Annotated in this window: 190 protein-coding genes (2 of these 190 only partly in view); 98 read left to right on the forward strand and 92 right to left on the reverse strand. The window is 59.9% G+C overall.

Annotated elements, in window-relative coordinates:
* Positions 1–448, reverse strand: the start of a protein-coding gene (locus tag QEH54_RS04665) for a glycine--tRNA ligase (RefSeq protein ID WP_309017471.1). Its footprint begins 1067 nt before the window's first position; only the first 448 of its 1515 coding nucleotides appear in the window; it begins with the start codon at positions 446–448; its stop codon lies beyond the left edge, outside the window.
* A 236-nt stretch (positions 449–684) separates the two neighbouring features.
* On the opposite strand from QEH54_RS04665, the gene QEH54_RS04670 reads away from it, so the two are divergent.
* The 4 genes from QEH54_RS04670 (at position 685) to QEH54_RS04685 (ending at position 5482) form a co-directional block, all read left to right on the forward strand.
* Positions 685–1944 (forward strand): 6-phosphofructokinase, encoded by a 1260-nt coding sequence (locus QEH54_RS04670; RefSeq protein ID WP_309017472.1) that lies wholly within the window; start codon positions 685–687, stop codon positions 1942–1944.
* A 139-nt stretch (positions 1945–2083) separates the two neighbouring features.
* The gene (locus tag QEH54_RS04675) at positions 2084–3907 is read left to right on the forward strand and encodes a Na+/H+ antiporter NhaC family protein (protein ID WP_309017473.1); all 1824 of its coding nucleotides are present in this window, start codon (positions 2084–2086) and stop codon (positions 3905–3907) included.
* 22 nt (positions 3908–3929) lie between these two features.
* Entirely contained in the window at positions 3930–4901 is a 972-nt protein-coding gene (locus QEH54_RS04680; protein WP_309017474.1) for an XdhC family protein, read from the forward strand.
* The gene (locus tag QEH54_RS04685) at positions 4898–5482 is read left to right on the forward strand and encodes a nucleotidyltransferase family protein (RefSeq protein WP_309017475.1); all 585 of its coding nucleotides are present in this window, start codon (positions 4898–4900) and stop codon (positions 5480–5482) included. Before QEH54_RS04680 ends, QEH54_RS04685 begins: the two co-directional genes overlap by 4 nt.
* Here QEH54_RS04685 and QEH54_RS04690 read toward each other — a convergent pair.
* From QEH54_RS04690 to QEH54_RS04750, 13 genes are all read right to left on the reverse strand, one after another.
* Positions 5479–6837, reverse strand: a complete 1359-nt coding sequence (locus QEH54_RS04690) for a tetratricopeptide repeat protein (RefSeq protein WP_309017476.1) — start codon at positions 6835–6837, stop codon at positions 5479–5481. The two genes, QEH54_RS04685 and QEH54_RS04690, sit on opposite strands and share 4 nt — an antisense overlap.
* Complete coding sequence (locus tag QEH54_RS04695) at positions 6834–7529, reverse strand: hypothetical protein (protein ID WP_309017477.1); 696 nt, start codon at positions 7527–7529, stop codon at positions 6834–6836. Before QEH54_RS04695 ends, QEH54_RS04690 begins: the two co-directional genes overlap by 4 nt.
* Before the next feature lie 15 nt (positions 7530–7544).
* Complete coding sequence (locus QEH54_RS04700; protein ID WP_309017478.1) at positions 7545–7946, reverse strand: biopolymer transporter ExbD; 402 nt, start codon at positions 7944–7946, stop codon at positions 7545–7547.
* 4 nt (positions 7947–7950) lie between these two features.
* Entirely contained in the window at positions 7951–8457 is a 507-nt protein-coding gene (locus tag QEH54_RS04705; protein ID WP_309017479.1) for a MotA/TolQ/ExbB proton channel family protein, read from the reverse strand.
* Entirely contained in the window at positions 8454–9863 is a 1410-nt protein-coding gene (locus QEH54_RS04710) for a MotA/TolQ/ExbB proton channel family protein (protein ID WP_309017480.1), read from the reverse strand. Before QEH54_RS04710 ends, QEH54_RS04705 begins: the two co-directional genes overlap by 4 nt.
* Positions 9860–10636 carry a DUF3450 family protein gene (locus QEH54_RS04715; RefSeq protein ID WP_309017481.1) on the reverse strand — a complete coding sequence of 259 codons (777 nt, stop codon included), beginning with the start codon at positions 10634–10636 and terminating at the stop codon, positions 9860–9862. The genes QEH54_RS04710 and QEH54_RS04715 overlap by 4 nt, the downstream gene beginning before the upstream one ends.
* Before the next feature lie 79 nt (positions 10637–10715).
* A complete protein-coding gene (locus QEH54_RS04720) occupies positions 10716–12569 on the reverse strand; it encodes a hypothetical protein (RefSeq protein ID WP_309017482.1) in 1854 nt (617 codons plus the stop codon).
* Between the two features lie 395 nt (positions 12570–12964).
* Positions 12965–14467: an NADP-dependent phosphogluconate dehydrogenase gene (gene gndA, locus QEH54_RS04725; RefSeq protein WP_309017483.1), complete on the reverse strand. Its 1503-nt coding sequence runs from the start codon at positions 14465–14467 to the stop codon at positions 12965–12967.
* 312 nt (positions 14468–14779) lie between these two features.
* Positions 14780–15034 (reverse strand): hypothetical protein, encoded by a 255-nt coding sequence (locus tag QEH54_RS04730; RefSeq protein WP_309017484.1) that lies wholly within the window; start codon positions 15032–15034, stop codon positions 14780–14782.
* Positions 15035–15097: 63 nt separating this feature from the next.
* Positions 15098–15571 (reverse strand): molybdenum cofactor biosynthesis protein MoaE, encoded by a 474-nt coding sequence (locus QEH54_RS04735; RefSeq protein WP_309017485.1) that lies wholly within the window; start codon positions 15569–15571, stop codon positions 15098–15100.
* Between the two features lie 37 nt (positions 15572–15608).
* Complete coding sequence (locus QEH54_RS04740) at positions 15609–15848, reverse strand: MoaD/ThiS family protein (protein ID WP_309017486.1); 240 nt, start codon at positions 15846–15848, stop codon at positions 15609–15611.
* Complete coding sequence (moaC, locus tag QEH54_RS04745) at positions 15845–16348, reverse strand: cyclic pyranopterin monophosphate synthase MoaC (RefSeq protein ID WP_309017487.1); 504 nt, start codon at positions 16346–16348, stop codon at positions 15845–15847. The genes QEH54_RS04740 and moaC overlap by 4 nt, the downstream gene beginning before the upstream one ends.
* A 32-nt stretch (positions 16349–16380) precedes the next feature.
* Positions 16381–17595 (reverse strand): molybdopterin molybdotransferase MoeA, encoded by a 1215-nt coding sequence (locus tag QEH54_RS04750; RefSeq protein WP_309017488.1) that lies wholly within the window; start codon positions 17593–17595, stop codon positions 16381–16383.
* A gap of 397 nt (positions 17596–17992) precedes the next feature.
* Between QEH54_RS04750 and QEH54_RS04755 the strand changes: the two genes are divergently transcribed.
* Positions 17993–19258, forward strand: a complete 1266-nt coding sequence (locus tag QEH54_RS04755; protein WP_309017489.1) for an HDOD domain-containing protein — start codon at positions 17993–17995, stop codon at positions 19256–19258.
* Positions 19259–19327: 69 nt separating this feature from the next.
* On the opposite strand, the gene QEH54_RS04760 is transcribed toward QEH54_RS04755, so the two are convergent.
* The 7 genes from QEH54_RS04760 to QEH54_RS04790 form a co-directional block, all read right to left on the reverse strand.
* On the reverse strand, positions 19328–20452 hold the full coding sequence (locus QEH54_RS04760; protein WP_345785638.1) for an exo-alpha-sialidase: 1125 nt from the start codon (positions 20450–20452) through the stop codon (positions 19328–19330).
* A gap of 73 nt (positions 20453–20525) precedes the next feature.
* Positions 20526–20903 (reverse strand): hypothetical protein, encoded by a 378-nt coding sequence (locus QEH54_RS04765; RefSeq protein ID WP_309017491.1) that lies wholly within the window; start codon positions 20901–20903, stop codon positions 20526–20528.
* Between the two features lie 33 nt (positions 20904–20936).
* The gene (locus QEH54_RS04770) at positions 20937–21206 is read right to left on the reverse strand and encodes a MoaD/ThiS family protein (protein ID WP_309017492.1); all 270 of its coding nucleotides are present in this window, start codon (positions 21204–21206) and stop codon (positions 20937–20939) included.
* A gap of 102 nt (positions 21207–21308) precedes the next feature.
* A complete protein-coding gene (locus tag QEH54_RS04775; RefSeq protein WP_309017493.1) occupies positions 21309–22055 on the reverse strand; it encodes a sugar phosphate isomerase/epimerase in 747 nt (248 codons plus the stop codon).
* A 40-nt stretch (positions 22056–22095) separates the two neighbouring features.
* Positions 22096–23148, reverse strand: coding sequence for a Gfo/Idh/MocA family oxidoreductase (locus QEH54_RS04780; RefSeq protein ID WP_309017494.1), 1053 nt, complete (start codon positions 23146–23148; stop codon positions 22096–22098).
* Between the two features lie 101 nt (positions 23149–23249).
* On the reverse strand, positions 23250–24737 hold the full coding sequence (locus QEH54_RS04785) for a hypothetical protein (RefSeq protein ID WP_309017495.1): 1488 nt from the start codon (positions 24735–24737) through the stop codon (positions 23250–23252).
* Between the two features lie 2 nt (positions 24738–24739).
* The gene (locus tag QEH54_RS04790; protein ID WP_309017496.1) at positions 24740–26071 is read right to left on the reverse strand and encodes an LTA synthase family protein; all 1332 of its coding nucleotides are present in this window, start codon (positions 26069–26071) and stop codon (positions 24740–24742) included.
* 131 nt (positions 26072–26202) lie between these two features.
* On the opposite strand from QEH54_RS04790, the gene QEH54_RS04795 reads away from it, so the two are divergent.
* Positions 26203–27027, forward strand: a complete 825-nt coding sequence (locus tag QEH54_RS04795; RefSeq protein WP_309017497.1) for a glycerophosphodiester phosphodiesterase family protein — start codon at positions 26203–26205, stop codon at positions 27025–27027.
* Here the strand turns inward: QEH54_RS04795 and QEH54_RS04800 are convergent.
* From QEH54_RS04800 to QEH54_RS04810, 3 genes are all read right to left on the reverse strand, one after another.
* Positions 27024–28661: a hypothetical protein gene (locus QEH54_RS04800; protein WP_309017498.1), complete on the reverse strand. Its 1638-nt coding sequence runs from the start codon at positions 28659–28661 to the stop codon at positions 27024–27026. The two genes, QEH54_RS04795 and QEH54_RS04800, sit on opposite strands and share 4 nt — an antisense overlap.
* Positions 28633–30231 (reverse strand): hypothetical protein, encoded by a 1599-nt coding sequence (locus QEH54_RS04805; RefSeq protein ID WP_309017499.1) that lies wholly within the window; start codon positions 30229–30231, stop codon positions 28633–28635. Before QEH54_RS04805 ends, QEH54_RS04800 begins: the two co-directional genes overlap by 29 nt.
* A gap of 64 nt (positions 30232–30295) precedes the next feature.
* The gene (locus QEH54_RS04810) at positions 30296–31006 is read right to left on the reverse strand and encodes a sulfotransferase (RefSeq protein WP_309017500.1); all 711 of its coding nucleotides are present in this window, start codon (positions 31004–31006) and stop codon (positions 30296–30298) included.
* 199 nt (positions 31007–31205) lie between these two features.
* On the opposite strand from QEH54_RS04810, the gene purB reads away from it, so the two are divergent.
* The gene (purB, locus tag QEH54_RS04815; protein WP_309017501.1) at positions 31206–32642 is read left to right on the forward strand and encodes an adenylosuccinate lyase; all 1437 of its coding nucleotides are present in this window, start codon (positions 31206–31208) and stop codon (positions 32640–32642) included.
* Positions 32643–32745: 103 nt separating this feature from the next.
* On the opposite strand, the gene QEH54_RS04820 is transcribed toward purB, so the two are convergent.
* The gene (locus QEH54_RS04820) at positions 32746–33453 is read right to left on the reverse strand and encodes a DUF1573 domain-containing protein (RefSeq protein WP_309017502.1); all 708 of its coding nucleotides are present in this window, start codon (positions 33451–33453) and stop codon (positions 32746–32748) included.
* Positions 33454–33610: 157 nt separating this feature from the next.
* Between QEH54_RS04820 and rph the strand changes: the two genes are divergently transcribed.
* The 4 genes from rph to QEH54_RS04840 all read left to right on the forward strand — a co-directional run bounded on the left by rph (position 33611) and on the right by QEH54_RS04840 (position 37232).
* The gene (rph, locus tag QEH54_RS04825; protein ID WP_309017503.1) at positions 33611–34369 is read left to right on the forward strand and encodes a ribonuclease PH; all 759 of its coding nucleotides are present in this window, start codon (positions 33611–33613) and stop codon (positions 34367–34369) included.
* A gap of 120 nt (positions 34370–34489) precedes the next feature.
* The gene (gene sucC / locus QEH54_RS04830) at positions 34490–35677 is read left to right on the forward strand and encodes an ADP-forming succinate--CoA ligase subunit beta (protein ID WP_309017504.1); all 1188 of its coding nucleotides are present in this window, start codon (positions 34490–34492) and stop codon (positions 35675–35677) included.
* Positions 35678–35701: 24 nt separating this feature from the next.
* Complete coding sequence (gene sucD, locus QEH54_RS04835) at positions 35702–36577, forward strand: succinate--CoA ligase subunit alpha (RefSeq protein ID WP_309017505.1); 876 nt, start codon at positions 35702–35704, stop codon at positions 36575–36577.
* Positions 36578–36845: 268 nt separating this feature from the next.
* Positions 36846–37232 (forward strand): DCC1-like thiol-disulfide oxidoreductase family protein, encoded by a 387-nt coding sequence (locus tag QEH54_RS04840; RefSeq protein WP_309017506.1) that lies wholly within the window; start codon positions 36846–36848, stop codon positions 37230–37232.
* A gap of 184 nt (positions 37233–37416) precedes the next feature.
* Here QEH54_RS04840 and QEH54_RS04845 read toward each other — a convergent pair whose 3' ends face one another.
* Together QEH54_RS04845 and QEH54_RS04850 are read right to left on the reverse strand one after the other, a co-directional pair.
* The gene (locus QEH54_RS04845; RefSeq protein ID WP_309017507.1) at positions 37417–40149 is read right to left on the reverse strand and encodes a phosphoenolpyruvate carboxylase; all 2733 of its coding nucleotides are present in this window, start codon (positions 40147–40149) and stop codon (positions 37417–37419) included.
* Between the two features lie 234 nt (positions 40150–40383).
* Complete coding sequence (locus tag QEH54_RS04850) at positions 40384–40752, reverse strand: hypothetical protein (RefSeq protein WP_309017508.1); 369 nt, start codon at positions 40750–40752, stop codon at positions 40384–40386.
* Between the two features lie 212 nt (positions 40753–40964).
* On the opposite strand from QEH54_RS04850, the gene QEH54_RS04855 reads away from it, so the two are divergent.
* The 3 genes from QEH54_RS04855 to QEH54_RS04865 are packed head-to-tail and all read left to right on the forward strand — an operon-like array spanning position 40965 to position 44182.
* Positions 40965–41723 carry a metal ABC transporter ATP-binding protein gene (locus QEH54_RS04855; protein ID WP_309017509.1) on the forward strand — a complete coding sequence of 253 codons (759 nt, stop codon included), beginning with the start codon at positions 40965–40967 and terminating at the stop codon, positions 41721–41723.
* Positions 41720–43222, forward strand: a complete 1503-nt coding sequence (locus QEH54_RS04860; RefSeq protein WP_309017510.1) for a metal ABC transporter permease — start codon at positions 41720–41722, stop codon at positions 43220–43222. Before QEH54_RS04855 ends, QEH54_RS04860 begins: the two co-directional genes overlap by 4 nt.
* Before the next feature lie 6 nt (positions 43223–43228).
* On the forward strand, positions 43229–44182 hold the full coding sequence (locus tag QEH54_RS04865) for a metal ABC transporter permease (protein ID WP_309017511.1): 954 nt from the start codon (positions 43229–43231) through the stop codon (positions 44180–44182).
* Positions 44183–44241: 59 nt separating this feature from the next.
* On the opposite strand, the gene QEH54_RS04870 is transcribed toward QEH54_RS04865, so the two are convergent.
* The 4 genes from QEH54_RS04870 to QEH54_RS04885 form a co-directional block, all read right to left on the reverse strand.
* Entirely contained in the window at positions 44242–45825 is a 1584-nt protein-coding gene (locus QEH54_RS04870) for a TolC family protein (RefSeq protein ID WP_309017512.1), read from the reverse strand.
* On the reverse strand, positions 45822–48890 hold the full coding sequence (locus tag QEH54_RS04875) for an efflux RND transporter permease subunit (RefSeq protein WP_309017513.1): 3069 nt from the start codon (positions 48888–48890) through the stop codon (positions 45822–45824). Before QEH54_RS04875 ends, QEH54_RS04870 begins: the two co-directional genes overlap by 4 nt.
* Positions 48887–50068 carry an efflux RND transporter periplasmic adaptor subunit gene (locus tag QEH54_RS04880; protein WP_309017514.1) on the reverse strand — a complete coding sequence of 394 codons (1182 nt, stop codon included), beginning with the start codon at positions 50066–50068 and terminating at the stop codon, positions 48887–48889. Before QEH54_RS04880 ends, QEH54_RS04875 begins: the two co-directional genes overlap by 4 nt.
* A gap of 182 nt (positions 50069–50250) precedes the next feature.
* Positions 50251–51504 carry a GTP-binding protein gene (locus QEH54_RS04885; RefSeq protein ID WP_309017515.1) on the reverse strand — a complete coding sequence of 418 codons (1254 nt, stop codon included), beginning with the start codon at positions 51502–51504 and terminating at the stop codon, positions 50251–50253.
* A 146-nt stretch (positions 51505–51650) separates the two neighbouring features.
* Between QEH54_RS04885 and QEH54_RS04890 the strand changes: the two genes are divergently transcribed.
* Together QEH54_RS04890 and QEH54_RS04895 are read left to right on the forward strand one after the other, a co-directional pair.
* Entirely contained in the window at positions 51651–54482 is a 2832-nt protein-coding gene (locus tag QEH54_RS04890) for an insulinase family protein (protein WP_309017516.1), read from the forward strand.
* Between the two features lie 301 nt (positions 54483–54783).
* Entirely contained in the window at positions 54784–55080 is a 297-nt protein-coding gene (locus QEH54_RS04895) for a hypothetical protein (RefSeq protein WP_309017517.1), read from the forward strand.
* Between the two features lie 248 nt (positions 55081–55328).
* Here QEH54_RS04895 and QEH54_RS04900 read toward each other — a convergent pair whose 3' ends face one another.
* Positions 55329–58535, reverse strand: coding sequence for a DEAD/DEAH box helicase (locus QEH54_RS04900; RefSeq protein ID WP_309017518.1), 3207 nt, complete (start codon positions 58533–58535; stop codon positions 55329–55331).
* A gap of 121 nt (positions 58536–58656) precedes the next feature.
* On the opposite strand from QEH54_RS04900, the gene elbB reads away from it, so the two are divergent.
* The gene (gene elbB / locus QEH54_RS04905) at positions 58657–59313 is read left to right on the forward strand and encodes an isoprenoid biosynthesis glyoxalase ElbB (RefSeq protein WP_309017519.1); all 657 of its coding nucleotides are present in this window, start codon (positions 58657–58659) and stop codon (positions 59311–59313) included.
* Between the two features lie 23 nt (positions 59314–59336).
* Here elbB and QEH54_RS04910 read toward each other — a convergent pair whose 3' ends face one another.
* The 4 genes from QEH54_RS04910 to QEH54_RS04925 all read right to left on the reverse strand — a co-directional run bounded on the left by QEH54_RS04910 (position 59337) and on the right by QEH54_RS04925 (position 63514).
* Positions 59337–60218, reverse strand: coding sequence for a BadF/BadG/BcrA/BcrD ATPase family protein (locus QEH54_RS04910; RefSeq protein WP_309017520.1), 882 nt, complete (start codon positions 60216–60218; stop codon positions 59337–59339).
* Between the two features lie 64 nt (positions 60219–60282).
* Positions 60283–60972, reverse strand: coding sequence for an NUDIX domain-containing protein (locus QEH54_RS04915; protein ID WP_309017521.1), 690 nt, complete (start codon positions 60970–60972; stop codon positions 60283–60285).
* 6 nt (positions 60973–60978) lie between these two features.
* Entirely contained in the window at positions 60979–62064 is a 1086-nt protein-coding gene (locus QEH54_RS04920; protein WP_309017522.1) for a hypothetical protein, read from the reverse strand.
* A 10-nt stretch (positions 62065–62074) separates the two neighbouring features.
* Positions 62075–63514, reverse strand: a complete 1440-nt coding sequence (locus QEH54_RS04925) for a nicotinate phosphoribosyltransferase (protein ID WP_309017523.1) — start codon at positions 63512–63514, stop codon at positions 62075–62077.
* 196 nt (positions 63515–63710) lie between these two features.
* On the opposite strand from QEH54_RS04925, the gene QEH54_RS04930 reads away from it, so the two are divergent.
* From QEH54_RS04930 to QEH54_RS04940, 3 genes are all read left to right on the forward strand, one after another.
* A complete protein-coding gene (locus QEH54_RS04930) occupies positions 63711–64928 on the forward strand; it encodes an NnrS family protein (protein WP_309017524.1) in 1218 nt (405 codons plus the stop codon).
* Between the two features lie 39 nt (positions 64929–64967).
* On the forward strand, positions 64968–65219 hold the full coding sequence (locus tag QEH54_RS04935; RefSeq protein ID WP_309017525.1) for a YecH family metal-binding protein: 252 nt from the start codon (positions 64968–64970) through the stop codon (positions 65217–65219).
* A gap of 101 nt (positions 65220–65320) precedes the next feature.
* Entirely contained in the window at positions 65321–67936 is a 2616-nt protein-coding gene (locus QEH54_RS04940) for a glycosyl hydrolase (protein ID WP_309017526.1), read from the forward strand.
* An 8-nt stretch (positions 67937–67944) separates the two neighbouring features.
* Here the strand turns inward: QEH54_RS04940 and QEH54_RS04945 are convergent, their stop codons facing one another.
* A complete protein-coding gene (locus tag QEH54_RS04945; RefSeq protein ID WP_309017527.1) occupies positions 67945–69141 on the reverse strand; it encodes a hypothetical protein in 1197 nt (398 codons plus the stop codon).
* Between the two features lie 173 nt (positions 69142–69314).
* Here QEH54_RS04945 and QEH54_RS04950 point away from each other — a divergent pair, with 173 nt between their 5' ends.
* Together QEH54_RS04950 and QEH54_RS04955 are read left to right on the forward strand one after the other, a co-directional pair.
* Positions 69315–70178, forward strand: a complete 864-nt coding sequence (locus QEH54_RS04950) for a hypothetical protein (protein ID WP_309017528.1) — start codon at positions 69315–69317, stop codon at positions 70176–70178.
* 19 nt (positions 70179–70197) lie between these two features.
* A complete protein-coding gene (locus QEH54_RS04955; RefSeq protein WP_309017529.1) occupies positions 70198–70707 on the forward strand; it encodes a lasso peptide biosynthesis B2 protein in 510 nt (169 codons plus the stop codon).
* On the opposite strand, the gene QEH54_RS04960 is transcribed toward QEH54_RS04955, so the two are convergent.
* Entirely contained in the window at positions 70672–72264 is a 1593-nt protein-coding gene (locus tag QEH54_RS04960) for a peptidylprolyl isomerase (RefSeq protein WP_309017530.1), read from the reverse strand. The genes QEH54_RS04955 and QEH54_RS04960 overlap by 36 nt on opposite strands.
* Positions 72265–72425: 161 nt before the next feature.
* Here QEH54_RS04960 and QEH54_RS04965 point away from each other — a divergent pair, with 161 nt between their 5' ends.
* The 3 genes from QEH54_RS04965 to QEH54_RS04975 all read left to right on the forward strand — a co-directional run bounded on the left by QEH54_RS04965 (position 72426) and on the right by QEH54_RS04975 (position 75822).
* On the forward strand, positions 72426–72740 hold the full coding sequence (locus QEH54_RS04965) for a pyrimidine/purine nucleoside phosphorylase (RefSeq protein ID WP_309017531.1): 315 nt from the start codon (positions 72426–72428) through the stop codon (positions 72738–72740).
* 149 nt (positions 72741–72889) lie between these two features.
* On the forward strand, positions 72890–74434 hold the full coding sequence (locus QEH54_RS04970; protein WP_309017532.1) for a DUF2868 domain-containing protein: 1545 nt from the start codon (positions 72890–72892) through the stop codon (positions 74432–74434).
* A complete protein-coding gene (locus QEH54_RS04975) occupies positions 74434–75822 on the forward strand; it encodes a GTPase/DUF3482 domain-containing protein (protein ID WP_309017533.1) in 1389 nt (462 codons plus the stop codon). The genes QEH54_RS04970 and QEH54_RS04975 overlap by 1 nt, the downstream gene beginning before the upstream one ends.
* 63 nt (positions 75823–75885) lie before the next feature.
* On the opposite strand, the gene QEH54_RS04980 is transcribed toward QEH54_RS04975, so the two are convergent.
* From QEH54_RS04980 to QEH54_RS04995, 4 genes are all read right to left on the reverse strand, one after another.
* Complete coding sequence (locus QEH54_RS04980) at positions 75886–76371, reverse strand: hypothetical protein (RefSeq protein WP_309017534.1); 486 nt, start codon at positions 76369–76371, stop codon at positions 75886–75888.
* Between the two features lie 141 nt (positions 76372–76512).
* Positions 76513–77829, reverse strand: a complete 1317-nt coding sequence (locus tag QEH54_RS04985) for a trehalase family glycosidase (protein WP_309017535.1) — start codon at positions 77827–77829, stop codon at positions 76513–76515.
* A gap of 116 nt (positions 77830–77945) precedes the next feature.
* Positions 77946–78320, reverse strand: a complete 375-nt coding sequence (locus QEH54_RS04990; protein ID WP_309017536.1) for a hypothetical protein — start codon at positions 78318–78320, stop codon at positions 77946–77948.
* A gap of 325 nt (positions 78321–78645) precedes the next feature.
* Positions 78646–79572: a rhomboid family intramembrane serine protease gene (locus QEH54_RS04995; protein ID WP_309017537.1), complete on the reverse strand. Its 927-nt coding sequence runs from the start codon at positions 79570–79572 to the stop codon at positions 78646–78648.
* Between the two features lie 150 nt (positions 79573–79722).
* Here QEH54_RS04995 and QEH54_RS05000 point away from each other — a divergent pair, with 150 nt between their 5' ends.
* The 3 genes from QEH54_RS05000 to QEH54_RS05010 all read left to right on the forward strand — a co-directional run bounded on the left by QEH54_RS05000 (position 79723) and on the right by QEH54_RS05010 (position 86436).
* Positions 79723–82173 (forward strand): ADOP family duplicated permease, encoded by a 2451-nt coding sequence (locus QEH54_RS05000; RefSeq protein WP_309017538.1) that lies wholly within the window; start codon positions 79723–79725, stop codon positions 82171–82173.
* A gap of 287 nt (positions 82174–82460) precedes the next feature.
* Positions 82461–84464, forward strand: coding sequence for a DUF3857 domain-containing protein (locus QEH54_RS05005; RefSeq protein ID WP_309017539.1), 2004 nt, complete (start codon positions 82461–82463; stop codon positions 84462–84464).
* A 19-nt stretch (positions 84465–84483) separates the two neighbouring features.
* Positions 84484–86436 (forward strand): DUF3857 domain-containing protein, encoded by a 1953-nt coding sequence (locus QEH54_RS05010; protein ID WP_309017540.1) that lies wholly within the window; start codon positions 84484–84486, stop codon positions 86434–86436.
* Positions 86437–86463: 27 nt separating this feature from the next.
* Here QEH54_RS05010 and QEH54_RS05015 read toward each other — a convergent pair whose 3' ends face one another.
* Both QEH54_RS05015 and QEH54_RS05020 read right to left on the reverse strand, forming a co-directional pair.
* Complete coding sequence (locus QEH54_RS05015) at positions 86464–86973, reverse strand: hypothetical protein (protein WP_309017541.1); 510 nt, start codon at positions 86971–86973, stop codon at positions 86464–86466.
* A 241-nt stretch (positions 86974–87214) separates the two neighbouring features.
* Positions 87215–89743 carry a helicase C-terminal domain-containing protein gene (locus QEH54_RS05020; RefSeq protein ID WP_309017542.1) on the reverse strand — a complete coding sequence of 843 codons (2529 nt, stop codon included), beginning with the start codon at positions 89741–89743 and terminating at the stop codon, positions 87215–87217.
* 166 nt (positions 89744–89909) lie between these two features.
* Here QEH54_RS05020 and QEH54_RS05025 point away from each other — a divergent pair, with 166 nt between their 5' ends.
* The gene (locus QEH54_RS05025; protein WP_309017543.1) at positions 89910–90404 is read left to right on the forward strand and encodes a hypothetical protein; all 495 of its coding nucleotides are present in this window, start codon (positions 89910–89912) and stop codon (positions 90402–90404) included.
* A 17-nt stretch (positions 90405–90421) separates the two neighbouring features.
* Here the strand turns inward: QEH54_RS05025 and QEH54_RS05030 are convergent, their stop codons facing one another.
* On the reverse strand, positions 90422–90946 hold the full coding sequence (locus tag QEH54_RS05030; protein ID WP_309017544.1) for a dihydrofolate reductase family protein: 525 nt from the start codon (positions 90944–90946) through the stop codon (positions 90422–90424).
* A gap of 630 nt (positions 90947–91576) precedes the next feature.
* On the opposite strand from QEH54_RS05030, the gene QEH54_RS05035 reads away from it, so the two are divergent.
* Entirely contained in the window at positions 91577–92743 is a 1167-nt protein-coding gene (locus tag QEH54_RS05035; protein WP_309017545.1) for a hypothetical protein, read from the forward strand.
* A 302-nt stretch (positions 92744–93045) separates the two neighbouring features.
* Here QEH54_RS05035 and QEH54_RS05040 read toward each other — a convergent pair whose 3' ends face one another.
* Genes QEH54_RS05040 through QEH54_RS05050 form a run of 3 tightly spaced genes read right to left on the reverse strand, consistent with a single transcriptional unit; the run spans position 93046 to position 96120 of the window.
* Entirely contained in the window at positions 93046–93861 is an 816-nt protein-coding gene (locus tag QEH54_RS05040) for a sulfotransferase (RefSeq protein WP_309017546.1), read from the reverse strand.
* On the reverse strand, positions 93858–94790 hold the full coding sequence (locus tag QEH54_RS05045; RefSeq protein ID WP_309017547.1) for a hypothetical protein: 933 nt from the start codon (positions 94788–94790) through the stop codon (positions 93858–93860). Before QEH54_RS05045 ends, QEH54_RS05040 begins: the two co-directional genes overlap by 4 nt.
* A gap of 19 nt (positions 94791–94809) precedes the next feature.
* Positions 94810–96120: a flippase gene (locus QEH54_RS05050; RefSeq protein WP_309017548.1), complete on the reverse strand. Its 1311-nt coding sequence runs from the start codon at positions 96118–96120 to the stop codon at positions 94810–94812.
* A gap of 139 nt (positions 96121–96259) precedes the next feature.
* Here QEH54_RS05050 and QEH54_RS05055 point away from each other — a divergent pair, with 139 nt between their 5' ends.
* From QEH54_RS05055 to QEH54_RS05065, 3 genes are read left to right on the forward strand one after another with little or no spacing between them, the layout of a single operon-like run.
* A complete protein-coding gene (locus QEH54_RS05055) occupies positions 96260–97465 on the forward strand; it encodes a glycosyltransferase (RefSeq protein ID WP_309017549.1) in 1206 nt (401 codons plus the stop codon).
* Positions 97462–98208 (forward strand): glycosyltransferase family 2 protein, encoded by a 747-nt coding sequence (locus tag QEH54_RS05060; protein ID WP_309017550.1) that lies wholly within the window; start codon positions 97462–97464, stop codon positions 98206–98208. The genes QEH54_RS05055 and QEH54_RS05060 overlap by 4 nt, the downstream gene beginning before the upstream one ends.
* A gap of 14 nt (positions 98209–98222) precedes the next feature.
* Positions 98223–99311, forward strand: a complete 1089-nt coding sequence (locus tag QEH54_RS05065; RefSeq protein WP_309017551.1) for a glycosyltransferase family 4 protein — start codon at positions 98223–98225, stop codon at positions 99309–99311.
* Here the strand turns inward: QEH54_RS05065 and QEH54_RS05070 are convergent.
* Both QEH54_RS05070 and QEH54_RS05075 read right to left on the reverse strand, forming a co-directional pair.
* Positions 99256–100455, reverse strand: coding sequence for a glycosyltransferase family 4 protein (locus tag QEH54_RS05070; protein ID WP_309017552.1), 1200 nt, complete (start codon positions 100453–100455; stop codon positions 99256–99258). The genes QEH54_RS05065 and QEH54_RS05070 overlap by 56 nt on opposite strands.
* Positions 100456–100535: 80 nt before the next feature.
* The gene (locus QEH54_RS05075) at positions 100536–101534 is read right to left on the reverse strand and encodes a glycosyltransferase family 2 protein (protein ID WP_309017553.1); all 999 of its coding nucleotides are present in this window, start codon (positions 101532–101534) and stop codon (positions 100536–100538) included.
* Between the two features lie 176 nt (positions 101535–101710).
* Here QEH54_RS05075 and prfB point away from each other — a divergent pair.
* Positions 101711–102854 (forward strand): peptide chain release factor 2 gene (gene prfB, locus QEH54_RS05080; protein WP_309017554.1). Its coding sequence is split into 2 segments (ribosomal slippage): positions 101711–101782 and positions 101784–102854, totalling 1143 coding nucleotides; the frame shifts between segments, so codons are not numbered across the junction.
* 83 nt (positions 102855–102937) lie between these two features.
* On the forward strand, positions 102938–104350 hold the full coding sequence (locus tag QEH54_RS05085; protein WP_309017555.1) for a hypothetical protein: 1413 nt from the start codon (positions 102938–102940) through the stop codon (positions 104348–104350).
* Positions 104351–104430: 80 nt separating this feature from the next.
* Here the strand turns inward: QEH54_RS05085 and QEH54_RS05090 are convergent, their stop codons facing one another.
* Complete coding sequence (locus QEH54_RS05090; RefSeq protein WP_309017556.1) at positions 104431–105216, reverse strand: hypothetical protein; 786 nt, start codon at positions 105214–105216, stop codon at positions 104431–104433.
* A gap of 238 nt (positions 105217–105454) precedes the next feature.
* Between QEH54_RS05090 and smc the strand changes: the two genes are divergently transcribed.
* Positions 105455–109330, forward strand: a complete 3876-nt coding sequence (gene smc / locus QEH54_RS05095; protein WP_309017557.1) for a chromosome segregation protein SMC — start codon at positions 105455–105457, stop codon at positions 109328–109330.
* A 117-nt stretch (positions 109331–109447) separates the two neighbouring features.
* On the opposite strand, the gene QEH54_RS05100 is transcribed toward smc, so the two are convergent.
* Positions 109448–109930 (reverse strand): hypothetical protein, encoded by a 483-nt coding sequence (locus QEH54_RS05100; RefSeq protein ID WP_309017558.1) that lies wholly within the window; start codon positions 109928–109930, stop codon positions 109448–109450.
* A 115-nt stretch (positions 109931–110045) separates the two neighbouring features.
* On the opposite strand from QEH54_RS05100, the gene QEH54_RS05105 reads away from it, so the two are divergent.
* The 5 genes from QEH54_RS05105 (at position 110046) to QEH54_RS05125 (ending at position 115018) form a co-directional block, all read left to right on the forward strand.
* Complete coding sequence (locus QEH54_RS05105) at positions 110046–110927, forward strand: hypothetical protein (RefSeq protein ID WP_309017559.1); 882 nt, start codon at positions 110046–110048, stop codon at positions 110925–110927.
* Between the two features lie 67 nt (positions 110928–110994).
* Positions 110995–111417 carry a YraN family protein gene (locus QEH54_RS05110; protein ID WP_309017560.1) on the forward strand — a complete coding sequence of 141 codons (423 nt, stop codon included), beginning with the start codon at positions 110995–110997 and terminating at the stop codon, positions 111415–111417.
* A 244-nt stretch (positions 111418–111661) separates the two neighbouring features.
* Positions 111662–113203, forward strand: a complete 1542-nt coding sequence (gene zwf, locus QEH54_RS05115) for a glucose-6-phosphate dehydrogenase (protein ID WP_309017561.1) — start codon at positions 111662–111664, stop codon at positions 113201–113203.
* 30 nt (positions 113204–113233) lie between these two features.
* Positions 113234–114241: a hypothetical protein gene (locus tag QEH54_RS05120; protein ID WP_309017562.1), complete on the forward strand. Its 1008-nt coding sequence runs from the start codon at positions 113234–113236 to the stop codon at positions 114239–114241.
* 39 nt (positions 114242–114280) lie between these two features.
* Positions 114281–115018: a 6-phosphogluconolactonase gene (locus QEH54_RS05125; RefSeq protein WP_309017563.1), complete on the forward strand. Its 738-nt coding sequence runs from the start codon at positions 114281–114283 to the stop codon at positions 115016–115018.
* A 119-nt stretch (positions 115019–115137) separates the two neighbouring features.
* Here the strand turns inward: QEH54_RS05125 and dtd are convergent, their stop codons facing one another.
* On the reverse strand, positions 115138–115590 hold the full coding sequence (dtd, locus tag QEH54_RS05130; protein ID WP_309017564.1) for a D-aminoacyl-tRNA deacylase: 453 nt from the start codon (positions 115588–115590) through the stop codon (positions 115138–115140).
* Positions 115591–115762: 172 nt separating this feature from the next.
* Between dtd and QEH54_RS05135 the strand changes: the two genes are divergently transcribed.
* Genes QEH54_RS05135 through QEH54_RS05145 form a run of 3 tightly spaced genes read left to right on the forward strand, consistent with a single transcriptional unit; the run spans position 115763 to position 121340 of the window.
* A complete protein-coding gene (locus QEH54_RS05135) occupies positions 115763–117076 on the forward strand; it encodes a thrombospondin type 3 repeat-containing protein (protein WP_309017565.1) in 1314 nt (437 codons plus the stop codon).
* 52 nt (positions 117077–117128) lie between these two features.
* Positions 117129–120284, forward strand: a complete 3156-nt coding sequence (locus QEH54_RS05140; protein WP_309017566.1) for a hypothetical protein — start codon at positions 117129–117131, stop codon at positions 120282–120284.
* 27 nt (positions 120285–120311) lie between these two features.
* Positions 120312–121340, forward strand: a complete 1029-nt coding sequence (locus QEH54_RS05145; RefSeq protein ID WP_309017567.1) for a phage tail protein — start codon at positions 120312–120314, stop codon at positions 121338–121340.
* A 59-nt stretch (positions 121341–121399) separates the two neighbouring features.
* Here the strand turns inward: QEH54_RS05145 and fabV are convergent, their stop codons facing one another.
* Entirely contained in the window at positions 121400–122587 is a 1188-nt protein-coding gene (gene fabV, locus QEH54_RS05150) for an enoyl-ACP reductase FabV (RefSeq protein ID WP_309017568.1), read from the reverse strand.
* 443 nt (positions 122588–123030) lie between these two features.
* On the opposite strand from fabV, the gene QEH54_RS05155 reads away from it, so the two are divergent.
* Both QEH54_RS05155 and QEH54_RS05160 read left to right on the forward strand, forming a co-directional pair.
* Positions 123031–125169: a thioredoxin family protein gene (locus QEH54_RS05155; RefSeq protein WP_309017569.1), complete on the forward strand. Its 2139-nt coding sequence runs from the start codon at positions 123031–123033 to the stop codon at positions 125167–125169.
* Positions 125170–125239: 70 nt separating this feature from the next.
* Positions 125240–125860 carry a thioredoxin family protein gene (locus QEH54_RS05160; RefSeq protein ID WP_309017570.1) on the forward strand — a complete coding sequence of 207 codons (621 nt, stop codon included), beginning with the start codon at positions 125240–125242 and terminating at the stop codon, positions 125858–125860.
* A 40-nt stretch (positions 125861–125900) separates the two neighbouring features.
* On the opposite strand, the gene QEH54_RS05165 is transcribed toward QEH54_RS05160, so the two are convergent.
* Positions 125901–126452, reverse strand: a complete 552-nt coding sequence (locus tag QEH54_RS05165; RefSeq protein ID WP_309017571.1) for a DNA-3-methyladenine glycosylase — start codon at positions 126450–126452, stop codon at positions 125901–125903.
* Between the two features lie 77 nt (positions 126453–126529).
* Between QEH54_RS05165 and QEH54_RS05170 the strand changes: the two genes are divergently transcribed.
* Positions 126530–127426: a PfkB family carbohydrate kinase gene (locus tag QEH54_RS05170; protein WP_309017572.1), complete on the forward strand. Its 897-nt coding sequence runs from the start codon at positions 126530–126532 to the stop codon at positions 127424–127426.
* Positions 127427–127501: 75 nt separating this feature from the next.
* Here QEH54_RS05170 and QEH54_RS05175 read toward each other — a convergent pair whose 3' ends face one another.
* Positions 127502–128245 (reverse strand): VPDSG-CTERM sorting domain-containing protein, encoded by a 744-nt coding sequence (locus QEH54_RS05175; protein ID WP_309017573.1) that lies wholly within the window; start codon positions 128243–128245, stop codon positions 127502–127504.
* A gap of 318 nt (positions 128246–128563) precedes the next feature.
* Here QEH54_RS05175 and uvrA point away from each other — a divergent pair, with 318 nt between their 5' ends.
* The 3 genes from uvrA (at position 128564) to QEH54_RS05190 (ending at position 133568) form a co-directional block, all read left to right on the forward strand.
* A complete protein-coding gene (gene uvrA / locus QEH54_RS05180) occupies positions 128564–131401 on the forward strand; it encodes an excinuclease ABC subunit UvrA (RefSeq protein WP_309017574.1) in 2838 nt (945 codons plus the stop codon).
* 402 nt (positions 131402–131803) lie between these two features.
* A complete protein-coding gene (locus tag QEH54_RS05185; RefSeq protein WP_309017575.1) occupies positions 131804–132421 on the forward strand; it encodes a VPDSG-CTERM sorting domain-containing protein in 618 nt (205 codons plus the stop codon).
* A 163-nt stretch (positions 132422–132584) separates the two neighbouring features.
* Entirely contained in the window at positions 132585–133568 is a 984-nt protein-coding gene (locus tag QEH54_RS05190; protein ID WP_309017576.1) for a hypothetical protein, read from the forward strand.
* Positions 133569–133571: 3 nt separating this feature from the next.
* On the opposite strand, the gene QEH54_RS05195 is transcribed toward QEH54_RS05190, so the two are convergent.
* Positions 133572–134108, reverse strand: a complete 537-nt coding sequence (locus tag QEH54_RS05195; RefSeq protein ID WP_309017577.1) for a hypothetical protein — start codon at positions 134106–134108, stop codon at positions 133572–133574.
* Between the two features lie 333 nt (positions 134109–134441).
* Between QEH54_RS05195 and QEH54_RS05200 the strand changes: the two genes are divergently transcribed.
* The 5 genes from QEH54_RS05200 (at position 134442) to QEH54_RS05220 (ending at position 139514) form a co-directional block, all read left to right on the forward strand.
* Positions 134442–136358: an amidophosphoribosyltransferase gene (locus QEH54_RS05200; protein ID WP_309017578.1), complete on the forward strand. Its 1917-nt coding sequence runs from the start codon at positions 134442–134444 to the stop codon at positions 136356–136358.
* Between the two features lie 66 nt (positions 136359–136424).
* Positions 136425–137507, forward strand: a complete 1083-nt coding sequence (gene purM, locus QEH54_RS05205) for a phosphoribosylformylglycinamidine cyclo-ligase (RefSeq protein WP_309017579.1) — start codon at positions 136425–136427, stop codon at positions 137505–137507.
* A 286-nt stretch (positions 137508–137793) separates the two neighbouring features.
* On the forward strand, positions 137794–138393 hold the full coding sequence (locus QEH54_RS05210; protein WP_309017580.1) for a hypothetical protein: 600 nt from the start codon (positions 137794–137796) through the stop codon (positions 138391–138393).
* A 19-nt stretch (positions 138394–138412) separates the two neighbouring features.
* Positions 138413–138712: a Dabb family protein gene (locus QEH54_RS05215; RefSeq protein ID WP_309017581.1), complete on the forward strand. Its 300-nt coding sequence runs from the start codon at positions 138413–138415 to the stop codon at positions 138710–138712.
* Positions 138713–138896: 184 nt separating this feature from the next.
* Positions 138897–139514, forward strand: a complete 618-nt coding sequence (locus QEH54_RS05220) for an HNH endonuclease (protein WP_309017582.1) — start codon at positions 138897–138899, stop codon at positions 139512–139514.
* A gap of 127 nt (positions 139515–139641) precedes the next feature.
* On the opposite strand, the gene QEH54_RS05225 is transcribed toward QEH54_RS05220, so the two are convergent.
* From QEH54_RS05225 to QEH54_RS05250, 6 genes are all read right to left on the reverse strand, one after another.
* Positions 139642–141576 carry a glycoside hydrolase family 97 catalytic domain-containing protein gene (locus tag QEH54_RS05225; protein WP_309017583.1) on the reverse strand — a complete coding sequence of 645 codons (1935 nt, stop codon included), beginning with the start codon at positions 141574–141576 and terminating at the stop codon, positions 139642–139644.
* Between the two features lie 139 nt (positions 141577–141715).
* The gene (locus tag QEH54_RS05230) at positions 141716–142417 is read right to left on the reverse strand and encodes a hypothetical protein (RefSeq protein ID WP_309017584.1); all 702 of its coding nucleotides are present in this window, start codon (positions 142415–142417) and stop codon (positions 141716–141718) included.
* Between the two features lie 83 nt (positions 142418–142500).
* Positions 142501–142929, reverse strand: coding sequence for an Rrf2 family transcriptional regulator (locus tag QEH54_RS05235; protein WP_309017585.1), 429 nt, complete (start codon positions 142927–142929; stop codon positions 142501–142503).
* Positions 142922–144202, reverse strand: a complete 1281-nt coding sequence (dsrP, locus tag QEH54_RS05240; RefSeq protein ID WP_345785639.1) for a sulfate reduction electron transfer complex DsrMKJOP subunit DsrP — start codon at positions 144200–144202, stop codon at positions 142922–142924. The genes QEH54_RS05235 and dsrP overlap by 8 nt, the downstream gene beginning before the upstream one ends.
* Positions 144186–145106, reverse strand: coding sequence for a 4Fe-4S dicluster domain-containing protein (locus QEH54_RS05245; RefSeq protein WP_309017587.1), 921 nt, complete (start codon positions 145104–145106; stop codon positions 144186–144188). Before QEH54_RS05245 ends, dsrP begins: the two co-directional genes overlap by 17 nt.
* 13 nt (positions 145107–145119) lie before the next feature.
* A complete protein-coding gene (locus QEH54_RS05250; protein WP_309017588.1) occupies positions 145120–145770 on the reverse strand; it encodes a hypothetical protein in 651 nt (216 codons plus the stop codon).
* Positions 145771–145869: 99 nt separating this feature from the next.
* Here QEH54_RS05250 and QEH54_RS05255 point away from each other — a divergent pair, with 99 nt between their 5' ends.
* Genes QEH54_RS05255 through QEH54_RS05275 form a run of 5 tightly spaced genes read left to right on the forward strand, consistent with a single transcriptional unit; the run spans position 145870 to position 150114 of the window.
* Positions 145870–146136, forward strand: a complete 267-nt coding sequence (locus QEH54_RS05255; RefSeq protein ID WP_309017589.1) for a hypothetical protein — start codon at positions 145870–145872, stop codon at positions 146134–146136.
* Positions 146137–146149: 13 nt separating this feature from the next.
* The gene (locus QEH54_RS05260) at positions 146150–148582 is read left to right on the forward strand and encodes a molybdopterin-dependent oxidoreductase (protein WP_309017590.1); all 2433 of its coding nucleotides are present in this window, start codon (positions 146150–146152) and stop codon (positions 148580–148582) included.
* 6 nt (positions 148583–148588) lie between these two features.
* On the forward strand, positions 148589–149416 hold the full coding sequence (locus QEH54_RS05265; protein ID WP_309017591.1) for a nitrate reductase cytochrome c-type subunit: 828 nt from the start codon (positions 148589–148591) through the stop codon (positions 149414–149416).
* A 10-nt stretch (positions 149417–149426) separates the two neighbouring features.
* Positions 149427–149765, forward strand: coding sequence for a 4Fe-4S binding protein (locus QEH54_RS05270; protein WP_309017592.1), 339 nt, complete (start codon positions 149427–149429; stop codon positions 149763–149765).
* Positions 149766–149814: 49 nt separating this feature from the next.
* A complete protein-coding gene (locus QEH54_RS05275; protein ID WP_309017593.1) occupies positions 149815–150114 on the forward strand; it encodes a hypothetical protein in 300 nt (99 codons plus the stop codon).
* 50 nt (positions 150115–150164) lie between these two features.
* Here QEH54_RS05275 and QEH54_RS05280 read toward each other — a convergent pair whose 3' ends face one another.
* The 4 genes from QEH54_RS05280 to QEH54_RS05295 all read right to left on the reverse strand — a co-directional run bounded on the left by QEH54_RS05280 (position 150165) and on the right by QEH54_RS05295 (position 155515).
* Positions 150165–152948 carry a hypothetical protein gene (locus QEH54_RS05280; RefSeq protein WP_309017594.1) on the reverse strand — a complete coding sequence of 928 codons (2784 nt, stop codon included), beginning with the start codon at positions 152946–152948 and terminating at the stop codon, positions 150165–150167.
* A 77-nt stretch (positions 152949–153025) separates the two neighbouring features.
* On the reverse strand, positions 153026–153943 hold the full coding sequence (locus tag QEH54_RS05285; protein ID WP_309017595.1) for an SDR family oxidoreductase: 918 nt from the start codon (positions 153941–153943) through the stop codon (positions 153026–153028).
* Positions 153944–153970: 27 nt separating this feature from the next.
* Positions 153971–154456, reverse strand: coding sequence for a phosphohistidine phosphatase SixA (gene sixA / locus QEH54_RS05290; protein WP_309017596.1), 486 nt, complete (start codon positions 154454–154456; stop codon positions 153971–153973).
* A 33-nt stretch (positions 154457–154489) separates the two neighbouring features.
* Positions 154490–155515: an NAD-dependent epimerase/dehydratase family protein gene (locus QEH54_RS05295; protein ID WP_309017597.1), complete on the reverse strand. Its 1026-nt coding sequence runs from the start codon at positions 155513–155515 to the stop codon at positions 154490–154492.
* Positions 155516–155627: 112 nt separating this feature from the next.
* On the opposite strand from QEH54_RS05295, the gene QEH54_RS05300 reads away from it, so the two are divergent.
* From QEH54_RS05300 to QEH54_RS05310, 3 genes are all read left to right on the forward strand, one after another.
* On the forward strand, positions 155628–156326 hold the full coding sequence (locus QEH54_RS05300) for a hypothetical protein (RefSeq protein ID WP_309017598.1): 699 nt from the start codon (positions 155628–155630) through the stop codon (positions 156324–156326).
* A gap of 2 nt (positions 156327–156328) precedes the next feature.
* Positions 156329–156643, forward strand: a complete 315-nt coding sequence (locus QEH54_RS05305) for a hypothetical protein (protein WP_309017599.1) — start codon at positions 156329–156331, stop codon at positions 156641–156643.
* Positions 156644–156748: 105 nt separating this feature from the next.
* Positions 156749–159574: an insulinase family protein gene (locus QEH54_RS05310; RefSeq protein WP_309017600.1), complete on the forward strand. Its 2826-nt coding sequence runs from the start codon at positions 156749–156751 to the stop codon at positions 159572–159574.
* A 90-nt stretch (positions 159575–159664) separates the two neighbouring features.
* On the opposite strand, the gene QEH54_RS05315 is transcribed toward QEH54_RS05310, so the two are convergent.
* Positions 159665–161356 (reverse strand): Na/Pi cotransporter family protein, encoded by a 1692-nt coding sequence (locus QEH54_RS05315; RefSeq protein WP_309017601.1) that lies wholly within the window; start codon positions 161354–161356, stop codon positions 159665–159667.
* A 270-nt stretch (positions 161357–161626) separates the two neighbouring features.
* Here QEH54_RS05315 and QEH54_RS05320 point away from each other — a divergent pair, with 270 nt between their 5' ends.
* From QEH54_RS05320 to QEH54_RS05370, 11 genes are all read left to right on the forward strand, one after another.
* Positions 161627–163777, forward strand: a complete 2151-nt coding sequence (locus QEH54_RS05320; protein ID WP_309017602.1) for a hypothetical protein — start codon at positions 161627–161629, stop codon at positions 163775–163777.
* Positions 163778–164110: 333 nt separating this feature from the next.
* The gene (locus tag QEH54_RS05325) at positions 164111–165937 is read left to right on the forward strand and encodes an assimilatory sulfite reductase (NADPH) flavoprotein subunit (protein ID WP_309017603.1); all 1827 of its coding nucleotides are present in this window, start codon (positions 164111–164113) and stop codon (positions 165935–165937) included.
* A 250-nt stretch (positions 165938–166187) separates the two neighbouring features.
* Complete coding sequence (locus QEH54_RS05330; RefSeq protein WP_309017604.1) at positions 166188–168608, forward strand: VIT and VWA domain-containing protein; 2421 nt, start codon at positions 166188–166190, stop codon at positions 168606–168608.
* Between the two features lie 69 nt (positions 168609–168677).
* A complete protein-coding gene (gene rrtA / locus QEH54_RS05335) occupies positions 168678–169295 on the forward strand; it encodes a rhombosortase (protein WP_309017605.1) in 618 nt (205 codons plus the stop codon).
* A 9-nt stretch (positions 169296–169304) separates the two neighbouring features.
* Positions 169305–169913, forward strand: coding sequence for a TetR/AcrR family transcriptional regulator (locus QEH54_RS05340; protein ID WP_309017606.1), 609 nt, complete (start codon positions 169305–169307; stop codon positions 169911–169913).
* A 99-nt stretch (positions 169914–170012) separates the two neighbouring features.
* Positions 170013–172385: an MMPL family transporter gene (locus QEH54_RS05345; RefSeq protein WP_309017607.1), complete on the forward strand. Its 2373-nt coding sequence runs from the start codon at positions 170013–170015 to the stop codon at positions 172383–172385.
* Between the two features lie 22 nt (positions 172386–172407).
* Positions 172408–173208: an outer membrane lipoprotein-sorting protein gene (locus QEH54_RS05350; protein WP_309017608.1), complete on the forward strand. Its 801-nt coding sequence runs from the start codon at positions 172408–172410 to the stop codon at positions 173206–173208.
* A 28-nt stretch (positions 173209–173236) separates the two neighbouring features.
* Positions 173237–174433: a hypothetical protein gene (locus QEH54_RS05355; protein WP_309017609.1), complete on the forward strand. Its 1197-nt coding sequence runs from the start codon at positions 173237–173239 to the stop codon at positions 174431–174433.
* Between the two features lie 28 nt (positions 174434–174461).
* Positions 174462–174869, forward strand: a complete 408-nt coding sequence (locus QEH54_RS05360; RefSeq protein WP_309017610.1) for a RidA family protein — start codon at positions 174462–174464, stop codon at positions 174867–174869.
* A 309-nt stretch (positions 174870–175178) separates the two neighbouring features.
* Entirely contained in the window at positions 175179–176288 is a 1110-nt protein-coding gene (locus QEH54_RS05365; RefSeq protein ID WP_309017611.1) for an HRDC domain-containing protein, read from the forward strand.
* 59 nt (positions 176289–176347) lie between these two features.
* A complete protein-coding gene (locus QEH54_RS05370; protein WP_309017612.1) occupies positions 176348–177970 on the forward strand; it encodes a fatty acid CoA ligase family protein in 1623 nt (540 codons plus the stop codon).
* Positions 177971–178010: 40 nt separating this feature from the next.
* Here QEH54_RS05370 and QEH54_RS05375 read toward each other — a convergent pair whose 3' ends face one another.
* From QEH54_RS05375 to QEH54_RS05390, 4 genes are all read right to left on the reverse strand, one after another.
* Positions 178011–179216 carry a GAF domain-containing sensor histidine kinase gene (locus QEH54_RS05375; protein ID WP_309017613.1) on the reverse strand — a complete coding sequence of 402 codons (1206 nt, stop codon included), beginning with the start codon at positions 179214–179216 and terminating at the stop codon, positions 178011–178013.
* Positions 179217–179292: 76 nt separating this feature from the next.
* Positions 179293–179790 carry a DNA mismatch endonuclease Vsr gene (gene vsr, locus QEH54_RS05380; protein ID WP_309017614.1) on the reverse strand — a complete coding sequence of 166 codons (498 nt, stop codon included), beginning with the start codon at positions 179788–179790 and terminating at the stop codon, positions 179293–179295.
* A gap of 73 nt (positions 179791–179863) precedes the next feature.
* The gene (locus tag QEH54_RS05385) at positions 179864–180955 is read right to left on the reverse strand and encodes a hypothetical protein (protein ID WP_309017615.1); all 1092 of its coding nucleotides are present in this window, start codon (positions 180953–180955) and stop codon (positions 179864–179866) included.
* A 130-nt stretch (positions 180956–181085) separates the two neighbouring features.
* Entirely contained in the window at positions 181086–181280 is a 195-nt protein-coding gene (locus tag QEH54_RS05390) for a hypothetical protein (protein ID WP_309017616.1), read from the reverse strand.
* 220 nt (positions 181281–181500) lie between these two features.
* Between QEH54_RS05390 and QEH54_RS05395 the strand changes: the two genes are divergently transcribed.
* From QEH54_RS05395 to QEH54_RS05420, 6 genes are all read left to right on the forward strand, one after another.
* Entirely contained in the window at positions 181501–182433 is a 933-nt protein-coding gene (locus QEH54_RS05395; protein ID WP_309017617.1) for an HDOD domain-containing protein, read from the forward strand.
* A 91-nt stretch (positions 182434–182524) separates the two neighbouring features.
* Positions 182525–182902 (forward strand): Hpt domain-containing protein, encoded by a 378-nt coding sequence (locus tag QEH54_RS05400; RefSeq protein WP_309017618.1) that lies wholly within the window; start codon positions 182525–182527, stop codon positions 182900–182902.
* 144 nt (positions 182903–183046) lie between these two features.
* Entirely contained in the window at positions 183047–183466 is a 420-nt protein-coding gene (locus tag QEH54_RS05405; protein WP_309017619.1) for a rhodanese-like domain-containing protein, read from the forward strand.
* 10 nt (positions 183467–183476) lie between these two features.
* Positions 183477–183920, forward strand: a complete 444-nt coding sequence (locus QEH54_RS05410) for a MauE/DoxX family redox-associated membrane protein (RefSeq protein WP_309017620.1) — start codon at positions 183477–183479, stop codon at positions 183918–183920.
* A 4-nt stretch (positions 183921–183924) separates the two neighbouring features.
* A complete protein-coding gene (locus QEH54_RS05415) occupies positions 183925–184401 on the forward strand; it encodes a redoxin domain-containing protein (protein ID WP_309017621.1) in 477 nt (158 codons plus the stop codon).
* Positions 184402–184524: 123 nt separating this feature from the next.
* A complete protein-coding gene (locus QEH54_RS05420) occupies positions 184525–186378 on the forward strand; it encodes a TonB-dependent receptor (RefSeq protein WP_309017622.1) in 1854 nt (617 codons plus the stop codon).
* A gap of 266 nt (positions 186379–186644) precedes the next feature.
* Here the strand turns inward: QEH54_RS05420 and QEH54_RS05425 are convergent, their stop codons facing one another.
* The 5 genes from QEH54_RS05425 to QEH54_RS05445 form a co-directional block, all read right to left on the reverse strand.
* Positions 186645–187511, reverse strand: a complete 867-nt coding sequence (locus tag QEH54_RS05425) for an EamA family transporter (protein WP_309017623.1) — start codon at positions 187509–187511, stop codon at positions 186645–186647.
* Between the two features lie 66 nt (positions 187512–187577).
* The gene (gene aat / locus QEH54_RS05430) at positions 187578–188264 is read right to left on the reverse strand and encodes a leucyl/phenylalanyl-tRNA--protein transferase (RefSeq protein ID WP_309017624.1); all 687 of its coding nucleotides are present in this window, start codon (positions 188262–188264) and stop codon (positions 187578–187580) included.
* Positions 188265–188311: 47 nt separating this feature from the next.
* On the reverse strand, positions 188312–188851 hold the full coding sequence (locus QEH54_RS05435; protein WP_309017625.1) for a hypothetical protein: 540 nt from the start codon (positions 188849–188851) through the stop codon (positions 188312–188314).
* A gap of 121 nt (positions 188852–188972) precedes the next feature.
* Positions 188973–189563 (reverse strand): peptide-methionine (R)-S-oxide reductase MsrB, encoded by a 591-nt coding sequence (gene msrB, locus QEH54_RS05440; RefSeq protein ID WP_309017626.1) that lies wholly within the window; start codon positions 189561–189563, stop codon positions 188973–188975.
* Positions 189564–189789: 226 nt separating this feature from the next.
* A complete protein-coding gene (locus tag QEH54_RS05445) occupies positions 189790–190335 on the reverse strand; it encodes a DUF3016 domain-containing protein (RefSeq protein ID WP_309017627.1) in 546 nt (181 codons plus the stop codon).
* On the opposite strand from QEH54_RS05445, the gene QEH54_RS05450 reads away from it, so the two are divergent.
* Positions 190334–190525, forward strand: a complete 192-nt coding sequence (locus QEH54_RS05450) for a hypothetical protein (protein WP_309017628.1) — start codon at positions 190334–190336, stop codon at positions 190523–190525. The genes QEH54_RS05445 and QEH54_RS05450 overlap by 2 nt on opposite strands.
* A gap of 69 nt (positions 190526–190594) precedes the next feature.
* Complete coding sequence (locus QEH54_RS05455; protein WP_309017629.1) at positions 190595–190759, forward strand: hypothetical protein; 165 nt, start codon at positions 190595–190597, stop codon at positions 190757–190759.
* A gap of 110 nt (positions 190760–190869) precedes the next feature.
* Here the strand turns inward: QEH54_RS05455 and QEH54_RS05460 are convergent, their stop codons facing one another.
* Positions 190870–191595, reverse strand: coding sequence for a uracil-DNA glycosylase family protein (locus QEH54_RS05460; RefSeq protein ID WP_309017630.1), 726 nt, complete (start codon positions 191593–191595; stop codon positions 190870–190872).
* Positions 191596–191986: 391 nt separating this feature from the next.
* On the reverse strand, positions 191987–192676 hold the full coding sequence (locus QEH54_RS05465) for a 3'-5' exonuclease (protein WP_309017631.1): 690 nt from the start codon (positions 192674–192676) through the stop codon (positions 191987–191989).
* Positions 192677–192981: 305 nt separating this feature from the next.
* On the opposite strand from QEH54_RS05465, the gene QEH54_RS05470 reads away from it, so the two are divergent.
* Both QEH54_RS05470 and QEH54_RS05475 read left to right on the forward strand, forming a co-directional pair.
* Complete coding sequence (locus QEH54_RS05470; RefSeq protein WP_309017632.1) at positions 192982–195735, forward strand: ATP-binding protein; 2754 nt, start codon at positions 192982–192984, stop codon at positions 195733–195735.
* 63 nt (positions 195736–195798) lie between these two features.
* Positions 195799–196449 carry an RluA family pseudouridine synthase gene (locus QEH54_RS05475; RefSeq protein ID WP_309017633.1) on the forward strand — a complete coding sequence of 217 codons (651 nt, stop codon included), beginning with the start codon at positions 195799–195801 and terminating at the stop codon, positions 196447–196449.
* Positions 196450–196472: 23 nt separating this feature from the next.
* Here the strand turns inward: QEH54_RS05475 and QEH54_RS05480 are convergent, their stop codons facing one another.
* A complete protein-coding gene (locus tag QEH54_RS05480; protein ID WP_309017634.1) occupies positions 196473–197549 on the reverse strand; it encodes an inositol monophosphatase family protein in 1077 nt (358 codons plus the stop codon).
* On the opposite strand from QEH54_RS05480, the gene QEH54_RS05485 reads away from it, so the two are divergent.
* The 4 genes from QEH54_RS05485 to QEH54_RS05500 all read left to right on the forward strand — a co-directional run bounded on the left by QEH54_RS05485 (position 197550) and on the right by QEH54_RS05500 (position 202293).
* Positions 197550–197903: a Spx/MgsR family RNA polymerase-binding regulatory protein gene (locus QEH54_RS05485; RefSeq protein ID WP_309017635.1), complete on the forward strand. Its 354-nt coding sequence runs from the start codon at positions 197550–197552 to the stop codon at positions 197901–197903.
* 300 nt (positions 197904–198203) lie between these two features.
* Positions 198204–199622, forward strand: coding sequence for a Mur ligase family protein (locus QEH54_RS05490; RefSeq protein WP_309017636.1), 1419 nt, complete (start codon positions 198204–198206; stop codon positions 199620–199622).
* A gap of 135 nt (positions 199623–199757) precedes the next feature.
* Positions 199758–201395: a fumarate hydratase gene (locus tag QEH54_RS05495; RefSeq protein WP_309017637.1), complete on the forward strand. Its 1638-nt coding sequence runs from the start codon at positions 199758–199760 to the stop codon at positions 201393–201395.
* A gap of 148 nt (positions 201396–201543) precedes the next feature.
* Entirely contained in the window at positions 201544–202293 is a 750-nt protein-coding gene (locus QEH54_RS05500; protein ID WP_309017638.1) for a Bax inhibitor-1/YccA family protein, read from the forward strand.
* A gap of 154 nt (positions 202294–202447) precedes the next feature.
* Here QEH54_RS05500 and QEH54_RS05505 read toward each other — a convergent pair whose 3' ends face one another.
* The 3 genes from QEH54_RS05505 to QEH54_RS05515 all read right to left on the reverse strand — a co-directional run bounded on the left by QEH54_RS05505 (position 202448) and on the right by QEH54_RS05515 (position 204465).
* Positions 202448–202831: a DUF721 domain-containing protein gene (locus QEH54_RS05505; protein WP_309017639.1), complete on the reverse strand. Its 384-nt coding sequence runs from the start codon at positions 202829–202831 to the stop codon at positions 202448–202450.
* Between the two features lie 58 nt (positions 202832–202889).
* Complete coding sequence (locus QEH54_RS05510; protein ID WP_309017640.1) at positions 202890–203897, reverse strand: 2-enoyl thioester reductase domain-containing protein; 1008 nt, start codon at positions 203895–203897, stop codon at positions 202890–202892.
* An 88-nt stretch (positions 203898–203985) separates the two neighbouring features.
* Positions 203986–204465, reverse strand: a complete 480-nt coding sequence (locus QEH54_RS05515; protein ID WP_309017641.1) for a cupin domain-containing protein — start codon at positions 204463–204465, stop codon at positions 203986–203988.
* A gap of 345 nt (positions 204466–204810) precedes the next feature.
* On the opposite strand from QEH54_RS05515, the gene QEH54_RS05520 reads away from it, so the two are divergent.
* Together QEH54_RS05520 and QEH54_RS05525 are read left to right on the forward strand one after the other, a co-directional pair.
* Positions 204811–206877 carry a M3 family metallopeptidase gene (locus tag QEH54_RS05520; protein ID WP_309017642.1) on the forward strand — a complete coding sequence of 689 codons (2067 nt, stop codon included), beginning with the start codon at positions 204811–204813 and terminating at the stop codon, positions 206875–206877.
* Between the two features lie 385 nt (positions 206878–207262).
* Positions 207263–207958, forward strand: a complete 696-nt coding sequence (locus tag QEH54_RS05525; RefSeq protein ID WP_309017643.1) for a zinc metallopeptidase — start codon at positions 207263–207265, stop codon at positions 207956–207958.
* Positions 207959–208085: 127 nt separating this feature from the next.
* On the opposite strand, the gene QEH54_RS05530 is transcribed toward QEH54_RS05525, so the two are convergent.
* From QEH54_RS05530 to QEH54_RS05545, 4 genes are all read right to left on the reverse strand, one after another.
* Positions 208086–211607, reverse strand: a complete 3522-nt coding sequence (locus tag QEH54_RS05530; RefSeq protein WP_309017644.1) for an FG-GAP-like repeat-containing protein — start codon at positions 211605–211607, stop codon at positions 208086–208088.
* A gap of 115 nt (positions 211608–211722) precedes the next feature.
* Entirely contained in the window at positions 211723–212967 is a 1245-nt protein-coding gene (locus QEH54_RS05535; RefSeq protein WP_309017645.1) for a vanadium-dependent haloperoxidase, read from the reverse strand.
* Positions 212968–213443: 476 nt separating this feature from the next.
* Positions 213444–214220: a LytTR family DNA-binding domain-containing protein gene (locus QEH54_RS05540; RefSeq protein WP_309017646.1), complete on the reverse strand. Its 777-nt coding sequence runs from the start codon at positions 214218–214220 to the stop codon at positions 213444–213446.
* Positions 214221–214244: 24 nt separating this feature from the next.
* On the reverse strand, positions 214245–215318 hold the full coding sequence (locus tag QEH54_RS05545; RefSeq protein ID WP_309017647.1) for a histidine kinase: 1074 nt from the start codon (positions 215316–215318) through the stop codon (positions 214245–214247).
* 135 nt (positions 215319–215453) lie between these two features.
* Between QEH54_RS05545 and QEH54_RS05550 the strand changes: the two genes are divergently transcribed.
* On the forward strand, positions 215454–217253 hold the full coding sequence (locus QEH54_RS05550) for a CRTAC1 family protein (protein WP_309017648.1): 1800 nt from the start codon (positions 215454–215456) through the stop codon (positions 217251–217253).
* On the opposite strand, the gene QEH54_RS05555 is transcribed toward QEH54_RS05550, so the two are convergent.
* Complete coding sequence (locus QEH54_RS05555; RefSeq protein WP_309017649.1) at positions 217250–218665, reverse strand: tetratricopeptide repeat protein; 1416 nt, start codon at positions 218663–218665, stop codon at positions 217250–217252. The two genes, QEH54_RS05550 and QEH54_RS05555, sit on opposite strands and share 4 nt — an antisense overlap.
* A 22-nt stretch (positions 218666–218687) precedes the next feature.
* Complete coding sequence (locus tag QEH54_RS05560; RefSeq protein WP_309017650.1) at positions 218688–219986, reverse strand: FG-GAP-like repeat-containing protein; 1299 nt, start codon at positions 219984–219986, stop codon at positions 218688–218690.
* 239 nt (positions 219987–220225) lie between these two features.
* Between QEH54_RS05560 and QEH54_RS05565 the strand changes: the two genes are divergently transcribed.
* A complete protein-coding gene (locus QEH54_RS05565; protein WP_309017651.1) occupies positions 220226–220579 on the forward strand; it encodes a hypothetical protein in 354 nt (117 codons plus the stop codon).
* 213 nt (positions 220580–220792) lie between these two features.
* Here QEH54_RS05565 and QEH54_RS05570 read toward each other — a convergent pair whose 3' ends face one another.
* From QEH54_RS05570 to QEH54_RS05580, 3 genes are read right to left on the reverse strand one after another with little or no spacing between them, the layout of a single operon-like run.
* Complete coding sequence (locus QEH54_RS05570; RefSeq protein WP_309017652.1) at positions 220793–221923, reverse strand: lipocalin-like domain-containing protein; 1131 nt, start codon at positions 221921–221923, stop codon at positions 220793–220795.
* 10 nt (positions 221924–221933) lie between these two features.
* The gene (locus tag QEH54_RS05575; RefSeq protein WP_309017653.1) at positions 221934–224549 is read right to left on the reverse strand and encodes an FtsX-like permease family protein; all 2616 of its coding nucleotides are present in this window, start codon (positions 224547–224549) and stop codon (positions 221934–221936) included.
* Positions 224546–225184 (reverse strand): ABC transporter ATP-binding protein, encoded by a 639-nt coding sequence (locus tag QEH54_RS05580; RefSeq protein ID WP_309017654.1) that lies wholly within the window; start codon positions 225182–225184, stop codon positions 224546–224548. The genes QEH54_RS05575 and QEH54_RS05580 overlap by 4 nt, the downstream gene beginning before the upstream one ends.
* A gap of 265 nt (positions 225185–225449) precedes the next feature.
* Here QEH54_RS05580 and QEH54_RS05585 point away from each other — a divergent pair, with 265 nt between their 5' ends.
* The 6 genes from QEH54_RS05585 to QEH54_RS05610 all read left to right on the forward strand — a co-directional run.
* Positions 225450–225866 (forward strand): DUF4174 domain-containing protein, encoded by a 417-nt coding sequence (locus QEH54_RS05585; protein ID WP_309017655.1) that lies wholly within the window; start codon positions 225450–225452, stop codon positions 225864–225866.
* A 32-nt stretch (positions 225867–225898) separates the two neighbouring features.
* Positions 225899–227236 (forward strand): MFS transporter, encoded by a 1338-nt coding sequence (locus QEH54_RS05590; protein WP_309017656.1) that lies wholly within the window; start codon positions 225899–225901, stop codon positions 227234–227236.
* Complete coding sequence (locus QEH54_RS05595) at positions 227233–228801, forward strand: cryptochrome/photolyase family protein (RefSeq protein ID WP_309017657.1); 1569 nt, start codon at positions 227233–227235, stop codon at positions 228799–228801. Before QEH54_RS05590 ends, QEH54_RS05595 begins: the two co-directional genes overlap by 4 nt.
* 1 nt (position 228802) lies before the next feature.
* Entirely contained in the window at positions 228803–229543 is a 741-nt protein-coding gene (locus tag QEH54_RS05600; RefSeq protein WP_309017658.1) for an SDR family oxidoreductase, read from the forward strand.
* 44 nt (positions 229544–229587) lie between these two features.
* The gene (locus tag QEH54_RS05605) at positions 229588–230130 is read left to right on the forward strand and encodes a lipocalin family protein (protein ID WP_309017659.1); all 543 of its coding nucleotides are present in this window, start codon (positions 229588–229590) and stop codon (positions 230128–230130) included.
* A gap of 66 nt (positions 230131–230196) precedes the next feature.
* Positions 230197–230686: the start of a mechanosensitive ion channel domain-containing protein gene (locus QEH54_RS05610; RefSeq protein ID WP_309017660.1), read on the forward strand. The gene runs 575 nt beyond the window's last position; 490 of the gene's 1065 nt are visible here — the first part of the coding sequence; the start codon lies at positions 230197–230199; its stop codon lies beyond the right edge, outside the window.

Here is a 230686-nt window from a genome sequence, read left to right on the forward strand (position 1 = left end):
GGGCGGCGGCCTTGCGCTTGAGCTTGTCCGCCTTTTGCTCGGCTTCGGCCTGCATGTTGGCGTCCTCCAGCACGGAGACGTAGCCGATGGTCTTGCCGTCGACCTTGACCGGGGCGAAGAAAAGCTGGTCGGCCCGGTAGCGCATCTTGGACTCCTTGCAGTCGACCATGGGGTCGGAGAAGCCGCCCACATGTCCGGAGGCCACCCAGATCTTGGGGGACATGATGATGGAGGAGTCGAGTCCTACCACGTCGTCGCGGCGCTGCACCATATCCTTCCACCAGGCGTCCTTGATGTTCTTTTTGACCTCGGCGCCGAGGGGGCCGTAGTCGAAGAAGCCATTGTACCCTCCATAGATTTCGGAGGATTGGAAGATGAAGCCCCGGCGCTTGCAGAGGGCTACGATGGAATCCATGGAAACAGTGGAGGATGCGTCGTCTTTTGACATAAGGGCTACTGAAATGATAGGAGGGCGGGGCGTGGTCAATGAATAGTGGCGAGCGTGGGGCGATTAGTGCCGGTTTTGCGGGTGGTTTCGCCCCTTTGGGCGGCCGAAAGGCTTATGGAACAGGAAGAAAGGCGACCGGGCCGGCCAAGAACGGGGCTGTTTCCAAATAGGGGTTGCCAAGCGGAGGGGGATGATCTTTCTCTTCCCAATTACAAAGCTATCAACCTTTTCTCAACATGTCGGAACTTGAAGGAAATTGCCTCGTATGCCAGTCGGGAGGACCCACGGCAGTCATCAATGCTAGCCTCGCTGGGGTGATCGAAGAAGCGCTCAACCACGAATGCATAGAGGAGATCTACGGAGGTCTCAATGGCGTGGTCGGCGTTCTCAACGAAGACTTTGTCGATCTCGCGGCCGAGTCGCAGCAGACCATTCGCTTGCTCAAAACCTCCCCTGGCTGCGCCTTGGGGACCTGCCGTTTCGCATTCAAGAAACAGGAGGACCTGGAGCGGGCCCTCGAGGTGTTCAAGGCCCACAACATCCGCTACTTCTTCTACATCGGCGATAGCGAGTCGATGGCCATGCTGGACAAGCTCGACGAGCTCGCCAAGGCCTCGGGCTTCGAGATGCGCATCATCGGCATCCCCAAGACCATCAACAACGATATCTCCGGCACCGACCATTGCCCGGGCTACGGCAGCGTGATCAAGCACGTGGCCACCACGGTGCGCGAGATGGCTCGCGACAACGAAGCCATCGGCGAAGGCGACTACGTGTCCATTTTGGAAGTGCAAGGCCGCAACGCGGGCTGGATCGCCGCTGGCGCGTCCTTGGCCAAGCGCCGCGATCATCCGCACGATCCGCCGCACATCATCATGCTGCCGGAGGTCGCCTTCGACACCGAGAAATTCCTGGCCGACGTTCAGCGGGTGCTCTCCAAGGAGAAGTTCTGTCTCATCGTGACTGGCGAAGGCTTGGTCGACGCGGACGGAAACTACGTCGCCCTCGGCTCCACCAGCACCGACGCCTTCGGTCACGTGCAGCTCGGCGGCACCGGCGAGTTCCTGCGCAGCTTGATCGAGAGCCGTCTCGGCGTGAGCGCCCGTTCCAGCAAGCTCGGCATCGCCTCGCGCGCCGCAGCCCACTGCGCCTCCAAGGCGGATGCGGAAGAAGCCTACCTCGCTGGTCAGGCCGCGGTCACTCAAGCGGTGGAAAACGGCAAGAGCGGCAAGATGATCACCCTGCAGCGAGCCGAAGCTGACAGCTACAAGTGCGAAACGGGCTGGGTCGATCTGGTGGACGTGGCTTCTTCCACCAAGCAGCTGCCCACGGATTGGATCAACGACGACGGCATCAGCATGAATTTTCCGTACGTGAAGTACGCCACGCCGCTCATCCAGGGCGAGCTGGAGCTGCATTGGGAAAACGGTTTGCCGAATTTCGCTCGCTTGAAGGGGGCCCGGGTCGACAAGCTGCTGGCCGCCTACGAGATTTAAGCTCTCGAGCCAAGCGCCCGGCTGATTTTCAAACCCTCTCGTCTCTTGTTAGGCGGGAGGGTTTTTCATTGCGGAGGCAAGCGGGTGAGGTTCAGCTAGACCGGTCGTCTTCCTGACTTTGAGCGCGATCCCTTCGACAGTGAAACCACTCCCACCTTGGCAACGCCCTGAGCGCTGGCTGGCGTTTGTGCTGACGTTCCTCGGGGTCTGCTCCTTTCTGGCCATCGTGCCGGTGAGCCACGAAACGCGCTTGCTGGAGGAGGCGGCGGGCGCCGCCCTGAGCAGTCAGGAGGTTTCCTTCATGGACACCCTGCGCGAGGGGGCCCGCGAGCTACGGGTGAACGGGCACTGGACCTCGCTGCTGCCTCCCTTGATCGCGGTCATGGTGGCGGCGTTTTTCCGTACTTTGGTGGGGGCGCTGGTCACCGCTTGGGTGGCGGGCTCCTTGCTCGCCTACGGGCTCAATCCCTTGGCTACCGCGGTGCTGGGGACGAACGATTTCCTGATCCAGCCCGCGACCGGGCAATTCAGCGCCCTGGTGATACTTTTCCTTTTCTCCCTGGTGGGCATGGTGCAGGTCATGTCTCGCAGCGGCGGGCTGAGCGGTCTGGTGGGCAAGATGGGCAAGGTGGCGAATTCGCGTCGTCGGGCCAAGGTGGCGATCGGTCTGGGCGGCTTGTTCCTGTTTTTCGACGACTATTCGAATGCGGTGGTGCTCGGCACCACGATGCAGAAGCTCTCCGATCGCTGGAAGATCGCCCGCGAGAAGCTGGCCTATCTGGTGGACTCCACCACTGCACCGGTGGCTGGCCTGGCTCTGCTTTCCACCTGGGTGGCCTTCGAAGTCTATTTGCTAGGCGACGTTTCGGTACAGCTCGATATCGAGCTTTCTGGATACGGCATGCTGGTGGAGATGCTGCCGATGCGATTCTATTGCATCGGGACCTTGATCTTCCTCTTCCTCAACTCCGCTACCGGGCGCGACTTCGGTCCCATGCTGCATGCGGAGCGAAGAGCGTTTCGCGAAGGCAAACTAATCGCGGACGAGCATCAGTCCATCGGTATCCAGATGCGAAGTACGGAAAAGGAGGCGGTTGAGGCTCCCGATCGCTGGTACAACGCGGTGGTACCGATCCTGGTGCTGATCGTTTGCATCGTGGCGGGTATCGTGACGCTAGGGGCGATGCGTATGGAGTCTTCCGGAGACATCTTCTGGTGGCTGTCTTCCCATGACTGGAGAGCGGCCTTCAGCGCTGCGGTTTTCGATCCAAGCGGCAGCAGCGACTTGGGGGCCATGCCGGTGCTTTTTGCTTCCGCCCTGATCGCTGGCTTGGTCGCGGTGGCGATGCCTGCCATGCAGGGCGTGCTCTCGGTGGCGGAAGCGGTGAGCTCCTACGCCCGGGCTCTGCCCACCATGTGGATGGCGGTCTTCATTCTAGTGATGACTTGGTCCATGAGAGAGATTTGCCACACGCTGGGCACGGCGGACTACCTCATCGCTATGATGGGCGACAGCATGCCGGTCTACGTGCTGCCGGTATTCGCTTTCTTTTTGGCGGCTGGCATGTCTTTCGCCACCGGGTCGAGCTGGGGAGCGATGGGAATCCTCCTTCCCATCGTGATGCCTCTCGCCGTGCAGATGGGCGCGACGCAATCGGGAGAGTTGACCCTTTATCTTCTCACCGCGGCGGCCATTTTGGACGGAGCGATTTTTGGAGACCATTGTAGTCCGATCAGCGATACGACAGTGCTTTCGTCTATATCGACCGGATGCGACCACCTCGCCCATGTGAACACCCAGCTCTACTATGCCCTCGTCACGGTGGCCTTGGCCTGTGTCTTTGGCTATCTCATGGTAGGAAATGGAATTTCGATTTGGGCCTTTTACATCCTGTTTCCCATCACCGCCTTCGCGGTGTTGAGGCTGCTGGGCGAGCGATCGGATTTGGTCGAAGTAGACTAGAGCCGTTTTTCGTATACCCGTCATGCAGGATATTTGGCCGCAACTTCGTGATTGGTTTGTGAAGCGAGAACGCTTCGCTTTGGCGACGGTGGTCAAGGCCAGCAAGCCGTCGCCGCGAGGCGTCGGGTCTGTGCTGGCCATTCACGAGGACGGGAGGCGCTTCATTGGTTCGGTGAGCGCCGGCTGCGTGGAGCATGAGGTGATCGAAACCTCCAAGCTGTGTTTGGCGGACGGGACGACGCGCTGGATGAGCTTTGGCCCGGGCGAGGGCTTCCCGTGGGAGATCGAGCTATCCTGTGGGGGCAAGATAGAAGTGCGCATCGAACCCGCGCCGCACCTCAAACCGCATTGCGAGGAGGCGTTTCTGGATCGCTTGATCGATGCATTGGATGCGAACAATCCCTGTATTTGGATCAGTAGCGAAAAAGGGGATACGCTGGATCTTGGCGATGCGGAGGAGCAGGAAACCTGTGAGCGGGAAGATTCGAATGGACGAACGCTCTATCGGAAGCTCGGAACTCGCAAGCGGCTCTTCGTCATCGGGGCGTCGCACATCGCTCTGCATTTGGCTGCCACGGCGAAGATGCTGCAGTACGAGGTGGTGGTGATCGATCCGCGGGAGAGCTACGCTCGCTCGGATCGCTTCCAGTTCGCCCCCGATGCGGTGCATGTGCAGTGGCCGGAGAAAGCTCTGCAAGGCTATTCGCTGGAGCGAGACGATGCATTGGTAGCGATCACTCACGATCCCAAGATCGATGATCAGGCATTGGCGGTCGCTTTGAAGTCGAACTGTGGATACATCGGAGCTTTGGGTAGCGCGCGAAGTCATCGAGCGCGGATGGGCCGTTTGGTGAAGCTCGGGATTGAAGAGGAGACGCTGCAGCGCATCCATGGTCCGGTAGGCATCGATATCGGGAGTCGGACTCCCGGAGAGATCGCGATCAGTATCGTGGCCCAGTTGATTCAGTTTCGAAGTGGGAGAACCGTCGGATGACGAGAGAGCGATCGGGAGGGTTGGGAGCGGTGTTGCTGGCTTCAGGCATGTCGCGTCGCTACGGAAGCCGCAATAAATTGCTTCGCGAGATCGATGGCGAAGCGATGGTCCGCCGCGTGTTAAGGCGTTTGGAAGTGGATGGAGTGGACTTTCGCGTGGTGACGCTTGGCCATCAGATGGAAGCGGTGGCGGCTGCTCTGCGAGGAAGCGATGCGGCGCTTGTATTCAATACCAACTACGCGGAGGGGATGGGGACGAGTTTGGCGTTCGGGGTTTCAGAAGCGGTCAAGCGAAACCCCGACGCGCTGCTAGTCTGCTTGGCTGACTTGCCGGAGCTCGAGGCCGAGGATACGCGTCGAGTTGCGACATCGTTTTGGGAGGCGGGGGGCAACCGTATCGCCTATCCGTTGGTGGGGAGACGAAGGGGGCATCCGGTTTGTTTTCCGAAGCGCTGCTTCGGGGATCTTTGTCAGCTTAAGGGGGATCAAGGGGCTCGTCGCTTGATCGAGGCGGATGGCTTCGAGCCGGTGGAGGTGAGCGGCGTAAGTCGTGGGTGTATCCGGGATTTGGATAGAGACTAGTTCACGTTGCGGGCGGCTTCTTCGACCTGCTGGTAGAGGAGCTGCACCGTTTCATCCGATTCGATTCTCAGGGCGCGGCTGACGAAAGTCTGAGCTTCGGAGAAGCGTTCCTCTTCGATGAGCAGCTTCGCTCGCGTGATGAGGGCGAGATACTCCGCTTCAGGGTCGTGCTCAGCTTGGTCGAGGACGAGGTACGCCCGATCTCGGTCGCCGTTTTTCACGTAAAGCTTTGCCAGCTTGACCAGGGCGTTGCCGTCCATGGGTTGCATCTTGATGGCCTTCATCATCAGACCGATAGCCTTCGATGTCTCTTGGCGGTGTTGCGCGAGCTCTGCCGCCGCCACTTGGTAGTCGAAGAGGTCTTCATTCGAAGCGGAGGATTCCTGAAGGTCGATCTTGGCGAAGAGGGCTTCGGCCCGATCGAACTGCTCGCGCTGGATCAGGACTTTGACGGCGGCGAGCAGAGAGCTGATGTCGTCCTCGCTGGCGAGCGGGGCGGCGGCGATGAAGGTTTCCGCGGCCGGCAGGTCCATGCCGAGCTTGGCGTAGAGGTTTCCCAGCAGCATGAGCGACTGGAAATCGTCGCCGCCCAAGGCCCGTGCGATCTCTAGGTTTCGGGCTGCCTTCTGGTAATCCTGTATGCCGAGGTAGGCGTTGGTCTGGGCGAGCCAGTAGTCGACGTTTCGGGGGCGTCTGGCGATGAGCTCGTCCTGCGCTCGGATCGCTTCCATGTAGCGCTGCGACTTTAGGTAGGTCTGAGCTTTGCCTTCCAGCCAGTCGAAGTTGTCGGGCTCGGCGAGCACGGCGCGATCATAGGCCACCTCCGCTGATATGTAGTTGCCTTCGGCGTAATGGCAGAAGCCCAGCATGCCGAAGGTCTGGCTGTGCGAGTCGCCTAGTTCCACGGCTTTGAGCAGCGCGATCAGGGCGCTTTTCGTGTCGCCCACGCGTAGCTTGAGCACTCCTAGATTGGTCCAGGCCCGCTGGAAGTCTGGAAAGGCCTCGATGGCCAGCTTGTATTGCTCTTCGGCCTGCAGGTATTCGTCGTTCTCGAAATAGACGTTGCCCAGCAAGTAGTTGAAGCTGGCGCTGTGCTCTTCCTCCCCGGTGGTCATGCTGCGTAGGAAGGTCTTCGCGTGCTCCTTGTTGATGCGCATGATAGGGGCGACCTTTTTGAGCATGACTTTCTCGATATCGCTCAGGGGTGGTTCCTTTTCGGAAAGCACCCCGTAGCTGGCGGTGAAGCGTTTCATGAACTCGTCGCTATTCAGGTCAGGTTCTCCCAGCTCGCGCGGCAGGGCGCCTTGGTGGAACAGGAAGATGATCGCGCAAAGCGATAGAAGGATCGATTTCATATGGAGAAGGGGCTGCTATTGGAGCGACTGATGTAGGTGGTCTTGCGGCGCACGATGCAGTTCACTTTTTCTCCGTCCTTGACGGCTGGCTTGAATCGCATGCGTTTCACCCATTCCACCAGCGTGGGAACCGCTTCTGGGTAGTCTGTATCGAGAATATGGATATCGTGAGGCCGGCCTTTGGTGTCCACGCGGCAAAGGTAGGTGAACGTGACCCGGCTGTCGGTGTTTCCGATCAAGTGGGGCGGGATCTGCAGGGGAGGCGTGTAGTAGACCTTCGGCTTTTCGGTCACGTCCGCGAAGTCGAAGACGGTCAGTTCCTCCATGCTTTCGGTTTCGTAGTTTTCGATCGTTTCCGCTACGCTGAGGCTGTTTTCAGTGAGTTTTTTGGGGGATAGGCCGAAATCGATCTCAAGAAAGCCGAGGGGCAGCTCGCCTGATTCGGAGGTGGATGGAACGTTGAAGTTGATCGATGCGCTGGTTCGCTTTGGAGGCGTTTTGGCTGGTGGCGGCGGCGGTGGCGGTGGGAGGTAGACGTCCTGAACTTCGAAGATGGGGGCTGGCTCCGGGTAGTCGATTTTCAGCTGCGTCATGCCCATGGATACGAATACGGCGGCGGAGACCAGAATGCCGCCGAAGAAGGTAACGGGGTGGAGTTTGCTGCCGCGAAGCTGTTTTTCTAGTGGGGTCATGTATTTGAAGATGCGCTACTGTTCGGTGGCGAAGTGGATGCGTTTGGCTCCGGCGGCTTTAGCCTCGCCGTAGACCCGAGCGAAGACGCCGTGGCTGGCGGAAGCGTCGGCTTGGATGATGACGTCGGACTCCTCGGTGGTCAGGATGCGCTGCACGCGGGGCCGTACGCCGGAGACGCCGATCTCCTCGCCGCCGTAGAAGACGCGATCGTCGTTGGAGATGGCTATGAGGATGGAGTTCTTGTCTAGGGCGACGGTGGAGGCGGCTTGGGGTTTGCGAACCTCGATGCCGCTCTCTTCAACGAACACGGTGGTGACGATGAAGAAGATGAGAAGGATGAAGATGCAGTCGATCATCGGCGACAGGTTGATGTCGACGCGATCTCTGTCATCTTTACGCGAGCGGTTGCGTCTCATGGTCTTAGGTTTTTTCCATGGTTTCCAGTTCCAGTTCGAGCAATTGCAGGTCCTTGCTGCGGTAGATTCGTAGGATCCACTGGCTGAAGAAGAGCCCGATGATCGCGATCATCAGTCCGGTCTGGGTGGTGATGAGAGCGACTTTGATGCCGTCGGCGACCGCTTTGGTGGTGTCTTGGCCGCTTTCCGCTCCGATGCCGCGAAAGGTGTCCAGCATGCCCGCCACGGTGCCGAGCAGCCCCATCAGGGGAGCGGCCACGATGAGCACGTTGGCGTATTTGAGCTGCGTTCGCACCAGCTGCTCGAAGTGTTCTCTGAAATTTCGAATGTCCGTTCGCGTGGGCTTGCTATGGTGTCTTTGCAAGGTTTGGCGCACGCGCAGTCGGGTGATGAAGAGGAAAACGCCTACAGTGTTTCGGTAGAGCATGAACGCCAGCAGGGCGAGGGCGACCATGATGGGGCCGCCGCTGTAGATGATTTGCCAGATTCTCTCCAGGATGCCGGCGCTCATGGGGCGATTTCGGTTTTTCGTTGGTTGGAGACGTGGCGCGAGAATTCGGTGGCGATCTGCTCCATGGAGCCGATGCGGTAGCGCATGATGCGGGTGAAAATGCCATGGAAGATGAGGGCGGGGATGGCGACGACCAGTCCCAGCTCGGTGGTGACCAAGGCTTCCGATATGCCGGAGGAAAGGGATTTGGCGTCGCCCGTGCCGAACACTTCGATGAGGGTGAAGGTTTTGATCATGCCCACCACGGTGCCTAGGAGGCCCATCAGCGGGGCCACCGCGGCGGTGGTGGAGAGCAAGGGAAGAAACCGCTCCAGCTTCGGCTGAAAGCGAAGGATGGACGCTTCCATGGCGTCGAGCAAGGTGTCGCTGTCGGCACGGACGAACTGCGCCCCTGTCGCTAGCATGCGATCGATGGGCTTGGAGCTCGACTTCAGCGCCTCCTCCGTGTATTCGGACTTTCCGGACAATGCGTTTCTTGCGATCGCGCCAAGGTCGCCTGGATCGTCGATTCGATGGGCTCGCAGGTCGAAGAGTTTGAGGACCGAGACGAGCAAGGTCAGTCCCCCGAGAGCGAGGATGGCGTAGCCGACCCAGCCTCCTTTTTGGATGTGCTCCAGCAGGCTGCCGCGGGCTTGATCGAGAGCGATGGCGTTGCCCAGAGAGGCGTCTATTGGCAGCATTCCGTCGGCGTTTGTCAGCGTCTCTTTGATGTGCGCGCTTTGCTGTTCGCTCAATGGTATGAGTGCGGGTTCGATGGTGCCTGAATTGAAGTTGAGCAGGCCGGAGGCGGATCCGTCTTGGGAGAGGAAGTAGGCGCTTGGACCGATGAGGGCGATTTCGCCCGGTTTGATCCCTCCGGAGGGCGTGATCGCTCTGCCTTGGAAGCGGCGTCCGCCCAGGAGCTCTCGTTGCCTTTCCAGACCGAGCTCGAGGGATTGGAAGAGGATTTGGATACGTTCGCTTTGCGATCTTCCTTCTTCGTCCAGCGTTTGCCTGAGCTCGCTGAGCGGCGCCAGATAGAACTGGTCTTCTGAGATGTGGATGCGGCTTTCGAAGTTGGTGAGGTATTCGGAGAGCACGCCGCTGGAGTATTGGGTCTGCGTATCGAGGGCGTCGATACGGCTCTTCATGTCCTCCAGATCGAAACCCTGTTCGGTGGTGGAGCTTTTCGCTTTCGCTTCCTGGCGGCGAAGCTCCACCAGCTCGGTTTCCAGTTTATTGATTTGGCGGACGAGCTCGAGTTTTTCGCCTTGGGTGGCTTGGAGGAAGCTTTGGTAGGAGGCGAGGGTTTGCTCGATTCGCTCCTGCGTATCGCGTATCATCTCCGCGAATTCGATTTCCGCTTGGCCGTAGCCCCAGGGCGTCATGCCGATAGCCGCGGCCAGCAGCAGAACCCGGGGTCTCATGGCGCTTCCTCCTTTTTGACGAAGGTGAAGGGAACTTCGACCGCTAGCGGATCGATGGTTTTGTCGTAGACGTCGAAGAGCTGCTTGATGGCCGGGGCGTGCTCGGGCGCGGGCGTCCAGGTCCACGCGTCTGGAGCGGGGGAGAGGATCCAGGCTCGGGCGCCGCTTCTGTCGGTGGCGTAGGCGGTGGCCAGTCCCCAGTAGAGCACGCGCACGTCGATGGCCTCGCCGTTTTCCAGGGTCCGCATGGTGTGGGAGAGGGTGAGGGTGTTGTTGAACTCGTCTATCATCGAACTGATGGCGACGATGTTCTGCAAGCGGTTTGGGGTGGGAACGTCTTTCGATCCTGGCGCGGGGATCTTGCGGGCGAGCGGTTTGATCTTGTCTCGCAGCGGAGAGGGCAGCCAGGCGACGATCGTTCGGATCTGGTGTTCTTGGCGCTGGGTGGCGTCTTCGATGACCTGGCGTGTGGCCTCGAGATCCTGCAGCTTCGTTTGGGCATCCAGCAGTTGTTCGTCGAGCTTCTTGGACTCCAGCTGCAGGCGATACAGGTTTTCGGAGACCGTGTCTCGAGTGCTGGCAAGGGTCGATTGGGTGGCTTTGAGGAGGTCCTTTTCGACCGCCCAATCGGTCTGCTCCTTGGAGAGACGGTTGCGGGCCTCGATCCAGCGGTCGGTGGTTTGTTTGAGGAGATCGAGCTCTTGGCTGGAGGCGAGGGTGGCGAGCAGCCAGCACGTCACTGCTGCCGCGGGTGGTCTAAAACTGAGTTTCATTTGGGCGTTTGGCGACGAAGGATGGTTTGGGAGAAACGGCGCCTGGAAGGGCAGGCGCCGGGTGGGGGCGGTCGTGGGATCAGAGCGATTCGGACAGCTTCTGCTCGTCTGCTAGTGGGTCGAATCCGCCCTTTTCCAGAACCATCTTCAGGCAGGCCAGGCGGAACCGCTCAGGGCTGAGGCCGTTTTCTTTGGAGAGGGCGCTCAGTCGAAGTAGCTCCTGCTGCGAGAGTCGTAGCGTCGGCGCGTCTTCCTGAGAGGCGCGCAAGGCGAGGTAGCGGAGGGTGGAGGCGATGTTTTCGGAGTAGTTTTCCGGCTGCGATAGCGATGCGATGAGCTGGTCGAGCAAGGCGTCTAGGCCCTCGGAGCAGCGGGCGCCGAATTCGGAGGTGAAGATATCGAGGGCCGAATCGAGGCGTTCCTGGGAGAAGGAGCCTTGGTCGGCGCTGGGGTCTCGGGGGTGCACGCCCTCGTTTGCCGTCCAGATTCGGTCCTGCCGCAGAGCCACCGTTTCGGTTGGGGATGCGGCGGCGGGGTGGGAGGCTTCTATGGAGAGGCGGGCTTCGGTCTCGAAGCGGTAGGCGAGCTTTTTGGCGGTGTACTTGTAGGAGTCCGCCTCTTCGCTGATTACGATGGTGCTCGGCACGAGATAGAGCTCGTCGAGGATCTTGAGGTGGTGAGGGGTGGGTTGGACTGGCTCGGGAAAGGTATTCGGCGAGACCGAGAGGGCGAGGGATCGCGCCTGGTCGTAGACGGCCAAAGCCCGCGAGTAGTCGGGGTTGGGAGCCATGCCGCCTGGGAGCGACATGGGAGTTTGTCTCAGGTTGCGTTCCGCCTGTTCGAAGTCACGTTGCAGCCGGTCGTATTCACCGTCCTCGAACTGTTCCAAGTAGCGCTCGTAGTTGGTCTCGTACGCTTGCATGGCGGATTCGTAGGATTCCGCTGCTTTTTGGTATTCCGCGACCAAGGCTTGGAACTCCGGGTTGGTTTCCTCTATTGTTTCTCCTGGGATGGTGGAGTTCACGACCTGGCTGGATTCCCTCGCTTCCGTTCTGATGGGGGCTGCATCGATTTTAAGCACGAGGGCAGGCTCCGGACCTGTCGCGGTGTCCTCCAGCAACGAGAATGCTTCCGACCATTCGCTGGCGATGCTGCGTCGAATGTTGTCCGCCAGCTTTTCGTCCACGTTTTCAGGTATGGACACGCTGATGGGAAGGCGCGTCTCGTCGAGGCCCAGCAAGGTGTCGATCAGGTAGCTTTCTCCGGGCAGGGGAGCGGTCTGGCTGGTCGCTTTTTGCCAATCTCGCTTGATCTGGCGCGCGAGCGAGAGGTTGACGGATTCCGCAACTCGGGATCCGAGGATATCCTTCAGCCCTGCTTCTTCGACTGCGGTTTGGAGCTGCCGCAGGTCGTCGATGCGATCGTTTCGGCTGTAGGCTCGGGCGTAGTCTCCTAGGCGCTGGGCGAAGGGAGAATCGAGCAGTCTGACCAGCAGGCCGCTGTCGCCCTTCAGGTAGGGTACGTAGGGAGCGAGGGCGCTCAAGCCTTCGCTCGGTTCGAGAGAGTTATCGTAAAGCTGATCCAGGACGCGTTCGATGCCCTGCTGGATGTTACGAAGCTCGGCGAGGGTCTGTCGCTGCTCTTCGGTGCGATCGGGCAGGGTCGCGGTAGCCTCCTCGAGCAGACTGATGCGGCGGGTGAGATTGCTGTCGGGGGTGCGCTCGTAGGCCTCCATGATTCGCTTCAGCATGGCGCGGGGGCTCTTGGCGGAGAGGCTGTAGGTCGAGGCCTTCTCCTGTTCCCCTCCAGAGCTGTCGCGCTCCTGGGTGAACCAAGGATCGGGTTCGGTGGCGAAGAGCGGCGCTGCTCCGCTCAGGACGAAGCAGATGATCGCGCCGGAGATGGCGCGGGTCGGGCAAGTCGATTGACGCATGGTAGGGTCCTCTTTGGTTGCCAAGACGATAGCGGCTGCCTCATCGATCGAATTGGCCAATGGGGGAACGCCAAACTGATAACGAAGGGTCGCTGCCGTGTTGTTCGTTAGACTTAGGTGTAAACAGTCTAGAGCAGGTATGGAGGATGATCCGAAATTTCGGCCAGTTTTCCAGCTTTTTTGCCTCTGAGACTGTGCTATCGGACTAGGTCTTTCCCTTGATCCGTTCGAAGGCCTGATTTAGCGGCTGATACGACTGGTGAAGCGCTTCGCTATCGGTTTTTCGGAGGCGGGCGGCTTGCTGAGCCAGCACGCGAAAAAGCCCGCGTCCTTTGGGGGACGCGGGCTGGAAAGGGAGGCGTTGTTCGAGCGAGTCCGGAGGCTTCGCTCCGGCTTTAGGCCTCGAGCTGCGGGCGCTTCGGGTCGGGCCAGTCGATGTGGAAGAACTTCCCGCGGGGCTGGTCGACGCGCTCGTAGGTGTGGGCGCCGAAGTAGTCGCGCTGGGCCTGAAGCAAGTTGGCGGGCAGGCGCTCGTTGCGGTAGCTGTCGTAGTAGGACAGGGCGGACATGAAGGTCGGGATCGGGATGCCGTGGCTGGCGGCGGTGGAGACCACCTTGCGCCAGTTGGCCTCGCAGCGATCGATCTCGCTCTTGAAGTACGGATCGAGCAGGAGGTTGGCCAGGTCAGGATCGCGCTGGTAGGCCTCGTAGATCTTCTGGAGGAAGCGTGCTCGGATGATGCAGCCGCCCCGCCAGATCATGGAGATCTCTCCGAAGTTCAGGTCCCAGTCGTACTCCTTCTGGGCGGCTCGCATGAGCTGGAAGCCTTGGGCGTAGGAGCAGATCTTGGAGCAGTACAGGGCGTCGTGCACGGCCTGGGTGAAGGATTCCTTGTCGCCCTCGAAGGCGGGATAGCTCTTTTCGATGACCTTGGAGGCTGCCACGCGCTCCTCTTTCACGGCTGAGATGCAGCGAGCGAAGACCGCTTCGGCGATGGAAGGAGCTGAGATGCCCATGTCCAGGGCGTTCACGCTGGTCCACTTGCCGGTGCCTTTCTGGCCGGCGGTGTCGAGCACGATATCCACGAAGGGCTTGCCGGTGACAGGGTCGTCTTGCTGGAGGATGTCAGCGGTGATTTCGATGAGGAAGGAATCCAGCACGCCGTCGTTCCACTCGGTGAAGACCTTCGACATGTCCTTGGGGCTCATGCCGAGCAGCTTGGACATCACGGAGTAGGCTTCGCATATGGTCTGCATGTCGCCGTATTCGATGCCGTTGTGCACCATCTTGACATAGTGGCCGGCTCCGTTTTCGCCGATGTAGGTGGTGCAGGGCACGCCGCCTTCGACCGGCTTGCCCGGAGCGGCGCCGCCGATCGGCTTGCCGGTGTCGGCGTCGACCTTGGCCGCGATGGCTTCCCAGATGGGCTTGAGCTCGTTCCAGGAGGATTCCTTTCCGCCTGGCATGAGGGAAGGACCGAAGCGGGCGCCTTCTTCGCCGCCGGAAACGCCGGATCCGACGAAGCGGAATCCAGCCTCGCTGAGCTCCTTCTCGCGGCGGATGGTGTCGGTCCAGAGGGCGTTGCCTCCGTCGATGATGATGTCGTCCTTGTCCAGCAGCGGCGTCAGACCGGCGATGACCGCGTCGGTAGCCTTGCCTGCCTGCACCAGGATGATGATCTTGCGCGGGCGCTCGAGGGACTGGACGAATTCTTCCAGGGTCTTGGCTCCGAAGAGTCCGCCCGGGGTGTCCGGGTGGGCGGCGACGAAGTCGTCGGTCTTGGACGTCGTTCGGTTGTAGACGGAAATCTTGAAGCCGTGGTCGGCGATATTGAGGGCAAGGTTCTGACCCATGACCGCTAGGCCAACGAGTCCGATGTCTGATTGTTCTGTCGACATAGTAGGATCGATTTTTTGAGGGGCGAAGTAAACCGCCGTCTGCTCGGACCAGCAAGCGCTAAAAAGCCCCTCGTGTTGGCGAATTTGTTGGAATTTCGCCTAACATGAGAGGATTTCGCTTCTTCCATGAGGGGAATTCGAGCATTCCACTGTTGGGAAACTGTGTGAGCGTTGGCGCCGATATTTAACTCAACGTTCGTTCGAGCCAAGGGATTGGCCCCAATTTCGGCAAATCGAAGAATTGCTGCCGTCGATGGGCCGCGGCGCCTTTCCGGCAGCGGATACTCCGGCCGTGGCCGAGTGGAGTTCTGCTCAGACTCCGGTGGGCAGGAACTGGGCTATCATGTTCACCACGGGCGAGAGGATTTCCGGCTCGTTGCGGTGGTAGACCCAGTTCATGAAGACGATGACTGCGGTGGCGAGGATGATGGGATACATCACCAGTTTGGGCAGCGACTTCAGGGTCATGAAGACCGAGTATGCGAAAAGCAGCCCTATCAGCCCCAGCGCATAGGGAAACCATGGCTGGTTGTACAGAGGTTGGAGGGATTGAAGAAGCTTTTCCACGTAGTGCATGCGTTGACCGATATCCGCAAGTTTTCGTTTTAGGTTATCGACCTGTGGCGGATGCTATTTAGCCTCTTGGTGACAATTCACCCAGGCGCTTACTCCATCTGAGTAGTATTCCTTCTTCCAGATAGGCACGCGTCGCTTCACTTCTTCGATGATGTAGCGGCAGGCGTCGAAGGCGGCGTCTCGGTGGGCGGCGCAGGCTCCTACCCAAACCGCGATGTGGCCGATCTCCAGCAAGCCGGTGCGGTGCAAGGCGATGGCTCCGTCGATGGCGAATCTCTCTTGGGCTTCCTGCACGATCTTGGCCCCTTCCTTGTTGGCGAGCTCGGGATAGGAGGAATACTCAAGGCGATCGACGGGCTTGCCTTCGTTGTGGTTCCGCACCCAGCCTTCGAAGGTGGCCAGGGCCCCGGCATGCTGATTGAGCAGCGTTTGCTTGAGGCGCTCGGGTTGCAGCGGATCGGCGGAAAGCGCAAAGGACGCTGGAGTTTCCGAGCGGAGCGAGGTCTGGGTTGGTCTTGGACCGGACATGGCTGAAGACTGTGGCGGGTTCTCTTCTCGGGAGCGATCAGCCCCCGGCGACGGGCGGGATGAAGACGATGCTGCAGCCGTCGCTCAGCCGGTCGTCCCACTGGGCGAAGTCGTCATCGAGCGCGACCTTCAGGGAGGTGGCTGGCAAGGTGAACCCGTGTCGCTCGGAAAGCTCTTGGTAGAGAGCGCCAGCGGTGGCGGAGTCGGTGTCGATCTCCTCCTGGTCGAGTCCGCGCTGTTCGCGGAGGAGGGCGAAGTATTGGATGGAAACTTTCACGGCGTGTCGGCTCGGTTGGTGGGGGCGTCGGCATGGTAGTCGCCACTCTTGCCGCCGGTCTTTTCCAGCAGCCGGATGTCTTCGATGACGATGCCTTTGGAGATGGCTTTGCACATGTCGTAGAGCGTGAGGGCGGCCCCGCTGACTGCGGAGAGCGCCTCCATTTCAACGCCTGTCTTGGCGTCGGTGATTGCGGTGGCGCGAATTTCCACGCAGGAATCGCTCGTCGGCTCGATGCTGACCGAGCATTTCGTCAGTGGCAGGGGATGGCAGAGCGGGATCAGGTCGCTGGTCTTTTTGGCGGCTTGGATGCCAGCCAGAATGGCGGTGTGGAACACGGGCCCTTTTTTGCTTTGCAGCTCCTTGCCATCGAAGGCGGCCATGATCTCTGGCGTGAGGCGCACGCGGGCCTGGGCGGTCGCGGAGCGCCGCGTCACCGCTTTGTCGGTGACGTCGACCATGTGGGGCTGGGCTTTCGAGTCGAGGTGGGTGAAGGGCATGGGATTGGCGGCGTGCGGTTGGCGGTTCGGGCTCAGCTAGGCCACTCGTAGTAGGGAAAGGCTTCGCCCTGAGGAAAGACGGAACGCTTTCGGGGCAGTTCGATGAAACCGGAGGTTTTGGCGACGGAGCTGAAATCGCCCGAGGTGTTGAAGAGCGCGGGTTTCGCCCAGAGCTCGCCGCTCGGACGCGGATCGAGCACCACTGGCAGAAAGAGCGTGAGCTCCTGTTTGAAGGTGAGGTCGTGGTCGAGCTTTACGTAGAAGGGTCTCGGGGCGGGGCGATCGGTCCATTTATCCAGGGCGGGGATCACGTAGCGGCGAAGGCAGGTGAAGCAGGAAACGGGGTTGCCAGGGAGGGCGAATACCGGCAGGCGTTCGCGCTCTCGGGAAAACTGGCCGAACCACATCGGCTTGCCCGGGCGCTGGCTCACCCACTGGAAGCGAATGGCGACGCCGAGCTTTACCAGCGTCTCCGGGATGTAGTCGTATTTGCCCTTGGATACGCCGCCAGCGAGCACCAGGGCGTCGCAGCGCGACATGGCGTCCTTGATGCTTTTCGAGATCTGCTCGGGATCGTCGGGGATGTGGATCAGTTCGGTATCGCCGTATCCAGCCGCCGCCAGCGCGGTGGCGAGCGTTAGATCGTTGGAGCGACGGATCTGGTAGGGCTCCGGTGTTTGCACGATGGATACAAGCTCGTTTCCGGTGGAGATGATGGCGATGCGGGGGCTTTTCGATACGCGAAGTTCGTATTTTCCGATGGAGGCGGCGATGGCGATCTCCTTCGCGGTGAGGGCGATCCCAGGCGCCAGAAGCTCGGCTCCTTCATCGCAATCCGTGCCCATCTCGTGGATACCCTGGCCAAACTCCACGATCATGCCGTCGGGCAGCTTGGCCCCCTTTTTCGTCATTTCGTACTCTTCGACGGGAATGACGCAGTCGGTGCCGGTGGGCATGACGGCGCCAGTCATCACCTCGATGCAGGCTTTGAAGTCCTTGAGTTCGAGCGGAGGGGCGCCCGCCGCTGCGACGCCTTCCACGGGGTAGACGCGCGCTCCCATGTTGTAGGCGGAGCTGGAGATGGCGATGCCATCCAGGGCGGCTCGGTTGAAAGGGGGCAGGGGGCGATCGGCGGTCAAGGGCTCCTGCAGCGATCGTCCAGCGGCTTCGGTGATGGGAACGGTTTCGGCGCCGATGCGGCCAATATTGTCGAGGATGAGTTTTTCGGCTTCCTGTACTGTGATCACGCGTCGAAGTGTTCGCGCTTTTTGGCAATGGGCAAATAAATCCTTTTAGGGGCGATTGACGGTAGACTGAGCTGTCTTCCGCGGGGCTCCGGACCGCATCCTCTAGCCCGCGCCCCGAGCTGCGCCACGGGCGTTCGTGGGAGGGCCCGCTCATCGTCGCGGATTTCCAGTCCGCGATCGCCTTCGCGTCCGCCCGTTTCTAGGCTGTTTCTTCGATACGTGAATCTACGAAAGGGATAACGGGGGGATCGATCTCAGCAGTGTTTGAAATCGACCATTCGTCTTATTGCCTAGGGGGTGAGGGCCGCGACTGGTTTATGTGTCAAAACCCTTTCAAATTTAAGTTTTGTGTCGATTGATGCTTATCAAGTCTTCTGAATAAAGCCTTCCTGTACCGATGATTACGCGCGACGACGAGGTTGAGAAAGCCATCCGGGCGAACCTCGCTGGTATGGGGCCAATCAACCTAATGAGTACGAATGGTAAGAAGCTGGTCAGCGTGCTGATCGTGGAATCGGACGAGCGATTTCTCGAGAGCGTGCGTGGTTGTCCAGGTCTGAACCGATCCGGTTGGGTCGTGCGTACCGCTTCCAGCGCCGAAGCGGGTTTGAAAGCCCTTCGCGAAGCTCGCGTGGACGTGTTCGTCGCTGGCGTCTCTCTGCCAGACCTCGATGGGATTTCCTTTCTGAAGAAGACCAAGGAGCTTTCGCCCAACTCCCTGCGCCTGCTGCTTTACAAGGAGGCGGACAAGCGGGAAATGGGCAAGGCGGTCGGCCTCATGCACCGACGTTTGCAGCAACCGGTCGCCCCCGAGGAGCTCGATTTGGCGATTCGTCAGGTTCTAGTGACGCATCTGCGCATCCGTCGACCCGAGGTGGCCAACATCGTTCGGGAGACCAAGCAGCTGCACGTGAACACCCAACCGATGCAGGAGCTGCTCAAGACGGCGGACGATCCGCAGTGCGACATCGACACCCTGGCGCTGATCATCAAGAAGCACCCCACTGCGGTGGCCACGGTGCTCCAGGTGGCGAACACCGCCTTCTACGGTTCGGCCGGCGGAGTGGACACCTTGGAAGAGGCTTTGCAGCTGATGGGCATGGATTTCGTGCGCAATCTGGCCATCACCGAGCTGGCGAAGAAGCAGCTTCGTCTCAGCCCGGGATTGCAGGAGCTGGCCAACGCGGTGCTGCAGCACTCGATCGAAGCGAGCCAGTACGGGTTGCGCATGCGCAAGTACGTCAAAAACCTCAAGCTGGTGCAGCAGATCAGCAGCTTGGCCTTGCTGCACGACTTGGGAAAGCTGGTTTTGCTCGCCGCCAAAGGAAACGACTACGCCGACCTCATGGGCCAATCCGTGGATTCCGGCACGCCGTGCTGGCGCCTCGAGCGCGCCAACTACGGCTGCGACCACGCTGGGGTGGGCGGATTCCTCTTCTCCATGTGGGGCCTGCCGGAAGTGATCGTTCGCGCGGTCTCCTTCCACCACGAGCCGCTGAAGGTGGCGGAAAAGGACTTTTGCCCCACCAGCCTGCTGCATTTCTCGAACGTGGCCGCTCACGCGAACCACGGTGTGTCATGCTATTCTGGAGACAACTTGAACGAGGAGCTGGCCGAGAAGCTCGGCTTGTCGCCAGAATTCGCATACGAGTTCGACGAATAGCTCGTTGATGGCTTGATGCTCCAGTGCGGCGCGGCTTTCTGGCTGGGCCGGGAGTCGTCCCGCTGTTTTCTACTGGTAGAAGCTCACGCTGTTGATTGGCGGAAAGTGGGCGCTGGCGAGTTGCCAGGTGTCGCCCTGATCGTCGCTGGTCCAAAGCGAGCCAGTGGTGCTGCCGAATGCCAGGCGGTCTCCGGTGTCGTCGACGGCGAGGGCATGCCGGTAGACCAGATCGTAGGCATGGGTCTGCGGGAGCCCGTTTCCAAGCGTCTGAAAATGCTTTCCCCCGTCTCGGGTGCGGGTGACCACGAGTTTCCCGTCCACCGGGATACGCTGCTCGTCCTTGATCGCGGGCACGAACCACGCTGTATCCGGATCTTGGGGATGCACGGCCACTGCGAAGCCGAAGACGCTCGGCCCAGCGTCTTTGATCTCGGAAAAGGTTTTTCCCCCGTCGTCCGAGCGAAAGATGCCATTGTGGTGCTGCACCCAGATCCGTTCGGGCTGGGCGGGGCAGGAGACCAGGTAATGCGGATCCTGAGCGACGGGATCGTAGGCGAGCTCCGGGGGCATGTATTCGGCTCGCAGGCCTTGGCCGATCAGTTTCCAGGTTCCTCCATCGTCGCTCGTTTCCCAAATGCCGCCACAGGAGATGCCGACGACCACGCGGCGCGAATCCCGAGGATCGACGGCGATGGAATGGATCCCCGGAAAGTCGTAGCCGCCTCCGGCCCACTTCGCTCGTTCGGGCACGTTCCATAGGGAGTCGACGAACTGCCACGAGTCGCCATGGTCGTCCGACTTGAACAAGCCTCCAGGCAGGGAGCCGCACCAGATTCGCCCCGGTTGGTCCTCGCCGCCGGGGGCCAGGGCCCAGATCTGCTCCAGCTTCCAGGGGATTTCGATGCCGCGAAACGGGCAGCGATCCGGTTCCCTGCCCTCGGGAAAGGGCGGGTAGGCGGGCGTTTCGATTTCTTGCCAATCTGATTGCCCAGCGAGCCGGCGGTGAAGTTTCACCCCGAAGTGGCCGTGGTTGAGGGCGGCGTAGGCATGGCCTGAGCGGGAGTCGTGGAAGGCCAGCGTGACAGGGTCGCCGAGAAAGGCGGTGTCGGAAACGGACCATGCGGCCTCGGTTTGCGGTTCGAGTTCGAACAGGCCTTTGCGCGTGGCGAGCAGCAGTCGGATCGTCTTCTTCATCGGTGAGTTGGTCCACGACGCGTCTTCGGCGCAGAGGCGCTTGCGAGACGCGTCCTTGGGCGGGAGTTGACGTTTATTCTGCCAGTTTCGCCATGTTTGACAGGGCATGTTCCAGCACCTCGGTGTGGGTGTGGTCGGGGCTGAACATGACGCATTTGATGTCTTCCTCGACCAAGGCGGTGTGTCCAGCGGGCAGGTAGAAGGCATCGCCTTTTTCCAAGGAGTCGACCGAGCCGTCGTCGTAGTCGATTCGGAAAACGCCTTCGATGAGGTAGCCCCAATGGGGGCAGTGGCAGCTGTCGTTGGAAAGGCCTTTCAGCAACGGTCCGAAGTCGGTCCCTTTCGGAAGCTCGAGGTAGGTGACGTCCATGTCGCCCAGCTTGGTTTGACGGCGCATGGAGGTTTCTGGCCCTTCCATAACGGTGGGCAGGTCGGCAATATTTGTTTTCATGGTGTGAGCGAGTTGGAGGATTGAGGGAGGCGGCTAGCCTCCGGATAGGGCTTGAACGACGAATATCTCATCGTCGGGTCGAACGGGAGTCTCGAGCTTCTCTCGATCGCGGATGGCGACTCCGTTTACCAGGATCGCCATGTGCCGGTGCAAGCAGCCTTGATCGTCGAGAATGTAGCCGCGCAAACGAGGGCGTTTCGCGAACGCGACTTCAAGAGCGTCCACCACGCGACTGGCATCGACGATAAGGTCGGAGCTCTCCACGTGGCGCTGCAGGTTGGAGGTAAAACAAAGCTTGGGCACAGGAACCTCAAGCCTAGCGCCTGAGGTCGCTAGCGCAAGGCTCGAGGCCGAGGGCAAGGGTATTCACTCGGCCTGAGGGGGGAGCTGAATCCGCCAGCGTCGCTACGCTAGGGAACGCATCTTCTCCACGCAGGCCTTAAGGGCTGGCACTGGATTTTCCGGGTCGGCTTCGTATTCGAGAATGCCCACGCCGTCGAAGCCCTGAGCTTTGAGGGTGGCGAGCAGCTTCGGCAAATCCAGGTTGCCGTCCCCCACGACTGTGTCCTTCCACGCTCCGTTCCGATCGAAGACGAAGTCCTTGAAGTGGATTCCGTATAGAAATTCCGAATACTTGTTGGCCCAGTCGATGGGGTTTCCGTTGTTTGGGCCGATCTGCAACGCCCAGGCGGTATCCATGCAAAGACCGACTTGCGGCGAGCCTAGCCCGATGAGCTGTTCGACCACGTCGGGCGATCCCCCGAAGAGATAGCCGCCATGGTTGTGGATGCCGACCTTGATGCCGTACTTGTCGCACCAGGATCTTACTTGGGCGACGGCTTTGGGAAAGGTGCCGACTTTGAAGTGGGCCGATATGTGCTTGGCTCCCGCGATGGCGGCGCATTCGAAAAACGATTCGTCGTCTTCGTTTCCGTCGAAGGTTTGCACTCCGATGGATACGATGGATACGCCGAAGCTCTCGTAGATCTCCACGATGCGTTTCCATTCGTTGGGGTTTCGAAAATCCGCGTGGAGCTCGCAGACTTCGATGTGGTCGAGTCCGATCTCGCGGGTCTTGGAGGCGACTTCGGCGCTCTCCTTGAATTCGCGGAAGCAGTAGGATTGAACGGCGAGGGTGTCGAGTAGGGCCATGGGGGGTGGGTGCGAAGTTCGTGGCGTTGGGAAGGCTGGGCTAGAGGTCGATCGACTTGCCGGAGCGGCAGGATTCGGCGATGGCGTCGAGGATGCGTTGCACGGCGAGGGCCTGTTCCCCGCTGACGATCAAGGGCTCGTCCTCGAAGAGGTGGTTGATGAAGTTGTGAAAACGGTCGCAGTGGGGCAAGCCCGGTTTCGCGGCGATGTTTTCGATGGTGCGATAGTCGGCGTCCAGCGGGTCGCGCTTGTATAGCTTGGCTGGATACACGCTAGCCCCGAGGTCGGTGCCGAAGAGCTCGACATTGAGGCGTTCGTTTTCCGGGATATGGGAGGCCCAGGAGGTTTCCAGGCAGACCGTGGCCCCGTTTTTCAGTTTGATCATAGCCGCGGCTAGATCGTCCACGTCGAAGATGGAGTCGGTCTTGTCCGAAAGGCCCCAGTCGCTTTCGCCCAGACCCCGGTTTCCGAACTTGGTATAGGTCGATCCGAAGACCGAGACCGGCTCGAAGTTGTCCATCAGATAGAGGGAGAGGTCGAGCAGGTGGACGCCGATGTCGTAGATGGAGCCTGCTCCGGCGAGGGCCTTGCTGCCGAACCAGGTCCCCAGTCGAGGGATGCCCTCTCGGCGCATCCAGTAGGCCTTGGCGTAGTAGATTTCGCCAAAGGCCCCGCTTTGCACGACCGCTTTGATCTTTTGGGAGTTTTCGTTGAAGCGCTGGTTCATGCCGAGCGCGAAAAGCTGTCCTGTCTCTTCGGAGACGCGCAGCACTTCCTCCGCTTCCTGGGCGTTCATGGCGAACGGCTTGTCGAGCAGCACGTGCTTGCCCGCACGCATGGCGGCGATGGACAGCTCGGCGTGATACTTGTTGGGCACCGCGATGTAGACCGCGTCCACCTCGTCGCAAGCGAAGAGTTCGCTGGCCTCGGTGAAGCAATGGGGGATCTCGAAGGCGCTGGCGAGCTGTTCGGCTCGCTTGCGGTTGATGTCCTGAGCCGCTGTGAGCTCGGCCCGCGGGTGATTGACGATGGACTGGGCGCTGTACTGGGAGATCTTTCCTGAACCGATGATTCCGAATCTGAGTCTCTGCATGGTGGAGTGCCGTTTTTGGTTTCGCTTGCTGGACCGGGGTGGCCGGGATTCTTTCAGATCGTGTTAGACTCGCTCCGCCCGCCACGCCAGACAAGCTCGACTCACGCAGTAGACTTGCTCGGTCTTGGGGTCAGGGCTTCGCTGTTTATGGCGAGCAAAGCGACGAGGATGGAGCTTCCGACAATGCTGTGCCCCTCTTTGAAGAGCTCGGCGATCGAGTCCATGACTTGGAGTCCTTGCGACGCGTAGCTCAGCAAATTCCAGGTGGGGAAATCGTTGAAGAAGCCGTAGTATTGATTTGCGGTGAAGTAGTAGGCTGCTCCGAGCGCGATTGCAAGGTTTCCAAGCGCCATCGCCAGCCAGCGTCTCTTGATCAGAACGAGCGGGGCGAGCAGGATGGCCGCTGAAGCGATGGATATGCCGGTGCCGTAGGGCAGCACCATTTGGTTCGCGTGCAGGGCGTTCCAGAGCGCCTCCTGAGTGATGACGAACAGGAGGACCACCCAGTAGATCTTGTATCCAACATTTCTGCACAGGTAGAAGCAAAGCGCCATGAGGTACATGGCGAGGTAGGTCGCGAGAAGGGGAGAGAGGAACTCCAGTGCGAAGAGGAGGGCGGCGAACGCGCCCAACGCCGCCAGCAAGCGCTTCGCGACGACGTTTTCCGACTTGCTGGAGAAATGGAAGATCAGGGTGATGACGCCCATCGAGAAGAGCGCGATCGCGGTGTGGGCCCAAATCGGGATGACCCAGCTGGATCGATAGTGGTTGTTCGGGCGGTTGTGCCAGCGCACGTCTTCCAGCAGGAATCCAAGGCGGCGCTTGACGGGACCGTAGCGATCGAACGAAAGCTGCGTCAGGGCGAATTGGGACCTGTCGATCCGTTGTGGGTCGATGGCGTGTCGATCGTTTTCTTTCCGCGTCCGATCGGGGGCGTAGTAGGATTCCATCGAGGCTTGGTATTGATCCGCTTTGGCCAGCGAGCTGCGGATGGAGAAGCGATGCAGTCCATAGATCGAGATGCCTTTGGGCGCCAGCCACGGCGTCCAGGAAAAGGAGACCTGAACTGGATTGAGCAAGTCCACCCCTTTGATCTTCAAGGCGGGAAACTCCCAATCGGGAAACTTCTGATCGGCCCAGTATTCGAGCTCCTTCACGTAGTTGAACTGCATGACAACCGCCTTGGCGGGCTCGTCGGCGCCTAGCTCGTCGAGGCGAACGGTGTAGTCGAAGGTGGCGATGGACTGCGAGTCCCGCTTTTGAAACGGGCTGCGCTTTCCCTCCTTGAAGAGCAATCTGCCTCTAGGATCGTAGAGCTGAAAGGCGAGATTGATCCCGTCTTCGAGGTCCTGGCGGCTGGTATAGTCGCCGGTCACGTGGAGGCGCTGTTGCTCGGCGTCCAAAGCGACTCTGCCTCGAACGTGAACGTTGTCGGATTTGTATTCGAAAACTTGCGACTGCTGGAAACGTTTTCCGCTTTCGAAGGAGATGGTCAGGGTTTGCTCCTTGAGAGGGCCGCGGTGCCCGAGCATGAGCCCGACGCAGCTGAGCGCGAGCATGCTAGCCAGAAAGATTCTATAGAGATTCATCGTCATTTCGGCTGCAGCTTCTCGGGGTAGCGCAAGGCGAGCTTCGTTAGGTCCGACACGTTTACGGGAATGGGGCGCTTGTGCAGCGATTGCTCTTCGATGAAATAGGATAGGCCTTTGGGGTTGAGCGTCGGCAGCGTCGTATCGAGGGTGTTTCCCGTGAATGTATGTGGGATTTCGATACCAAGCGAATCGAGCACGATGACTGGCACGTCCTGAAGCCCTGCCATCTTGTAGTAGGTTTTCGCAGGTCTGTCCAATCCGTAGAGGATGACGGGGATCGTATCCTTGCAGATCGGAGGATCCTCGTTTGTGTAGGCTTTTTTGAGCAGCGGTTCGATGGCGCTGTCGTGGTCGCTGAAGATGGCGATGACGCAGTCCTCGAGGATGCCGAAGCTCTCAAGCGACTCGAAGAAGGACTGGATGGATCGGTCCACGTACCGAATCGAATCGATGTGGTCGAGCGCCAGGTCGTTTTTTGGTTCCCCTAATCGCTCGCCAACGTGGTGGTAGGGGTGGTGGTTGGTGAGCAGGATGAGGTGGGCGAAGACGGGGCCGTCGGAGGCTGCGGCCTTGATCTTGAGGGCCGCTTGCTTGAGAGCGGATTCGTCCGAGATACCCCAGCCGATGCGCTCCGACTGGTCGAGCGTGTCGAAGTAGAACGAGTCCTTGTATCCAAGGCTTTGATGCGCGTTGCCGCGATTCCAGAAGTTGCTGTTGTTTCCGTGAAGGGAAAACGTGTAGTAGCCGGCCGCGTTTAGGGTTCGGGGCATCGAGGGGATCTTGTCGAGCTCGTAGTTGGTGTAGGCGGGCTTGCCCGCGATCGGCGGCAGCGAGCAAAGGGCGAGGAATTCCCCGTCGGTGGTGCGGCCTGACGAGGAGTTGTCCAGGGCGTTGCGAAGAAAAATCGAGCGTTTGGTAAGACTTTTTAGAAAGGGCATCACTGGCTCGCCTTGGTAGTCTGCGGTCACGCTGATGCCGTCGACCGATTCCATTTGCAGGTAGATGACGTGCTTTCGCTGCGGGGTGGCGGCGGCCCTCGGAGTTGTCGCCCGCCTGGTTCGAATCTTCGAAAGGTAGGACCGGTAGTCCTCTGCGTCGGCGAGCGCCAGACCAGCCTCGGCGATCCAGTTTCGGATCGAGCGGTAGGTGTCGAAGCAGGCGTATCCGAAATAGCCGACATCCAGGACGATGAGCTTGTTCGAGTGCCTGGCTTTGATTCTCCCCCAGCTGGGATTGGTTCCGAAATAGAGCAGTGCCGCTGCGCAAAGGAGAAGCCAAAGTCCGAAAAGCAGTCTCTGGCGGAAACGGGGGATCTGGTGGCGTCGTCTCAAATTCGTGTCGGGAATGTTACAGAGGGAAGGCAATGGTTGAGCCCTTCCAGTTCAAGGCTTTCTTTGCCTGGAGCTCGAAACCGAGGCGAAAGTGCTGGAATCCTGTCGGAGCGAGGTGTAGCCAGAAACCCGTGTTAAGGGTAAGTCTCATCTGTTTCGCGGCCTCGTTGGCGATCGCCCTATCGGGTTTCCTCTTCAAGGCCTGGTCCATGCTGTCGACCGAGCCGGTCCTGGTCGAGCCCTTGCCTAGGGTGGCCCATGCGGGCGGCGGGATCGGCGGAGAGATCTACACGAACTCCAAGGAGGCCATCCTGTCCAGCCTGGAAAGGGGCTTCGAGCTGGTCGAGCTCGACTTCTCCTGGACCGCGGACGGGGCCCTGGTTTGCATCCACGACTGGGAGAGCAACTTCAGTCGACTGGTCGGGAGCGAGGTGCCGGAGCCGCTGGATCTGGAGGCCTTCAAACAGGCCCGCAACGGGGCCGCCTTCCATTTGCTCACCCTGCTGGAGTTGAAGGAGCTGATGATGGAGAATCCGCGGCTCAAGATCGTGACGGATGTGAAGAGCAACAGCCTGGAGGCCTTGAGATTGATGGCTGAGGAGATGCCGGAGCTGGCCTCGCGAATCTATCCCCAGATCTACCGGCCGAACGAATATGAGATCGTCCGCTCATTGGGCTTCGAGAGCATTATCTGGACGCTGTACAACTACAGCCATGGCAAGAACATCGCCAGGATCGTCGAGGAGCTGGAAGGCCGCGACCTGTTTGCCGTCTGCATGCCGCGCGATCTCGTCAAGGACGGCCATGCCTTGCGTCTCTCGGAGCTGGGCATCTCGACCTACGCTCACACCATCAACTCGCCGGCGGAGTGGCGTGAGCTGCGCGACAGGTGGGGCGTGACTCAGGTCTACACCGACTTTCTGCCGGCGAGGAGCTCGTCCCAGGACGGGCCTTAGCGCTCGTTGTCGGATGGGCTGAGGAAGAGGTGGAAAAAGGAGACCCCTAGGCGTCGCGTGTCCTCCTCGTTGGGCTGCCGAGCCGGGCCGTCGCCGCTGATGGTCAGGGCATTGCCGCCCGGCTCGATGACGATTTCCCCGATCGGGAAGTCGGTCAAGCGGTTGCCGTGCTGGAAGTCTGCGACCCTCTCTCCGTTCCAATCGATGAACGTGCGTCGCTGATAGTGCGAGTCGAGTCGCAGGACCAGATGCGCCGTGAGCGGCTTGCTCGAGTGGTTGAAAAGCTCCAGCGACGCCTCGTCCTTGGTCCACTTGCGAGCGAACTCGCCGCCGATCTCCACCTGATGCCAGCCGTCGAGAAAGGTGAGCTGCAGAGCGGAAGCGTAGAAGCCGTCCTTTTCGGTGAGAAATCGGCCTTGTTCGATGCACAGCTGCGAGCGAACCGAGAGCTCTGGCGGCTGCATGATGCGGTGGAAGTCGATCACGCTCACGTTTCCCAGCAGTAGCACCGGCAGCCATATCCGCGTTTTGGGTACGAGCAGATTGAAGGCGATGTGCAGCACCAGCAGCACGCGTGGGGCCGCTCCGGGCGTGCCCTCCCAGACGGCCGGGCCGAGCACCGCGGCGAGCGCCGCGAAACTGATGCCGATGCGCCACCATTGATCCGACCAGCGCGGTCGCAGAAACATGAATACGATGTGCGTGGCGATGCCGATGAAGCAGAGCAGGAAGCGGGCGTCGCCGAAGAAGCCGCTGGTCCAGTAGCCCCATTGCTCCGCCAGCTTTAGACCGATTTGCTGAAAGGGCAGCGCGAAGTTGCCGCTGCCCAGAAACGAGGATTGCTGGGCCGGAGCGACGCTGTCGACGTAGAGCATCCAGAGAAAAAGCGGGGTCACGCAGATCAGCCCGCGCCCTACGAAGCGCAGCGCCGCGCTGCGGAAGGTGGGACGCTTTTCGAAGATGGCGAGACCAGCGAACAGGCTGACGTCCTTTGCTAGAGCTGAAGCGGCGATGGCCAGCGCCCCGCTGGTGTAGCGGTTTCGAGCGATGAAAAAGGCCGCCAGCACGGTGAGGGTCGCCGCCGGACCATCGGTGAGCGAGCGTTCCGTGCTCATGATCCATCCCCATCCAAGCAGAATGCCGGCCCAGCGTATGAAGTTTTGGATACCGGTTGGCGGCAGCCATCGCAGAAGCAGCAGGGCGCAGACGAACCAGCAGATCGGATTGATCAGCGGATAGACGCGCACGATGCTTGCCGGATCCCCGCCGCCGAGGGCCCACGCGAAGGCGGGCATCAGAATGCGACGGGCTCGATAGCGCAGCGTATCGACGCCTTTATCCAACTGCGGATCCTGCAGGGTCGGGTCCAGGGCGATCTGGGCGTAGAACTGGGCGTCGTAGCCGAAGCTGTCTTCGAAAACCCGCGGAGCAGCCTCCTTGAAGGCGTCGGTGGCGTCGTCGTAAAAGTGGTCGCCCACCGCTAGCATGCTAGTGAAGCCCACGCCGCATTGCTGGTTGGGCAGCAAGGCCGCGAGGTAGGCCACGCCGACCGCGAGGTAGGCCAGTATCCAGAAATACCTACGAAAGACGGGCGATTGCAGGCGCTCAGCGAGGGTCTTGAGTTTGGGAGTCATCGGAGAGGGAGGCAGGAGGGATTACAAAACGCGTGCCGGTGGCTTCGCTTTCTACGATTTCAAAGGGGATGTTGGCCTTTTCGAGAAGGTGGGCGATTTCGCTTTCCGGAGGCATGTCTTGGTCGGATGCCCAGATCGCTTGTCGGTAGCCCCGTTCCCTGAGCCAATTCATGATGTAGCTTCGCGCCTTTTGCGTTCCCCAATTGTAGCGGAAGCCCGCCTTGTTGGTGGCGTATTCGACGGTGCCCGACCGATGCTCTGCCCAGACCACGTCGTAGCCACCGAACTCGGCTTGCAGCTGCTCCTGCTTCGCCCGGAAGGACTCCGGCGCGTTTCGGGCGGGCGGATGAGCGACGCTGGCGAGATAGACAAGCAGCGCCAAGGACGCCGCGCCCAGAGCGATGCGAAGCCGCGGACCGGCCTTTTCGTACGGTAGGAACGCCAAGGCGAGCCCGATGCAGAAGAGCGAGCTGGCGTAGGGGTAGTAGTCGATCTGCACCTTGTGCGAGAGGTAGAAGGCGTAGTTGAAACCGATCAACGCGAGGCCGAAGAGAAACCATTTGAGTTGCCGGGGCTTGATCAGGCAAGCGCCCAGCAGCAAGGCGATGGCGAACAGGTGAGGCCCGAGCCACGACGTTTTGTCGACGAAATAGAAGCGCAGGTTGCTGGCTAGACCGCCTTCGCTGGCGAAGGCTTGATCGAGCGTCGAGTAGGTGATGGCGAAGGGGTTTCCCAGCAGCAGGTAGGCGTAGAGGAGATACAGCCCGAAGCCGCTGAGGAAGATGGGCAAGGCGAGTTTTAGGGCTCGTGCGATTGTTTTTTGGATACGCCGTTCCCTGCCTTCGCTGAGGAAAAGCGCGGCTAGCCCTGCCGGCGCGAAAAGCAGGGCGTTGGGCAGGCGAAAGATCACCGTGAGCGAAAGCAGGAATAGGCTCCAGCCGGGACGCTTGGGAAGCAGCCAGCCGGAGGCGATGAGCAGTCCGTAGGTTGGGGCCAAGGAGTCGACGCGCATCAGCTCGAGCTGGATGGCGTCGAACTGAATCAGCGTCAACGCCAGGGCTGGGATGAGAACGATGGGCCAAACGGTCAGCTTGCCGTTCCAAAAGAGGGTCCCCGCCAGGGCCAAGGCGAGGGCGCCGATCACGGCGCACAGCACGGGGAAAGCGACGCGGCGCGCCTCGATCGGCAGCGGCGCCAGCATCAGTCCGACCCCAGGCGGGTATTGGTTGATGATTTTCTGCCCGGACTGATCGATATGGTACGCGTGCGGAGCGACGGCCCATCGAAAGTGGTTTGTAGTGGGAAACTGGTTACGAAGGTCGATCAATAGCTCGTCGATGAAGGGGCGCTCCGCGTGGTTGCCGAAGGTGGAGCCTGCATCGATCGCTCGAGCCATGTTCAGATAGCCAAACTCGTCGCACCCAGCGGGCAGACCATGTTCGCCGCGATTGTAGTGGCTGTGGGCCAGCGAGGCCACGAGGTAGAGGGTGGCCAGGGTGGCGGCGAGGCAGATGCCAAGTCTGATCGCAGGGCTCGTGGAACCGGGGAAGCGAAGAAGCGGCGATGGCATGGAAGTGGTTTCCGGTGTTTCTTGTTGTCGGGGAAGTCTTGCTCTCGGGGGAGGCGCTGATCCGTCACGCCCCGTAGCCCAGCCGCTCCCGCGTGGCGGCCACCCGTGGGATGCCCTTCACCCGCTCCAGGATGTCCATCGAGCGCTGCGGGATGGGATTGGCCTGCACTTTGAGGGACTTGATCTTGTCCCCCCCGTCGTCGGTGCCCCACTTCCAGTCGTAGTTCTTGGGCGGCGGATAGGAGTCGACGCCCTGCGTTCGTTCCGAGCCGAGGAAGGCGAAGATCCGCTCGGTCCATTTGATCGGCTCCGCCACCAGGTCCTCGTAGCGCACCCAGAAGTTGCGTTTCGCGTCGTGGGGGAAGCGAGCTAGCAGGGAGTCGTAGGCTGGCGACCAATAGCGCTTGGCCAGCCATCGGTCGATGGGGCCTTTGGGCATATGCGGCTCGAGCTTGCGAAAGACCATCTTGCGCAGCGAGGCCACGTTGGTGTGCACGTCGCGAGTGAGCACCAGCTGGCGGGTCTGCGGGACCGACGGGAGCTTGGGGTAGCGCGAGGCGTCGTGAAACCAGGCGGGACGCTTCAGCACGATGATGCGCTCGTCGCAGAGGGCGTGGATCCTCTGCACCGCGTCGGCGGACTGGAACTTGGTGAAATTAATCTCCGGCAGGCTGGAAATGTCCGGGGCCGCGGACATCAGAGCCTTCAGCAGCGTGGAGCCCGAGCGCATGGTGCTCAGCTCGATGGCGATGGTTCGTGGTTGGGAGTCGGCCATGGTGGTGGTTTGGATGCTTGGTCCTCGCTGGGGGTTTTGGGGAAGCCCGGCTGGCGAGCCAAGGCTTTTGTGCGCTTTCCCAAAGGCGCAACGCAAATTTGCAACGTTGCAAATAAGAGTTGCGCCGGGTGGGTGGCGGGTGGTGGGAAAAAGCTTTCCTTGGGTTGCGGGGGGCGTAAGGTTTGGGCTCTTTTTTCTCATGCCAAAGGAACAGTCAGTGATTACGAACGTGCTTGCGGAGCGATACGCTTCCGGCGCGATGAAGGCAATTTGGTCGCCCGAGGGGCGCATCCTGATCGAGCGTGACTATTGGATCGCGGTGATGAAGGCCCAGCGCGAGCTGGGGCTGAAGATCCCGGACAAGGCCATCAAGGCTTACGAGAAGGTGAAGACGCAGATCGACTTGAAGTCGATCGACGCTCGCGAGCGCCAGCTGCTGCACGACGTGAAGGCTCGCATCGAGGAGTTCAACGGCCTCGCTGGCTACGAGTTCATCCACCTCGGCATGACCAGCCGCGACCTGACGGAAAACGTGGAGCAGCTGCAGGTGTTGCGCGCTCTGGAGCTGATCCGAGTGAAGACGGTGGCCAGCTTGAGCAAGCTCTCCGAACGCGCCGTAGAGTATAAGAATCTGATGATCACCGGTCGCACCCACAATGTGCCAGCCCAAGCCACTACCCTCGGGAAGCGCCTCGCCATGGCGGGCCAGGAGCTGTTGATCGGACTGGAGCGCTTGGACGATCTGACCAACCGCTATCCAGCTCGCGGGCTGAAAGGCGCAGTCGGCACGCAGCTCGATCAGCAGACGCTGTTCGAAGGCGACGCCAAGAAGGTGGCGGACCTGGAAGCCAAGATCGTCAAGCACCTCGGCTTCGGACGCGTGATGGACAACGTCGGCCAAGTCTACCCGCGTAGTGTGGATCTCGATACAGTGACTGCCTTGGAGCAGCTCGCGTCCGCCGCGGTGAACATGACCACCACGGTTCGCCTCATGGCAGGACAGGGTCTGATGACGGAAGGTTTCAAGAAGGGGCAGGTCGGCTCCTCCGCCATGCCGCACAAGGTGAACTGTCGCACCAGCGAGCGTATCCATGGTTTCGGTACGATCTTGAAAGGCTACGCTGCAATGGCGGCGGGTTTGACCGGAGGTCAGTGGAACGAAGGCGACGTCTCCTGTTCGGTGGTGCGCCGCGTGATGCTGCCGGACGCGTTTTTCGCCATCGACGGTCTGATGGAGGCCTACCTGACGGTGCTCGGCCAGATGGGGGCGTTCGAAAAGGCCATTGCCGCGGAAAACGCGGTGCAGCTGCCCTTCCTCGCCACCACCACGATCCTCATGGAGTCGGTGAAGGCGGGAGCAGGTCGCGAAACGGCTCATTTGGCTATCAAGGAAAACGCCCTTGCCGCCAGCAAGGAGATCCGCGAGGGCCGTCCCGATCAGGCCAAGCTCACTGAGCGCCTAGCGGACGACGAGCGCATTCCGTTGGACCTGAAGCAGCTGGAGAAGCTGCTTTCCGAAACCGCCCGTTTCGTAGGGGCGGCTCCCAAGCAGGTCGACCAGTTCAAGCGCTCGGTGGCGAAGTGGAGCAAGAAGTTTCCCGAGGCGACGAAGGTGAAGCCCGGCAGCTTGCTGTAGAAGGGGTCGCCCTTCGGCTCAGGCTTGTTCCCTTTATTTGAAACGCCGTTCCCGATTTTCCGGGGACGGCGTTTTCGTTCAGTTCCGTGGGGCGAAGGGCCGTCTAGCGCACGTAAAGGTAGATCGGGTACTTTGCCAGCAGGTCGGTTTCGTCGTCATCGCTGACCAGGTAGAACACTTCGCGGGTTTTGGTATCTGCGGTGAGCGGGGTGATGGTCATGCGGTACTGCTGCCCTTCCTCGATGGTTTCGAAAGCGTAGTCAAACTGCTTCTCGGCCGCCGGATCCATGCGCTTCACGCCATCGATGCTCATGGGGATCTTCTCGTGGAAGGAAATGAGCACCTCCTGCGGTTTGGGCTCGCTGCCCGCTTTCCAGAAGCGGACCCGCGGCTTGAGCGCGACGGGGATGGGGATGTCGACCTCCAGCACCAGTTCGTAGCTCTGCTCTTCGCCCGCCTCCAGGGTTCGGACGGAGATCATCTTGTGCTGAGGGCCTTGTCGCGATCCCACGGTGAAGATGGCAGTCAGCTCTCCGCTCTCGCCTGGTTGGTAGACCTTTTTGTCCAGCGACGGCACGGTGCATCCGCAGGTGGACTTGGTTTGGGCGATCTCGACGGGGGCGCTTCCGGTATTGGTGAAGGCGTAGGTGGCTTTCACCTCCTCCTGACCGAACTCCGTCTCGAAGCTCTGTTTGGTATTGTCCCATTCCAGGCTCTGGGCGGCGGCCTGAAGGCCGACCGCAGTGGCGGCGCTGATGCTGGCCAATCGAAGCATTAGAAATATGAATGAAAAGGGGCGCGTTGTATTCATGCTTGAAAGCAAATGATTCCCTGAAGGGCGAAAAGTTCAATTCTTTCTTTGTTCGGCAACGCTCGGGACCTGCGAACTATTGCCAACGCTGTTGGAAATGCGTGCCGCTCAACTAATCGCTTGAGTTGGCTGCCGCGAGGGATTGTCTTGTCCGCTCATGACTTCATTTTCTAGACCCGACGGGCGCCCCTGCGATGCCCTTCGTCCCATTTCCTTCGAAGCGGATTTCGCTGCGAACGCCACTGGCTCGGTGCTGGTGAGCTTCGGAAATACCAAGGTGATCTGCGGCGCGATGCTTGAGAAGAAGGTGCCGGGCTGGATGCGGGCCCAGAACGTTTCGGGCGGATGGTTGACGGCCGAGTATTCAATGCTCCCCTACAGCACGCTCGATCGAAAGCAGCGCGACTCGACCCGTGGCAAGCAGGACGGACGCGGGGTGGAGATCCAGCGTCTGATCGGCAGGTCGCTACGGGCGGTGATCGATCTGCAGAAACTGCCCGGGCACACGCTCTGGGTGGACTGCGATGTGTTGCAGGCCGATGGCGGGACGCGCACTGCTTCCATCACCGGCGCTTATCTTGCTTCGCGACTGGCCGTGCAAAAGCTGATTGATGAAAAGGTCCTGCAGGAAAATCCGTTTCGCGACTCCGTCGCGGCGGTGAGCGTCGGCATCTATCAGGGCCAGCCGGTGCTGGACCTGCCTTATCTGGAGGATCGGGACGCCAGCGTAGATTTCAACGTCGTCATGACCGGCAAGGGCGAGTTCGTCGAGCTGCAGGGCACTGGGGAGGAGGCCACCTTTTCGGAGTCGGAGCTCACCCAGCTCATCGCTCTGGCCCAGAAAGGAATAAAGGAGCTTTCCGGCATGCAGGCGTCGTTTCTGACGAAACGATTGCTTGGAAACTTGAGTTTGTAACCCCTGGGCGTTTCTGGACTTGAAACAATCGTCGATTCGGATTCGCGCTCGCTTTCGACCGCAAGAGATTGATAAAGGAATCTCTCCCTCGTTTTCACCCGCCATTTTCGAGCAAAGCAAATGAACATCCACGAATACCAAGCGAAACAGCTATTTGAAGAATACGGCATCCCTTGTCCAAAGGGGGCCGCCACAAGCTCGCCGGAGGAGTTTGGGAGATGCATCGACAGTCTGGAGAAAGGCCTGATTGTCGTGAAATCCCAAATACACGCGGGCGGACGCGGAAAGGGGACGTTCACCGACGGCTTCAAAGGCGGCGTGAAGCTGGCCAAGACCAAGGAAGAGGCCATCGAATACGCCAACAAGATGCTCGGCAATACGCTGGTGACCATCCAGACCGGCGAGGCGGGCCGTCAGGTGCAGACCGTCTACTTCACCGAAGGCGCCGACATCGTGAAGGAGTACTACCTCGCCATTCTGGTTGATCGCGCCACCTCGAAGCCGGTGGTGGTCGCTTCCACCGAAGGCGGCGTGGATATCGAAACCGTAGCGGAGGAAACGCCGGAGCGCATCTTCAAGGCGGTGGTCGATCCAGCCATCGGACTGCAGGCCTATCAGGCTCGCAAGATCGCCTACCAGCTCGGCTTCGAAGGCAAGCAGGCCGCGGCCTGCGCCAAACTCATCCTCAATCTCTACAAGATGTTCTGGGAAAAGGACTGCGACATGGTGGAGGTCAACCCCATGATCAGCACCGCGGACGGCGGCGTGAGCGCCCTCGACGCCAAGGTGGGCTTCGATGGAAACGCCCTCTACCGCCAGCCGGACATCGTGGCCATGCGCGATCTCAACGAAGAGGATCCCAAGGAGATCGAAGCTTCCAAGTACCATCTCAACTACATCGCGCTCGACGGAAACATCGCTTGTTTGGTAAACGGCGCTGGCCTGGCCATGGCCACCATGGACATCATCCATCATGTCGGTGGCGAAGCGGCCAACTTCCTTGATGTGGGAGGCGGAGCAAACGCGGAGCAAGTCACCGCCGCTTTCAAGATCATCCTCAGCGACCCCAAGGTCGAAGGCATCCTGGTAAACATTTTCGGTGGCATCATGAAGTGCGACGTGATCGCCGAAGGCATCATCGCGGCGGCCAAAGCGGTCAGCCTCGACAAGCCATTGGTGGTCCGCTTGGAAGGCACCAACGTGGAAATGGGTAAGAAATTGCTCGCGGAGAGCGGGATCGAAATCACCTCGGCAGATTGCTTGGCGGACGCAGCGCGCAAGATCGTCGATATCGTAGCAGCCAAGTAAAACCGTAACCAGGAATTTGATACAATGAGCGTTCTCGTAAACAAAAACACCCGCGTCGTTTTCACAGGGATCACCGGCAAGTCCGGCGGCTTCCATGCCAAGCAGTGCATGGAGTACGGAACCAAAGTCGTAGCAGGCGTCACCCCGGGCAAGGGTGGGCAGAAATTTGAAAGCTCCGTGCCGATCTTCAACACGGTAGCGGCTTCGGTGGAGAACGAAGGAGCCAACACGGCCTGCGTTTTCGTTCCGCCTCCGTTCGCGGCGGATTCCATTTTGGAGTGCATCGACGCTGGCATCGAGCTCATCATCGCCATCACCGAAGGCATCCCCGTCAAGGACATGGCCATCGTGAAGCGCAAGCTGCTCGAGTCCAATGCCCGATTGATCGGTCCGAACTGTCCAGGCGTCATCACCCCTGGCGAGTGCAAGATCGGCATCATGCCCGGCTATATCCATAAACCGGGTACAGTGGGCATCGTTTCCCGTTCCGGCACTTTGACCTACGAAGCGGTTTGGCAAGTCACCAGCCTTGGCTACGGCCAGTCGACCTGCATCGGCATTGGCGGCGACCCCATCAACGGCACCAGCCACACCGACGCCATCAAGCTGTTCAACGAAGATCCGGACACCGAAGCGATCGTGATGATCGGCGAAATCGGCGGCGATGCGGAAGAACAAGCCGCGGCCTACATCAAGGAGCACGTCAAGAAGCCGGTGGCGGGATTCATCGCTGGCACCACCGCTCCTCCCGGCCGTCGCATGGGCCACGCAGGGGCCATCGTCTCCGGTGGCAGCGGCACCGCGGAGGCAAAGATCGCGGCTATGGAAGACGCTGGCATCGTGGTAGCCAAGACGCCGAGCGACATGGGACAGGCCCTGCTCACCGCTTGGGGCAAGTAAAGCAGCTCGATCGGAAAACACATTTGCTTGAAGGCCGGATCCGGAAACGGGTCCGGCCTTTTTTATGTTCGTGTCAGAGGGCGTCTTCGGAGAAGTCGCCCCACCTTGGATGAAATCGGGGTATTTCTCCTTTGCCAGCGGGTGGGTCGACTCGTCCCCGAGGCGACCGTTGCGTCTTGATCCGCGTTTCTTGAACGTCTCGGGGACGAGCCGTTCCACCTTCGAGGTTGCTTGCTCTTGGGCGTTATATTTAGAAACTGGGAGTGTTATGAAGATCGTTTTCTTCGATGGGGTGTGCGGCGTGTGCAACAAGTCGGTGGACTTGCTGCTCAAGCTCGACGAGCGAGAGCAGCTCCGCTTCGCCCCGATCCAAGGGGAAGCCGCGAAGCGCTACCTGTCGGATGAATGTCGGGAAAACCTGGATACGATCAGCTTCTTCGATGGGAAAACGCTCACGTTTCGCACGACGGCTTTGCTGAAGATCGCTCGGACTCTGGGCGGGATCTGGTGGGTGTTTTATCCACTTATAATCATTCCGGTCGAGTGGCGCGATCTGGCCTACGACTGGTTCGCCAGGCGTCGCTATCGCTATTTCGGGAAAAAGGAAGCCTGTCGCATCCCGACTCCGGAGGAGCGGAGCCGATTTTTGGATTGAGGGGATTTTTCATATAACTAGGCAGGCGGTAGGGCTGACTGGCCCAGTCAGCCGCTATGCAGGATCAAGGCTCCGCGGCGTCCTACGGCGAGGCCGCCCTACCTTTTGAAGCTAGCAACAATACGCTAATGCAAACGATAAACGCTCTTAAAGGTAGGACCCGCCTTCCCGGCGGCCGCTACCGTTAGCCAGTGGTTCTCAATCCTGCGGCGATGGCGTTGATGCTTTGCAGCACGCGTCGCAGGTCCTCTTCGGTGCCGCTCTTGCGCCAGGTGGCGAGCAGCTCGAGCTGCTGGGCGTGCAGCAGGTCCAGCCATTTGTCGCGGGCGTGCAGAGTGCGGAAGAAGCGAGGGCGTCGCTTTTCGAGCGGACCGTTGAGCAGCTCGTGCAAGGCGTCGCGAGTGGCCGCTCGCTCGTCGGTGATGAGCTTGAAGAACTTGTCGCGTATCGAAGCGTCGGATACGAGGTTCGCGTAGGACTGCATCATGAGCGTATCGGCGCTTTCCACGCTGGTCTCGATGTTGTAGAGGATGTAGCGAAGGAACGGCCACGTGTAGACGCTTTCCTTCAGCGCGGCGAAGGATTTGGGGTCGCTCTCCTTGAGTTTCGAGACCGCGGTTCCGACTCCGTACCAGCCTGGCATGTAGACCCGGCACTGATTCCAGCTGAAGACCCAGGGAATCGCTCGCAGATCCTTGAGGCTGGGCTTTCCGCTACGTCGGGACGGGCGCGAGCCGATGCGGCTCTGTTCCAGGGCGTCGATCGGAGTGGCTTGGCGGTAGAAGGTGAGGAAGTCGTCCTCGAGCAGCAGGCCGCGGTACTTCTCGGCGCTGTAGCGAGCGAGCGAAGACATGGCGCGCTCCAGTTCGGGGGTCGGCTTGTTGGGGCTTTTGGCGAGCTGCGGACCGACGGCTCCGGCGACGAGAAACTCCAGACTGCGGGCGGCGGTGAGAAAGTTTCCGTACTTTTGGGCGATCACTTCTCCCTGTTCGGTGACGCGAGCTCCGGGGTGGAGGGAGCCGGGTGGCAGGGCTTCGAGGAAGCGGTGGGTTGGGCCTGCCCCGCGGCTGACCGTGCCGCCGCGACCGTGGAAGAAGCGAATGGACACGCCGTGCTTTTCGCCGAGGGCGACGAGCCGCGCTTGGGCGTTGAAGAGTCCCCATTGGCTGGCGATGATGCCGGAGTCCTTGTTGCTGTCGCTGTAGCCGAGCATGGCTTCCTGCTCCAGCGGGGCGTTTTCGTCGACGGTTGGAAGCTGGTCGTTGGTCAGCTCGTCATCCAGCGCCCGGTTCTGCCAGGGAAGGCTGGCTCGGGTGACGGGATGGGAGAGGAACGCGTCCATGATGGACTCGCTGTTCTCCAGGTCGTCCAAGGTCTCGAAGAGCGGCGAGATCGGCATCAGGCAGACCATGCCCTGATCGGTCTTGCGCATCAGGCCGGCTTCGCGGCAGAGGGCGAAGGCCACCAGGAGGTCGGAGACCGAGCGTGTCATGCTGATGATCAGCTGCCCCACGCCAGCCCGTCCGTGTTTGCGGATGGTTTTGGCCACCACCTTCAAGCTGCCCACCGCTTCGCGGGCTTCCAGGTCGAGCTGCTGGTGGTTTTGGGCGAATGGGCGGGCCCGGGTGAGCTCGTCGCTAAGGAAACTGAGACGGCGCTCTTCGCTCCAATCCGGAAAGGTCTCGCCATCCGGCACGCCGGCTGCGACGAGGAGCTGGGCCATGGCCCGATCGTGGTAACCGCTGTTTTGGCGAACGTCCAAGGAGGCCATGTGGAAGCCGAACGTATCCAGAAAGCGGATAACCGGGACGACGTAGGTTTGAGCGAGGCGGTTGGCTCCCGCGTCCTGCAGGGAGCGTTTGAGCAGGTCGAGATCCGCCCTGGTTTCGCTGGGGCGCTTGTAGGAGCGCGAGCCGCGGCGGCTGCGGGGCAGCTTGTCGCGCACCAGCTCCACGAAGCGCTTCCAGGGCTCTTCGACCTCTTCGGGCGGACCGGAGCGATCGTCGATCTCCGCTAGACGCGCCAGAAGGTATGCGGGCGGGTCTTGGAAGAGCTTGGATAGCGCCATGTCCTTGCTGAGCTGCTTCAGCCTGCGACTCAATGTATCCAACGCTGCGCTACGCAGCTCGAAAAAGGTCTCTTCGGTGACGTCGGCGGTGACGAGCGGGTGTCCGTCGCGGTCTCCGCCCACCCAGCTGCCGAGGCGGATGCGCGGGTAGGAGGAGGAGTCGGACTCGTCCCACTCGATGCCGGCCTGAGCCATGGCGGCCCGAAACCGTGAATCGGCGATTTCGATGGCGACTGGAAAGCGCTCCTTGAGGTAGGTGAGCACGTTGTCGCGCTCGGAGGCCACATCCGGCTTCTTCACCAGGATTTCGCCGCTGCGCCAGATGATTTCGATGATGCTTTTGATCTTTTCGCGAATCTCCTCACGCTCGGTCGGGGTGTACATCTGGTTTTCCAGTTCCACCAGCCACACGTAGAGCTGTCGGTGCTGAGCGAGCACCGAAGGGCGCTTGGCTTCGGTCGGGTGTCCGGTGAGCACGGCGTGGACGGAGGAGCGTCGGATGGTTTCCAGCAGGTCGCCCTTGGACGGGTTCGTTTCCTGGATACGCTTCAGCCAGTAGCCCCAGGATCCGGTATCGGCGTGGGTCTTCTGCTTGGACTCCAAGCGGCGGCCGGCTTGGTTGGCCACGTTTTCCTCCACCAGGTTCATGATCTGGAAGACGATGGACAGGACCTGAGCCGATTTCTCCGGAGGGATGTCGCCGACCTGGGGCGACTCCCGATGCAGCAGGGGGGCGAGCTCGGATTCCCCGATCTCCTCCAGCACTTCGCGAGCGCAGGAGAGCAGATAGTCGATGTCCCGGTCGATCTTTTCCAGGCCGGTGTTGATGTGTTCTTCGAAGCTGGGCATAACTTGGTGTCCGAGACAGCTTTGGACTCTTCGGTTTCGGGGCAAGCGAATCTGACTGTCGGCGCGGGTGAGGACGCCCTATCGACGGATTTTTCCACGAACCAAGGGGCGCTTGGCGCGATCGAAGGCGATTTTAGGACGCAAAGGAGACGCGCCCCGGGCAGGGGCGGCTGATTGAGGCGATTTGAGATGCTGACCTCGACCGGGCGCTGGTGCGGAGGACTCCTGCCGGCTTCAGGTCAGCAGGCTCCTGTACTTCGACGCGTTGCCGATCATGACCAGAACCAGCAGAACCACGAAGATCGCGGCTCCGGCGATGTTTTCCGGATCGAGGGTGAGGTGGAACATCAACGCGTTGTAGGCGATGGGAGCCAGCAGCACCGTGGCCAGGCCGACGGCTCGGTTGAGCAGCAGCATGGCGGCGGCGATCAGGTAGATCACGCCGATGCTGGGCATGATGTAGGAGCCGCCCATGACCTTCATGTACTCGGCGGCGAAGCCTTGCATTTCCGGAAACGACATGAAGCCGATGAACTTGTTGAGACCGAAAACGATCATCATCAGGGCGAGCAGGTAGCGAGCGACTAGTGCGACTTTTTGCATGGTGGGCTTGGGTTGCGGGTTGGATTGAGTCGGGAACAGAGAACGGAGGTCCCGAAGAGATTACGCCGAAGCGCTTCAAATGATTGATGGAAATGGCCTTCGCCAGAACGGACTCGAGACTGCGGCATTGATTTTGATTAATCAAAATAATTTCTCCTCCCTTATCAAACATTGCTTGCGCAGGAGCTGCTCTCCGGGTAGAGCAGCTAGACATGAAGGATATTCCGCTAGAAGCCCATGATCTGACGGTCGCTTACGACAAGCGCCCGGTGCTGTACGGCGTGGACGTGCAAGTTCCGGAGGGCAAGCTGGTGGGCATCGTGGGTCCGAACGGGGCGGGCAAGTCGACCTTCATCAAGGCGGTGATGGGCATTGTGCCGGTCACTGGCGGTTGGGTGAAGGTGTTTGGCAAGGATTTCCGCAAGGCGACCGGCCGGGTGGGCTACGTGCCGCAGCGTGAGAGCGTGGACTGGGACTTCCCGGTCAACGTGATGGACGTGGTGCTGATGGGCCGCTATGGCCGGCTCGGTCTGATGGGGCGCGTCGGCAAAAAGGATCGCCTCATCGCGGAGGAGTGTTTGGCCAAGGTCGGCATGCTGCCCTACGCCAAGCGCCAGATCTCGAATCTATCGGGCGGTCAGCAGCAGCGTGTCTTCCTGGCTCGGGCCTTGGCTCAGGAGAGCGATCTCTACCTCATGGACGAGCCGTTCGTGGGAGTGGATGCGGCGACGGAGTCGGCCATCATCGAGCTACTCCGCGAGCTGAAGAATCGAGGCAAGACCATCTTGGTGGTGCACCATGATCTCGCCACCGCTCAAAGCTATTTCGACATGCTGCTCCTGCTCAACATGCGTCTGGTCGCCTTCGGACCCACCAAGGATGTGTTCACTCAGGAGCTGCTGCAAAAGACCTATGGAGGCCGCCTGACCATACTCTCCGAGGTGGCGAATACCATGTCGCTGAGAAAATGAATCCGAAAGGCGGATACAAAAAAACGATCGCTGCGGCGTCGCGCGTTCTGGCGATGTCGGCGTTGCTCTGCCTGCCTCAGCTCGCATTCGGCGCCAAGATCGGCGACCTCGAAACGGTGCACTGGTGGGATCAGCTGCAGCGCTTTTTTAGTATGCGTGACGAGGTTGTGCGGGCGGCCCTGCTCGGTTCGGTCTTTCTCGGCGTGAGCTGTGGCTTGCTGGGCAGTTTCATTGTGGTGCGAAAGCTGGCTCTGTTCGGCGACGCGCTTTCGCACGCGGTCCTGCCTGGCGTGGCGGTGGGCTATCTGATGGCGGGGGAGAAGGATCCGGTGGCGATCTTCATCGGCGCCACCGTGGCAGGCGTCCTAGGGACGGTGCTGGTAAATCTGATCAAACGCACCACCCATATCAAGGAGGACAGCTCGTTGGGAATGGTGCTGGCCGGCTTCTACGGAGTGGGAATCGTCCTGATGAATCGGATACAGAAGCTGCCGACAGGCACGCAGTCCGGCGTCGACAAGTTTCTGTTCGGTCAAGCGGCGGCCCTGACGGAGCAGGAGATTTGGATGATGGGCGGCGTTGCGGTCGCGGCGCTGCTCCTCGTATTGGGATTCTACCGACAGTTCTTGATTGGCAGCTTCGATATCGGATTCGCCCGTTCCTTGGGACTGCCAGCGGGCCTTTTTCACTACGCCTTGATGGTGCTGCTGGCGTTCACGGTGGTGGTGAGCCTGCAGGCGGTCGGCGCGGTGCTGGTCTCTGCCATGTTGGTCATTCCGGCCGCTGCCGCGTATCTGCTGACGGATCGCATGCATCGCATGCTGATTCTGGCAAGCGCCTTCGGAGTGTTTGCCGGGCTGCTTGGAGCGTTCTTTTCGTTTCTGGGCAACAGTCTGCCCACCGGACCGCTGATGGTGCTCGCGGCCAGTTCCGTGTTTGCGATCTGCTTCGCTTTTTCGCCGCGGCATGGAGTCATCTCCAGATGGCGCAAGCATAGGACGCGCAGAACGCGTGTTCAAAACGAGAATACGCTTAAGGCCATCTATCACATTCGCGAGGAGCGTGGCTTCCAAGGGGAAGGAGCGAGCTTGAAAGAGCTCGAGGAACGAATGGGCGAGGGGCGGAGCGAGGTGTTCCGTCGTGTGAAGGCCCTGCAGTCCATCGGCGTTTGCGAGCTCAGGCAAGTGGATGGGGAGACCCAGGTCTTCCTCAATCCCGAGGGGTGGCTGCGGGCTTGCGCCGTGGTGCGAAACCACCGGCTGTGGGAGCTTTATCTCACCAATCAGGCGGAGTACGAGCCCGATCACGTGCATGACGACGCGGAGGTTATCGAGCACGTTCTAGGAGAGGAGACGGTGCGGCGGCTGGAGCGATTGCTCGACTACCCGGCGAAGGATCCTCATGGCAAGCTGATCCCTAGCCTGGCCGACCTGCAGCGTTCCCTGACTCGTGAACCGTCCCAGTCGCAGGCCACTGGCTATCGCATGCCGAACGCGTAAGGAAACATGGATACGATGAACATGTGGGACCATATCTTTCCAAGCTTTGATTTCAACGCGGTGTTCGTGGAGCCGTGGACCGAATTCGCAGGCATCTTTGTCTGGATCGGGGTGATGGGCTTTTTGGTGACGGCGGCCTGTGGATTTATCGGCACGTTCATCGTATGGCGGCGCATGGCTTTGGTGGGGGACGCCATCAGTCATAGCGTTCTGCCCGGCATCGTGATTGCGTTTCTGGTTTCGCAGAGTCGCGATACCTTGCCCATGTTCATTGGAGCGGTGGTGGCGGGGGTGGTGACCACGCTGCTGATCGAAGTGATCCATCAAAAGTCGCGCATCAAGACGGATGCGGCCTTGGGGATCGTGTTCACTACTCTGTTCGCCATCGGCGTGGTGCTGGTCTCGCTGTATGGCGAGAACGTAGATCTGGATACGGATTGCGTGCTTTACGGCGAAATCGAGCAGGTGACCTTGGAGCCTTTGGTCTCTGTCTTCGGTTGGTTCGAGGCTCCGCCGTCGGTATTGCGCATGGCGGTAGTCACGCTGGTTACGATTTCCTTGGTAGGTCTTTTCTATCGTCCGTTGGTGGTCAGCTCCTTCGATCCGGGAATGGCCAAGTCGATCGGCATCAATCCAGCTTTCGTGCACCATGCGTTGATGTCGCTGCTGGCGATTGTAGTGGTGAGTTCCTTCGAGGCGGTGGGCGCTGTATTGGTAATCGCGATACTGATCTTTCCGGCCACCACAGCGTCGCTCCTCTCGGATCGTTTGCCGGTGATCTTGGGACTGACGCTTGTGATCGCCTTGCTGGCGTCGTTTTTCGGATTGCACCTCGCTCTCTGGCTCGACGTCTCCACGGCCGGTTCGATCAGCGTGGTGGTTTTCGCTCTATTCCTGCTCGCTTGGGTGTTCGCTCCCAGACGGGGTTTGTTGGTCAAGGCGTTTCGGCAGGCCGGTTGACGGCGCGGATCTGGAGCGGAACGAAGAAGGGAGTCGACAGCTTTTGGATACGCGTCTTTCTAAGGAATGGAAATGCCGCGACGTTCCAGGAGACTTCCTTCGGAGAGGTAGAGTTCGACCAGAGCGATGCGGTAGTTGATCAGGGCTTCAACTTCTCGGATGCGGCTCTCCAGCAGATCGCGTCGGGCCTCCGCCACTTGCAGTTCGGTGGAATCGCCCACTTCAAGCCGCTCCTCTTCGCCGATCACGGTTTCCTCGAGATGACGTCGGATGTCAGCCGTCGCCTCGATCTGCTCTCGGGCGCGTTCGACCTCGGTGACCGCCAGCTGCACATCCAGACGCACGATCTGCTCATGGTTGAGCACGGCTTCCGCTGCTTGCTCTCGGTTTGCCCGCGCGGCCAGATCTCGCGCTTGGCTAGCGGTTTCTCCCAGAAACTGGCTGAAACGGAGTCCAGCGGAGACGTCGTAGCTGTCTTCTTGCAGGTCCTCGAATGAATCGAGAAAGGCGTCGGCGTAGCCAGACTTGCCCAGGGTGATGAAGAGGTCGAGCTGGGGAAGGAGTCCGTTTCGAGTGACGACGGTTTGCAGGCGCTCCTGCTGGAGTCGCAAACGCGATTCGTTGAGGTCGGATCGCTTGAGCAGGGCGAGCTCGGCCCGGCTCTCTATGTCGTCCAGTGGATCGGGTTCGGTGGCCGGGGCGCTGGTGGTCTCGATGCTCAGGTCTCGAACCTCGCTGGGGTCGATATTGAGGAGGCGGGCGAGGCGGAGCTTTTGGCGTTCCAATTCGGCGCGCGTATCGATCAAGGCGCTCTTGCGTCGAGCTAGTTCTCCGCGAGCGATGGCTCCCTCGGTCTCCGACAAGGCGCCCACTTCGATGCGGCCTTCGACTTCGTCGCGTTCCTGTTGAGCGAGCGTGAGCGAGCTTTCGAAGATGGACATCTCCTGTTGAGCCAGCACGTAGTTCCAGTAGGCGATTTCGACATCCGCTACGAATTCCTCGGTGTACCCACGGAGTTGATACTGGCTAGCCAGCGTATCGATCTTGGCTTGGCGAACGGAGGCCAGATTGACCGCAGGGCCGAAGCCCCGAAGCAGGGATTGGGTGACGCTTAGGCCAACCCTCGCCTCTTGCTGTTCCGGGGTGCGGTTCGATATGGAGCGGTTCTGTCCGATGGCGAGCTCGATATCGGCCCCCGTAGCCAGTTCCTGACGAATGCCGATCTCTCCTTGGGCGTCTCGTCCAGTCACGCTGAACTGCTCTCCGGTGGAGCGAGCGGTTTCGGAAACCTCCTCTTCGGAAGCTTGCGCCGAACCGAAAAGCTCGGGGTTGAAGCGACTGCGTTCGATTTGCTCGAAAGCCCCGGCGATCACGGGTTCCAAGCTTTGGATACGAAGCTCGCGGTTTCGACCGAGCGCGGTGAAAACGGCTGCTTCGATCGAGAGGGGGAGCGTGCCGTCGATGGTTTCGAAGGGTGGCGGATCCCAGCTGACGTAGGGAGACACGCTGAGGTCGGAAGCGTTGGGCTGGATGGAGCTTGGCTGGAAATCCGTTTCGCTCGCGGTCTGCAGCGATCGGGAGCTCGAGCATCCTGAAAGCAGAAAGGCGCAGCAGGCGCTGGTGAGTGCTAGAGGGGTTTTCATGAGGAGACGCGGCTGCTCGGGCGGGAGCTGTGGACGATGGAGTAGACCGCGGGAGTGAGGAGAAGGGTGATCAGGGTGGAGCCGATGAGTCCGCCGATGACGGCCCTGGCCAGCGGGGCTTGAGCGTCGGCTCCTTCCCCGATTCCAAGGGCTAGCGGAAGAAGGCCAAGAACGGTGGTGAGGGTGGTCATCAGGATGGGGCGAAGACGCCGACGGCCCGCTTCTGCGACAGCTGCGCGTGTACCCATTCCTTCGCGACAGAGCTGACTGGCCTGATCGACGAGAAGTATCGAGTTGTTCACGACAATGCCTCCCAGCATGATGCAGCCGATGCCGGACTGCAGGTTCATGGTGGTGTTGGTGACGATGAGTGTGATGATGACGCCGATGGCCGCCATGGGGATCGCCACCATGACGATGGTGGGATCGCGCAGAGACTCGTATTGGCAGGCGAGCACCATGTAGACCAGCATGATGGCTAGGCCGAGGGCGATCATCAGCTCCTGAAAGGTGCGTTGCTGCTCCTCCCAGGCTCCCGAAATGCGAAAGAGGTATCCGTTGGGTCGTGGGATTTGCGCGAGGGCGGCTTCGATGTCGAGCGAGACGTCGCCCAATGCCCGTTGATCGATGTCGGCGTCCAGGGTGACGAGGCGCTGCTGATCTCGACGATCGATTTCCTCCGGAGCTCGGCCGTATTCGGTGGTGACCAGATTGCGCAAGGCGACCAGCTCGCCGTCGGGGGCGCGCAAGGTCAGGTCGAGCACTTCGTCGATAGTCAGGCTTTCGGCGTTCGCCATTTGCACTAGGATTCGATAGGAATTGCCCTCCGTGCGGTAGTCGCCCGCTCGCGAGCCGGCGATGGCGGTTTGCAGGACCTCGGTGACGTCTCGGGCGCTCAATCCCACATCCGCGATCTTGTCGCGATCGATGGTGATCTCCTGTTGCGGTGTTCCTTCGTCGAAACTGGTATCCACGTCAGTGATACCCTCGATCGTTTCGATGCGTTCCTTGGCCTCGAGAGCGAGCTTTTCCAGGACGGGAATGTCCCGTCCGCGCACTTCTACCTCTATGCCGTCTCCTCCCCCGCCGAGCAAGCGATTCAGCAAGTTCTGGCCGCGTGGCGCCCAGGCTCCCACCTCCATGCCTGGGATCTTTCCTCGAAGAAGCTCGCGAAGATCGTCGGCGATGTCGGCATTGGAGCGTTCGCGTTGGCTAGCTGGCACCAGCGAGAAGCGAATGTCGGCTCCGTCGCCGCGCACGTTGGTGACGTGGGATACGGCTTCCGGGACGGCGGGTATGGCGAGCGCTTCGATGCGTTTGGTGAGCTCGTTTACCAGCTCCAGTCGGGTTGAGTTTTCGGCGCGAGCCCAGATGTTTACCTCGCCTTCGTCGCTCGGCGGCATGAACTCGCTGCTGATCATTGGCGCCAGAAAGAAACTCGCAATCAAGGTCGCCATGGCGCCCAGCACAGTCCAGCGTCGGTGTTGAAGCGCTTTGGAAAGGACGGATTTGTAGTTGGTTTCCAATGACTCGAACCAACGTTCGGAGGTCTCCGCCATTTTGCGAAAGGCGCTGGAGCTCTTGCTTGAGCCTTTTTTCTTCAAGAGCTTGGCTGAGAGCATCGGCACCAAGCTCAGCGAGACGACTAGGGAGCAGATGAGGGAGAAGGAAACGGTGTAGGCCAGCTCGCGGAACAGGATTCCGGATACGCCAGGGACGAAGATCAACGGGAGGAAGATGACCAAGGTGGTGATGGTGCTAGCCACGATGGCCGAGCTGACCTCTTGGGCTCCGTTGCGGGCGGCTTGCGTCGGCTCCTCGCCATCTTCGTCGCGTCGTCGAAAGATGTTTTCCAAAACCACGATGGAGCTGTCGACCATCATGCCCACGCCTAGGGCGAGCCCGCCCAGCGACATCATATTCAAGGTGAAGCCGCCGAAAAAGAGCAGGGCGAAGGTGGCGACGATGGAAATGGGAATGGCCAGCGAAATGACCAAGGTGCTTCGCCAGTCGCGTAGGAAGAAAAGCAATACGAGGATCGCGAGTCCGCCTCCGTAGAGCACGGACTGCGAGACGTTTTGGATCGAGCGCTCGATAAAGTTGCCGGAGTTGGAAACGGGGACCACGTTGATGAGTGGGAAGTCGTTGTTGGTCCGCTCGATCTCCTCGAGTATCAGCCGGGACACTTCGACGGTATTGGCGTTGTCCTGCTTGCGGATAGCGACGCGGATGCCCTGCACGCCGTCCACGCGAACGATGCGCGTTTCCTTCTCGTAGGTGTCCTTGACCACTGCGACTTGATTGAGGGTTACCACGTTTCCCTCTCTCGTATCCACTACGGTGTTACGAATCTGGTCGAGACTTTCGAATTGAGCTGGGGCCCGCAGCGTGACTTCGTAGCGCCCTTCCTTGATGGTGCCGGAGGGACGGTCCAGGTTGGAGTCTCGCAGGGACTGCAGGATTTGGTTGAGCGGTATGCCGAGGGCTTGAAGCCGCTGGCGGTCCAATTCGATGCGGATCTCGCGATTGAAGCCTCCCCAGAGGTCAACTTGGGCCACTCCGGGGATGCGGGAGAACCGGTAGCGAATCTCGTTGTTGATGATGTCGGTGAGCTCGATGGGATCGATGTCTCCCGATACGCCGAGGATGACGATGGGGAAGCTATCGATGTCGAACTTGCTCACCCGCGGGCGTTCGATGTTGTCCGGCAGCTCGTTGATCTCGTCCTCCAGCGTGGCTTGTAGCTCCAGGGCTGCGGCGTCCACGTTGGTGCCCCAGGCGAAGCGCACCCGCACGCGGCTGCGGCCTTCGCTTGATTCGGAGGTCACCTCCTCCACGCCCGGCACCGTCGAGATGATTTCTTCGATGATCTGGGTGATGAGCGTCTCCATCACCTCCGGACTGGCGCCCGGATAGCTGGTGTTCACGGTGATGGTAGGCAGCTCGATGCTGGGAAAGAGATCGATCTTCAGGCGGTTGAGGGAAACCAAGCCGAGCACCACGACGATGAGCGTCACCATGGTGGTGAAGATCGGGCGATGAACGCTGAAACGCGGTAGGCTCATGACTCGCTCTCCGAACCTTCCTCGTCGGGAATCACGATCTCGGAGCCGTCGTCGAGCAGGTGCTGGCCCAAAACGACGACACGGCCTTGCAAGCCTTCTCCACTGACCTGGATGGCCTCGCCAGCTCGGATGCCGGTTTCGACCGGACGCCAGGAAACGGTTTCCCCGCCGGCGTCGACCACGAAGACGCCTTCCTCGCTTCCGCGACGGGTGATGGCCGCGTAGGGAACGACGATCGCGTCGTCGACCCGGTCCAGGGTGATGTTGGCCCGCACGAACATGCCCGGCTTGAGCTGGCCTTGAGGATTGTCCAGGGAAAGCTCCACGCGTGCCTGGCGGCTGCTCTCCCTGAAGATTGGGGAAATGCGTTCGACTTGGCCTTCGAAGACCGTGTTGGGAAAGGCGTCGGTGGTGAAGGCGGCTTGAAAGCCCGGCTTGAGCAGGCGGTAGTCGCGCTCGGTGACGTTGATCACTGCGGTGATGGGGTTGATCTCCACGATCAGCAGCAAGGGATCGTTCGGGGAAACGGTTTCCCCTTCGTCGACGTAGCGCTCGGCGACCACGCGTTGCGATTCCTTGTCCGCCCAATCGGCGGTGATGCGTGTATAGCTCAAGCGGATACGAGCGGATTCGAGTTCGGACTTGGCGCGAATGACTTGGGCCTCCGCGACCTTGAACTCCGCTTGTCGCGCCAGGAGCGCCGCCTGCACGTTGTCGTATTCGGAGTCCGAGGCGATCCCGCGCTCGCGCAAGGTGCTCGAGCGTTGGTAGGCGCGTTGGGCGATTTCCAAGGTGCTTTTCGCCTCGGCTAGGTTTGCGTTTGCCACTGCCAAGTCCGCCTCCGCCTGACGGACGGCCTGCTCGAACTCGGCCGCGTCAAGGATGGCTACGGTGTCGCCTCGGTCGACCGGGTCGGAAATGTCGACCGGGATATCGATGACGCGTCCCGCGACCTTGGGGGCGACTACGAACTTGTTGCGAGCTTCGAGAGCTCCGGTGAAGATGCGCTTCAGCTCGATGGGCCCGTCTTGAATGGGGGCCACCGCGACTGCTGCGATGCGTCCCCGGTCGTTGGATACATCGTCTTCGGGCGACTGGGTTAGCCACCAGAAGAGCAGCAGCGCCGCGAGGACGAGGGTGGCGATGGCGATAGGTCTACGTTTCGAGGGTGATGACATTTTGCAGCGAGGGATGGGAAAGAGGGACGCTGGTCGGTTGACGGTCGTAGGGTCCGGTCGACTGCTAATTTTTCTTTCCGCGGCCTAGCGGGTGGCGACCCGCTCGCGCGATCGCGGCGCGGGAAGGCTCCGCTAGTGTGCCCGGCGGCGCGGGCTGCTCGTCTCGCTTCGCCCGGAGTCCCTCAATCCGCCAAGCAAGCGTCTAGCTCCGCCTGCAGCCGATCGCGATCGAGGTGGAAGCCGATAAACACCAGCTCCTGTCGGCGGTCGCCGTGCGGGTAGTCCCACTTGCGCTCGACCTCTGGCGGAATCTGCGAGCGATCGACCTTGCCTTTCTCCAAGGCGGTCGCCCACCAGCTTCCGATGAAATCGCAGCGGCTGGTCGAGCCGGCGATGGAGAGGAAGCCGACGGTGTCGTTGTTGCCCTCGATCCAGCAGTAGCCTTTGGCCCGAAGGAGGCCGGGGATGCTGTTGTTTATGATAGCGGCGAACTTGTCGGCGTGGAAGGGGGTGCGGGCTCGATAGACGAGGGTGACCAGTCCTTGCTTGGCTTTGGCGATAGGGTCGAGGGCCTTGCTGACGCTGGGCTGGATCAGGGTGGAGCTGCTGGGTTGGACTTTGCGAAAGGCGCGCGGAGTGGCGGGATCCTCCTTGGGATCGACAGGGCCGGCGTCGCGGTCCTCCTTTTCCAGGCTCTGCAGCCAGCTGGCGCCGGATACGGTTTCGGAAATGTCGAAGCGCGCGTTGTGCAGGATGGCCTCGTTCTCCAGCCGTCCCTGCTCGCAGGTCAGTTTGGTGGCCCGTCGGTTGAGCTCGTCGAGCACCACCCGAAGCTGGGAAAGCTGCGGTTCGTCGATCTGGTCGATCTTGTTCAGGGCCAGCACATCGGCGCACTCGATCTGCTCCACCATCAGCTCGAAGACTGGGCGCTCGTCCTCCTGACGCAGCAGTTCGCGTCGGGCGCCCTTGGCCTGGTTCGCCTCCCACTCCTTGAGAAAGAAAGCCGCGTCGATCACGGTGACCAAGCTGTCGATCTTGGCGACTTCGTCGAGCGAGCGTCCGTTTGGCCCGGGCATCATGAAGGTCTGCACGATCTGCATGGGCTCGGCCACGCCGGTGGATTCGATGATCAGGTGGTCGATTCCCCCCTTTTTCGCGATGTCCATCACCGCGAGGGCCAGGTCGCCTTGGATGGTGCAGCAGATGCAGCCGCCGCTGAGCTCGACCACCTCGCTTTGTGGCTCTCCCTCGAGCTGGCGCACCTCGCTCTCGATGAGGGCCGCGTCGATGTTGACCTCGCCGATGTCGTTGACGATGACCGCGATGCGTTCCCCGTTGGCGTTGCGCAGCAGGTGGTTGAGCAGGGTGGTTTTGCCTGCCCCCAGAAAGCCGGAGAGTATGGTGACGGTGAGCGTTGCGTCGGTTTGCGTGGCCATGGGGCAATGATCTAGAGCGGCTTGGCGAAAGGAGAAGACTAAAATGCCCTGGCGGAGCAGCGGACGGTGGCTGGGTCGAGAAGCGCGAGGAACGAATTGCTAAATCGGCTTTCTACCCCAAGAGTTTCCCTTTTGCCTCACTACAGATGCTTTTTCTGAAACGAATACCACTCATCGCCCTGATAATCCTGGCTTTCGCTCCTGCGGGCGTGGCCCAGCTCCCCGAGGATTTCGACCTCGAAGGCCCCTTGCCGGTGGACCCGAACGTGCGCACCGGCACTCTGGAAAACGGGCTCCGCTACTACGTGAGGGAAAACGGCAAGCCGGAGAACCGAGCTTCGCTGCGCTTGGTGATCAATGCCGGATCGTTGCAGGAGGACGACAACCAGCGCGGCATCGCCCACTTCCTGGAGCACATGGCGTTCAACGGGACGGAGCACTTCCAGAAGATGGAGCTGGTGAATTTCCTGGAAGGCATCGGCATGAACTTCGGTCAGCACCTCAACGCCAGCACCTCTTTCGATCAGACCATCTACCAGCTCGAAGTGCCTTGGGAGGACCCGGAGGTCATCGACAAGGCCTTTCTCATCCTGGAGGACTGGGCGGCGAACCTCACTCTCGACCCGTACGAGATCGAGCAGGAGCGCGGCGTGATCGTGGAGGAGTGGCGCTCCGGGCAGGGAGCAGGCCAGCGTATCCGCGACCAGCAGTATCCATTGATCTACTACAACTCCCGCTACGCGAAACGATTGCCCATCGGCTCCATGGTCGTGGTGCAGAACGCCCCGGCGGAGCGGTTTCGCGATTTCTACGAAAAGTGGTACCGGCCGAATCTCATGGCGGTCATCGCGGTGGGCGACTTCGATGGAGCGCAAATCGAGCAGACGATCATCGATCGATTCTCAAAGCTGAGCAATCCCGAGGACGCCCCCGAGCGGGTGAATTACGAGGTGCCGGATCACGAGCAGACGCTTTTCTCCATCATCTCCGACCCGGAGCTCACCTCTACCAGCGTGAACATCTACCTGAAAGTCGATCCCGATCCGGACTCCTCCGCCATCGACTACCGACGTCACCTGCTGCGGCGCATTTACTTTTCCATGCTCAATCAGCGCCTGGCCGAACGTGGCATCGTGGCAGATCCGCCGTACCTGTCGGCTGGGGTAGGTCACTCTAAGCTTGGGCGGGAGAAGGCGGCCTACTACATGTCGATCGGTCTGCTGGAGGACAAGATCCAGGAAGGCATCGAAACGGTGGTTTCGGAAGTGACTCGCGCCGCTCGAGATGGCTTCAGCCAAAGCGAGCTCGATCGCGCCGTGGCGGACATGATACGGGTGATGGATCGCTACTACGATCAACGCGACACCACTCAGTCGTCCGTATTCGCAAGTGAATACACGCGAGCCTTCACGGTAGACGAACCGATTCCGGGCATCGCTCTGGAACGGGCCATGACGCGGGCATTTCTCGACGGGCTGAAGGTCGACGAGGTCAACGTGGTGGGCGAGGCCTTTCAGCGACGAGACAACCGAGTCATTCTTTTCACCGCCCCGGAAGGTGATGGGCGGGAGCTCCCAAGCGAGGAGGATTTGCTGGCTGCGATCGAAGCGGGCGAGCAGGCTGACATCGGGGAGTACGTCGACGAAGTCTCGGACGCCCCGCTGCTTTCGGAGGAGCCCACCCCTGGAGAAATCGTTGAGGAAACGTATCACCAGGAAGTGGATACCTATGAATGGCTGCTATCCAACGGTGCTCGCGTACTGGTCAAGGCCACGGACTTTCAAGCCGATCAGATCCTGATGTCCGCCTACAGCGAAGGTGGACGCAGCTTGGTGATGGATGACGAATTCGTTCCCGCTGTCACCTCCACCATGCTGCTTGGCGAGAGCGGTATCGGCCCATTCAATACGATCGAGCTCGATAAGAAGCTCGCTGGCACGACCATTCGGCTGTCCCCTTCCATCAATGAAAACTCCGAAACGCTCAGCGGCTCCGCTTCGCCTTCGGATTTGGAAACGTTTTTCAAGCTGCTCTACCTTCAGATCACCCACCCGAACGAGGAGGATCTTTCCGTGGCCTTCGAGTCCGTGCGCACGCGGCTGACGTCCCTCGTGGCCAACCGCCAGAAGTCGCCAGGCGCGGTGTTTCAGGACGCCATCGAAAAGGAGCTCTACGGAGACCATCCGCGCCACCAGCCGCTGGATCTGGCTCGTCTCGAGGAAATGGACGCCCCGCTATCGCTGGAGATCTTCAAGGATCGTTTCCAGAACGCGGGCGATTTCGTTTTCTGTTTCGTTGGAGCGATGGACTTGGACCAGATGCGCGAGTACGTGAAGCGCTACATCGCCTCGCTGCCGAGCGAAGGCGGCGAAGCGGAGAAGGCTCGCTTCCATGGGGACAAGCCAGCGGAGGGGCGACTTTCGGTGGATGTCAGCAAAGGCCTGGAGGAAAAGACCTCCGTACGCGTCTTCTTCAACGGTGATGCTGAATGGTCGCCAGAAAATCGATACGCGTTCGCTTTCGCTCGCGCGTTGCTGAACATCCGCATGCGCGAAGTGCTGCGCGAGGAAAACAGCGGCGTCTACGGAGTGGGCGTGTTCGGCACGCTGAGCCGTTTGCCGGAGCCGTCCTACTCCAGCGGATTCGCGTTTTCCTGCGACCCCGGCAACGCCGAGATGCTGGTACGGCTAGGCCTTTTGGAGATCATCGCTCTGCAGGAGCAGGGACCGCGGCCGGAAAACGTGCGCAAGGTGCGCGAGCAGCACATCCGCGAACACGAAAACGGTCTACGCGAAAACGGATTCTGGCTGAACAACCTGATGGGCGTCTACCGGGAGGGTCGGCCGTTTTCCGAGATCCTGGAGTTTCCGGAGCGCGTGCGTTCCTTCGATCCGGAAGAGGCTCGCCAAGCGGCCATTCGCTACTTCGACATGCAGAACCTCCTCATCGCCTACCTGCGTCCCGAGTATCAGGAGTAGGATAGAGAGTTCGGACCGATCGGGCGCCTTGCCCGGAAAAGGCGCAAGGCGTTTTTGCGTCTTTTGACGAGGCCCGAAGGCTCGCCCCGCCTTGCGGAGCTAGCTCAGGCCTTGGGCGCGATTGCGTAGGACCATCGAAAGGCGGCGCGGACGCGTTTTCCGTTTTTGAGGCCTTGCTAGGTGTAAGTGGCTGATAATGACTCTCTAAGCCTTACCCTTAGGGAACCCTCGGGTAGGAAAAGCCCGAGGTGCCTGATATAGTACGGATGCGAGAAACACGTTTGTAACGGAGAAGAAATCGATGATAGACACCACAACACCTAAGGATCTGGCGAAAAAGATCGAGTGGATCGGCCTGCGCAACCTGTCTGGCCAGGAACGCGAGCAGGTTCGCGAGCAGCTTGCGGAAGTGTGCTGCTATCTGCCTCGGCTTCTGGCCTTGGCGCTGTGGAGCTTCTTCGGGCTACGGGCTCCGGACTCGCTGATCACGCGCGGACCAAAGAGCAGCTTGAAGAGCTACCGGGAGCGCGAAGAGGCCAAGGCCTACATACGCGAACTCTTGTCCGACCAGTGCGAAGAGGAGGAAAACGCTTTTTGAAGACAGGGCTCAGCGCCTAGGCGAAGCATCGAATCATCAGTTTGGCGGGTCGAAGGACCCGCTTTTTTTTGCATCCAGTCCGCCTGCTCCGTGGGCATGGCTTTGTCTGGTCGAGTCTGACGAGGGCCTGGTGTCGCGCCCCAGCCGGGACGGCGGACGCCACCAATCGGGGGCAACTGTTTTTCGTAACGTTGCAAATATCAGTTGCAGCGCAGCGCGGCGGGGCTGGTCTTTGCCTGGTGCGCGGGCTATTCGCTGAGCACGTATTTCAGATTGTCGAGGTCGAGGATTTGGGTGAGCGATTCCTCGCGTACGATTTCGTTGGCTAGCGATTCCTTTTTGAACTGCAGGGATTGGATTTTCTGTTCCACGGAGTCCTTGGCGATGAGTCGATAGGCGTTCACTGTATTCTTTTGGCCAATACGGTGGGTTCGGTCGATGGCCTGAGCTTCCACCGCGGGGTTCCACCATGGGTCGTAGAGAATGACGTAGCTGGCGGCGGTGAGATTGAGTCCGGAGCCGGCTGCCCGTAGGGAGAGGAGGAACGCGGTGATCGAGTCGTCGTTTTGAAACTGGTCGACCAGCTCCTCGCGATTCTTGGTCTGTCCGGTCAGGGTCAGGTATTTGCAATTGGTTTGCCCAAGCTCCCGACCGATGATCTTCAGCATCTCCACGAACTGGGAGAAGATGAGCACCTTGTGTCCCTCGTCCTGCAGTTCGGAAACGTGATCGATCAGGGCTTCCAGCTTGGCGCTGCGCACGTTGGCGTATTCTTCGCTGATCAGGCCCGGGTGACAGCAGATCTGCCGCATGCGCAGCAGCGAGGAGAGGATGTTGAAGCGTTCCTTGTCGAAGGCGCTCTTGTCGAGTCCGAGCACCTTTTGCTGGGCCATCTTGAGTTCGGCCAGATAGAGGTCGCGCTGCTCGCCTTCCATCTGGCAGACGAGGCTTTCTTCGATGCGATCGGGCAAGTCGGTGGCGACCTGCTTCTTGCTGCGCCGAATCATGAAGTGCTTGACGCGGTTGGCGAGGCGGGCCGGCGTCTGCGGGTCGTTTTCCTTGTATTGCTTGGCGAAGGCGGCTCTGCTGCCGAGCAGGCCTGGCATGGCGTAGGAGAAGATGGACCAGAGGTCGGTGGCTCGGTTTTCCACCGGCGTACCCGTGAGGGCGATACGGTATTCGGCATTGAGTTCGCGGGCGCAGCGTGCGGTCTGGGAGAGCGGGTTCTTGATGTACTGGGCTTCGTCCAGGATGGCGACGGTCCATTTTTCCTTGGTGAAATAGGCTTTGTGGATGCGCAGCTGAGAGTAGTTTGCCACCATGATATCGGTGCCGGAAACCTGCAGAGCGGAGGGGAAGGCCTTTTCCGGATCGAAGAGCGTGATGCTCAGCTCGCTGGAGTGGATCTCCACCTCCTTTTGCCAGACGTGCATCACGGATTTCGGGCAGACCACTAGGCAGAGAAACGGCTCCTCCGCGGGGCGATTGAGTTTGAGCCAGGTCAGCCAGGTGAGGGTCTGCAGGGTCTTGCCCAGACCCATATCGTCGGCCAGGATGCCGCCGAAGCGATTTCGGGCCAGGTAGGCGAGGAATTTGAAGCCCTCGACCTGGTAGGGGCGGAGCTCGGAGCGGATGCCCTTGGGTATGTTGACCGGCGTCTTGGCTGAGAGCTCCTTGGCGCGTTTGCGGATGGACTCGCGAAGCTCGTCGAACGCGGTGTCTTCGAGCTTGGAGTCCGCCAGCTGGAGGGCGTGCAATGCGTGTTGCCCTGAGCGCGTCTCATCGAACTGGATACCAAGCGTATCGAGCAGGTCCTTGTTCTTTCCGGTGACGTCCGATTCGAATCGCTTCCAGCCCTTTCCCGGGAGATAGGTGAAGCTGCCGTTGGCTCGCATCACCAGCTTTCGTTCCGCTTCGGTGAGATCTGTATCCAGAAATTCGGGGTCGAGTTTTACGTTGAACCAGTCGGAGTTCGCTTCGTTGTCGATGGAGAGGGAGTAGCGTCCTGCGGGGCGACCGTCGACCAGGGTGTCCAGCTCCTCGTCGGGGACGAGTTGGATCTCGCTGGGGAGTCGTTGTATCCATTCTATGAATTCGCGAGCGAAGCCGGCGTCGACTTCTCGACTCCAGATCCCTTCGTCTTCCTCCTCCGCCAGGTTGAAGGGTTCGAGCAGGTCCTGCACGTAGGTGGTAGGCGGATGTTCGAAAAGCGTGCCTTCGGGCGGGGTCGGATTCGCATCCTTGGTTTCCGGGCGCTCGGTTGGGATCCAGCCATCTTCGGCGAGCAGAAACCAGTACCGTTGGTCGGGCGACACGGAGTAGAGGCGGCAGTCCAGGTAGGTCTTTTTCGACCATTCGTTGTCGTCGGCCCGCACGCGGCAGTCCAAGATGGCTTGCATGGGCAGGCAAACCAGGTCTTCGCCGATGCTTTCCGGTAGGGGCAGGCCGTGATTTCTCAGAAAGAGCAGACCTTCCGGCGCCTCCAGGGCGGGGGCGGGGATGCGGAAGGCTCCGCTCGGATTCTCCCCGGGCCTGAGGAGCGGCGGGCCGTGGTAGAGCGTCTCGTTCGCCAGGTAGAGCGGGTTCTCGCCAGGGAGAAACACCATCGGCTCCGGGGCAGGCTCCTCGTTGTCGAGGATCAGTCGGATCCGGTAGCAGCCATCGGAGTCGACGCCATTTTCCACGCCTGTCCAGCGTAGGGAATTTTCGGATATCGCGAGCGGCTCGTCATTGCGATTCAGTATCTGATTTTTGGCTACGGGATGGTGGAGCAGCTTGTTGAGAAAGGCGCAATCCTCGTCCTTTTCCAGATCGATGCGAGCGCGCTGGGTGGACTTGAAGTATTCCTGGAACAAGGCGGCGAGGGTGATGCTGTTCGGCTCGAAGCGCTCCAGAAAGCCGTAGTCCTTCGACAGCCATTGTCCGAAGTCCTTGGCGGTGATTTGGCTGAACTCGCTCTGCGTCTCGGTGCGCCCTTCCCATTTGAGGGAGCGTCCCTGCAGCTTGAGGCGTATTTCCAGTCGCGGCGTCTGCTGGGCGATGCGTCGTTGGGAGAGATTTCCCAATCGATTCTTCCAGAGTCGGGTCTCCTTTTCCTGAGCCCGCTTCAGGAGCTCCATCTTGATGGGGGCGGTGTTGATGGCCCCGCTCAGGAAGTCCGGGATGGGGCACTCGTACTGCTCCAGCAGGAAGCCGATGTACTGCAGCAGCTGGCGCTCGCTTTGCGGCTTGCTTTGCCATAGGTTGACGGAGATCGACTTGCTCGGATCCGGCACCTTCAGCTTGATGTCCTCGGCGAAGACTTCGAGGTCCTTCGGATAGAGGGAATCGCGCCATTCGAGGTCTTCGAAAAGCTCGCTGATGGCTTGGAGCTGCTGGCGTTCGTTGGCGGTGAAGGATCGGCCCAGGCTGTTTTCGAGGTCGTTTTTCCAGGAGTTGGCGGCGTTTTCAGGCATGAATGGCGTGGAAAACAATGAAACCAAGCCCGGCGGCTTGTCGAGTGGATAGCGGGCGGAGAGGGGGAGCGAGGCGGAAAGGTCTGGAGCTTGGCCACCGCTCCGCTACAACGGGGAGTCTATGAAACGAGCAGCAGTTATCTTGTCAGGATGCGGCGTTTTCGATGGCGCCGAAATTCACGAATCGGTGCTCAGCCTGCTGGCTTTGGACAAGGCGGGCGCCAGCTATCAGTGCTTCGCCCCCGATGTGGAGCAAGCCCATGTGGTGAACCACTTGACCGGCGAGGAGATGGAGGAGAGCCGAAACGTTTTGGTGGAGGCCGCTCGCATCGCTCGCGGAAAGGTCAAGCCGCTGTCCGAGGCCAAGGTGGAGGACTTCGATCTGGTGATGCTTCCCGGCGGTTTCGGGGCGGCTAAAAACCTGTGCAACTTCGCTTTCGACGCCGAAAACCTGGAGGCCTTGCCCGAGCTGGTGGAGTTTCTCAAGTCTGCCCATGGGAAGGGGTTGCCGATCGGATTCGCCTGCATCGCTCCGGCTATCGCGGCCCGAGCGTTCGGCTCCGAGGGGCTGGCTTTCACCATCGGCGACGATGCTGGCACGGCCGAGGCTTTGAGCAAGTGGGGCGCGGCCCATCAGGACCGTTCGGTGACGGAGATCGTGGTGGACGAGAAGCTGAAAATCGTGACGACGCCGGCCTACATGTTCGGAGAGGCCCGGATATCCGACGTGGCCAGCGGACTGGAAAGCTGGGTCAAAGCGACCTTGGCTCTCAGTTGACCGTCGGCTTGGGAGCGCTTCAGCTATGGCTTCGCGGCGGCGACCGGCTCGGGAAACGGCTCGTCGCCGTTGAGGAGTCGCCATGCCAGGCGAAGGGCCCCGTGGCTGCTGGGCGTTTTGGGGAAGCGCGCTTCTCCGATTCCAAGAAGGGTTTTGAGCTCGTAGAGCACGTTCGATCGGTAGATCGAGTCCGCCTCCACCAGCCCGCCGGCCAAGCCTAGGGGCAGGGGTCTGGTCTTGAAATCGATTTCGCGCAGCAAGGGCACCATCATGCGGATCAGGTGCTCGCTTTCGATGCGCACGACATTGAGCGCCTTCAGATCCCCTTGGCTGGCTCGTTCGATGACCTTAGGCGCGAGGGCCGCGACGCTGGATCGACCATCGATGTCGCTATCGGGAAACAGGCCGTCATCCAGGGCGCGTTTCCCGATGGCGTATCCACTTCCTGGATCCTCGAATCGGTAGTCGCGCCCGCTGACTCGATGAGCGTTTCCCCTTGCGTCGATGGCGAAGGCGGCGGATCCGGTGCCGGCGATGAGCAGTATGCCGGCCCCGCCTTGGAAGAGATTGCAGTGGGCGATTTCCAGGTCGTGCGTTAGGTGGAGCTTGCTGTCCAGCAGCTTCGGGCGGCGGTGATAGAGGGCTGCCGAAAGCTCGCTGCGCTGCGACTCCGAGGCGACGCCCGCGATGCCGAGGCAGATCGAGGCGATGGGTACATCCTTTTCCGCCAGGGCTTGCGAGATTGCCAGATCGATGGCCTGGGCAGCGGATTCGAAGTCGCTGTTGTTCGGGTTGGAGGGACCGCTGACGCCGTCGCCGATCAGCTGGCCTGCGCTGTCGATTGCCATCGCTTTGGTGGAGCTGCCTCCGCCGTCGACGCCGATAATCGCGTGGGAGAGTGTCATGGTTGGGAGTCGCGGAAGCGACGTCTCGAAGCATGCGCGCCGGCGCGGGCTTGGCAACCCGTTCTCAAAGCTCGAAGTCGATGCCGGCCTGCTTGAGCTGGCGGTACTTCTCGCCGTTGAAGGAGTAGAGCGTGGCGGGTCGGTGGGCGCCGTCGCGTCGCTTTTTCGGCAGTTCGTTGAGGATGCCGAACTTCTTGATCTTGCGGATGAAGTTTCGCTTATCGACAGGCTTGCCCAGGGCGTTGCTGTAGAGCCGCAGCAGCTGGCTCATGGTGAATTCCGGTGGGAGCAGCTCGAAGCCGATCGGTTCGTAGCGAATCTTCCCGCGCAGCCGTTTGAGGGCCACCTGCAGGATCTCTCGATGATCGAAGGCCAGATCTGGAATCTGGTCGATGGCGAACCAGCGCACGTCCTGGGCGTCGCTGGCGGCAGCCATGCGCAAGCCGCTGGGTTTGACCAGACCGAAGTAGGCCACCGAGACCACCCGCTCGCGCGGGTCGCGCTGCACGCCGCTGAAGGTGTAGAGCTGCTCGAGAAAGACGTCTTTGATGCCGGTCTCCTCTTCCAGTTCGCGTTGGACCGCCTCCTCGGTGGTCTCGTCCATTTCGACGAAGCCGCCGGGAAAGGCCCAGCTGCCCTTGAAGGGCTCGCCGGCTCGCTGGATGAGAAGAATTTTCAGTTCGTCTTCGTCGAGGCCGAAGATCACGGCGTCCACAGTGAGGGCGGGGCGAGGGTAGTCGTAGGTGTAGGACATGGGCGTCTAGCGGATTTGATCTCTCAGTTCGCTGCTGCTGATGTGCACATGGCCATCCATTTGGATGAATAGGTGTTGATAGGCTTCCGGGATCGGGAGGTGGTCGACGGTCTTGAGCTCTCCCTCCTGGTGGCGTCCGAGCACATAGAAGCGCGTGCCGCATGCGTCCATCTCCCGCAGCATCTCCGTCACTTCATACCCCCAGCAGGGCTGGAGCAGGCGCTGCACCGCATCGGCGCCGGCGACGAACTGGCTGCCTGGGCGGGCGCGGACCTTGTCGAGGTAGTTGGGCTCGCCGAAAGTGATTTCCACGGGGCGGGCGAAGCGCTCGCTTTCGAGCTGGAGCAGGGCGACGCGCCGCAGGAGCTCCGGCAACGGGATGGCCGGCTTGTTGGGGGGGTGGGCTTCGATCATGAGCTGCACCGGTCGGCCGATGCGCTTTTCCGCCTCGCAGTAGGCGAGACGATGGCCGTCGTGCATGGGGTTGAAATTGGCGGGGAAGTAGGCGGCCTTTTCCATGCGGGTGGCTTGGCGCGAGCCGTCGGGTTTGAAAACCGGATGGGCTCGCAGTCGCTCGAAGGCGCATCGGTTTTCTGGATACGTCTCAACTTGTATCGCGGATTCGAGTTTCTCGAGTGCGAAGTCCGCGATCTGGCGGTCGTGAGAGAGGCGGGCGTCGACGCCCTCGCTTTTTTCCAGCGGCAGGGTGTGGGAAAGGACGCCTTGCGGCGAAACGATAGCGAGGTGGGCTCGCTGGTCGCCTCTTGGTATCCGATTGCTGGCGACGGCGGCGGTCAGGGCGATGCCGAGGGGACGCTTGTCTGGCGTGTCTTCTTTGGCGAGGTCTTTGCAGGCCTGCAGAAAGGCGGCCATGGCCATGTCGAGGGCGGTTTCCTGGCTGCAGTAGCCATGGTCCGGTTCGAATCCGATAAAGCGCTCCATCTGGTGTCTCGCCTGCAGCAGGGACGCTCCGGCGAGGTAGGCGCTGCTGCCCGGCTGTCTCCAGAGCCGCTGCAAGAGCTCGAGCCCCGCTCCGGCGACGGCGAGGTGCAGCAGCGCTCCGCGTTCGAGCAATGTTGGGTGTAGCGTCATGGGCGTTTTCCTAGCTAGCCATGCGTTCGCGGCACTGTTCGAAGGTGGTGCGGCGAAGGATTTCTCCGTTTTCGAAAACGGTGTTCATGGCGCTATTTGGGTGCGCGAGAGCGTCGCCTTCAAGGGCAATGGTCTGGAAGCGTCCGTTTTCCGCTATGAGATCGAGTCGACCGCCTTTGCTCCGTTTGCCGTGATCGGTGACCGGATCCTTGCGTACCTCCACTTGGCCGAGTCCGTCTATTTCGGCGGAGCAACACTTGAACGCCCATTTTTGGGTGTCGCGATCGACCTTCTGCAGGAGTCCGCCACCGCTGCCGAAAGCGATATTGCTAGCGCTGAATCCAGCCGCTTCCATTTCCTGCAGGATGGTTCTCGTCATGGCGCGATCGATACCGTCGCCCTGGATCAGTCGATAGTAGGGTGGCAGGACCTTGTAGCCTTTGCGATTGGTTTGCATGCCGATCTTTTTCTCGAAGATCTGCAGGCATTTTACCACGACTTCGGGCGGGTGTCCGGAATCTGGGCGCACCACTAGCGTGCCGCCGCTCTCGCGAACCAGCCGATGCAGGCGATCGCCGCACCAGCCGTTTTCGATGGCGTTGTAGATGTCGTAGCTGTCCGACACGCAGGCCGCCATCTTGGGGGCGCCTTCGGGATGGTCGGGATTGTAGAGGTAGGCCCGCACGATGTTTTCGTAGGCCTCGAACTCCCGTTCCTTCCCCCACATGGTCATGGTGCTGTGCTCCGCGGCCGGAATGCTGAAGCCTGCCATGTCGCAGTCGTAGTAGGCCTTCGCGAAGCGGATCCCCTCGATGGTGTCGCTGCCCATGAAGCTCAGCAGGTGAGCGGCGCCGCCCAGTCGGCTCTGCTCGAGAGTCGCCACCCCGCGCGCTCCGAAGTCGTGCAGCTTGAAAGGAATCTCCGCTTGCGGATCGTCGGCGGTTTTTTCCAGAAACGCCATGATGATGCGCCGGCTTTCGCGGCTGGTCATGGCGATGGTGCTCGGATACCACAGGCGCACCAGCTGAGTTTCGATGTAGTTGACTAGCCAAGGCAGCTGCGGGTCGGTGCTTTCGATGGTCATCAGGGCGTGGCCAGTGGGAACGATGGTTCCTTCCTCGATCGCTCGAATGCGCACCGGCAGGCAGCCGTGGTGCTTGTCGACCACCCGCTGCCAGCCGAGGCGGTTGAACGGCTCGCCATGGGCTTGGGCGAATGCGGCGGCCTCGTCCACCATCTGCTGCGTGATGCGCGTGGCGATGCGTTCCCGAAGCAGGTACTGCAGACCGAACAAGGTGCAGTCGCTCAGCTCTCCGCCGCGGGACTCGAAATAGCTCATCATGCTCCGCAAGCCCGGCGGGTACTGGTTCCAGTGGCTGAGCTTGTAGCTGTCGGTGTCGAGAATCGCATTGTAGGGCAGGGCGGGGCGATCGTTAGAAAGTGTTTTCATGACACAAAGTGATTGTGTGAAAAGCACACGAAGTCAAGCCGGTTTTGCCAGAAACGCTGCGATCTCGCGGAATCAGCTCGGGAATTGAGCTAGATCAAGGCGCTTGAGCTGGAGCGATGTACTATGCCGAGCGATCACGACGCGCTTCGCTGGCGAACGGTTCGGAGCGAATGCGGGTCGCGATTCGCTTTTCCTTATGACAACGCTCACGCATCCCACCACATACCAGAGAAGGCACGCTTCGGTGAACCTGCTTTCGGAGCCGTATCGGCTGATGTTTCCCTGCGGCGTGCTGGCCGCGTTGGCGGGCGTTTCGCTGTGGCCCTTGTCCATCTACGGCTGGCTGGAGTTCCCCCCTGGCGCGGCTCACAGCCGACTGATGATTGGCGGTTTTTTCGGAGCGATGGTCATCGGCTTTTTGGGAACCGCGGGACCTCGGTTGCTTGGGGTTCGGGCGTTGGCTGCGTGGGAGCTGGCGGGGTTCTGGGGATTGTGGGCGGCGATGGTGGGAAGCTCCCTGCTGAACCGCATCGTTTTGGCGGACGGGTTTGGCTGCGCCCTTTTCGTTTGGGGCGGCGTGGCGGCAGCTCGTCGGTTTAGGGCGCGGCGCGACCTGCCGCCCCCGGGTTTCGTGATGGTGATCCTGGGCATGCTCAGCGGATTCGCTGGTGCTTTCATCGCGTTGACGATCGGCGCTGGGATTTCGGTCCTGCCGGATCCTCTGATCGCGTGGAACCTTGGAAAACTGCTCTTCTCTCAAGCGTTTCTGCTGCTCCCTATTTTAGGCATTGCCCCGTTTTTCTATCCTCGCCTTGGCGGTTTGCCAAATGCGCAGAGCTCGTATCCAGAGATGCGATACCCGAATAGGGATTGGACGCGTAGAGCCGCCGTAGCGGGATTGTTCGGCATGGGCGTTCTCGGCAGCTATATTTGGGAGGCGATCGCTCCATCTTCCCCAGCTGGATGGACGCGGGCGGCTTTGGTTTGCGTCTATATCGTTTGGCAGGTGCCGCTTCGTTTTCCGAGCTCTTCGGTCGGGACCTTGGGACGGGTTGCTCAGTTAGGAGCCCTTTGTCTAGTCGCGGGAGTGGCCCTTGCTGCTGCCGCCCCAGGGGAGCGCGTCAGCTGGCTGCATGTGCTTTTCATCGGTGGGTTCAACTTGATCACCATCGTGGTGGCGAACTGGGTGATGTTTGGCCATAGCGGTCTCATCGAGCGAGGCCGCAAGCCGCTTGGCTACTTGAAATGGTCAGCCTCGCTCATCGTATTGGCGATGGCGATACGCGTGGCATTGACCTTTTTCCCCGATTGGCGGATCCATTCCTACAGCTTGGCGGCGTTTTTATGGATCGCTGGCATGGTCGCATGGGCGGTTTTCGTTTTGCCCAGGGCGCTTAAGCCGGATGAAGAATGACTCTCGAACTGAAACCTTAGAACTAATTGTACAAGAAACATGAATACACAAAACGTGGACGTGCACGCGCATGAAATACTGGAAATGATGTTAGCGAGCGGCGAGAGCTACACCAATGAATCGCTGTCGGCGAAGATCTTGGAACGCTTCGGGGCCCAGGCCCGTTTCCATACCTGTTCCGGCTCCGGCATGGATGCCTACGAAATCGTGGATCATCTTTGGATGAAGGGTAAGTTTACCGGAGACCCGTCGGGATTCCAGTTCTTGCCAGGCAGTCGTTGCGACCATTAGTCGCGGTCTGAAAACGGTCGGAGGGCTCGTTTGACGTGTGGAGCGCGAGGAGAGTGGAAAATCATCGATGAGCGCATAGGGTAGGAGGTTTTCTCGACCCTATGCGCGCTCTACCGACCTTCTTATTCCTTTTTTCCGTCATCTCTCATTTTGGGCCGATTCCCTGCCCCGCGGCTGACCGGTCCGTCGCCGATACCACCCGGCCGTGGATTCGCTGGTGGTGGCCGGGCAGCGCGGTGAGCGAGCAGGGCTTGACGCACCAGCTCGAAGCGGTGGCCAGAGCGGGATTTGGTGGCGTGGAGGTGACCCCGATCTATGGGGCCAAAGGCTGGGAGGACGACTATGTGGCGTTCCTGTCTCCACGCTGGGTAGAACTCCTCGAGCACGCAGGGAGGGAGGCGAAGCGACTGGGGCTTGGCTTGGATATGACTACCGGCACAGGCTGGCCGTTTGGGGGGCCGGAGGTGGACGCCGCCATGGCCGCGGAGCAGTTGCGTTGGGAGCAGGGGGATTGGGTCGTAGCGAAGACCGGGCAAGAGGTGAAGCGGGCCGCTCCTGGAGGGGAGGGGCTGGTGATCGACCCGTATTCGGAAAGTGCCATCCTGCGCTACCTGCAGCGATTCGACGCCGCGCTTCACTCGTTTCCGGATCAGTTGTTGAGATCGCAGTTTCATGATTCCTTCGAGTACTACGGCGCGAACTGGACGGAAGGTTTTCAGGAGGCGTTTCGCGAGATGCATGGATATCCGATTGGTGGATACATCGAGGAGCTGCTGAGCGAGAAGGCGAACGGGGAGAGCTCGGAGCGGTTGGCCCGTCTGAAGCATGACTACCGTGCGACGCTGGATCGGCTGCACCAGGATTACTTGCTCGCTTGGAAAACGTGGGCGAACGATCGCGGCTGGCTCGTTCGGAACCAATCGCACGGGGCCCCTGCCAATCTGCTGGACTTGTACGCCATCGCGGATATTCCGGAAACGGAGATCTTCGGTTCCACTCCGTTCCCCATTGAGGGCTTGCGCCGAGACCCGGATGCGATTCGCCATGGTTTGGATCTGCCGGAGCCTTTGGTGACGCGCATGGCGTCCTCGGCCGCTCATGTCATGGGCAAGCGATTGGTCTCATCGGAAACTGCGACCTGGCTGCGCGATCACTGGAAGACCACCCTTGGCTATGTCAAACCGGAGATCGACCGCATCTTCCTCGATGGAATCAATCACGTGTTTTATCATGGTCTGGTCTACTCGCCGCAAGAGGCTCGGTGGCCTGGCTGGCTTTTCTACGCGTCGACTCAGTTCAATCCAGCCAATCCCTGGTGGGACGACTTGTCTGCGCTCAATGGATACGTGCGGCGAACGCAGGAGATACTGCAAAGCGGAGTCCATGGAAACGACGTGCTGCTCTACTGGCCCGCGAGCGAAATCTGGCAGGATGCAGCTGGTGGCTTGGCGAAACAGCTCACGGTGCACGATGTCGGTTTTGTCGTAGACCACCAATATGGCGAGGTGGCGAAAACGCTACAGGAAAGTGGATACGCATTCGACTACCTGTCCGATCGTCAGATCGAAATGCTGAGCGTGGAAGGGCGGGATATCGTTTCGCCCGGGGGGCGGTACGCGACCTTGGTTGTTCCGCCGGTCACGGTGATGCCGCTAGCCACCTTGCGAGCCGTCTTGGAGCTCGCTGAGCAAGGCGCCACCATCGTGTTGACGGAGCTGCCGAAGGACGTGCCGGGATGGGGTAGCTTGGAGCAGCGCCGGGAGAGGTTTCGATCCTTGATCGGACCAATGGAAAACGCGTTTAGCGAGGGGACGACAGCTGAATCGCGGCGAATCTCGATCGGTGAAGGACAGGTAATTATCGGGGAGGTGTTGCAGACCCTGCCTCGAACGACGGCCATTCGCGAGCCCATGGTGGAGAGCGGCTTGCAGTGCATTCGCAGACTGCGGCAGGACGGTGTGGCCTATTTCGTGGCCAACTTGGGAGCGCGCGGCTTCGATGGCTGGGCCCCGTTGGGCAGGGAGCCGCAGGGCTTGCTTTTGATGGATCCCCTGACGGGTGCAAGCGGCGCCGCAAGGCTGCGCCAGTCGGCCTCTGGGCTTATGGAAGTTCGCTTGCAGGTGCCTTCCGGAGGATCGTTTCTTCTTATCGAGCGAAGCGCCTCGAAGGGGGAGGCGGCTCCGTGGCGGTACCTGGGAGAGGAGACTGAGGTCCTGCCGCTGGATGGGAAATGGGATCTACGTTTCGTTCGAGGAGGACCGTCGCTCCCGGATTCAGTCGAAGGAACGCGGTTGGGGTCTTGGACGGAGCTTGAGGATTCCGAAACCCGGAGATTCGCTGGGACTGGCCGATACTCCAGAATCTTCGAGCTGGATACGCTACCTGGCGACGCGGAGTGGGTGCTCGATCTAGGGGACGTGCGAGACAGCGCCAGAGTGTATCTAAATGGAGACTACGCTGGAACTGTTTGGAGTTTGCCTAGTCGCTTGCGGGTGAGCGATTACCTCAAGCAAGGAGTGAATACGCTCTCAGTCGAGGTGACGAACACGGCCGCCAACCGTATCCGAGATATGGATCAACGGGGAGTCGACTGGAAGATTATGCGTGAAATCAATTTCGTCGATATAAACTATCGTCCATTTGACGCGTCGCGCTGGGCGGTCGAGCCCTCTGGATTGATGGGTCCGGTTGTCTTGCGAGCGTATTCAGTCGAGTGACGGCCGCGCTAGCTCTTGGTGGTGAAGTGCAGTGTGGGGGCGACGTTTTCGCGAGCGTCTTCGGAATCGTAAATCGAGGCATCGATGGCGCCGAGCGGTTTGATCAGCAGCCCGCGCGTGGTGCCGTCGAGAAGGCGCTGCATGACCGGTCGTGGCAACGTGATGTATGTTTTTCCGCCGTTTTCGGCTGTCAGCTCCACATCGAAGGTCATTTGGCTATTTACGATGGAGGTAAGCGGGGAGCCATTCTGTAGGGAATTCAGCGATACGTGTCGCTGATCCCAATCCGGCTTTCCGCCCAGCAATTCGAAAACGCGAATTTTCTCGAATTCGATGCCGAGGTCTTCGCCGAACGCCTCCACGTACTGCCCGCCTGTCGCGACGGAGTGGGTGGTGATTTCCAGAATGCCGGGCCCAACGGCGGTGGAACCAGTTTCTCTTAGTTTGGAGAGATCCCAGCGCAGGATGGCATGCTGTCGATCGCTGATGGTGAGAACCTTTTCGTCGCCGATGCCCCATTCATGGAAGCAGACTTCCGGAAAGGTCAGGTTGACGAGGGCGTCGTGCGAGACGGCTTGGCGCTGCTCGAAGCTATCGAGATCCGGAACGGGGGGGTGGTAGATCAAAGGCTCCCCGAGCTCGGGGTCTGCTGTATCCACATTTACGATATCGGCCTTGTAGTAGTCGACATCGACATGATAGCGGCCGATGCCCCAGTCGGTGACGCCAAGCTGCACGAAGATCTGATCGCCTGGTACGGCGTCGAAGTTTTTCGTGGTGTAGCTGATGGTTCGCCATTCGCCCGATTCCGAGATGTCGTATTCCGCCAGTTGCTGGTGGAAGTCGACGGTGCGTTGCGTATTGATCATGATGTTCACCCGTCTCGGCGCTTCGCTCAGGCGGATGCGAGCCTCGATCCTGAGTTCATTGCCAGGCAGGGCCAGCTTTTCCATATCGATGGATTTGGAAACGTCGCGCTTGATGATGGCCCACCAGACATTGTAGCGATCGTTGCTGGCGTCGACCTCCAGGCGAGCGAAGTCGTCTTGGGGGAGAAACTGCATCTCAGCCCAACCGTCGCCGGTCAAGGTCTGCCAATCCTCCACGTTTCCGTCATCGAAGAAATCCGCGAATTGAGCTTGCGTCCAGTGGCAGCTGCTGAAGCAGAGCAGGAGCGCCAGGAGGGATCGGGCTGGGCTTCGCATAGAGGTGTGGTGGTTCACGCTTGGGGTAGGCACGTACTTTGGGTGGAGTGGTCGAGGGGGTCAAGATTGGTCGGGGCGAGCGCTGTTCGTACGATAGAGCGAGGGGGGGCGCTCGACATGGGACTCCGCGGAAAAGGCTCGCGAAAACCGCAGGAATTTGTGGAAAGGGAGGCATGCGTTTGCTTCTATCATCCTCCCTTGTGGCGCTTTGCGTTTTTCTGTCGGCTTGCGGCGGCGAGCGCGACTCTCTCGATGGATCCCCGCTTTCCGGGATCTCGATGGAGATGGCCGATGGGTGGTATGCTGAGGAAACGGCGGGAGACGATCGTTGGAGCTGGGCTCAGCGCCAGGCGGAAATCCTCTTTCGCAATGAGACGGAAGAGACGCGGCGGGTGGCGTTCCTGGGCAGTCTCCGATCCATCAACCCTCGGCGGATTTCGGCATCGTTGTCCGGGCGCCTGGTGGCGGAGTTCGAGCTCGTAGCGGATCAATGGATACTGGCTGGGTTGGAGGTCACGCTCCCGCCGGGCGAAACGCGCCTGAGGCTTCAATCCGAGGCGGCGGCCCCGAGAATCGCCGGCGAGTCGCGCGAATTGCATTTCTGCTTGAGAAATGGCCGCCTGGCTACTTTGGAGGACCTGATGATGGCCGAGCATGAACCGAGCTTCGCATCTGGCTGGTACGACGAGGAGAGGGATCGAAGCGGCGCCTGGCGATGGGCGCAAGGGGAGGCGGTGGTCGTTTTGAAAAACCCTTCTGAGAAAGCGGAGCCCATGACGCTACGTTTCATGGCCCGAGCTCTGGCGCCGCGCGAGCTGTCGTTGAAAACTGGAGACGAGCTTCTGGGCAAGGTCGCGCTGGATGGGTCAAGCTGGTCGGATATGGAGGTGGGGATCGAGCTGCCCCCCGGCGAGAGCCAGGTGACATTCAGCACGGACGAGTCACCTGTTCGCCCCGATGGCGATTCCCGGGATCTAGACTTTTGTCTCAGCAACTTCTCCCTCCTTCCGTCGGAATTGGCGAAAGGGGAGGAATAGCCGTTTTCAGCTCTCAGTGGTGGCTGCCTTCCGAACGGTTTCATCTAAAGCTTCGACCGCCTGGCGCTTGCCCTGGCGAGAGAAGCTTTGGTTTCTGATTTTCTATCCTCTGAGCGGAGTTGCTCGCTTGGCTATTCTGGCGCTGCCCTTCCGGGTCGTGGCCCGCTTTTTGGGAGTGAGTGTGGGAAATCGGACGCCAGTCCTGCCCGCCACGGAGAATCAGGAAAGGGCGGCGCTTAGGATCTGCCGGGTCGGAGAGATTGTTTCCCGCAACACGCCCTGGGAGAGCAAGTGTCTGGTGCAGGCCCTAATGAACGCGTTTCTGCTGCGCTGCTATGGAATCCCGCACGTGGTTTTCATAGGTGTGGGCAAGTCCGAGAACCTTCAGGATCCGCTGAAAGCCCACGCTTGGTTGCAGGTGGGCCAGCAGGTCACCGCCGGTAGGCGGGGCCATCGAGAGTTTACGGTTCTCAGCGCCTATGTCTCCGAGACCTTAGTCGCCGATAGCGGTCAGCAGGCGACCCGATAGCTCGAACTGGAAGAAGGGGTGATCCCCTTCCGGCAGCGGGAAGGCGATGCTTGGAACGCTGTCTTCGAAGGCGGCGCCCTCGCCCAGAGAGACCGGGGCCCAGCGCTTCAGGTCGCTGCTGGAGTAGAGCGTGAACTCGAGTCCCTTGGCGTAGGGGGCGAAGACGATCTGCGGTTGACCGGATTCGAGCGATATGTAGGTTTCGATCTTGGAGGTCGCCTTGCTCGGGTCGGTGGACAGGGCGTGCTCCAGCTGGTTGCTCAGTCCATCGCGATCGGAATCGGCTAGGGCGGGCGATGGGCTCATGCCGCTGATCTGTTCCGCGGTGAAGTAGTTGGAAAGCCAAGCGTCGTAGTCGCCCTCCTGATACACGTAGTGCGGGGCTCCATCGATGAGGATGACGCCCACGCGTGGCGTGTCCAAGGAGTTCTCCTGCACTGAAACGGTGAGGGTGGCCGGTCCGTCGAAGGACGTTTCCGAAAGGGTGATCCAGCTCTCTTGGGAGGCTGCAAGCCAGGTGGTGTTCGAATCGACCGCGATGTCGTAGTCGCTGGCGCCTTGAGCGACAGTTTTCTCGGCGATGTCGGGTGTGACGAACGACTCTACCAGAGTGATGGTGAAAGCGAGCTGGATCTCGTTTTCGTTGGTGTCCTGCACGGTGACGGTGATGTCGGTCGATCCGGTTTCTCCCAGGCCGAGGCCCAGCACCAGGTTGCTTCCCACCAGGCTGCTGTCGGAGATGCCGGCGATGTCGGGATCGCTCGAAACCACCGATGAGATGGAGACGAAGCTGAATTCGGAATCGGGGTCGGGAAGAATCGAGGCTCGAGTGATCGACGGGATGCTCACGAATTCCTCGACGCCCAGATCGGAGATGGAATTGAGCACCTCTTCGGAAGGGAAGTTTTGAAAGGCGGAGCCCCAGTAGTAGCTCATGTTGTAGACCGGCAGTTCCGCCAGAGCGTCCACCACCTCCAGGCCGGACCCGATGACTCGGGCGAAGACGGCGTAGCCCCCGCCGTTGCTCTCTCCGAGATCCTCGGTGTTGTCCACGGTGTTGATGAACCAGCCGCTGGTGGCGCTGTCGGGTTCGTTTGTGCGAGCCATGGCGATGGTGCCGCGCGTGTTGGGCAGGTTGTACTCCAGCTCGATTGGGTCGCGCGTTTCGATGCTGTAGAAGGTGTCCTCGTCATCGAAATAGAAGCCGCCAGCCTGGATGATGAAGTCTTTGACCGATCGGTGAAAGAATCCTTTGTCGTAGGCGTTTTCGTCCACGTAGGTGTAGAAGTTCGCCACCGTGTTGGGAGCGGCCTCGGGAAGCAGCTCAACTGGGATGGTGCCTAAGTCCGTGTTGATCAGCACGATATTCTCCTCCACGCCCGGCACTTCGAAGAATTGGCTCAGGTCGATGGAAAACGCTTCGGTGCGATTGTCGAGTTCCACGTCGGCCGGATCGCCCGTCTTCTCGAGAGAAAGCGATTGTCCGTAAGCGATGGGAGAGGCCGCGAGGCCTATGGTTGTCAGGAGGGTGAGGCTAAGGGAGCGAAATGAGGTCACGGTTGTTGCGTTCGTCTGCTTGCGACAGGGAGTTATGCCGGAGTACTACGAGAGGTTTTCGGATTTGGGTTCAAATAAAATCGAGCGGCGCCGCCGAGGCGAATTTCCCTGCGTGGGCAATCTGCGCTTGCGCTCGCGACGCTTGGAAGCGATCAGGGGCCATGCAATTCTCGAATGTAACCGTAACTGCAAAGGGCAACCTCTATTTCGACGGAAACGTCGTCTCGCACAGCGTCACCATGGAGGACGGCTCGAAAAAGACCCTTGGCATCGTCGCCAAGCCAGGCAGCTACCACTTCGCGACTCAAGCGGCTGAGCGAATGGACATCAGCGATGGCGCCTGCAAGGTGACGCTCGATGGCTCTGAGGTCGCGAAGCAAGTGAGCGCGGGCAGCCACTTCGACGTGCCGGCGAATTCGGGTTTCACCATCGAGGTGGACTCCGTCTGCCAATACGTCTGCTCTTACCTCGCGTAGGGAGGATTGCCGTGTGACTGGGCCAGCCGATCGGCTGGGCTCTGGGCGGGAGAGTGGCGAGCTCTGGGCGAGTGAGCGGAATCGCTTGAGATCGAAGTGGGGCTTTACGCGTCTAAGTTTTTGTGGCGCTATGGGTTGCCGGAATCCTCATGAGCAGATCTCAGCAGACTTTGGGTCGAGATGACCCCTGGAGCTTGAGCGAGCAAGTCGCTTTCGAGTGCGCTCTCGCTCGCGATGAGCGGGAGAGCTGGAGGGCCTTGCGCGAGCGGGACCAGTCTCTGGAACTGCCGGGCGAGTTGTGGTCGCCGAGAGAAAATCGACGCGGCATAGCCCGGGCTTGGCTGAGGGAGCGCTTGCGGCGCGATCCGGTGGTCAAGCTGGCGGCCGATAGCGTGATGCAGTCCTTGGGCGTGGCCGGGCAACTGCTGGCAGCGCTCGGGGGTTTGATGGGCGTGGCCGCAGCCACCGCGGCCTTGGCCTACACGGGCCAGGCCCCCATCAACGTGTCCGCCTTCTTCTTCGTCTTCGTGCTGCTGCAGGCTTTGTTGGCAGTGGCGCTGCTCCTAGCTTTCTTGATGCCAGCGGGTCTGAAGGAATTGCTGGTGGCGGGGCCGATCTTTCGGGTGTCGCGATTCGTCCTGCGCCTGCTGTTGGAGAAAACGCAGGCTCTGGCGGGCCGTTTCCTGGCAGGGCAAAACCGCCATGACGCGGCGGAGATCGCGGGTCTGGCAAGGAGCCGCCTCGCCCTGCATGGCAGGCAGCTCAAGTGGCTGAGCTTTCGCAAGATTCAGGGAGCCGCCCTTTGCTTCAACCTCGGGGCTTTGGCGGCGTTGCTGGTTTCGGTCTTCTTCTCCGACCGCGCTTTCGGCTGGCAGACGACCTTGGAGCTGCGGGCGGAGCAGGCTCAGCGGGTGACGGAGCTGGTGGCTTCTCCGTGGTCCTGGCGCTTGGGGGAGGGCGTTGGCTACCCCACGGTCGAGCAGATAGAGGGAAGTCGCATCGTTTTGAAGGACGGTATTCAGTCTTTGGAAACAGACGATTTGACGATATGGTGGAAGTTTCTGGCTTTGGGCATGCTGTGCTACGGAATCCTGCCTCGAGCGGTGTTCTGGGGGCTTGGCGGACTGCAGTTCAAGAAAGCCGTGCGCGACTACGATTTTCGCAACGCGGCAGCGGAGCGGCTGTTTGAACGACTTCGTCCGAGGAGGGCGCGTTTCGAGGCGGAGCGCGTGGCTCAGGGAGCCGATCTCGGCCCGGTGGGCGAAGCTGCGCACGATACCTCGAGCAGTCGAAGCGCGGTGTGTCTTTTCTCGAGAGAACTGGAGGCGATCGTCGATGTCGCGGCGCTGCGACGGGCTCTGGCGGAGCGTTGGAGCATGAGCTTGGAGTCGGTTCAGATGCGTCCCCTCTCCGATGGCTCGATCGATTTGGATGGCGAAAGCCTCTCCGAGGAGCGTCAGTATGCGCTTGTATTCGAATCCTGGATGCCTCCGATCAAGGAGATTGAGCGTCGGATAAAGGAAATGAGAGCGGCCGTCGACGCTCGAAGCTTGATAAAGGTCGTCCTGCTGGGAATTCCTCAAGGGGACAAGGGCGAGGTCTCGCTCGCTCCAGCGGGTCAGTACGCGGATGTATGGGATTCCTTCATACGTCGATTGGGCGATCCTTATCTCATTCTTGACAATCCTTCCTGATGAAATCACTGCCCACATTCGCGATCGTCGGCCATCCAAACGAAGGCAAGTCTTCGATCATAGCGACTTTGTCCCAAGACGATACGATCGCGATCAGTCCAACTCCGGGCGAGACGGTGCGCCTGCAGCGTTTCCAGCTACGGGCCGGGCACGAGGCGGTGATCGAATTTGTGGATACGCCAGGGTTTCAGAATCCTCAGGCTGCGTTGCGTTGGTTTCGAGAGAATGAGGAGCTGGGGCCTGCTCGCTTGGAGGCCTTCATCCAGCGCTTCGAGTCGGACGCCGATTTCCACCATGACTGCGAGCTGTTGCGGCCTGTGGTGGATGGGGCAGGTATCATCTATGTGGTCGACGCCTCGCGTCCCATGACCTCGGTCGATGCCGCGGAGATGGAGATCTTGCGGCTGACCGCCCGCCCGCGCATGGCGATCATCAATCCGAAGACGCAGGAGACGCGCTTTTTCGACGGCTGGAAGAACGCCTTTCGCCAGCACTTCAATTCGGTTCGCACGTTCAACGCGCAGCAGGCCCGCTACGTCGACCGTATCGAGCTTCTGGAGGCGCTGAAGAGCATCGATCAGGATTGGGAGCCGGCCCTTAGTCGGGCGGTGGAGCTGCTGAAGCTCGAGCGCCAGCGCTGTATCGAGCGCACCAGCGAGGCTATCGTGGATCATCTGGAGCAAGCTTTGCAGTGCCAGTGCGTGTCCTTTCTCGAAAAGGAAAGCGGAGTGGAGCTGGAGAAACGGCGCTTGGAAGATGAATACCGGGCCAAGCTCAAGAAGATCGAGGCTCGCTTCCGCGACCAGGTGAGGGAGGTCTACTCGGTGCGCCGGGTGTCGATTCAGCTGCCGGAGGATTCGGTCCTGCGGGAGGATCTGTTTTCGGAAAAGGCTTGGCAGGCCCTCGGCTTGACCCGCCAGCAATTGGTGGTGGCAGGGGGGCTGTTGGGAGCGGGCATCGGCGTGGGAGCGGACCTCGCCGCGGGAGGCGTCACCTTTGGCATCTTCGCGTCCATCGGGGCGGCGCTGGGCGCCGGCTCCGCTTTGCTGAAAGGCAAGGCCTTGGCCCGTTCGAAGATCATGCAGCTGCCTTTGGGCGGCTTGAAGGTCACGGTGGGGCCGAATCTTTCGGAGCAGTTTCCCTTCGTGCAGCTCGATCGCGATTTGCTCTACGCCAGGGTGGTGGCGAACTGGGCCCATGCCCGGCGCGAGACCGAACTCGCCTTGGACGTCGCGAGCGAGAAGGCGGGAGTATCCGGTCAATGGAACCAGAGCCAGCTGCGCGTGGTGACGAACTTCATTCGGGCGGTGCGCAAGGGAGCCGCGGAGTCGATCGAGTCCGAAGGCAAGGCTTTGAAGGCGCTGCTGGTCGACAGCTTGAGCGACTGACCGGCTCCTGCTCGCTTGGCGGAGGCAGGCGCGCGGCCGGGCTCGCGCCGGGTTTCCCTCTGCTTAGGACTGCGGCTGATTGGGACCGGAATCGAGCGCCAGGCTGCGTCTGAGCTGCGGCTCCATTCGCTCGACTACGAAGAGGTATTCCTTGAGACGCCATTCGCGCCAGATGCGGGCGTGGCTCATGGCCCAGTCGCAGGCGATCCGTTCGCGGTCGAGGTTTCCTCGTTCCCCTTGTATCCAAATCTCGGATTCGATTTCCTTCAGCTGGTCGAAGGTTTCCGCGATGCGGTCGACCACCACTTTCTGGATGACGAGAAGCTTCGCTAGCTCGATCAGGCCGAGTGTCGCGGGCTGGTTTTCCTGAAGCTGGTAGAACTCGGACTTGTGATTCTGGTAAAAACGATCGAGGGATTCGAAGCGCCTTCGCAGGCGCCCGGCGTCCCAGAGACGTTGCAGGGAGTCTCGCTCGGATCCGAGACGTGGGTCGTGGGCCTGGATGAGTCGCAGGCTTTCGTGGATTTTTTCGGGTGAAAGTGTTTGCATGGCTTCGGTGTCGTTGCGCTAGGCCAATTCAGGTCGTGACTTGGTCTAAGTCAGTATAGCTCAGTTGCTTGTTTGGGCTAATGCCCGCAGCTCTTTTAGAATTTTTTCAGGAATCGCCTGAGCGTTGCCGGGGTTCGGGACCTATCCATCTGTCATGGGGGACGCCCATGCGAGCCAGATGGCTGCAGTCCAAGTGAAGTTGTTCCCACCGGAACCCTCTCCCGTGATGGGATCGAAGTATTCGTAGAAACCGGATTTTTGGATGACTCGACGCGTGTCGAGGCGAATGCGGTTCGCTTTTTCCTCGAAACCGTATTCGGAAAGTCCGCGCGCCACCAGATAGTTGATGATGGCCCAGGTGGGACCGCGCCAGTAGCGCTTGGAGTCGAATTTCGGGTGTTCCGGATCGAAGCTGGGCAGGCTGTAGGGGGCGATCGACAGGATGCGGTTGAGCGTCCTTTGCAGCTTGGCGTCGCGTTTGGGTTTGGTGATGCCAGCGTAGTAGGAAAGGAAACTGACGCTGGAGACGCCATCGCTGTGCTGCCCGTTTCGCATGTTGCGGGCGGCGTAAGCGTCGATGTCGTCGTTCCAAAGGTAGTCGGCGGCGATCTTGTCTCGATACAGCCAGGTGTCGATTTCGTGCACCGCGGACTCCTTTTCGAGATACCGAGCCAAGGCCTGCAGGTCGCGGTCCGCCCGCATCAGGATGAAGGTGATGCCCGGGTCGGCTACGGCGAACGGTCCTTCCCGCGTGATTTGAGCGTGGTCCCAACCGCAGTTTCTTCCGTACTCGACCAGCTTGATGTAGCGGTCGTACTGGGCGTTGGTGGGTCGCATGGCGGCGTCCACATGGCCCAGGTCCTTGCGGGTGTAGGGGGTGACGCCCGAGGGATCCACGTCGTCGAGAGCCTCGTCCCAGTCGGGCGAGTTGTCGCGGCCGGACTCCCAGGGGTGGGTCACCGCGATGGCGGCCCCGCCGGAGATGACCCGCATGGTGTGGAACCAGCGGTGCCAGCGCATGAGGCGCGGGAAGAGATCGAGTAGGCGCTTTTTTCCCTGCACGGGATCCTTTTCGTAGAGGTCCCGCACGATGGTGGCGGCGACCGGCGGCTGGGAGCAGCCCGAAGTCGGCACCTCATGGGTGCCGCCCCAGATCTTGGGACCGGGGAAATAGCTGGGACTATCGCGTCGAAAGACGATGTGGGCGGCCATGCCATTCTTCCATTGGCCTTGGAAAAGGCTTTCCACTTCGGTCCAGGCCCGATCGAGGTCGATTTCGGAAAAGCCCAGAGCGACGAACATGGAGTCCCAGTTCCATTGGTAGGGATAGAGGCCTTTGGTCGGAAGGGTGTAGTCGCCCCATTCGTTTTCGCGAAGAATGGAGATGGCTCGCTGGTCAAGATCGAGCTTTTTAGGACGGACGTTAGGGGTGGTCTGCTCTGTTGAGGGAAGTTTCATTCGGTCGGCCTAGGCGGTGGGGCGCGGGTTTTCGATTGCCTTAGACAGAGCATAGACTGCGCCGCGAGGGACGCGAATTCACCGTCCGTCGCCCGTCGAGCAGCGCCGGGCTTCGTTCAGCCCTTTGCCCAGGCCAGAGCGGAAGCGGCATCGTGGAAAGTCCCGAAAGTCCAACTGGAGTCCTTCGAACGCATGAGCTCGGCGTAGAACTCGAAGGCGGCGATCGTATCGGGATCTCGGCTGATCAGAGCCACCCGTTGCTCGCAAGTCGATCGGCTGAAGCCCAAGTCGTATGCGGCGCGGTCGCGAATCTCCCGCTCCGTGATCTCCAATGCGTCCGCTTCGCTGGCGTCCAGAATCTGGTAGCGGATGCGCAGCGCTCGCGGGTCGCTGTAGAAGGCTTCGTCCACCGCTTGCAATTCCTTCGCGGTGACCGTGCCGAAGAAGCGGCGGTAGGTGCCGTGCTGATGCCAAATGATTTCGTGTGTCATTTACGCGTGAGGGAAGGGGTGCTGCGACTCCTTTTCTGGCCGGTTTTCATGGGGTGGATGGAGGTATTGTTTTACATAAAATTGAAATAAAAGGATTTTGGAAGATATAAATTGTAAAAATCTGAATCGAGGTGCGGCGTCCTCTTCCGCGTAGGGAGCGAGGGCCGCTGGCTCGCTGGGGTGGTTGGGGTGGTAGGAGGCTTGGGCGAGGCGTTGGTTCGAGAAGCAGCATGGAATCTGCCAGAGCGTGTCGGCGCTCGCATTTGAGCGTCGGGGGGGGCGAAGGCGGGGAGGAGACCCGTCTCGCCTGCGATGCCAGACGCGTCTATCGGCTGGCGAAGGCCAGGCACCAGGAGCTCCCGACGAGAATCAGCGCCGTCGCGAGCAGCGCCGTCTGCCAGCGGGGACCGAGCTTGTTTTGCCAGTCGAAACCTGCGGCCGCCATGGAGCCCAGAGAGCCGAACAGGAAGGCCCAGAGGTGGGCTGGCACGTCGGTGGGAAACTCGCCTCCGCCCATCCATGCGAAGAGGGTGCAGCCGCCGAAAAACGGCACCAGCCAGTCGCGGCTGCGGATGGGGTTGCGGGACCGCAGGAAGGAGCCGACGGGGAAGCCGCTCAGCAGGCCGAGGGCGGCGAAAACCGCGGTGGAGGCGCCAAGGGAGCGGTAGTCGAGGCTGGAGGCGAGCAGGCCGTTGGTGGCGTTCGAGGCCGCCGCGGCGAGAACGATAAGCAGCCAGGCCAGTCCGTTTCCCAGGTAGCGGGCGCAGAGGTAGCTGAAAAGGCTTAGACCCATCAGGTTTCCGGCGAGGTGGCCTAGGTCGGCATGCAGCGTCATGGCGGTGAAAACGCGCCACCACTGGCCTCCTTCCTGCAAGGCTCGGCTAGCGTTCGCCCCTTGCTCCTGCAGCCAAGGAAACTGGTTTTGCAGAGCGAAGAGGGTGACGAGACATCCGAGAGCCGCGATGCAGGGCAGCTTGCTGACGGACCGATCCGCGAGGACCAGGCGGCGAGGAGGCCAGAACCGGTTTAGCCTTTCCGATAGCCGGACCTCGCGAAGCAGACGCTGGGCTTCGGAGCGCGGCACGATCAACAGAAAGCGATCGCCCTCCTTTCGCACCCAATAGGCCTGCCCGCCCGCCAGGACGGACAGCCCGGCGTCGTGGGCTGCCTTGTGGGTGCGGTAGCTTCCGATCACCGCGAATTCGGTGTCGAGCTCGTCGCGATCCGGGATGCGCTCAGGTTGCTCGCTCATGTGTCTTGCCGGCCACAGGTGTACAGGCCTAGGGCGACCTCGAGCCAACAAAAACCGCTTGGCCACCGCTTTTTCGGGTGATCGCTCATCGGAAGCGTTTTTTTAGCAGCGGGATGTAACGCTGGCGGCGTTTCGCGGTTACTAGTCTGTGTGAGCGCGACCTCTTCCTTGCTTCCTACTCTCCGCCAATCCCTGCGCCGCCTCCGACGCGAGCGCGGTTTCACTGCCACGGTGCTGGTGACGCTGGCTCTTTGCATCGGTGCGAACGTGGCCATGTTCGCCGTGATCGACGCGGTGCTGCTGCGAGCTTTGCCCTATCCTCAAGCAGAACGGCTGGTCACGGTGATGAATTCCTATCCCGGGGCGGGCGCCGAGCGCATCGGGGCGTCGTTGCCGAACTACTACGAGCGCCGAGAAGGCGTGTCGGCCTTCGAATCGGTGTCCATCCGGCAGGATGGCAGCGCTGTCATAGGCGAGGCAGGTTCGCCCCAGCGGGTGCGACGCGACCGGGTATCGCCCGAGTTTTTCGACACGCTGGGGGCGAAGCTGATCATGGGGCAGCGGTTTTCGGAGGATCAGATGCTGTATGAAAACGCCCAGGTCCTGATCATCACCTACGAGTTCTGGCAGGACTATTTCAATGGCGATCCCGATGTGCTGAACCGCGAAATCATTGTGGACAGCCTTTCCAACCGCGTGGTGGGCGTGTTGGAGCCGGGCTTTCGTTTCCTCGATAGCCAAGCCCGCTTCTTCATCCCGACCGCCTCCTCGCTGGAGGACCGCGAGATCAACCGGCGCCATTCCAACAATTTCCAGATGATCGCTCGCTTGGCGGAAGGCGTTTCGGTGGAGGCGGCCCAGGCGGAGATGGACGCCTACAACGAAGCGTTGCTGGAGAACGATCCGTTTGCGGAGATCGTTCGCAACGCCGGTTTCACCACCTTTGTGGTGGATCTGCGCGATGAGGTGGTGCGGGAGTTCAAGCCCCTGCTGCTCATCCTGCAGGCGGGAGCCCTCTCGTTGCTGCTGATCGGCTGCGTGAACCTGGTGAACCTGCTGCTCATCCGTGCCAAGGGCCGCAGCAAGGAAAGCGCGGTGCGCCAGTCTCTGGGAGCGGGGAAACGTCACGTGATCGGCGAGACCTTGAGCGAGACGGTGGCGCTGGCTCTTGGCGGCGGCGCTTTGGGGCTGGGAGTGGGGTACTTGGGTATCCGCCTGTTGGAGACGCTGGGAGCCCGCGAGCTGCCGCTGGGCACGCTCATCGTTTTCGACTGGCGGGTGGGAGTGGTATCGCTGGTCGGGGCATTGGTGGTAGGGCTCGTTTTGGCGGCCCCCATCGTGGCCATGAATGTCCGGCGCGATCTCGCCCCGGCCCTGCAGACCGAATCCCGCAGCGGCACCCTTTCGAAGGCTGGCCAGCGGGCTCGTCATGGCTTCATCGTGGTGCAGATCGCCTTGGCCTTCGCCCTTCTGGCGGGGGCGGGCATGCTGGGCTTGAGCCTGCGCAAGGCCTTGCAGAACGAGGCCGGATTTCGAACCGAGAGGATTCTCACTGCCAGCTTGAACCTGCCGTGGAAGAACTATCAGGAGGACGAGCAGAAGCGGCAGTTTTTGGAGCGTTTGCTCGGGGAGCTGAGGGCCTTGCCCGGCATCAGCGAAGCGGGCTTTACCAGCGCCTTGCCCTTTTCGGGAAACGTGAGCAACAACGCGACGGTGGTGGAAGGGGTGGAGCTGAAGCCCGGCGACTCGCTGCGGGCCCATTACGTCGGTTTCGCCATGGGCGAGTATTGGAAGGCGCTTGCCATTCCGTTGGTGGAGGGGCGTTTCCTGGAGGATGCCGACCTGAGCTCGGAGCAAAGGATCTGCGTGGTGGACAAGGCCTTTGCGGATCGCTACTGGCCGGGCGAAAGCGCCCTCGGGCGCCGCCTCGCGATGGACGTGGAAATCAACGAAGAGAACGCTGTGACCGTGGTGGGCGTGGTCGGCACGGTGAAGCAGAACTCGCTCACCGAGGAGGTGCCGCAAGGAAGCGTTTTCATGCCTTATTCGCTGCGTTCGGACCGGTTTTTCTATCTGGTGGTCCGCACCGCAATGAGTCCTGAAGTCATGACAAACTCGATACGGCAGAAGGTGCTCTCCATCGATCCGGAATTGCCCCTGGACGACGTGCGCGTGATGCAGCAGCGCATCGACGACAGCCTGCTCGCCCGGCGTTCCCCCGCCATCCTAGCCGGGATCTTCGCTGGAGTGGCTCTGCTGCTGGCGTCGGTCGGCACCTATGGGGTGCTCGCCTACGCGGTGGGCGAACGCACACGTGAGATCGGGGTGCGCGTGGCGATCGGGGCCTCGCGAGTGGTGGTGCTGCGCCAGTTTCTGCTCATGGGCGGCAGACTGCTCCTGTTTGGCTTGCTGCTTGGTTGCCTGGCTGCATGGGCGGCGGGTCTGGGGATGCGTAGCGTGCTGTACGAGGTGGACTCCTTCCATGTTGGCATCGTCGCGGTGGCGGCGGGTATGATGAGTGTGATCGTGGTGTGTTCCACCTTTCTGCCATCGCGACGAGCCGCATCGATTTCCCCCATGGAGGCCATGCGGGAGGCGTAGCGAGCGAGCGTATCGGAACCATAGATACAAGCCCTTGCGATCGAGCCGGAACGCGTCCCTCGCGAGAGGGGCGTTCCGCGCTCGAACGTTAAGCGTTTCAAGGTAGGGATGATGTGAGACCGTTGGACATGCCCAGCGGATTCACAGGTGGTATGACGCTTACGACGCCTGGGTGTTGCATTACGTTTTTGTAATTCGATCTGCGTGGGTTCACCTTCTCAGGAATTGCTTAGTCGTTTGCTCGATTTCTCTTGAGGGGATGGGCGGAGTTTGGGATCACGCTTGCTGTGCGTTACGGTCTTCTCTTCCGCCTGCGAACCTGCGTCCTTCTCAACTTCCTGCTTGTTGTCGCGACGCAGGGGTTTTCCAAGCTTCCGGCATTCGAGCCCTTGTCCGCTGAAGAGCTGGCCCTCGAGGCGCCGCGGGTCGATGCGGAGGCGGACGTGGAGCTGCTGTTTCGCAGCGTTAAGGTGAACGACCGCTCTTTCGGGATCACGCGGCGCTGGGAGAGCTACCATCGGCTCAAGGTATTCACGCGCAAAGGGGTCGATCAGTTGGGGGTGTTCAACCTGGAGTTCGAAAAGGGCGAATCGAGAATCTCCGACTTCAAGGCTCGGGTGACGCATCCGGATGGGTCGGTTTTCGAGCTGAGCAAGAAGGATCTCTATCGAAACGCTAGGTTCGAGGATGGGGATGATAGCCGGAACGTCATGTCGTTTGCCGTGCCGCACCTGCAGGTGGGCAGCATCGTGGAATATGCCTGGAGCGAGTCGGTGGACGATGGAGTCTTCTACCCGCTGTCGATGTTTCTCGAGATGAGATGGCCCACTTGGAAGTACCGTATCGAGATCGTGCCGAGCCGGATGTACCCCTCGACCATGCGAGGCCTCAATTGCGACGTGGCGTTCGAGAAGACCAGCGACTCGACCTATTTGATCGTAGGAGAGAACATTCCTGCGTGGCGGAGCGAGCCCTACGCCCCGCCGGGTTTGGACTATCGGGCATGGGTCTTCATGCTCTACGTGCTGGATGCCGACATTTTCGACAACCAAACGTTCTGGGACAAGGAGGCGGACGAGCTTTGGAGTCAGACCAAACGTTTCGTGAAGCCCAAGCAGGGCGCGGTCAGGAAGCTGGCTGCCGAGCTCTTCGCCGGGACGAAGGATGGTGAAGAGATGCTCCGTAGAGCTTATCGCTACTGCGCGGAGGAGATAACGAACGTGAATTCCGCTCAGGCGGGTTTCACTAGCGAGGAACGAGAGAAGCTGAAGGATGTGGATTCACCCGCCGAAACCATCAAGCGCGGCTATGGCAGCGGCTTGGACGTGAACCGGCTCTTCGCTTCGCTCGCTGCCGCCGCAGGGTACGAGGTTTTGCTGGCCCGGGTGAACGATTCCAGCGAGATGATGTTCGTGCCCTCGATCATGAATGTGAGGCTGGCGTTCCCAGAGGAGGTTGTCGCGGTGCGGGAGAAGGAAAGCGATTTGTGGCGTTACTTCGATCCGGGCTACAGCTACCTGCCGTTCGAGACGTTGATTGCTGGCTGCGTCAACGCTCCCGCCCTGATCGCCAATCCCAAGAAGGCGAAACTTGGGATGACGCCGCCGGCGCCTCCGGAGTTCAGCGCGATCCGACGATGGGCGGACCTGGAGCTGGACGCGTCAGGCGACTTGTCGGGCACGGTGACGGTATCGTATTCTGGATACATGGGAATTCGGCGTAAACGCTTCTACGATGAACGATCGGAGTCCGAACGGGAAGAAGCCTACACGAAGCGCTTGGTAGAGAAGCTGGCCGGCTGCCGTATCACGGATTTCAAGATGGAAAACGTCTTCTCACGGGACGAACCGCTGGTGGTGAGCTACACGATCCATGCTCCTGCCTATGCGGAGCGCCTGGGAAAGCGGCTATTCGTTCAGCCAAACTTCTTCCAATATGGCGAAGATCCCCTATTCACCGCTGAAGAGCGGAAACAGCAGATCGTGTTTCCCTTTCTTTGGGAGGAAACGGATGAGATAACGTTGACGTTTCCGGACGGGTTCAAGCCGGAAGAAGCGTCGTCACCAGGAAATGGGTACGACGCGAACTATATCTACTACAAGAGCGTCTATGGGCTGAACGATGCGAAAAACAAGCTGCGATGCCTCCGGGATTTCAGGATCAAAGGGAACGGGTTTCTACCAAAAGGGTATGCAATATTGAAAAAGCTTTTCGAAAGCGTGAACCAACAGGACACGCATGTATTGACCTTGGTGAGGAGCGAGGGTTCGGAGTTATATGATAGTATTTAGATTATGGATACGTGAGGCGATGAGTCTCCTGTTGGCGCTTTCCTCGATCTGCGTTCACGTGGAGGCTGCCAAGGCTCCGGAGTGGCTTGCTCCATTGCTGAACATCGAGCCGGATGAAGCCGCTAGGAAAGCGGGAGGTATGGTGCTATGGGACGAGGCGATCTACGACTATAGCGAGGAGGGCGTGGTTGAGGAAGACGTTCGCTGGGCTGTGAAGATCCTGGACCGCAAGCATCGGTCTATGGCTCAGGCCACCGTTCTGTACGAGGAGGATCTGTCCCAAATAAGGAATTTTCGCGTCTGGATGGTCGATCCGAAGGGAGAGGTGTATCAGTACAAAAAGAAGGACGCAGTTGACTCGATGTCTCAGATGTCAGCTTTGCACAGCACGCTACGAGGCAAAACCCTGTCGTTGGAAGGCGATGTGAGAGAGGGAAGCGTATTCGCTTATGAATACACCACTAAAGTACGCACCATCTTTTCGGAAAGGTTTTGGTACCTGAATAGCCAGGTCCCGGTGCTTCGATCCGAGATCGCGGTGATACCGCCCAGGAACTGGACCGCCGAAGCGCTGCGTCTGAACGGAGCGAAAGCCGTCGAACGCCGCTCGGGCAAGGCCTACGTTTGGGAGTCTCGAGACTTGCCTCCTTTTAGGATGGAGGCGGATGGGCCGACGTGGGCGGCTACGCGTCCGTTTCTGGCAGTACGGCTGCTGCCTGGCGAGCAGGCGTCTCCCTCGCGTTTCAAGACCTTCACCAGCTGGAAGGACGTCGCTCTATGGGATGTCGAGACGAACGATCGTCAGATCGAGCCCGATGCGGCGATTCGAGCGAAGGTCGAGGAGATCTGCCAAGGGCTCTCGGACGATTGGCAGAAAGTGAAGGCCATCGCGGCGTACGCTCAGTCGGTGAACTACGTTTCAATCAATGAGGATGTGTATCAGGGCGGGGGATACAAGCCATTTCATGCGAGGGAGGTGTTCGCTCGCCACTATGGCGATTGCAAGGACAAGACCGCTCTGATGCGCTCGATGCTGCTCAGCATCGGTATGGAATCCTACGCCGTTTCAGCGGATGCCGGAGACGCCCCCTATGTCGATCCTGCATTGCCGTCTCCACGCCAATTCAACCATTGCATCGTGGCGATTCCGGTGGAGGAGGACTATGCCAGTTCAGCGGTCGTTTCGGACCAATGGTTGGGAAAGGTCATGCTCTTCGATCCCACCAGCACGCAGACGCCCTTCGGCCATTTGCCGAGCTCGCTTCGCGACTCCTATGTCCTGATTGGCTCGGATAGAACGGAAGGTCTCACGCCGGTGCCTCCTCTAGAGCCGCAGGAGAATTCGCTCGTTCGGGAGCTTGAGATCCAATTGATGGATACGGGATTGGCGAAGGCTAGGCTGACCGAAACCTGCCAAGGGAACCAAGCGTTGAGGGAGCGCCGCTTTCGCGAGCGTCGCAGCGAATCGGAATACGAAGAAATGTTGGCGGAACGGCTTAGCAAGGCGGGCTCCAGCGTCAAGGTTCAGGAGTTCTCTTTCGAAGACAGCTTCCAGGAGAACCGAACCACCTTATCGGTCGTCTGCGAAATGAACGCCTACGGCCGATCGATGCGTGGCAAGTTTCTCGTTTTCAAACCCTTCCAAATCGATCAGGTCGCTCCATTGGCTCCTGCCCAAGAACCGCGCTCTCAGCCCTACTTGTTTCGCTCGCAGAGCAGGCGCGAGCGCTCGGAGATAAGGCTTCCGGAGGGATTCGAGGTGGACGACTTCATGACGCCAGCTCTGGTGGAGACGCCTTTTGCTCGCTATGAGGCAAGCGTGCATGTGGTGGACGGCAAGCTGGTTTGCCAGCGTTCCATCACTCATCACGGAGTCGCGGTGCCGCCGGAGCGCTATCACGAGGTGGTGGACTACTACGAAAGGGTTTCGCGCATCGAGCAAACCCCGGTGGTGCTGGCTTTGTCCGAGTGAAGCGGAGTCGACTCGGGAGTCGCCGCCTTAGGGCGTTTGCCTGCGCCCGGCGAGGCCGATAGCCGGTCGTTTCGATCCTGGGCTTGGGGTCTCGCGATGGAGATCCCGCTTCGTCTGGTCGACCGGCCTGATGCCAATCTCCTTGGGGCCTTGGTTCTTGTCCATGCCGACCATCAGCTCGCGCTTTTTCTTCTCGGAGAGCCCATGGGAGATCGCGTATCCAAATTGTTGGGAGAAAAAGGACTCCAGCGGCACCCAGCCGTTTTCCGTTTTGACCTCGTGAGTCCAGGCGCAGATGGTGAGCATCTCGCGCATGGCGTAGCATTTTCGCATGTAGTGCCAGCTCAACCACAGGCTGATCACGCCGACCAGCGTGACGAGGCAGGCCGCGATGTAGGCGGAGCGCGCGGAAAGCGTCGCGTCGGAATCGCGCAGGGCCCCGGTGAGGTTGAAACGGGCGTCGGCAAACATGAAGGTGACGATCAGCGCGTAGGAAAGGACTTGGGCGATTAGAATAGCGTAACGGGTTCGCTTCATTTAGAGTTGGATCTCGGTTTAGGTTGGTTCTGCGACAACAGTTGGTCGCTTGTTCATTCGGACCTAAGATGCGCGGTTTTTCGGGATTGATCCCGAATTAGCGGATACTTCTCCCTAGCGGGCGGATGGACTAGAGGGAACCCTCTGCTCGCCTGTGGTTTCTACTATGCTAGGTACCATTGGAGGCTGGTAACCTTGGGCGCGTAGAGGATGGATACGTTGGCGTTATGCCACGAGGCGTTTACCCCTCGGGACCTCCTGAGGACTTCGATTCAAGCCAGTTCTCCAGGTCGGCGTCCGTGTGCAGGTAGGCGCGGCTTTGGTAGAGCGGGTCGAGCAGGGATCGAGTTTTCGGTTCGGCGAAACGCTGACAGTGCAGGATCGCTTTCACTTTGTGCTCGGGGGCGCGCACCAGTCGGCCTAGGGCCTGATTCACTTTTTGGATACCGGGTTCGAGGTAGGCGCGCTCGAAGCCGTTGCGACCCTGGGATTCGTAGTGCTGGCGTTTCGTTTCCTGCAGGTAGTTCATCTCCGGCAGCGCCGGGCTGACCACGATGGCGCAGCCGGCTTTGCCTCCGAGGGAATCGATGCCTTCGGCGTAGCTGGATCCGAGGATGAGAAACAGGGCGTCGTTGAAGGCGATCGCCTGCTCGAGGTAGGCATTGCGCTCCGCGAGCGTGCCCGCGGCTCGCGGTTGCAGCTCGGATCTGACGAAGGGGTGCTTTACCTGAAGGGCGTCGAGGGCTTGCTTGGCGTAGGCGTAGCTGGGGAAGAAGACCACTACCGGGCTGGCGGCTTGGGCGGCTTTGGCGATGGTGTCGGCGGTCGTTTCGAGGTGGGAGCCGCGTTGCTTGTAGCGGGTGTCGACCCGCAGATCGATGGCGATGTCGTAGGCGTCGTTGCGCCAGGGCGCGGGTGGATTGAGGTGGAAGATGGGCTCCGCCTCTTTGGTGTTGGGCGTTTGGAGATCGGTCAGGACACGGTGATCGCTAAGACCGATCTCGGAGAGGTAGGAGTCGAGAGGGCCGAAGGTGGCGGAGAGGGCGAGCACGCCATCGTATCGAGATAGCTGTGACGCGATGTAGCGGGAGCTGTCGATGCACTCCAGGCGCGCCGCGCCTGCTGCGGGAGACCAGAGCTGGTGGCGCAGCTCGCCGCGTTGGCGACTGGCCTGGGCTGCGCTGAGCAGAAAGAGCAGATCGTTCGTTTCCGCCTGAAGATCGTCATACGGCAGGGGCTCGTTGATCAAGGTCTGGGAAATCTGGGAAAGGTGATCGTAGAAGTCGTCGATTTGGAAGGCCGAGGGCTCGAGGCTGGTGGGCGAGGGGCGGGAGGAGGCGGCCCGACGATCCGCTGGGCAGGGCAGTTCGACGATGATTTGGGAAAGGCTTTTTAGAAGGTTCTGGATACGGCGGCTGGCGTGGAGGTGATGAAGATCGTCAGCCGCGGCGTAGACCATTTGCACGTCGAACTGGTAGGTGAAGGAACCTTCCACTCGGGAGGGAAGGTTGTGGGCTTCATCGATGATGAGAAAGGTGCGGGCCGGATCGAAGTCGTTTTGCTCGTCGAGCAGACGGGCGCTTTGAGGTGAGAAGAGGTAGGCGTAGTCGCCGATCCAGATGTCGCGAAAGCCGAGGCCGGCCCGCATGATTTCGTAGGGACAGATGCCGGTGGCTCTTCCCTCGGCTCTCACGGTTTCGAGATCCGCTTCGTCGTAGGAAAGCAAATACAGCCGCTGCAATCCGGAGCGTTTCCACTTTTCGTGCAGGTCGTTGAGGTAGGGGCAGGTGGCGCGCGAACAGCGAAACTCGGTATTGATGCAGTGCTCCTGCTTGTTGCGGATGTGCCAGAAGCTGGCGCTGGGAGAGGTGCGGGCTTGGAGAGTTGAAAGCTGGGATTGGCTCGAGGGCTCGAGCAGGGCTTTCAGCCGAGCGACCGCTTCGGTCTGGCCGGTGGTCTTGCTCGTGAGATACAGGACGCGATCGCTTTGGCCGCTGGCCAGTCGGCGGGTGGCGTATTCCCAGGCGACACCGGTTTTCCCGTAGCCGGTCGGGGCCTGCAGGAGCGCGATCTTTCCGTGTTCGAAGGCGTGGGCCAGGTCGCGCTGAATGGTTTCCTGTCCGGGGCGTGGCGATGGATAGGCGCTGCGAACGAGGAGGGAGCGCAGTCGGGCGAGGCGCTCCTGCTGGGACTCGAGGTAGTCGACGAAGGCGTCGAGCTGATCGACCAGCAACCCATCGTAGGAGGCGTCGAGGGTCAGGCTCTGCGTCAGGCCCGAGCCGATCTCTACGAGCAGGAGCTCGAGGTGGTATCGAGGCGTCGTCGGGAGCGGGCTTGGCTGGGACGGATCGCTCGGGGCGGCTTGGTCGCGGATCATCAGCTCGCGATAGGCGAGCAGCTGGATCGGGTAGTGCGGGTAGCGTTCGAGCAGTTCGTCGCGCTGCAGAGGCAGCGGCTGGGAGAGGGACTTGATCTCCCGCAGATGGGTGAGGGAGTCATCGCCTCGCTGTTCGCGCTTGAGCTGGTCGATGCGGCCGGACAGGCGGATTTCCCAGCTTCGCCACGAGAGGGCGCCGCTGATGGGAACTTCGTCCTGCATGTCTTCGCCCGCCTGTGCCGAGTCGGACTGGATTCTCTGGTGCCAGATGGTGCCGACCTGGGCCCTCCAGATCGCCGAAGCTCCGCCGAAGCCCGGTTTGGCGTACGGGGTGAAGCTCGAGAATTCGCCCACGCTGAGCGTGACGAGACGGTGTTCTGCGTCGATCTGCATCAAAAGGGCAAACCTTGAGCGTGCGCTCGGCGTTTGGAAACGAGAAAGTGCGCAGCGATCTCGGCGGTAGGCATCGACGGAGTGGCGGTCGGTAAAGATTTTGTTTTTTTGGCTGCGGCGCGGAAAGTTTTAGCTAGGCTGCTGTCACGTCGTTAAGTTGCTTACTATGAAAACCCTGACCGTTTGTTTCCTGGCTGCCGCTTCCGTTTGTTTCGCTCGAGCCTCCGACTATTCGGAGAGCGTGCTGACGGATTTGCAGGGCGTGGGGCTGGAGGTTCGCCAGCTCAATGTTCAATCGGAGGAGTTCGAGCTCGAATATGGCGCCGTGGAGGAGCACGCCCTACGAAAGCTGGAGGAGTTCGACGTGCGCCTGCTTTCGGCCATCGAGCTGGACGTGATGCCTGGGCAGCCCTACCTGGAGGTGGCGATCGACGTGGCCCACGCCCAAGGGCCAAGCCACCTCTTCGTGGTGAAGCTTGAACTGCGCGAGATGGCGAAACTGGATCGGCCCAAGGACCGGATCGTCTCGATGTCCGTGCCGACTTGGGAGCGAAAGATGATGGGAGTGGCCAATCGGCCGGAAGCGATTCTGGAGGCCTTGGATAGGCTGCTGCGCATCTTTTCGGACGAATACCACCTCATGAACCGCCCGGAGGAGTAGGCGCCGACCCAGCCGGGCTACTTCCGATATCTCAGCAAAATCGTGTTTTCGCCGAGCGTCTCCATGCTCGCTAGGCGAAATCGATTTTCCAACCGGCCGGTCGCAAGCGGCGTCCCGCTGCCGAACACCAGTGGTTCGAGAGTCAGCCAAAGCTCGTCCACCAGACCGCTGTCGAGAAACCGGGAATAGGTTTCGCCGCCGCCGAGCAAGGCGCAGCGCTGGCGTCCGCGAGCGGCGAGCTCCGCCAGGATCTCCGCAGGAGAGGCATTGGTGAACTCGATGAGGTCGGGCTTGGCCAGGTCGGCGTAGCGCTCGGGTTGGCGCGTCATGATTTTCCGCAGGTAGCGAGTGGATTTGGAGGCGGAGATACGCTCCTGCAAGGTCTGGAAGGTCGCCCGCCCCATGATCATGGAGTCGAAGTCCTTGAGAGCGGAGGCGAGGAAGGCCCGGTCCTCTGGGCTGCAGAAATCGGTGCCCGAGTGGTCGTGTTTGGCAATGAAGCCATCGAGAGACTGGGCGGCGATGAGGATGAGGCGGGTCATGGGAGCATTGGTGAACATTGGACTTATGAGGGGGGCGGGGCTGACGATACCTAGTTGAGCATTCCTGTGGTTAATACAATTGCCCCATCGGGCAAGCTTGCGCCATGCAGGAAGTGTTCCTCCTACGCTATGCCTGTTTCCCCTTCGCGTCCAACATCGTCCTCTATGCGTTACTCTCCGAGTAGATTTGTCGTTTTGCTCTGCTTATTCAGTACTGGGTTTTTGGCCTATGCGTTCTTAACTGCGGGAGACTATGGCTTAAGCTGGGACGAGCCTACTCGTTGGGAGTCGGGTGATCTAAAGCTAGACTACTATGAACGGCTGATTGGTTCGGAGGACAAATGGGCTGTCATGCGGTCGGCTCCGAACGATGTTTACCCAGGCTTCTACGACGTACCGCTCGCTTTGGCTCGCAGGAGCTTGGGGGTGGACGAGGTCCTGCTAAGCCGAATCTGGTGCTCTGTTTTCGCTTATTTCCTGTTGCTTGCGCCAGTGATCATGACGCGGCTTTTGCTTAAGCGCGGAAGTTCGCCGCTCGAAGGGAGGGGACGACAGGCCCTCGAGGACTTTGCACCGTTTGTGGCGGGGCTTGTTCTGCTCCTGATGCCCGAGTTGAATGGGCATCTGTTCATGAATCCGAAAGACGTGCCGTTTGCCGCGACCTATGCTTGGGGAGTGGTGGCGTTGCTTAGGGTCTTGCTGGACCTGCCCCGTTTGGCCTGGGGTAAAATCGCTTTGTTTGGCGTGCTGGCGGGATTTGCCATGGCGACGCGCCCTCCTGGGGTGGCGTTGTTCGGTTTTTTCGCTTTGTTCCTAGGAGCCTGGGTTGTGACGAGGGAAGTGAGGTCGGGGTTTTCTGGTTTGTGGAAAACGCTGCTCGGATTGGCGTTCAAGGGCGCCGTTGCTCTGGTCATCGCTTGGGCGACGCTGCTTCCGTTTTGGCCTAGGGCTCAGCGTTCGCTTCTCGCCCCGTTCACTTCGTCTACGGATGGCTTGGCTCGATTGCAGAACGTAGCAGCGGCTCAGCCGGTGTTGTATGGTGGTGAGTTTTTCAGCGCAAATGAAACGCCTTGGACCTATTCGCTTTGGATGTTCGCGATCAAGCAGCCGGAGTGGATCCTCTTGCTTCTAGGGGTTGGAGCATTCGCCGCAGTGTTCTCTTGGCGGAAGGCGTGGACTTATGTTGCGGAAGGGGACCGCTTTGCGTGGGGCGTTCTGCTCGTATTGGGAGCGGCAATCGTTCCGTGGGTCTTTGTCATCGTATCGGGAGCTTCGATACACAATGGGTTTCGTCACATGTTCTACGTGTTGCCGTTTGTCGCGGTAGCGGCGGCTCTTTCGCTGTGTTGGCTGATAAGCCGCAGTTCGTTTGTGGAGCGCTATCGATCGCTTCTTCTTGGCTTTGGTGGAGTGTTGGTCGCTTTTAACCTGTATGGGCTGGTGTCGCTTTATCCGTATCAGTATATCTACTACAACTCGCTGGTGGGTGGCGTTTCTGGCGCTTATGGCAGCTACGAAACCGACTACTGGTTCTTGGGCGCCGAGAGGGGATTTGAGATTGTGGAGGAGGATCGTGGAGATCGACAGGTGGCGGTGATGATGCTAGGGCCGCGGCGAGTCGCTCGATACTATCTTCGCGAGGGCATGGAGTTGGTCTCGGATTTGGCTGATGCGACCTACTATGTCGGACGGCCGATTCCGGATTTGATTCAAGCGGGAAGAGTCGTTGGGTCTGTCGAGCGGCGGGGGGTTCCCCTGCTCGTGGTGGTGGACCTCTCGGGGATCGGTATCCAGTAGGGATCGAGATTGGAGATTGATGGGCCCGCTTTTTTGCACGGGTAGCTGCCGTCCTTGGTTTCTCGGAAGATTCGCTAGGGCGCGTTGCGGTTAGCCTCCTTTTTCCGCTGCTACAGTCTCGTTTTGCCGATCAACTTGCTTGAGGTCGGTATTTGGAAAGTGGCTACATCGATTGGTGTTGATGCGTTCTTCAGGGGATCCGAAAGGAGAGCGATGTCCCGAAGGCGGCAATCCCGGTGCCCGTCTGTTCGCACGGGTGCTGACGCTATCGAGGGGCTGAGCGGCGATGGGGTTACGTCGAGCTATTGGTTGAGGGGCTTGTCGGTGGAGATCGAGGTGAAGCGTTGACGAAGGTGAGCTAGGGTGTCGCGGTAGGCTTGGATAGTGAGGTCGGTTGCTAGGGATTCGCTTGGAGAGGGAGTGGCGTTGGAGGAGACGATTTGGCCGGATCTTATATTGTCGGAAAAATCTCCGACGCGACGGACCCCGACGGTTTTGGTTACGTGGTAGGAGCTGGAAAGAGGAGAGGCGAGTTGGAGGACTTCGGTGAGTCGAGCTAGAGTGGTATCCGGATTTTGGATGAGCGACTCATAGGACAAGTGGGTCGCGGAATCGGGCGGAACAAGAAGGCTGATGCGTTTGAGGTCCATCAAGCGGCCGGCGAGGTAGGTGTTGGCGTAGTCGGTTTCCTGTCCTTTGTTTTCGTCGAACGTCTTGCACATAGCGACGATGCTTTTGGTGGTAGCATGAGGCTCACGCGTTAGGAAGAGAAAGTGAGGGTGGCAGATTCGGAAAGGACGAAGTGAATCCGTAATTTGTTTGTGGAGACACTTGTCCAGATAGATATTGATGCTCGGCTTGTAGGATCCGGTCGTGAGGCGGGTTCGACCGATAAGGCGAAGGATGGAAACGGGGGTGCGGTAGTCTATCCAAGCTTCGCCGAAGCCGATGACTTTAGGGTGGCTGCAAATTAGGTTTGCGAGAAGCGATGAGCCCGACCGGGTGTGGGAGAGGATGATGACAAGGCGCGGTTTTCCGTGGAGCAGAAAGTAGAAGGCGCCGAGCGACGTCTCGACCACGCCGCGGAGGAAGCTAGCGATGAGCGAAACGATTTTCATCGTGTCGGGAAAACGGTTTCCTTGAGCGTCATGATCGCCTTGTGAAGAGGGGAGGTGTGTCGGAGAAAGACCTGTTGAAAATAGAGTTCGTCCAGATGGCGGTCCGGTTCGAGCGATCTCGGGTGAACGAGAGGAAAATCCAGATCGCGAGCTGTGATTTCGAAGGAGCGGTCGGGATTGGTGGTGTGGGTGGCGTCGCTATCGAAGCCGATGTTTTCCACGAGATTTCGTTTTGGGATGAGAGTGCGACCTTGGCGGACGATTTTGGCGTAGAGCCATTGGAAATCCCAAGTATCGATCTTGCCCAGGTGGCAGTCTCGGAAATGTCGCATGCGAATGTGTTGCTCGACTTTGCTGGGAAAGTTTTGGGCGACGCGTCTACGGGTTTCGCAAGACGCGTAGCTGGCCATCGAGTAGTCGTAGTGTTTCCAGGCCCGTCGCCAGCTTGCCCATCCCCAGATGGGGCCGTGTCTTGACGGATAGTAGCTGTACTCGATGGGAGGCATTGATTGAATGAGGTTGCTGCCGGCGATTTGCATGACCGACTCGTCGTCCTGATAGCGAGAAAGCAGCTCTTCGCAAAAAGGAAAAAAGGAGGGGGCGGGAAGGCAATCGTCTTCCAGGATGATCGCCTGTTCAACCGATGAGAATAGATAGTCGAGCCCGCTGGATACCCGTCTGCCACAACCCATGTTCTCCTCTGCGTAGAGGCGATCGATTTGGCAAGGCCAGTCGAGGCGCGACTCTATGGCCTCGCGAACGTCGGCGACGCGTTGGGTGTCGGTGGGGTGCGTTTTGCGCGGCCCGTCGAGAACGACGAAAAGACGAGTCGGACGGGCCCGGCGGATCGCTTCGAAGACGCGTTTGGTTTGATCTGGCCGGTTGAAGGCGAAAAAGGCTACAGGTGTTTCTAGTCTAGACGCGGACATGATAGGATCGCGGGAGCCGTTATAGACGCGGTCGCACCGTTTTAAGTCGAAGACGCAGATTTGGGAATAGTAGACTGCGCAGGACAAGCAAGCCGAAGTCTCGGGTTCGAGCGAAGAGGAGAGGGCCCACCAGCGCGACGATCGCTTGCGAGACGACGGTCGACCAAGCGGCTCCCGCGATCCCATGAGACCGGATCCAGAACCAGTTTAGGACGATGTTGATAAGCGCTCCCAGAATGCTGATGGCGAGGGAGTGTCGGAGCAGGTTTTCAGCGAGAAAGTGTTGGGATCTGGATACGCCCACGAAAATGAAAATCAGACTCCAGACATGTATCCGAACGATGGGTGTGGTATCTGAATATTGGATACCAAGGAAAAAGGATACGACGGCGGGGGCTATGATAAAGATTCCGCAGGCGATCAAGAGGGCGAGAGCGAGGTTTGTTTCGATGAAGGAACCGTAGACTTTGCGGTAGCGCTGGGGGCTGTCTTCCTTCGCCGCCATGAGTGTGGAAAGAGCGCTTGTCGCGATAAAAGTCGGGATGAACGCCCAGATTTCACTGAACCGAAGAGCGGCGGAATAGATACCTACCGCGTCCGTACCGAGCAGCTCCTTGAGCATGATCTGGTCGATACGCATGTAAACGATGATAACGAATCCGGAGAGGGCTGCTGGCCAGGAGTCTGCCACGTATTTGCGGAAGCGGGCGAATCGCCACCTCAATCTATGGAAGGACCGTCCGCGGTGGTAGAGGTATGCGAGGCAGAGGGCGATGAGAATGGATTCCAGGCTCTCCACCGCTGCGAAGGCCCAGACTGGAGAGTCGATTAAGATGAGATAGAGTTTGAGTGAAGCTGAAATAGCGAAGCTCGAGAGTTGGGCGATCGCTACCGATTTCCCTTGTAGAACGTTTTGGAAGTACCCGCTGAGTGTAGTGTTCCAAGTGGCGAGAAGGGTGAAGGCGGCGAAGAACAGGGTGAGAGCTTCGTCTCCTGATTGAAAAAGGAACGCGAGCGCGCCGAGAAAAGCTGTTCCCGCCGCGCCAACGAGGAACTGTCCATAGATGGCGGTGCCTATTAGTTCGGGCTCGTTTTTGGGGTGTATGTTCAGCTCACGTCGAGCGATGGACTCGATGCCCAGGCTGCAGAGTATGTGACCGAGGGATACAATGGCGAAGGCGTAGGATAAGGTGCCGAAAAGATCGGTGCCTAGATTGCGAGCGACATATGCCGTTATGACGAAGCCCAATCCGATCCTGAGGAGTTTGCTCACGCCGAGGATGCTGACGTTTTTGACTATTCGGCTGATCGGATTGTCGGAAGGCGTCATGAGGAGGGAAGGGGAATAGGATCTTGTATTGTCCGAGCGACTCGCTTGGCAATGCTTCCTTGGTCGCGCTGCCTTCGGAAAAAAGTTTTGCTGCCGAGCGCAGAGTGGATGTTCATGGGGGCGACTGTTTTTCCCACCGATGCGAATCCTCATGCTCAACTACCATGCGAAGTCCGGGGGCGCGTCTGTCGCCATGAATCGCATCGCTGAGGGACTCGAAGAGGCGGGGATGACCGTAAAGATCGCCTCTCTCAACGGGACAACGACGAGAAGTGTGGGTCTGCCTGGGGCGGTGGCTCGTCGGATTCGCCTCTCGAGGCGCATGGAAAGCCTCGTTCTGCGGCTTGGCGGAGTGACGGGTGCGGCTGACCGTTCGTTCAACCTTTGGCGAACCGGTATTGGAGATTGGGTGCGAAATCTGGACTTCGATGTGGTCCACTTGCACTGGATCTGTCGCGGCATGGTTTCGTGGCAGGACCTGTCTGAGATAGGGAAACCGCTGGTGTGGACGTTCCATGATGGCTGGGCGATTGGGGATGGGCGGTTTTATCCATTCAGCGAAATGGACGCTTATTCGATTCCGAGCGATCGCGCTCAGCTGCTTCGAATGGCTTCGCGACGGTTTGCGCGACGAAGAGCCAGATGCCTTGAAAAGGTGAAGCCCGTTGTTGTAACTCCTTCGAAGTGGCTGGCCAGCGAGGTCGAGCGATTCGGGCGCTTCAAGGAAGCGGCGCGCTGCATCCACAATCCGCTCGATCGGTTTTGGGATGCGTCGAGAGCCGTCAAGGAAGCAGTCTCCACCCGAAGGTGGGTGGTGGGCGCTTCTGGATTTGACGTAGATCCTCGCAAGGGCGGTTTCCTGCTGCTTCAAGCGATTCGCAAAATGCAAGCGGAAGGTCGGTTTCCCGAGGACGTGCAGCTCGCTCTCTTCGGTGGGGGAGGCGTAGATACGCGCGGATTGCCAAACGGCATCCGTTGGCTCGGGAGCTTGAGTCACGAGCAGATTCGCAATGTGTTCGAGGAGTCGGAACTCTTCATCTGCCCAAGCCTGATAGACAATTTTCCGAACATGATCGCTGAAGCGCAAAGCTGTGGCTGCCCTGTTTTGGCGACTCCTGTAGGAGGTGTTCCGGAAATGGTCGAACGTGGCGCAAGCGGAGAGCTATCGCTATCCGCTAGCGCGGAATCGATAGAAGCAGCAATGCTGCAGTGGGAAAGCGAGTGGCGTTTTCAGTACCGAAAAAACGCAGTGAAGGCGTTCGCTAAGAAGCGATACGATGTTGCGGAATCCGTTCGGCTCCACCAGGAAGCGTACGAGATGGCGGGAAGAGACGGAAGAGCATGATCCAAGTATCAGTGATCACCGCGGCGTACGAATCGCTGGATACCTTGCCTAGGACCGTGGACAGCGTGAAAGGGCAGTCCGGGGTATCTGTTGAGCACATTGTCGTGGATGGGGGTTCGTCGGACGGAACTCAAGATTGGCTGGATAAAGCCCTGCCGCGGGACAGTTGGATATCGGAGAAAGACGAAGGTATCGGGGATGCCATGAACAAGGGCGCTCGCCTGGCGCGTGGGAAGTGGCTGCTTTTTTTGCAGGCTGACGATCGGCTGATTTCGCGCGATTGCCTGGCGAAGGCCCTTGAAGCCTGGGATGGCGTGTCGGATGTCGTTTCTTCCCCAATCCGCTTCGAGTCGGGCCGTCTGCTTCGTCCTCGCGTTGATCGAGCCTATTATCGGTATTTCAAGCAGGGAGTGCCTCATCAAGGGGCTTTGATCCAACGCAAGGCCTTCGCCAGAGTGGGCGAGTACGACGCTCGATTTCGCGTGACGATGGACTTCGACTGGTTTTTGCGGGCCCATTGGCTCGGTTTGACCTTTCAGGTCTTGCCGGAACCGCTTTGCATGATGAGCGAAGCCGGGGTCAGCTCGCTCGCTGACTGGAACTCGCTCAGGCATCGTTTTTCGGAGGAACGACTTTCCCGAAGGCTGCGTGCTCCCAGCCGTTTTTGGAAGGGGCTCTATGGAATCTACGGCGTGGCCTATGCCGGGTTTCGCTATGTTTGGCATCGATTGGGCGCCCAATGAAACTAGGAGTTATCATGAAACGGTTCTACACGAACCGCGATTTGATTGGGGATCGCTACGGACGCATGTTCCATCTGCCTCGAGTTTTGGTGGAACGAGGCTGGGAAGTGCAGGTGTTTTGCCCCGATTTCCACACCCGCGAGGCGTTTTCGCGAGAAGTAGAGGGAATCGTGTTCCAATCGCTACCAGCTAGGCTTGCGGGAGCCTGGACTAAGGGCAGGGCGTGGAAGGATTTCGAGCCTGACATCTGGCTTGCTTCGGGGCAGTTGATCGCCGCTCGTCAGGCTAGGCAAGTTGCAAGGACGCAGGGCGTGCCTTGGGCAGTCGACTTTTACGACTACTATCCAGCGTTTTTTCCGAAGTGGGCCCGTTCCTGGGCGGATGCGTGGTCTCATCGACTTATGGCGTCGGCGAGCGGCGTGATCGTGGCAAGTCGTTCCTTAGGAGATTGGGCCGCTCGTTCGAATTCCAATGTGTTGCGCCTCCCGAATGGCATCGATCAAAGCCTCTTTCACCCGCGACCCAAGTTTGAAGCGCTCAAGGCCTTGGGACTGGACCCTCGCAAGGCATGGGTCGGCTACTTCGGGTCCCTCAATCCAGAGCATGGTCTGCGGGAGACGGTCGAAGCGATCGCCTCGCTGCGGTCCAGAGGGTTGGATGTCGGGCTCGTGTGCGCGGGACGGAGCAACCGTCTTGATCTAATAGAAGGCGTTGGAGCGAAGTGGCTTGGCATGCTTCCTCAAGAGAAGCTAGCTGAAGCCATCTGCGCGTGCGATTGCGCTCTAGCTCCTTATCCTGATAGCGATCAGATTCATTTCTCGAATTCGTGCCGACTCACGGAATACGTCGCCTGTTCGGTGCCGGTAGTGGCGACGCGAGTGGGAGACCATGGGCAACTGCTGCCGGAGAATCATCCGGGCTGGGCGAATCCTGGAGATTCGGAAAGCCTAGCTGACGCCATCGAAAGGCAGCTTCATCAGGCGATGCTCGTTTCCCCTCCGACTTCGCTTGATTGGTCGGCTTTAGGAGCGAAGCTAGATTCGTTTCTCACTGAGGTGGTGAAGGGGCGGCGCGCTGCGCGTCGAGGCTCTGATACAGCGTGAGCGTTTTTTTCGCGCTGGCCTCTCGGCTGAACTCGGTCAGGTAGCGCCTTCTGGCATTGTCCTTCCACAGAGCTTGTTGGCCTGCGGGCGCTCTAAGCGTCGAAATTATGGTTCTCGTCCATTCCTTCCGATCGTTTGGCTCCACGAGGAAGCCAGTTTCGCCGTGGATGATCGATTCCGCGAGCCCCCCGATCCTAGACGCGACCACGATGGCTCCAGCCGACATCGCCTCTACGGCTACGAGACCTTGGGCTTCCTCCCAGCCGCCTGGTTGCGGTTGGCTGGGCACGATTGCCAGATCGGCTTGAGCGAATTGCTCGATGATGAGTTCGTTCGGTATCCATCCGAGGTAGGTGGCGTTTTGGGGTGACTTCCATCTAGCGAGTGTCGTGCGAACCGTGTTGGCGAGCGGGCCGTCGCCGCAGATGACAAGCTTCGCGGAAGGAATCTGTTCGCGGACGGCAGGAAAGATGTCTAGTAGCAGCTCGACTCCCTTTTCCGGTATGAGGCGTCCAGCGAAAAGGATGACCGGACCTTCGTTGGCGTCGCGAGTTTTTCGGGAGGGCCGTAGCGAAGCCTCGTTGGGGGATGCGGGGATGATTGTCAGCTTTTCCGAACTGCAAAATTCATTGACGCGCCGGAGGGTGGCGCGGCTGTTGGCGATGATCATGTCGGCTCGTTTCGCGGTTTGGCGTTTGAGTTTCATGTATCGCCCTTGCAGTCCGAACACGTCGTTCCCATGGGTGCTGACTACGAGAGGAATCGATCGGTTTCGCCCGAGCGCTTTTGCTGCCAGCCAACCTTGCGGGAGGAGAGAATGAGCGTGAACGATGTCCGGCTGATATCTTCGCAGCTCCTGCTTGGTGACAAGGTACTGGCTGATGGCGAAAAGCGGCAGAAGGGCTTTCTTGAACGGGGATTGGCGCAGCCGTACTAGCATGCCGCCTTCGTAACACAGTGTTTCGAGCTTGGAGGGCCATGCGTAGCGGTACCGGCGAACTGATATGCCCGCTTCGTTGCTGTCGAGGGGGCCGTGTGGAAAGTGCGGCGCAATCACTCTGACATCGTGTCCGAAAGTCGCTATGTCCTTCGCTGAATTCAGCACGAACGCCGGCGTGGCGTCTCCCTGCCATCTCGGAAACACGGAAGTAGAAACTAGAATTCTCAGCGGTCGTGGCATCGGAGGAGGGCGGTTGGCTAGGAAAGGCGGTCTGGCTAGCTGCTCTAGTCGAGAGCTTGGAGACCGTTTTCGCACTTTTTGGAGGAAGGGCGCACTCCCTTCTCGCCGCTGTGCCGCAGCAGGAATTCACCGATGATGCCTGTTGAGATCAGCTGCCCGCCGAAGAGAACGAGAATCATGCCGAGGAAGAAGAGAGGACGCATGCCAATGTCTTCTCCGAAGAACAGTTTCATGACCGACAGATAGCCGAGGATTGCCGTGCCGGTTCCCCCACACAGGATGCCGATCGCTCCGAAGAAGTGTCCCGGGCGCTTGAGGTAGCGGGTGAGCAGCACGATGGTCATCAGATCAAGGAAGCCTTTTACGAAGCGTTTCCAGCCGTATTTCGATTTTCCGTACTCGCGGGCGTGGTGGGTCACGGGGAGCTCGGCTACGCGATAGCCCTCGGCGTGAGCAAGGATCGGCGTGAACCGGTGTAGCTCGCCGTAAAGGTTCAAATCGTCGGTGACTTCACGCCGGTAGACTTTCAGGCCGCAGTTGAAGTCGTGCAGCGGCAGGCCGGAAACGGCGCGGGCGGCGAAGTTGAAGAAGCGAGAGGGGATTGTTTTTGAAATGGGGTCGTGACGGTCGCGTTTCCAGCCGGAGATGAGATCGAAACCTTCGTCGAGCTTGGCGATCATGGCGGGCAATTCGGTGGGATCGTCCTGGAGATCGGCGTCCATGGTGGCCACGATTTCGCCGCGGGCTTGGGCGAAGCCAGTCGCCAGCGCCTCCGCCTTGCCGAAATTGCGGCGATGTCTGATGCCGCGAACGAGACCGGGGTGGGCGGCGGCGAGTCGGCAGACTTCCTTCCAGGAGCCGTCGCGGCTTCCGTCGTCCACGAAAATGATTTCCAACGAACGGTTTCGTAGGGCCGCATGAACGCCTTGAAACATGGCATCGAGGGTTTCGTGCTCGTCGAACACAGGAATGACTACCGATACTTCGATATCTCGAGTGGTGGCTTGGGGCGTCGCCGGTTTGCTGGTCGCTTCGGTGGTCACGGGGTCAGTTTCTGTTCATCAAGTATTTGTCGAGGTCTGCTATCGTCCAGATTATAGAGTAATTTACCCATTCTGCCGGGGAAATGCGCGAATTGTTTCCAACTTCGACTTCGGCGCGCTTTTTGCGCTTTGCGAACTTGATTCCGGAAATCGAACCCGGCTAATCTCCGCCGCCTATGATCAAGCCTGAGACCAAAGCTTTGCACGACGAGATGGAGAAGAGAGCGGGATACCTTTGGAGGTATCTTTGACGTCGACAACAAGAAGGCGAAAGTCAAGGAGCTCGAGGCCAAGATGGCTGTGGAGGGCTTTTGGGACGACCCGACCGCGGCCCAGGAGCTGATCGGCGAAGCGAACCAACTCAAGGGCGTGGTTAACGGCATGACCGGTTTCAAAACGAAACTGGAGGACGCTCGCGCCATGGAGGAGCTGCTCAACGAAGAGGGCGTCGAGGAAACTTCCGACGAGGCGGCTGAGCTGCATGAGGCGGCGGTGTCGCTCAAGGAGGAGCTCGACGAGCTGGAAATCCAGTGCTACCTGGATAAGCCACACGATCGATGCAGCGCCTTGCTGACCATCAACGCCGGCGCCGGTGGCACCGAGTCCTGCGATTGGGCGGACATGCTGTTTCGCATGTATTCGCGCTGGGCCGAGCGCCGCGGATTCAAGGTGGAGATCATCGACATGCTGCCGGGCGAAGAAGCCGGACTGGACAAGGTGACGATGCGGATTTCAGGAGAAAACGCCTTTGGCTACGCCAACGCTGAGCGCGGGGTGCACCGCTTGGTGCGCATTAGCCCGTTCGACTCCAACAAGCGCCGCCACACCTCCTTCTGCGCCGTCGACGTGGTGGCGGAAATCGAGGAGGATCTCGATATCGTGATCGAGGACAAGGATTTGCGAGAGGATACCTACCGCTCGAGCGGCAAGGGCGGGCAGCACGTCAACAAGACGGACTCAGCGGTGCGCCTGACCCACCTGCCGACCGGGATCGTGGTGGCCTGTCAAAGCGATCGGTCGCAGCACAAGAACCGGGCCACCGCTATGAAGCTGCTCAAGGCCCGTCTTTACGAAAAGATGGAGGACGAGAAGCGCAGCGCCATGGAAAAGGTTTATGGCGAGAAGGGCGAAATCGGCTGGGGAAACCAGATCCGAAGCTACGTCTTTCAGCCCTATCAGATGGTGAAGGACCTGCGAACCGGGGTGGAAACCGGCAACATCCAGGCGGTGATGGATGGCGACATCGACCGCTTCATCAACGGCTGGCTTCGGGCCGGCTCGCCGCGCTCCCGCAACAAGGAGATCCAGATCGAGGAGTAGGCCCCGCTTGGCGAGCAGGGCGCTGGGACGAGTTTTCATCGGCTGTCCGCTTTTTTCTGGTGCCCTCGCTCGTTGTAAGTCACATGTCTGGCACGCTTGAAACCATGGAACTGGAAGCGCTGAAAACCGCCTTGGCCGATCAACAGCTTTTCGAGGGGAAGTCCTGGAGGCTCTCGCCGGAGGCTTGGCGGCTGACGCCTGCCATGGTGGCGGCCTTCGAGGAGATCGGCCAGGCCAGCCTGGAGTTCTACAAGGCGTTCGAGATCCTCTACCGGCGTTCGTTCGAAGGGCGCAAGCTGCTCCGCAACAAGGAGCTGTACGCGCCATGGGTCGCCGAGTACCTCGATCGCGGCAAGCCCAAGGCGCTGGTGGAGCTCTGCCGACGAAAGTCCAACAAGGGAAAGCTGCCGCCGGTGATCCGTCCCGACCTTCTGGTTACGGAAGCAGGGTTCGCTCTTTCCGAACTGGATTCGGTGCCGGGAGGCATAGGTTTGACCGCTTATCTCAACCAGCTCTACGAGCGCTCGGGCGATGGATCCATCCTCGGAGCCGGTGGCCAGATGGAAGAGCTCTTCTACCGTAGCGTGGCAGGGCAGGCCGAGGGCGCGCAGACGCCGGTCGTGGTCATCGCTGTCAGCGAGGAAGCTGCAACCTACAAGCCGGAGATGGACTGGTTGGCTGAACGGCTGCAACGCCGCGGCTACCGCGTCTACAGCCTTTGGGTCGAGGAAATCTTCCCCTTGGGCGGCGCTGTCTACTTCGACGTGTCCGGGAGTCCCGAGAAAATCGACGTGGTCTACCGGTTTTACGAGCTCTTCGATCTGCCCAACATTTCCACAGCTGAATACATCGTGGAAGCCGCTGAAAACGGCGAAGTCGTTTTGACCCCACCCGTGCGCCCCTTTCTCGAGGAGAAAATGGGCATGGCCCTCTTTCACCATCACCTCCTCGGCGAATTCTGGAAGGAGAACATCTCCAAAAAGTCGCTCAAGGTCCTCAACAAGCTCATACCGAAAAGCTGGATCGTGGATCCCACTCCGCTCCCGCCGGGCGCGGTGCTCGACGGACCGCTCGCCCAGGGCAAACCGTTGCACGACTGGATGGAGCTAGCGGAAGCCAGCCAAAAGGAACGCAACCTGGTGCTGAAGATTTCCGGCTTTCACGAAACTGCCTGGGGCTCGCGCAGCGTGGTCATCGGAAACGATGTGTCGCGTGAGGATTGGTCGGAAGCGCTTCGAGAGGCGGTCGATATGGCGGAGACGCATCCGCATATCATCCAGGAGTTTAAGAAGTCCGTACGCCTCAAGCACCCACTGTACGGCGAGGACGGGGAAGTCTACGAAGCCCACGGCCGCCTACGCCTGAACCCGTACTTTTTCGTGGAGGGTGATCAAGCCAAGCTCGCCGGCGCCTTGGCCACCTATTGCCCCCCAGACAAGAAGATCATCCACGGCATGGAAGACGCGGCGATGCTGCCGTGCAAGGTGGTGGAATAGCCCAACAGCCCCCTCTCCACTCAACAGCCCCCTCTCCTGACCTCAAAGTTTTTACTACAACGTTGTAGCAAAAACTTTTCTCATGATGCGCCTAGGCTCGATATTCGCGTAAGACTGGCGGCTCGCAGGTAGGCCTCTCCTCTGGCTTTCAGGGCTTGCGGCCCGAGATAATCCGATTGGGGCCAAAGGTCTCTGGGGAGAAACGGATCGAGCTCGAACGCGGCCTTCCAAAGCTGGCTTTCCGTCTGGTACCATTCGCTGAATTGCTCGGGAGCTTCGAGTCGCTGAGTCTCGAGAAATCGCAGGTAATCTCGATAGCGGGCATTGATTTCTCCGAATTTCCACGCTCGCTGAACCAGAAGCTCCGGCTTGGTCGCCCCGAGAAAGGAGCCTTCTAAAGCAATCGCTGAGGCGGGACCTACATCGATTTTGGCCAGTTCCTTATCCCAACCGGCAACGATTCGAGGAGCAATCCATACACTTCCCTGAACTTTTCCGAAGCGCCGTCGCTGCAGCCATTTTCGGAGTGCGAAGCGGGTTGCAGGAGATCGACCTTGGATGTCGAAGCTAAACACTCGCCATTTTCCGTCCCACCGAGCGTTCCACATTTCAATTGGGGAAATGCCGTCGCAGAGCTTTTCGCTACCGCTATGGGAAAGACCGCGAACCCACGTGGATTCTTCGTTCGTTTCGCAGTCGAGCCAGTCCCTTTCTTCGAGCTTGAGAAGCAGCTGTTGGAACTGCGAGTCGGTGTGACCGGAGCGAGATTGATAAAGCGTCGGTAGGTGGAGGAGACCGTCGGCCGATTCGATACCGAGCGCGAACGCTAGGTCCATCAGCAGGCGCGCTTTGGGGCCAATGTTCATATCGGGAGTTGGGAGTTGGGAGTTGGGGGGGGATAAAAGGCAGCGAACCTGGCGGAACCTGCCAGAAAAGTTTTTGCTACAACGTTGTAGCAAAAACTTTTTTGAGGGCGGGACAAGGGGTGGTGGGTGAGGGGTGGTGGTTTATTACCAAAGTTGTTCGCGCCTTGTTCTTCGACTTATTCACATTCGGGATTTGAGATTGTCAGTTCTCGGGGGCGGCTTTCAATTTCCGGCCTTTATGTACCTGAGCGCCCTGAAAGTTAACGGCTTCAAAAGTTTCGCTGATCAAACCCTCCTGAAATTCAACAAGGGCGTCACCGCGGTGGTCGGTCCCAACGGGTGCGGCAAGAGCAACATCGCCGATTCCATTCGCTGGGTTCTCGGGGAGCAGAGCGCCAAAGCCTTGCGTGGGGGCAAGATGCAGGACGTCATCTTTGAGGGCACCGACAAGCGCAAGCCGCTCAACATCTGCGAGGTCTCCATCACCCTGACCGATTGCGAGGAGGAGCTGGGCAGCGACTTCAACGAGGTTGAAATCACCCGCCGCGTGCAGCGTGACGGAGGCAGCAACTACTACATCAACGGCAAGGCCTGTCGCCTGAAGGACATTCAGCGCCTTTTCATGGACACCGGCATCGGTCGCACGTCCTACTCCATCATGGCCCAGGGGCAGATCGACCAGATCCTTTCCTCCAAACCGGAGGAGCGGCGAGCGGTCTTCGAGGAGGCGGCGGGCATTTCCAAGTACAAGGCCCAGCGTCGGGAAACCATGAACAAACTGGCCTCGGTGGAGACCAATCTCGACCGCGTCACCGATGTCATTTCCGAAATCGGTCGTCAGATTGGCAGCCTCAAGCGGCAGGCCATGAAGGCCATTCGCTACAAGAAGGTCAGCCACAAGCTGCGCCACCTCGACATCGGCTACAGCGCTTATCAATACCAGACGCTGAGCTCGTCTCTCGACACTGTGGATCAGTCGTCGCACGAGCTGCAGGAAGAGCTGGAAGGATTGGCTGCGGAACTGGAATCCAAGGAGGGAAGCCTGATCGTCTACAAGGAGGAGCGTCAGACGCTCATCCAGAAGGTGCAGGATTCGCAGCAGTCCGTCTTCGACCTGCGCAGCATGAAGGAACAGGCCAGCAACGCGGCCGATATGGCGAAGATAAAGATCTCCTCGCTTGGCGAGCGCATCGAGCAGGCCAATCAGGACATCGCATCCTACGAATCGCAGATCGCGGAAATCGCGGGAAAGCTCGAAGAGCACAGCGTCGACAAGCAGATGCACATGGACGTGCTGGGCAACTCCGACGAAATCTTCCAGGAGCGAAACCGAGATCTCGAGGAGATCGAGGAGCAGCTGCGTGTAGCGGAATCTCAAATACAGCAGCTACGCGTGCAAGCCCAGGATGCGGAGCGTTCCACCGCTCGCTACCGCGAGCAGCTTTCCGGCATCGAGGTAGAGGCAGGTACCAGCCGCAACCGCTTGATGCGTCTCGAGGAAGAGCTCGCGGAGCAAGGCGAAGGCCAGGCTGACGCCGCCCAGTCCCTGGCCGAATTCCAGGAGCGATTGACCGCGACGCGCAATCTCAAGGAGCAGCTGCAGCTCGATCTGGAGCAAGCTCGCGACAACGTATCTGCGCAGCGCGACGCGTTTAAGTCGGCCCAAATTCGTATCCAGGAAGTGGATCGTTCCGTTGCCCAAAAAACCGCTCGGGTGAAGCTGCTACAGCAGTTGCAGGAAAAGCTCGAGGGCTATGGCGAAGGCGCCAAAGCCTTGCTGAAGGGAAAGCTTCGCGGTTCGCTAGAGGGAAGAATCTTCAGTCCGCTCGCGTCCGACTTGTCGGTGAAGGATGGATACGGGCAGGCGGTGGAGGCGCTTCTTGGTTCCGCTGTCGAAGCGGTGGTGGTGAGCGATGCCGAAACTGTGGTGGAAATCTTCCAGCAGCTGGTAGAGGGCAAGATCGGCCGCGTATGCGTGCAGCTGCAGTCGAGCGAATCACCCGAATCGGCCAGTGAATCCTTGCCCGAGTGGCTCAAGCCTGCCAGCGCTTTCGTTTCTCTCAGCGAGGATCCCAGTCACGATTCGCTGAAGGCGGTCTTGGCCTCCAGCTACATCGTGGAGGACATGTCGGGCTTTCTGAAATGGCGCGAGGCGAATCCAAGTTTCCGTTTCCTGCAAGTCGCCTCCAAGAAAGGCGAGACCATGGATGCGCGCGGCTTAGTGACCGGCGGCTACAAGAAGGCGAAGAACAGCAGCATCCTGCAGCGTGAGATGGAGCTGAAGCAGACGCAGAAGGAGCTGGACGAAGAGCAGAAGGCGCTGCAGTCCGCTCGCGACGAAGCCGAGAAGGTCAACAAGCAGCTGGAAGCGGCGGAGGAAGCCGTTGAGGCCAAGCGCGCCGAAATCGGCGAGGCCAACCACGAGATTTCCGCCCTGCAGGCCGAGGAGCGCAACGCTGAGAAGCTGGTGCAGGAGCAGAAGATGCGCTCGGAGCGACTGGAACGCGAGCGAGCCAGTCTCGAGGAGGTGCTCGCCGCTTCAAACGAGAAGCTCGAGGCGGCCAAGGCCAGGCTTTCCGAGGATCAGCAGCGCTTGGAGAGCAGCCGTCGGCAGCTGGAGGAAATCGAATCGGGGATCGCCGACATTCGCGCCGAGCGCGACGAGAAGCGCGAGGGGCTGAGCCAAGCGAAATTCGACCTGCAGGAGAAGAAGCAGAAGCTCGACATCCTGAACCAGGGCCTGGTGGAGATGGAGCAGCGTCGCAACGAGCTGAACCGCTTGATCGAAACCAAGACCCGCGACATCCAGAACTGGGAGGAGCAAAGCGCCAGCTTTCAGGACGAGATCGACAACGCCGCCCAGCGTAGCGAAGCGGTGGATACGGAGCTCGAAGAGGCCAAGATCCTCGTCAACAAAACCCGTGAATCGCTGGTCGAGGTGGAGGAGAAAGTCGGCGTGCTGGAGAAGGAGCAGAACGCGCTCCGCATCAAGGTGGACGAGCTCAAGAACAACCTCAGCGACCAGAACGTGCAGATCGCGGAGAAGCGCTCTCGCCTGGAGTTCATCCAGGAAGAGATCAGTCGCGAGTACGGCGTGGAGCTGAAAGGCATCGACTGGCAGTGGCAGCTTTGGAAAGCGCGTCAGCCGGTGGAGAATCTGCCCACCCTCGACGACGACAAGGACGACGAAGAGGAGTCCGCTCCCGCCGTTGAATCCGATTCGGACGCCGCGGGCTCGGCGACGGATGAAACGTCAGGCGAATCCCAGACGGAGCAAGCAGAGCCTTCCGAAGCGGAAGCGGTTTCCGAAACGGATCAGGATGCCGCTGATGCGGAGCCGGAGGCGGTGGAGCAGCTTTCCAAGCCGACAGGTCCGACGCCAGAGGAGAGGGAGGAGCTCGAAAAGACCAGCTGGGCGAGTCTGAAGCGAGAGGTCGAAAACCTAAGGAGGCGTATCCAGGGAATGGGTACCGTGAATACGGACGCTATCGCCGAGTACGGCGAGCTGCGCGAGCGCCACGATTTCTTGAAGGGGCAATACGACGACCTCATGTCGTCGAAGGAGAAACTGGTGGCTGCGATCGACGAGATCAATACCAAGTCGCGCGAGCAGTTCTCCGCTACCTTCGCTCAGATCCGCGAGAACTTTAAGCACACCTTCGCCACTTTGTTCCACGGAGGAAAGGCTGATTTGAAGATTATCGAGACGGAAGACATCCTCGATAGCGGCATCGACATCGTCGCTCAACCTCCGGGCACCAAGCTAACTGGATTGAGCCGCTTGTCCGGGGGGCAGCGGACCATGACCGCGGTGGGATTGCTCTTTGCGATCTACATGGTGAAGCCTTCGCCGTTCTGCTTGCTCGACGAGTTGGACGCTCCGCTGGACGAATCGAACATCGGCCGTTTCACCACGCTGCTCAAGCAGTTCACTCAGCAGTCGCAGTTCATCATCATCACCCACAACAAGCGCACCATCGCGGCCGCTCAGGCCATCTACGGCGTGACCATGGAAGAGAAGGGCGTTTCCAAGGTGGTGAGCATGAAGTTCGAGACCGATCACGTCGATCCCGACATGGTGAAACTGCAGCTCGAACAGGCTGTGAGCGCGTAGAGCGAGTTGCGTTCAGCAGGACGCGGCAGCCCAGTGCTCTCGCCCCGCGATTCGTGGAAGCGTCCCTGGCGGACCGTAAGCAGGCGCAAGCGTGGCGGGCGGGGGCGAAACGCGTGCTTATGCCTTCAGCAGCCGTCGGGACAGCAGGATCAGAAATACGAGCGTGAAGGGGATGACGGTTAGGTTCTTGAGCAACAGCTGCATGGGAAGGCTGGAGGCTACGGCGCCAATGAGGAGATTGGCGGCTAGAGCGCCGAAAACGTAGACTGCGGCGTCGGCCAGGTAGTTGCGGACTTCGGAGGAGAGGCGCTCGGCGGCTCGCGAAAAGGCCGCGTTGCTTTCCTGGCGTGGCGTTTGCAGCAGTCGGCGAGCTGTCCGATAGCCGGCGAGCAGCGCCCCGTTTCCGAGAATCACGCAGACCAAGGCCAAACGTCCGACCAGCACCAGGATGTCCAGCGTCCAGGAAAAGGCCGCGGGCCGGCTGGCGAACTGATCCATTTGGTAGTAGCGCAAGCCTGCCGGGATGCTCGCGGCGAGCAGTAGCGGCACGATGTGGCGACCGAAAAAGGCGCAGGCGGCGAGGGCGGTTTTTGGCTTCATGGGCAGGCGCAGTTTTCCTTGCTCGCAAATGGGTTGCAATGATCGAATGGGCGTCGTTTCTTGTTTTTGTAGTCCGATAGCGACTACGCTCGCCACCCTCCTACTGCCCCTTGTTATGTTTCGCTCCCGCGCTCTTGCTCGTCTGGCGCTCGCATGCCAATTTCTGCTTTTGGCGGCGCCTTGCTTTTCTCAGATCCAGATCAAGCCCGTGCCGGGGGGCGTTTGCTCTCTGGACTCGCAAGACGCGTCGCGGCGACGCGTGACCCTTTACGACAGTCGGGATGGCTCGCCGAAGGGCTGGAGCCACATCGCTGAGCATCCCGATCGCTTTCCGCTGGTTAAACTGCCTGCCAGGCGCTACGCGGTGGACGAATCGGCCCTCGTTTCAGCGGATGACTGCCCGCAACGTCAGGTGTTTCGCACGGTGTTGGTCCGCAAGCTCAGCGACTGGGACCAGCAGCATGCGAACGGTATCGAGCCGCTGTTTTACCGGCGACCGATTCGAGTCGGGGACCTGGAGTCGGTGAGCATCGTGGTGAGGTTTCACCGCGAGGGTTCGAGCATCCCGTCCGAGCGAACCCTGCGGGATCACTATGGCGACTTTCTTAGCGAGCGGCAGATCGAGGGGCTGGATCGCGGTCTCGCTTGCCTGGGGCTTTCGTTCCTAGGGGCTGGCTACAACGACCAGAGCGAGGAGTCTCTCAACGCCGTGGCGCTGGTGGCGTTCGATCCCGATACGGACTTTGACAAGTGGCTGCGTGTGACGGTGCCGGTTTCCGCGTTCGTGTTCGGTTTCGAGAAGAACTACGCGTTTCGCGAGGTTGATCGAGCTAGCGTGCTGGAGCGTGAGCTGATCGGGTTTCGCATCAATCCCGAGTCGACCGGCGGAATCGTGGCTCGTAATTATCTCGTCGATACGTGGGATGGATCGCTGCCGGAATTGTACAAGGAGCTGTCCCTATCGCTCGCCTCGATCGAGGCGCGACTTTTCGAGTGAGCGGCGCGATCGCTGGGGCCGCACTCGTCCCTTGACCATCATCGCGTTACAAGCTTGTAACGTTGCTATGATTTCGTGGTTCCAGCGCCTGCTCGGCAAGAGGGAAGCCGACACGGCGGTGATCGGTCGCCGCGGCGAGCGCGAAGCCGAAAAGCTGCTCAAGAAGAAAGGGTATCTGGTTCTGGCCCGAAATTGGCGCAGCGGGCGCGACGAAATCGACTTGATTTGCCTCGATGGCAAGGCGGTGGTCTTCGTGGAGGTGCGGACGCGCACCAAGGGAGCCCTGGTCAGCGGCTACGACTCCATCAACCAGCGCAAGCGCGAAGCGTTGCGCCGGGTTTGCCGCAACTATTTCTCCCAGATGAAACCCAAGCCCATCACCCTGCGCTTCGACGTGGTGGAGCTGGAGCACGAGGAGGGCGCCATCATCGCGAGCCGGCACTTCGAAAATGTGCCTCTGTTTTCCAAGTCGGCCTACCGGTCGAACTGAGGGCTCCTAGGACCGGTAGTACGCGTAAACGGCAGGTTCTTTCACTCGAGAAGCGAATAAGTCTGCCTTCTTGCAGGGCGCCTTATTCGTCCTTTAGAGAAAGGGAATTGAAACGACCTCGCTGTGAGCGTGAAAAATATTCATAGTTGCGGGGTGAAACTCAAATTTCCCTTGATACAATCTTTACATGGTCTCATCGGGCGCCAAAGTCTCGAAGTCCTAATCCACGGCTCGTATACACATCATGTCAAAAGAATCACGACATCCGTTTCTCCAAGGCCTGAGCAAGCATCGCGGCGTGCAGCCGACGATCATCACCATCTTCGGGGCCTCGGGCGACCTCTGCGCTCGCAAGCTGGTGCCAGCTATCTACAACCTGGCCGTCGACAACTTGCTGCCGGCGGATTTCTACCTGATCGGCTACGGCCGCAAGCCCATTCCGGATGAGGAGTTTCGCGAGGTGGCCTCCGATGCGATTTCCAAGTTTTCCCGTCGCTCGCTGAACAAGGAGATTTGGGAGCGCATCGAGAAAAACACCTTCTATTGCTCCGGCGGCTACGACGAAGCGGAAGCCTTCCAGAAGCTGAGCGACAAGATCGCATCCATCGAGAAGGATGCGGGACGCGAGATGCAGAGCGTGTGCTATATCTCCACGCCGCCGTCGGTCTTCGAGCCGATCATCAAGAATCTCGGCGAAGCGGGACTCGCGACCAAGTACCAGAGCAGCGACAAGCATACCAAGGTGGTCATCGAAAAGCCCTTCGGAAAGGACCTCGAATCGGCTCGAAACTTGAACCGCGTGATCCAAGGCGTCTTTCAGGAGCGACAGGTGTATCGAATCGACCACTACCTGGGCAAGGAAACGGTTCAGGACCTCTTGGTGCAGCGCTTCGCCAACTCCATTTTCGAGCCCTTGTGGAATCGCAACTACGTGGACAACGTGCAGATCACGGTGGGCGAATCGCTCGGCGTAGGTACGCGTGGCGGCTACTACGAGCAGAGTGGGGCTACCCGCGACATGATCCAAAACCACACCATGCAGCTGCTGGCTCTCACCGCCATGGAGGCGCCCGCTTCGCTCGATGCCGAATCCATTCGCGATGAAAAAGTTAAACTGCTCAAGGCCATCAAGCCATTGAGACTTGGATACAGCGATAGCGACGTGGTGCGGGCTCAGTATGGCGAGGGTCTTATCGCCGGCGAAAAGGTGCCGGGCTATCGCCAGGAGGAAGGCGTTTCTCCAAAGTCGGAGACCGAGACCTACGCGGCCCTTCGTCTAACCATCAACAACTGGCGTTGGCAGGGAGTGCCGTTCTATCTGCGCTCCGGCAAACGCATGGCCCGTCGCGTCACCGAAATCGCAATACAGTTCAAGCGCCCGCCATCTTCGCTGTTCAGCGAGAACGAGATGTTCAATCTCGCCAACAACGCATTGGTTTTCCAAATCCAGCCTGACGAAGGATCGACTATTTTGCTGAACGGCAAGATCCCTGGTCTGCAGACCCGTACTCAGCCGGTGAAGATGCACTTCCGCTATTCGACCACCTTCGGTTCGAATACGCCGGAAGCCTACGAGCGCTTGGTGCTCGATGCCATGATCGGCGATGGCACGCTCTTCATTCGCGGCGACGAAACGGAAGCGTCCTGGAATTTGATCACTCCCTTGCACGACTTCTGGAAAAGCGAGGGGCAGCGGGGCATCGAAACCTATGCGGCGGGCTCTTGGGGACCCAACGCCTCGGATCGCATGCTTTGGCAGAACAACCACGAATGGCGTCGTCCTTAATCGGCGGATACGACACGAAAGGACGCAGCAATGCCAGCTACCAGTACAGTTTACGATTCCTTGCCCGGTCTATCAGTGCCCATGGAGGACGCCTTGGGCAAACTCTCCGCCATGTGGGCTCCGGTCGATGAGGATGGCAAGAAGCACGAGAGCGAGTATCGCGCCTCGCGTATGAACTTGATCGTGCACATCGGGTTCGAGGCTTCCACCGACGAAGCCAAGGAATTGTTTCAGACGGTGATCAGTTTTTCGCACCGTTTCCCATGTCGCCTCATCTTCCTTTGTCCGCAGCCGGACTCGTGGGAGAGCGAGGCCCGCATGAGCTGCAAGATCTTCTCGGAATGCGTGATCGGTAGCGGATCGGGTGGAATGAACTGCTGCGAAGCGTTGATTCTTGGATACACGCTCAACGATCGCCGCTTTCTCGAGAACCAGGTGTCCATCTTCATCGAGACGGATCTGCCGACCTTCTATTGGCCCACGCGCTTCGGTTCCGCTCAGCTGCTCTCCGACTACCAGTTCTTCTTCAAGCAAGCGAACCGCATCGTTTTCGATTCCGCTCGGGAGACCTTTCTGATCGATCAGGTCGACGTGCCAAAGCCGGAGAAGATTCACGATCTCGCCTTCGCTCGCTTGCTAGCGGTGCGGCAGAGTATCGGCCAGTTTCTCAGCGCCTTTCCGGTGGAGACCATCATCGACGGATTGAAGGAGGTAACGTTGAGCTCCGGACCCGATTTCAAGTGCGAAGGCCGAGCTTTGATGAGCTGGGTAGCGTCCGCGTTGAAGGCTTGCTACGAGTCGCCGGAGGCGGCTGGCAAAGCCTTGCGCTTCGAGCAGCAGGAAGCGCAAGGCGAAAACGCCATGCCCCGCATGAGCTTCATTTACGAAAACGATCACTACTTCACTTTTGACCTAGACCTCGAAAAGGGCGAGTCTCACGTGCAAGCGGATCTGGGAGGTGGGAAGCAGGAGCTCACTACGGGCGCTCGACTGCTCGATGCCGAAACCGCTTTGGCTGAAGCCCTGTTTCACGGATGACAGGTAGGTGCCTGAGATCAAAGGATACGTAAGAACAATATGAATACTTATCAGACGGAATACGGAACCGTGAAGGTCGGGCCGAAGGATGAGCTCTTTCAGGAAGCGCTCGCCCTGGCGTGCGAGCATTTCGAGTCGCTCGAGAAGGAGTACGTCTCCTGGGCCCTCACTGGTGGATCGACCCCCAAGGATTTCTACAAGTGGGTGGTGGAAAACGAATGCTTGCCAGTCGAAACACTCGACCGCGTGCTATGGACGACCAGCGACGAGCGCACCGTTCCGCTGGAAAGCGAAGAAAACAACTTCGGCAATGCGGATCGCTTGATGCTGCGACCGCTGGAAACCATCGAAGATAGCAAGTTCCCTTGGCCGACCGAACTCGAACCGCACGCCGCTGCGGAAGCGTATTCGAAAAAGTGGGACAAGGCCATGGGGAAAGACGCGACCTATGACGTTTGTTTCGTGGGAATGGGCGATGACTGTCACACGCTTTCGCTATTTCCAGGCAGCCCTCTCATCAGCAATCCGGTCGTAGCTAATTTCGCCGCAGTGGAAGTTCCCGGCAAAGGCTGGCGCTTGACGTTGACACCCTACGGACTCGCGAAGTGTGGCACGGTGGTCCTGATGACGCTCGGCGCCGGCAAGGCCGATGCCCTGAAGGCGGTCTTGCAAGGCGACTACGACCCGGTCAACAAGCCTTCGCAAAGCCTGAAGGCGGTAGCGGACCGCGCGTACTGGCTGGTCGACGAAGCGGCCGCGGCGAAGCTGGACCTGTAGGGGGTGTTTTAGCCCACGAATCGTCTGAATCTAGAAGCGAGGCTTGAATGAGCCGCGCTGAAGGGAGCCGTCCGATGACGGCTGAGGGGATCGCGGTGCAAGGTCCTCTTCGAGTGGGCTTACTCCTTATTTCGAGTATCGAAGAGGATGGTGACCGGGCCGTCGTTGCGCAGATCGACTTTCATGTCTGCGGCGAAGATGCCGGTCCGCACGGGCTTGCCGGTGAGCTTCTCCAGCTCCAGGCAGACCGCCTCGTAGTCGGCTTTGCCTTTGGCGGGCGGGGCGGCGTCGTTGAAGCTGGGGCGGTTTCCCTTTTTGTTGCTGGCGATGAGGGTGAATTGACTGACCACGAGAAGCTCGCCGTCGATGTCGGCTAGCGATTGGTTCATCTTTCCCTCCGCGTCCTCGAAAATTCGCAGACCGGCGATCTTGCGGGCCATCCACTTGATGTCTTCCGGCGTATCGTCCTTGTGGATACCGAGCAGCACGAGGAGGCCTTGGCCGATGGAGGAATGGACGACGCCATCGATGGTGACGGAGGCTTGGCTGACGCGTTGAATGACGGCTTTCATGTTGGGAGGTTCTTAGATTGGACCTTTGAGCCTGCGATTTCAGAGGAAGTGGCAACTGAAAACGTGACCATTTCCCGGGCTAATGACGGTTAGTAAAAAATTTGTTAGTAAAGTGTCGACACTGGGGAGGTTAATTGCTGATTTGGTAGCCTGCTTCCTGCGGGACTGATAGATGCCTCCAACTCTTCATCGCCCCTCGGATAAGGGGCTAGCAGTCCGTTTGCGTCTGCTTGCGCTTATCCTGTTCGTCCCCGTGTCTTTGATGCGGGCTCAGGACGATATCGAAATCCTGGATGTTTCGATTCCGGAAGATGAGACCATGCGCATCGATTTCGTGGATCGCGACCAGGTGAACTCGAATTACTCCTTGCTCACGGTGGTCGATCTGAGCGCGTCGATCGCTGCGTGGAGTTTGCTGGAAGACGCGGAGCTGGAAGCGTTTGAGACTTTCTTCCGCTTCGAAGTGGCGCTGGAAGCGGACCCTCAGCGGTTCTTTCGTGTGATCTCGTTCGGCGACGCTAGCGACATCGATGGCGATGGTTTGACCAACACCGAGGAGGAACAGCTCGGGACCAATGTCTACGTGGCGGACACCGACGGTGACGGCTTCAGCGATGGCACGGAGGTGGAGTACGGGACGGATCCACTCGATGCCGAATCGAAGCCGGACATCAGCGTGCTGCCGACGATTTCGTTCAGTTCAGACGACATCGCGAGCTACGACGAGTCTGCCGGTTCGGTCTTTATCGATCTCGTCAGCAGCGATTCCGCCTTCTCGGGAATCGTTCATTATCAGATCTCGACGCTTAGCAGTTTGGATGCGGGAGACCACGCTTCTCTCAGCGGCATTGTGGAATTGGAAAACGGATCTGGCCGCATCGAGCTGATTCTCACCGATGACCAAGTAGTTGAAGACGTCGAGACGGTAGTGGTCGATCTCGTGCCAAGTGAGGCGGGGCTGTACCGACTCGCGTATCCGGAGCGGGCGATCGTGGTGGTGCAGGACAACGACAGCTACTGGGTCATGCGCTTGCTGGACGAGGATGGAAACGAAACATCCATGCGCGCCCTGCTGCAAAGGGGCAGTTCGGGAGCAAGCGGGATTCTGATCGGGTCGGAAGGAGCTGCGGAAGCGAAGGAGTTCGGCGGAAGCCTCGCCGAGGGCGACTGGCCGCTGAATGTGACGTGGACGGAAACGGAGTTTTCCGCTCAGAGCGGACAGATCCCGCTCGGCTCCTCCCTGTTGATCGACGCCGAGCTGCAGCGTCAGTTCAGCTTCGAGGCGACACCCCCTTTAAATGCGGAAGATCCGGAACGGGCCTATTTGATGGAGCGAAATCGCATCATCGGCGAAGTGGTGGAGAAGGTAACTTCGGTCGGCGGCGAGTCCACCTATCTGAATAGCGAGACCCGGCACTTGTTCGTCATGATACGTGCCGCTTCGAGCATCGAAAAGGGAGTGATCCCGGTAGTGGAGGGAGACTGATTTGATGGACGGCAAGCAGCGGAAAAGCGGTTCGTTTGGGATAAGAGCTTTTGTGGCGTTTACGCTTTCGGCCATCGGTTTCGCGAGTGGTTCGCTTTTCGCTCAAGACGCCTACCTAGTAGTGCCGGAATTCGAAAACTCCCTCGAGCTTTCCGACCAGAACAGCACGAGTTCACAAGCGAGCTCAGTCGCCTTTTTCTCCGGTTCATTCGGAGCCTACGCGCCCGCTGGCTCTGCCGATCCTGCGGTCATTCCGACGGCTGCCGACACCGGGTATCAACTCGAGGCGTCCTCTTTCGGCCAAAGTTTGAGCGCCGGCGTTCCGTTTCCCGATTTTGTAGACGAGATCGTAGACGAGGCCCGCGAGCTGCTCTATCCGCCCAGCGACGCCACCCGCGAACAAGTCGAGGGCTCCGATGCCGCGTTCCGCTACAAAGAGCTTTTGTATAACAGCGATGGAGAGGGCGCGGTCTCGCTAGATCCGCAGGTGGTGAACGACGCTTACGGGGCCGCCGAGCGTGCCCGAGCGCGGGATGCCTTGGCTCTCGTTTCCCAAGCCCTTAAACACGCTCCAACCGACGTGCCTTTGCGTCACTCCGTATTGGATATCTACTACGATCTGGCGCTTGCGGAGATGCAATCCGTGAAGCAGGATTACGCATCGGTCGCCGAGGTGCGTCTGGGATTTCGGGCGGTGCCCGACGACGGGTTCATCATCGACGAGGAGATTTCCGTTTATCGGAGTGTACTCGATAAGCTCAGCGTCTCGCTCGATTCCTATGGCGAGCTGTTCAGCAATCATTTTGGAAACGTGGTAGCGGATATCGACGCATCGGCCCCTGCTGGCATTCCGTTTGGGGCTTATCTGTTCGTCGAGGAGCAGCCTTATCGCAATCAGTACGCAGCTAGCTACGCGGATTCCTCTGGCCGTCAGGTGGTGCCGGAATATGATCCGGAAACGGAAGAGGTCGTGGCCTCGCAGGACGAGCGTATCCTCTTCAGTGGATACAAAGATTACGTTATGGTCGCTACGCTCTTGGGCGATTATGCCAATGCGTCGTCCGAGTTGGCTCGGCTGTACGGGATGCGCGGGTTGCAGGGCGATCGGCAAACTGCGTTGAACCTTATCGCTGAGACGCAGCGTGAGGTCTCTGTATCACTGAGATCACTACGAACCCTATTTGGCGACTTCGAGCCGTCTCCTGGCGATGCATCGGGGTTGTCGGCGGCACTCAAAGGCGCTCGCACATCGCTCGCTGAATTGACCCAGACCGAGTCGTTTCTCGTCGGCTCCGCCAACAGTCTTGGGTTCGATCCAAACTTTCTCGTGCTGATTCAGGAGTTTCCTGATCAGAACTCGGGAAACCAGTTCGACTCCTACGACGCACTGAATAACTGGATACGCCACACCAACGTAAGCCCGCTGACATTTGCCGAGACGACCTACGATCGGGCCAAGGACAGCTACGACACTTATCGAGGAAACGCGGATCAAGTCCACGAGCAGCTTTCGCAACTCGAGTCAGCCCACTCGGATCGATATTTCGAAATCACAGGTTACAATCCGAGCGACGCTGGGGATCACGCGGTCGATCCAGCGCCCGGCAGCGAGCTCTGGCAGACCAATCAGAAGATCGACCGAGCTCGGCAGAAAAACGAGGAATACCGCGACGTGTCGCGCGAGATTTCCCGTTCCTTTGGCACCGCTTATAGAGCGAAAAGCGAAGTGGAGCGTATCCAGGGAGACTTAGAGGAGGCCCACCAGACCTACCTCGACACCATCACCTTGCAGCGTGACATCATCTCTCACTGGAGCGCTACCAGCGCTCTTTGGCAGGCCACCTACGACACCATCAGCGACACCGCTGCCATGTCCACCGTCGACAAGCTAGCATTGGGACCTTGGTCCGCTGGCATCACCTTCGGCACGGGCGTCGCGAATGCCGCGGTGCAGTACGCTTCGGGGCGAATCATCGGCAATGCCGAAAAGGAGCTCGATCTAGCGGCTGCGGAGTTCGAGGCCCGACAGGAGGAAAACGATACTCAGATCGCCTTGAACCAAGTGGAGTTGGAGCTGGCATCGCTGAATCGCGAGCGGGTTTCTCTGGTTTTGGACCGCAACGACAACCTAGCCATTCAGAACCAGGAGATCGGCCAACGCGATCAGTTGCTGCGAGAGCTCGAACGCATCGAGCAGAAGCTGGATGAGAATGTGGCCAGTCTGCACAATCGCTACTATGCCGACCCGATCCACTACCTGCGCTCGCAGTCGGATATGGTCACCGCCGACAACGCGTTCCGCGAAGCCCAGAAGTGGGTTTTCTATACGGTGAGGGCCTTGGAGTTTAAGTGGAACAAGGACTTTGAGATCTCCTATCTGGAAAAGGACTGGGAAACCTCCACGCTCTTCAAGCTGCGCAATTTCCGCGAGCTGGAGCAGATGGTGGCGGCCATGGAGCAGTTTAACACCATCAATCTGGTCGGCTTCAATCGGGAGCCATTCGTGGATCGCATATCCTTGCTGGAGCTGCTGGCTTCCAATCCGAAAGATGGAGCCGACGATGGCGAACGCTACGACATGGAAACCGGAGAGATCGTAAGTCCGGTCGAGCTCATGCGCCGCAAGCTGGAGCGAGCGAAGGATGGCGAGGGAAACATCGTGATCACGCTCGACACCTTTTCCATGGATCGCGACAGCGGCTTCTTTTTTCTCGGTCCGGACTACCGCTCCGATGGTTCGGTGCTTTCCGCGGGAAAGTACCTCGACAAGATCGAGTGGATCAAGCTCAACGCCGTCACCAGCGAGCAGAGCAGCGTGAAGTCCGCGATTCTTGAATACGGTGGCACGTGCTATGTGAGAAATCGCGTGCCGCCTTGCTACGATTCTTCCGATCCGTTTTCGCTCGATGGCGAGTTCCGCCGCTTTCCGTTCCGCTACTTTTTCACCCTGGATAATGGAGCCAGCTGGGTGACGCGTCCTAGCCAGGAGGATACGGTGAAGCTGGTCATTTCCAATCAAAGCGGCGAGCCGGAGCAAGGCGTGCCGAACTCGACCCTGGAAAACACTTTTCTCAAGGAACGCAGCGTAGCCACCACTGACCTTACGCTGACCATTCCCGATGGAACGCTCGATCTCTCCCAGCTCGACGACATCGAGATCTACATCCGCCACCTCTTCGTTTCCCGCGTCGTTCCCGACTGCGACTAGCCGCTGCACGCAACTCCATCATTTCCTATGAAAGCCATTATCAATACCCTTCTGCTCTTCGCTCTGGCGAGCTTCGCCCACGCTCAGCCCGACTACGTGAACTACCAAGGCTTGCTCAAGGACGCGGAAGGCCAGCCTCTGTCGACCGGCTCCTACCAGATGGAGTTCAACATATATGACGAGGCCACAGGAGGTGGGATGCTGATCTGGGGGCCGTTTTATTACGATGATGGAAGCGGCGACGGACACGCCAAGCAGGTGCCGGTGGCCAACGGACGTTTCAATGTGATCCTCGGTCCGAAGGATACGGCCGGCCGCTACCTTTCCGATTCCTTCAGCGGCGATATGGCGTTTGTGGAAATCAGCGTGGCAGGGGGCGACCCGATTCTGCCGCGCCAACAGATCCTCTCCACGCCGTACGCTCTCGAGTCAGCCAACGCGAAAACCCTCGGCGGGTTGCAGCCGGTGGAGTATCGCAACCCGGCCGGCATGATCGCCCCCTTTGCCGGGTCCTCCGACAAGGTTCCCGATGGATGGCTGCTTTGCGATGGTAGCGAACTGGTGGCGTCAGCGTATCCGGAACTTTATGACATTATCGGGAAAAGCTGGGGTGGGAGGCAGGAAAGCGCGGGAGAAACGACCATCGACTATTTTAATTTGCCCGATCTGCGCGGCATGTTTCTTCGCGGAGCGAATCTCGATCGCTCAGACGAATTTGCGGACGAAGGCCCGCGTTCGGTTAGCAGTAGTGACGCAGGCACTACGCAGGTCGACTCGCTGAAACTTCATCGACACGCATGGGGCTTGGGCTCGAATGGATCGGATCTGCAAACGTGGCACATCAACGAGTCGCCGTACACGATTTTGGATTTTAAGGGCGACAGGCAGATCGAAAATGGAAATGATGACTTCGAGGACAACTATCTCGATGTTCGTCTGAACTCCGGCGACCGAGTCTACACTGCTCCCGATTCGACGATCGACGCTAGCGACTCGTTTACGCCCGGCGAAACGCGACCTCGCAATGCGGCGGTGAACTACATCATCAAGCTTTAGGCGGACATGAAAAAGGCGGACCAGCGGTCCGCCCTACAAAAGTCGTAGTTAGATTCCGATTACTCGAAGTCGATTTCGATCTCTACGTCCTCTTCGTAGTCGACACCGTCTACTCCGAAGCCGAAGAGCTTCAGGAATTCTTCCTGATAGCCGTCGAAGTCGGTGTACTGGTCGATGGTGTCGGTTTCGATCTTGGGCCAGATTTCGGCGATGGTGTCCTGGATCTCCGGACGCATTTCCCAGTCGTCGAGACGGATGAGATCGAGCTCGTCGGTGGTGACATCGCCGTTTTTATAGAGTCTGTCGGAGAAAAGTCGATACATCTGCTCGATGCAGCCTTCGTGGGTGCCTTTTTCCTTCATCACCTTGTAGAGGGCGGTGATGTAGAGGTTGACGCCCGGAATGGCGGAGGAGGATTGGGTCACCAGAGCCTTGTTGACCGAGACGTAGGCGGAGCCGCCGATGGAGGAGAGCTTTTCGTTGATGGCCGCCTTGGCTCGGCGCACGTCGAGTTTGGCTTGGCCCAGGGCGCCGTCCTTGTAGATGGGCCAGGTGAACTTCGGGCCGATGTAGTCGTAGGCCACGGTTTTGAAACCGTCCGCCAGGGCGCCGGCTTCGGTGAGGGCTTCGATCCAGAGCTCCCAGTCTTCACCGCCCATGACCTTCACGGTGCCGCGGATTTCCTCGTCGGTGCCCGGCTCGAGAGTGGCGAACTGAATGGTTTTCTTGTCGGTATCGAGGTACTTGTTGGTGAAGGGCTTGCCGATGGGCTTGATGGCGGACTTGTAGACTTCGCCGGTCTTCGGATCGGTGCGACGCGGGGCCCCGATGGAGTAGACCAGCAGGTCGATCTTGCCGCCCATGTCCTCTTTGATGCGCTCGATGGCTTGGGCTTTGAGTTCGTCGGAGAAGGCGTCGCCATTTAGGGATTTGGCATAGAGGCCGGCGGCTTTGGCCTCCTTTTCGAAAGCGATGGAGTTGTACCAGCCAGCGGAGGCGCAACGGCCGCGCTCGGAGGGACGCTCGAAGAAGACGCCCAGGGTGTTGGCTCCGGTTCCGAATGCGGCGGAGATGCGGGAGGCCAAGCCGTAGCCCTGAGAGGCGCCGACCACCAGCACGTTTTTCGGGCCATTTTCGATGGCGGGCTGGCTCTTTACGTAGTCGATCTGTTCTTTGACGTTGGCGGCGCAGCCGGTCGGGTGAGCGGTGATGCAGATGAAGCCTTTTATCTTAGGTGTAACGATCATGGATTCGGAGTTTTCGGGTTTTGCATTCCCGCTTGGGAAAGGGCTTGGTTTGGCTGAGATCGATGGGCAAGGCCAGTTTTTTGTTTTTCTCTTCTGCCGAGTCTGTTTCTCGAATGCCAGAAACCGCCCTGCTCCCACATGTCCTGCGAGACCGTTTCACCAAACAGAGCGGCGGCGGGAAAAGTTTTTTCTACAACGTTGTAGAAAAAACTTGGCCTAGGAGGTGGGGAGGTGGCTGTCCGGGGACGCAATCGTGGGGTGGCGGTGGACGTTTCTGATTGAATAAGTTCTAAAGCACGAGGGTTCCTATGATTCCGATGAGGATGAGCAGGGCGATGACGCTGAGGATGCGACGTTCCTGCGTTGTGGTCTTGTGAAGCATCGCGAAGGGGGCTTTAAGGTTGGAGTCCGAGCAAGTTGCTATTTGCCAATAGATTATCAAAATGAGCCGATTCAAGCGTTTTCCTATTCTTCTAATGCTCTGCCTGGGCATGGTCGCGACCTCCGCGATGGGGCAGGGCGAGTATTCGCTGGGGACGGTCAAGACCGAGCACGTCGAGGCGGAGCTGGTCTCCGAGGTGGCGACTGTCGTTCCGGGGCAGAGCTTCGATGTGGCGCTGCGCTTGAAGATGGATCCGCACTGGCACGTGTACTGGATCAATCCCGGCGATACCGGACTGGCGCCGCAGATCGAATGGAATCTTCCCGAGGGATTTGAGGTGGGGGAGCTTCGCTTTCCTGCCCCTCACAAGATTCCATGGCCCCCGCTGGTTTCGTACGGCTACGAGGGCGAGCTGTTTCTGCTGGCGACGGTGAGCGCCCCGCAAGATCTGGAGGTCGGATCAACGGTCCGACTGGAAGGGGCCGCTTCTTGGCTGGTGTGCGAGGAAGCCTGCATCCCCGGGGACGCGAAGCTGGCGCTGGAGTTGCCGGTCACCGCGCAAGGTGAGAGTTTTGCTGTCGCTCCCTATGCGGACAAGATTTCGCAGGCCCGCGAGGAGCTGCCGGCGGAGGCGAAGGGCGGCACGATCGCTTACGAGAATTTGGGGGAAACGATTGTCGCCACGCTGACTTGGCAGGGGTTTGAAGGGGCGAACCTGCAGGATCCCTACTTCTTCATCGAGCAGGAGTCGGTGGTCGATTCGGCCAAGCCGCAACGCTTCGACCTAGCCGACGATCAGCTGCGGGTGGCTTTGCCGAAATCAGAGTTCTTCGATGCCAGCGTGCAGCGCTACACCGGATTGCTGGTTTCCGAAAACGGCTTCGAGGCTGCGGATGGCGCCAAGGCGGTGCGGTTTCATGTCCAGGGCGAAATGCCGGCGGCGGCCTACGTGGGCGAGGCTGGCGGAGCGGGCGTGATTGAGATCGGTTTCGCCCAAGCCCTCCTCTACGCGTTTCTCGGCGGCATGATCTTGAACCTGATGCCCTGCGTCTTCCCGGTGCTTTCCATCAAGGTGCTGGGCTTCGTGCAGCAGTCCGGCGAGGACAAGGGCAAGATTCTGAGCCACGGATTGGCCTTCACGGTGGGAGTGCTGGTTTCCTTTTGGGCCTTGGCGGGCACTCTGATCGCCCTGCGCTCCGCGGGCGAGAGTCTTGGCTGGGGCTTTCAGCTGCAGCAGCCGGAGTTCGTGATCGTGCTGCTGGTGATCATGTTTCTCTTCGGCCTGAGCTTGGCGGGCGTGTTCGAGATGGGCACCTCGGCCATCAGTCTGGCTGGCAAGGTGAAGAGCGAGGGCTTCAGCGGCTCCTTCTTTTCCGGCGTGATCGCGACTGCTGTGGCCACTCCCTGCACCGGCCCCTTCATGGGTCAGGCTCTCGGTTTCGCCCTCACTTTGTCGGCGGCGCAGTCCTTGAGCATCTTCACCTTGCTGGCTCTGGGAATGGCCACGCCCTACCTGGTGCTCTCGGCGAATCCCAAGCTGATCAACAAGCTGCCGCGGCCCGGTCCGTGGATGGAGACCTTCAAGCAGGTGATGGCCTTTCCCATGTTCGCGACCTGCATCTGGCTCATTTGGCTGCTCGGCGGGCACTTGGGCAACGATGGGCTCCTTTGGGTCCTTGGCGGCTTGCTGGTGATATCCATCGGAGCCTGGATCTACGGGCGCTGGAACACGCCGTCGCGCAAGACGCCCACGCGCCGCTTGGCGACGGGCGTCGCGATTCTGGTGACGCTGGGCGGACTTTGGCTGATGTTTCCTCGCCAGAGCGAGGGCGGACATGACGAGATGGGCTGGCAGGCCTATTCGCCGGATTTGGTGGAGCGTCTGAAAACCGGTGGCAAGCCGGTCTTCGTGGATTTCACCGCGGACTGGTGTCTGACCTGCAAGGCCAACGAGGTTCGCGTCTTCAGCTCGGACAGGGTCGTAGAGGCCTTGGCGGAGCGCGAGGTGGCCCTGGTGCAGGCGGACTGGACCAAGCGCGACCCGGAGATCACGAAAGCCTTGGAGCGATTTGGCCGCTCGGGGGTGCCGCTGTACTTGCTCTACGCCGGCGACGGTTCCGAACCAAGGGTTTTGCCGCAGCTTCTCAGCCCGGACCTTTTTCTCGATGCTTTGGGTGAAATCGAAGCGGGAGTTCGATAGTTTCTTTGAAGGAGCGTGAGCCTTCGTGCCGGCTGCGCTCGCCTTGCTAAACCAACGTTGTATTACGCCTATGAAAACCAAGCGATTTTTCACCGCGCTGGCGGCAGCTCTGACGCTGTTTGCCGCAATATCCAGCTTCGCGGCTGAGGTGGGCAAAGAGGCCCCCGACTTCACCCTGACCGGAATAGACGGAACCGAGCATTCGCTGTCCGACTTCGCGGGCAAAGTGGTTGTCCTGGAATGGACCAACTACGGCTGTCCTTTCGTGAAGAAACACTACAATTCCGGAAACATGCAGAAACTGCAAAGCATGGCCAAGGACAAGGAGGTCGTGTGGCTCTCCATCTGCTCCTCCGCGCCAGGCAAGCAGGGGCACATGTCGGCGAGCGAGTGGCTCGAGACGACCAAGGAAAAAGGCGTGCAGTCCGCCGCGGTGTTGATCGATGAATCCGGCGAGGTGGGCCGGGCCTATGGAGCCAAGGTGACGCCGCACATGTACGTGATCGACGAGGAAGGCGTGCTTGCGTACAATGGGGCCATCGACAGCATTCCGTCCGCGAGCATTTCGGACATCGAGAAGGCCACGAACTATGTGACAGCCGCTCTCGAAGCGGTGCTTTCCGGGGAGAAAGTGGAGCAGACCATGAGCAAGCCCTACGGCTGCGGTATCAAGTACGCTCGCGATTCCTGAGTCATCCCATTCGAAACTTTTTGCAGACGCCCTCGTTTCCTTAACGGGGGCGTTTTCGTATGGGCTTTGCTGACTTTAGGACGAAGCGATACGGTCGCTGGGACCAGTCGGGCCCAGCGTAGGCTACGCCGATGCGAGGGGTGGCGATAACTTCGCCATCCGGCGCCGGTGTGGCGTCTTCCAAGTGGAGCCCCGTGGCCGGCGAAGCGGGTTGGGCGTTGAAGCGCCGGTCGATGCCTAAGGCCTTGGTTAGGCGGCCGGGACCGCTCAAGCCTTCGACTCCACGGATGAGAATGGCGGCTGGATAGCCCTCGGGCCCGGTCACCAGGTTCAGCATCTCGTGCATGCCATAAACCAGATAGACGTACCAGCGTCCCGCCGGTCCGAACATCACTTCGGTGCGAGTGGTGCGGCCCTTGCTGGCGTGGCAGGCCAGGTCCTCCGGCCCGTCGTAGGCCTCGGTTTCCGTGATCGCCAAGCAGGAGCGAACACCGTCGGGCAGCGTGGCGACGAGTTTTTTTCCGATCAAGGAGCGAGCGAGGCGCACCGTGTCGCGGGAGCGAAACTGGCTGGCGGGTAGGATTCGGCTCATTTGTTGCGATAGAGAAACCAAGCTCGCATGCGCAGGCAATCGTTGCCTGAGGCCATTATCTGGTTATGGAAGTTAGCATGCCGAAAGTCATCACCTTCACCGCCAATCTGCTGGCTGAGACAACCTACACCTACTCGGGCTGGTCTCCTGGAAAAACGCATCGCGCCATCGCGGAGAGCTTTCAGGTCGGAGGCAAGGGGATAAACGTCAGCAAGATGCTCAGCAAGCTAGGCGCGGACAACCTGGCCCTGTGCTTCCCGGGCGGCATCTTCGGCCCCGCTTGCGAGCGGTGGATGGAGGAGAAGAGCATCGCGACCTTGCCATTTCGCGAAGGCTGCGTGACGCGCTCCGGATCGGTGATTCGAGGGCAAGGGCAACCGGAAACCACGTTTCTCGGCACGGACTCCATCGTATCGAAAGAAGCGATACAGCAGGTCGTGGAGTCTCTGGAGCTCTACCAGGAGCCCTTTGTGCTGGCGATATGCGGGTCGGTGCAGGACTGGGATCGCGGCCGCTGGGAGCCGCTGCGCTGGTGGATCTCCAAACGTCCGGAAACCGTATCGCTGGTGGTGGACAATTACGGCCCGAGCTTGCCGTGGTTCGTGCAGCAGAACCCCGAGCTGATAAAGATCAACCGGGACGAGCTGGAGACGCTTTTCGAAAAAGATCGCCGTTCCGCCGAGACGAGCGAGTTGCTCGCTCTCGCCCGCGAGCGCTTCGGTTGTCGGCGCTGGGTCATCACCGATGGGGCGGAGCTGATCTGGGTGATGGATGGCGATGCGGAGCCGGAAAGCTTCGCCCCGCGTCAGGTCGACTGCGTTTCGCCCACCGGATGCGGAGACGTGGTCTTCGCGACCTTGATCGACTGTTTGTATAACAAGACCGGATACGCTCTGCTCAAGGCCGCCAAACTGGCCGCGGAATACGGCTCTCGAAACGCTGCCATGCCCGGCATCGCGGAGTTCGAGCTGTAGGAACTGCCCCAAAAAAAGCTCGCCGCGACGAGGCGGCGAGCTTGGTGAGAATTTAAGAGTTGTTGTTCCTAGACCTTAAAAGCGACGCCAGCGGGCGAAAAAACCGAGTCCCGCGAGGGAGAGTCCGAGCAGTGCCAACGTGGCGCCGGAGTCGGGCACGATGTCCACGCTGAGCTTCTTGATCTTGAACCCGACGTCGTCGGGCCGATCGCAATAGCTCGGTCCGCAATGGTGGTGACCGCAAGAGTTGTTAGCGGTGGAAAGGATGTCGGCCACGTATTCGGCTCCGAGCAGGAGCTTGGTGGTTGTGCCTTCGAGCTCGGACTTGCCCCACCAGCCATTTGAAAACCAACCGGCCCACGCCATTCCTAAGAAATTGGGGCTGCTTGCGATACCTCCCGATTCCGGTGCGTCGGATGTATCTCCGGACCAATACTCGAAATCACCCTGCTTCGACCATGGGATCCAGAGCATGATGCTTTTCAAGCTCACTGTGCGGCTAAATTCGAAAACGGCGTAGTCGGTCCATTTCCTGTTGTCGAAGAGGTGCGAATCCCAGCCTTCCCGATTCTTGTTGTAGAGCCCGTAGGATGAAGATTGTCCAAGGTGGCTGTCTATCCAGTCGTTGCCATCGTAAGAGATAGCGGAAACGCTCACGGTCAGTTCGCCGCCGGAGCTGGTGAAGGTGCGGGTGTTGCTCCAGTAGTCGCCGGAGGTCGCGCCTCCGGTACGGAAGTCGAAGGTGATGGCGTTGGCGAAGTTGGCGGCGGCGAGGAAGCAGACGATAGCGGCTGCGAGCGGGAGGGGTTTCAGGTTCATGGCGTAAGGTTGTTGAGTGGTTGCTTGAGGGAAGGGAGTCGCTTTCCCTTGCACTCCTCGCGCCAATTTTTTCCTGAGTGCACCGCTTTGCTCCGTAACCTGCTGAAAATGAATAGGAAAGGAGACCTAGGCTTGTGTTCTGACTTTGCGATTCCAAGGCGTGGCTTGTAAGCGAAATTTACAGAGTTTACGGAGGTTTACATCGGTGGATAGACCTAGACTGTACCCTCTAGGTGGATTGGGCCGGATTAGGGGGCTGAGGTTGACCTTTGTCTGAAAGCTTTGAAGCTGCGTGGCGTTGAGTTGATTGGAGCGATTTTGAGTCAGAACGAGTACATTCACATAAAAGGAGCCCGGGAGCATAACCTGCAAAACGTGGAGCTGCGCATCCCGCGCAACCAGCTGGTGGTGATCACTGGCGTGTCGGGCTCTGGAAAATCTTCGCTGGCCTTCGATACCCTCTACGCCGAGGGCTACCGCAAGTACGTGGAGTCGCTTTCCACTCAGGCGAGGCAGGTCATGGACCAGCTGAAGCGGCCGGACGTGGATTTCATCCATGGGCTTTCGCCGGTTCTGGCCATTGAGCAGAGAGCGTCCAACGCCTCACCGCGCAGCACCATCGCCACGGTGACGGAGATCGCGGACTACGCGCGGCTCTTGTGGGTGATTCGCGGCGAGCAACGCTGTCCCAAGGACGGCGGGCTGATCACGCGTCAAACGCTGGACGACGCTGTGGACCAGGTGCTGTCGCTGCCGGAACGATCGCGAGCCATGGTGCTGGCGCCTCACATGAAAGCGAAGGCTGCGGTGGTGAAGGAGGAACTGCCGCGGCTGCGGCAAAAAGGATTTCAACGGGTGCGTCTCAACGGCGAAGTGATCGATGTGGACGACGAGTCCGCCGTGCCCGCTGGCAGGGGCGATATCGTGGTGGAGATCGTGGTGGATCGCGTGATGATCGGTCCCGATCAAAAGAGCCGAGTCGCGGACTCGCTGGAGCTGGCGTTTAGCGAAGGTAAGGATCGAGCGACGGTTCTGTATCAGGAAAGCCGTGACGCGGATTGGCAGGAGCTCTCCTTGAGCCGCAACCTCGCCTGCTCCGAATGCGGGGAAGTGTACGAGCCTGTGACGCCGCGTCATTTTTCTTTCAATACAGCGGAAGGATCCTGTCCGGAGTGCGGAGGCTTAGGCGAGACGAGACGCTTTTTGGACGAGCTGGTGGTTCCTGACCCAAGCAAGAGCGTCAAGGGGGGAGCGTTGAAACCTTTGCGTATCGGCGGAAAGCAGTTGATCATCCGGCACAACGCTTTGCTGCGTCAGCTGGCCGAGCAGTTGCCGTTCGATCCCACGATGCCATGGCAGGAGCTTCCTGAGGAAACGCGGCGGCATATCCTCCATGGCGTGCCGGATCGCGAATTCGCCTTCAAGCTGACGCGTCGCAAAACCAAGCCGATGCCGACGCGTTTCGAAGGAGTTGTTCCGCTTCTGCAAAAGGCCGCTCGCGAAACCAAGAGCGATGGCTATCGGGCTCGATTGATGACCTATCAGACGGAGCAGGATTGCCCTTGCTGCCATGGGCATCGCTTCAGCCCGCGCAGCGCCAACGTGTTCGTGGAGGGAGTGAGCTTGCCTGAGTTTCTGGCTATGGACGTTGAGCGGGCGTTCGCGTTTGTCTCCGCCCTGGATCGAACTGCCTCCGATGTTTCGAGCTATGGAGAAGTGGTGGAAGGGATCTCGTTTCGCTTGAAGTTTCTGAAGGAAGTCGGTCTGGACTACCTGACATTGGATCGTGGATACAGCACGCTTAGCGGAGGAGAGTCGCAGCGGGTGCGGCTCGCGACGCAGCTCGGTATGAGTTTGGTCGGCGTGGTCTATGTGCTCGACGAACCCAGCATCGGTCTGCACGCCAAGGACAACAAGAAGCTGGTGGAGACGCTGAAGGAGCTGCGGGATCGCGGGAACTCCGTCATCGTGGTGGAGCACGACGAGGAGATGATGCGTGCGGCCGACCATCTCATCGAAATCGGACCAGGAGCGGGGGCCCAAGGCGGTCAGGTTTTGTTCGAAGGTCCGCCAGAGGCCTGTGGCCCCGCGAGCCAGCGGACCCAGTCCACGGGCGCATATCTGAGTGGCGTCGAAACGTTGGGAAAACCCGCCGAAACGTTGAAGCCGGGCGAGGCTTGGCTGGAGATAAAAGAAGCTTCGCACCACAACTTGAAGTCGGTGACTGCTCGCTTGCCGGTAGGTCTGCTGACCTGTGTGACCGGTGTTTCGGGATCCGGAAAGTCTACCTTGGTGAATGAGATTCTCGCTAAGGCTGCGGCCCGAAAGCTGAACCGTTCCAAGGACATCCCAGGCGCTCACAAAGGAATCGAGGGGCTGCAGCACTTCGATCGCGTGGTGCGGGTGAGTCAAGAGCCCATCGGGCAGAGTCCGCGCTCGAATCCAGCCACCTACACCAAGCTCTTCGATCTGTTGCGCGAGCTCTACACCAAGGTGCCGTTGTCGCGAATGCGTGGATACAAGCCGGGGAGATTCAGCTTCAACGCTCGAGGCGGTCGCTGCGAGAGATGTCAGGGGCAGGGCTCTATCAAGCTCGATATGCTTTTCATGAGCGACGCCTACGTGGAGTGTCCAAGCTGTGGAGGACGTCGCTACAATCGAGAGACGCTGGAGGCGAAATTCGGTGGGCTCAACATCGCCCAAGCCTTGGACCTGTCGGTCAGCGACGCTATGGAGCAGTTTAAGAACGTGCCCCGCGTTATGGAAAAACTGAATACGCTCGACGCGGTAGGGCTGGGCTACTTGAAGCTGGGGCAGGCTGCCAACACCCTTAGCGGCGGCGAAGCTCAACGACTCAAATTGTCCCTTGAGCTATCCAAGCGAAACAATGGCCGAAATCTCTACATCCTGGACGAACCGACCACTGGTTTGCACTGGGCGGATATCCAGCGCCTCGCGGACCTGCTTTTCAAGCTACGCGATCAGGGAAACACCGTGGTGGTGATCGAGCACCATCTCGATTTCATCGGCTTGGCGGATTGGGTGATCGATCTCGGTCCAGGCGGCGGCACCCGTGGCGGCGAGCTCGTATACGCCGGGCAAGTGGACGGTCTAAAGGGCTGCGATCGCTCGGAAACGGGAAGAGCAATGCCCTGATCGGGCGGCTCGGCTCGGACTGTCGGGACGACTCGATCGCGTCTCGATGAGGCGTCTCTCGCTGCGCAGAATAGCTAATACTGAAAGTGACGACTAGGGATGTTACTCTATATAGCGATCTTTGGGTCGGCTTGATAGCAATTTCAGCGTTCTGCTGTTATATAATGTAAAAGCGTGTAAGGTTGTCTGAATCGCTAACAGTTTTCACGGTATGCATAGCAGTGTGAGTAATAATCTCTATTGGGTTGTAAGTATCGCATTGGCAAGGTGATGCATGTGCTAGTGGATGAGTGGGAGGTTTTTGGTACTTCGGGTGCTTATATAGGGATAACTGAACCGCGGATCGTTCCCGCTAAAAGCGAGGAGGGTTCGCTACTTTCAACCTATTAGAATAATCGAAGTATGAAAATATTGCCTAAGTTTACCGCGGGCTTAGCCGCCCTCGTCGCTATCGTTTCCGTTACCCCAAGCTACGCGTTGATTGTCTCGGTGTCGGGACAGGGTGATAAGATTGCTCCGCCGTCTAAGGTGCTCGACGGGGAAGCGACCAATCGTCAGCAGCAAGGCTTCGAAGAGCTGCAGAATGTGCTTCTGGCGGCCGACCTGTATTTCACCGGAGGAGTCATCTCGGCGGGTACTCGAGTCAGTAGCCACATGATCTTCCGCAATCGTGAAACTGATTCGACCGCGAATTCGATCACGACAGCTACCTGGACGTTCGATGGCGATATCCTCGGCATCATGTATGATCAAAACGGTGTCGATGAATTCAATTCGACCCCGATTCTCGGCTTGGTATCGACGGTGTACCCGTCCCCCGCGTACGACTCTCGCGGTTTGGAGTCGAACGATTCCCTAAGCGTTTCAGGCAAGACGCTCGAAGTGACCATGATCGTAGACCAGCCCGGCGACTGGATTCGCGTGGTCACCAAGGCGGTTCCCGATGCGGGAGCGACGATTTCGCTGCTCGGTGTTTCGTTGCTGGCCCTGGTTGGCATTCGCCGACGGTTTCAGAGCTAGCATCGCTTGACTGAGGTCGAGAAACTTCAAAGCGTCTGACGCCTGCGCGTCAGGCGTTTTTTCGTTTTCGTCAGGCGTGCTGGAGGGTTGACTCGCGAACGGGCTTCGGGAAGCTGAGCTCCGTTACCCTCCTCTTGTTTTGATCTCCCAGCTTAAGACCCGTTTGTCGACGGGAACGACGGACCGTCGACGCAGCGCGTTTGTGATCGCCCTTGGCGTGCAGTGCGTTCTGCTGTTGGCGAGCGTTTTCGTCATCGTTAGCGACGAAGCTCCGGGCGAAGCCGCGGTTTTCCAGGGCGAGCGAGCGGTTTCGGCTTCGGCCGAGGCTCCTCGGCGCGAGCAGCGAGTCCGCGAGCTCAAGCGCCGGATGTCGCGACCCAAGACCTTTCAGCGTCTGGCGGTGGAGGCGGAAATGCGTTCGGACCTGCCTTTGGCGCCTGTTTTGCCGGCGGGTGTTTTCGACTCTCCAATCGAAAACTCGGATCTGATGCGTGACGCGGTGGCGGAGATGGCGGATTCGGGATTGATGGAGTTCGCCACGGGATTGGAGTCGGGCGTTTCTTCGGCGGAGTTCTTTGGGGTTCGGGATCAGGGGCGACGCATCGTCATCGTGGTCAATACTTCGGCCTCGGTTTTGGGCAAGGCTCGGCAGCGTGGGGTTTCGATCGAACGGATTCAAGACGAGGCGGCCAGTCTGGTGGAGGGGCTGGAGGCGGGCACGCTGTTTGGCATCGTGCAGTTCAGCCAGGGGGTGAGGTCCTTTTCGCCTCACCTGGCGCCTGCCATCGGAGGCAATCGAACCCTTGCCGCCGACTGGATTCGAGCCGAAATGGTGGGCAACCCGCCAATTGAAGATGATCGCCTGCTGGGGCACGAAGCGGCTTTCGCCGCCGCTTTGGAGATGCGTCCGGATCTGATTTTCTTCGTCACTGACGGTTCCCTAAATCGCCGGGAGCGGAAGGTCGGAGGGGGATTTCGCTATCCCAAGATCTCTTTCGACGCTCTGGCTCGTTTCGTGGATGAGGCTCTGGTCGCCTCCGGTTTGAACCCGCGTCTGCATTTTATCGGTTTCGCCCTGGGCGAGACGGAGCGGGAGGGGTTGACTCGTCTGGCCAGTCGCTACGGGGGCGGTTTGCGGGAGTTTTAGGCTTCAGGTTTGGGCGAGCGTAGATTGCCAGAGCTGGGTCTCGCCGGGATGGCCGTGCAGGTCGAGCATCCGGGCTATCGTTTCCAGCGTCGGCTCCTCGACCTGGTGTTTCGGATCTCCAGGCAGATCCGGCAAGGCGGCCCGAGTGAGGGCCCAGCATGCCCAGGAGCGCCACTTGCGTTGCTCGATGCGCGGCGCTCCCAAGCGGTCGGCGTAGTGTTGGAAGTGCACTCGCGGATTGCCCAGAAAAGCGTCGGCGGGGGCGGCTTTGAGCAGCTGGAGCAGGGCGAGGTAGGGCAGGGGCCATTTGCGCAGGACCGCTTCATGGCCTTGCAGCTCGGCTCCCCAGGCCCGGTCGAGGCAGAGGATCGCCCGCGCTGGAAGGCGTTGCAGCCAAAGGTGTTGTCCGTACCGAAGGCAGGTGAGGTAGAAGGCTTCGCGGCGCTGGTCCTGGCGAAATCGGTTGAGCGAGCGCCAGCTCATTTCCGGCTCGGGCGCGGGCAGGGAAGGGATCGGCTGCAAGGGTGAAAGGCTGTCCATGGTGGAAATCGCTAGGCGTTGCTGCGGAGCTTGGAGCTGCGCTTTGAAAGGATTTTTATGGCTGGCTGGATCAAAGTGGAAAAGGCGCAATGATTTGTTGCAAGGGCGTAAACTTTTCCCGTAGGTGGTGTCTCAAATTTTCGCCTGTCCTGAGCCTTTGGGACGAGCGAACTATCGACTATCAACCTTACGCTCCGCTTCCTTTGAATAACCTCCACCCTGTTTTGCAGATGAGTTTACGCTTTGTTCGATCGCGAACCGGGCGTTTGGCGGCCGAGCGCGCAGATCGATCCGAACGGAAAGACCGTTCTTCGACTTAAAGAGGCACCAAAGATGAGCGATCCTATCAGGCACGAGTGCGGCATTGCCCAAGTACGGTTGAAAAAACCGCTGGAATACTACCAGGAAAAATACGGCACGCCGCTCTGGGGGTTTTATAAGCTGTTTCTTCTCATGGAGAAGCAGCGTAACAGAGGACAGGACGGAGCGGGCGTAGCCGCGGTCAAGTTCGACATGCCCGCCGGCGAGCCTTACATGTTTCGCGAGCGCAGCGTGAAGAGCAACGCTCTGGACAAGATCTTCAAGGACACCATCAAGCAGTACCAGAAGCTGATCCGCAACAGCGACATCCTTCCGGACTACGTTCCCTCCATCAAACAGAAGTTCGACTTCTGCGCCGAGCTCTACATGGGGCACCTGCGCTACGGCACCTCGGGCGGCTACTCGCTCAGCGTATGCCATCCGTTTTTCCGCCGCAGCAGCTGGCCCACCAAGAATCTGATCCTCGCGGGCAACTTCAACATGACCAATACCAACGAGCTCAACGAGAGCTTGATCGCCATTGGCCAGCACCCGATTTTCGCCACCGATACTCAGGCCTTGCTAGAGAAGGTCGGCTTCCATCTCGACGAGGCTCACGACAACCTCTACCGCTACCTGCGCGACGAGGGCTTCAGCAACGAGGAGATTTCCGAGCGCATCTTGACCGGCATCGACCTGCCCAAGGTCTTCCGCAAGTCGGCCGAGTCCTGGGATGGTGGATACGCCCTGATCGGAGCGATCGGAAACGGGGACAGCTTCATCCTGCGCGACCCGTTGGGCATTCGCCCGGCTCACTATTTCGAGGACGACGAGGTATTCGCCGCCGCGTCGGAACGCGCTCCGCTGATGACCATCTTCGACAAGGCGATCGACGACATCAAAGAAGTGCCGCCGGGCCATATCATCGTGATGAAGAAAAACGGCGATGTGCTCAACGAGGCGTTTCGCGAGCCCGAACCCGAACGGGCTCAATGCTCCTTCGAGCGCATCTACTTCTCCCGTGGCAACGACGCGGACATCTACCGCGAGCGCAAGGCCTTGGGAGCTGGCTTGTGCGAGCAGATCATGAAGGGGATCGATCGCGATCTGGAAAACACCGTGATCAGCTTCGTGCCGAACACCTCCGAAGTGGCGTACTTCGGTGTGCTGGAGGAGCTTCGCATGATCCGTCGCCAGGAGGTCAAGGACGAGATCCTGGCCGCGGTGGCCAAGGGCGAGCTTGACCAGGCGAAGCTCGACGATCTGGTGATGCGCAACTGGCCGCGCGGCGAGAAGATCGCTCACAAGGACCAGAAGCTGCGCACCTTCATATCGACCGAGGACTCGCGCAACGAAATGGCATCGCACGTGTACGACGTGACCTACGGCATCGTGACCCCGAAAGACAATCTGGTCTGCATCGACGATTCCATCGTTCGCGGCACCACTCTGCGCAAGTCGGTGCTGAAAATCCTCAGCAGCTTGGATCCCAAGAAGATCATCATCGCCTCCACCGCCCCGCAGATTCGCTACCCGGACTGCTACGGCATCGATATGTCCGAGCTCGGCAAGTTCATCGCCTTCGAGGCAGCCATTTCCTTGCTGAAGGAAAAGGGCAAGGCTGATCTGATCGCCGAGGTCTACCGCAAGTGCATCGACAGCGAAAAAGGGCTCGCCCCGGCCAACGTCAACTACGTTCAGGAGATCTATAAGCCCTTCGCCGACGAGGAGATTTCGGCCAAGATCGCTCAATTGGTGTATCCGCAGGACGTGGATTGGAACGGCGAGCTGCAGGTGATCTACCAGACGGTGGACAACCTGCAAAAGGCCTTGCCCAACCACAAGGGCGACTGGTACTTCACTGGAAATTTCCCCACTCCCGGAGGCTATCAGGTGGTGAACCGCGCCTTCATCAACTACTACGAAAAATCCAAGGGCCGCTCTTATTAGCCGCCTGCTAGGAGCCCTCCTTTCCTCCGTCCACAAAAAGCCAATACACTCCATTCTGTTTCTCACATGGCAGCAAAAAAGAAGACCAAAGCCTACGCTCAAGCAGGCGTGAATATCGACCTAGCGGACCGCATGAAAGGCGGTTTGAAGGAATCACTGAAAAGCGCCTCGCGTCCGGAAGTGCTCGGCGCTGTCGGCGGCTTTGGCGGGTTGTTCGACCTTTCGAAGTCTAAGTACAAGGAGCCTGTTCTTGTAAGCAGTATCGACGGAGTGGGTACGAAGCTCAAAATCGCTTTCGAATCCGGCAAGCACAAGAGCGTGGGCATGGATATCGTAAACCACTGCATCGACGACATTTCCGTTATCGGGGCGGAGCCTTTGTTCTTCCTGGACTACCTGGGGCTGGGAAAACTCGAGCCAAAGGTCTTCAAGCAGATCCTCGCTGGCATTTCCGAAGCGTGCGCCGGGGCGAACTGCGCTTTGATCGGCGGGGAAACCGCACAGCTGCCCGATATGTATTCTGTGGGTGAATACGATATTGCTGGCGTGATCATCGGCATCGCCGAGAAGAAGAAGATGCTCTCTGGATCCACCATTCGCCCGGGCGACGTGGTGATCGGGTTGCCGTCCAATGGACTGCACACCAACGGCTACACCTTGGCTCGCAAGGTCATTTTCGAGAAGGCCAAGCTTGGTCTGAAGGACAAGGTGCCGGGAACGCGTCAGTCCATAGAGAAGGCGTTGATGGCTCCGCATACCAACTACGCTCCCTTGCTTCAGCCCCTGCTGGCCAAGTTCAACGCCGGCGCCTCATCGAAGGTGCGCAAGGGCAACGCGGTTTTCGGCATCGCCCACATCACTGGCGGAGGCTTCACCGGAAACATCCCGCGCATCCTGCCGGACAAGGTGGACATCGAAATCGACACCACCACCTGGGAGCCCCTGCCGATCTTCAAGCTCATCGAGGAACAGGGCGGCATCGACTTCGAGGAGATGTACGAGGTCTTCAACATGGGCATCGGCATGACGCTGATGGTGGACAAGAAGCAGGCCGACGAGGTGCTGGCCTATTGCCAGGCCAACGGCTGCGATGCGGTGGCGATCGGCCAGGCAGTGAAGGGAAGCGGCAAGGTCAGTCTGAAGCGCTAGACCGTTTTCCAAGCCGGACGAATTCTCAAACCGCTGCTGTCGAGGCAGCGGTTTTTTGTCGCCGCCCTGCGGAGCTGATTGGTTTAGCGGCCCGTATCCGGCCGCTTTCGGCGTATTGAAGGTCGCCGCGTCGAGGCAACACGCCATGATGGCGGGTCAGCGACCCGCCCTACAGGAGGTCGCTCGTTTTGAATGAGCAATTGAACGCCCCGCTGCTTGCGGCGCGGAGGTCGAATGGTTGTTGCACCTATTTCTTGCTCGATTGGTCCTAGTTGATAGTTTCTGCATGATGAACGCGTCGAGACGGATCTGGGTTTTGTGTTTCCTGCTGCTCGCAGGTTTTCTATCCGCCTGCGGGATGAAGAAGGACTACGAGGTCGGCGGAGCGGAGGCCTTGTCGGACGAAAACGCAGACGCTTCGGTCGTGTATCGCGTGATCGAGTATCCAGTCACAGAATACGAATTGGATTATCTGCAGCAGGCGATGGACCGTCTGCAAGGCGTCGTCCCGAATCACCCTGAGATCTGGTCCAGCATTCAGTCGTCCGACGATCCCGTCGCGGCTGCCCAGCGAAATGCGGTTTGGAAGGACGCTGAGCTCAACGGGGAAGACGTGCTGGCGGTGACCATGAAGCTGACCTTTCTGAGAGAGTTTAGCGACCAGCGGGGCGAGACGGAAGGCTTGCGCGAAAACCTGCGATGGCTGGAGGGACGTTTGAAGGATCGGCCGGAAGACGAGGAGCTGAGCTCGGCCGCTCAGGGAATTCGGCAGCTCATCAAGGCCATCGAGATCCTGGAGCGGAGTGGCTCCTTCGATTTTTACGTCCGGAATCAGGAGGCTATGGACGCGGCGCTTGACCGCTTTCGCTCCATCGGCGAACAATAGTGGGAAACGTAAAACGCATATGCTCGTACACACTGTATTATTCAATCTCACCCCAGGAATGTCCGAGGAGCAGGTGGCTGCTTTCGAAAAGGACCTCAACGCCCTCGCGACCATCGAGGCGGCGGATCAATGCTACGTCGGCAAGGTGGCCGACACGGCCAAGCGCCCGGTGGTGCAGACGGATTGGGACTACATGCTGACCGTTATCCTCAAAGACGTGGCGGCCCATGACGTTTATCAGGACCACCCCACGCATCATCGTTTCATCGCCAATCAGAAGCAGTTTTTCGCCCAGGTTCGGGTGTTCGACGCGGACTAGTCGCCTAGCGCCCGCTCGCTTTGCTCGCCGGAAATCCAAGCGGCATTTCGAAAAGACCTCGTTTTGCGACCCGTTATCCAGTTCGTGGATACCGGGTTTTTCTGTGACATCAGGGTGAAATGGGCGAGGGAGCTGGGGATCGCACCTTGACAGCGGAAGGCTCGCTCGTAGAAAGTAAGCTTCCATGGAAGCTGCCCTCACGGAGCCGGTGCTTGTTTTAAACCGGTTATGGCAAGCGGTGAATGTGATCGCCGCTAAGCGGGCCTTTTCGCTCATCTCGAGCGGCCACGCGCAAGTCGTCCATGCCGAAGACGAGAGTTTCGAAGTCTTCAGCATGATGGATTGGGTCGATTTTTCGCGCCACAATCCACCTGCCAGCGAACTGGAAGTTGTCAGAACCATCCGGCACCCGATCCGTGTGCCGAAGGTGATTTTGCTCTCTGTGTTCGATCGCGTTCCCAAGAAGGAGATCAAGCTCACCCGGAGAAACGTCTTCGAACGCGACAAGTACACCTGTCAGTATTGCGCCAAGAAACTGCCTTCGGAGGACCTCAACCTAGACCACGTGATCCCGCGCCACTACGGCGGCAAGACCACTTGGGAAAACATCGTCTGTTCCTGCGTGAGCTGCAACTCGCGCAAGTCCAACCGCCTGCCGCACGAAGCCAAGATGCACCTGATCCGCAAGCCCTCGGTGCCGAAGTGGCGACCGGTGATCAGCTTGGCGGCCCGCGGTCGCAAGAAGGAAGCCTGGAAGCATTTCCTCGACGTCGCCTACTGGAACGTCGAGCTGGAGCGCTGAAGTCGCTCCGCCCTCGGAAATCCGAAGGCGCTGCGGACTGGCTAGCTCGAGGAGGCGGCTACAAGAAAAGCGCGACCTGAGACAGGCCGCGCTGGGGGGAAATGGCAATCGCTAGCTCGGTGCCGGGTTACTTCGCCTTCACCTTCGCCGCGAATCCGCCGTTCGCTCGCAGCGTTATGGTGAGCTGCTTTCCGGAAAGATCGCGCCTTTCCATCTCGTCGCCCTCGACGGCGTCGGTGATGAGGGTGCCCGTTCCGGTCCCAGGCAGCGTTACGGAAATGGTCTTTTCCTGGTCCTCGCCGTTGATGGCGCCGATGTACCAGCTTTCGCCGGCTCGGCGGGCGATGACCACGGTCTTGCCGGGATCGCCCAGCAGCAGCTGGCTCTCGTCCCAGGAGACTGGCACTTCGCGAAGGTATTGCTTGGCGTATTCAGGAACCTGTGACATGCCTTCGGGCGTCTCCGCGTAGTGCTGGATGCCACTGAGAAAGAGCACCGGCAGGGCGAGCTCGAATGTGTCTGTGGTGCGACGCTCGATGTTTGGGATTTCCCCCAGCACGGTTGGGGTGAAGTCCATCGGATCGAAGAGATTGCGGGTGAACGGGATCAGAGCGCTGTGGCTGGGCTGAAGATCGGCGTTTCCTTGGTCGAAGGTGATGAACTCCTGTCCCTTGATGGACTCCATGGTCATCAAGTGCGGGTAGGTACGGTGCCAGCCGCGCGGCAGTGTGCAGCCGTGGAAGTTCACCGCGATCCGCGCTTCCGCGGTATCCTGGAGGATCTCGTGGTAGTACTGGATATTGGATTGTCCGTCGCCGCCGAAAAAGTCCACCTTGACCCCAGCCACTCCCATGGCGCTGATGCGCGCGAGCTCCTTTCTGCGGGTTTCGCGATCGATCATCTGGAAGGCGGGAGTCATGTGGGTGGAATCGTTCCAGCTGCCGGCGGAGTTGTACCACAGGAGGATCTTCACCCCTTTGCCGGCCGCGTAGTCGACGAGTTCCTCTATCTTCTCGTATCCGATCCGATGGTCCCAGCCGGAATCGATCAGGCAGTACTCCCAGCCCATTTCGGCTGCGTAGTCGATGAACTCGACTTGCGTCGGGTAGACCGTGAAGTCGTCCTTGAGCAACACCCAACTCCAGGAGGCCCGTCCCGGCTCGACCCAGGAGAAATCTCCCTCGATGGCGGGCGAGGCGAGGTCGGTCACCAGAGTGGATTCGATCAGCGTATCCAGATTTCCCAGCGCGATGACGCGCCAAGGCGATTTCCAAAGGCCGGCGCCTTGGGGATTGAGCTCGCCGTTTCTGATGATCTCTTCGCTTTGGGGAAAGCCCACTTTGTATTCGCCGTCGGGCGCGTGCTGGCGAAGTCGGGTGCCGCAATAGTCCGGTCCGAGGTCGGATTCGCTGATGGAGACCCAGATCTCGCCCACCTTGAACAGAGCCGGGTAGACCCAGCCGGACTCCCAAGGAGCGGGCGTACCGACGGGGATATCCATCTGGTAGTGCTCTTCGTAGGACGGGTTGGTGCGAGCGAAACCGGTCTTGGCGAGGGACATGGGCTGCATCCACGCTCGGGCATGCGTCGGAAAGTTGAAGGACGTCACCTCCTCCGTCATGTGACGCAGGGGAGCGGATTCGTCCGGAAAAACGTAGCGGAAGGCGACGCCATCGTCGGAGATCTGGAAAACCACCTGCAGGGCCTCGCCCTGGGCGTTTTCCAAAGCGAGCGCTCGACGGTTCGCTAGGTAGTCGATGCTCGATTGCTTGCCGTGCTTGAGACGATAGCTGTCTTTGACCGTTTCGGAGACGCCGCTCGATATCAGCGAGAGATCGCGGGAGAAGTCGCCCTCCTGCAGAATCACTCCGAGATCGGAGGGCTCGAGGACCTGGACGCCGTCCACTTCGATCGTGTAGGATAGGAGTCCCTCTTCGAGGGTGACCACGCAGTCGATCTGGCCGTTCGGGCTTTCGAGGGTGATCGATTCGGCAGGCAAGGAAGCCATGCCGAGGGAAAGGGCGGCCGACAGCGCCGCGGAGCGTAGGATGGAAGACTTCATGGGGCGAAGGGGTTGGTTAGTAATTGGGTGTCGACACTCTTGGGGGAGTGGGACGGAGGTCAAAGACGCCAAAATTTTACGGTAAAAGGAGATCTGGCCTCGGTTTGCTTTCCCGTGGCGGGACGCCGAAGGGAGTCGCTCAGCGGCGGTGGTTCCAGTCTTCGGAGTCGAACTGGTCGGTGAGGGCTTCCTCTTCGCTGGGAGCCCAGCTGGGCGAGCTGACGTATTCGACTTCCGCTCCCATCAGGGTCGCCAGTTCGATCACCAGATCGTTGTAGAAGCGATCCCATGAAAGGTTGGGCACCAGGGGCTTCCAGATCGAGCCCTGCATGAGAAAGCCGTTTTTGGTGCGCTTCTGGGCGGCTCCGGCGATCTTGCTCGGCAGGTTTTTCAGCACCACGTCGTAGAGTTCGGCTTTGTTGAAGCAGACGCTCGGGGCGTTGTCGTCCGGGGTGTTGAGGTTGAGCTCCACGTTCATGCCTTGGGCCGTCATGGCGTTCACGATGCATTGATGAACATCGCGGTAGGTGTCGATGGGCTGGCCTTTGGCGAGTGGATGGCTACCTGGGATGACCAGCGTGTAGGTCCAGTCTTCGATATGGTTCACCACCCCGCCGCCGGTCGGACGGCGGATGACGTCGGCGCTCAGGTCCTGTACCTCGGAGCTGACGTAGGACATGCGCTGGCTCAAGCCGAAGGTGTAGGACGGGCGGGTCCAGTTGTAGTGGCGAAAACGGATGGCTTCGGCGGGCTGGTAGCGTTGCAGCAGCAGGAAGTCGAAGGCCATGTTTTGGGCGGCCGTTGCGGTGGAGTCGGGGATTACGTGGAAAGGATGCGCCATCTCGATTGCGGTACAGTTAAGGAAACTGCAGAGAGGTCAATGCTAGGAGTGAGGGGGCGCCGGGCCCAGCCATGGCGCGAAAGCTACTTAGTTGGAGCGCGTTGGAAGCCGACGAAGACATCCAAGGAGCTTTCTTGAAGAAAGTCGATCAGCTGCTGGTCGAGCTCTACCAGGCGCTGGTGCAGCGGGCAGGGGGCGGCGGAGTCGCAGCTGTTTTTTCCGAAGGGACAATAGACGCGCTCGGTGAGCTTCTCGAACTGGCAGACGATCTCGTAGAGGGAGATTTCCTGCGGAGGGCGGGCCAGCCAGTAGCCGCCAGTGGGCCCCGGGGCGCCTTTGACCAGGTCGCATTGGGACAGGGATACCAGCAGCTTGGCCACGTTGGGCTGCGGCAGGTCGCGGGCTTTGGCGATATCCTTGGAGGAGAGACGAGTTTCGCCGCCGTCGTAGACTTCTGCGAGGCGGCTCATGGCCATGATGGCGTTTTGGGAGGTTCTTCCGTATTTAAGCACTGTTGTCTTTGTCCTTTGCTAGCGACACCTCGCCGGAGAAAATCGGCATGGCGACGCGGATCGCCAAGGTGTAGATCATGAGCCCAGCAGCCCAGATGCCAGCCGAGATGCGCCATTCGATGCCGTTGGGCGTGTATTCGACGATCTCGTGCAGAGTGGAGGGAATGAAGCCTGGGATGATCAGCCCCATGCCTTTTTCTATCCAGATGCCGGCGAAGGCCAGGGCGCAGGCGGTGGTAAGCATGATCGGGTGCTTGGTGACCTTGGGGCAAAGCAGCAGCAGGGCCGCCACCACGGTGATGGCTATGGAGGACCAGATCCAGGGCACTAGGGCGTTGTGCCCGTGCAGTCCGAAGTAGAGGTAGCGGGCAGAGGCGGTGTGAGCCCCGCCGGTGTAGAATTCGGTGAAGATCTCCGAGGCCAGCATGAGAAGATTTATCAGGATGGTGATCCGCATGATGTTTACCAGGATGCGGATGGCTCCGTCGCCCACCTTGTAGGAGCTGAGGTAGCGAATGGCTTCCAGGGCCAGGATGATGAAGGCGGGACCGGAAACGAAGGCGGAGGTGAGGAAGCGCGGGGCGAGCAGGGCGGTGTTCCAGAAGGGGCGTCCTCCGAGGCCCTGGTAGAGGAAGGCGGTGACGGTGTGGATGGAGATGGCCCAGCCGATGGAGAGGAAGACGAAGGGGATGTAGAACTTGGGATTGGGGCGGCGGCCGCGATAGCGTTGATAGAGCAGATAGCCGCAGATGTGCAGGTTGATCAGCAGGTAGCCGTTGAGCACGATGACGTCCCAGGTCAGCATGGAGATGGGGAAATGAAACTTTCCGATGCCCGGGATCATGTGCCAGAAGCGATCCGGGCGACCGAGATCGACCACCACGAAGGCGATGCACATGAAGATGGCGGCGATGGCTAGCAGTTCCCCGATGATAACCACGTCGTGCATGTCGTCGTCATGATAGAGGTAGGCGGGGATGACCATCATGACGCCGCCTGCGGCCAGTCCCACCATGAAGGTGAAGTTGGCGATGTAGAGGCCCCAGGAGACATGGTCGGACATGTTGGTCACCACCATGCCTTGGGAAACTTGAGTCGCCCAGGCGTTGAGGCCGACGAGGGCGACCGCGGAGAGGAAGATCATCCAGGCGTAGAAGAGCCAGTTGCCCTCGGTGCTCATGACGGCGATGCGCCAGAGGAATCGCGGGTAGCTGACGAGGTGCCTTTCTCCGGCGGAGGCGGGGGAGGGTGCGGTCTTACTCATCGAAGAAATAGTAGAAGCTGGGTTTGGTGCCGAGTTCTTCCTTGAGCACGAAAACGCGTTTGTTTTCGAGCACCCAGCGGATCTCGGAATCGGGGTCGAGAATGTTGCCGAAGACGCGGGCTCCGGTGGGGCAGGCCTCCAGGCAGGCTGGCAAGCGGCCTTCGCGGGTGCGGTGCAGGCAGAAGGTGCACTTTTCCATCACGCCTTGCGGGCGAATGCGGTTGGAGAGGTAGCCCTGCTGCGGGTTGATCTCTTCCGCGGGAATCTGGGGCTTGGTCCAGTTGAAGCGGCGGGCGTGGTAGGGGCAGGCGGCTTCGCAATAGCGGCAGCCGATGCACCAGTTGTAGTCCACCGCCACGATGCCGTCCTTTTCCTTCCAGGTTGCCTCCACGGGGCAAACGTCCACGCAAGGCGGGGCGTCGCACTGCTGGCATTGCACTGGCATGTAGAAGGAGTCGGACTTGGGTACCGGGCCCTTGTAGTCGACCTTGCCCTGCTCCATGTCCAGCGAGCCCTTTTTCATCTCCAGCACGCGAATGTAGGAGTTGCCGCTCGGGCGGTCGTGATTGTTTTCCAGATGGCAGGCTTGGGCGCACTTTCGGCAGCCCACGCAGATGGAGAGGTTCAAGGCGTAGGCGAACTTCACGCCTTCCTGCGGTTTCGGGTCGGAGATCTCCACCTCGGCCCCGTACTGCTCCTTGGTTTCCGCCTGCAGGCGGGCCAGGATTTTTTGCATCTGCTCGGGAGTGAGCTCCTGGTAGTGCTTTTGCAGAAATTCGTCCACCGATTGCTCGGCAGTCCAGGTGGTGATGGGGGCGATGGCCTTGGCGAAGGCGGCCGCTCCCAAAGTGGCTCCGATGCCTTTGACCGCGGTCCGGCGACTGATGCCGGAGGATTTCTTTTGATCTGTCATGCCGTTTGGGAGATTAGGGGTGAGCGCTCGAGGGGCGGGTTGACTGGGCTTTTTTGATCAGGTCGAGAGGCGGGAAGACCGGCATCAGCTGGGGATAAGCGGGCGAGTGGGCGTCGTGGCAAACGGTGCAGGCGTTTCGCGTGCGCGGTCCGCGGCTGAGATCCCAGTAGCCGTTCATGCCGCCGTGAGAGCCGTTTTTGTAGTCGCGATACTGAGGCCCGTGGCATTGGGCGCAGAGCTGCATGGCGTTTTCGAAAGGCACAGAGCGCCCGTCCGCCAGACGCAGCTCGTCGTAGTTGTCGGCATTGTGGCAGCTCAGGCAGCTCAGCTCGCCATGCTGCTTTTGCAGGCCTTGGTGAAATTCATCCAATCCGCTCGCGCTTTGTTGAAACAGCTCCGGCTCCCGCGTGCTGTGGCAAGTGGAGCAGGCGATCTCCACCGGCTTGCCGCTCTGGTCGAGGTCGGCCAGCACGGTCGGGGTGCGAGGAGCTCCCAGGATTTCCACAGGGTGCTGATCGGCGGGGTCGGGGGAAAGGCGGGGGTGTTCGGCCGCGACTGCGTCATGAAATGAGGCGAACGATTGTTGGTAGATCCACCAGCCGAGGGCGACAATCGTGACGCCAATGCAGGCCGCAGCGGCCGCGATAAAGCGAGAGGTATTCATGTCTCACTGTGATAGATGCGAGCATCGAAAAGGAATTCAAGACTAAAAGGTATTTAAATATTGATTTCTTGGATTTCCTCGCTTTGATGGCCTATGAACATGAGCTCTCGCCCTTGGCAAACCCCTCTCAGCAGCTTGGTCGTTACCCTGTCCCGCGACCCGGATCTGGCCCGTTTGGCGCTTGATCGCATTCGCGACAAGCGGGGCCTGACGCTTGGCGAGCTGGAAGGGCAGTACCTGCCTCTCGTAATAGAAGACGCGGACGCCCGCCCGATCCATCGCTGGCTGGAAGCCCTGCCGGGGGTGGAGAATGTGGACGTGGTTTTCTGCGCTTTCGACTCCGAGTCCGCTCATATCAACCCCTAATCCCCAGCTGCCCATGAGCATCGATAGACGTCACTTCCTGAAAACTTCCGCTATGGCGGCCGCGGTCGCCGCGGCTCGGCAACGGGCCTTCGGCAAATATGAGAACACCGAGTTGGACGCGACTGCTTCCGGAGACGGAGTGGTGTGGGACAAGGCTCCCTGTCGCTTTTGTGGCACCGGCTGCCATGTCCGCGTCGGGGTGAAGGACGATAAGGTGGTCGCCATCCAAGGCGAGCAGCTGGCGGAGGTGAACAAAGGCCTGCTTTGCGTGAAAGGCTACCACGTGGGCGGCATTCTCTATGGCAAGGATCGTCTGAAGCAGCCCATGCTGCGCAAAAACGGAAAACTGGAGCCGATCTCCTGGGACGAGGCCATCGATGTCATTGCTGAGCGGATACAGGAAAATCCGATCGAGTTCGCCATCTACGGCAGCGGACAGTGGACCATCCCCGAAGGCTACGCGGCTCAGAAGCTGATCAAAGGCGGACTTTCCAACAACCACATTGATCCCAACGCCCGGCTTTGCATGGCCTCCGCGGTGACAGGCTATCTCTCGACGCATGGGGTGGACGAACCGGCCGGCTGCTACACCGACCTGGACGAGTGCGATGTGCTCATCATGTGGGGCAACAATCCGGCAGAGATGCACCCGGTGCTTTTCTCGAGGGTGATCGACCGTCGCTCCAAAGGGGAAAAGGTCATGCTGATCGACATCGGCACCCGCCGTACCCGCACCACGGAGTATTGCGACGAGTACATGGAGTTTCGTCCCAACTCGGACCTCGCCATCGCCAACGGCATTGCCCACTTGCTCATCGAACGCGGCACCTATGACAAGGAGTTCGTTGAGCGTTTTTGTAATTTCAGAAAGGATACGGAGAAGGCGTCCCTCATGGGACAGGCTAGCACCTTCGAAGAGTACGCCGAGCTGCTCAAGCCCTACACTCCCGAATACGTGGAGAAGATTTCCGGCGTGCCGGCGGAAAAAATTCGTCTGCTGGCCGACCTCTTCGGTCGCCGCGACCTGCGCATCACCAGCCTCTGGTGCATGGGCGTGAACCAGCACACCCGCGGCACCAACATGAACCGTCTATTGCATGGCATCCACATGCTGAGCGGACATTTCGGCAAGCCCGGCGACGCCCCCACCAGCTTGACTGGCCAGCCTTCGGCCTGTGGCACCGCCCGCGAAGTGGGCACCTTGGCCCACGCTCTGCCCGGTGGACGCGTGGTGGCAAACGAGTCCCACCGCAAGGATTGCGAAGCGGTTTGGAACTTGCCCGAAGGCCGCATCAATCCCAAGCCCGGCTACCACACGGTGCTGATGTGGGAGAAGTTTTGCACACCTAGCAGCGAAGGAGGTGACGTAAGCACAATCTGGGTACAAGTGACTAATCCCGGCCATACGCTGCCGAACTTGAAGAAGCTCTTCACGGGAAAGCGGGACCTCGAGGACAAGTTTCTCATCGTCTCGGAAGTGTATCCAACTGCCACTACAGAGCTGGCCGACCTAGTGCTGCCAGCCGCTATGTGGGTAGAGAAAAATGGCATTTATGGAAACAGCGAACGCCGCACCCAGCAGTGGTTTAAGATGGTCAATCCGCCCGGCGAGGCCCGCGACGATACTTGGATGACGATCGCGGTGGCCCGCCGACTTTTCGAGCTCGGTCACGAAGGCATGAAGGACAAGGACGGAGAGTTCATCTTCAGCGTCAAGGACGAGTCCGGAGCGGAAGTCCCCATCTGGCAGTGGGAGCATTATTACGACCTAAACGTGGACAAGGTCCTTTTCGAGGAGTACCGCCAGCTTACCTTTCTCAAGCACAAGGACGTGGCTCCTTACGACGAGCTGGTCAAAGCCCGCGGCCTGCGCTGGCCGGTGGTGCAAAAGGAGGACGGAAGCTGGCAGGAGACGCCGTTCCGCTTCATGGAGTTTAGCGACAGCTATGTGGAGAAAGGCAAGGAGCTGCAGTTCTACCATTCGGTGACCAAGGACGATCGGGCTCAGATCTGGTTCTGTCCCTACGAGCCGGCTACCGAAGAGCCCGACAGCGCTTATCCCATGTGGCTCTGCACTGGTCGCGTGCTCGAGCATTGGCACACCGGCACCATGACGCGTCGCATCCCGCAGCTGCGAAACGCCATGCCGCACGCCTACGTGGAGATGCATCCCGACGATGCCGCGGCCCAGGGACTGGCCAACGGCGATTTGGCGGTGGTGGAAACGCGTCGCGGCCGCATCGAGCTGCCGGTCTGGCTGAATGGACGAGGACGTCCCCCGCGTGGCACTCTTTTCGTGCCCTTCTTCGACGAAAATTTGCTTATAAACGAGCTGACGCTCGGCGACATCGATCCGATTTCCAAAGAGCCAGACTACAAGAAATGCGCCGCGATGGTCTACAAACCCAATTCAAGCAAAGCACCCGCTTCTTCGCCAACCCTCTAGCCTGTCATGAGCGATTCGCCAAAACTGAAAGCGCGGTCGACCAAGGCGACGAGTCTAGTGGTCGCGGTGGTCTTCACCGTATCGGTCAGCGGCTTCTTCATGGGATTGCGACAGACGGTGCACGAGTCCGGCGTTTCGAACGAGCAGCCGAAGATCGTCCCTGCCCATGGCGACCACGAGCAAAGCGAGAGCCAAGCTCTGAGCGCTCCCAGCTATTGGGAGATACGCGACAGCAAGTTCAAGGTGAACCAGGAATGGAAGAGCCGGCTCAGCTCCTTGGACTCCAGTGGCAATCTCGCCAATCGCCAGCCTTATGACGAGCAGCTCCTGCGCCTGCGTCGCCAAGAGCGTCGGGCCTACGACGGGGCTCCGCCGGTGGTGCCGCACCCTATCGATCAGCATACTGCCGAAAGCTGCCTGCAGTGCCATAGCAAGGCCTTGCAGATCGGCAGCGTGGTAGCCCCTGCCATCAGCCACCCCGAGTACACCAGCTGCACCCAGTGCCATGTCTCCGGCAAAGGACTTGGCTCGCGCTGGAACGCGTCTACCTTCGATATGCATACTGGCAACGGCTTTGGCGGCTATCATCAGCCGGTGAAAGGCGAGCGAGCTTATCCGGACGCCCCGCCGACCATTCCGCATCAGGTGCACATGCGACAAAGCTGTATGAGCTGTCATGGAGAAATGGGTACGAGCCCTATCCGCACCAGTCACCCGGAACGTCAAAGCTGTACCCAGTGCCACGTGCCGGGGAGCGATGTGGATAAACGAAATTTCTCCGAATCGCCATTTCCTTTTTATCAAAAGCTATCGGAGGGCGAACCGGAGTCGTAGGGAGAAAACGATGACAGGCGCTTCGAAAATCTATTCGCGGCGAGATTTTTTCTCGTCGATCCTGCGCTTCTCTCAGCCAGAGCTTGAGGAGGAGAAGGACTGCGAACAGTCCGAGCAGGACTCGAACGTGGATCGGGTGGCCATCGTGCAAGGGCGCTTCTGTCTAGCCTACCAACACAGCTTTTGCTCGGTGTGCGTGGAGCGCTGTCCCGAGCCAGGGGCGATGATCAGCGAGCGCGGCATCCCGCGAGTGGTGGCCGACGCTTGCACTGGTTGCGGCGTTTGTAGCCAGGTGTGTCCCGCCCCGCGCAACGCGATCTTGCTGACCAGAAAGCCGGCCGTGGCCTAAAAGGCTGCGTCGTCAAATAACCAATACGAAACGGAAAGAAGGATTTTCTATGAGCGAAACGACCCCGCTGCCGGAACTGCATCAAAGCCACATGGACTCGGAAACGCTGGCCGCGTACTTTCGCGACTTGGAAGCCTGCGCGGAGATTTTCGCGGTGATTCCCAAAATGGGCCAGGGCTACGTGGCGCCGCAGGAGGTGGATTTGAGACTAGGCAAGTCGCTACTGGAGTCGGGAGCTTTGCTTGGGCTGCAGATTCGCTATCGCTTCGATGGATCGGAGTGGTGGGACACCTTGATCGCTCGCGGTGGACAGATCCGTATCACCCGCATCGAGCAGACCTTTCAGTAGGCTGCTCGGCCCGAGCGTCAGGCGCTGGCCCTTTGCCGTTGGAGAACGTACTACGCGAGGTCGAGATCGATAGGCGAGTCGAAGCCGTCGTCCTCGCCGCGCTTTTCTTTTCCAGGGATTGTAGCGGGCTTGCTGTCCGTGCCGTCCAGCGATTCTCCCTGTTCCTTTAGCAGATTGAGCGAGGGCAAGTGACCATCCGCGGCGGCTTGCTTCAGCAGTTCGATAGCCTTTTCCCGGCCGAGCGGCTCGTAGTTGCCATCGAAATACTGGGAAGCGGCCAGGTAGCGGGCTTCGTCCAGTCGTCGAGCGCTTTTGAGAATCCATTGCCAGCCCGCCTCCGGGTTCGGGGCGACGTTTTGGCCTTTGACCAGTCGTTTTCCCAGCTCGAGCTGAGCTTCCGCATGGTTTCCCTCAGCCGCGATTTGCAGCCAGACGATGCCGTCCTCAGGGCTAGTCTTTCGAATGAGGTCGCCCTTGAGAAGGATACGGGCGATCTGGAAGCAGGCGTCGTAGGCTCCGTCTCGGGTGAACTCCTCGCTGTAGCTGGTGATAGGGGCTGAGGAGAGTTTGACGGTTTCGCTGTTGTAGTAGCGATCGAAGTCCGCTCCGAGGCCGCGCTTGAGGGGAGCTCCGATTTCCTGAGCGGCCCGGAGGAATTTAGCGTAGGCCTTTTTCGGGTTTTGCTTCAAGCCGCGTCCTTCCATGTTGAGGATGCCGAGCTGGTATCCGGCGAGTGGGTACGAGCCGGATATCTCGAGATTTCTGAGAAGCGACAGGCCGCGGTTGGGATTGTAGAGCTCGCTCTTCGGATCGAGATGCAGCTGGGCGAGGCGGTAGTTGGTATCGTCGTCGCCGTAGTAGAACAGTTCGTTGGAACGCGAGTAGTAGGCCATGGCGAGGGTGAGGTTTTTCTCCACCCCTTTGCCTTCTCGATAGCAGTCGCCGATTTGCAGCAGGGCGTCGGAAACCTTGTTGTCTCCGGCTTCTTCCCAGTAGGGGATGGCCTCTTCCCAGGCGGCTTGGCCGAGCTTGCCGCTGGCCAGCACGTTGCCGATGCAGTAGCTCGCGTAGAGGGATCCGTATTCGTCCGCCTTCTGGTAGAGTCGGTAGGCTTCGGCGGGATCGGACTCTACGCCTAGACCGAACTCGTAGGCCATGCCAAGGTTCAGGGTGCCGATGGCATCTTCTTGCTCGGCCGCTTGTCGAAAGTAGGAAACGGCTTGGGCGTAGTCGACTGGCACCGCGTGGCCGTCGCGGTAGAATTCTCCCAGCTTGTTGATCGCGGGCAAGTGCTCGAGGGCGGCGGCTTGCTGATAGCGCTCTAAGGCCAGATTGTAGCGGCTGGAGCTCTCGGCCTTTTTTCCTTGGTAGTGGATGGCGGGCGGGTAGCCGCTATCGGCGGCGGCTTGGATGGCCTTGTCCTCCTCGGTCGCTTCCCAGAGCAGTCGGGTATCGTTGGCGATGTAGACGCCGTAGAAGAAGCGAGCCTGCACGTTGCCCAGATCGGCCGCCCGTTGTATCATATTTTTGGCGACAGTATAGTTTCGCTCCACGCCGAAGCCGAAGAGGGTGCGTCGACCCAGGCAATAGAGCGCGTCGGGGTCGACTTGGTCCGCTTTTTCCTTCACTAGCTCCAAGGCGGCTTTGGCCGAGTAGATCTGGGCCTTCTCAAGTTTCCCTTTGTGGTAGATCGCTGGATACCAGCTGTCGTTGGCAGCTTGCTCACACAGTTTTTCGGCCCGTTCGGGATCGGCGGGTCCTCCCTGTCCTTGGGCCAGCATGACTGCCAGATTGAAGCAAGCCAGGCTGCTGCGGCGGTAGGCGCTCTCGTATAGTTCGCGAGCGGCGGCATGGTCTTGCGAGGTGCCCAGCCCGAGGTAGTAGAGGTTTGCCAGGCGAGCGCAAGCGGCTGGATTGTCGGGAGTGGCGACGGGACGCAGCCAGGTGAAGGCTTGCTCTGGGTCGTAGAGCTTTTCGTCGTCCAGCAGGGTCATTCCGAAGTTGGTCTGCATCTTGACGATTTGCTCTGACATCTCGTCTTCGTAGAGGGTGACCAGGCTTTTGACGGCCTCGCGCAGGGACTCGCGGTGCATGCCTTGGAAGAGCACGGGGTTGAAGGAGTTGTGCAGTTCGTTGACGGACGCCAGCTTGTAGCGTTCGAGGAGTTCGAGGGAGCGCTGCTGGTCTTGTCCTACACCTTCTCCCTTGGCGTAGCGGATGGCTAGCAGCATGGCGGCACGCGGCTGGTTGAGCTCGTTCGCTTTCAGCAGCATTTGCACCGCTTTTTCCTCGTCGTGGCGGGAGTAGCTATCGTCATCGTAGATGAAGGACAGAAGCAGGTAGGCTTGAGCCCGGGCGTTGCGCACGGTGCCGAAGTCTTCGGGGCTGAGGTTGGTGGCGTTTTTAGCGTCGACCACTCTTTGAAAATAGCTGGCGGCTTTGTCGAGGTCGTGCCGGGTGCCGCGGCCCACGAGGTAGGAGTAGCCGGAGTTGTAGGCTCCTAGGGCGTCGCCTAAGTCAGCGGCCGCTTCGAAGCTGTGCAGGGCTTTGCGCGGGCTGGTGAAGAGTCCGTTTCCTTCCAAGTGCAGTAGGCCAAGGATGTTGTGAGCAGGGGCGAAATCTTGAGCGGCCGCTTTCTTGAGCTGGGACATGGCGCCCATGCGGTTTTTTGTCTCGCCGTCGATCCCGTAGAGCAGGCGGAGGGCTTTGTCGTAGCGCTCGGGGGCGGTCAGCTCCATATCGCCGTAGTCGAAATCCTGGCCGTGGGAGGCGGAGGAGAAAGCGAAGAGACTGAAAAGAAGAGCGGGGAAAAGAGGAGAGAGGAGGCGTATCACAGGGGCTTTATTACGTATTCCTCGCAGCGCGACAAGACGGAAGCGCGTAGTCGGAGGAGATGCGGGCCCGGCGCGTTCTAGAGAGAGTTGTACCAGGCCCGAAAGGGTTTGGGCACGATGAGAGAGTCGAGCTGGTCGACGAAGGCTTGGGGCTGGGTTTTGAGTTTTCCGCTCAGCGGGGTGAGGTCGAAGGCCAGGCTGGCCTGGCGATTGGCGAAGCGCGGATCGTCGCCGCGTTCCGCAGGGGCGATGAGCGACTCGGGCAGGCCGAAGTGCTTGCAGATGGCTTGGCCCATTTCGAAGCGGGAGAGCGGCTTGTCGCCGCCCCAGCTGTAGACGCCTTTTAGGTCGCTGCGCTCGCAGAGCTCCACCATGGCGTCGGCGGCGTTGTCGACCAGGCAAGGCTGGCGGAACTCGTCGGTGAAGAGGGTTGCGGTCTGGCCCCGGGACCAGGTTTGAAACAGACGCTCATGCAGGCTGCGGGTGCCGCTGGGGCTGTTTCCGTTGAGCAACGGCAGGCGCAGGGTGGTGGCGAACTCGGTGGCCAGATCGTGTACCCGTTTTTCGGATTCAAGCTTTTGGCGAGCGTATTCATTGATTGGATTCGGGGTGGAATCCCGGCGGTAGAGCGACTGCTTCCCATCGAAGACCTGTTCGGAGGAGATGTGGATGAAAGTGGCGAAAAGGTGGCGAGCCAGCAAGGCCAGTTTCTCAGGCAGGGCCACGTTTAGCTGGGCGCTTGTCTCGGGGTCGGACTCGCAGCTGGGAATCTCGGTGATAGCGGCGCAGTTCACGATGGCGTCGGGAAAGGTTTCCAGGACGAGGCTTTCCAGGGCGTTGAGGTCGCGCAGGTCGAGCTGGCGCTGGCTAGCCAGGCCGTCGACGGAGCCGGAGAATTGTCCTACGATTCCCAATACGTGGTGACCGCGTCGCTTAGCGGAGCGAGCGAAGGCGGATCCGAGAAGTCCTGAGGCGCCGGTGAGAAGGATTTTCATTTAGGAAAAGGGAGGGAGAAGAAGGGGTTACTTGAACATCTTGTGGTTGAGGTGCCACTCGATTTGCCAGGGGGTGGCTTGGGGGCCGGCTTTCAGACGAGAGAGGCAGAGGACGGAGGCCTTGGGGAAGACCACGCGTTGAAAACCGTCGTGTCCGGAAAGCAGCAGCGAAGCGAGGCAGGAGAGGTTTGGCTCGTGGCCTACGATCATGCAGCTGAGGCTGAGCTCGTGGGCCTGGGCGGCGATGCCGGCGGGGGAGTCGAAGGGAGCAAGGCCGTTTTTCTGGGTGAGGGGATGGGAGAGCTCCAGACCGTCCGCGATGAGACGGGCGGTTTCTTCGGCTCGGACCAGGCCGCTTTGCCAGATGCAGTCGATGCTGGGTTCGAGAGAGCTCAGGCCGCTGACTAGGCGACGGCATTGCTTTTCGCCTTTGGGGCTGAGCGGGCGAAGGGCGTCGCTAGGAGCGTCGTCGAGAGCGTGGGCGTGGCGGACGAGATAGAGGTGTTGGAGCATTTTGGAGTGGGGTATCCGCTGGGACGGCGGACGCTACCTTTCGAGGAGTTCTTGCATGCCTTGGGACATGGAGATGCGGGGGGAGTAGCCGAGGTCGCGTTTGGCGGCGGAGATGTCGAACCAGTGGTCTTTGGCCAGTTCGCTGGCTACGAAGCGGGTCATGAGGGGCTCGCCTTTGAGGCGGAAGGTTTTCCAGATGAACTCCAGGATGGCTCCGGCTCGGCGGGCGGCGGAGAGGCTCATGCGGCTGGAGAGGGGCGGCAGTTCGTGGTTTTCCAAAAGCTCGTTGATCCAGTCCCAGAGGACCACCGGCTCGTCGTTGGAAATGAAATACGCTTTTCCGCCGGGATTGTTTTCCGGGCGATCGAGGGCGATTTCCGCCAGGAGGTGGGCGTCCACCACGTTTTCCACGTGGGTGAGGTCGACGCGGTTTTTTCCATCGCCTACGATGCGCAGGCGGCCGGCTCGGGCTCGGTCCAGCACGCGGGGGATGAGGTTGGGATCGCCCGCTCCCCAGATGAGGTGGGGACGCAGGGCCACGGTTTTCAGATAGCCAGGCGGTTGGTTGTGAGCGGCCAGCACAGCCTTTTCGGCGATGACTTTGGTGGTCGGGTAGGGGCTGGGAATGTCGGTGCCGTAGGGCAGGGACTCGTCTGCTCCGGTCAGGTCCTTGCCATTGTAGACCACGCTGGGAGTGCTGGTGTAGATCAGTTTTTTCACCTCGAAGTCGCGGCAGCCGTTGATGATGGCCTGGGTGCCTTCGACGTTGGCTTTTTGGTAGTCGGCCAGCTTGCCCCACACCCCCACCTTGGCGGCCACGTGGAAAACGGTATCCATGCCTTCGCAGGCGGAGCGGGCTTGGGCGGCGTCGGAAAGGTCGGCGTAGACCATCTCGATGCCCAGGGCTTCGAGATCGGGGCGGCTGCGGCGACAGAGTCCGCGCACGGAGCAGCCCTGGGCGAGCAGACGCTTGGCTAGGCGCAATCCCACGAAGCCGCTAACGCCGGTGACGAGGACGGAGCGGGCAGGCAAAACGGGCGGTTCGGGAAGGTCGGGCATATGCAATGAGGCAGCTTAGGAGAGAGGCGGCGGAGGGAAAGCGGAAAGCGAGGGGAGCGGTGGGAGACGTTTTTATTTGCCCCCGCGGGGGCGTTCGCGCGAGTTCCATAGTGTGAGCGAAAAGCGGCAGCAGCGAGCGTTGGTTTCCCTGACTTTGGTAGGCAAGGTCTGGGGGGAGCTGCGTCGTCTGTCGGCTTTCGACAAGAAGCGCCACACCGTGCCGGACAAGGTGACGCCGGTGACGCAGGGCTTTCTGGAGCGGCTTTGCGAAGAGGAACTGACGGAGGACGCGGAGGAGCTCTTTCAGGCGGCGCGCCAGCAGTTTGGATACAAGCGAAAGGAAATCTCGCTGGACGTGGGGGCTGGCTACGGTCGGCTGGAGTGCAAGGATTTTCTGTTGGAGCTGCGCTATGAGCTGGATGAGGAGGATCCGTCTCGCTACTCGCTGGAGACTAGCGTGACTCCGCTGGCCAGTCGGGATCTGCTGGAGTCGGAGGCCTTCGCTGCGGCGGTGGGGTCGCGCTTCGATCGCTTGCGCTGCGGGCTGAGCGGAAAGGTTTCGGTGGAGTCGGTGATCGACGCGGTGGAAGAGGAGGAAAGCGGCGACCTGTCGGTGGACTATCCTTCGGATTGCCGGCATTGCACGGTGGCCATCGACGGAGTGGCGGCGGAGATTTTTCTCGATGGAGCGATTTTGGAAGTGCGCTTCGGCAAGCTGGTCACAGCGGGCTCCCTGCTGGCGGCCTTCGAGTCGGTGAGCGAGCGCTTCGCCGCGGCGGAGGGCTTGGCGGATCTTTTGGTGAAAGTGTGATCATGGACGAACTGGAAAAGAAAACCAAGGCTTGGGTGGGAGACGCGGTGCTGGCCCTGTATGCCAGAGAGTGGATTTTGGCTCAGACCGACATCGCGGTCGCTGATCGAGCGGCCGTTTTCAAGAGCATGACTAGCAACCAGTTTCTCTCCGCCATGGGGCAGCCTACGCAGGTGGAGGCGGACATCGGCATGGTCTACGAACGCGAGGGGCTGCAGGCCGCCTTTGACTACATGGAGGAGCGGCTGCTGCCGGTATTCAAGAAGCAGCGACGCAACCAGAAGCGCCTCGGAAGCTGGCGCGACAAGATCCGGTGAGGCTATCGCTCCCCGGCTTTTGGGATGACGGGTTCAGCCTAGAGGGAGCAGATGCGTTTACGGGTTGTCTTCTTAGCTCGTTCCCCAATCGTCTAGGCAAATCCCATGCATCGAACACCGTTTACCCAGTTTCTACCCACCATTCTGTTAACCCCGATTCTTCTGATCCTGACGTCTCTTTCCGTCGCTGACGCCGCAGAGAGGTCCCCGTGGCCGATGCTGCCGACTGATCTAAGCCCGCCGGAGGGGCAGATCTGGGGTGAGCTAGAAAACGGATTTCGCTATGCCATCGTGCCGGGATCACTCGATCGTCCCCACATCAGCGTGCGCTTGGTGGTGGGAGCGGGCCTGGCCCACGAAACGAGCGATCAGCGCGGCGCCGCGTTCCTGCTGCAGGAGATGGCCTCGCGCAGTACGCCCCATTTCGATCGCGACGAGCTGCTGGCCTATTTGCTGGAAAACGGCATGCAGGCCCAGGACAAGCCTGCTCGCGTGGCGGAGCTCTTCCATTCCGTCTACGCCTTCGACCTTTTCAATCCGCGCTCAGGCAGCGTGACCGGGGCCATGCGGTACCTGCAGGATGTGGCGGGAAATATGTCGTTCGACTCCGCTGCATTCGAATCGGGAAAGCGCGCCCTGCGCGACGAAGCGAGTCGCTTGGGCGATCGGCTCAAAACTCCGGACGGCGTCACGGAAAGTCTCTTGTATCAGAAAAGCCCTTACGGATCGATGGGGGATGATTATCTGCTGGAGGCCTTGGATCGGCTGACGTTGGAAAAAGTCGAAGCCTACTGGAAGCGCCTCTATCGGCCTGACAACATGACGCTCTACATCACGGGCAACATCGATTCGACGGCGGTCGACGAGCTCGTCCGAGAGCGATTCAGCGGCCTAGTCGGCTCGGTGGACGGGGCGAAGTCCACCGACAAGAGCGGGGGGAAGCTGCGCAGCTCTGGAGATCTGGAAGTCGTCTGGGCAAACGACGCCTTCGCCAGCGTGGCCGCCAGCTACGTTTCCGAACCAGTGGACCTCTATCAGCCCGGCGTCGAGCGGCGCTACTGGGCGTTGGACTTTCTCGGCCGCTACGCTCAGTCCCTCGCGGACAATTCCAAGACCTTCACCCGCGACGCGGTGTCGCTCTTTCGCGATCGCATGGTGGTTTCGCTAACAGGCAGAACCAGCGTGATGCAATTGCAGGAGCGCCTGATATCGATAGACAAGGCGGTGCATCGAGTTCATGAATACGGAATTCTTCCACAGGATCTAGCGGAGCGAAAGGCCAGCTACCTGGCATTGATCGATGGATACGATTTGGAGCTGAGCCGGCGCGACACCGCTGGTTTGCTAGCAGATCGACTGGTGCTCTGCCAGACCAGTCGAGTTCCCTTTCGCAGCGGCGAAGCATTGGAGGCCTACATCCGCTCCGTGATCTCGGCGTTGAGCGTGGAGGAGGTGAAGACCCTGTCCCGGGACGTTTTCAACGTCAAGCGCATGCACTACCTGATAGAGATCCCCAAAGCCCTCGGTCTGTCCGAGCGCGTGATCAGCAAGCGGCTGAAGTCGATGCGAAAAGGATACGACTTCACGTGGGCTCAGGCTGGAGAGATCGATATGGACTGGGGGCTCTCTTCCGGTTTCACGGAGTCGGGCATGGTGGAGTCGTCGAGCCGAATCGAGCTCGGAAAGTATTCGGGGTTTCAATACGTTTTTAAGAATAAGCTGCGCCTCAATATCGTGGAGACGGATACGTTTCCGGGTAAATTCTGGATACGGGTGAGCATCGGGAACGGGCTCTCCGGCTTGGAGCAGGTGACCCCAGGCTTCGATTCCCTCGTGAGGGACGTTTTGCCGAACATGAAGATCGGGCAAGGTCCGCAGGCGCCTGACCTGGTCGAGGTGCTCGAATCGAAGGGGATGACGAGCATCGACTCCGGGGTGAATCTCGAACAGCTGTATTGGACCGCTCGCGGCAGCAAGCCGGAACACGTTTTCGAGTTTCTCTCGGCGCTCACCATCTGGATGGTCACCGGCACGATCGAGGAGGAAGACTTCGACAAGCGGTTGGAGTCGGTCGTATCCGTCGCCACGCGCGATTCGAACCTCGGATACTTCTCGAAAATGGATGAGGCGCTGTTTGGCTCCGACAGCCGGTTGCGTCGCAGCTTTTCGAAGGAAGAGATCGAGTCCTTCAGCTATACGGAGTTCAAGGACTGGCTCAAGAGCGTGCGTGAAACCGGCTACTTGGAGCTCACGGTGGTGGGCGATATCTCGTCCCGGACCGTTTTGAGGGATGTGCGCAAGACCCTTGGATCGGCTCCGGATCGCTCCGGCAAGGTGATCCAGCCGAGGCATGGAAAGCCCGCGGTCCTTCCGGAGCCAGGCGTGCAGCGGATTGAATACGACTCCCTAGGGGAGCGCTCCGTCGCGACGGTGATGTGGCCGATCCCGTATTCGGATACTTGCGACGACGAGGTGATCCGCTCCGTCCTCAAACTGCTTTTCGCAGAGCATGTCGAGCGCTTTGCCGAAGCCCATGCCAAGGAAATCGCTTCGTCTTCGGTCGAGGCCTTGGGGCATCGCATGGTGCCTGGGTCAAGCGCCGTCCGCCTGGAGTTGACCAGCTCTGATGCGAGTTTGGAGCGGCTCAACGAGCTGGCGTTGGAGGCGGGCGCCGGATTCTCGGAGTTCGTAAGCGAAAGGCTGCTCGAAGCGGCGGTGCGTTCCTTCTGGGTCGGCAAGCAGCATATCCTGGATTCGGATACATTGCTGGTGGCGCTTTTCGATCAGTCGCAAGGAAAGCCCAGCGCCTTCAAGTGCTCGATGGAGCAGATCAAGAGCGTGCCGCGCGCCTCGTTCGCCGCGTTTCAGGCTCTGATCGACCGGGTGTTCGCCGAAGAGAACGCTCGGGTGGTCTTGCTGGAGTCCAAGTGATCGCTCGCTGAGCGGTCCAGGTGTTTTTTCTAAAAAAGCCCCTGTCGCGCAGGGCGGCAGGGGCTTCTCCTAGCAAAAGGTAGGCGAGCTTCAGGTATCCGCCTTGGGAAGGCTTTGCATGATGTTGCGAGCGTGGTTGGCGATGCGCTCGAACGTATTCACGATATCGATATACAGCAGTTCCGGCTTAACGTTGTCGGCGGAATCCATCATGCGGTTGACCGAGCGCTTGCGCAGCTCCTTGCGCTTTTCGTTGATGGCTTTTTCGAAGTCGATGGTCATTTCCATGTCGGAGGCTGAGACTTCTTTGGAAAGCTTGGAGCTATAGAGTTCGATGAAGCGCTCGACCAGCTTGCCGAATTGGATGACCTCCTTTTCCGCCACTTCGGTCACCAATCGTTTCTTCTTGTAGCGCCGCACGGCCCGAGAGGTCATGCGGTGGCAGCAGTCTCCGATTTCCTCGAGCTCCGCGGCCACGCGCAGGTAGGAGTAGGCGCGTTGGCGCGTTTCTTCGGAAACTTCGTCGGAGGTGCAGCGGATGAGGTATTCGGTGAGCTCGTTGGTCAGGTCGTTGCTCTCCTTTTCCAGCTTGTCCAGTTCCTTGACTTGGCTGGACATGTCCTTGTCCGGGTTTTCGTAGACCTCGATGAACTTGCGGAACATCTGCTGGGTGAGCCTGCCTAGGCGCTCGGTCGCTCGGGTCGCTTCCTCGAAATTGAGTTCGCCGGTGCCGAGGGTGATGGCCCGCAGGTAGCGGAAGGTGGTCTGGTGCTCGCTGCTCGGACGGTCCTTGACCATGCGCGTCACCAGCTTGGCGATGAAGGGCACGAAGCCGATCAGCAGGCAGATGTTGAAGAGATTGAAAAGGGTGTGGAACAGGGCCAGCTGGGTGGTCAGGGCGCTGTCCTTGAGGATCAGTCCGGGAAGGGCGTCGGAGACCGAACCGTAGACCCAGAGCACGAAGTTGGAGAAGGGATTGATCAGGACCAGCATCCAGGTCACTCCGATCAGGTTGAAGGTCAGGTGGGCCCGGGCGGCTCGCTTGGCGGCGACGTTGGCTGGGATCGCGGCCAGGTAGGCGGTGATGGTGGTGCCGATGTTTTCACCGAGGATGATGGCGGCGCTTTGCTCGAAGTTTAGCCAGCCCAGGCTCGCCATGGTGAGGGTGATGGCCATGGCAGCGGAGGAGGACTGCACGATCACGGTGAGCAAGGTGCCGATGACGATGAAGATGATGATGGAGAAGAAGCCGTATTCGGAGAAGCTGGCGATCCACTGCAGCATCTCGGTGTTGCCTTTGACGTCCGGCACCGAGCCCTTCAGCTCGCTCAGTCCGAGGAAGAGCAGGCCGAAGCCGGTCAGGAAGTTTCCGAAGTTGCGAAACTTCGATCCCTTGAGGAAGCTCAGGGCGACGCCCACCCCGATGATGGGGATGGAGACGGAGCCTAGGCTGAACTTGAAACCGGCGCTCACGATCCACGCGGTGATGGTGGTGCCGAGATTGGCCCCCATGATCACCCCGATGGCCTGAGTTAGGTTGAGCAGTTGGGCGTGCACGAAGCTCACCACCATCACGGTGGTGGCCGAGGAGGACTGCACCAGGCTGGTGATGAACAGACCGGTCAAAACGCCCGCGAAGCGGTTGGTCGTCATGGAGCTCATGATCGACCGCAATCGCTCTCCGGAGAGCTTGAGGATCGACTCGCTCATCAGCTTCATGCCGAAAATGAAAATGCCCAAGGAGCCAAGCACCTGGGCGAGGAGCAGGAATGTGTCGTACATGTCTGGCTATGTGTTTACGGGAGGGAGCGCAGACCATAACGGTCAGCGGGCAAGAGGAGAAGTCAGCCTCGAGAGCGAAGGCAACGAGAAATCGCGCAAAAATGCAGCCCCGGCATCGGGGGGAACGGATCGCCCGCGACGCAAAGTCTTGCTAGTGAATACACGTACGAAACGCGGACGCCAGCCTTGGAAGTGGAATCGTTTCGCGGCCCGGTGGGACGGGACTTGATTTGAGCCAGCCATTGCGCAATGGACTGCTGCTCGAATCGCATGGCAAAAGAAGCTCAGAAATTCGGTACGTTCGGAGGAGTATTCGTCCCTAACATCCTGACGATTCTCGGGGTAATCCTCTTTCTGAGAGCGGGTTGGGTCGTCGGAAACGCCGGCTTGAGCGGGGCCGTCGCGATGCTGCTGCTGGCCAACGGGGTGACCTTTCTCTCCGCGCTTTCCTTGTCCGCCATCGCCACCAACACCAAGGCCCAGGGCGGAGGGGCGTACTTTCTGATCTCGCGCAGCCTCGGCCTGGAGTTTGGCGGATCGATCGGCCTGCCGCTTTATCTGGCCCAGTCGATTTCCGTGGCCTTCTACGTGGTCGGTTTCACCGAGTCGGTGCAGTTTCTGTATCCGGCGTTGGATACGCGTCTGTTTTCCCTCGGCACCTTGGCGGTGATTTTCCTGGTGGCTTGGATCGGGGCCAGCGTGGCGGTGAAGGCCCAGTACCTCATCCTGGCGACGCTGGCGGTCTCGCTGGTGTGCTTCTTCGCCGGGTTTCGCGTGATCGAGGGGTGGGAGGGCAATCTGGAGCCAGCCTACACCGAGGGGCACAGCTTTTGGACCGTCTTCGCCATCTTCTTCCCGGCGGTGACGGGCATCATGTCGGGAGTCAGCATGTCGGGCGATTTGAAGAACCCGACGCGGGCCATTCCCAAGGGCACGCTCTGGGCGGTGGGCGTGGCGTTTGTCATCTACCTCTCCCAGCTGGTTTGGATGGCTGCGGGCCTGGAGCGCGGCGAGCTGGTGGAAAACAAGCTGGCCATGCAGACGCTTTCCATCTGGCCACCCACCATCATCGCCGGACTTTGGGCGGCCACGCTTTCTTCCGCTCTGGCGAGTTTGGTGGCGGCCCCACGTACCTTGCAGGCTCTGGCGAAGGACCGCGTGCTGCCGCGTTTTCTGGCCAAGGGGCATGGCCCGTCCAAGGAGCCGCGCCTGGCCCTGATCCTGAGCGCCTTGGTCGCGTTGGTCTGTGTGTGGGCCGGGGATCTGAACATGATCGCCCCGCTCATCTCCATGTTTTTTCTGGCCACTTACGGAGCGGTGAATCTGGTGGCGGCTCTGGAGAGCTGGACTGGCAACCCCACCTATCGACCGACCTTCCGCGTGCATTGGCTGATCTCGCTGGTGGGGGCGACGGCCTGTTTCGGCATCATGCTGCTGCTCGACCCGCTGGCCACGGCGCTCGCGGTGATCCTGATCGTGGTGACCTACATCGTGTTGACACGCCGCTCCTACCGCACCGCTTGGGGCGACATGCGCAGCGGCTTCTGGTTCGCGGTGGCCCGCATGGGCTTGCTCAAGCTGTACAAGTCCCGCCTGCACCAGCGCAATTGGCGCCCGGCCATCCTGTTGCTGATGAGCAATTTGAAGGAAAATAGCCAGCTGCTGCGCTTCGGTCGCTACCTCGAGGCGAACAAGGGCGTGCTGTTTCTCTCCCACATCATTCTCGGCGATTGGAAAACCTCCGCCGATCGCCAGAAGGCCCTCACCCGGCAGATCGACGACCGCATCCGCGAAGAGCGCATGTCGGCCTTTTCCAAGGTAGTGATCGCCAGGGACTTCGAGCAGGGAATCACCTCTCTGCTGCAAGGGGCGGGACTGGGCAACCTGCAGCCCAACACGCTGATGATCGAGTGGGGCAGCGGCTGGCTGCGCGACAACGACTTTCCTCGCACCGTGCACCAGGCTTTGGAGATGGAGACCAACCTGATCGTCTACTCCAAGGCCAAGCGTCCCGAGGCGCAGCTCTATTCGGTCATCGACGTCTGGTGGTCCGCCCGGGCCAACGGGACCATGATGATCACGCTGGCTCATCTGATGCAAAGCAACCGGGCTTGGCGCGACGCCCGGATCCGCATCCTGCGCATCATTCGCGACGAGAGCGGACGCCAGGCGGCGGAGGAGGGCATGAAGGAGCTGATGAAGGATTCGCGCATCGAGGTGGAGCCGGTGATCGTGGTCTCCGAGGAGCCGCCATTGATGGCGATCGCCAAGGAGAGCCAGCTCTCCACGGCGACCTTCGTAGGCGTGTCGGTGCGCACTTTGGAGGAGGCTGCCGGACCGCTTTCGAGCTACGAACCGCTGGTTTCCAAGATCCAGGGCCACCTCTTTCTGGCCAAGAACTGGCACGACCTGGAGCTTTAGAAGCCGTCGCTTGCGCGCCCGATCGAAGGCCCTGCGACGAATCCGGACTGGAGCCGCTGGCGAAGCGCTTCGCCGCCCTGTTCCTATGGCGTTTTCTTATGCTAAACGGAGCTTTCTGGAACCTGAGCTAATCGTTGAGTCCAATCTGATTCATGTGTTTCTTGGGTACCTATTAGAAGCTTGCCAAACCTCGGCGCGCGCCTTTTTTACTCCCCTCCCTGTCGTTTGTTAGCCATCGTGACTTCATGTCGGCGCAAAACTGGCTTTCGGCAGGATTGTCCTAACCAACTGTGGCGCCAGGTCGCCCCGTCTCACCGACGGTTTTCTACGCTTATGAGCAACACGCCTAATCAAATCGTACCAAGCGATGCTCCCTTTGCTCCGGAGCAGATCGCTGCCTTGAACGCGCTCCTCGGATCGGCGAACGCGCAGCAGGCCGCTTGGCTGAAAGGATTTTTCGCCGGTCTCGCGGCTGGCGAACGTGGTTTCGGGCAAGGCGCCGCCGCGGCCCCGGCCGCCGCAGCGAGCTCCGCTCCCCTGACCATCCTGTTCGGATCGGAGTCGGGCAACGCCGAGGGCTTGGCCGACCGGCTGAAGGAAAGCGCCAGCGAAATCGGCTTCGCGGCCAAGGTGGTGGACATGGCCGAGGCCAAGCTCACCGATCTGCCCAAGGTGGAGAATCTGCTGGTGCTGGTGAGCACCTGGGGGGAAGGCGAGCCGCCTTCGCGAGCGGAGGATTTCTACGACGCGTTCATGGGCGAAAACGCGCCTAAGCTGGAGGGCGTGAACTTTTCCGTGCTCGGTCTCGGCGACAGCTCCTACACCTATTTCAACCAGATGGGCAAGGACTTCGACAAGCGCCTTGAAGCGCTTGGAGCCACTCGTATCCACGATTTCGTGCCCTGCGACGTGGAGTTCGAAGCGGAGTACACCAGCTGGGCCAACGCGGTGCTGGAGAAGCTGAAGGAAATCGCCAAGCCGGTGGCGGGCGCTGCTCCTGTCGGCGGTGGCGTGGCGCCTGCGGCCCCGGCCGCCCCCGCCGTTTCCTACGGCAAGGCCAACCCCTTCCCAGCTCCGTTGCTCAAGAAGATCAATCTCAACGGCACCGGATCCGCCAAGGAAACCATCCACGCGGAGATTTCCCTCGAGGGTTCCGGACTCAGCTACGAGCCAGGCGATGCCTTGGGCGTGGTGCCGCAGAATTCGCCCGATCTCATCGAGGAGTTTCTCAAGACGGCCCGCATCGACGGTCGCGAGAACGTGGCCTTCAAGGAGGAGCTTTCCGTGCCGTTTCAGGATCTGCTTCGCTCCACCTTCGACCTGCGCACCCTCAACACCACCATCCTCAAGCAGTACGCCAAGCAGTGCGACCACAAGAAGCTGCTCGAGCTGGCGGAGGACCGCGAAAAGGCCAAGGAATGGACCTGGGGCCGCGACCTGGTCGACGTGCTCAAGGAGTATCCCTCCTCGCTGCGAGCTGGCGACTGGGTGCGCTTGCTGCGTCCGCTCTCCCCGCGCCTCTACTCGATCGCCTCCTCCATCAAGGCTCATCCGAACGAGGTGCACCTCACGGTGGGTGCCGTACGCTACGAGTCCTTCGGCCGCATGAAAAAAGGCGTCTGCTCGACCTTCATCGCCGATATCTGGGAGGAAGGGGAGACCGCTGGCGTGTATTTCCACCACAACAAGAACTTCAAGCTGCCGCAGGATCCTTCCACCCCCATCATCATGGTCGGCCCCGGCACCGGCATCGCCCCGTTCCGCGCCTTTGTGGAGGAACGGGCCGCCACCGGCGCCACTGGCGAGAACTGGCTCTTCTTTGGCGACCAGCGCTACACCTACGATTTCCTCTACCAGACCGAGTGGCAGGACTACCTCAAGAAGGGCGTGCTCACCAAGATGGACCTGGCTTTCAGCCGCGACCAGCCGGAGAAGATCTACGTGCAGGATCGCATGCGCGAAAACGGCAAGGAGCTCTGGGCCTGGCTCGACAAGGGCGCTTACTTCTACGTCTGCGGCGACGCCTCCCGCATGGCCAAGGACGTGAACCAGGCCCTGATCGACATCGTGGCCGAGCATGGCAACAAGCCGGTCGACGAGGCCGAAGCCTACGTCAAACAAATGACCAAGGAGCGCCGCTACGGACGCGACGTCTACTAGTCCGCTCCAGCGAGCCAACAAGCCTCTCATCTTTCAGCCCGACGCCGTTTTGCGTCGGGCTTTTTCCGTCCGGTCGCTCGCGGCGTGACGGAAAATGTCCGGACAATGGTGAACAATTTGTGTACACCGCGACTGGTCCGCTTGATCGGATAAAAACGTAAATAACTGATTGGTAGTGACTAACGACTAGTCTTAAGCGCTCTGGCGCTAGCTGTGCATTTTCATGAAGCGAACCTCAACCCAAGAGATCATGAAACGTATTCAGCTAGGATTTCCATTTTCATTCGCGGGCCGGGCGGCTTCTTTGCTCGGTCTGCTTACGCTTTCGGCAGCGGCCCAGGCTGCCGGGATCTTGACGCCAGTGAACTCCAGCGACCTGCCGGTCCAGCTGGAATCGCATCACGTGCGCGTGGTGATCAACAACGGCTTCGCTCGCACCGAGGTCGAGCAGACCTTCTTAAATCCGAACGCCTTTCCGATCGAGGCCATCTACCAGGCTCCGGTGCCTGAAAAGGGGGCCTTGTCCGAGCTCACCATTTGGGCGGGTGAGACTGTCCTGCAGGGGGAGGTGGTCTCCAAGGACGAGGCGGATCGCATTTATCAAGAGGAGAAGGAGCAAGGAAACGAGGTGGCGAAAGCCTCTCAGGATGCGTATCAACGCTTCGAATTCATGGTCGCCTCCGTTCCCGCGAAAGGAAGCGCCCGCATGCGCTACGTCTACTACGAGCCGCTTCCCATCGATACCGGGGTGGGGCGCTACACCTATCGGCTGGAGGAAGGCGGCACGGACGAAGCGGCAGCTTCCTTTTGGACGCTCCAGGACTCGGTCAACAAAGACGTCAGTATCGAGGTCCTATTGAAGTCCGCCTGGCCGGTGAGCAAGACGCGAACGCCTCACTTCGCCGGATCGGTTGAAGCGATCGACGAGAGAACGCTTCGCTATACCTATGCCGACGCTGGCGGGCGTCTCGATCAGGACTTCGTTTTCTACTACATGCTGGAGGAAGGACTGCCCGGCAGGTTGGAAATGGTGACGTATCGGGAAACTGATGACAAGCCTGGCGCTTTTATGATGGTGATGACGCCGGGTGTGGATCTGGCCCCGTTGGAGGGCGGGTCGGACTACGTTTTCGCCTTGGATGTTTCGGGCAGCATGAGCGGCAAGCTGCAAACCTTGGTGTCGGGTGTGAAGAAGGCGCTGCAGCAATTGAACGCAAACGATCGATTCAGGATCGTGGCTTTCAACAATCGGGCTTGGGACTTGACGCGCGACTGGATTTCCGCGTCTCCAGAGAACGTCGCCGCCAGCTTGGTCGAGCTCGAATCGCTAGGCGCCAACGGTGGTACCAATGTCTACGACGGCGTGCGCAGGAGCCTCGGGAGCCTGGATTCCGATCGCGTTTCGACGCTGATACTGGTCACCGATGGAGTTACGAACGAAGGCATCGTCGATCCGGCGGCGTTTTACAAGCTGCTGCATGGTCAGGATGTCAGATTTTATGGATACTTGCTGGGCAATAGCAGCAACTGGCCCTTGATGCGTCTGATGTGCGAAGCGAGCGGCGGTGCGTATCGAGCGGTTTCCAACAGCGACGATATCATTGGGGAGATCCTTCTGGCCAAAAACAAGATCGCTTATCAGAGCATGCACCACGCGGAACTTTCGATCGACGGGACACGCGTCTTCGATGTCACCGACTTCAAGATCGGAAAGATCCACTATGGAGACCAGCTGACGCTCTTCGGCAGATACGAGGCGGGGGGCGAGGCTCGAGTGCGTCTCAAGACGAGAATCTCGGGTGAAGAAAGGATCTACGAGACGCATATCACTTTTCCGGATACGGACACTTCGCATCCCGAAATCGAGAGACTGTGGGCGATGGACCAGGTCCAGAAGATCGAGCTCAATGAGATGGCGGGACTCCTTCGGACGGGCGAAGCGAAGGAAGCGGTGAGGAGTCTCGGCGTCGCTTATCAGATTGTGACGAACGAGACCTCGATGATCGCCATGGCGGATGAAAGCTTCGACCGCCATGGAATTCAAAGACGAAACCTGGAACGCGTTTCTCGCGAAGGCGCGGCTCGACAGGTCAACCCGAACGCGAGGGGCGCCCAGCGTGTGGACAGCCCGGCTCAGCCGATGTATCAACAGCGCTCGCACTCGATGGGCGGAGGTGGCTCCGTCGGACCTTGGTTCGCGATCCTTCTAGCGTCCGGCGCCACGCTTCTCCTCTTCTCGCGACGAAAGCCAGCAGGCTCGGCCGGTAGACTTGGGGGGCTCGCCTTGACCCTACTGGCGCTTGGCGCGTACCAGCATGCGGATGCGACCGATAGCGCAGAGCATGCGATGCGGCGCTCGTCGCTCCCGTCGAGCAGCATCGATCGCTCCATCGAGGAGTTCTGGAGCGTGAGCGAAGCGGAGGCCCGTGTCGATGAACCCGCTCCCAGAGCGGCTTTGGTGACGGAGTCCCAGACCGATGGTCGAAGGAGCGAATCAAGTTCTCGAGAATGTAGTGAAAAGAACGATACGATGAGCTTGGATCAGCGTCGTCACACTCGGAGCGATCGTGGACGTTTCGGCCTGACCCTTTTCGATCGGCTGCCGATCATCGGTTTCGTATGGGGAAACGATTCCGAAAACGTCGATGACCGTTTTTCCGGTCGCAAGTGAGACAGCGAAAGCGAGCTCCTGGGGCCGGCTCTCGTCGAACGAGGGGCTGGCCCTTCCGAGATCTGGCTTATGAGATCAATACGTAAAACCGTTCCTTGGGTGACGCTCCTGATGGGTTCGCTGGCCCTGGGGCTCCAGACGCTGGGCGAGGCCCGATTGCAGACTTGGCAATGGAGGAGCGATGCGTGGGCAAGCTCGGAGGTGTGGCGCCTGGTGACGGGTCATCTCTGCCATTGGTCATGGGATCACCTGGTGTGGGATCTGGCCGTGTTCGTCGGTCTGGGAGCTGGATACGAGATTGCGGGAAAACGTATCCACATGTTGCTCATGCTGGCAGGGACCACGCTATTGACGGATGTGTTTCTTCGGTGCTCCGATCGTTTCGATCTCTACCGTGGTCTGTCCGGCTACGCCCTGGCCCTCTTCGTCGGCCTGCTGGCGAAGCTCGTTCGAGGCGGGCTCGAAAGGGGCGATCATGGGCGGCTGGCAATCGGCGTCCTCGGAGCGTTTCTGGTGATCGGGAAGGTCGGATACGAGCTCGCTCTTGGGCAGTCGATGTTCGTTTCCGGCGGGGGCGGGGGATTCCATGTGGCGGTGGAGGCTCACCTGGCAGGAGGGCTCGCGGCGGCCCTGATCGCTTGCTGGCGTCACCTTTTCCTTGACAGCATACCAACTGGTCGGTTTTAGATGTCGCCAATGTCTCCCGTCCGTCAACCAGAGGCCACCCGGGCCAAGATCCTGCAGACCGCCTTCGAGCTGTTCCATCAGCGCACCTTCAGCGGCACTAGCGTAAACGAGATCGTGGAGAAGGCGGGCATCACCAAGGGTGCCCTCTTTCATCATTTCAAGGGCAAGCTGGAACTGGGCTACGCGGTGGTCGACGAACTGCTGCGCGAGGAGATACGCCTGTCCTGGGATGAAAAGCTCAAGAACACCGATGATCCCATCACTCGTCTGCGTGAGATTCTGCGCGGCTTCGCGGACGAAATGAGGGAGTCGCCCGAGATGCTTTGCTGCGGCTGCCCGGTCAACAACCTGACCCAGGAGATGTCCTCCATCGACGACACCTTTCGCCAAAAGCTGCAGACGGTCTACGCGGATTGGATCGGCGCCATCGAAAACGCTCTGCGCATCGGCATCGAAGCGGGAACCGTGCGCAGCGACATTTCTCCAAGCTCGGTAGCCGCCACCATCGTAGCCATTTTCGAAGGGTCGGTCGGCTTGATCAAGGTCCACCAGACGCTGGAGTTCATGGACCACCTCGCCAAAGGCATTCCTGTCTTCCTCGAGGGCCTGCGCCCCTAGGCGGCCTTTTATTTCGTCAACTAACAAACCAACTGGTCGGTACCTTTAGGGGTTGCCGAGCAATCGCCACGCTCAAAATCCAACGATTCAGCTTTTGCCATGTCTGAAAAACGCCAAGACCCCGCTCCCGGTCGCGTGGAACGCTACGCTCAGGGACTCATCGCCCACCGCTGGAAGGTCCTGCTAGGTTCCCTCCTTTTTGCCGCCGCCTGCTTTTTCGGAGCGCGAACGATCGAGTTCGAAAACAGCTACCGCATCTTCTTCTCGGAGGAGAATCCTCAGCTGCAAGCTTTCGAGGCGTTGCAGAACGTCTACACCAAGGATGACAACATTCTCTTCGTGCTCACCGCCCCAGAGGATAGCATCTACGAGGCAAAGTTTATGGAGGCTGTGCGATGGCTGACCGAAGAGGCCTGGCAATTGCCGTATTCGCGGCGCGTTGATTCCATCACCAACTTCCAGAATTCGGTCGCTGTCGAGGACGACATTTTCGTAGAGGACTTAGCTCCCGAGGAAAAGGAGTTGGACGCGGCCCGTTTGGCCTACATGGAACAGGTCGCTCTGAACGAGCCGCTCCTCTACAATCGAATCATCAATTCGGATGGTTATGCCACCGGAGTGACAGTCACGGTTTCGCTTCCGGAACTGGATCTGAATGAAACGCCCGAGACTGCCGCGGCAGCTCGCGACCTGGAGCGCCGGTTCAACGAACGGTATCCAGAAATCCAGACACACCTTGCGGGCATGGTCATCATGGACAACGCGTTCGTGGAGTCCACGGTTAACGACCTGAAGACCATCGTGATGCCGATGTTTTTCGCACTCTTCGTGGTCATGGCGATTCTGCTTCGCTCCTTCTGGGGGACGTTGGCTACCGGGCTGGTGCTGGTGCTCACCTTGATGACATCCTTCGGACTCATGGGCTGGGTAGGGATCAATATGAGTACTCCACTTGGCACGATGCCCATCATGATTATGACGCTAGCGGTGGCCGATTGTGTCCATATTCTGGTGACAATGCTCAATGAGATGCGTCATGGGCGCGAAAAGAGATCGGCTCTAGTAGAAAGCGTTCGCATCAACTTCGCTCCAGTCCTATTGACCAGCGTCACTACCGCCATCGGGTTTCTGAGCATGAACTTCAGCGACGCGCCTCCTTTTCGCGATCTCGGAAATGTGGTGGCGATAGGCGTGATGGCCGCTTGTGGATTCTCAATCGTGACTTTGCCTGCTCTTGTATCCGTGATTCCGCTACGAGTGAAGCGTTTCGCGGAAGGTGAAACGCATCTGTTCGATAAGTGGGTGGAATTGCTTCAGAAGCATCGAGGTCTTTTCCTGGCCGGTTCGACTGCAGTGGTGGCCTTGATGGCCCTCATGATCCCGCGCATCGAACTCAACGACCAGTGGACCAAATACTTCGATACCTCGCTAGATGTCCGGGTGGATATGGACTATGCGGAAGAAAACCTGACTGGGATGTCCAACCTCGAATTCTCGCTTCCCGCTGGCGAGAGTGGCGGCATCAGCAATCCGGAGTATTTGCGTCTGCTGGACGAATTCAGCGAATGGTACCGAAGCAATCCCGACGTGCTGCAGGTGAACTCCATCGCGGATACCATGAAGCGATTGAACAAGAACATGCACGGCGACGATCCGGCGTTCTACCGCATCCCCGAAGAGCGCGATCTGGCGGCCCAGTATCTGTTGATGTACGAGTTTTCGCTGCCGTATGGCTTAGACCTGAACAACCAGATCAATGTGGACAAGTCAGCGAGCCGCGTGACTGTCACCGCTGCCGATTTGCGCACGAAGGAGCTGCGGGAACTCATCGCCCAAGGCGAGCAGTGGCTGGAACAAAACGCTCCGGCCTACATGCATGTGAAGGCCGCAAGTCCCACGGTGATGTTCGCCTACATTTCCGAACGCAACATCAATAGCATGCTCACGGGAACGATCCTTGCGTTTGTATCGATATCGTTGATACTTATGTTCGCCCTGCGAAGCGTGAAGTACGGCTTGGTGAGCATCATCCCCAACGTGGTGCCTGCGATCCTTGGCATCGGAACCTGGAGCGTGCTCTACGGAGAGATGGGCATGTCTGTATCGGTGATCACGGGAATGACGCTCGGGATCGTGGTCGACGATACGGTGCACTTTCTCTCAAAATACATCCGCGCTCGCAGGGAGAAGGGACTAAGCGGCGAGGCCGCAGTTCGTTCCGCGTTTCGAACGGTTGGCAAGGCTTTGGTGGTGACGACTCTCATCCTTTCAGTCGGTTTCAGCATCCTGGGTCTCTCAAGCTTCCGGCTGAACAATTGGATGGGACAGCTCACGGCCATCGTGATCGTGTTCGCGCTCATCGCGGACTTCGTGCTGCTCCCCGCGGTACTGCTCTCTCTCGACAAGAAACGGGCGCGTTGCGCTCGAACGAAAGCGGTGGAATCACGCGAAGCGGAGCCCGCTCTCGTGTAGAACCTCAAAGCGTAGAAAGAAAATGAATACGTACATCAGAAAGAACGTTTTGCTAAAGATCACCGCGTTCCTGGCTCTCTCAAGCGGGTCGCTTTATGGACTCACTGCGGAGGAGCGTGGTTTGCAGATCGCGGAGGAGATGGACCGACGCGACTCGGGCTTCGGCGATACCAGTGCGGAGCTCCTGATGGAGCTGAGGAACAAGCAAGGAGAAACCAGCTCTCGCGAAATGAGCATGCGCACCTTGGAAGGAATCGGGGAGGGCGACAAGTCGTTGATCGTTTTCGATGAGCCTCGTGACGTGAAAGGCACCGCGTTTCTTTCATACACAAAAAAGGTCGGGCCTGACGATCAATGGCTCTTTCTGCCGGCTCTGGAGCGGGTCAAGCGGATCTCCTCAAGCAACAAATCTGGTCCCTTCGTAGGTAGCGAATTCGCCTACGAGGACCTGAGTTCTCAGGAGGTGGAGAAATACACCTACCGTTATTTGAGAGATGAAGACCTCGACGGCGAGCCATGTTTCGTGGTGGAACGCTATCCCGTCGATCCGAAATCCGGATACACGCGTCAAATCGTCTGGGTCGACCAGTCGGAATACATTTCCCGCAAGATGGTCTTTTACGACCGGAAGGACTCGCTGCTCAAGACGCTGACTTTTTCAAAATACCGGCAGTATGATGGCCGGTACTGGAGGTCTCACCAAATGACTATGGTCAATCACCAAACCGGCAAGGCGACTACGCTGGAATGGAAAGACTATCAGTTTGGAAACGGCTATTCCGAGCGAGATTTCGATCGACGAAGCCTGCAGACGACGCGCTAAAGTTGTATCCACCCGCTGATTACGCGTTATGAAGGTGCGATTCCTACTCTTGTCTGTGGCCGCTCTCGTTGGCTCGAATCTAGCCCACGGGATGGAGGTTTCCGGGCACCTGACTCTGGAGGGAAGAGCATTTGAGGATGGTCCTGCTTATGCCGGTCAGGACAATCGAGCCACGGGAGCGGTCATCTTCGAACCTGAATTGTATCAGAGTTGGGGCAACGGGGATTTGGCGTTCGAGTTTACACCCTATTTTCGAGAGGATTCCGCCGACCCGGAGCGCGATCTTTTCGATGTCCGCGAGCTCTCGCTGCTGTGGATCTCGGGGAACTGGGAGACCAAAATCGGTTACTCCAAAGTGTTTTGGGGCGTGGCGGAATCGCAACACCTGGTGGACACCATCAATCAGACCGATCTCGCGGCCAATCCGGATGGAGAGGATAAACTAGGGCAGCCAATGGTGCAGATCGTTTACGTTAGCGACTTCGGGGACTTCAGTTTCTTTGCCCTGCCAGGCTTTCGCGAACGCACCTTTCCAGGCAGGCAGGGGCGCTTGCGAGCGTCCTCCCATGTGGATACAAGTCGAACACGTTACGAATCTTTGGGTGAGGATGAGCGAGTCGATTTCGCTTTGAGGTGGAAGCATTACATCGGAGATTTCGATCTCGGGCTTCACTATTTCAGCGGTACCAATCGAGATCCGATTCTAATACCGATCGAGCGGATCGGTGGCTTACCGAGGAGGGTGATTCCGTACTATGAGCTGATGGATCAGGTCGGGCTTGACGTGCAGATGACCAAGGGGGCTTGGTTATGGAAGCTTGAGGCGATCGCTCGCGAGACGAGTCGCGATCGATATTCCGCGATGGTAGGAGGTTTTGAATACACGCTTTATGGGATCATGGATTCCGTTGTCGACCTTGGCCTGCTGGCGGAAGTCCATCTCGATTCCCGAGGTGAAGCCGCGCCCGTGGTGTTCAATCGTGATCTTTTTCTCGGCGGACGCTTCGCGTGGAATGACGAAGCGGATACCAGCATGGTTGCGGGATTGTTCATTGATGGAAACAATGGCTCCAGCATGGTCCGCCTGGAATTCGAGCGCCGTATCGGTGACAGCTACAAGCTGGAGATCGAGCTGCAGAAGCTAGCCAGCCTCGATGAAGCGGACGTCTTGTATCCGCTACGAGAGGACAGCTATCTGCAGGTTTCGCTTAGTCGGTATTTTTAGAGAGTGAACACTGTGAAATACTCAACTTATGAAGACGCTTATTAATCCATCTGAACTCTACGACGGATCGAGTTTTGGCATGTCCCAAGCCGTAGTCCTCGAAAAGCATGGCTTAGTCTTTGTGTCGGGCCAAGTCGACTGGAACCGCGATTTCCAGATCACGGAAACAAGTTTCGAAGGTCAGCTGAAGAGCGCTTTGAGGAACCTGGAAATTGTTTTGCGCGAGGCTAACGCGTCCGTGAAAGGTTTGCTGCAGGTGCGAATCTTCGTTCGAGGCGAACTGGCCGACTACATGGAAATGGCCGCGCCGATCCTTGCCGCCTTTCTAGGCGAGTCTCGACCGGCGGTGACCGGCGTCGGGGTCGCTTCGCTGGCGGATCGGGAATTGCTGGTGGAAGTAGAGGCGATCGCCATCCGGGATCCGGCTTTGGCCTGATTGAAACGTCAGCGACTGGTTCGTCTCCGGCACGGTCAAATCGAGACACTCAGTCTAGTCGAAGCGAAGCAGGAGCGTCCGGCGATGCCGTCTGGGTGGAACTCGTGCTTGAATCCGCGGGGGAGAGAGGCTAGTAACGCTCTCCTTTATCCGGATGTCTTTGCGAACTAATGACTTTCAAGCTTTCGATGCGTTGCGGCAGCGTTTCGACGAACTGGTTTCGTCGCCCGCTTGAATCCGTTTTTAGCGAAGCTGTTCGGAATCTCGTGGACCTCCCGAAAGGAGGCTGGCACGAATAACGAATCGCGCATGGACGAAATCAATTTCACCTACATCGACAAGCAAAAGGAGCTCGACGAGCTCTGCGAGCAACTGCAGGACCAGACGGAGATCGCCTTGGACAGCGAAGCCGATAACCTGCACCACTTCGAGACCAAGCTCTGTCTCCTGCAAATGCGCTTCAACGGGAGCATCGCCCTGCTGGACGTCACCGCCGATCTGAATCTGGACCGCTTCTGGGAGCTGCTTTCCGAGTTGCATCTGATCATGCATGGCAGCGATTTCGACTTGCGGCTCTTTCACGAGTTTTGCGGCTTCACCGCCAAGAGCATCTTCGACTCCATGCTCGCATCCCAGCTGCTGGGCATCAAGCGCATCGGGCTGGCGGCCTTGCTGGAGGAAAACTTCAAGGTGAAGATCCCCAAGGACAGCCAGAAGAGCGACTGGTCGCAGCGTCCGCTCACTCCCAAGATGCTCAAGTACGCGGCCACCGACGTGCTTTATCTGCATGATTTGCGCGACAAGCTGATGGCTCGCATCGACGACAAGCAGCGCGGCGAGTGGCTTCGTCAGCGCTGCGACAACCAAATTCGCATCGCCAAAACGGGCTTCCCGCGCAGCGATGAAAACTCCTGGCGCATCGCTCGATCGGACCGGCTCGACGAGCGCGGTCAGGCGGGCGTGTACGAGCTCTGGTACTGGCGTCAGAATCTCGCCAAACGCTTAGACCGGCCGCCTTTCAAGATCCTCGGCAACGACTACATCATCACCTTGGCGGAAGGCATTTCCGAAGGAAACTGGGAGTACGTTTTCGAAAGCTTGCCCATGGGCATACAGCGCCGCTCGCGCCAGGGATTGACCGACGCTTTGAAGCGCGGCGTCAGCCGCGATGTGAAGACCTTGCCGCAGCGACCGCCACGTCCCGACCGCCGGGCGCCGCTTTCGCAGCAGGAGCTCGATCGGCAGGATGCCATCAAGGGGCACCGCGACAAGCTCGCCAAGGAATACGGCATCGACCCGACCCTTATCGCGACGCGCAGTCAAGTAGCCCAGCTGGCGCGCGATCCCAACGACACGAGCGGATTTCTGGATTGGCAGAAGGAGCAGCTGGAGCCGTGCCTCGCCCCGCTGCGCGGTTGAGCTTCACGACGTGATGCCTGCCTGCCGTTTCGAAATGCTGTAGTTGAATTGCAATGACGATGGTAAACGTATCGCGGTTTCTCGACGAAAAGGCTCGCAGCCAGCCTGAAGTCGCTTCGCTCCTGGTACCCCGCGGTCGAGCGGGCGACGGCAGCATCGACTACCTGGAGCTCAGTTTCCGCGAGCTGGCGGCGGAGCAAAACGAATGGGCCTGCCGTTTCCGCGGCCGAGGGATTGGCAAAGGCTCGCGGGTGCTGCTCATGGTGAAGCCCGGCCTTCCGCTCATCGCGATCTGTTTCGCGCTGTTCAAGATCGGAGCGGTGCCCATCGTGATCGATCCGGGCATGGGACTGAAGAGCTTCTTGGCCTGCGTGCGTCGCTCGCAACCCGAGTTTCTGGTCGGCATCTCCTTGGCAATTTGGGCGTCGCGTCTCTTCCGTCCCTCCTTTCGCAGCGTGCGCGGCAGGGTCAAGGTGGGAGGTCCGCTCGATCGAGTGGCGAGCGCGTTTTCCGAGGAAGTCCCGCAGCCGACGCAGGCGGACGACCTGGCGGCGGTGCTGTTCACTTCCGGCTCCACCGGAGCTCCGAAAGGCGTCTGCTACGAGCATGGCATGTTCGAGGCTCAGGTCGCTGCCATCCGAAGCCAGTACGGCATCGAGCCGGGAGAGGTGGATCTGCCCATGCTGCCGATCTTCGCCCTGTTCAATCCCGCCCTCGGCATGACCACGGTGGTGCCGGAGATCAATCCGAGCAAGCCCGCCACGGTGGAGCCGGAAAAGATCGTGCAGGCGATTCAGCAGTGTTCGGTGAGCAACTCCTTCGGGTCGCCCGCCCTCTGGGCGAAAATCGGCGCCCATTGCGCGGAACGCGGTATCACTCTGCCGACCATGAAGCGAATCCTTATGGCGGGAGCTCCGGTGCCGCCGGCCTTGATGAAACGCTTTCAGTCCATCCTCACCAAAGGTCAGGTGCATTCTCCCTACGGAGCGACGGAGGTGCTGCCTGTGTCTTCTGTATCCGATGAGGAAATACTGGAGCGCGCTCAAGCGAAGACCGAGCGCGGAGCCGGGACCTGCGTTGGCAAGCTGCTGCCAAGCGTGCAAGCGAGGATCTTGCCTCTGAGCGATGAGGCCCTCGCGGCTCGAGATTTGGAGAACGCTCTTCCCACGGGCGAAATTGGCGAAATCGTGGTGACCGGTCCTAGCGTGACCAAGGCATACGACCGCTTGCCGGATGCCACACGGCTTTCCAAGATCGTGGATGAAAGCGGTCGGATATGGCACCGCATGGGCGATCTCGGGTATTTGGATACGGATGGCTATCTATGGTTCTGCGGGCGCAAGGTGGAGCGCGTGGTGACAGGGGATCGGGTCTACTACACCGATCGATGCGAGGGGGTGATCAATCCGCATCCAAAGGTCTTGCGCTCGGCCTTGATCGCTTTGAGTTCCGGGGAAGGCGTGCAGCCTGCTTTGGTGGTGGAGCCGGTAGGCGGTGCGTATCCAAAGAATGATACGGAAGAGGCGGCTTTGCTTGCTGAAGTGCGTTCTCTGGCGAATGGGTGCGAAGAGACTGCGGGGATCGAGCGCTTCTTCGTGCATCGGTCTTTTCCGGTCGACGTGCGTCACAACGCGAAGATCCATCGCTTGACGCTGGCGAAGGAGTTTTCGAGTCGGGGCTAGGACGCTCCCCCTTTGAGAGGCCACGCGTCGCGCAGGTCCGTCATGCCGGCTTCCTGCTCGGTATCGTGAGGATAGCGGTGGTGCCGTTTCCGTATTCGGATTTCAATACAAGATTTCCCTTGTTCTTTGCGGCGAAGTCGCGGCAGAGGGCAAGCCCAAGTCCGGAGCCTTTTTCGCCATCGGTGCCGTAGGAGGTGTGGTGAGCTCCGGGTTTGAAAAGCGATTGCAGGACCTCCGGCTTGATCCCTGCCCCCGTGTCGGCGATCGCGATTTCGGTGGCTGCGTCCGTCTGGCGGAGCGAGAGGGTGATGGTCCCGCCTCGTGGGGTGAACTTGGCGGCGTTGGAGAGGAGGTTTAGCAGGATGGAATGGAGCATGGCTCGGTCGCACCAGACGGAGGCGTCGCTCGGGACATTGGCTTCGAAGCGCAGCGCTTTGCGCTTGAAGGTTCCGGTGAGGCTGAGCAGCGCGGTCTCCAGCGTTTCGGAAATCGAGGTTTCGCTTGGTTTGAAGGAGAAATGCCCCAGCTCGAACTCCTTCTTTTGCAGCAGGTTCTCCGCGATCTGCAGAGCCGAGTTGGCGCTGGTGTTCACGTTTTCGAGGAGTTCCTTTTGTTCGGCCGGGCTGAGAGGATCCTCCTCGTCTCGCAGAAGATCGCCTGCCGAGAGGATGGAGAGCAGGGGGGAGCGGATGTCGTGAGCGAGGACCGAAAAGAGCTTGTTGTTCGCTTTGTTGAGCTCCTCCAACCGCTTGTTGCGGATGCGCAGATCGAGGTTGGCGCAGACTTGGCGGGAGAGGTGCCGTAGGGCTTCGATTTGCGAGGGCTCGAGCTGGCGGGGCTTTTTGTCGATCACGCACAAGGTGCCTAGGGCTTGCTTGTCCACGGTGACGATGGGCGCTCCAGCGTAGAAACGGATTTCCGGTTCCCCGTTGACGAGCGGGTTGTCGCGAAATCGATCGTCGAGCAGGGCGTCGGGCACGATCATGACCTGATCCGGATCCAGTACGGCGTAGCTGCAGAAAGCGTGGTCGCGGTGGGTTTGCTGAGCGTCCAGCCCGATTCGAGCCTTGAACCATTGCCGCTCGGCGTCGACTAGGCTGATCAAGGCGATCGGGACGTCGCAGATGGTCGCGGCCAGCTTGGCGATGCTGTCGAAAAGGGCTTCCGCTTCGGTGTCGAGAATCTGGTAGCGCTCCAGCGCTTCGAGGCGTTGGCGCTCGTCTTCGGGATTGGGAGGATGATTCATGGCGGGGCCGCGAGGGCCGGACTGGGTTGTTTCGGGCGGGGTCGGGGCCCGGAGCCACCACGAAGGGAGGCTTTGCTTAGCGTTTTCCATAGAGAGCTTGGGTTTCGGCGACCAGTTGCTGGTCGTCGAGCGTGTCGGGCAGCTCGAGTCCGTCCGCTCGCGGCAGTTCGCTCACCAGCCGGGCTGTCATGGCTTCGATGTCCTTGAGCTCGCATTCCCAGATGACCATGCAGCGCCAGCCGAGCCGTTGCAGGGCCTGCATGGTTTCGCGATCCCGCTCGACGTTTCGCCGAAATTTGGCCTGCCAGTAGGCGGTGTTCGACTTGGGCGTGGTGGCGTGCTTGCAGCCGGCATGGCGGTGCCAGAAGCAGCCGTGCACGAAGATGACCGTCTTGCGAGCGGGGAGAACGATGTCGGGACGCCCGGGCAGTTTTTTGTTCTTGGGACCATTGACGGTGAAGCGATAGCCAATGCGGTGCAGCAGGCTGCGGACCAGTCGCTCGGGCTTGGTGTTTCGCCCGGCGACGCGGGACATGATCCATGAGCGATGCAGCTTCGAGATCTTGTCCGGCATGTGGGCACCCTAGCCGCTTCGCCTGCGAAATCAAGAGAGGGAATCGCCTAGATGATTCCCGCTTTCCGCTCGCCTAGAGCCAGCGCACGATGGCGTGCAGACTGGTGAGATTCGACAGGCAGAGAGCGATCCAGAAGACGCCTTTGCGCTTTTCCTCGAGCAGGAGGTTGAAGGCCACCGTCATGGGCAAGGCGATGCGGCAGCCTGCCCAGTAGCCGCGCCAGACCGCATCTCCGAGGCAGAGGAAAAGCAGTCCGTAGACCATGCCCAGTGTCCAGATGCGGCTTTGCGGACGCGGCTTGAGGATGAGGTAGGCGAACTGGAAGGAGAGGCCGAGCAGAGCGACGATGCGAAACCAGTAGCGATCGGGCTCGTCGGTTTCGCTGGCGGCCAGTTGGCGGATGGCGTCGACCAAGCCATGATACAGACCGCTGAAGGGAAGCACGATGTTGTCATGGGCGTTCAAGGTCAGGGGAAAGGCGGCGGCGACCTTGGCCATCCAAAGTCCGAGCGGAATCGCCGCGGCGAAGAAGGCTACTGAAAAGGCCAGGAGGGTCGATCGGCTGGGCCAAGACTTGTTTCGCTTTGCCGCCAGAAAGGCCGCGGAGTTGAGCAACGCGGTTTCCTTGGTCAGAGCGGCGAGCGTGTTTGCGAGGTAGGGGCTCAGGCTTCGACGGTCTTCCAGGGCCGCGATGACGATGAGCCCTAGCAGGAGGGAGGGCAGATCGGCGAGCGAGTAGCGGACGCTCTCGAGGGCGCCCATGGAAAAGACGCAGAAGAACCAGCGCCCGAAGCTTTCGAGGCTGCCGACCGGAATCCATCGCAGCAGCAGCCAGGCGAATAGTCCGAGGCAGGCGATGTTGAGCGCGCTGTGAACCTGCAGGATCAACGCCGGTTTTCCCAGTCCGAGCGCGTAGCTTAGGGCTGGCAAGGCGATGCGTCGCGCTCGATAGGAGGGGTGGTCGATGGCCTCGACCAGCTGGGGGTCGGAAAGGCTGGGGTCGAGAGCGATCTGCAGGTAGTACTGCCCGTCGTAGCCGGTGGAGTCGGGCTTCCGGTAGACGTCGAGCGATTCGATCGCGTCGAGGGTCGGTCGATGGTGGTCGGCTCCGAAGCCGGCGAGTTCGCTCAGGCCGTGCCGAGCGGAGAACTTTCCCAGGAGCAACCCGAGAAGGAAGAGCGCGCAAATGAGATATGGAAGTCGAGCTCGCAAGCGAGCCTAGCACCTGCCCGAGCGCGTATGTGGCTGCAAGCCAAAAGCCTTGGCGACAAGCGACTCGAGCGGAAGAAATGGTTTAGTTGAGATCGAAGGCCACGCCGAGCAGGCCTCGGGTGCGGTCGCAGACCTCGTTGTCCTCGGACATGACGATGCAGCGCTGCATGAGCGAGATGCGGGCCAGCTCTTCGGGGGTGGAGTGGATGCTGTCGGCCGCTGCGTTGAGCATGGACCATTCGTCTTCGCTGAGGGGGATTCGTATAGAGTTATTCATGCTCTTGTAAATCGTCACGGGGCGGGATGGCCTTAAGGCGCGGGCCGCGCTTGCTGGGTAGTTTACACTATTTTTTCGCTGAGTAGCGCCCGCCGCTCCAGAGGGAGCCTCAGGGGAATGGCGCCTATGAGGGCCGCTGCTGAGTGGAGCGAGGGGCTCTTATCGCTCAACTTGGCGGAAACGCGTCCGATGAAGCTGGGGAAGACTTTCTTTTAGCCATATGATCACTCACCCGATAAACGAAGACGACATCCTGAGCGACCTCGACGAGATGTCTGTGGCCCCGCAAATTTTACCCCGCCTGCAGGCGATGGTATCGGACTGCAACACCAACCCGGACGACATTCGCGACATGATTCGCATGGATCCGGCTCTCAGTTCGATGATCCTGAAGACCGCCAACAGCGCCTTCTTCAATCCGGGCTACCACATCGACTCCATCGATGACGCCATCATGCAGCTCGGATTCAGCGACGTTTATCAAATCGTGACCATGTTGGCCTTCTCCGATGTGATGGCCAAGCCGCTGGAGACCTACGCCCTGAGCGCGGGACAGTTCTGGCGTCGCTCCGTGGCGTGCGCCTTGGCCATGGAGCGACTCGCTCGCAAGTACGGCGAGGATCCCGGCGTAGCCTATACCATCGGACTGCTGCACGGGATCGGCATGGTGTTCATCGAGCGCGAGCTGATGCAGCGCGAAAAGCGAGTGGTCTTTCAGAACGCTCTGCCCGAGGACGTGGCCATCGCCTCCGAGGAGATGGAGATTTTCGGCCTCAACCACGCCAAGGCGGGGGCATCCGTCATGCGCCAGTGGGGCTTCTCGGACGAGATCGTGGTGCCTGTCTACTGCCAATTCGAGCCGTCCGAGGCCGGAAACTACGAGCGCATGGCCTGTTTGATCTCCTTCGCCAAGCGCATGATTGGCACGATCATCAACGACGAGGCAGGAGCGGTGGCTCAGCCCGGTCCGGATCCCTTGCTGATCGCCTTGCTGCACCTCAGCAAGGAGGAGTACCAGAAGGTGGTGCTCGCCCTGCGCGACAGCTTTACCAAGGCCCAAGGCCTGGTGGGCGACGTGAGCCCCGGAAAGGTCGTCACCAAGAAAGCCATGGAGTCCAAGCTCGGCTACGGCCAGCGTCGGATTCGTTTGTAGAACCTTCAGTTAACCTTGCGACTTTAGAGGGGATGCTATTTATTTCAGCAATCTCGTAACCCACAGAGACCACACCCTCAAAATACTCAAAATGAGCGATTCAGAACTAATCGATTGGGAACAGCTTTCGATGATCTTTGGCGAAGACGATGAGGAGTTCGACGAAGATATGGCGGAACTATTCCAGGAATTCATCGAAGACGGCAACGCCCGTTTCGATGCCATCAAGGATGCGAGCTTCCCTGAACAAAAGGAGTTCATCGCGAAGGAGTCTCACAAGCTGAAAGGCTCGGCGAGCAACTTCGGATTTACCCAGGTTGCGAACCTGCTGGCTCACATCGAGGACGACATCGGCACCATTGCCTCGGACGATGTGAGCGAAAGCCTGGAAAAGGCCATGGCCTACTTCAAGCAGAGCATCGACGCGGTGGTCAGCAAGTATCCCCCGCTGGCTTCGATAAGCCGTTAGGCGGACGAGCCGAAAAAAGGACGTTAGCCTGAAAAGAGGCGACCCTTCGCGGGGTCGCCTCTTTGGCGTCCGCATGCCAAGCGTCGCCGATGGCATCGGCTAAGGGCTCGACTTGGCCCGGCTCAGCGGACTTGATGGTCAGCGATGAAGGCGTTCGCCCAGGCAGGTATCATCTTGGCTCTTTCAGCCGTTCTCGCGGCTGCCAGCTACCTCGCCCGGCCAGAGGTCCTGCCGTGGGATCGGGGAGAGCTGGAGGTCGAGCTGGAGGAGGCCTTGGGATGGGAGCAGGCCATATGGCTGGACGCCCGAGTGGAGGAGGACTTCCGGCGAGGCAGCTATCAAGGGGCTTTGCCTATGAACGAGGAAAACTGGGAGAGCGGCTTGGCGCCTTTCCTCGATCAGTGGACGCCGGAGCGACCGGTGGTGGTTTTTTGTTCGAGCCAATCCTGCCTGCGATCCGACAGCGTCGCCCGGCGCCTGCGCTCTGAACTGGGAGTGGAAAACGTGTACAGCCTCGCTGGCGGCTGGGAAGCCATGGTGGACGCGGGGCTAATCGATCGATGAGGGGGAGGAGATGAAGCGAACCGTCAGTCAGCTGCTCTATCTCGTAGTGGGGGCTCTCTTCGGCTACGCCGCGGTGGCGAAGATCCTGGATCCGGAAGCCTTCCTGTCTTCGCTGCTCACCTACGAGCTTTTCCCCTACGCTCTGGCCGTGGGGCTCGCCTGGTTCGCTCCCATGCTGGAGCTGGTCGTGGCGGTCTGCCTGGCGAGCGGCTTCCTGAGGCGCGGCGCCAGTTGGTTGACCGGATTGATGCTGATCCTCTTCATCATCCTTGTGGCGCAGGGCCGGCTGCGCGGCCTGGCTCTGGATTGCGGCTGCTTTGGCGCGAACCGTCTGGAGAGCGCCTTCGATTACGCCTGGAAGATCGCTCAGAATCTCCTGATGCTGTTCGCCCTGTGGGCGGCCGTTCTGTTGGAGGACTCGGCTCGACAACGCTCCCGCTCCTCCGAAAGCTAGAGGCATGGTATCAATTGGCGATCAGCTCGAACTCAATTTCACCGTCAAGTCGGCCCATGGCGACGAGACCCGCACCGGATCCTTTCGCGAACTGGTGACGCGCCCCACCATCGTCTCGGTCTACATGCGCAACAATACCAGCAGCTGCGACCGCCAGATCCAGCAGATGAAGGAGATCGCGCCACAGCTGGACGCCATGGGAGTGGCCCTGATCGGCGTGAGCAAGGATACCGTAGGCTCACACAGCAAATACGCCTGCAAGCTGGAGCTTGAGTTCCCCTTGGTCTCCGATCCGGATCATCGCTTCGCCAAGGCGACCGATTCGTTGGTGGAGAAAAAGATGTACGGAAAGACGTTCTGGGGGCCGGTGCGGGCCGCCTACCTGATCGATCCCTCCGGCGCGGTTTTAGGACTGATCGAAAAAGTCGATTCCGCCGCCCACGCGGATCAATTGCTCGCGCTGGCGAAAAAAGCCGGATGAACCGGACGGACAGCTCGGCGAAGCCGCGCGGTCCCTTGCTTGTTAAGCTGGTTGTTGGTATTTGTTAAGTAAACGCATTTTAAGGTTTACTAAGCTCCCGGTTTTTATGAGCTAGGGGGCGTTATGAAGACTTTCACTGCTTCGAAATCGACCGCATTGGCCGCCGTCTCGACGGTAGCAGGGCTTGCAGGCGCTGGAATGGCGTTCGCGGGAAACGGCGTGCCGCCGACCGTGGAACTGCCTGAGCTTTACGTGACCAGTTCGCACACCGCTATCGTGGAGCCGGCCTCGACCTACGGGGCGCCGGTCTCGCGATTGGAGCTCAATCCCCAGTTCGATCTGCAGGTGCGCAACCTCGCTGAGGCGCAGGGCGACGTGAGCATTCGCGGCGGCATTTTCGAAAACACCGGTTTTCGGGTGGGAGCCGCGACTTTGATCGACCCGCAGACGGGGCATTATTTTTCGGAGATCCCTATCGCTCCGGAGATGCTGGAGGGGCCTGGATTGCTGGTTGCGGCTGACAACGCGTTCGGTGGCTTCAACAGCACCGTAGGCACGGTCGACTACGCGTGGACGGAGATTCGCGACGGCGGCAGCGCTGCGGTGGGCTTCGGAGACAACAGCCTCAACTACCAGCGTCTGCACCAAGGGCGGACCTTCGCGGCGCATGGCGAGGACTCGTGGGCGGCGGAAATGGAGATCTCGCGCTCCGAAAGCGCTGGCACGATCGAAAACGGAGATCACAATTTCGTTCGCTACAGCGGGAGATTGCAGCGGAAGAGCGATGCGGGACAGACCGATTTCTTTGCAGGCTATCAATCGAAGTACCTCGCTTGGCCCGAGCTCTACGCTGCTCCCTACGGCTCCAACGAGTCGGACAGCGTTCGCACGACCTTGCTGATGGTCAACCATGCTCAGGCCTACGGCGACGACGATAGGTGGGAAGCCACCGCCTACTTCCGCCGGCACCATGACCACTATCTCTTCAACCGCTTTTCGGATAGCCTGGCGTTTCTGCACCAGACCGAGGTGGCGGGGGCCGCGGTCACTGGGGCGCACCGATTGAGCGGGCGATTCGCCATCAACTACACCGCGCAGCTCACCGCGGATGAAATCGAATCCTCCACGCTGGAGAACAACTTCACCAGCCGCAGCTATACCAAGGTGGCGGTGCTGCCGGAGTTTCTCTTGTATGAAAGCGGAGAGGAATCCCTCACCCTGCGCGCGGGCGGCAGCTACGATGATACGAACCGCGATCCTTCCAAGCTTTCCCCTATTGCGGATCTGACCTATGCTCGCGGCGACGATCGCTACTACCTTTCTATGGCCCAATCGACCCAGGTCGCGGGCTACACCGCCATCGGCGGATCCACCGGCGGCCTTTTCGCCAGCAACCCGGATCTCGATCGCGAGGTGAGCCGCAACCTCGAGCTCGGCGCGGTCCTGAGCAGGGGCGAGTGGAGCCTGAAAGCGGCGGCGTTCGCCCGCGAAGACGCCGACCTCGTCGACTGGACCTTCTCCTACGATCGCACCAGCGCGCGCTCGGCCCGCAATGTCGATATCGACACTTACGGACTGGAGCTCGTGGCCTCCCGTCGCATCGGACAGTGGGAGCTGCTGGGCAGCGCCACCTTGCTCGATAAGGACGAGGACTACGGCGACGCTTCGGTGGACGCCAGTTTCTACGCCCTCAATTTCGCCGAAACCCGCCTGACCGGGGCGGTGGTCTGGTCGCCGTTGGAGCGCCTGCAGGTCCGCATGGACAACGAGTACCGCAAGCAGCGGGAAAACGTTTTGCGCGAGGGCGACGACAGCGCCGTCTTCACCCACCTCGGCGTCTACTACTCCTTTCCGGAGCTGCAGGGTCTGGAGCTGAACGCTTCTGTGGAGAACCTTTGGCAGGACGACTTCCAGGAGATCCCGGGAACGCCCGGCCGCGGACGCCAGACCAGCGTGGGCGCCCGCTGGAGCTGGTAGCGAATTTTAGATTGGTAAGATACCGCGTCTTTCACTGGGAGAGGCTGCCGCGAGGCGCCTGATCTCAGTCGAATGGAACAGGGTGGGGCGGGGCCTTCGGGTCCCGCCCCTTTTGCGTTTAGCGGTCAGAGCATGGGAGGGCCTGGGAAGGGAGGCCCGGCTGTGCCAGGCGGGCAGTCGAGGGAAGGCGGCGGCAGACCGGAGGGGGCTGCTTGGATTTGCCGGCGGCCACTGCCGACGCTGGCGGTGCGGGCGACGGCCGTTTCCTATCGCGTGACGCGACCGATGCGTTGGCCCCAAAGCATGGCTCCGAAGATGAGGGCCGCTCCTGCCAGCAGTTTGCTTACGGAAGCGGCGGCGATCGCGCTCGATTCGCCGAAGAGGAAGAGGGACGCCGCCATGGCGAGCGGCACCACCGCGTTGTTGGCTGCGGCCAGGGCGCCGGCGCTGCTGCGGGCGGCTCCTTTGTTCCAGAGGTAAAAGCCAAGCCCCGACGCCACCGCTCCTAGGTAGAGGATGGCCAGGGCCTGTTCGCCGCTTGGGGCGATCGTTCGCCAGTCTCCCCAGATGAGAAAAGCGAAGCCTGCGAAGGCGGCTCCACCGGCGTAAAGCGCCGCCATCACCTGCGAGTCGTTGATCCCGGGCCGTTTGAGTCGCCACTCGCGATACATCAGCTGTCCTAGACCGAAGGAGAGATTGGCGACCTGCATGAGGGCGAAACCGGCCCAGATGTCGCCGCTGGGCTGGCTAAACTTTATCACCGCGGCGCCCGCCACCGAGAGCAAGGCGCAGGCGATCAGGCTCCATTGCCAGCGTCGCCGCATCAGGTCGTAGGCGAGGGCGATGTAGAGCGGAGTGAGCACCGAAAACAGGGCGACCAGATGCGAGGGCAGGAAAGCGAAGGCTCGGATGTAGGCCACGTACATGGCTCCAAACTGTAGGGATCCGATGCCGACCAAGGCGATCAGGTCGCCTCTCCCCAGGCCGGCGAGCCGAAAGAAGGGGGCGAAACAGAGCCAAGCGATCGAGAGGCGGGCCGTCGCCACGAAGGTCGAGTCGAGACCGGATAGGCGCGAGCCGATGATCCCGAAGGAGAAGGCCCAGATGAAGGAGACTGCGATGAGGAACGGCATGGAACGGAAGGCTCTGGTTAAGGTTTGTTAGAAATAGCTTAACTAGTTCCGTCGAGTAAAGCTCGCTCAGGCGAGATCGGTCCATTTGCCCTGCAGCGTAGGCTGCTGCTGCGAGTCGGCCAGCTGTTTGAGGAAATCGCGGCGCGAAAGTTCGCGGGCTCCGAGGCTCGCCAGGTGCTTGGTCGGCTGCTGGGCGTCGATGAAATGGAATCGGTGCTTGCGAGCGAAGGCGACCAAGGCGTGGAAGGCCACCTTCGAGGCGTCGCGTTCGTGGTGAAACATGGACTCGCCGAAGAAGGCCGCTCCGATGGAAACGCCGTATAGGCCGCCTACCAGTCGGCCGTCCAGGTAGGTCTCGAAGGAATGGGCCAGTCCGAGGCGGTGGAGCTCGACGTAGGCGTTTTGCATGTCCGCGGTGATCCAGGTCCCGCTCTGGCCGGGACGCGGCGCCTTGGCGCAGGATTTGATGACCTCGGGAAAGGCGGTGTCGATGCGCAGCTCGAATTTTCCCGACTGCACCACGCGTCGAAGCGACTCGCGATACTTGAAGTTTTCCAGGTGCAGGGCCATGCGCGGGTCCGGGGAAAACCAGAGAATGGGGTCGCCTTCGCTGTACCAAGGGAAGATGCCGCAGGAGTAGGCGGCTACGAGGCGTTGAGGACTGAGGTCGCCGCCGATGGCGATGATGCCTTCGTCTTCGGCAAGTTCCGGATCGGGAAAGGCGATTTCCCTCGGCAATCGGAAAATGGGCACGGCGCGGGGTGGCTAGCTCGGATTGGCGGGCGTTTTGGGAGAGGGCCTCACGGCTGGGGGATCTCCTCCTCTCCGCCGAAGCGCTCGGCCAGTCGGTCGTAGGAGAGGGTGCGAGCGTCCGCGGGCACCTTCATGGAGAAGATCTGACTCCAGAGTTCCTTGGGCAGCACTTCGATGTCGCGCTCGCTGCGGCGGGAGGCGGTGATGTCCGCGTGCTCGTCGAAGTCCAAGTCCCACAGCAGCTGAAAGTAGGCGCTTTTGGAGTCGGCGGTGATCAGCAGCGCTTTCATTGCCGCTTCGCCGTCTTCCGTTTCCTTCACGCGAAGGGCCGAGACGAAGGAAACGGTTTTTAGCTTATAGACCCAGATGAGGTCGGAAAGCGTTTGCAGCAGGGCGTCGCTGCTTTGGATGACGCTGTTGGGTAGGGTCAGGTTGATGAAGGGGCCCGATTCGCGCTTTCCCAGGAAGAAGGGCAGGATGCCGCGAAACTGCTTGAAGATGGCTTCGCTGTGCAGGGCTACGGCTTCGTGAATGCCGGAGGTCGTGGGCGGCTGCTGGGAAAGGAGCTGCTGAAGTGAGGCTGACATGCAGGGCAGCTTTTTCGCTTCGCCCTTGCTTGTCGAGTTGGAACAGCCTGTCGCTGCTGGCGGCCGCAGCGGGGCGTCGGGCCCTTCCGCGGTCGGTCGCGCCGATGCGGAATGGCTCCGCTCAGCGGGCGTGTTCTGCGTAGGCCTGTAGATCGCGTTCTTCGATCTCGTTTTTCTTCACGAACTCCAGCGAGGCGGAGTTGATGCAGTAGCGCAGGTGGGTAGGCTTGGGGCCGTCTTCGAAAACGTGTCCCAGGTGGCCGCCGCAGCGCGAGCAGTGCACCTCGGTGCGCACCATGCCGTAGCTGGTGTCTCGGGTTTCGCCCACGTTTTCCGGAGCGATGCTTTCCCAGAAGCTGGGCCAGCCGGTGCCGGAGTCGTACTTCTGGGCGCTGGCGAAAAGCGGAGCTTCGCAGGCGGCGCAAAGGTAGAGGCCCTTCTCCTTGTTGTTCCAGTAGGCGTTCTGGAAGCTGCGCTCTGTGCCTTGCTGGCGCAGGACGCGAAACTGCTCCGGCGAAAGGACCTTCTTCCACTCCTCGTCGGTCTTGCGGAAGGCGTCGAGGGCGGTGGTCTCCGCTTCGGAAGGCACGGCGCAGGCGGCCAGATCCTGCTCTTTCAAGTTCGTCTTCTGGGAGTGTGTGGATGCGTTGTCGTCTGCCATGGCAAGTGTGGTGAAAAGGGTGGTGGTTAGGGCGGCTGCGAACGGTTTCATGGTTCTGGGCGTTGGGTTGCGAATGGGGCGTATTCCGGATCGTTTCCGAATGCGGGTCGCTATTCGCAGAGAGGGAAACGGCCGGGGGATTATTCCGATTGAGTTTCGACGGCGGAAGGGCGCGGGTAGAGAACGCAAAATCGAGCCGCCGAGCTCGAAAGCTCGGCGGCTGGGTAGCAATGCAAGCGCGGTTTGCGCTAACGGGGCCTGATCGGCATCATCGCGCCTACATCTTCGTCTCGAGGGCTCGTCGAAGGTCCTTAGATGACCAATCCTCGATCAGCTTCGAGACGTACGGCGCCCGCGAGTCGGAGAGACGCAGGTTCGCCTTAAGCGTGTGCAAATAGCTGAGGTCCGTCAGGCTGGCGTCGCCGGAGCTCACCACCGTTTCGTCCGGGGCGATCACCGAGTAGGCGAAAGCGATGCGTGGCGGGTAGAGATCCGTCATGACCCGGTATTCGCCGAAGGGCGAAGTCAGCGTGGACTGGTCGCCTGCCAGGTCGATGTCGGAGACTTCGACTCGGAGCGTGTATCCAGCTGGCAGATACTTCTGGCCTTGCTTGACGAAGACCGCTTCCACCTCGCGCAGCACGGCCTTCTCCTGCTTGGAGCTTTTGAAGGAGCTGGTGCGGATGTCGCGGTAGTTGTCGCTGTTCGTGAAGACGACTTGGACGGCGCTGTTCGCGGCGTCGGTGGTGATCGCGTGTCCGAAATTCGCTAAGGAAAGGGCGATGGCCGAGCCTATCGCGAGTAAAGATCGAGTGTGTTTCATGTTTTCCTCCTTTATCCTGTTGGGTGTCGAATCGTCGCTCGACGGAGCGATGTTCTACAATCTGGATACGAAAAGGGGCGCCAGCTTGGATTCAGATTTCGAAAGCGCGGCGTCGCCGCTTTACAAGGCTTTGACAGGCGGGAGCTTAAAAACCGCTCAGGTTTGCTTCGATTTGCGCGATCTCTGCTAGCAAATTGGAATTGACAGGGGAATTTCCTGCTATTTTTAAGCCGCTTCGTTACTAACTGATTCGCACACCATGGCAGAGGAAAAGAAGAGTACTGCAACCCAACCCAGCTCGAGCGCTCCGGAGAAATCGACCGGATCTTCTGACGCCAGTCGAAATGGCAAGGGGGACGCTCCCCGCAACTGCTTCAGCGATACCTATCGAAGCAATTTCGATAGCATCGACTGGAGCAAGTAGGCTCGGGACGGAGCTGAGGGAAGTCATTGTCGGCCACCGCGATCTTGCGGTGGCTTTTTTCGTGCCCGGACCCCGAGGAGTGGTACTCCGTCGAGGCGGAGCGCCTTGCCTCACTTTTGCCAGATGCCTTGCACGGCCAGCTGCTTGCTGGCGGCCTCGCTCCAGCCTCGATTGGCGGCGGGACTGGCGGGCGAGGGATGCAGGACCTTGCCGTGCTGGATGTCGATCCCGTCCAGAGCGGCCTTGGCTCGAGCCTGGGCGAAGCCTCCCACTCCGACGATCCATTCGGGCTGCAGGGTTTCGATGCAGCGCCGTAGGTGCAGATCGCAGGCCGCGAAGAGCGCAGCGCTCTCGGCCGCTGGCAGCTTGTCCGGAGTGCGGTTGCGCGAGCTCTCTTCCATGAACACCAGTGGGCAATAGTTGAGCACGAAGTGATCGGCGAAGAAGTCGGCAGCGTTGGGAAAGGCTTCCGCGAAGAGGCCCCAGAGGCGACGTCCGGAGACTTCGGACTTTTCGCAGGCGAAGCCCAGGATGGGCCGCTTGGGATGCTCGGGGAAGGGGATGTCGACCGGTTTCTCTATGCCCATCCAGTTTTTGACCGCATCGATCTCGCCAAAGGGCACGCCGGTTTGAGCCATGCCCCACGGCCCGGGGTTCATGCCGAGAAAGACGACGCGTTTGGGCGTGTCCGCGTAGCGCCTCAAGTACTCGCGATGGGGCTGCCAGGCGTACTTTATGGGGTTGTACACGTATGCGACGGGTGGAGCGAAACGCAGCGCGTCGACCGCCTCCGAAAGGGCTTCGGCGGCTTGGATCATTTTGGCGGATAGGGACATCGGGAGGATTGGAGGAAGGTGGTCGGACCGCGTCAAACCAATACGGCCGCCCTCGCCGCTGCGCCGCTCCCTGTAACCGCGACCTGGGGGCAGGGTAGTCAGTGGTATGCTTTCGCTGAGCGAAGCCCAATGGAGGAGAGAACCAATATGAGCCTATTTCTAATCACAACGATCGTATTCATCGGTCTGATCTGTCTAGCGGTGCAGGAAGCCTATCGCCGCTAGGACTCTCCGACTCGGTTGGAGACGAAGAATCGAGAAGTCGAAGGACGCCGTTCCCTCTGGGAGGCGTCTTTTTTTTTGGCGGCGCGTCCCGGCCTTTGGACGTAAAAAGCAGCGAGCGTTTCGGCTGGCTGCTGCGTGTGCAAAACGATGCTTCGAGGCGGCCGCTCTAGAAGGAGTAGGCCATGTAGTTGAAGCGCTTGCTGGCAGGTTGGGTGAAGCGATCGCTGTCGAGGCTCTTCTTTTTGACCGGGACGGCTGGGAGAAGCTCCTCGTGCACCGGGATGCGGGAGCAAAGCCGCTCCAGTTCCGGGTGATCCTGAATCCGTTGGAACACGTGGGCCAGGAGGATCGCGTCGCTCATGGCGTCGTGGCGACGCATGGACGAGAGCCCAGCCGAAAGGCGTTCCGCGATATCGTCCAAGGAGTTTCTCAGGCGAGAGAAGTCGCGCCAGAGCACCTCGAAGATATCCATGGTATCGATGAAGCGCACGGAGCGTGTCTCCACGTCGTCGCGCTTGGTGTACTTCCGGATGAAATTGAAATCGAACCGATAGATGTCGTGCCCGAAGAGCGTGGCGTCGCCGACGTACTCGGAAAACGCGGTCAGCGCCTCCAGCGGTTTCGGGGCTCCGGCCACATCGTGGTCGCGCACGCGAGTCAGTTCTTGGATTTCGCTCGGAATGGGCTTGCCCGGATCGACGTAGGTCGAAAAGGAGTCCTCGATTTCCATCAGGATGCCTCCGAGCCTTACCCCAGCGATTTGAGTAATCTCCTCCTGCTTGTAGCGCAAACCAGTGGTCTCGAGATCGAATGCGACGAGTTCCTTCACTCCCAAAAGGGGGTGAAAGGCTGGCATTTTGTCTTCGTATGGTGGTTTCACTAGGGTGAGAAGGTGGTTTATGTTGTATCGTCTAGTAGAACGAAAACTTCCAGTCTGCGTTCCTTTAGAAGATCTTTTTCACAGGTTCTTTCTAAGTTCTCATGCAAAAAGCGAGCCCGATATGGAGATCTTCGGAAAAATACGAACAGCGGATGTGCCAAATCGCAAATTTTTCATGCTTTTAGCTGAACCGATGAATGCTAGCGCCGATAAGGGCTAGGGTATTCTACTCGTTCCGCCTGCATGGGCGGCGGGTTGTTTTCGTCGCCTTGATCTTCTAAATGTTTGAAAATAAAAAGGTTCGCAGTCGGATGTATCTTATCTGGGCGAGCGGGGCGTTGCTGCTCTGCGCTCTCGGCTATCTGGCGGCGTCCCGCTGGTTGCCCGCGGCGGGGGACACGGCGAGCCAGGTCCCGGCCTTTGCGATTTTCATCGGAATCGGCTTTGGAAACTGCGCATTGCTTTGGGGCTTCGCCCGCGCCCTGACCGGGCGAAACGACCGAGATTGGTCGCGTCGCATCGAGCTGGAGGCGACGCGCTCCGAGGTGGTTTTGCCGGAGGGGCTCACCGCTGGAGAACGGCTTGAGCGCTGGGGGCGCGAGCTTCGGGAGCGGGAGAACGAGCAGCGCTCCAAGCTGGCGTTCGCCACGCCTTTGGTCGATGCCTGTCGCGGCGCGGATCTGGGGCTCTTCCTGTGCGACGAGGAAGGTCGCGTTCTGTGGGTGAACGGAGCCACGGAAGAATTGACGGGACGCCCCTTCCAGGATCTGGCGAAGCGGGCCAAGCTGGATTTTCTCAACCACGCGCTCAACGACCCGCTGGACCACATGCGTCTCAACGCGGCCTTGGACAAACGGCACGCCACGCAGTTGACCTTGGCCTGCCAGCGGGCGGACGGAGAGACGCGATGGGTGTCCCTGAGCCTGAAGCCGCTGCAGGGATCGACTCCCAGCGATGCCCGGTTCTTCGGCGTTTTGATCGACTCCACGGAGACGCGAAACGCTCAGACGGAGTTCGAGGAGATCTCCAAGCGCTTCGCCTTGGCGACCGAAAGCGCCAACATCGCCATCTGGGATTGGGATGTGAAAAACGACCGTTTGGTGTGGGACGACTACATGCACGAGCTGTATGGCTGCCGCCGCGGGGAGTTTTCTCCAAGCTATCAAGGCTGGATAGGGCGAATCCACGAGGACGATATGAACCGGGTGATCCGAACTATCGACCAGGGATTGATGAAGGCTCGGAACGTCGAGTTCGTGGCCCGTGTGGAACGGGGAGATCAGGACGTGGTCCACATACGAAACGCAGGGAAGGCATTCCTCAACGAGCGCGGCGAGGTGATTCGATACATCGGGGTTGCGTCGGATGTGACAGGAGAGCGGGAGGCTCGTATCCAAGTTTTGGATCAGAAAGAGGAGGCGGAGCGCCTGGCGATCCGTCTCGCGGAAGCGGTCAAGCACTCCAAGGATGCGGCTGCGGAGGCGGAGCGGGCCACCCGGGCCAAAAGCGCTTTTCTGGCCATGATGAGCCATGAGATTCGCACCCCGATGAATGGAGTGATCGGAATGGCGAGCCTGCTGTTGGATACGAAGCTCGACGAGCACCAGCGCGACTATCTGAACACCATTCGCACCAGTGGCGACGCGTTGATGACCTTGATCAACGACATTCTGGACTACTCCAAGATCGAGTCGGGAAAGCTGGATATCGAGATGGCTCCATTCAATCTCTGCGATTGCGTGGAGGACACCATGGAACTCTTCGCCGCTCGAGCTTCCGAAAAGAATCTGGAGCTTATCTGTATCATCGATCCAAATACGCCTGAGGAGGTGATCGGGGACTCTACACGCTTGCGTCAGATCCTGGCGAACTTGCTAGGCAACGCCATCAAGTTCACCGACGTGGGCGAAGTCGAACTCCGGGTGGACGCTCCTGCGGATGGACGAATCTCGTTTTCCGTACGAGATACTGGCATCGGGGTGAAGGAGGATCGCTTGCACAAGCTATTCGAGGTATTCACCCAAGCGGACTCCTCGACGACGCGAAAATATGGCGGCACGGGACTGGGGTTGTCCATCAGCAAGCAACTGGCGAATCTCATGGGCGGGGACATGCGAGTGAAGAGCTCATTCGGAAAAGGATCAGTCTTCTCTTTCGACATCGCGTTCGATGGCTTGCTCGACGCTACGCCCCATCCCGCCTTCGAAGCTCAGGACTCCCTGAAAGGCAGGAAGGTGGCTATCGTGCAGTCCAACGGGGTGGTGCGGCAGGCGCTCCAGTCAACCGTTTCTCGTTGGGGGATGGAGTGCAGGGCCTTCAAGGCGCTGGCTTCCTTGAGAGGGGAGATGGGGGCGGATGATTCTTGGGATCTCGTTGTCGTAGACAGGAACGCCGCCGAATCCTTAGACGATATCGAAATACTGAATACGCTGGAAAAGTCGAAGACGACCTTGCTCTGGCTGCTGAGCCCAAATGAATCCTTCGAGCGAAGCGAAAGGCGATTCGCCATCTACAAGCCCTATCGGACCCAGGGCTTGCTGGATACGGTGATGGAGGCTCTGGCAAGCTGCGACAATCCGGCGGGCGGCAAGGTTTCGAAGCTCGACGCTCGCGCCGAAGCGGACCAGGTCGAGGTGAAGGTGCCGCTTAAGATTTTGGTAGCGGATGATAATCTGGTTAACCGGAAAGTCGCGCGCGTGATGCTCAAGCGATGCGGCTATCAAGCGGATATGGCGTGTAATGGGGTCGAAGCGGTCGAAGCCGTGAAGCGCCGCGAGTACGATCTGATTTTTATGGATTGCCAGATGCCTGAAATGGATGGCTTCGAGGCGACCCGAGTGATTCGCAGTCTGGAAGGGGATCGTTCCGGGCACAAGCGGTCCTGCGTTTATGCCCTCACGGCCAATGTAAGGGACGAATCGATACAGATGTCTCGCGCTGCGGGGATGGACGGCTTTCTGGGCAAGCCCATAAAGCTCGACGATATTCGCCAAGCAGTGGATGAAGTGTGCACGTCCCTGGCGTCTCAGAATTAGCCGGCCAGAGCTACCGCTAGGGCTCTTGACTCCGGCTGAAGCTCGTGGCAGTGGATGGGACGAATGCCTGTTCCCTTGGATATCCTTTATCAAGACGACGACCTGATCGTGGTGGACAAGCCTTCTGGCGTATTGAGCGAGGGAGGCGGCGATCGGGAGCGCGATCTCGAACAGCTTGTATCCGAAATTGTGGGACGTCGCGCCTTTTGCTGCCACCGTCTCGATCGCCTAACGAGTGGAGCCATCGCGTTGCGAACGCGAAATCGGCTGAAGAGGGAGTTCGCGCAGCTCTTCGAAGGCCACGGCGTGCGCAAGGAGTACTGGTTGCTGACGCAGGGGCTTTGGGATCCGAAGATCAAGCGCGTGCAGAGTCGCATCGATAGTTTGGGCCGAGGACGCTGGGCGAACGTGCAGCATGGCGGCAAGGAAGCGGTGAGCACCTTTCAATTGCTAGGGCGCCACGAGGCGTCGGGATTGTCGTTTTTGCGGGGATTGCTAAAGACGGGCCGTACCCATCAATTGCGTTTGCACGCCCTCAAGGCGAAGTGTCCCATCGTGGGCGATCCTTTGTATGGGGTGGAGAGAGACGACGGATTGTTCGGTCTGCATTGCCGCTCGCTGCGTTTCCGTCACCCGGAAACCGGTCAGGAGGTTCGGGCTCAAGCGGAGCCTCCGACCAACTGGCAGAGTTTGTTGGATCTTTTTCGCGTTTAGCGGAAGCCCTCCCCCCGTGTTCGCTAATCGAAGTGCTTTTGTATTAGCTCCGTCAATACGGGGCGGACTCGGTCGGCCAACTGGACGTTCGCGTAGGCGATCCAGGAAACGGTAGTGGTGGTGTCGAGGGGAATCGCGAGTTCCGGGGCCTCAGCAGTTTCCACCACCACGCCGGCGGCTCTAGCCACTAGGGCGGCGCAGAGATCGTAGGGATGGCAGGTCAGAGACTGAGCGTAGCCGTGTTTGGCGTAGGCGAGTGGGCGAATGTCGATGACCAGCCGATCGTGACCTGCGATGAGTTCGTAGAGCTGGCCGCCGGTCGAGATGTATTGATCGTCGAAAATGAGGGCTTCCGCTCGCTCTGCGGCTGGGGTGAGCTCGTGGCAAAGCTCTTCTTCGAAGGCTGCCAGGGCGGCTTTGCATTGGGGAAAGAACTTGGCCACCGAAAGGAAGCCATGCGAAAGCTCGTTGGCCTGCGAAGGAGAGGCCGGCAGGCGGGTTTCCGTTTTCCGAATCAGATCTGTGGATACGCGATGAAAGCTGGTGACGCCATTGGTGGACCGCGTGGCGCTGAGCTGTTCGGAGATGAACTGCTTGGAGGTGGGGAGCTCGGTCATCGCGGCCACCGAAATGTCTTCGAGGGTGGTGGTGGGGCCGCGCTGCGGGGCTAATCCGATGAGGGCCCAGGCGGAGCGCTTGTCGTACATGAGCCCGCGTGTTCCGTCGATGGGGTCGATGATGAGCTTGTAGGCGGTTTTTCCCAGTGGCGTGGCCGTGGGAAAGCTGACCAGCTGGTCGTCTTCGATGCCCTCCATCACCAGTTGCACCGGCAGATTCTCGGGCCAGTTCTCCTCCAACCAGCGGAGGATGAGTTCTTCGCTGACCTTGTCGATTTCGTAGATCACATCGGCGGTGGAGCGTTCGGCGACCGAGGCGAGCTGCTCGACAGGGCGGTGTTGTTGGGCGCGCAGGGTGTCGCGGATGGCGGCGCCGAGCTGGCAGAGCAGCGTGCGAAAGGTTTCGAATTGGGAGGAGGTGGTCACGGAGTGGTGGAAATGCGATTGATTCGGGCGAGGGCTGAGGTTTTGTTTTCTGCCCATATGGTGAAGCTTTACATGTACAAGGGGTGCGACGGGTGCCGCAAGGCGAAGAAGTGGCTGCAGGCGCAGGACGTCGCGTTCGAGGAAGTCGCCATTCGCGAAGTCACTCCTAGCAAGAGCGAGCTCAAGGAAGCCCTGGCCTTGCATGATCTCAACCTGAGAAAGCTTTTCAACGTGTCCGGCGGCGACTACCGATCGATGGGGTTGAAGGAAAAGCTTCCGACCCTCTCCACTGACGAGGCCTTGGAGCTGCTGGTGGACAATGGAAATCTGGTCAAGCGGCCCTTCCTCGCTACCGACAAGGGGTGCTATTCCGGGTTCGACGAGGCTATCTGGTCGGAGCTGGTGAAATAGGTGCTCGTTGCGTGTCCGCTGGCTGGACGGTTCTCCGAGCCGGGGCAGGCAGCCCTTTACGCGGAGTTTACATGAAATGAGTAAAGCCCTGCAGCTTGCGGCCGTATAATGTAGGCAGAAGGACTCAAGCCCTTCTAACCATACAAAACGACTCTCTCCCACATAAAGAACCGAGATGGAAACGTCTCGGCTCTTTTGCGTCTGGTTCTGGTGAGAGCGGATCGAAACCGGCCTGGTTCGCGACGCGGCCTTGGCGTTTTTGCGTCGCAATCGCAATCCCGCTGCCTTCACTTTCCCGACATGCGGATCTATTTTCTGGGCATTGCGGGCACGGCCATGGGCAACGCGGCCCTGTTGTTTCGAGCCATGGGCCACCAGGTCATGGGCTGCGACCAGGCGATCTACCCGCCGATGAGCGACTTGCTTCGCGATGCGGGGGTGGAGATCATGGAAGGCTACGATGCGGAGCGTTTGCGGACGCTTTCTCCCGACCTGGTGGTGGTAGGCAACGCCTACTCGCGCGGAAACGTGGAGGTGGAGTATCTGCTGGAGGCGCGAAGCGTCGAGTTCACCTCGCTGCCCGACGCCTTGCGACGCTTCGTGCTGAGTCGCCGTAACAACATTGTCATTACGGGTACCCATGGGAAAACCACCACCACCTCCCTTGCCGCCTTCTTGCTCGCTCAGGCGGGCGTCCAGCCGGGCTACATGATTGGGGGAGCTCCCATCGACCCGGAACGAGGCTGGGCCGTGGGGCGCGAGGGCGGGACGTTCGTGATCGAGGGCGACGAGTATGACAGCGCCTTTTTCGACAAGCGCAGCAAATTCATCCACTACCAGCCGCGCATCGTGGTCTTGAACAACCTTGAGTTCGATCATGCGGACATCTTTCGCGATCTGCAGGACGTGAAGCGCACGTTTTCCCACTTGCTTCGACTGGTGCCCAAGAGCGGTTTCGTGCTGGTGAACGGCGACGACGAAAACGCGCTTTCGCTCACTGGCTTGGACTGGACCACGGTTTTCCAGATCGGCACGGCCCACGATGCGGATCTGCGTATTGAAAATTATCAGACAACCGCCACCGGTTCGCGCTTCGATCTGGTTTGGCAGGGCGCGCTCTGGGCCAGCATCGAGTGGGGCATGACCGGTCTCTTCAACGCCCGCAACGCCGCCATGGCCAGCCTGGCCGCTGCCTTGCAGAGCGGCGGCCCGCACGCGGTTCGGGGGTTCGACGTCTCCGCCCTCAGGCGATTCCGAGGGGTGAAGCGTCGCCAGCAAACGCGTTTTTCCTCGGAAACGCTCACCGTGATCGAGGACTTCGGCCACCACGCCACCGCCATTCGCGATACGCTGATCGCCTTGCGCGCCCGCTACGCGGATACGAAAATCGTGGCTGCTTTCGAACCCCGCAGCAATACCTCGCGCCTGGAGCTGATGCGCCAGCCGACCATTGCCGCTCTCAGCAATGCTGACGTGGCCTACATCGGAGCGGTGAAAAGTCGCAACAGCTCTGGTGTCGAGCTGATGGATACGTCGAGCCTCGCAGCGGATTTGCGGGTGAGGGGAATCGAGGCCCAAGCCTTCGATAGCAACGAGCAGCTGCACGCCAGCTTGTCGAAATTGCGTCGCGAAAGCGCCGGCAGTCTGCTGGTGGTCTTTTTCACCAACGGCTCCTTTGGCGGCGTGATCGATCGCTTCGCAGCGGAGTGCGAGGCGTAGAACCTTCCGCCATCGCGGCGAGGCCTGGGCTCTCTTCTCCCATCGAAACTGATTTCACGCATCAGTATCGTTAATTATAAGCCCTACTTATTCTCCTGACTTGCGAAGCTGTGGGCGGCACTTACGTTGCGAGCCATGGGAACGCCAGACTTCAAATACCAGCCGATCATTGAACTGGGTGACGACGATACCGAGTACCGTCACCTCACCAACGAGTTCGTCTCTACGGAGCAGTTCGACGGCAAGGAGATCCTGAAAATCGAGCCGGAAGCGCTCACGTACCTCGCCAAGACCGCGGTCCGCGACGTGTCTTTCATGCTGCGCCCGGCTCACCTCAAGCAGGTCGCTTCCATCTTGGAAGACCCCGAATCTTCGGAAAACGACCGCCACGTGGCCCTCACGCTTCTGCGCAACGCGGAAGTGGCCGCCCAGGGCGTGCTGCCGTTTTGCCAGGACACCGGCACTGCCATCGTGATGGGCAAGAAGGGCCAGCAGGTCTGGACGGGAGCCAACGACGAGGAGCTGCTTTCCAAGGGCATCTACGAAACCTATACCAAGGAAAACCTCCGCTATTCCCAGACCGCTCCGCTCTCCATGTACGAGGAGACCAACACGGGCACCAACCTCCCGGCTCAGATCGACATCTACGCCAACCAGGGAGCGGAGTATAAGTTTCTTTTTCTCACCAAAGGCGGCGGCTCGGCCAACAAGACCTACCTCTACCAGGAAACCAAGGCCTTGCTCAATCCAGCCCGTCTGGAGGAGTTTCTGGTGGAGAAGATGATGAGCCTCGGCACCGCGGCCTGTCCTCCCTACCACCTTTGTTTCGTCATCGGCGGCACCTCCGCGGAAGCCAACCTCAAGTACGTCAAGCTCGCCTCCACCAAGTACCTCGACAACATGCCGACCAGCGGCAACGAGCTCGGTCGCGGATTCCGCGACGTGGAGCTGGAGCAGAAGATCCTCGAGCGAGCCAAGGAGTGCGGCATCGGGGCTCAATTCGGCGGCAAGTACTTCGCTCTCGACGTGCGCATCATCCGCTTGCCGCGCCACGGGGCCAGCTGCCCGGTCGGCATCGGCGTTTCCTGCTCCGCGGACCGCAACATCAAGGCCAAGATCAACAAGGACGGCCTCTGGGTGGAAAAGCTGGAAGGCGATCCCGGCCGCTTCATCCCGGACGCGTTCAAGAGCAAGACCGAAGCAGAAGTGGTGGAGCTGGACCTGAATCGTCCCATGAAGGACATCCTCGCCGAGCTGACTCAGTATCCAGTCAAGACCCGACTTTCGCTCAAGGGCACCATCATCGTGGCCCGCGACATCGCCCACGCCAAGCTCAAGGAGCGCCTCGACAAGGGCGAAGGCCTACCGCAGTACGTGAAGGACCACCCGATCTACTACGCGGGTCCGGCCAAGACGCCCAAGGGCTTGCCTTCCGGTTCCTTCGGTCCGACCACCGCCGGGCGCATGGACTCCTACGTGGAGCAGTTCCAGGCCGCGGGCGGCAGCATGATCATGTTGGCCAAGGGAAACCGCAGCCAGCAGGTGACCGATGCCTGCAAGAAGCACGGCGGTTTCTACCTCGGATCCATCGGCGGTCCCGCTGCGATTCTGGCCAAGGACAGCATCAAGAAGGTCGAGCTGGTCGAGTACGAAGAGCTCGGCATGGAAGCGATCTGGAAGATCGAAGTGGAAAACTTCCCTGCGTTCATCCTGGTCGACGACAAGGGTAACGACTTCTTCAAGCTCATCCGAGAGCAGAACACCAAGGGCTGAGCGATCGGTATTCGATTTGAGTCATGTTAGTGAGGACGCGCCGATTTTCGGCGCGTTCTTTTTGTATCCAAGCGCTGGGAGCTCTTAAGGGAAGCTCCTGATCTGATTTGCTTGGCGCCAGTCGGGCAATGCCTTCAAATGCCGGTCTATGAGAACCTCGAATCCCGCCCTAAGCGATAAAGCCTTTCAAACCGACGCCCCCGCCAGCGGTAAGGTCATGACCATCAACGGCACCGTCAACAAGACTGGCATGCTGTTATCCCTTTGCATCTTCGTGGCCGCGGTGTCGTGGGACAAAGCCTTCACCGCAGCGGAGCAGACTGGGAGCGCTGCGGCTCTCTTCCCGTGGATGATCGGCAGCTCCATCGCCGGACTGATCATCGCCCTGATCACCGTTTTCAAGAAAACCGCCGCACCCATCACCGCTCCGCTCTACGCCATCGTGGAGGGCGTGTTCATCGGCATCATTTCCGCCTTTTTCGAAATGTCCTATCCAGGCATCGTCTTCCAGGCGGCCACGCTGACCTTCGGGGTGCTTTTCGCCCTCTTATTGGCCTATCGTTCGGGTCTGATCAAAGCTACGGAAAACTTCAAACTCGGCATCGCGGCCGCCACCGGGGGCATCTTTCTGGTCTATCTGGCGAGCATGGTGCTCGGTTTCTTCGGCATATCCATGCCGTTGATACACGACAGCGGAGTGATCGGCATCGGCTTCAGCCTCTTCGTAGTGGTGATCGCCGCGTTGAACCTGGTGCTGGATTTCGACTTCATCGAAAACGGGGCGGCTCAGGGAGCGCCCAAGTACTTGGAGTGGTACGCCGCCTTCGGCTTGTTGGTCACCCTGATCTGGCTCTACATCGAGATCCTGCGCTTGCTGTCCAAGCTGAGGAGTCGCTAGGAAAGCAAGGGTGTAGCCGCGTTCGCCGGCCTCAGACCGCGGCTGTCTTTGCTATTCAGATCTGTAGGTCGCCGCGTTGAGGCGACACGCCAATGCGGACGGCGGGTCGGCGCCCCGCCCTGCAGTGGCATTGGCCGTCGGAACGAAAGCTATGCTAGCCTGACTTGAAGACGATGCTGCGGATCTTCTTGGCGCCTTCCAGGCGATGGAGATTTTGCATGATGAGCCGTTTGTTGAACTCCAGCTCCTGGCGTATTATGGGATTGGATACGGCGATGATCAAGGTGCGTTCCCGCTCGATGCGCGAGGGGGTGCAGTTGCGAGCGTTGCTCGCTCCCACGATCTGAGGCCAGTTTTCGTTGATGCGATCCTCCAGCGATTCGACGCCGATCTTGTATTTGGTGAGGATGCGATCCAGCACGCTCTCCATTGACTTGTCGGTCTTGGGAGCTTCGCCCGGGTAGTTCTCCGGGATGCCGCGGAAGTTGGCGATGAGCCGCTCCACGTTTTTTCGAAAGTTATAGGGATGCTTGGCCAAAGTGGTTTCTTGGTGAAAAACGCTGTTCGATCGGGGCCTGCTTCGAGACCGGACGGGCCTAGTGGGGGCCGAGGTCGCCCGAGAGATCGAACATCACCTTGCCGCCTTTGCCTGGCTTTTGGGCGTGTTCGAACGCGTCCTTGAACTGGTCGAGCCGATAGCGAGCGATGACCTTCACCGCGGACTTGCTGTTTTCCATGAAGGTGAAGACGTCGTTGTGCAGCTTGTAAATCTCCTCGCGTGAGGCGGTGGCGTACCAATGCGTCATCCAGAAACCGCGCAGCTGGATGTCGTTGAAGATCAAATACCGCGTAGGGAAGGGGGCGGGTTCGCGATCCATGCCGCCGAAGGTGACCAGCACTCCGCGGTCGGCCAGCAGCTTGCACATGCCAAGAGCGCTGCTGCCTCCGATGGAATTGAGGGCCAGCTTGGCCTTTTTCCCTTTGGTCGCTTCCAGGGCGGCCTTGGCGGCTCCGCGATCGTCGATCAGCACGATGTCGGCCCCGAGCTCCTTGAGGGCGTGCTCCTCGTCCAGCGAGCGGGCGAGGTTGATGGTCTTGATGCCGAGGTGGTCGGCGATCTGGATCACGAAGCGACCCACCGCCGAAGTGGGGGCGTTCTGCACCAGAATGTCGCCCGCCTTGAGCTTGACGAACTGGTGCATGAGCTGCCAGGCGGTGGCAGGATTGACCCAGCCCATGGCGGCCTGCTCGACCGGCAGTTTTTCCGGTGCCGGGTAGAGCTCCTCGTAGGGGATGACAGCGGCGGTCTGCCACGAGCCGACGCTGGAGGGGATGAAGACGCGCTGGCCGACTCGGAATTGGGTTGAGCCTCCGCCGAGGGCAACGATCTCTCCCACGCCTTCTAGGCCGCCCACAGCGGGAAGCGGCGCGAGGTCGCCGTAGGTGCCGCCCACGCGGCCGAAGTCGGCGGGATTGACGGGAGCTGCCAGGCATTTCACCAAGGCCTCTCCCTCTTTAGGTTCGTCCAGCGGCAGTTCCTCGAGTTTTAGAGTCTCTGCGGGAGTTCCGTATTGATGGTACCGAAGTGCGGTGGTGGTTGGCATAAGGTGGGCCAATATAGGGACCATAGCTCGACGCACAAGAAGGGGATGTGGGTTTTTCGTATTCCCGCCGCGGATGAGCCCGCAGCCGTCACTCCTCGCCGTCGAAATAGTCCAGCGGCGCGGAGCGTATAAGCTGCTTTTCTGGCATCAATACGATCCACTTCTTGGAATCGGGATAGTAGCAGTGATCGCCGATCGGATTGTCGGCGATGACGTAGTAGACGAAGTCGGTATCCCCTTCGTTTCGCACCTGATGCGCTTCGCCGGGTTTGAAAAGAAAGGCGTCGCCGGGTTCGACCTCGGTTTCTCCTTGTTCGTCGCGCACGATGCCGCGCCCGCTCAACACATGATAGAACTCCCATTGCGTGGCGTGCACATGGTAGGGGCAGAGCGCTTTGCCGGGAGGGAGGGTGACGATGGCGACGTCGAAAGGGTGTCGCTTCATCAGGTCCGTGGAGGAATCCTCGCGGCCGAGAGCGACGGAGATTTCCTTGATGGAGGCGCCGAACTTGTTTTTTGGGGAGCTGCGATGAGTGGCTTCGAGTTGGTTGGAGTTTATCTTCTGCATGATGGATTGGAGAGGTTTCTAGGATATTGCGGACGTCGCGGGGGACCTCAGCTGGACGTAGTCGATGTGCTCGCATTCTGGATACGAAGATGCGGTTTCATAGCGCCGCTTGACCGCTCGGCGCAACGCTCGGGCGAAGGTCGGTTTTCCGATTCCGCTCACTCCCACGGTGTTGATGCGAGGGCCTTGAGCGGGGTCGGGTGGGGGCCTTGACGGGTTGGAGTGCAAAGGAGTAGGAGATCGGCGGAAAAGATGACGCATGCTTGGCATGGCAGGCAATCTCGTTTCGGACTTTGTCACGCTTCTCGGTTGTCATGGGAAAAATCTCTTCTAGGGTCGCCGGTCATGAGTGCCGACTCTCACCCTTTTCATGATTCATCCAAACTCGTCGACTGGTCGACCCTGACGCCGGATCGCATCCAGTCCGACATCGAGGCCGCCATCGCGGAGGCCCAATCCGAAATCGATGCCATCTGCGAGGTCGCCCCTGAGGACGCGACCTTCGAAAACACCTTTCTCGCTCTGGAAAAGGCGGGGGAGACGCTCTCCCGGGCATGGGGGCGCGTGGATCATCTGACATCGGTCAAGGACAGCGAAGCCCTGCGCGAAGCCCATCGCGGCATGCTGCCGAAAGTCACCGAGCACTGGTCCCGCATCCCGCTCAATCCCAAGCTGTGGGCCGCTCTCAAATCCTTCGCGGAAAAGCCGGCGGCCAAGAAGCTGAAAGGACTGCAGAAGCGCTATTTCGAGGAAACGGTGGCGGACTTCGTCCAGGCGGGCGCAGACCTGCCGGAGGACAAGAAGAAACGGCTGCAGGCCCTCAATAGCGAACTAGCTGAAATCACCAAGAACTACTCCGAGAACGTGCTCGACTCGACCAACGCATACGAGCTGCTGATCGATGACGAGAGCCGCCTGGCGGGCTTGCCCGACTCCGCCAAGGCCGCGGCTCGCCAAAGCGCCAAGAGCAAGGGCCATGGCAGTGACGAGAAGCCTGTATGGAGATTTACCCTACAAGTTCCGTCCTATCTGCCGGTGCTCAAGTACGCTGACGACGCTTCGCTGCGAAAGGAGATTTACGAGGAAGCGGCCCAGGTCGGTCTCAAAGACAAGTGGGACAACACCCAGTTGATCCGCGAAATTCTGACCCTGCGCCAGGAGAAGGCGCAGCTGCTGGGAAAAGCGAATTTCGCTGATCAGGTCCTGCAGCGTCGCATGGCGAGAAGCGGCCAGCAGGCCCTCGATTTCGTGCAGGATCTGCACGCCAAGACCAAGCCTGTGTTCGACGTGGAGATCGCCGAATTGGAGGCCTTCGTGGCGGAAAGGACGGGACAGCCTGTCCAGAAGCTGGAGCCGTGGGATGTGAGCTACTGGTCGGAGAAACTGCGCCTAGCGAAATACGATTTCGACGAGGAAGCCCTGCGTCCCTATTTTTCCATCGACGGCGTGCTCGATGGCATGTTCCGCATCGCCGAGCGTATATTCGGACTTCGGATACAACGACACGACGGATCGGAAAATAGCTGGCATCCGGACGTGAAGCTTTACGATCTTTACGATGAAGGCGGCGAGCTGCTGGGCTATTTTTACGCCGACTGGCATCCCCGCGAAGAGAAGCGCGGCGGAGCGTGGATGAATTATCTGGATACAGGCGAGCCCCAAGCGGATGGCAGCCGCTCGCCTCACGTGGGACTGATCACGGGAAACTTGAGCGAGCCCGTCGACGGAAAGCCAGCCTTGCTGCTCCATTATGAAGTGGAGACCATTTTTCACGAATTCGGCCACCTGCTGCATCACCTTCTGGGCCGCATCGACATCAAGTCGCTCAATGGCGTCAACGTGGCGTGGGACTTCGTGGAGCTGCCCTCTCAAATCATGGAGAACTGGTGCTGGAACCGCGAGAGCCTGGACCAGTTCGCCCGCCACTACGAAACCGGCGAGCCGATCCCGGAGGAGCTCTTCCAGAAGATGGTGGCGGCCCGAAACTTCCAAAGCGCCGCGGCCATGATGCGTCAGCTCAGCCTCGGCAAGATGGACCTCGAAATGCACCTCAACCCAGAGCGCTACCTGAAGGGAGACCTCGACGCCTCCATTCGCGAGACGCTCAAGGGCTACCAGGCGGAATTGAAGACCACCCCGCGCAGCATCGTGCGACGCTTCGGCCACCTTTTTTCCAGCCCGGTCGGCTACGCGGCAGGCTACTACTCCTACAAATGGGCCGAGGTGCTGGACGCCGACGCGTTCACACGCTTCGAGACGGAAGGGGTCTTCAACGAGAAAACCGGCCGAGCCTTCCGAGAGTGCATCCTCTCCAAGGGCAATTCCGAGGATCCGATGGCTCTCTTCAAGGCCTTCATGGGTCGCGAGCCGGATAGCGAGGCCCTGCTCGTACGCAGCGGCTTGGCGTCCTAGCTGGGAAAGCCTCGCCGAAGGTCGCCGCGCTGCTGGTCGCCTCGCTGTAGGTCGCCGCGCTGAGGCGACAAGGTGTTAGTCTGCTTCGGTCCTGGGCTGGCGAGTCGCCGCCTGGCCTTGCAGGCTGGAGCAGGCCCGCTCGGCAGGATTTCAGGACTCGATCGCTCAAATCGGGCGCTGTGACGCGCTTTGGAGATAGTCTGTCGCATTCTGCGACGGGCTGTCGCGCATGATTTGCGTAGAAAAAATTGCGAAAAATAATTCGCTTTTCGTAAACTGCTGTCGATAAGAGGGTAGTGTAGGGCACGAGCGGAGCTTGCCGCGCATTCGGGAACTTGGAATGCTCGTTGCTCTCTATAGATCGGGAGTTTCTTAAATCACAACCATGACATCAATCTTACCATTTCTCATCTTAATTGTGCCGACCTTCATTCTGGCCTTCTGGGCTCAGAACAAGGTGCGGTCCGCTTACGGCAAGTACGTGCAGATCCCGTCGAGGGGTCGCATCACGGGTCGTGAGGCTGCTCTTGCGGTGATGCAGAAAGCGGGTATTCACGACGTGGAAATCGTGCAGGTGCCGGGTCAGCTCACCGACCACTACGATCCGATGAACAAGCGGCTGGCGTTGAGCGAGGACAACTATCACGGTACGAGCTTGGCAGCTCTCGGCGTGGCCGCCCACGAAGCGGGACATGCCGTGCAGCACAAGGTCGGCTACTCGATGCTCAACGCCCGCATGGCGATGGTTCCGGTGACCAACATCGCATCCAGCGTCCTGCCCATCGTGATGATCGGTTCGCTGTTTGTCTTCTCGGCGGCCATGAGCGGTTTGATTCTCAAGATCGCCGTGGCCTGTTATCTAGTGTTGACCGCGTTTCACCTGATCACTCTGCCGGTGGAGTTCGACGCCAGCCGCCGCGCCAAGCAGGAGCTGGTTTCGCTCGGCATCCTTGGCCAAGACGAATTGGTCGGGGTGAACAAGACTCTCGATGCCGCGGCCTGGACCTATGTCGCTGCGTTCATTTCATCGCTCGGTTACTTGATCTACCTCCTCTCCATGCTGGGAGGAAACCGAGAGTAAGTTTAGACACTTTCTTGCTACAGGGGACAACTGTAGTAGAGGGAAGAGGAAATAAATAGGGAGGGAGCCGTCTCGCGAGAGGCGGCTCTTTTCCGTTTTTTAGAAGGCGATGATCGCTGACCCCGGACTATCGGCTAAGCTGATAGGTGGCCTTCTTCGGATCGAACGGCTGTTCCGTCACTTCGCCGTCGGGCCAGCGGACCTTGATCGCCTTCGGTGGATTTTCGGATGCGTATCCAAAAAACGAGGTCGCCTGAGGTTGGGAAAGGTATCCTACGTGGCTGGCGATTTCGCTCGTGGCTTGGCTGCCGTCCGCGTAGATCGTGGTGATCCGAGCTCCGTACGCATGACGATTTCCCGGTTGGCCAACGAGCGAGACGGAGAATGAGTTTCGTCCCGAGATGCCGCGGTTTTTGAATACGAGCGTTTTGTCGCTATTTTGCGAGACGATGAGATCGGCCCAGCCGTTTTGATCGAGGTCGGCGGTGATGAGTGCCTTGGCGTCGCCGCGCACCATGATGCCGCTTTCGGAGGTGGTCACTGCGGAGAGGTTCCCTGTGCCGTCGCCGGTCAGCAGGAGGCTTAGTCCGCCGTTGAAGCGACCGGTGGTCGGCTCAGGGGAAAACGAGTTTTGAGCCACCATCAAATCGATGTGGCCATCTCCGTTGAAGTCCTGAATCGCCATTCCGTAGATCGGAGCGATTTGAGCGAGTCGAGGCAGTTCGCGGCCTGCGTAGGAGCCATCTTCTTGGCTCAGGAACAGGGCGCTTGCCAGGTGGGTGGCTTGATAGCGCTGCGCCTGTTCCAGCAAGGCGGGGTCGAAGATCTCTTCAAGCGTCGCGTCGGCGAAGGATTGGAAGGACGGAAACTTGTTTCCCAAGCTCGGAAATGCGTAGCGCAGTTTGCTGTAGGGACGGATTGGGTACAGGTTTTCGTCGCCATCCTCATATTGCGCTTCGATCAGGTGAGACTCTCCGCCTTCTTCGAAAACGCCGTCGAAGAGCAGCGTGGGACGCTCCGGCGACGCTAGGTATTTGGTATTGAGGCCCACGTTTCCGAAGACGTAGTCCATGCGGCCGTCTTCATTGAAGTCGCCGGCGGCCACCGAATTCCACCAGCCGAACCGTTCGCTCCAGCCAGCGCTCTCGCTGGCGTCTTCGAGCTGTGAACCGGTGTTGAGCAGCAGAGTGGGGTGATCCCATTCGAGAGCCAGCAGCAAGTCGGGCCGTCCGTCGTCATTGGCGTCGCTCCAGAGCGCGGAGCTGACCATGCCGATTTCCGCCAGCTTGGGGTTCCATTTTTCCGTTACGTCTACCAGGGATCCATCGCGGTTTTCGAAAAGGTAGCTGCGCGGGAGATCTGGATACGAGCCGGGAACGGAACGGCCACCCACGAAGAGGTCGAGGTCGCCGTCGCCGTCGATGTCGGCTGCCGCGAGCACGGAGGTTGAAGAGTGGGGGAGCGTTGCGCTCAGCGGTTTGCCGGATGCGCCAAGGGCTAGGTCTTCAAAGCCGGCTTCCACGCCGCCGTTCGCGAGGTAGGTGAAGTCGTCGAGGACGGCGATGCCGAGGGTCTCGCCCTCGCGTTGAAGCAATGGCTCGGGCAGGTCGACCGCGGTGAAGGCTCCGTTTTGCAGTCGGAACGCCTGGGTCGGGAAATCGGTCGCTCCGCCGATGATCAGCTCCTGCTTCCCGTCTCGGTCGATATCCCCCCAACCCAGCGCCGGGCCTTGCTTGGCGAGTCGGCGCGGCAGGAGGAGCTGTGTGGTGAGCTCGTTGTAGTAGGCTTCCTGATGGGTGTGCTTGAGGCCGATCGCTCGGCTCGCTTCAATGAACTGCGCCGTTTCCTGGTAGTGAGTGGCGGCGTCCTTGACTGGCGTCAGCTCGGCGTCTCCGCTCGGTTCGGTGATGGTATAGAGCTGACCGGCGGAGAGGTTTTCGAAACGCTGACTGTGTCCGGACGGCCAATGCACGGCGAGCGATCTGGCGCTGGCATCGTCGCCTAGCCCGAAATGAACCAGGGGCTCGTCGGAGGAGAGCACTCCTCGAGCGAGCGTGAGCTGGCGGGTTTGCGTGCCGGCGGAGCTTTCAAGATAGAGTATGGAGCCGATGCCGTATTCATTGCTGGATACGCCTTTCAGTCGCAGGAGAAGACCGTTGCTGGAGGAGTTGTTCCGATAGATCTTCAGGTTGTCGTCATAGTTGTTGACCACCAGATCGAGGTCGCCATCTCGGTCGAGATCGGAATAGGAGGCGCCGAAGCTGATGCCGAGGTGGTCGAGTCCCCACTGCTTTGATACGTTTTCGAAATTGAGATCGCCATTGTTGCGAAAGGCGAGGTTTCGCTCCTCTAGCGGGGGAGCGTTCTTGTAGACGCGGATGCGAGCGGCGAGGTTGAAGGCGACGTTCTGCTTATCGAGCAGATCGGCCTCCATGAAGTTTCTGATATTTCCGTTAGTGATGAAGAGATCGTTCCAGCCGTCGTTGTCCAAGTCGGAGAATTTGACCGACCAGGTCCAGTCCGAGGCGTCGAGGCGGTTCATGTAGGCGATTTCGTTGAAGCGCTCGGTCCCGTTGTTGAGATAGAAGGCGTTGCGCATGTACATGGGGAAAAGGGTGTCGACGCGTTCGTTTTCCCAGATGCCGCGACCCATCTCCGCCATGCCGGTCTTGTCCTTTTCGTGCGTGGTGGCCGCCATGTCTCCCACGAAGAAGTCGGTCAGGCCATTGTTTGTGACGTCTCCCAGATCGCTTCCCATGGAGAAGTAGGACGTGTGGGGGATGGTTTCGGAGAGCACGTCGGTGAAGGACCCGTCTCCATTGTTTCGATACAGGCGATCCGAGTTCTCGAAGTCGTTGGCCACGTAGATGTCTGGCCAGCCGTCGTGGTTGTAGTCCCACCAGGTGGCGGAGTGGCCTTGGGAGATGCCCCAGATGCCTGCCTCCGCGGTGATGTCCGTAAACCCGGCTTCTCCGTCGTTGCGCAGGAAGTAGTCGGGGCGGCCTTTGAAGCTCTGGTTGTAGTCGAGGATGTTGGTTTGCAGGTAGAGGTCCAGGTCTCCGTCTCTATCGTAGTCCGCGAAGGCGGCCATTACGGAGGCGTCGGAGATGTCGAGCCCGTAGGCGGCGGCCTGCTCGGTGAAGGTTCCGTCCTTCTGGTTGACGAAGAGCTGGTTGGGAGCGGCGAAGTTGCAGATGTAGAGATCCAGCCAGCCGTCGTCGTTGATGTCGACGAAGGTGGAGCCGGTGCACCAGGATTCGGAACCCGCCACGCCAGCGCTTTCGGTGACGTCTTCGAACTGGAAGGGGGCGGTTTGGCGGAAAAGCTTGTTGGGCCCGGTTTTTGAAACGGCGTAGATGTCCGGCAGTCCGTCCATGTCGAAATCGCCCGTGGCGACGCCTGCCCCGACGGCTCCCAGGGTGAATTCGCGGTAGAGCCGTCCCCACATTTGCGGGTCGTCGTAGGTGTTGTGGAACTCGATGCCAATGGAGGCTGGTGGGATGTCGGTGAAAAGGGTCGCCGCCGCGTCGTTTCGGACCTTGGGCGGATTCAAGGGCTGGCTCTCTGTTTGCTGAGCGGCGGCGGAGCCGGTGAGGGCGAGCGCAGTCAGACCGAAGGGCAGGAGTCGGAAGGGAGTGGATAGGAGCATTTTTCTGAAAGGGGTTAACGCAGGGAATCCCCGGCTCGAATCATGCGTTCAAGCGGGGGACTCTAAAGCTTTTTTGTACGACGTTTGAAGGAGGCGAGGCGTTTTTCTGCCAGCGCTAACGCGGCAGAAGGAAGTTGTCGGCGACGTAGTTGGCGAGAGCTTTGCCGGAGCGCTGTCCTTCGATGTCGGCGAACTTGTAGTGGATGCCGCCGAAGATGCGGGAACGTCCTACCTCCTTGGCGGCTTCGGAGAAGCTGTGAAAGGTGCGCACGTCGCCCGGAAAGCCTTCCGACACGGTGCTGAAGGTGATCTTGTCGGTGCCGAAGAAACGGGTCAGGGCTTGGGTGCAGGCTCGACTGAAGGTGCTGTGCCCGGAGGTGTAGTCGGGGAAGGTCGGGCTAGGCATGAGCGGGATGAATTCCGGGTCGTGAACCACGCCGGCGTGCTCGTAGGTGTCCGCTTCGCGAATGGCGTTTTCCGGGCGCCAGAAGTTGTAGTGGTACTTGGCCTCCCAGACCGAGATGCCGGCGTCGGCTGCGGTGAGGTTGAGCAAGGCGAAGAGGCGAGCGTTTTCGGTGAAGCTTAGGCCCTGCTCTCGAGAAATGTCCTGGGCGACCACGTTCCAGTGCCCGGGTGGGGTGGCGGTGCCGAGGTCGTCCGACCAGAAGATGGTGCTATTGGTCTCGTATTCGCTGCGTTCGGTGGAGTCGCGGTGGCCTAGGCGCTGCACTTCGTTGGTCGCTTCGGCGAATTCCTCGCTGTCGATGGCAGGGGGCGGTTTCGGACGAAACTGGTCGCCGCTCTTCATGGTGAACGGTTTTACATTGCCCCAGTGTGGGTCGGTGGGGGCTCGAAAGAATGGAGGGGTGGGCTTCCATACTCCCGGGGTCTCCCCGATCACCGGATCGACGCGAGCCATGGTGCCGTCGTTTTCCCGCAGGGCGATGATGCGCTCCGCCACGAGCTTGCCCCAAGCGAGTCCGTCTTGCTTGGCCGGACCGTCGGGGATCTCGGCGAGCTTCTCCTTGTAGACGGAGAGGAAGGGGCTGGGGTTGGCTTTTTTGCCCATCACCTTCATGAAGGCCACGCGTGCGGCCTCCGCGGCGGCGGCTTCCCGGTCGGCCCCGTCTGGGGCGGTTTCGGTGACATAGTAGGGCTGGTAGGACCCTTCGATGCCGTTGACCGCGTCGTAGATGGAAGCGTGGTAGACGGCCAGGGCGTAGCTGGCCTGCGGGGGCGGCGTGCGGGAGAGGCGAATGGCGTCCAGCATTTGCTCGTTCCAATCGAGAATGCTGTCGGCGCGCAGGGAGCTGAGGCTCGCCAGAGAAGCGAGCAGGATGGTGGTAAGCGTGTTTTTCATGGGGCTTGAGACTGTGGAGGCTGGTCGAAAGCGCTCCACCTCTGGTTTGGGTTAGTCTGGGACCCATATTTGTCCTGGGGCGCCGTCTTGTGAATATTAGAGGGACGAACTGCTGATATAAGGTGGTGAAATACCAGTAGGGCGCGTTTTGGGGTGGGGCTTTCAATCGGGCGGATCGTATCGGAATTCGTCCGAACGCGAAAAATCCTCCGACCCGGGCTGACGAACCGGGTGGAGGATTTTCGACCTGAATTGTGTGACAACCAGTGAACTAAACTGGTCCTCCTCGCAAATCCTACCGCTGATCTTGAAGAGGGAATCCGTTGAACTGCTCCTACCTTTAGGCGCGGAGAGGCGTTTGTGAACGCTTTAGGGACGAACCGCTCGCGAAAAGGGGTGAAATGGCAGGGAGGAGGCCCGGCTTCGATTTTGGTCGGGACGCGTTCCTGGCGAGGGGAGGGTTCCTCCGGCGTAGCTTACTTTCCGAGCAGCGGCTTGAGAGCGTCCTTGTAGCTGCGACTGGCGGTGAGTTTGGCGCCATCGCGCAGGATGACGGCATGCTCGCCGTGGAAGAGCGGCTGGATCTCGCGAATGCGATCGATGCAGACGATGGTGGAGCGGCTGATGCGCAGGAAGCGTTCCGGATCGAGCTGGGTTTCCAGCTGGCTGAGGGTTTCGCGCATCAGGTGCTGAGCCTTGCCGATATGGATTTCCACGTAGTTGTTGGCGGAGCCGATCCAGTCGATGTCCTCCACGCGGGCCAGGATCACCCGTCCTTCGGTTTTGATGGAGAGTCGGTCCAGGTAGCGCTTGGCGCCGGCAGCGGGAGCGAACTCGCGCAGCAGGCTGGCCAGCTTTTGGTCGATGTCGCTGGGGCTTTGCCGGGCGTGGGCGGCGATCGCTTTGTCCAGCGCCGCTTCGAAGCGGGCTCGGTCGAATGGCTTGAGCAGGTAGTCCGTGGCGTGAAGGTCGAAGGCCTTGAGGGCGAAGGTGTCGTAGGCGGTGACGAAGATGATGAGCGGGAGTTTGGGCAGGCTGCTCTGCAGCTCGGTCGCGGCCTCGATGCCGGTTTTTTCCGGCATTTGAATGTCGAGGAAGAGCAGTTCCGGCTGCAGCTCGCGGCAGAGGCGCAAGGCGGTGGCCCCATCTCCCGCTTCGCCGACCAGCTCGATGCGCTCGTCTTTTTCGAGCAGGCTGCGCAGCCGGTCGCGGGCGAGCGCTTCGTCGTCTACGATGAGAGTGCGGAGGGGCATGGCGGGGAAAGGCGTAGCGGCGGGTTAGTCTGAGAGGGGGAGGGTGATAAGAACGCGAACGCCTCCTTCGGGTCGTTGGGTGATGGAGAAACTCTGACGATCACCATAGAGTTCGGAGAGGCGGGTTTTTGTATTCGAGAGACCGATACCATCCTGGGTGTGGTCTGCCAAGCCTCCACCGTTGTCCTTCACTTCGAGTTGCAGTGAACGTTCACTTGCTCGGGCGCTGATGGTCAGCTTTCCGGGCCGGGCGTAGGGGGCGATGCCGTGTTTCAGGGCGTTCTCCACGATGGGCTGTAGGATGAAACTGGGTACGTGCTGCGTGTGCAATTCGGCCGGGATGTCGAACTCGGTGGCGAGTCGGTCGCCGAAGCGGATGCGCTCGATATCGAGGTAGCTTTGCAGGAAGGTGATTTCCTCGGAAAGCGGAATGGTCTGGTTCTTGTCCTTTTTCAGGCTGAGCCGGAGCAGGTCGGAGAGTTTCGCCAGCATGGAGTCCGCCGCGTCGACATCCTTGTGCATGAGAGCGGAGATGCTGTGCATGGCGTTGAAGAGGAAGTGCGGGTTGAGCTGGGCTTGCAGGGCTTGCAGGCGTGCTTCGGTCAGGCGCCTCTCCAGATCGAGGGCGGAGCGCTCCCGCTCGTGAAACTTGCGGTAGTAGCTCGCGGCGTGGGCGATCGCAGCGATGACCCAGTATACGATGAAGTTGAAGTGGTAGGTCTTGAAGAGCAGCGGCTGGATGAGCTCGACGTAGCTGGCCGGGTCGCCGATGAGCCAGCTTTGAGCTTGAGCGACCAGGGCGCGGATGAAGGCGTAGAGAAGGGCGATGCTGGTGCTGGCGATGAGGTGGATAAGTAGCGGATTGGACCAGCGCAGCCGTTCGATGGGGTAGCGGCGGCAGAGCGCCAGCACGCCCACGGACAGGGCGGCCCAGACGTACCAATCGACCAGGGAGTAGGAGAGCGCTTGGGACCAGGTGACGGGGTAGCCGGACAAGCTGCTGGACAGGTAGAATTGGCTGGCGAAGGACAGGCCGATCGCGGTCCACAAGGCGAACAGCAACAGGAAGGCGCGAAGTGGCGAACGTCTCGGGGACACTCCAGGAAGGGGGGTGGCTGTGGCGATTTCCGGCATGTAGGGCGGGGTCTGGACCTGCACAGGAAAACACTCGCCACTGGCCGATGGCTAGCTCTTTTCTATGGGGTGACGACCGGAAGTCGCATTTTTCCCCTCATGCACCAGAAGACCGAAACGCTCCAGAGCCACCGGGATCGATCCGTGGCCCCGCCTCGGGTGTCGCGGGCGCTCTGTGCGCTCTGGGGACTTTGCATCCTGGTGGTGGTGGCCTGCTTCGGCTTCTTCGCCTCGGACCGATTCGATGCGGAGCCGCCCGCTCCGCGCTTTATCGACGTCACCAAATCGTCCGGCATCTCCTTCGCGCACAACAATGGAGCGACCAGCCAGAATCTCCTGCCGGAAACCATGGGAAGCGGGGTGGCGTTTTTCGACTTCGACAACGACGGGGATCAGGATCTCGTATTTGCCAACAGCGACTACTGGGAATGGGAGCGCCAGCCGGGCGCCGATCCAACGCGCCTGGCGGTGTATCGAAACGATGGCCAGGGACATTTTGAAGAAGTGGCCATGGAGCTGGGCTTGGCGGTGAGCATGTACGGCATGGGGATCGCGGCGGCCGACTACGACAACGATGGCTGGAGCGATCTTTTTCTTACCGGTGTGGGGCCGAACCGTCTTTTTCGAAACCTGCGGGGAAACGGCTTCGTGGAGGTGAGCGCCGCGGCGGGCGTGCGTGGGCTGGAAAACGATTGGAGCACGAGCGCGGCGTGGGTGGACGTGGACAATGATGGCTTGCTGGACCTGTTCGTCTGCAACTACGTGCGCTGGGCTCGGGAACTGGGGATCGAGCTCGCGTTTAAGCTGGCGGGGATTGGGCATGGATATGGACCGCAGGTCAACTTCACCGGAACCTTCCCTTATCTGTATTTGAATCGTGGCGACGGAACCTTCCGGGAGGTGGCCCGTTCTCGCGGGATGGAGCTGCTGGAAGACAGCGGTTTTCCGGCGGCTCGGTCCTTGGCGGTGGCGCCGATCGATCTGGATGACGATGGCTGGCTCGATCTGGTGGTGGCCAACCACGAGGCGGCCCCGTTCGTTTTTCGCAACAGCGGAGGGGGGCGATTCGAGGAGATCGGTTCGCTGTACGGCGCCGCGGACGGAGCGGACGCTGCTGGCCGCAGCATGGGTATCGATGTCGCTCGTTTAGGCCAGGAGGACGAGCTGGGCATTTCATTGGGAAGCTTCGCCAATGAGATGAATCGCGTGTATCGAAATTCCGGAGACTCCGTGGTTTTTGCCGAGACTGCTCTGCCCGACGAGGAAATCAGGGAAGCGAGCTTGCAGCGCTTTGGCATGTTCTTCTTCGATTTCGACCTCGATGGGAGATTGGATCTCCTCGGGGTGAACGGCTTTTTGGAAAAGGAGATCAATCGCATCGATCCCGAGATGGACTTTCGCAGGCCGGCTCAACTGTTCTGGAACGCGGGAGCTCGCTCCGCGCAGCCCTTCATCGAGGTGGAGGCCGAAAGGGGAGAGCCGGACGACCTGTTCGAGCCGATGATCGGTCGCGGGTCCGCGTTCGCCGACGTGGATGGCGATGGCAGTCTTGATGTGGTGGTGACGCAAAACGGCGGCGCTCCCATGCTGCTGAAGAACGAAGCTGCGGAGGGGAATAATTGGCTGCGTATCAAGCTAGTGGGCACGACGTGCAACCGGGATGCGATCGGAGCCAAGGTGGAAGCCAGAATCGGGCATCGCGTCCTGCATGGTCGGGTGATGCCGACCCGCAGCTACCTGTCGCAGTCGGAGCTGCCGGTCACGATCGGTCTTGGCAAAGGCTGGAAGGTGAGGGAGGTTGTGGTTCGTTGGCCCGACGGCGCGATCGAGAGTTTCTGCGAGGTGCCGATCAATCGGCAGGTGACGCTGGTGCAGGGAGAAGGTGAGGACGCCAGTTAAGGAGCCGATCCGAAGACTCGACGATAGGCGTTTTCCAGCTGGTTTAAATGGTCCCGACCCACCCGTGGGAGTTCGCCGAGACGCTTGAGCCAGCGAACCGCCTCGCTTTGGTTTCCGTTCATAATGGAGTGGTATGCCATGGTGGATACGGCGATGGCGTTGTTCGGTTCTTTCTCGATGGCCCGTTTGATTTGCTCGATGCCTTCTTCGTCCCGTCCCAGGCTCATATAGGCTTTGGCTAGCTCGACGTAGCCGATCGCTTCGTGCGGACGCAGTTCGATGGAGCGATTGAACGCGGCGATGGCCTCATCGACGCGGTTTTGTTGGAGCATCAGCTTTCCTTTTTCGATTTGGAGCGATGGCGAGCGTGGAGCGGCTCTCAGGGCCGCGTCCAGCAAGCGTCGTCGCGTAGTGGGACTTTGGCGACGCTCCGCTATGTTCATGAGCCCCAGCCACGCGTCGGCAAGGCCCGGCTCGAGCTCCACGCAACGCTGGTAGTGCCTTTCCGCCTCTTCCAGGTCGCTCATCTGCATGTAGACGCCAGCCATCTGGAAATGGATGGTGGAATTGTCCGGATCTAGCGATTCGGCCCGCTTGAGGTAGCGAAGCCCGGCTCTCGAATCGCCCTGATGGACCACCCAGCCTCCGGCGATGGAAACCTGATAGGCGTCGTAGCAATCGTTGATCAAGTCGAGCGACCAGGGATCCGGGATGTCCGCGTAGCTTCCCCAGCGGATGGTTTCCAGCACCTGGTACTCCTGACGCTCGAGTCCGAGCTTTTCATAGACGTCGCCCAGCAGGTCGGCCCCGATCTGGAAGTTCGAATCGGCCGTGGCCTTTTCGAGATGGGTCTTCGCCCCGCTCCAGTTCTCCCGGGCGATCTCGACCCGTCCTAGCCCCACGCTGGCGTATGCGTTCTTCTTGTCCAGGGAAAGCGTTTTCCGGTAGACTGCCTCCGCTTCTTCGATCCTGTTCTGCTTCAGGAGCGTATCTCCCAGACGGATACGCGCGGGTATGTAGTCGGGATCGAGGTCGATAGTCCTTTCGAAGAGCGGAGTGGCCTCTTCAAGTTTCCCGTAGCCGGCTAGCAGTCGGCCGAATCGGTAGTGCCAGAGGGGGTCTTGGGGCTCCACTACCACCAGGGTGGCGTAGCATTGCCAGGCCTCGTTGGTGAATCCGTTGGCATCGTAGAGCTTGCTCAGTTCCGCTAGGCCCTCGATGGATCCTTCGTTCGCTTGTGTGGTAGCATTCTGGATACGTTCTTGCAGGCGAGGGTGCGAGATGCCGTCGCTGGGTATGTCCGGGACGGATGCGGCGACGAGACGGGCAGTCTTTTGCTGTCCCATCCAGTAGCTTAGGCCGAGGACGAGAGCTACGACGAGTGCGAGCGCGATGGCGAGTTTCGCTTTCATGCTGTAGTGGTGGGGGTGAACGTTACTCTTGCGGACGCCAGATCATGAGCCGGCTCATTCTCTCGTAGGGCGTGTAGGCGTGGAAACCTCCGGTGACTAGGCTGAACCGGCCGCTACCGTCGAAATCGCCAGCGTCGAGCGTGAGCAGTTGTATGGGATTGTAAGCGAGCACTACCGGGGTGAACTTCATGTCGCCATCGTTTCGATACAGCATCATGGATTCCGCTTTGGGGTTCGACCAGTCGTTGAAGCTGCTCAGGGCGAGCACGTCCATGTCGCCATCGTGGTCGATATCGACCGCCAGGGGGCTGTAGGCGCCGCCGAGATCTCCAATGCGGTTGTACTTGAAGAATCCGTTTCCCTTGTTCTCCAGCCATTGCACCCCGTGCCAGGGACGGGGGCCGGGGACGGGATTGGGGCCAAAGCCGTCTCCGTTTGTGAATACGAGATCCGGTTTGCCGTCGCGATTGAGGTCGGCGGAGCTCATGCCGCTGATGGCGTAGTCGTCATTGGTGGACCCCCAGATGACGCGGCTCTTCCTGAAGCCGCCTTGAGCGTCGTTTTCGAAGAGGTGGATTTCCTCCCACTGCTGGGAGACGAGGGCGGCGAAGTCGAGCCAGCCATCGCCGTTGTAGTCGTCGATGGTCACGTTGACGGTGCCGGAAAGTCGGAGGGTGATTTCGCTGGTGTAGTTCCAGTTTCCATCGTTTCGCATCCAGCGAACTTCTCCCTGGTCGTATCCAAATTGCCCGACGACGATATCCAGGTCTCCGTCCTTGTCCATGTCGGCCGCCCGGGCGTCGACCACGCGCTCCACCTTTTCCAGCAGGATGCGTTGGGTGAAGTTTTCCGAGCCGTCGTTTTCCAGAGCGATCAAGGCTCCGATCTTGTCGTTGTTGGGAAAGACGATGTTCATGCTGGAGACCAGCACGTCCAAGTCTCCGTCCAGATCCAGATCGTACACCTCCGCGTGCACGGGGGCTTGGGCGTCGGAGGCGATGACGATCTCCTCGAAGGATCCGTCCGGCTGCTGGCGTATCCAAAGGACCTCGCTGTCCTTCGATTCGCAGGCGATGACGTCGAGCAATCCGTCCTCGTCCAAATCGACCGCCCGCACGTGGGCCACCCAGGGGCGACGCTCGCCGATCGGCTCGCCGATGGACTCGCCGACGAAGCGCTCCAAATCGACCTCGGTGACGGTTTTGGGCGGCGGAGGGAGCTTGAGGTCCGCTTCCGAGGGACCGCAGGCGGAAAGCAACGCTGCAGCGGCCGCGATGATGAAGATCCGTGGGGTGGGGCGAAGGTGTTTGGGCAGCTTCATAGGGGGCTTTGATTCTTTTTGAGCGGGAAGGCGCGAGCAAGGCTTAATCGGAGCGAACGTTCGGCAGGGCGACTCGTCGACCAGGCGATCGAATGCGCTCGTCGGCACGTTCGACCATTTTTTTGGGGCCTTAGTTGACGGCAAGGCGAAACGGTTGGCGCGTCGGATGCTCAAGGACGACTGAACGCGGCAAGCAGGTCGCGAGTAACTGAAATACAACTCTAGAAAGGGAATATACGATGAACACTAAATCGCTGACAGAAACGAGAGTAGGGAATGACGAAACCATTCGCCCGACTCAACAAGCGGCGACTGTTCACGATGTTCTCTTGCTCCGATTGCTGGCCCTCCTGGACGCGACCATGCGGGAGACATGGATGCCGATGAGCTTTCGCACGGTGGTGGTTCAGGAGTTTCCAACCATTCGCCGCGAGCTGAGCAAGCGAAAGTCGGACCTTTCGCTGGTGGAGAGCCGGGTGATGCACATTCTCGACGCCGCCGATCCCTACCGGGGATTCGCCGAGCGCTCGGAGGCGCTGCTCGCCCTGCGCATGCTGCACGGAGAACTCGCCGCGACTCGCTTCGCAGCCTAGGGAAAACGAATTTACGTATAGGGGTAGTAGGGACGTTTCTTCGTCACCAGCGGTCGCGTCGGAGTAGGCGCGACCGCCTGAAGAGAAGTCACGAGTGAAGGCCAGTTTTGTCGGCATGGGGATGGCGACAGGCAGCGAGAAATCTACTGATCGGGGCGCATGGGTGGCAAGCCGTCCTGAGCGGAGGCTAGAGGTTTGCGCGATGGGAGCGTTTTAGAATGAACCGAAGAGCGAATGGGCGTATCCGGTGAGCTCGGTGTAGCCGATGCCGATCGTATTGCCCTCCGAGTCGAAGGCTTGGCTGGCTCCCTCCCAATAGGTGAAGTCGGCCAAGGCTCCGATGAGCTCCTGACGGTCGCCAAAGGGCTTCACCACCACGCTGCCGGATCTGTCGCCAGAATCCCATGACACTTTGTACTCCACGGGATAGCGCGCCCCGGAGTCCGGGCTCTCCCAGTAGCGGAGTGGCTCCCAGCGGAACGACTCGCTGTCGAAACGAGTCGTCGCTCCGTCCGGATCGATCAGGGTCAGCGTGGAGCGGGGATCGGTTTGCCCATCCTCGCGCCGCATCACGTAGGCCATGAGCTCGCTTCCGTCGTCAAGGATGAGGCTGGTCCAGTCCCAGCCGATCTGCCCGGGGGAGAGCTGGCTGCTGCTGAACTCGTGATCCATCCAGGCCAAGCCGCTCAAGGCGTGGCTTCTACCGTCGATGGTGGCCTCGGCGGTGACGCCGAGACGGGTGAAGGTGGCGTAGTAGCTGGCGTCGCCGACCTGGTCGCCTTTGCGGGAGTAGCCCTCCTGGCCGAAGAGGGTGAGGGGCTTGAGGGGGACGAAGGCCAGCGAAAGCGCTCCGAACTGGGCGAGCGAGAAGCGGGCGGACATGCGCTCCGTATCCGCATCCACCATGCGCAGGTGCCAGTTGCCGTTGAAGACGTCCAATTCGCCGACGCTCGCGTGAGCGTTCCAGTGATCACTATTGAGCCGCTCCTCGTGATAAAATTGATCGCTTTGTTTGTCGAACACCGCGGCGTGAGCCATGTAGAGCTGTTTTCCATTCGCCTCTTCCGCGGAGCGAAAGAAGGTGAGCTGGAAGCCGAGATCGATTGCGTCGTCTACCGACTTCAGGTGTCCGGTGAGGTACCACCACTCGGTTTTGAAGGACGGATGGCTGCCATGATCGCGCGGAAAGCGGAGCTCGACTCCCGGCGTGGCGATGGCGAATCCCTCTTGGTCGAAGTCGCCTGCCGGAAACGAATCCCGCTGCGGAGCGCGGTCTTCTCCAGAGGCCAGGCTGGTTGCCAGGATCGTGGAGAGCAAGGTGATGCGGGTGAAAAAGCTGAGCATGGCGATCGGTCTATTCTTCGTTCGTCAGAGGGCGGTTCGCTGACCAGCGTCCTACGAAATAGGATACGCAGGCGGCTCCAGCCAAGGTCAGTCCAGCCAGACTGGCCAGCGAGCCGATAGGAAAGTGCAGGGCGAGCGTCCAGCCGAAGGATTGCTTGTTTATGATAAACACGAGCACCAGGCCTAGAGCGGCCCCGAGCGAGAGACCGCTCGCCACCCCGAGCGTCGCCAGCCCCAGTCCCTCCCAGAGAGTGGCCAAAGCTCCCTGTCGCGGACTGACGCCGATGCGTAGCAACGCTCCGGTTTCGCCGCGCCGTTCTATGAGCAGGGAGGCGAGCATGGAGCCGAGGCCAACCACTGAGATGAGCAGGCCGATGGCTTGCAGGGCGTAGGTGATGGAGAAGACGCGATTGAAAATGCGCAGCGTTTCCTCGCGCAGCCAGCGGTTGCTCATCACTTCGATCGCCGGGTAGCGCTGGCGGAGTTCGGCCGCGAGCGGCTCAATCTCCTGCGGTTGCCCCACATGCAGAGCGATGCCGCGAGGAGCCCGTTGACCGGTCAGCTCCTCGTAGGGCTGCTGGTCGATGCCGATGGCCCCGTTTTCATTTCCGTAGTCCGCGTATATGCCGATCACCGTGACGCTCGTCGACTTGGTTGCGGAAGGCAGCTCTATCACGCTGCCGACGCTCGCGTCGAAGCGACTGGCGAACGCTTCGTTTACGATCGCTCGGTCCCCGCGTGCGAGGTCCAGCAGGTTTTCTGGCTCGTCGATCCAGGTCGTGTGGTCGATGCGGTGGAGGTAGTCCGTGTCGAACCCGATGAGTTGTGTCGGAGCATTTTGAATACGAACGCTCTGGGATCGAATGCTGCCAATGTCCGAGACGCGGGCGTCGTGCTCAAGTTCTCGATACAATTCGATCGATAGGTCTGCGGAATCATGCATGGAGCTGACGGCTTTGGAGCGAACGAACAGATCCGCCTGCAACGTGTTTCCGATCCAGGCCCGCACTGTGGATTCGAAGCTGCCGATGAGGATGACCATCGCCGCGGTCATTCCTACGGACAAGGTCACTCCTGAAAGAGCCAGTCGATGCCGGGTGACTGGTTTTCGAAACTGGCTCAGGGCCATGCGAAGGGTGGCATGGCTCCTGCCCAGCGGCCGCGTCAATGCTCCCAACCCTTCCAAGCTGAGGGACGCTAGGCAAACCGCGATACCGATGCAAAACAGGGCTAGGGCGTAGCCGCCGACGGGGATCGAGTGTCCGTTTTCCGCGGGCAAGGGTGGAAGCAGGTAGGCCCGCCAGGCTAGAAACGCCAGGACGGCGGCGGCGATCAGGTAGGCGAGGCGTGAGTAGGAGGAGCGGCGTCCGGATTGTCGCATGGTTTCGACCAGCGGCGATCGGGCGGCCTGTCGGGCAGGCCACCAGCCAGCGATAAGGCAGAAACCCAGCGTCAAGCCGAGAGCGGTGGCGGCTTCACCGAGCGAAAAGCTGAGTGATTCCTCGCTGGCCCGAAAGTAGAGCGTATTCACCGTTTGGGTAACGAGACGAGTGGAGGCATGAGCCATGATCCAACCGAAGCAAAGGCCAGCTGTTCCGCCCAGCAAACCGATGAACGCGGCGTCCGCGAGCCAGAGACGCCGTGTCAGTCGAGTGGATACGCCGAGCGAATGCAAGGTGGCGATTTCGCCTTGTCGACGGGCCACGGCGCTGTCCATGGCTTGAAAAACGAGACAGATCGCCACGATGAGCGAGAGAGCGGAAAGCGCTCGGAGGTTCATGCGCAGGGCAAGCGTCATGGTCGCTCCGCTCTCTTGCCGCTGCGCCTGCGATTCGATGATCCAATGACCTGGGTTCGCCTGCTGCAGGGAGCCGACAGCCTCGGCTATCGTTTCTTCCTCAGGCGTCTCTCCTGCCCAGATGAGATCCACTCGGTCCGCTTGCAGAGGCGACCTCAGGGCGCTTGCCAGATCCTGCCAGTCGATGATCAGCACGCGGGCGGCGCTCTCGTAGCTCTCGTCGAGCTGCGGTATGGTTCCCGCCCAGCGGAGATCGATGCGTTTGTCCTCAAGGTAGAGTGGGATCTGATCGTCCGGCGCCCACCCATATTCGCTCGCCACGGATTCCTGGGTGAAGACGCGCGGCGCCCTGGAGGTCTCTTCTTCGTCTTCAGGCGCGAGGAAGCCGCTTTTCGCTCCATACCGTATCAGAAAGTTGGATGCAGCGAGAAGGTCCATCCCGATCAGCGTGACGACGCTGTCTTCGTAGCGGCTTTCGGTGAGATCGGCCAGTCGGGCGTTTCGAACGAGCTGCGGCGCGAGGGCGGCTTCGCTGTCAAGCAGGGCCCGGCGAATCGCCCTGAGGTCCTCGAGCGAAAGCGCTCCGAGGCTGGCGGTGAGCACGACTTGGCTCCGACCGGACACGGTTTGGGCGAACTGGTCGAAGCTTCGTGTGGCGGCCCGATTGGCGAGACCGATGGCTAGGAAGCTGCCCGTGCCCAGGCCAACGATGCCGACCAGCAGAGCCAGCTTGAGCCAATGCCGCTTCCAGTATCGCAGCGAGAAGCGGTGCAGCAAGGACCAGAAGGCGCGGGCGCCGATGCGGGAGTTGGCGGGAGACGACTTCACGCGGCGATCAGCTGTCCCTCGCTTAGGGTGAGTCGGCGGGAGCAGATGCGGGCCGCCTCCTCGCTGTGGGTCACCATCAGAAGAGCGGTGCCTTCCTCGCCAGTGATTTCTCGCAGCAATTCCAGCACTCGGGCTCCGGAGCTCTGGTCCAGATTTCCCGTAGGTTCGTCCGCGAATAGGATTTCCGGCCGATGGGCGATGGCCCTGGCGATGGCGACGCGCTGCATCTCGCCGCCGGAGAGGGCGTCGGGAAAAGCGTGCGCCCGGCTCTCCAGCCCCATCCGTTTCAGCAGCGCTTCGACGCGGCGCTTTCTGCGGGAGGCGTCCTGGTTCAGAAGCTGCAGGGGCAGCTCGATGTTTTCATAGGCGCTGAGCGTGGGCAGCAGATGGAAAAACTGGAATACGGTGCCGATGTGCTGGCGTCGGCAATGGGCGAGCTGCTCCGGATCCATCTGGCTCAAAGTCAGTCCAGCCAGCGTGACGCTGCCGGAATCCAATGGCGTCACCCCGCTGATGCAATGCAGCAGCGTGGATTTTCCCGCCCCGGAGGGCCCCAGCAGAGCAAGCCGCTCGCCGGACTGCAGGCTCAGGTCGACGTTTCGAAATAGGTTTCTGGGGCCGAAGGACTTACTCATCCCGCGGCACTCTAGCGGTAGATTTGCCATGATCGTGAATACGAAGTGAACAATATGTGAATCAAATAATCTTATGTCAAAATTAGTTCTTCTTCTTGATTTATGCCGGTCTTGTGATCAAATGAACACGATTTGAACAAGATGATGTCACTGGAGGGAAAACTGTTGGAGGCGTTGAACAACTGCGCTCGGGGGAGCGATTGGAGGGATGAAGGCTATAAAAGTCATAGGGATGTTCGGTAGTGTATGGTTCACGGCCATGGGGATGGCGAAAGACCCAATCGAGGCGCTTCGCTGGGAAAAGCGAATCGTGGTCTACCAGTTGGAGTCCGAGTCCGCGCGGGAGGCGGCTCGGGCTCGCTGGCTCGAATGGAGGGAGGACTTCGAAGAGCGCGATCTCGTTTGGGTGAATGTGGGCAAGCCGGAGCTTTCGATTGCCGACGGAGTGGATTTGCGGCGCGAGCAGAAGGACGAATGGCGGCGTCGGCTGGCTTTCGGCGAAAAGAGCGGAGCGTCCGTGGAGCGGGAGGGAGCGAGCGAGTTCGTGCTGATCGGCAAGGATGGGGGAACAAAGGACCGCCAGATGGGCGAGCTCGATCTGCCGGAGTTCTTCGCCTTGATCGACACCATGCCCATGCGACTCCGGGAGATGCGGTTTCAGCGAGAAACGGAGGCTCGGTGAGCGGGAGCCCGCACAGTCCTCCTAGCGGGTGGTTGAAATCCGGATACGGGACCGCTGAGGTCGGGCTCGTCGCGGTGGAGGTGATGCTGCAGGTCTACCTGCTCGAACTCTACGTGACCGCCGGACTGGATCCGGTATGGGCTGGCGTCGCTCTAGCGCTTGCGGTGTTGTGGGACGCCATAAGCGATCCCCTCATGGGCATCGTGTCGGATCGCACTCCAGCGCCCAGCGCCCGTGGCAAGCGTCTGCCATACCTCTTCGCTGGGGCTTTGCTGGGGGGGCTGGCGTTTACGCAATTGTTTTCGCCGAGCGCCGGCGGCGGGCAATGGCAGCTCTTTGGGGAGCTGCTGCTCTGGTATTTGGTTCTGAATACAGCGATGACGCTGAGCATCGTCCCTTATCTCGCTCTCATCAACGACCTTGGCAAGCGTTCGCAGGATCGCGGGGGCTTTTTCGGTTGGCGGCTGGTTTTCAGCGGAGCGGGTTTGATAGTCGGATTGAGCATTCCTTCGCTATTGGCGCAGCAGCAGGGGGTGGAGATCGAAACGGGGGATCGCGAGGCGCTCCTAGCCAATCGATCCCTCGCGTCCTATTGGATCAGCGGCGCGTTGCTGCTGTTTTCCTGCTCGGCGATCGCCGCGGTTTGGAAGGCTTCTGGTCGAGCCGAGCCTTCGGAGGAGTCGCTCGCCGGTGGATCGATTTTGGAGGTTTGGAAAACGGCATTTCGTTCGCGCGGCTTCCTGCTCATCGTGGGCGCTTTTGTATTCATATCTATGGGACGAGCGATCAACGCTAGTCTCGCTCTCATTTTCTACAAGGGAACGTTGCGGTTCTCCGATGACCAAGTGGCGGTGGCTTTGATCGGCCTTTCCCTTGTCGTCATGGTCGCCACGCCTTTTTGGGTCTGGCTGTCGAAGCGGTTTCGCAAGCGCAGCCTCTGCGTTTGGGGCAGCCTGGCGCTCACTGCCTTGACCGCCACAGTCTATCCGCTGATGCCCCCGGAAGCGATTGCTCCCTTGGCGTTTATCATCGTTTCGGGAGGGATCGCCGCATCGAGCGTGGTACTGTTGGAGGCCTTGTTTTCGGATGTGGTGGAGTCGGACGGTTCGCGCATGGGCCGATCCCTGAGCGGCTCTTACTACGGGCTTTGGCGCATGGCGACCAAGGTGGCGCGAGCGGGCGGCCTGGCGGTTTCCGGGCTTTTCCTGGGGGCGATCGGGTATGAAGAGGGAGCCGCCGAACAGAGCCACCAGGCCCTGAGATCGGTCGCCTGGGCTTTTGGACCAGGAGTGGCGTTCTTCTTTGCGATAGGCACCGGACTGATCTGGAAGGAGAAAGTGGCGGCGATGAAAAGCGAGGAGGTTCAATGAGTCGAAACCGCAAGCAATCGATCCGACGGTTGGTGGTTGTTCTCGGAGACCAGCTTTCGACACGCTTGGCGAGCTTTCAGGGCTTCGACAAGAAGCGCGATCGGGTTTGCATGGCTGAGGTGTCGGAAGAAAGCGAATACGCGTGGTCGTCTAAGCAGCGCACAGCCTTCTTCTTCGCGGCGATGCGGCATTTTCGAGAGGAGCTTCTGGCGGACGGATACGACGTATCGTATCAGGAAATTGGAGATAGGAAAGGGACCGGTGGACTGAAGGAGGCGCTTGACCATTCCTTGAAGCAGCTCGATCTCGAGGAAGTCGTGATGGTGGAGCCCGGGGAATATCGACTGGCGAAGGATTTCGAGGAGGTTTGCGCGTCGCATGGGGTCTCACCGAGCGTGCGCGAGGACAATTCCTTCTTTTGCTCGCGGGAGCGCTTCGAGTCCCATGCCGAAGGACGCAAGCAGTTGCGCATGGAGTACTTCTATCGGGAGATGCGAAGAGAGCATGGGGTCTTGATGGACGGTGATCGGCCGGCGGGGGGAAAGTGGAATTTCGACGCCAGCAACCGGGAGTCGTTTGGCAAGGAGGGGCCGGAGCGGTTGCGGGCGAGACTGCGCTTTGAGCCCGACGAACTGACGCGAAAAGCGATCGCGGATGTAGAGAGTCGCTTTGGCGACCATCCGGGCAGTTTGGATTTGTTCTCCTGGCCGGTGACTCGCTCCCAGGCCTTGGAGGCGTTGACGGAGTTTATCGAACACGAACTTCCGCTCTTCGGCCGATTCCAGGACGCCATGTGGTCGGGCGAACCGTTTCTGCACCATAGCCTTCTTTCTGGAGCGATGAACGTGCGACTGCTGGATCCGGGGGAAGTGGTCGCAGCTGCGGAGAAGGCGTACCGGGATGGATCGGCTCCCATCGAGGCGGTGGAAGGGTTCGTACGTCAGGTGCTGGGCTGGCGGGAGTACGTCCGAGGAATCTACTGGAAGTTCATGCCTGGCTATTTGGAGCGAAACGCTTTGCGGGCGGAGGAGGATCTTCCCGCGTTCTATTGGACCGCAGAAACGGAGATGCGGTGCCTCTCGGAGACGATTGGGCAGACGTTGAAATATGGATACGCCCATCATATTCAGCGTTTGATGATCACTGGATTGTTCGCCCTCCTGTATGGAGTGAGGCCTCAGGACGTGCACAAATGGTATCTCGCGGTCTACATCGACGCGGTCGAGTGGGTCGAGCTGCCTAATACGCTTGGCATGTCGCAGTTTGCGGACCGTGGGGTGATGGCGAGCAAGCCTTATGTCGCGAGCGGAAAGTACATCCAGCGCATGAGCAACTACTGCTCCAGTTGTCGCTACCGACCGGACAAGCGTAGCGGCGATGATGCCTGTCCATTCACTGTCCTGTATTGGGATTTTCTGACACGACATCAAAAAACGCTGTCGGATAACGCTAGGATGGGCATGCAATTGAGAAACGTGAAGCGACTTTCCGACGGTGAGAAGGACGAAATTGCTAAAACCACGAAGGAGCTGCGAAGGCGCATTTCCAATGGAATAGGAGTCTGAAATGGAAAAGAGAAACTATCTGATTCTGGGAGCGAGTGGATCGATCGGCAGTGAAACCGCCCAGCTGCTTCTACAGGAGGGGCATCGCGTCTGCGCGGGAGTGCGGGACCTGGACGAGGCGTCAGCCTTGGACGCTCTCCAGGGCGCGGATTTGGAGTCGTTCGACGCTCGAGACTGGGATTCGATCGATGCTTTGGTTGGAAAGGCCCAGGAGCGTTATCAGCGCATCGATGGCGTGGCTGTATGCGTAGGGTCGATACTGCTGAAAGCTGCGCACCTTACGAGCCGGAAGGAGTTCGAGGACGTCATCGCTCTCAACCTCTCCTCCTGTTTCGCCACGCTGCGAGCTGTGGCGAAACCCATGATGAAGCAAGGTGGATCGATCGTGCTGGTATCTTCGGCGGCGGCTCGAAAAGGATTTCCCAATCATGAAGCCATCGCGGCGGCCAAGGCTGGAGTCATCGGTCTCACGCTTTCCGCTGCCGCGACCTATGCCACCTACGGGATTCGCGTAAACTGCGTGGCTCCGGGGTTGGTGCGGAGCAAGATGTCGCGTGGGTTGACCGAGAATGCGATGATGCTCAAAGCGTCGCAATCGATGCACGCTCTCGGTCGTATCGGTGAAGCGGAGGAGGTCGCTCGGGCTATCGCGTGGCTGCTAGACGGAAAACAGGGCTGGATAACTGGTCAGACGCTCGGCGTAGATGGCGGACTTGGAACGCTGCATAGCAAGAAAGCCTAGACCGTTCGCCGAGGTCGGCCGTTGCAAGCGGAGAGGAGAAACAAATGAAAGGGAAACTACTATGGCTAACTGGAATCATCGCAATGGCAGGGCTGCTCGCCGCCTGCAACACCGGGAGCGTTAAGATGCCGAATCAGGAACTTGCAGCGTCCGTAGACCTGAATCGATTCATGGGCACGTGGTACGTGCATGGATACACGCCGACCTTTCTCGACCGAAACGCCTATGGAGCCACTGAGACTTACGAACTCAATGAGTCTGGAAAGATCGAGACCACCTACCGATTTCGCAAGGGTGGGCCTGATGGCAAGCTCAAGACCATGACGCCAACCGGTTGGGTGCATGACGAGAAGACAAATGCCGAATGGCGCATGCGTTTCTTCGGGTTGTTCACGTCGCCTTACTACATATTGTACGTGAGTCCAGACTACGGGGAGACGGTGATCGGTCATCCGGGCAAGGAGATGGCTTGGATCATGACACGCTCGTCACAGATTTCGGATACGAAGTACCAGACGCTCCGTATGGAGCTCGCTCGTCGCGATTACGATCTAAGCGAGCTCACACGCGTCGAACACGGAGAGTAGAGGGATCGCCAGGTGGCGTTTTGATGCTTGGCAGGGCGTCCGTCTTGGGTTCTTTTCTTGTCAGCGATGCCCGAGCTTGGATCCTTCTCCGCCTACCTGCCCATCATCGTCACCCTAGTCGTGGTGGCGGTGACGCTGCTAGTGGCGCGGTGGGTCTACGAAAAGCGAGACGCCAGGTTTGGCACCCACAGCAACTTTTCGCGCCCGATCCTTATGCTCTGTCTCCTGGCGGTGGGAATCGTGGCGTTGATCATCGCCCTTCCGCTAAAGGATGCGACCAAGGATCAGTTGCTCGGATTGTTCGGTCTCGTCTTGACCGGCATCATCGCCTTGTCCTCCACCACGTTCGTGTCCAACGCCATGGCGGGCTTCATGATTCGATCGATTGGATCGTTTCGATCGGGAGACTTCGTGCGAGTGGGCGGGCATTTTGGTCGAGTCTCGGCCCGCGGGCTTTTTCACACGGAAATACAGACTGAGGATCGAGACCTGACCACGCTGCCGAATCTATTTCTGGTCACGAACCCTGTGACCGTGGTGCGAAACTCAGGCACGA

The sequence above is a fragment of the Pelagicoccus sp. SDUM812003 genome, from assembly GCF_031127815.1.
In the GTDB taxonomy this organism is placed as follows: Bacteria; Verrucomicrobiota; Verrucomicrobiia; order Opitutales; family Opitutaceae; genus Pelagicoccus.

Bases quoted from the DNA above. Each gene is read 5' to 3' on its own strand.
- QEH54_RS04670 (WP_309017472.1), top strand. From the start codon at position 685: ATGTCGGAACTTGAAGGAAATTGCCTCGTATGCCAGTCGGGAGGACCC.
- QEH54_RS04680 (WP_309017474.1), top strand. From the start codon at position 3,930: ATGCAGGATATTTGGCCGCAACTTCGTGATTGGTTTGTGAAGCGAGAA.
- QEH54_RS04685 (WP_309017475.1), top strand. From the start codon at position 4,898: ATGACGAGAGAGCGATCGGGAGGGTTGGGAGCGGTGTTGCTGGCTTCA.
- QEH54_RS04690 (WP_309017476.1), bottom strand. From the start codon at position 6,837: ATGAAATCGATCCTTCTATCGCTTTGCGCGATCATCTTCCTGTTCCAC.
- QEH54_RS04695 (WP_309017477.1), bottom strand. From the start codon at position 7,529: ATGACCCCACTAGAAAAACAGCTTCGCGGCAGCAAACTCCACCCCGTT.
- QEH54_RS04700 (WP_309017478.1), bottom strand. From the start codon at position 7,946: ATGAGACGCAACCGCTCGCGTAAAGATGACAGAGATCGCGTCGACATC.
- QEH54_RS04705 (WP_309017479.1), bottom strand. From the start codon at position 8,457: ATGAGCGCCGGCATCCTGGAGAGAATCTGGCAAATCATCTACAGCGGC.
- QEH54_RS04710 (WP_309017480.1), bottom strand. From the start codon at position 9,863: ATGAGACCCCGGGTTCTGCTGCTGGCCGCGGCTATCGGCATGACGCCC.
- QEH54_RS04715 (WP_309017481.1), bottom strand. From the start codon at position 10,636: ATGAAACTCAGTTTTAGACCACCCGCGGCAGCAGTGACGTGCTGGCTG.
- QEH54_RS04720 (WP_309017482.1), bottom strand. From the start codon at position 12,569: ATGCGTCAATCGACTTGCCCGACCCGCGCCATCTCCGGCGCGATCATC.
- gndA (WP_309017483.1), bottom strand. From the start codon at position 14,467: ATGTCGACAGAACAATCAGACATCGGACTCGTTGGCCTAGCGGTCATG.
- QEH54_RS04735 (WP_309017485.1), bottom strand. From the start codon at position 15,571: ATGTCCGGTCCAAGACCAACCCAGACCTCGCTCCGCTCGGAAACTCCA.
- moaC (WP_309017487.1), bottom strand. From the start codon at position 16,348: ATGCCCTTCACCCACCTCGACTCGAAAGCCCAGCCCCACATGGTCGAC.
- QEH54_RS04755 (WP_309017489.1), top strand. From the start codon at position 17,993: ATGATTACGCGCGACGACGAGGTTGAGAAAGCCATCCGGGCGAACCTC.
- QEH54_RS04760 (WP_345785638.1), bottom strand. From the start codon at position 20,452: ATGAAGAAGACGATCCGACTGCTGCTCGCCACGCGCAAAGGCCTGTTC.
- QEH54_RS04765 (WP_309017491.1), bottom strand. From the start codon at position 20,903: ATGAAAACAAATATTGCCGACCTGCCCACCGTTATGGAAGGGCCAGAA.
- QEH54_RS04775 (WP_309017493.1), bottom strand. From the start codon at position 22,055: ATGGCCCTACTCGACACCCTCGCCGTTCAATCCTACTGCTTCCGCGAA.
- QEH54_RS04780 (WP_309017494.1), bottom strand. From the start codon at position 23,148: ATGCAGAGACTCAGATTCGGAATCATCGGTTCAGGAAAGATCTCCCAG.
- QEH54_RS04785 (WP_309017495.1), bottom strand. From the start codon at position 24,737: ATGAATCTCTATAGAATCTTTCTGGCTAGCATGCTCGCGCTCAGCTGC.
- QEH54_RS04800 (WP_309017498.1), bottom strand. From the start codon at position 28,661: ATGACTCCCAAACTCAAGACCCTCGCTGAGCGCCTGCAATCGCCCGTC.
- QEH54_RS04805 (WP_309017499.1), bottom strand. From the start codon at position 30,231: ATGCCATCGCCGCTTCTTCGCTTCCCCGGTTCCACGAGCCCTGCGATC.
- QEH54_RS04810 (WP_309017500.1), bottom strand. From the start codon at position 31,006: ATGGCCGACTCCCAACCACGAACCATCGCCATCGAGCTGAGCACCATG.
- purB (WP_309017501.1), top strand. From the start codon at position 31,206: ATGCCAAAGGAACAGTCAGTGATTACGAACGTGCTTGCGGAGCGATAC.
- QEH54_RS04820 (WP_309017502.1), bottom strand. From the start codon at position 33,453: ATGAATACAACGCGCCCCTTTTCATTCATATTTCTAATGCTTCGATTG.
- rph (WP_309017503.1), top strand. From the start codon at position 33,611: ATGACTTCATTTTCTAGACCCGACGGGCGCCCCTGCGATGCCCTTCGT.
- sucC (WP_309017504.1), top strand. From the start codon at position 34,490: ATGAACATCCACGAATACCAAGCGAAACAGCTATTTGAAGAATACGGC.
- sucD (WP_309017505.1), top strand. From the start codon at position 35,702: ATGAGCGTTCTCGTAAACAAAAACACCCGCGTCGTTTTCACAGGGATC.
- QEH54_RS04840 (WP_309017506.1), top strand. From the start codon at position 36,846: ATGAAGATCGTTTTCTTCGATGGGGTGTGCGGCGTGTGCAACAAGTCG.
- QEH54_RS04845 (WP_309017507.1), bottom strand. From the start codon at position 40,149: ATGCCCAGCTTCGAAGAACACATCAACACCGGCCTGGAAAAGATCGAC.
- QEH54_RS04850 (WP_309017508.1), bottom strand. From the start codon at position 40,752: ATGCAAAAAGTCGCACTAGTCGCTCGCTACCTGCTCGCCCTGATGATG.
- QEH54_RS04855 (WP_309017509.1), top strand. From the start codon at position 40,965: ATGAAGGATATTCCGCTAGAAGCCCATGATCTGACGGTCGCTTACGAC.
- QEH54_RS04860 (WP_309017510.1), top strand. From the start codon at position 41,720: ATGAATCCGAAAGGCGGATACAAAAAAACGATCGCTGCGGCGTCGCGC.
- QEH54_RS04865 (WP_309017511.1), top strand. From the start codon at position 43,229: ATGGATACGATGAACATGTGGGACCATATCTTTCCAAGCTTTGATTTC.
- QEH54_RS04870 (WP_309017512.1), bottom strand. From the start codon at position 45,825: ATGAAAACCCCTCTAGCACTCACCAGCGCCTGCTGCGCCTTTCTGCTT.
- QEH54_RS04875 (WP_309017513.1), bottom strand. From the start codon at position 48,890: ATGAGCCTACCGCGTTTCAGCGTTCATCGCCCGATCTTCACCACCATG.
- QEH54_RS04880 (WP_309017514.1), bottom strand. From the start codon at position 50,068: ATGTCATCACCCTCGAAACGTAGACCTATCGCCATCGCCACCCTCGTC.
- QEH54_RS04885 (WP_309017515.1), bottom strand. From the start codon at position 51,504: ATGGCCACGCAAACCGACGCAACGCTCACCGTCACCATACTCTCCGGC.
- QEH54_RS04890 (WP_309017516.1), top strand. From the start codon at position 51,651: ATGCTTTTTCTGAAACGAATACCACTCATCGCCCTGATAATCCTGGCT.
- QEH54_RS04895 (WP_309017517.1), top strand. From the start codon at position 54,784: ATGATAGACACCACAACACCTAAGGATCTGGCGAAAAAGATCGAGTGG.
- QEH54_RS04900 (WP_309017518.1), bottom strand. From the start codon at position 58,535: ATGCCTGAAAACGCCGCCAACTCCTGGAAAAACGACCTCGAAAACAGC.
- elbB (WP_309017519.1), top strand. From the start codon at position 58,657: ATGAAACGAGCAGCAGTTATCTTGTCAGGATGCGGCGTTTTCGATGGC.
- QEH54_RS04910 (WP_309017520.1), bottom strand. From the start codon at position 60,218: ATGACACTCTCCCACGCGATTATCGGCGTCGACGGCGGAGGCAGCTCC.
- QEH54_RS04915 (WP_309017521.1), bottom strand. From the start codon at position 60,972: ATGTCCTACACCTACGACTACCCTCGCCCCGCCCTCACTGTGGACGCC.
- QEH54_RS04920 (WP_309017522.1), bottom strand. From the start codon at position 62,064: ATGACGCTACACCCAACATTGCTCGAACGCGGAGCGCTGCTGCACCTC.
- QEH54_RS04925 (WP_309017523.1), bottom strand. From the start codon at position 63,514: ATGAAAACACTTTCTAACGATCGCCCCGCCCTGCCCTACAATGCGATT.
- QEH54_RS04930 (WP_309017524.1), top strand. From the start codon at position 63,711: ATGACAACGCTCACGCATCCCACCACATACCAGAGAAGGCACGCTTCG.
- QEH54_RS04935 (WP_309017525.1), top strand. From the start codon at position 64,968: ATGAATACACAAAACGTGGACGTGCACGCGCATGAAATACTGGAAATG.
- QEH54_RS04940 (WP_309017526.1), top strand. From the start codon at position 65,321: ATGCGCGCTCTACCGACCTTCTTATTCCTTTTTTCCGTCATCTCTCAT.
- QEH54_RS04945 (WP_309017527.1), bottom strand. From the start codon at position 69,141: ATGCGAAGCCCAGCCCGATCCCTCCTGGCGCTCCTGCTCTGCTTCAGC.
- QEH54_RS04950 (WP_309017528.1), top strand. From the start codon at position 69,315: ATGCGTTTGCTTCTATCATCCTCCCTTGTGGCGCTTTGCGTTTTTCTG.
- QEH54_RS04965 (WP_309017531.1), top strand. From the start codon at position 72,426: ATGCAATTCTCGAATGTAACCGTAACTGCAAAGGGCAACCTCTATTTC.
- QEH54_RS04970 (WP_309017532.1), top strand. From the start codon at position 72,890: ATGAGCAGATCTCAGCAGACTTTGGGTCGAGATGACCCCTGGAGCTTG.
- QEH54_RS04975 (WP_309017533.1), top strand. From the start codon at position 74,434: ATGAAATCACTGCCCACATTCGCGATCGTCGGCCATCCAAACGAAGGC.
- QEH54_RS04980 (WP_309017534.1), bottom strand. From the start codon at position 76,371: ATGCAAACACTTTCACCCGAAAAAATCCACGAAAGCCTGCGACTCATC.
- QEH54_RS04985 (WP_309017535.1), bottom strand. From the start codon at position 77,829: ATGAAACTTCCCTCAACAGAGCAGACCACCCCTAACGTCCGTCCTAAA.
- QEH54_RS04990 (WP_309017536.1), bottom strand. From the start codon at position 78,320: ATGACACACGAAATCATTTGGCATCAGCACGGCACCTACCGCCGCTTC.
- QEH54_RS04995 (WP_309017537.1), bottom strand. From the start codon at position 79,572: ATGAGCGAGCAACCTGAGCGCATCCCGGATCGCGACGAGCTCGACACC.
- QEH54_RS05010 (WP_309017540.1), top strand. From the start codon at position 84,484: ATGAGTCTCCTGTTGGCGCTTTCCTCGATCTGCGTTCACGTGGAGGCT.
- QEH54_RS05015 (WP_309017541.1), bottom strand. From the start codon at position 86,973: ATGAAGCGAACCCGTTACGCTATTCTAATCGCCCAAGTCCTTTCCTAC.
- QEH54_RS05020 (WP_309017542.1), bottom strand. From the start codon at position 89,743: ATGCAGATCGACGCAGAACACCGTCTCGTCACGCTCAGCGTGGGCGAA.
- QEH54_RS05025 (WP_309017543.1), top strand. From the start codon at position 89,910: ATGAAAACCCTGACCGTTTGTTTCCTGGCTGCCGCTTCCGTTTGTTTC.
- QEH54_RS05030 (WP_309017544.1), bottom strand. From the start codon at position 90,946: ATGACCCGCCTCATCCTCATCGCCGCCCAGTCTCTCGATGGCTTCATT.
- QEH54_RS05035 (WP_309017545.1), top strand. From the start codon at position 91,577: ATGAATCCGAAAGACGTGCCGTTTGCCGCGACCTATGCTTGGGGAGTG.
- QEH54_RS05040 (WP_309017546.1), bottom strand. From the start codon at position 93,861: ATGAAAATCGTTTCGCTCATCGCTAGCTTCCTCCGCGGCGTGGTCGAG.
- QEH54_RS05045 (WP_309017547.1), bottom strand. From the start codon at position 94,790: ATGTCCGCGTCTAGACTAGAAACACCTGTAGCCTTTTTCGCCTTCAAC.
- QEH54_RS05050 (WP_309017548.1), bottom strand. From the start codon at position 96,120: ATGACGCCTTCCGACAATCCGATCAGCCGAATAGTCAAAAACGTCAGC.
- QEH54_RS05055 (WP_309017549.1), top strand. From the start codon at position 96,260: ATGCGAATCCTCATGCTCAACTACCATGCGAAGTCCGGGGGCGCGTCT.
- QEH54_RS05060 (WP_309017550.1), top strand. From the start codon at position 97,462: ATGATCCAAGTATCAGTGATCACCGCGGCGTACGAATCGCTGGATACC.
- QEH54_RS05065 (WP_309017551.1), top strand. From the start codon at position 98,223: ATGAAACGGTTCTACACGAACCGCGATTTGATTGGGGATCGCTACGGA.
- QEH54_RS05085 (WP_309017555.1), top strand. From the start codon at position 102,938: ATGTCTGGCACGCTTGAAACCATGGAACTGGAAGCGCTGAAAACCGCC.
- QEH54_RS05090 (WP_309017556.1), bottom strand. From the start codon at position 105,216: ATGAACATTGGCCCCAAAGCGCGCCTGCTGATGGACCTAGCGTTCGCG.
- smc (WP_309017557.1), top strand. From the start codon at position 105,455: ATGTACCTGAGCGCCCTGAAAGTTAACGGCTTCAAAAGTTTCGCTGAT.
- QEH54_RS05100 (WP_309017558.1), bottom strand. From the start codon at position 109,930: ATGAAGCCAAAAACCGCCCTCGCCGCCTGCGCCTTTTTCGGTCGCCAC.
- QEH54_RS05105 (WP_309017559.1), top strand. From the start codon at position 110,046: ATGTTTCGCTCCCGCGCTCTTGCTCGTCTGGCGCTCGCATGCCAATTT.
- QEH54_RS05110 (WP_309017560.1), top strand. From the start codon at position 110,995: ATGATTTCGTGGTTCCAGCGCCTGCTCGGCAAGAGGGAAGCCGACACG.
- zwf (WP_309017561.1), top strand. From the start codon at position 111,662: ATGTCAAAAGAATCACGACATCCGTTTCTCCAAGGCCTGAGCAAGCAT.
- QEH54_RS05120 (WP_309017562.1), top strand. From the start codon at position 113,234: ATGCCAGCTACCAGTACAGTTTACGATTCCTTGCCCGGTCTATCAGTG.
- QEH54_RS05125 (WP_309017563.1), top strand. From the start codon at position 114,281: ATGAATACTTATCAGACGGAATACGGAACCGTGAAGGTCGGGCCGAAG.
- dtd (WP_309017564.1), bottom strand. From the start codon at position 115,590: ATGAAAGCCGTCATTCAACGCGTCAGCCAAGCCTCCGTCACCATCGAT.
- QEH54_RS05135 (WP_309017565.1), top strand. From the start codon at position 115,763: ATGCCTCCAACTCTTCATCGCCCCTCGGATAAGGGGCTAGCAGTCCGT.
- QEH54_RS05145 (WP_309017567.1), top strand. From the start codon at position 120,312: ATGAAAGCCATTATCAATACCCTTCTGCTCTTCGCTCTGGCGAGCTTC.
- fabV (WP_309017568.1), bottom strand. From the start codon at position 122,587: ATGATCGTTACACCTAAGATAAAAGGCTTCATCTGCATCACCGCTCAC.
- QEH54_RS05155 (WP_309017569.1), top strand. From the start codon at position 123,031: ATGAGCCGATTCAAGCGTTTTCCTATTCTTCTAATGCTCTGCCTGGGC.
- QEH54_RS05160 (WP_309017570.1), top strand. From the start codon at position 125,240: ATGAAAACCAAGCGATTTTTCACCGCGCTGGCGGCAGCTCTGACGCTG.
- QEH54_RS05165 (WP_309017571.1), bottom strand. From the start codon at position 126,452: ATGAGCCGAATCCTACCCGCCAGCCAGTTTCGCTCCCGCGACACGGTG.
- QEH54_RS05170 (WP_309017572.1), top strand. From the start codon at position 126,530: ATGCCGAAAGTCATCACCTTCACCGCCAATCTGCTGGCTGAGACAACC.
- QEH54_RS05175 (WP_309017573.1), bottom strand. From the start codon at position 128,245: ATGAACCTGAAACCCCTCCCGCTCGCAGCCGCTATCGTCTGCTTCCTC.
- QEH54_RS05185 (WP_309017575.1), top strand. From the start codon at position 131,804: ATGAAAATATTGCCTAAGTTTACCGCGGGCTTAGCCGCCCTCGTCGCT.
- QEH54_RS05195 (WP_309017577.1), bottom strand. From the start codon at position 134,108: ATGGACAGCCTTTCACCCTTGCAGCCGATCCCTTCCCTGCCCGCGCCC.
- QEH54_RS05200 (WP_309017578.1), top strand. From the start codon at position 134,442: ATGAGCGATCCTATCAGGCACGAGTGCGGCATTGCCCAAGTACGGTTG.
- purM (WP_309017579.1), top strand. From the start codon at position 136,425: ATGGCAGCAAAAAAGAAGACCAAAGCCTACGCTCAAGCAGGCGTGAAT.
- QEH54_RS05210 (WP_309017580.1), top strand. From the start codon at position 137,794: ATGATGAACGCGTCGAGACGGATCTGGGTTTTGTGTTTCCTGCTGCTC.
- QEH54_RS05215 (WP_309017581.1), top strand. From the start codon at position 138,413: ATGCTCGTACACACTGTATTATTCAATCTCACCCCAGGAATGTCCGAG.
- QEH54_RS05220 (WP_309017582.1), top strand. From the start codon at position 138,897: ATGGAAGCTGCCCTCACGGAGCCGGTGCTTGTTTTAAACCGGTTATGG.
- QEH54_RS05225 (WP_309017583.1), bottom strand. From the start codon at position 141,576: ATGAAGTCTTCCATCCTACGCTCCGCGGCGCTGTCGGCCGCCCTTTCC.
- QEH54_RS05230 (WP_309017584.1), bottom strand. From the start codon at position 142,417: ATGGCGCATCCTTTCCACGTAATCCCCGACTCCACCGCAACGGCCGCC.
- QEH54_RS05245 (WP_309017587.1), bottom strand. From the start codon at position 145,106: ATGACAGATCAAAAGAAATCCTCCGGCATCAGTCGCCGGACCGCGGTC.
- QEH54_RS05250 (WP_309017588.1), bottom strand. From the start codon at position 145,770: ATGAATACCTCTCGCTTTATCGCGGCCGCTGCGGCCTGCATTGGCGTC.
- QEH54_RS05255 (WP_309017589.1), top strand. From the start codon at position 145,870: ATGAGCTCTCGCCCTTGGCAAACCCCTCTCAGCAGCTTGGTCGTTACC.
- QEH54_RS05260 (WP_309017590.1), top strand. From the start codon at position 146,150: ATGAGCATCGATAGACGTCACTTCCTGAAAACTTCCGCTATGGCGGCC.
- QEH54_RS05265 (WP_309017591.1), top strand. From the start codon at position 148,589: ATGAGCGATTCGCCAAAACTGAAAGCGCGGTCGACCAAGGCGACGAGT.
- QEH54_RS05270 (WP_309017592.1), top strand. From the start codon at position 149,427: ATGACAGGCGCTTCGAAAATCTATTCGCGGCGAGATTTTTTCTCGTCG.
- QEH54_RS05275 (WP_309017593.1), top strand. From the start codon at position 149,815: ATGAGCGAAACGACCCCGCTGCCGGAACTGCATCAAAGCCACATGGAC.
- QEH54_RS05285 (WP_309017595.1), bottom strand. From the start codon at position 153,943: ATGAAAATCCTTCTCACCGGCGCCTCAGGACTTCTCGGATCCGCCTTC.
- sixA (WP_309017596.1), bottom strand. From the start codon at position 154,456: ATGCTCCAACACCTCTATCTCGTCCGCCACGCCCACGCTCTCGACGAC.
- QEH54_RS05295 (WP_309017597.1), bottom strand. From the start codon at position 155,515: ATGCCCGACCTTCCCGAACCGCCCGTTTTGCCTGCCCGCTCCGTCCTC.
- QEH54_RS05305 (WP_309017599.1), top strand. From the start codon at position 156,329: ATGGACGAACTGGAAAAGAAAACCAAGGCTTGGGTGGGAGACGCGGTG.
- QEH54_RS05310 (WP_309017600.1), top strand. From the start codon at position 156,749: ATGCATCGAACACCGTTTACCCAGTTTCTACCCACCATTCTGTTAACC.
- QEH54_RS05315 (WP_309017601.1), bottom strand. From the start codon at position 161,356: ATGTACGACACATTCCTGCTCCTCGCCCAGGTGCTTGGCTCCTTGGGC.
- QEH54_RS05320 (WP_309017602.1), top strand. From the start codon at position 161,627: ATGGCAAAAGAAGCTCAGAAATTCGGTACGTTCGGAGGAGTATTCGTC.
- QEH54_RS05325 (WP_309017603.1), top strand. From the start codon at position 164,111: ATGAGCAACACGCCTAATCAAATCGTACCAAGCGATGCTCCCTTTGCT.
- QEH54_RS05330 (WP_309017604.1), top strand. From the start codon at position 166,188: ATGAAACGTATTCAGCTAGGATTTCCATTTTCATTCGCGGGCCGGGCG.
- rrtA (WP_309017605.1), top strand. From the start codon at position 168,678: ATGAGATCAATACGTAAAACCGTTCCTTGGGTGACGCTCCTGATGGGT.
- QEH54_RS05340 (WP_309017606.1), top strand. From the start codon at position 169,305: ATGTCTCCCGTCCGTCAACCAGAGGCCACCCGGGCCAAGATCCTGCAG.
- QEH54_RS05345 (WP_309017607.1), top strand. From the start codon at position 170,013: ATGTCTGAAAAACGCCAAGACCCCGCTCCCGGTCGCGTGGAACGCTAC.
- QEH54_RS05350 (WP_309017608.1), top strand. From the start codon at position 172,408: ATGAATACGTACATCAGAAAGAACGTTTTGCTAAAGATCACCGCGTTC.
- QEH54_RS05355 (WP_309017609.1), top strand. From the start codon at position 173,237: ATGAAGGTGCGATTCCTACTCTTGTCTGTGGCCGCTCTCGTTGGCTCG.
- QEH54_RS05360 (WP_309017610.1), top strand. From the start codon at position 174,462: ATGAAGACGCTTATTAATCCATCTGAACTCTACGACGGATCGAGTTTT.
- QEH54_RS05365 (WP_309017611.1), top strand. From the start codon at position 175,179: ATGGACGAAATCAATTTCACCTACATCGACAAGCAAAAGGAGCTCGAC.
- QEH54_RS05370 (WP_309017612.1), top strand. From the start codon at position 176,348: ATGGTAAACGTATCGCGGTTTCTCGACGAAAAGGCTCGCAGCCAGCCT.
- QEH54_RS05375 (WP_309017613.1), bottom strand. From the start codon at position 179,216: ATGAATCATCCTCCCAATCCCGAAGACGAGCGCCAACGCCTCGAAGCG.
- vsr (WP_309017614.1), bottom strand. From the start codon at position 179,790: ATGCCGGACAAGATCTCGAAGCTGCATCGCTCATGGATCATGTCCCGC.
- QEH54_RS05390 (WP_309017616.1), bottom strand. From the start codon at position 181,280: ATGAATAACTCTATACGAATCCCCCTCAGCGAAGACGAATGGTCCATG.
- QEH54_RS05395 (WP_309017617.1), top strand. From the start codon at position 181,501: ATGATCACTCACCCGATAAACGAAGACGACATCCTGAGCGACCTCGAC.
- QEH54_RS05400 (WP_309017618.1), top strand. From the start codon at position 182,525: ATGAGCGATTCAGAACTAATCGATTGGGAACAGCTTTCGATGATCTTT.
- QEH54_RS05405 (WP_309017619.1), top strand. From the start codon at position 183,047: ATGAAGGCGTTCGCCCAGGCAGGTATCATCTTGGCTCTTTCAGCCGTT.
- QEH54_RS05410 (WP_309017620.1), top strand. From the start codon at position 183,477: ATGAAGCGAACCGTCAGTCAGCTGCTCTATCTCGTAGTGGGGGCTCTC.
- QEH54_RS05415 (WP_309017621.1), top strand. From the start codon at position 183,925: ATGGTATCAATTGGCGATCAGCTCGAACTCAATTTCACCGTCAAGTCG.
- QEH54_RS05420 (WP_309017622.1), top strand. From the start codon at position 184,525: ATGAAGACTTTCACTGCTTCGAAATCGACCGCATTGGCCGCCGTCTCG.
- QEH54_RS05425 (WP_309017623.1), bottom strand. From the start codon at position 187,511: ATGCCGTTCCTCATCGCAGTCTCCTTCATCTGGGCCTTCTCCTTCGGG.
- QEH54_RS05435 (WP_309017625.1), bottom strand. From the start codon at position 188,851: ATGTCAGCCTCACTTCAGCAGCTCCTTTCCCAGCAGCCGCCCACGACC.
- msrB (WP_309017626.1), bottom strand. From the start codon at position 189,563: ATGAAACCGTTCGCAGCCGCCCTAACCACCACCCTTTTCACCACACTT.
- QEH54_RS05450 (WP_309017628.1), top strand. From the start codon at position 190,334: ATGTTTTCCTCCTTTATCCTGTTGGGTGTCGAATCGTCGCTCGACGGA.
- QEH54_RS05445 (WP_309017627.1), bottom strand. From the start codon at position 190,335: ATGAAACACACTCGATCTTTACTCGCGATAGGCTCGGCCATCGCCCTT.
- QEH54_RS05455 (WP_309017629.1), top strand. From the start codon at position 190,595: ATGGCAGAGGAAAAGAAGAGTACTGCAACCCAACCCAGCTCGAGCGCT.
- QEH54_RS05460 (WP_309017630.1), bottom strand. From the start codon at position 191,595: ATGTCCCTATCCGCCAAAATGATCCAAGCCGCCGAAGCCCTTTCGGAG.
- QEH54_RS05465 (WP_309017631.1), bottom strand. From the start codon at position 192,676: ATGCCAGCCTTTCACCCCCTTTTGGGAGTGAAGGAACTCGTCGCATTC.
- QEH54_RS05470 (WP_309017632.1), top strand. From the start codon at position 192,982: ATGTTTGAAAATAAAAAGGTTCGCAGTCGGATGTATCTTATCTGGGCG.
- QEH54_RS05475 (WP_309017633.1), top strand. From the start codon at position 195,799: ATGCCTGTTCCCTTGGATATCCTTTATCAAGACGACGACCTGATCGTG.
- QEH54_RS05480 (WP_309017634.1), bottom strand. From the start codon at position 197,549: ATGGGCAGAAAACAAAACCTCAGCCCTCGCCCGAATCAATCGCATTTC.
- QEH54_RS05485 (WP_309017635.1), top strand. From the start codon at position 197,550: ATGGTGAAGCTTTACATGTACAAGGGGTGCGACGGGTGCCGCAAGGCG.
- QEH54_RS05490 (WP_309017636.1), top strand. From the start codon at position 198,204: ATGCGGATCTATTTTCTGGGCATTGCGGGCACGGCCATGGGCAACGCG.
- QEH54_RS05495 (WP_309017637.1), top strand. From the start codon at position 199,758: ATGGGAACGCCAGACTTCAAATACCAGCCGATCATTGAACTGGGTGAC.
- QEH54_RS05500 (WP_309017638.1), top strand. From the start codon at position 201,544: ATGAGAACCTCGAATCCCGCCCTAAGCGATAAAGCCTTTCAAACCGAC.
- QEH54_RS05510 (WP_309017640.1), bottom strand. From the start codon at position 203,897: ATGCCAACCACCACCGCACTTCGGTACCATCAATACGGAACTCCCGCA.
- QEH54_RS05515 (WP_309017641.1), bottom strand. From the start codon at position 204,465: ATGCAGAAGATAAACTCCAACCAACTCGAAGCCACTCATCGCAGCTCC.
- QEH54_RS05520 (WP_309017642.1), top strand. From the start codon at position 204,811: ATGAGTGCCGACTCTCACCCTTTTCATGATTCATCCAAACTCGTCGAC.
- QEH54_RS05525 (WP_309017643.1), top strand. From the start codon at position 207,263: ATGACATCAATCTTACCATTTCTCATCTTAATTGTGCCGACCTTCATT.
- QEH54_RS05530 (WP_309017644.1), bottom strand. From the start codon at position 211,607: ATGCTCCTATCCACTCCCTTCCGACTCCTGCCCTTCGGTCTGACTGCG.
- QEH54_RS05535 (WP_309017645.1), bottom strand. From the start codon at position 212,967: ATGAAAAACACGCTTACCACCATCCTGCTCGCTTCTCTGGCGAGCCTC.
- QEH54_RS05540 (WP_309017646.1), bottom strand. From the start codon at position 214,220: ATGCCCCTCCGCACTCTCATCGTAGACGACGAAGCGCTCGCCCGCGAC.
- QEH54_RS05550 (WP_309017648.1), top strand. From the start codon at position 215,454: ATGCACCAGAAGACCGAAACGCTCCAGAGCCACCGGGATCGATCCGTG.
- QEH54_RS05555 (WP_309017649.1), bottom strand. From the start codon at position 218,665: ATGAAAGCGAAACTCGCCATCGCGCTCGCACTCGTCGTAGCTCTCGTC.
- QEH54_RS05560 (WP_309017650.1), bottom strand. From the start codon at position 219,986: ATGAAGCTGCCCAAACACCTTCGCCCCACCCCACGGATCTTCATCATC.
- QEH54_RS05565 (WP_309017651.1), top strand. From the start codon at position 220,226: ATGAACACTAAATCGCTGACAGAAACGAGAGTAGGGAATGACGAAACC.
- QEH54_RS05570 (WP_309017652.1), bottom strand. From the start codon at position 221,923: ATGCTCAGCTTTTTCACCCGCATCACCTTGCTCTCCACGATCCTGGCA.
- QEH54_RS05580 (WP_309017654.1), bottom strand. From the start codon at position 225,184: ATGAGTAAGTCCTTCGGCCCCAGAAACCTATTTCGAAACGTCGACCTG.
- QEH54_RS05585 (WP_309017655.1), top strand. From the start codon at position 225,450: ATGGCGAAAGACCCAATCGAGGCGCTTCGCTGGGAAAAGCGAATCGTG.
- QEH54_RS05595 (WP_309017657.1), top strand. From the start codon at position 227,233: ATGAGTCGAAACCGCAAGCAATCGATCCGACGGTTGGTGGTTGTTCTC.
- QEH54_RS05600 (WP_309017658.1), top strand. From the start codon at position 228,803: ATGGAAAAGAGAAACTATCTGATTCTGGGAGCGAGTGGATCGATCGGC.
- QEH54_RS05605 (WP_309017659.1), top strand. From the start codon at position 229,588: ATGAAAGGGAAACTACTATGGCTAACTGGAATCATCGCAATGGCAGGG.